General features: G+C 69.5%; 205 protein-coding genes, 2 pseudogenes and 1 riboswitch. Of the genes and pseudogenes, 75 read left to right on the top strand and 132 right to left on the bottom strand.

Annotated features, from left to right (window positions below):
* Nucleotides 1–312: 312 nt before the first annotated feature.
* A complete protein-coding gene (gene dnaB / locus ACWPOB_RS01035; RefSeq protein ID WP_455399614.1) occupies nt 313–3,528 on the top strand; it encodes a replicative DNA helicase in 3,216 nt (1,071 codons plus the stop codon).
* A 346-nt stretch (nt 3,529–3,874) separates the two neighbouring features.
* Here the strand turns inward: dnaB and ACWPOB_RS01030 are convergent, their stop codons facing one another.
* Genes ACWPOB_RS01030 through ACWPOB_RS01020 form a run of 3 tightly spaced genes read right to left on the bottom strand, consistent with a single transcriptional unit; the run spans nt 3,875 to nt 6,668 of the window.
* Nucleotides 3,875–4,651 (bottom strand): enoyl-CoA hydratase/isomerase family protein, encoded by a 777-nt coding sequence (locus ACWPOB_RS01030; protein ID WP_455399613.1) that lies wholly within the window; start codon nt 4,649–4,651, stop codon nt 3,875–3,877.
* Entirely contained in the window at nt 4,648–6,219 is a 1,572-nt protein-coding gene (locus ACWPOB_RS01025; RefSeq protein ID WP_455399612.1) for a long-chain-fatty-acid--CoA ligase, read from the bottom strand. The genes ACWPOB_RS01030 and ACWPOB_RS01025 overlap by 4 nt, the downstream gene beginning before the upstream one ends.
* The gene (locus tag ACWPOB_RS01020; RefSeq protein ID WP_455399611.1) at nt 6,219–6,668 is read right to left on the bottom strand and encodes a PaaI family thioesterase; all 450 of its coding nucleotides are present in this window, start codon (nt 6,666–6,668) and stop codon (nt 6,219–6,221) included. The genes ACWPOB_RS01025 and ACWPOB_RS01020 overlap by 1 nt, the downstream gene beginning before the upstream one ends.
* Before the next feature lie 121 nt (nt 6,669–6,789).
* Between ACWPOB_RS01020 and ACWPOB_RS01015 the strand changes: the two genes are divergently transcribed.
* The gene (locus ACWPOB_RS01015; protein WP_455399610.1) at nt 6,790–7,419 is read left to right on the top strand and encodes a TetR/AcrR family transcriptional regulator; all 630 of its coding nucleotides are present in this window, start codon (nt 6,790–6,792) and stop codon (nt 7,417–7,419) included.
* A gap of 75 nt (nt 7,420–7,494) precedes the next feature.
* On the opposite strand, the gene ACWPOB_RS01010 is transcribed toward ACWPOB_RS01015, so the two are convergent.
* Nucleotides 7,495–8,367 carry an SDR family NAD(P)-dependent oxidoreductase gene (locus ACWPOB_RS01010; protein ID WP_455399609.1) on the bottom strand — a complete coding sequence of 291 codons (873 nt, stop codon included), beginning with the start codon at nt 8,365–8,367 and terminating at the stop codon, nt 7,495–7,497.
* A gap of 29 nt (nt 8,368–8,396) precedes the next feature.
* Entirely contained in the window at nt 8,397–10,757 is a 2,361-nt protein-coding gene (locus ACWPOB_RS01005) for an acyl-CoA dehydrogenase (protein ID WP_455399608.1), read from the bottom strand.
* A gap of 134 nt (nt 10,758–10,891) precedes the next feature.
* On the opposite strand from ACWPOB_RS01005, the gene ACWPOB_RS01000 reads away from it, so the two are divergent.
* Nucleotides 10,892–12,046, top strand: a complete 1,155-nt coding sequence (locus ACWPOB_RS01000; protein ID WP_455399607.1) for an acetyl-CoA C-acetyltransferase — start codon at nt 10,892–10,894, stop codon at nt 12,044–12,046.
* Nucleotides 12,047–12,150: 104 nt separating this feature from the next.
* Here the strand turns inward: ACWPOB_RS01000 and ACWPOB_RS00995 are convergent, their stop codons facing one another.
* From ACWPOB_RS00995 to ACWPOB_RS00935, 13 genes are read right to left on the bottom strand one after another with little or no spacing between them, the layout of a single operon-like run.
* A complete protein-coding gene (locus tag ACWPOB_RS00995; protein ID WP_455399606.1) occupies nt 12,151–13,290 on the bottom strand; it encodes a thiolase family protein in 1,140 nt (379 codons plus the stop codon).
* Entirely contained in the window at nt 13,283–13,579 is a 297-nt protein-coding gene (locus tag ACWPOB_RS00990; RefSeq protein ID WP_455399605.1) for a hypothetical protein, read from the bottom strand. The genes ACWPOB_RS00995 and ACWPOB_RS00990 overlap by 8 nt, the downstream gene beginning before the upstream one ends.
* Nucleotides 13,576–14,388: a MaoC/PaaZ C-terminal domain-containing protein gene (locus tag ACWPOB_RS00985; RefSeq protein WP_455399604.1), complete on the bottom strand. Its 813-nt coding sequence runs from the start codon at nt 14,386–14,388 to the stop codon at nt 13,576–13,578. Before ACWPOB_RS00985 ends, ACWPOB_RS00990 begins: the two co-directional genes overlap by 4 nt.
* Nucleotides 14,385–15,320 (bottom strand): SDR family NAD(P)-dependent oxidoreductase, encoded by a 936-nt coding sequence (locus ACWPOB_RS00980; RefSeq protein WP_455399603.1) that lies wholly within the window; start codon nt 15,318–15,320, stop codon nt 14,385–14,387. The genes ACWPOB_RS00985 and ACWPOB_RS00980 overlap by 4 nt, the downstream gene beginning before the upstream one ends.
* Nucleotides 15,321–15,352: 32 nt before the next feature.
* Complete coding sequence (locus ACWPOB_RS00975) at nt 15,353–16,612, bottom strand: fumarylacetoacetate hydrolase family protein (RefSeq protein WP_455399602.1); 1,260 nt, start codon at nt 16,610–16,612, stop codon at nt 15,353–15,355.
* Entirely contained in the window at nt 16,602–18,881 is a 2,280-nt protein-coding gene (locus ACWPOB_RS00970) for an acyl-CoA dehydrogenase (RefSeq protein WP_455399601.1), read from the bottom strand. The genes ACWPOB_RS00975 and ACWPOB_RS00970 overlap by 11 nt, the downstream gene beginning before the upstream one ends.
* A 16-nt stretch (nt 18,882–18,897) precedes the next feature.
* Nucleotides 18,898–20,031, bottom strand: coding sequence for an oxidoreductase (locus tag ACWPOB_RS00965; RefSeq protein WP_455399600.1), 1,134 nt, complete (start codon nt 20,029–20,031; stop codon nt 18,898–18,900).
* A 16-nt stretch (nt 20,032–20,047) separates the two neighbouring features.
* Complete coding sequence (locus ACWPOB_RS00960; RefSeq protein ID WP_455399599.1) at nt 20,048–21,610, bottom strand: AMP-binding protein; 1,563 nt, start codon at nt 21,608–21,610, stop codon at nt 20,048–20,050.
* Entirely contained in the window at nt 21,600–22,757 is a 1,158-nt protein-coding gene (locus ACWPOB_RS00955; protein ID WP_455399598.1) for a thiolase family protein, read from the bottom strand. Before ACWPOB_RS00955 ends, ACWPOB_RS00960 begins: the two co-directional genes overlap by 11 nt.
* Nucleotides 22,754–23,170 (bottom strand): Zn-ribbon domain-containing OB-fold protein, encoded by a 417-nt coding sequence (locus ACWPOB_RS00950; protein WP_455399597.1) that lies wholly within the window; start codon nt 23,168–23,170, stop codon nt 22,754–22,756. The genes ACWPOB_RS00955 and ACWPOB_RS00950 overlap by 4 nt, the downstream gene beginning before the upstream one ends.
* Complete coding sequence (locus ACWPOB_RS00945) at nt 23,167–23,847, bottom strand: hypothetical protein (protein ID WP_455399596.1); 681 nt, start codon at nt 23,845–23,847, stop codon at nt 23,167–23,169. The genes ACWPOB_RS00950 and ACWPOB_RS00945 overlap by 4 nt, the downstream gene beginning before the upstream one ends.
* 9 nt (nt 23,848–23,856) lie before the next feature.
* Nucleotides 23,857–25,215 carry a phenylacetate--CoA ligase family protein gene (locus tag ACWPOB_RS00940; RefSeq protein WP_455399595.1) on the bottom strand — a complete coding sequence of 453 codons (1,359 nt, stop codon included), beginning with the start codon at nt 25,213–25,215 and terminating at the stop codon, nt 23,857–23,859.
* The gene (locus ACWPOB_RS00935) at nt 25,212–25,625 is read right to left on the bottom strand and encodes a nuclear transport factor 2 family protein (RefSeq protein WP_455399594.1); all 414 of its coding nucleotides are present in this window, start codon (nt 25,623–25,625) and stop codon (nt 25,212–25,214) included. The genes ACWPOB_RS00940 and ACWPOB_RS00935 overlap by 4 nt, the downstream gene beginning before the upstream one ends.
* 140 nt (nt 25,626–25,765) lie before the next feature.
* On the opposite strand from ACWPOB_RS00935, the gene ACWPOB_RS00930 reads away from it, so the two are divergent.
* A complete protein-coding gene (locus tag ACWPOB_RS00930; protein ID WP_455399593.1) occupies nt 25,766–26,674 on the top strand; it encodes a LysR substrate-binding domain-containing protein in 909 nt (302 codons plus the stop codon).
* 43 nt (nt 26,675–26,717) lie between these two features.
* On the opposite strand, the gene ACWPOB_RS00925 is transcribed toward ACWPOB_RS00930, so the two are convergent.
* The 3 genes from ACWPOB_RS00925 to ACWPOB_RS00915 are packed head-to-tail and all read right to left on the bottom strand — an operon-like array spanning nt 26,718 to nt 31,432.
* Nucleotides 26,718–28,106 carry an MmgE/PrpD family protein gene (locus tag ACWPOB_RS00925; RefSeq protein ID WP_455399592.1) on the bottom strand — a complete coding sequence of 463 codons (1,389 nt, stop codon included), beginning with the start codon at nt 28,104–28,106 and terminating at the stop codon, nt 26,718–26,720.
* 24 nt (nt 28,107–28,130) lie between these two features.
* Nucleotides 28,131–29,723 carry an FAD-dependent monooxygenase gene (locus ACWPOB_RS00920; RefSeq protein WP_455399591.1) on the bottom strand — a complete coding sequence of 531 codons (1,593 nt, stop codon included), beginning with the start codon at nt 29,721–29,723 and terminating at the stop codon, nt 28,131–28,133.
* Nucleotides 29,720–31,432 (bottom strand): class I adenylate-forming enzyme family protein, encoded by a 1,713-nt coding sequence (locus ACWPOB_RS00915; RefSeq protein ID WP_455399590.1) that lies wholly within the window; start codon nt 31,430–31,432, stop codon nt 29,720–29,722. The genes ACWPOB_RS00920 and ACWPOB_RS00915 overlap by 4 nt, the downstream gene beginning before the upstream one ends.
* 572 nt (nt 31,433–32,004) lie before the next feature.
* On the opposite strand from ACWPOB_RS00915, the gene ACWPOB_RS00910 reads away from it, so the two are divergent.
* The 5 genes and pseudogenes from ACWPOB_RS00910 (at nt 32,005) to ACWPOB_RS00890 (ending at nt 37,179) form a co-directional block, all read left to right on the top strand.
* Nucleotides 32,005–33,309 carry an MFS transporter gene (locus ACWPOB_RS00910; RefSeq protein ID WP_455399708.1) on the top strand — a complete coding sequence of 435 codons (1,305 nt, stop codon included), beginning with the start codon at nt 32,005–32,007 and terminating at the stop codon, nt 33,307–33,309.
* A gap of 319 nt (nt 33,310–33,628) precedes the next feature.
* The gene (locus ACWPOB_RS00905; RefSeq protein WP_455399589.1) at nt 33,629–34,810 is read left to right on the top strand and encodes an oxidoreductase; all 1,182 of its coding nucleotides are present in this window, start codon (nt 33,629–33,631) and stop codon (nt 34,808–34,810) included.
* 136 nt (nt 34,811–34,946) lie between these two features.
* Nucleotides 34,947–35,976, top strand: a pseudogene (locus ACWPOB_RS00900) (IS110 family transposase).
* A gap of 260 nt (nt 35,977–36,236) precedes the next feature.
* Nucleotides 36,237–36,875, top strand: coding sequence for an AMP-binding enzyme (locus ACWPOB_RS00895; protein ID WP_455399588.1), 639 nt, complete (start codon nt 36,237–36,239; stop codon nt 36,873–36,875).
* 130 nt (nt 36,876–37,005) lie between these two features.
* Nucleotides 37,006–37,179: a hypothetical protein gene (locus tag ACWPOB_RS00890; RefSeq protein WP_455399587.1), complete on the top strand. Its 174-nt coding sequence runs from the start codon at nt 37,006–37,008 to the stop codon at nt 37,177–37,179.
* 318 nt (nt 37,180–37,497) lie between these two features.
* Here ACWPOB_RS00890 and ACWPOB_RS00885 read toward each other — a convergent pair whose 3' ends face one another.
* Genes ACWPOB_RS00885 through ACWPOB_RS00875 form a run of 3 tightly spaced genes read right to left on the bottom strand, consistent with a single transcriptional unit; the run spans nt 37,498 to nt 40,947 of the window.
* Complete coding sequence (locus ACWPOB_RS00885; RefSeq protein WP_455399586.1) at nt 37,498–38,505, bottom strand: VOC family protein; 1,008 nt, start codon at nt 38,503–38,505, stop codon at nt 37,498–37,500.
* Complete coding sequence (locus ACWPOB_RS00880) at nt 38,502–39,362, bottom strand: alpha/beta fold hydrolase (protein ID WP_455399585.1); 861 nt, start codon at nt 39,360–39,362, stop codon at nt 38,502–38,504. Before ACWPOB_RS00880 ends, ACWPOB_RS00885 begins: the two co-directional genes overlap by 4 nt.
* A 1-nt stretch (nt 39,363) precedes the next feature.
* Entirely contained in the window at nt 39,364–40,947 is a 1,584-nt protein-coding gene (locus ACWPOB_RS00875) for a bifunctional 3-(3-hydroxy-phenyl)propionate/3-hydroxycinnamic acid hydroxylase (RefSeq protein ID WP_455399584.1), read from the bottom strand.
* Between the two features lie 128 nt (nt 40,948–41,075).
* On the opposite strand from ACWPOB_RS00875, the gene ACWPOB_RS00870 reads away from it, so the two are divergent.
* A complete protein-coding gene (locus ACWPOB_RS00870; protein WP_455399583.1) occupies nt 41,076–41,696 on the top strand; it encodes a TetR/AcrR family transcriptional regulator in 621 nt (206 codons plus the stop codon).
* Between the two features lie 1,257 nt (nt 41,697–42,953).
* Here ACWPOB_RS00870 and ACWPOB_RS00865 read toward each other — a convergent pair.
* Together ACWPOB_RS00865 and ACWPOB_RS00860 are read right to left on the bottom strand one after the other, a co-directional pair.
* A pseudogene (locus tag ACWPOB_RS00865) lies at nt 42,954–43,924 on the bottom strand (MFS transporter); the annotation flags it as partial.
* A 394-nt stretch (nt 43,925–44,318) separates the two neighbouring features.
* Nucleotides 44,319–44,735, bottom strand: a complete 417-nt coding sequence (locus ACWPOB_RS00860) for a PPOX class F420-dependent oxidoreductase (protein WP_455399582.1) — start codon at nt 44,733–44,735, stop codon at nt 44,319–44,321.
* A 277-nt stretch (nt 44,736–45,012) separates the two neighbouring features.
* Here ACWPOB_RS00860 and ACWPOB_RS00855 point away from each other — a divergent pair, with 277 nt between their 5' ends.
* Nucleotides 45,013–46,770, top strand: a complete 1,758-nt coding sequence (locus tag ACWPOB_RS00855; RefSeq protein ID WP_455399581.1) for a cutinase family protein — start codon at nt 45,013–45,015, stop codon at nt 46,768–46,770.
* Here ACWPOB_RS00855 and ACWPOB_RS00850 read toward each other — a convergent pair.
* The 8 genes from ACWPOB_RS00850 to ACWPOB_RS00815 all read right to left on the bottom strand — a co-directional run bounded on the left by ACWPOB_RS00850 (nt 46,761) and on the right by ACWPOB_RS00815 (nt 54,947).
* A complete protein-coding gene (locus ACWPOB_RS00850; protein ID WP_455399580.1) occupies nt 46,761–47,432 on the bottom strand; it encodes a hypothetical protein in 672 nt (223 codons plus the stop codon). The genes ACWPOB_RS00855 and ACWPOB_RS00850 overlap by 10 nt on opposite strands.
* Nucleotides 47,433–47,513: 81 nt before the next feature.
* Nucleotides 47,514–47,942 carry a CBS domain-containing protein gene (locus tag ACWPOB_RS00845; RefSeq protein ID WP_100056188.1) on the bottom strand — a complete coding sequence of 143 codons (429 nt, stop codon included), beginning with the start codon at nt 47,940–47,942 and terminating at the stop codon, nt 47,514–47,516.
* 138 nt (nt 47,943–48,080) lie between these two features.
* Nucleotides 48,081–50,042, bottom strand: coding sequence for a gamma-glutamyltransferase (gene ggt, locus ACWPOB_RS00840; protein WP_455399579.1), 1,962 nt, complete (start codon nt 50,040–50,042; stop codon nt 48,081–48,083).
* 169 nt (nt 50,043–50,211) lie between these two features.
* The gene (locus tag ACWPOB_RS00835) at nt 50,212–51,255 is read right to left on the bottom strand and encodes a YeiH family protein (protein ID WP_100056187.1); all 1,044 of its coding nucleotides are present in this window, start codon (nt 51,253–51,255) and stop codon (nt 50,212–50,214) included.
* Nucleotides 51,256–51,374: 119 nt separating this feature from the next.
* On the bottom strand, nt 51,375–52,043 hold the full coding sequence (locus ACWPOB_RS00830; protein ID WP_048771654.1) for a methionine ABC transporter permease: 669 nt from the start codon (nt 52,041–52,043) through the stop codon (nt 51,375–51,377).
* Nucleotides 52,040–53,050 carry a methionine ABC transporter ATP-binding protein gene (locus ACWPOB_RS00825; RefSeq protein WP_048771283.1) on the bottom strand — a complete coding sequence of 337 codons (1,011 nt, stop codon included), beginning with the start codon at nt 53,048–53,050 and terminating at the stop codon, nt 52,040–52,042. The genes ACWPOB_RS00830 and ACWPOB_RS00825 overlap by 4 nt, the downstream gene beginning before the upstream one ends.
* Nucleotides 53,047–53,886, bottom strand: coding sequence for a MetQ/NlpA family ABC transporter substrate-binding protein (locus tag ACWPOB_RS00820; protein ID WP_455399578.1), 840 nt, complete (start codon nt 53,884–53,886; stop codon nt 53,047–53,049). The genes ACWPOB_RS00825 and ACWPOB_RS00820 overlap by 4 nt, the downstream gene beginning before the upstream one ends.
* Nucleotides 53,883–54,947, bottom strand: coding sequence for an isopenicillin N synthase family dioxygenase (locus tag ACWPOB_RS00815; RefSeq protein ID WP_100056184.1), 1,065 nt, complete (start codon nt 54,945–54,947; stop codon nt 53,883–53,885). The genes ACWPOB_RS00820 and ACWPOB_RS00815 overlap by 4 nt, the downstream gene beginning before the upstream one ends.
* A gap of 498 nt (nt 54,948–55,445) precedes the next feature.
* On the opposite strand from ACWPOB_RS00815, the gene ACWPOB_RS00810 reads away from it, so the two are divergent.
* From ACWPOB_RS00810 to ACWPOB_RS00785, 6 genes are all read left to right on the top strand, one after another.
* Entirely contained in the window at nt 55,446–56,564 is a 1,119-nt protein-coding gene (locus ACWPOB_RS00810) for an LLM class flavin-dependent oxidoreductase (RefSeq protein WP_100056183.1), read from the top strand.
* Between the two features lie 43 nt (nt 56,565–56,607).
* Entirely contained in the window at nt 56,608–57,522 is a 915-nt protein-coding gene (locus tag ACWPOB_RS00805) for an NADPH-dependent oxidoreductase (RefSeq protein WP_455399577.1), read from the top strand.
* Between the two features lie 95 nt (nt 57,523–57,617).
* Nucleotides 57,618–57,689 (top strand): putative leader peptide, encoded by a 72-nt coding sequence (locus ACWPOB_RS00800; protein WP_353852504.1) that lies wholly within the window; start codon nt 57,618–57,620, stop codon nt 57,687–57,689.
* 63 nt (nt 57,690–57,752) lie between these two features.
* Nucleotides 57,753–58,316 carry a flavin reductase family protein gene (locus tag ACWPOB_RS00795; protein WP_455399576.1) on the top strand — a complete coding sequence of 188 codons (564 nt, stop codon included), beginning with the start codon at nt 57,753–57,755 and terminating at the stop codon, nt 58,314–58,316.
* A gap of 101 nt (nt 58,317–58,417) precedes the next feature.
* Nucleotides 58,418–58,930 (top strand): winged helix-turn-helix domain-containing protein, encoded by a 513-nt coding sequence (locus ACWPOB_RS00790; protein ID WP_040272936.1) that lies wholly within the window; start codon nt 58,418–58,420, stop codon nt 58,928–58,930.
* A gap of 228 nt (nt 58,931–59,158) precedes the next feature.
* Complete coding sequence (locus tag ACWPOB_RS00785; RefSeq protein WP_455399575.1) at nt 59,159–59,650, top strand: NADPH-dependent FMN reductase; 492 nt, start codon at nt 59,159–59,161, stop codon at nt 59,648–59,650.
* A 10-nt stretch (nt 59,651–59,660) separates the two neighbouring features.
* Here ACWPOB_RS00785 and sfnG read toward each other — a convergent pair whose 3' ends face one another.
* The 30 genes from sfnG to ACWPOB_RS00635 all read right to left on the bottom strand — a co-directional run bounded on the left by sfnG (nt 59,661) and on the right by ACWPOB_RS00635 (nt 93,107).
* Entirely contained in the window at nt 59,661–60,782 is a 1,122-nt protein-coding gene (gene sfnG / locus ACWPOB_RS00780) for a dimethylsulfone monooxygenase SfnG (protein ID WP_100056189.1), read from the bottom strand.
* A gap of 100 nt (nt 60,783–60,882) precedes the next feature.
* On the bottom strand, nt 60,883–62,256 hold the full coding sequence (locus ACWPOB_RS00775; protein ID WP_100056180.1) for a styrene monooxygenase/indole monooxygenase family protein: 1,374 nt from the start codon (nt 62,254–62,256) through the stop codon (nt 60,883–60,885).
* A 29-nt stretch (nt 62,257–62,285) separates the two neighbouring features.
* Nucleotides 62,286–63,698 carry an LLM class flavin-dependent oxidoreductase gene (locus ACWPOB_RS00770; protein WP_455399574.1) on the bottom strand — a complete coding sequence of 471 codons (1,413 nt, stop codon included), beginning with the start codon at nt 63,696–63,698 and terminating at the stop codon, nt 62,286–62,288.
* The gene (locus ACWPOB_RS00765) at nt 63,695–64,912 is read right to left on the bottom strand and encodes an acyl-CoA dehydrogenase family protein (RefSeq protein WP_455399573.1); all 1,218 of its coding nucleotides are present in this window, start codon (nt 64,910–64,912) and stop codon (nt 63,695–63,697) included. Before ACWPOB_RS00765 ends, ACWPOB_RS00770 begins: the two co-directional genes overlap by 4 nt.
* A gap of 122 nt (nt 64,913–65,034) precedes the next feature.
* A complete protein-coding gene (locus ACWPOB_RS00760; RefSeq protein ID WP_455399572.1) occupies nt 65,035–66,249 on the bottom strand; it encodes an SfnB family sulfur acquisition oxidoreductase in 1,215 nt (404 codons plus the stop codon).
* Between the two features lies 1 nt (nt 66,250).
* Nucleotides 66,251–67,423 (bottom strand): LLM class flavin-dependent oxidoreductase, encoded by a 1,173-nt coding sequence (locus ACWPOB_RS00755; protein ID WP_455399571.1) that lies wholly within the window; start codon nt 67,421–67,423, stop codon nt 66,251–66,253.
* A 172-nt stretch (nt 67,424–67,595) separates the two neighbouring features.
* Complete coding sequence (locus ACWPOB_RS00750; RefSeq protein WP_100055477.1) at nt 67,596–68,174, bottom strand: hypothetical protein; 579 nt, start codon at nt 68,172–68,174, stop codon at nt 67,596–67,598.
* 241 nt (nt 68,175–68,415) lie between these two features.
* Nucleotides 68,416–69,573, bottom strand: coding sequence for an LLM class flavin-dependent oxidoreductase (locus ACWPOB_RS00745; RefSeq protein ID WP_100055476.1), 1,158 nt, complete (start codon nt 69,571–69,573; stop codon nt 68,416–68,418).
* Nucleotides 69,570–70,346, bottom strand: coding sequence for a DUF1684 domain-containing protein (locus tag ACWPOB_RS00740; protein WP_100055475.1), 777 nt, complete (start codon nt 70,344–70,346; stop codon nt 69,570–69,572). Before ACWPOB_RS00740 ends, ACWPOB_RS00745 begins: the two co-directional genes overlap by 4 nt.
* On the bottom strand, nt 70,343–71,713 hold the full coding sequence (locus tag ACWPOB_RS00735; RefSeq protein ID WP_100055474.1) for an NtaA/DmoA family FMN-dependent monooxygenase: 1,371 nt from the start codon (nt 71,711–71,713) through the stop codon (nt 70,343–70,345). The genes ACWPOB_RS00740 and ACWPOB_RS00735 overlap by 4 nt, the downstream gene beginning before the upstream one ends.
* 14 nt (nt 71,714–71,727) lie before the next feature.
* Nucleotides 71,728–72,831 carry an LLM class flavin-dependent oxidoreductase gene (locus ACWPOB_RS00730; protein ID WP_100055473.1) on the bottom strand — a complete coding sequence of 368 codons (1,104 nt, stop codon included), beginning with the start codon at nt 72,829–72,831 and terminating at the stop codon, nt 71,728–71,730.
* Nucleotides 72,821–74,422 carry a dipeptide ABC transporter ATP-binding protein gene (locus ACWPOB_RS00725; RefSeq protein ID WP_100055472.1) on the bottom strand — a complete coding sequence of 534 codons (1,602 nt, stop codon included), beginning with the start codon at nt 74,420–74,422 and terminating at the stop codon, nt 72,821–72,823. Before ACWPOB_RS00725 ends, ACWPOB_RS00730 begins: the two co-directional genes overlap by 11 nt.
* Complete coding sequence (locus ACWPOB_RS00720) at nt 74,419–75,336, bottom strand: ABC transporter permease (RefSeq protein ID WP_100055471.1); 918 nt, start codon at nt 75,334–75,336, stop codon at nt 74,419–74,421. Before ACWPOB_RS00720 ends, ACWPOB_RS00725 begins: the two co-directional genes overlap by 4 nt.
* Nucleotides 75,329–76,360 (bottom strand): ABC transporter permease, encoded by a 1,032-nt coding sequence (locus tag ACWPOB_RS00715; protein ID WP_100055470.1) that lies wholly within the window; start codon nt 76,358–76,360, stop codon nt 75,329–75,331. Before ACWPOB_RS00715 ends, ACWPOB_RS00720 begins: the two co-directional genes overlap by 8 nt.
* Nucleotides 76,361–76,363: 3 nt before the next feature.
* Nucleotides 76,364–77,995, bottom strand: a complete 1,632-nt coding sequence (locus tag ACWPOB_RS00710) for an ABC transporter substrate-binding protein (RefSeq protein ID WP_455399570.1) — start codon at nt 77,993–77,995, stop codon at nt 76,364–76,366.
* A gap of 204 nt (nt 77,996–78,199) precedes the next feature.
* Nucleotides 78,200–78,294: riboswitch (SAM riboswitch) on the bottom strand.
* A gap of 45 nt (nt 78,295–78,339) precedes the next feature.
* Nucleotides 78,340–79,761 carry an MFS transporter gene (locus ACWPOB_RS00705; RefSeq protein ID WP_455399569.1) on the bottom strand — a complete coding sequence of 474 codons (1,422 nt, stop codon included), beginning with the start codon at nt 79,759–79,761 and terminating at the stop codon, nt 78,340–78,342.
* Nucleotides 79,762–79,774: 13 nt separating this feature from the next.
* Nucleotides 79,775–81,133 (bottom strand): NtaA/DmoA family FMN-dependent monooxygenase, encoded by a 1,359-nt coding sequence (locus ACWPOB_RS00700; RefSeq protein WP_455399568.1) that lies wholly within the window; start codon nt 81,131–81,133, stop codon nt 79,775–79,777.
* Nucleotides 81,130–82,374 (bottom strand): LLM class flavin-dependent oxidoreductase, encoded by a 1,245-nt coding sequence (locus ACWPOB_RS00695; protein WP_455399567.1) that lies wholly within the window; start codon nt 82,372–82,374, stop codon nt 81,130–81,132. Before ACWPOB_RS00695 ends, ACWPOB_RS00700 begins: the two co-directional genes overlap by 4 nt.
* Nucleotides 82,375–82,482: 108 nt before the next feature.
* Nucleotides 82,483–83,043 (bottom strand): GNAT family N-acetyltransferase, encoded by a 561-nt coding sequence (locus ACWPOB_RS00690; protein WP_455399566.1) that lies wholly within the window; start codon nt 83,041–83,043, stop codon nt 82,483–82,485.
* The gene (locus ACWPOB_RS00685) at nt 83,040–84,170 is read right to left on the bottom strand and encodes an FAD-dependent oxidoreductase (RefSeq protein ID WP_455399565.1); all 1,131 of its coding nucleotides are present in this window, start codon (nt 84,168–84,170) and stop codon (nt 83,040–83,042) included. The genes ACWPOB_RS00690 and ACWPOB_RS00685 overlap by 4 nt, the downstream gene beginning before the upstream one ends.
* Nucleotides 84,171–84,198: 28 nt before the next feature.
* Nucleotides 84,199–85,158, bottom strand: coding sequence for an ABC transporter substrate-binding protein (locus ACWPOB_RS00680; protein WP_455399707.1), 960 nt, complete (start codon nt 85,156–85,158; stop codon nt 84,199–84,201).
* A 20-nt stretch (nt 85,159–85,178) separates the two neighbouring features.
* Nucleotides 85,179–85,961 carry an amino acid ABC transporter ATP-binding protein gene (locus ACWPOB_RS00675; protein ID WP_455399564.1) on the bottom strand — a complete coding sequence of 261 codons (783 nt, stop codon included), beginning with the start codon at nt 85,959–85,961 and terminating at the stop codon, nt 85,179–85,181.
* Complete coding sequence (locus ACWPOB_RS00670; protein WP_100055461.1) at nt 85,958–86,929, bottom strand: amino acid ABC transporter permease; 972 nt, start codon at nt 86,927–86,929, stop codon at nt 85,958–85,960. Before ACWPOB_RS00670 ends, ACWPOB_RS00675 begins: the two co-directional genes overlap by 4 nt.
* A gap of 281 nt (nt 86,930–87,210) precedes the next feature.
* Complete coding sequence (locus ACWPOB_RS00665; protein WP_455399563.1) at nt 87,211–88,224, bottom strand: sulfate/molybdate ABC transporter ATP-binding protein; 1,014 nt, start codon at nt 88,222–88,224, stop codon at nt 87,211–87,213.
* Nucleotides 88,221–89,027 (bottom strand): sulfate ABC transporter permease subunit CysW, encoded by an 807-nt coding sequence (gene cysW / locus ACWPOB_RS00660; protein ID WP_100055460.1) that lies wholly within the window; start codon nt 89,025–89,027, stop codon nt 88,221–88,223. The genes ACWPOB_RS00665 and cysW overlap by 4 nt, the downstream gene beginning before the upstream one ends.
* Nucleotides 89,024–89,893, bottom strand: coding sequence for a sulfate ABC transporter permease subunit CysT (gene cysT / locus ACWPOB_RS00655; protein ID WP_455399706.1), 870 nt, complete (start codon nt 89,891–89,893; stop codon nt 89,024–89,026). Before cysT ends, cysW begins: the two co-directional genes overlap by 4 nt.
* A 16-nt stretch (nt 89,894–89,909) precedes the next feature.
* Complete coding sequence (locus ACWPOB_RS00650; RefSeq protein ID WP_100055459.1) at nt 89,910–90,941, bottom strand: sulfate ABC transporter substrate-binding protein; 1,032 nt, start codon at nt 90,939–90,941, stop codon at nt 89,910–89,912.
* Nucleotides 90,942–91,151: 210 nt separating this feature from the next.
* Nucleotides 91,152–91,244 carry an Ms4533A family Cys-rich leader peptide gene (locus ACWPOB_RS00645; RefSeq protein ID WP_312026504.1) on the bottom strand — a complete coding sequence of 31 codons (93 nt, stop codon included), beginning with the start codon at nt 91,242–91,244 and terminating at the stop codon, nt 91,152–91,154.
* Nucleotides 91,245–91,254: 10 nt separating this feature from the next.
* Complete coding sequence (locus ACWPOB_RS00640; RefSeq protein WP_455399562.1) at nt 91,255–91,425, bottom strand: hypothetical protein; 171 nt, start codon at nt 91,423–91,425, stop codon at nt 91,255–91,257.
* A 107-nt stretch (nt 91,426–91,532) separates the two neighbouring features.
* Complete coding sequence (locus tag ACWPOB_RS00635) at nt 91,533–93,107, bottom strand: FMN-binding glutamate synthase family protein (protein ID WP_100055458.1); 1,575 nt, start codon at nt 93,105–93,107, stop codon at nt 91,533–91,535.
* 146 nt (nt 93,108–93,253) lie between these two features.
* Here ACWPOB_RS00635 and ACWPOB_RS00630 point away from each other — a divergent pair, with 146 nt between their 5' ends.
* A complete protein-coding gene (locus ACWPOB_RS00630) occupies nt 93,254–95,626 on the top strand; it encodes an FdhF/YdeP family oxidoreductase (RefSeq protein ID WP_100055457.1) in 2,373 nt (790 codons plus the stop codon).
* A 7-nt stretch (nt 95,627–95,633) separates the two neighbouring features.
* On the opposite strand, the gene ACWPOB_RS00625 is transcribed toward ACWPOB_RS00630, so the two are convergent.
* Nucleotides 95,634–96,620 carry a GlxA family transcriptional regulator gene (locus ACWPOB_RS00625; protein ID WP_455399561.1) on the bottom strand — a complete coding sequence of 329 codons (987 nt, stop codon included), beginning with the start codon at nt 96,618–96,620 and terminating at the stop codon, nt 95,634–95,636.
* 155 nt (nt 96,621–96,775) lie between these two features.
* Here ACWPOB_RS00625 and ACWPOB_RS00620 point away from each other — a divergent pair, with 155 nt between their 5' ends.
* From ACWPOB_RS00620 to ACWPOB_RS00610, 3 genes are all read left to right on the top strand, one after another.
* Complete coding sequence (locus tag ACWPOB_RS00620) at nt 96,776–97,354, top strand: hypothetical protein (RefSeq protein ID WP_100055456.1); 579 nt, start codon at nt 96,776–96,778, stop codon at nt 97,352–97,354.
* Between the two features lie 1,383 nt (nt 97,355–98,737).
* On the top strand, nt 98,738–99,811 hold the full coding sequence (locus tag ACWPOB_RS00615) for an alkene reductase (RefSeq protein WP_455399560.1): 1,074 nt from the start codon (nt 98,738–98,740) through the stop codon (nt 99,809–99,811).
* 796 nt (nt 99,812–100,607) lie between these two features.
* Nucleotides 100,608–100,829 (top strand): helix-turn-helix domain-containing protein, encoded by a 222-nt coding sequence (locus tag ACWPOB_RS00610; protein WP_276207661.1) that lies wholly within the window; start codon nt 100,608–100,610, stop codon nt 100,827–100,829.
* Between the two features lie 228 nt (nt 100,830–101,057).
* Here the strand turns inward: ACWPOB_RS00610 and ACWPOB_RS00605 are convergent, their stop codons facing one another.
* Together ACWPOB_RS00605 and ACWPOB_RS00600 are read right to left on the bottom strand one after the other, a co-directional pair.
* Entirely contained in the window at nt 101,058–101,282 is a 225-nt protein-coding gene (locus ACWPOB_RS00605; RefSeq protein WP_330758073.1) for a hypothetical protein, read from the bottom strand.
* Between the two features lie 258 nt (nt 101,283–101,540).
* Nucleotides 101,541–102,038: a MaoC/PaaZ C-terminal domain-containing protein gene (locus ACWPOB_RS00600; RefSeq protein ID WP_072636648.1), complete on the bottom strand. Its 498-nt coding sequence runs from the start codon at nt 102,036–102,038 to the stop codon at nt 101,541–101,543.
* Between the two features lie 298 nt (nt 102,039–102,336).
* Here ACWPOB_RS00600 and ACWPOB_RS00595 point away from each other — a divergent pair, with 298 nt between their 5' ends.
* From ACWPOB_RS00595 to ACWPOB_RS00545, 11 genes are all read left to right on the top strand, one after another.
* Nucleotides 102,337–103,227, top strand: coding sequence for an HpcH/HpaI aldolase/citrate lyase family protein (locus ACWPOB_RS00595; protein WP_072636647.1), 891 nt, complete (start codon nt 102,337–102,339; stop codon nt 103,225–103,227).
* A 27-nt stretch (nt 103,228–103,254) separates the two neighbouring features.
* Nucleotides 103,255–103,722, top strand: coding sequence for a MaoC family dehydratase (locus ACWPOB_RS00590; RefSeq protein ID WP_072636646.1), 468 nt, complete (start codon nt 103,255–103,257; stop codon nt 103,720–103,722).
* The gene (locus ACWPOB_RS00585) at nt 103,719–104,558 is read left to right on the top strand and encodes a fumarylacetoacetate hydrolase family protein (protein ID WP_455399559.1); all 840 of its coding nucleotides are present in this window, start codon (nt 103,719–103,721) and stop codon (nt 104,556–104,558) included. The genes ACWPOB_RS00590 and ACWPOB_RS00585 overlap by 4 nt, the downstream gene beginning before the upstream one ends.
* A 398-nt stretch (nt 104,559–104,956) precedes the next feature.
* Nucleotides 104,957–106,081, top strand: coding sequence for a substrate-binding domain-containing protein (locus ACWPOB_RS00580; RefSeq protein WP_455399558.1), 1,125 nt, complete (start codon nt 104,957–104,959; stop codon nt 106,079–106,081).
* 63 nt (nt 106,082–106,144) lie between these two features.
* Nucleotides 106,145–108,685 carry an ATP-binding cassette domain-containing protein gene (locus ACWPOB_RS00575; protein ID WP_455399705.1) on the top strand — a complete coding sequence of 847 codons (2,541 nt, stop codon included), beginning with the start codon at nt 106,145–106,147 and terminating at the stop codon, nt 108,683–108,685.
* A 4-nt stretch (nt 108,686–108,689) separates the two neighbouring features.
* Nucleotides 108,690–109,715 carry an ABC transporter permease gene (locus ACWPOB_RS00570; RefSeq protein ID WP_455399557.1) on the top strand — a complete coding sequence of 342 codons (1,026 nt, stop codon included), beginning with the start codon at nt 108,690–108,692 and terminating at the stop codon, nt 109,713–109,715.
* Nucleotides 109,712–110,563 (top strand): mycofactocin-coupled SDR family oxidoreductase, encoded by an 852-nt coding sequence (locus ACWPOB_RS00565; protein WP_455399556.1) that lies wholly within the window; start codon nt 109,712–109,714, stop codon nt 110,561–110,563. The genes ACWPOB_RS00570 and ACWPOB_RS00565 overlap by 4 nt, the downstream gene beginning before the upstream one ends.
* Nucleotides 110,564–110,609: 46 nt before the next feature.
* Nucleotides 110,610–110,963 carry an EthD domain-containing protein gene (locus ACWPOB_RS00560; RefSeq protein ID WP_455399555.1) on the top strand — a complete coding sequence of 118 codons (354 nt, stop codon included), beginning with the start codon at nt 110,610–110,612 and terminating at the stop codon, nt 110,961–110,963.
* 46 nt (nt 110,964–111,009) lie between these two features.
* Entirely contained in the window at nt 111,010–111,870 is an 861-nt protein-coding gene (locus ACWPOB_RS00555) for an LLM class F420-dependent oxidoreductase (protein WP_455399554.1), read from the top strand.
* A gap of 46 nt (nt 111,871–111,916) precedes the next feature.
* Complete coding sequence (locus tag ACWPOB_RS00550) at nt 111,917–112,429, top strand: nuclear transport factor 2 family protein (protein ID WP_455399553.1); 513 nt, start codon at nt 111,917–111,919, stop codon at nt 112,427–112,429.
* Between the two features lie 221 nt (nt 112,430–112,650).
* On the top strand, nt 112,651–112,920 hold the full coding sequence (locus ACWPOB_RS00545) for a hypothetical protein (protein WP_455399552.1): 270 nt from the start codon (nt 112,651–112,653) through the stop codon (nt 112,918–112,920).
* Nucleotides 112,921–113,093: 173 nt separating this feature from the next.
* Here ACWPOB_RS00545 and ACWPOB_RS00540 read toward each other — a convergent pair whose 3' ends face one another.
* The 5 genes from ACWPOB_RS00540 to ACWPOB_RS00520 form a co-directional block, all read right to left on the bottom strand.
* On the bottom strand, nt 113,094–114,377 hold the full coding sequence (locus ACWPOB_RS00540; protein ID WP_455399551.1) for an MFS transporter: 1,284 nt from the start codon (nt 114,375–114,377) through the stop codon (nt 113,094–113,096).
* 335 nt (nt 114,378–114,712) lie between these two features.
* Nucleotides 114,713–116,176 carry an aldehyde dehydrogenase family protein gene (locus tag ACWPOB_RS00535; RefSeq protein WP_455399550.1) on the bottom strand — a complete coding sequence of 488 codons (1,464 nt, stop codon included), beginning with the start codon at nt 116,174–116,176 and terminating at the stop codon, nt 114,713–114,715.
* 195 nt (nt 116,177–116,371) lie between these two features.
* On the bottom strand, nt 116,372–117,475 hold the full coding sequence (locus ACWPOB_RS00530) for an NADH:flavin oxidoreductase/NADH oxidase (RefSeq protein ID WP_455399549.1): 1,104 nt from the start codon (nt 117,473–117,475) through the stop codon (nt 116,372–116,374).
* A gap of 28 nt (nt 117,476–117,503) precedes the next feature.
* Nucleotides 117,504–117,905: a cupin domain-containing protein gene (locus ACWPOB_RS00525; RefSeq protein WP_054372319.1), complete on the bottom strand. Its 402-nt coding sequence runs from the start codon at nt 117,903–117,905 to the stop codon at nt 117,504–117,506.
* Between the two features lie 40 nt (nt 117,906–117,945).
* The gene (locus ACWPOB_RS00520) at nt 117,946–119,118 is read right to left on the bottom strand and encodes an acyl-CoA dehydrogenase family protein (RefSeq protein ID WP_455399548.1); all 1,173 of its coding nucleotides are present in this window, start codon (nt 119,116–119,118) and stop codon (nt 117,946–117,948) included.
* Between the two features lie 297 nt (nt 119,119–119,415).
* Between ACWPOB_RS00520 and ACWPOB_RS00515 the strand changes: the two genes are divergently transcribed.
* From ACWPOB_RS00515 to ACWPOB_RS00505, 3 genes are all read left to right on the top strand, one after another.
* Nucleotides 119,416–119,760: a DUF485 domain-containing protein gene (locus ACWPOB_RS00515; protein ID WP_072636634.1), complete on the top strand. Its 345-nt coding sequence runs from the start codon at nt 119,416–119,418 to the stop codon at nt 119,758–119,760.
* Nucleotides 119,753–121,339 carry a solute symporter family protein gene (locus tag ACWPOB_RS00510; RefSeq protein ID WP_455399547.1) on the top strand — a complete coding sequence of 529 codons (1,587 nt, stop codon included), beginning with the start codon at nt 119,753–119,755 and terminating at the stop codon, nt 121,337–121,339. Before ACWPOB_RS00515 ends, ACWPOB_RS00510 begins: the two co-directional genes overlap by 8 nt.
* A 110-nt stretch (nt 121,340–121,449) precedes the next feature.
* Nucleotides 121,450–121,767: an EthD family reductase gene (locus tag ACWPOB_RS00505; protein WP_003938661.1), complete on the top strand. Its 318-nt coding sequence runs from the start codon at nt 121,450–121,452 to the stop codon at nt 121,765–121,767.
* A 17-nt stretch (nt 121,768–121,784) separates the two neighbouring features.
* On the opposite strand, the gene ACWPOB_RS00500 is transcribed toward ACWPOB_RS00505, so the two are convergent.
* Nucleotides 121,785–122,648 (bottom strand): acyl-CoA thioesterase, encoded by an 864-nt coding sequence (locus ACWPOB_RS00500; protein WP_455399546.1) that lies wholly within the window; start codon nt 122,646–122,648, stop codon nt 121,785–121,787.
* Nucleotides 122,649–122,838: 190 nt separating this feature from the next.
* Here ACWPOB_RS00500 and ACWPOB_RS00495 point away from each other — a divergent pair, with 190 nt between their 5' ends.
* Genes ACWPOB_RS00495 through ACWPOB_RS00480 form a run of 4 tightly spaced genes read left to right on the top strand, consistent with a single transcriptional unit; the run spans nt 122,839 to nt 127,761 of the window.
* Nucleotides 122,839–124,641, top strand: coding sequence for an acetyl/propionyl/methylcrotonyl-CoA carboxylase subunit alpha (locus ACWPOB_RS00495; protein ID WP_455399545.1), 1,803 nt, complete (start codon nt 122,839–122,841; stop codon nt 124,639–124,641).
* A gap of 1 nt (nt 124,642) precedes the next feature.
* Nucleotides 124,643–125,392 carry an SDR family NAD(P)-dependent oxidoreductase gene (locus ACWPOB_RS00490; RefSeq protein ID WP_455399544.1) on the top strand — a complete coding sequence of 250 codons (750 nt, stop codon included), beginning with the start codon at nt 124,643–124,645 and terminating at the stop codon, nt 125,390–125,392.
* 51 nt (nt 125,393–125,443) lie between these two features.
* On the top strand, nt 125,444–127,006 hold the full coding sequence (locus ACWPOB_RS00485; protein WP_455399543.1) for an acyl-CoA carboxylase subunit beta: 1,563 nt from the start codon (nt 125,444–125,446) through the stop codon (nt 127,004–127,006).
* A complete protein-coding gene (locus tag ACWPOB_RS00480) occupies nt 127,003–127,761 on the top strand; it encodes an SDR family NAD(P)-dependent oxidoreductase (RefSeq protein WP_072636627.1) in 759 nt (252 codons plus the stop codon). The genes ACWPOB_RS00485 and ACWPOB_RS00480 overlap by 4 nt, the downstream gene beginning before the upstream one ends.
* 368 nt (nt 127,762–128,129) lie before the next feature.
* Here ACWPOB_RS00480 and ACWPOB_RS00475 read toward each other — a convergent pair whose 3' ends face one another.
* The 4 genes from ACWPOB_RS00475 to ACWPOB_RS00460 all read right to left on the bottom strand — a co-directional run bounded on the left by ACWPOB_RS00475 (nt 128,130) and on the right by ACWPOB_RS00460 (nt 134,347).
* Complete coding sequence (locus ACWPOB_RS00475) at nt 128,130–128,972, bottom strand: mycofactocin-coupled SDR family oxidoreductase (protein ID WP_072636626.1); 843 nt, start codon at nt 128,970–128,972, stop codon at nt 128,130–128,132.
* Nucleotides 128,973–129,330: 358 nt separating this feature from the next.
* A complete protein-coding gene (locus ACWPOB_RS00470) occupies nt 129,331–129,942 on the bottom strand; it encodes a TetR/AcrR family transcriptional regulator (protein ID WP_455399542.1) in 612 nt (203 codons plus the stop codon).
* Between the two features lie 106 nt (nt 129,943–130,048).
* Nucleotides 130,049–131,575, bottom strand: coding sequence for a class I adenylate-forming enzyme family protein (locus tag ACWPOB_RS00465; RefSeq protein ID WP_455399541.1), 1,527 nt, complete (start codon nt 131,573–131,575; stop codon nt 130,049–130,051).
* Nucleotides 131,576–132,028: 453 nt separating this feature from the next.
* On the bottom strand, nt 132,029–134,347 hold the full coding sequence (locus tag ACWPOB_RS00460) for an FHA domain-containing protein (RefSeq protein WP_455399540.1): 2,319 nt from the start codon (nt 134,345–134,347) through the stop codon (nt 132,029–132,031).
* A gap of 289 nt (nt 134,348–134,636) precedes the next feature.
* On the opposite strand from ACWPOB_RS00460, the gene ACWPOB_RS00455 reads away from it, so the two are divergent.
* The 5 genes from ACWPOB_RS00455 (at nt 134,637) to ACWPOB_RS00435 (ending at nt 141,396) form a co-directional block, all read left to right on the top strand.
* Nucleotides 134,637–136,304, top strand: coding sequence for a class I adenylate-forming enzyme family protein (locus ACWPOB_RS00455; protein WP_455399539.1), 1,668 nt, complete (start codon nt 134,637–134,639; stop codon nt 136,302–136,304).
* A gap of 101 nt (nt 136,305–136,405) precedes the next feature.
* Entirely contained in the window at nt 136,406–137,707 is a 1,302-nt protein-coding gene (locus tag ACWPOB_RS00450; protein ID WP_455399538.1) for an MFS transporter, read from the top strand.
* Between the two features lie 180 nt (nt 137,708–137,887).
* On the top strand, nt 137,888–140,473 hold the full coding sequence (locus tag ACWPOB_RS00445; RefSeq protein ID WP_455399537.1) for a cation-translocating P-type ATPase: 2,586 nt from the start codon (nt 137,888–137,890) through the stop codon (nt 140,471–140,473).
* Nucleotides 140,474–140,542: 69 nt separating this feature from the next.
* Nucleotides 140,543–140,683 carry a hypothetical protein gene (locus ACWPOB_RS00440; protein WP_455399536.1) on the top strand — a complete coding sequence of 47 codons (141 nt, stop codon included), beginning with the start codon at nt 140,543–140,545 and terminating at the stop codon, nt 140,681–140,683.
* Nucleotides 140,684–140,904: 221 nt separating this feature from the next.
* A complete protein-coding gene (locus ACWPOB_RS00435) occupies nt 140,905–141,396 on the top strand; it encodes a TspO/MBR family protein (protein WP_455399535.1) in 492 nt (163 codons plus the stop codon).
* Nucleotides 141,397–141,409: 13 nt separating this feature from the next.
* Here the strand turns inward: ACWPOB_RS00435 and ACWPOB_RS00430 are convergent, their stop codons facing one another.
* The 4 genes from ACWPOB_RS00430 to ACWPOB_RS00415 form a co-directional block, all read right to left on the bottom strand.
* Nucleotides 141,410–142,579, bottom strand: coding sequence for a globin domain-containing protein (locus tag ACWPOB_RS00430; protein WP_455399704.1), 1,170 nt, complete (start codon nt 142,577–142,579; stop codon nt 141,410–141,412).
* Nucleotides 142,580–142,978: 399 nt separating this feature from the next.
* Nucleotides 142,979–143,470 (bottom strand): DUF6069 family protein, encoded by a 492-nt coding sequence (locus tag ACWPOB_RS00425; protein WP_100056165.1) that lies wholly within the window; start codon nt 143,468–143,470, stop codon nt 142,979–142,981.
* A 45-nt stretch (nt 143,471–143,515) separates the two neighbouring features.
* The gene (locus tag ACWPOB_RS00420; RefSeq protein WP_455399534.1) at nt 143,516–143,962 is read right to left on the bottom strand and encodes a hypothetical protein; all 447 of its coding nucleotides are present in this window, start codon (nt 143,960–143,962) and stop codon (nt 143,516–143,518) included.
* Nucleotides 143,914–144,249 (bottom strand): sigma factor-like helix-turn-helix DNA-binding protein, encoded by a 336-nt coding sequence (locus ACWPOB_RS00415; RefSeq protein WP_100056163.1) that lies wholly within the window; start codon nt 144,247–144,249, stop codon nt 143,914–143,916. Before ACWPOB_RS00415 ends, ACWPOB_RS00420 begins: the two co-directional genes overlap by 49 nt.
* A gap of 138 nt (nt 144,250–144,387) precedes the next feature.
* Between ACWPOB_RS00415 and ACWPOB_RS00410 the strand changes: the two genes are divergently transcribed.
* The gene (locus tag ACWPOB_RS00410) at nt 144,388–145,371 is read left to right on the top strand and encodes a DUF389 domain-containing protein (protein ID WP_455399533.1); all 984 of its coding nucleotides are present in this window, start codon (nt 144,388–144,390) and stop codon (nt 145,369–145,371) included.
* Between the two features lie 9 nt (nt 145,372–145,380).
* Here ACWPOB_RS00410 and ACWPOB_RS00405 read toward each other — a convergent pair whose 3' ends face one another.
* Nucleotides 145,381–146,220, bottom strand: coding sequence for an esterase/lipase family protein (locus ACWPOB_RS00405; protein WP_455399703.1), 840 nt, complete (start codon nt 146,218–146,220; stop codon nt 145,381–145,383).
* Between the two features lie 47 nt (nt 146,221–146,267).
* Complete coding sequence (locus ACWPOB_RS00400) at nt 146,268–146,948, bottom strand: class I SAM-dependent methyltransferase (protein WP_455399532.1); 681 nt, start codon at nt 146,946–146,948, stop codon at nt 146,268–146,270.
* A gap of 274 nt (nt 146,949–147,222) precedes the next feature.
* Between ACWPOB_RS00400 and ACWPOB_RS00395 the strand changes: the two genes are divergently transcribed.
* The 3 genes from ACWPOB_RS00395 (at nt 147,223) to ACWPOB_RS00385 (ending at nt 149,441) form a co-directional block, all read left to right on the top strand.
* On the top strand, nt 147,223–148,368 hold the full coding sequence (locus ACWPOB_RS00395; RefSeq protein ID WP_006932509.1) for an LLM class flavin-dependent oxidoreductase: 1,146 nt from the start codon (nt 147,223–147,225) through the stop codon (nt 148,366–148,368).
* Between the two features lie 495 nt (nt 148,369–148,863).
* Nucleotides 148,864–149,079: a hypothetical protein gene (locus ACWPOB_RS00390; RefSeq protein ID WP_455399531.1), complete on the top strand. Its 216-nt coding sequence runs from the start codon at nt 148,864–148,866 to the stop codon at nt 149,077–149,079.
* Nucleotides 149,067–149,441 carry a type II toxin-antitoxin system HicB family antitoxin gene (locus ACWPOB_RS00385; protein ID WP_455399530.1) on the top strand — a complete coding sequence of 125 codons (375 nt, stop codon included), beginning with the start codon at nt 149,067–149,069 and terminating at the stop codon, nt 149,439–149,441. Before ACWPOB_RS00390 ends, ACWPOB_RS00385 begins: the two co-directional genes overlap by 13 nt.
* Nucleotides 149,442–149,651: 210 nt before the next feature.
* On the opposite strand, the gene ACWPOB_RS00380 is transcribed toward ACWPOB_RS00385, so the two are convergent.
* On the bottom strand, nt 149,652–150,299 hold the full coding sequence (locus tag ACWPOB_RS00380) for a maleylpyruvate isomerase family mycothiol-dependent enzyme (protein WP_455399529.1): 648 nt from the start codon (nt 150,297–150,299) through the stop codon (nt 149,652–149,654).
* Nucleotides 150,300–150,529: 230 nt separating this feature from the next.
* Between ACWPOB_RS00380 and ACWPOB_RS00375 the strand changes: the two genes are divergently transcribed.
* Nucleotides 150,530–150,976, top strand: a complete 447-nt coding sequence (locus ACWPOB_RS00375) for a MarR family winged helix-turn-helix transcriptional regulator (protein WP_455399702.1) — start codon at nt 150,530–150,532, stop codon at nt 150,974–150,976.
* A 46-nt stretch (nt 150,977–151,022) separates the two neighbouring features.
* On the opposite strand, the gene ACWPOB_RS00370 is transcribed toward ACWPOB_RS00375, so the two are convergent.
* The 5 genes from ACWPOB_RS00370 to ACWPOB_RS00350 form a co-directional block, all read right to left on the bottom strand.
* The gene (locus tag ACWPOB_RS00370) at nt 151,023–152,426 is read right to left on the bottom strand and encodes an FAD-binding oxidoreductase (RefSeq protein WP_455399528.1); all 1,404 of its coding nucleotides are present in this window, start codon (nt 152,424–152,426) and stop codon (nt 151,023–151,025) included.
* Nucleotides 152,423–153,064, bottom strand: coding sequence for a hypothetical protein (locus ACWPOB_RS00365; protein ID WP_455399527.1), 642 nt, complete (start codon nt 153,062–153,064; stop codon nt 152,423–152,425). The genes ACWPOB_RS00370 and ACWPOB_RS00365 overlap by 4 nt, the downstream gene beginning before the upstream one ends.
* 52 nt (nt 153,065–153,116) lie before the next feature.
* Complete coding sequence (locus tag ACWPOB_RS00360; RefSeq protein WP_455399526.1) at nt 153,117–154,955, bottom strand: glycoside hydrolase family 15 protein; 1,839 nt, start codon at nt 154,953–154,955, stop codon at nt 153,117–153,119.
* A 1-nt stretch (nt 154,956) separates the two neighbouring features.
* The gene (locus ACWPOB_RS00355) at nt 154,957–155,433 is read right to left on the bottom strand and encodes a hypothetical protein (RefSeq protein ID WP_100056154.1); all 477 of its coding nucleotides are present in this window, start codon (nt 155,431–155,433) and stop codon (nt 154,957–154,959) included.
* Nucleotides 155,434–155,514: 81 nt separating this feature from the next.
* Nucleotides 155,515–155,964 (bottom strand): hypothetical protein, encoded by a 450-nt coding sequence (locus ACWPOB_RS00350; protein ID WP_455399525.1) that lies wholly within the window; start codon nt 155,962–155,964, stop codon nt 155,515–155,517.
* 93 nt (nt 155,965–156,057) lie between these two features.
* Between ACWPOB_RS00350 and ACWPOB_RS00345 the strand changes: the two genes are divergently transcribed.
* Nucleotides 156,058–156,780, top strand: coding sequence for a helix-turn-helix transcriptional regulator (locus ACWPOB_RS00345; RefSeq protein ID WP_455399524.1), 723 nt, complete (start codon nt 156,058–156,060; stop codon nt 156,778–156,780).
* Nucleotides 156,781–156,799: 19 nt separating this feature from the next.
* Here ACWPOB_RS00345 and ACWPOB_RS00340 read toward each other — a convergent pair whose 3' ends face one another.
* Nucleotides 156,800–157,702, bottom strand: coding sequence for an LLM class F420-dependent oxidoreductase (locus tag ACWPOB_RS00340; protein ID WP_455399523.1), 903 nt, complete (start codon nt 157,700–157,702; stop codon nt 156,800–156,802).
* Between the two features lie 141 nt (nt 157,703–157,843).
* Between ACWPOB_RS00340 and uraD the strand changes: the two genes are divergently transcribed.
* From uraD to pucL, 3 genes are read left to right on the top strand one after another with little or no spacing between them, the layout of a single operon-like run.
* Nucleotides 157,844–158,365, top strand: a complete 522-nt coding sequence (uraD, locus tag ACWPOB_RS00335) for a 2-oxo-4-hydroxy-4-carboxy-5-ureidoimidazoline decarboxylase (protein ID WP_100056151.1) — start codon at nt 157,844–157,846, stop codon at nt 158,363–158,365.
* Nucleotides 158,362–158,688, top strand: a complete 327-nt coding sequence (gene uraH, locus ACWPOB_RS00330; protein WP_455399522.1) for a hydroxyisourate hydrolase — start codon at nt 158,362–158,364, stop codon at nt 158,686–158,688. Before uraD ends, uraH begins: the two co-directional genes overlap by 4 nt.
* A 4-nt stretch (nt 158,689–158,692) precedes the next feature.
* Nucleotides 158,693–159,613, top strand: coding sequence for a factor-independent urate hydroxylase (pucL, locus tag ACWPOB_RS00325; protein ID WP_455399521.1), 921 nt, complete (start codon nt 158,693–158,695; stop codon nt 159,611–159,613).
* A gap of 10 nt (nt 159,614–159,623) precedes the next feature.
* On the opposite strand, the gene ACWPOB_RS00320 is transcribed toward pucL, so the two are convergent.
* A complete protein-coding gene (locus ACWPOB_RS00320; RefSeq protein ID WP_455399520.1) occupies nt 159,624–161,096 on the bottom strand; it encodes a PucR family transcriptional regulator in 1,473 nt (490 codons plus the stop codon).
* Nucleotides 161,097–161,238: 142 nt separating this feature from the next.
* On the opposite strand from ACWPOB_RS00320, the gene ACWPOB_RS00315 reads away from it, so the two are divergent.
* From ACWPOB_RS00315 to ACWPOB_RS00305, 3 genes are read left to right on the top strand one after another with little or no spacing between them, the layout of a single operon-like run.
* On the top strand, nt 161,239–162,609 hold the full coding sequence (locus tag ACWPOB_RS00315; protein ID WP_455399519.1) for an 8-oxoguanine deaminase: 1,371 nt from the start codon (nt 161,239–161,241) through the stop codon (nt 162,607–162,609).
* A 4-nt stretch (nt 162,610–162,613) separates the two neighbouring features.
* Nucleotides 162,614–163,423 carry an FAD binding domain-containing protein gene (locus ACWPOB_RS00310; protein WP_455399518.1) on the top strand — a complete coding sequence of 270 codons (810 nt, stop codon included), beginning with the start codon at nt 162,614–162,616 and terminating at the stop codon, nt 163,421–163,423.
* Complete coding sequence (locus ACWPOB_RS00305) at nt 163,420–166,134, top strand: molybdopterin-dependent oxidoreductase (RefSeq protein WP_455399517.1); 2,715 nt, start codon at nt 163,420–163,422, stop codon at nt 166,132–166,134. Before ACWPOB_RS00310 ends, ACWPOB_RS00305 begins: the two co-directional genes overlap by 4 nt.
* Nucleotides 166,135–166,246: 112 nt before the next feature.
* On the opposite strand, the gene ACWPOB_RS00300 is transcribed toward ACWPOB_RS00305, so the two are convergent.
* Genes ACWPOB_RS00300 through ACWPOB_RS00285 form a run of 4 tightly spaced genes read right to left on the bottom strand, consistent with a single transcriptional unit; the run spans nt 166,247 to nt 170,689 of the window.
* Nucleotides 166,247–166,924 (bottom strand): SRPBCC family protein, encoded by a 678-nt coding sequence (locus ACWPOB_RS00300; RefSeq protein WP_455399516.1) that lies wholly within the window; start codon nt 166,922–166,924, stop codon nt 166,247–166,249.
* Between the two features lie 20 nt (nt 166,925–166,944).
* Entirely contained in the window at nt 166,945–167,802 is an 858-nt protein-coding gene (locus tag ACWPOB_RS00295; protein WP_455399515.1) for an FAD binding domain-containing protein, read from the bottom strand.
* A complete protein-coding gene (locus ACWPOB_RS00290) occupies nt 167,799–170,186 on the bottom strand; it encodes a xanthine dehydrogenase family protein molybdopterin-binding subunit (RefSeq protein WP_100057940.1) in 2,388 nt (795 codons plus the stop codon). Before ACWPOB_RS00290 ends, ACWPOB_RS00295 begins: the two co-directional genes overlap by 4 nt.
* Entirely contained in the window at nt 170,183–170,689 is a 507-nt protein-coding gene (locus ACWPOB_RS00285) for a (2Fe-2S)-binding protein (RefSeq protein WP_006944121.1), read from the bottom strand. The genes ACWPOB_RS00290 and ACWPOB_RS00285 overlap by 4 nt, the downstream gene beginning before the upstream one ends.
* A gap of 203 nt (nt 170,690–170,892) precedes the next feature.
* Between ACWPOB_RS00285 and ACWPOB_RS00280 the strand changes: the two genes are divergently transcribed.
* Nucleotides 170,893–172,359 (top strand): aminotransferase class I/II-fold pyridoxal phosphate-dependent enzyme, encoded by a 1,467-nt coding sequence (locus tag ACWPOB_RS00280; RefSeq protein ID WP_455399514.1) that lies wholly within the window; start codon nt 170,893–170,895, stop codon nt 172,357–172,359.
* A 22-nt stretch (nt 172,360–172,381) separates the two neighbouring features.
* On the opposite strand, the gene ACWPOB_RS00275 is transcribed toward ACWPOB_RS00280, so the two are convergent.
* The 15 genes from ACWPOB_RS00275 to zwf form a co-directional block, all read right to left on the bottom strand.
* Entirely contained in the window at nt 172,382–173,521 is a 1,140-nt protein-coding gene (locus ACWPOB_RS00275; RefSeq protein WP_455399513.1) for an XdhC family protein, read from the bottom strand.
* Nucleotides 173,514–174,629, bottom strand: a complete 1,116-nt coding sequence (locus tag ACWPOB_RS00270; protein WP_455399512.1) for a vWA domain-containing protein — start codon at nt 174,627–174,629, stop codon at nt 173,514–173,516. The genes ACWPOB_RS00275 and ACWPOB_RS00270 overlap by 8 nt, the downstream gene beginning before the upstream one ends.
* An 8-nt stretch (nt 174,630–174,637) precedes the next feature.
* Entirely contained in the window at nt 174,638–175,528 is an 891-nt protein-coding gene (locus tag ACWPOB_RS00265; protein WP_100057199.1) for an AAA family ATPase, read from the bottom strand.
* A 9-nt stretch (nt 175,529–175,537) separates the two neighbouring features.
* Nucleotides 175,538–176,308: an alpha/beta fold hydrolase gene (locus tag ACWPOB_RS00260; protein ID WP_455399511.1), complete on the bottom strand. Its 771-nt coding sequence runs from the start codon at nt 176,306–176,308 to the stop codon at nt 175,538–175,540.
* Entirely contained in the window at nt 176,305–177,360 is a 1,056-nt protein-coding gene (locus ACWPOB_RS00255; protein WP_455399510.1) for an isopenicillin N synthase family dioxygenase, read from the bottom strand. The genes ACWPOB_RS00260 and ACWPOB_RS00255 overlap by 4 nt, the downstream gene beginning before the upstream one ends.
* Complete coding sequence (locus tag ACWPOB_RS00250; RefSeq protein ID WP_455399509.1) at nt 177,341–178,723, bottom strand: uracil-xanthine permease family protein; 1,383 nt, start codon at nt 178,721–178,723, stop codon at nt 177,341–177,343. The genes ACWPOB_RS00255 and ACWPOB_RS00250 overlap by 20 nt, the downstream gene beginning before the upstream one ends.
* 174 nt (nt 178,724–178,897) lie before the next feature.
* Nucleotides 178,898–179,866 carry an allantoicase gene (gene alc, locus ACWPOB_RS00245; RefSeq protein WP_455399508.1) on the bottom strand — a complete coding sequence of 323 codons (969 nt, stop codon included), beginning with the start codon at nt 179,864–179,866 and terminating at the stop codon, nt 178,898–178,900.
* Complete coding sequence (gene allB, locus ACWPOB_RS00240; protein WP_455399507.1) at nt 179,863–181,197, bottom strand: allantoinase AllB; 1,335 nt, start codon at nt 181,195–181,197, stop codon at nt 179,863–179,865. The genes alc and allB overlap by 4 nt, the downstream gene beginning before the upstream one ends.
* A complete protein-coding gene (locus tag ACWPOB_RS00235) occupies nt 181,194–182,462 on the bottom strand; it encodes a DUF6986 family protein (RefSeq protein ID WP_455399506.1) in 1,269 nt (422 codons plus the stop codon). The genes allB and ACWPOB_RS00235 overlap by 4 nt, the downstream gene beginning before the upstream one ends.
* Nucleotides 182,463–182,658: 196 nt before the next feature.
* On the bottom strand, nt 182,659–183,645 hold the full coding sequence (locus ACWPOB_RS00230; RefSeq protein WP_455399505.1) for an ROK family glucokinase: 987 nt from the start codon (nt 183,643–183,645) through the stop codon (nt 182,659–182,661).
* A gap of 44 nt (nt 183,646–183,689) precedes the next feature.
* Nucleotides 183,690–185,132 carry a sugar porter family MFS transporter gene (locus tag ACWPOB_RS00225; RefSeq protein ID WP_006944106.1) on the bottom strand — a complete coding sequence of 481 codons (1,443 nt, stop codon included), beginning with the start codon at nt 185,130–185,132 and terminating at the stop codon, nt 183,690–183,692.
* 213 nt (nt 185,133–185,345) lie between these two features.
* Nucleotides 185,346–186,512: an ROK family transcriptional regulator gene (locus ACWPOB_RS00220; protein WP_455399504.1), complete on the bottom strand. Its 1,167-nt coding sequence runs from the start codon at nt 186,510–186,512 to the stop codon at nt 185,346–185,348.
* Between the two features lie 143 nt (nt 186,513–186,655).
* A complete protein-coding gene (gene eda / locus ACWPOB_RS00215; RefSeq protein WP_100058322.1) occupies nt 186,656–187,279 on the bottom strand; it encodes a bifunctional 4-hydroxy-2-oxoglutarate aldolase/2-dehydro-3-deoxy-phosphogluconate aldolase in 624 nt (207 codons plus the stop codon).
* Nucleotides 187,280–187,290: 11 nt separating this feature from the next.
* Nucleotides 187,291–189,123 carry a phosphogluconate dehydratase gene (gene edd, locus ACWPOB_RS00210; protein ID WP_455399503.1) on the bottom strand — a complete coding sequence of 611 codons (1,833 nt, stop codon included), beginning with the start codon at nt 189,121–189,123 and terminating at the stop codon, nt 187,291–187,293.
* Entirely contained in the window at nt 189,120–190,583 is a 1,464-nt protein-coding gene (gene zwf / locus ACWPOB_RS00205) for a glucose-6-phosphate dehydrogenase (RefSeq protein ID WP_455399502.1), read from the bottom strand. The genes edd and zwf overlap by 4 nt, the downstream gene beginning before the upstream one ends.
* A 168-nt stretch (nt 190,584–190,751) precedes the next feature.
* Between zwf and ACWPOB_RS00200 the strand changes: the two genes are divergently transcribed.
* Nucleotides 190,752–191,936 carry an ROK family protein gene (locus ACWPOB_RS00200; protein ID WP_100055772.1) on the top strand — a complete coding sequence of 395 codons (1,185 nt, stop codon included), beginning with the start codon at nt 190,752–190,754 and terminating at the stop codon, nt 191,934–191,936.
* A gap of 5 nt (nt 191,937–191,941) precedes the next feature.
* Here the strand turns inward: ACWPOB_RS00200 and ACWPOB_RS00195 are convergent, their stop codons facing one another.
* Nucleotides 191,942–193,117, bottom strand: a complete 1,176-nt coding sequence (locus tag ACWPOB_RS00195; protein WP_100055773.1) for an ATP-binding protein — start codon at nt 193,115–193,117, stop codon at nt 191,942–191,944.
* A 171-nt stretch (nt 193,118–193,288) separates the two neighbouring features.
* On the opposite strand from ACWPOB_RS00195, the gene ACWPOB_RS00190 reads away from it, so the two are divergent.
* Nucleotides 193,289–193,903, top strand: a complete 615-nt coding sequence (locus ACWPOB_RS00190) for a TetR family transcriptional regulator (RefSeq protein ID WP_050036107.1) — start codon at nt 193,289–193,291, stop codon at nt 193,901–193,903.
* The gene (locus ACWPOB_RS00185; protein WP_100055775.1) at nt 193,900–195,534 is read left to right on the top strand and encodes an MDR family MFS transporter; all 1,635 of its coding nucleotides are present in this window, start codon (nt 193,900–193,902) and stop codon (nt 195,532–195,534) included. Before ACWPOB_RS00190 ends, ACWPOB_RS00185 begins: the two co-directional genes overlap by 4 nt.
* Here the strand turns inward: ACWPOB_RS00185 and ACWPOB_RS00180 are convergent.
* The 7 genes from ACWPOB_RS00180 to ACWPOB_RS00150 all read right to left on the bottom strand — a co-directional run bounded on the left by ACWPOB_RS00180 (nt 195,452) and on the right by ACWPOB_RS00150 (nt 201,024).
* Entirely contained in the window at nt 195,452–195,841 is a 390-nt protein-coding gene (locus tag ACWPOB_RS00180; RefSeq protein WP_455399501.1) for a sigma factor-like helix-turn-helix DNA-binding protein, read from the bottom strand. The two genes, ACWPOB_RS00185 and ACWPOB_RS00180, sit on opposite strands and share 83 nt — an antisense overlap.
* A 185-nt stretch (nt 195,842–196,026) precedes the next feature.
* Entirely contained in the window at nt 196,027–196,608 is a 582-nt protein-coding gene (locus ACWPOB_RS00175; RefSeq protein WP_455399500.1) for an AAA family ATPase, read from the bottom strand.
* Nucleotides 196,609–196,876: 268 nt separating this feature from the next.
* Nucleotides 196,877–198,418, bottom strand: coding sequence for a CotH kinase family protein (locus ACWPOB_RS00170; RefSeq protein ID WP_455399499.1), 1,542 nt, complete (start codon nt 198,416–198,418; stop codon nt 196,877–196,879).
* On the bottom strand, nt 198,418–199,095 hold the full coding sequence (locus ACWPOB_RS00165; RefSeq protein ID WP_455399498.1) for a DUF4956 domain-containing protein: 678 nt from the start codon (nt 199,093–199,095) through the stop codon (nt 198,418–198,420). The genes ACWPOB_RS00170 and ACWPOB_RS00165 overlap by 1 nt, the downstream gene beginning before the upstream one ends.
* Before the next feature lie 70 nt (nt 199,096–199,165).
* Nucleotides 199,166–200,074, bottom strand: coding sequence for a VTC domain-containing protein (locus ACWPOB_RS00160; protein WP_455399497.1), 909 nt, complete (start codon nt 200,072–200,074; stop codon nt 199,166–199,168).
* A 225-nt stretch (nt 200,075–200,299) separates the two neighbouring features.
* Complete coding sequence (locus tag ACWPOB_RS00155) at nt 200,300–200,821, bottom strand: DnaJ family domain-containing protein (protein WP_455399496.1); 522 nt, start codon at nt 200,819–200,821, stop codon at nt 200,300–200,302.
* 32 nt (nt 200,822–200,853) lie between these two features.
* Nucleotides 200,854–201,024: a hypothetical protein gene (locus ACWPOB_RS00150; RefSeq protein WP_455399495.1), complete on the bottom strand. Its 171-nt coding sequence runs from the start codon at nt 201,022–201,024 to the stop codon at nt 200,854–200,856.
* 26 nt (nt 201,025–201,050) lie between these two features.
* Here ACWPOB_RS00150 and ACWPOB_RS00145 point away from each other — a divergent pair, with 26 nt between their 5' ends.
* Nucleotides 201,051–201,572: a CGNR zinc finger domain-containing protein gene (locus ACWPOB_RS00145; RefSeq protein ID WP_100055781.1), complete on the top strand. Its 522-nt coding sequence runs from the start codon at nt 201,051–201,053 to the stop codon at nt 201,570–201,572.
* Nucleotides 201,573–201,582: 10 nt separating this feature from the next.
* Here ACWPOB_RS00145 and ACWPOB_RS00140 read toward each other — a convergent pair whose 3' ends face one another.
* From ACWPOB_RS00140 to ACWPOB_RS00100, 9 genes are all read right to left on the bottom strand, one after another.
* Nucleotides 201,583–202,365: a putative protein N(5)-glutamine methyltransferase gene (locus ACWPOB_RS00140; RefSeq protein ID WP_100055782.1), complete on the bottom strand. Its 783-nt coding sequence runs from the start codon at nt 202,363–202,365 to the stop codon at nt 201,583–201,585.
* A gap of 17 nt (nt 202,366–202,382) precedes the next feature.
* Nucleotides 202,383–202,673, bottom strand: coding sequence for a GNAT family N-acetyltransferase (locus ACWPOB_RS00135; protein WP_100055783.1), 291 nt, complete (start codon nt 202,671–202,673; stop codon nt 202,383–202,385).
* Between the two features lie 17 nt (nt 202,674–202,690).
* Nucleotides 202,691–203,152, bottom strand: a complete 462-nt coding sequence (locus ACWPOB_RS00130) for a MarR family winged helix-turn-helix transcriptional regulator (RefSeq protein WP_455399494.1) — start codon at nt 203,150–203,152, stop codon at nt 202,691–202,693.
* Between the two features lie 45 nt (nt 203,153–203,197).
* The gene (locus ACWPOB_RS00125) at nt 203,198–203,662 is read right to left on the bottom strand and encodes a carboxymuconolactone decarboxylase family protein (protein ID WP_100055785.1); all 465 of its coding nucleotides are present in this window, start codon (nt 203,660–203,662) and stop codon (nt 203,198–203,200) included.
* Entirely contained in the window at nt 203,659–204,135 is a 477-nt protein-coding gene (bfr, locus tag ACWPOB_RS00120) for a bacterioferritin (protein WP_006944064.1), read from the bottom strand. The genes ACWPOB_RS00125 and bfr overlap by 4 nt, the downstream gene beginning before the upstream one ends.
* Before the next feature lie 45 nt (nt 204,136–204,180).
* Nucleotides 204,181–204,378 carry a (2Fe-2S)-binding protein gene (locus ACWPOB_RS00115; RefSeq protein WP_006944063.1) on the bottom strand — a complete coding sequence of 66 codons (198 nt, stop codon included), beginning with the start codon at nt 204,376–204,378 and terminating at the stop codon, nt 204,181–204,183.
* 196 nt (nt 204,379–204,574) lie between these two features.
* A complete protein-coding gene (locus ACWPOB_RS00110; RefSeq protein WP_455399493.1) occupies nt 204,575–205,378 on the bottom strand; it encodes an AIM24 family protein in 804 nt (267 codons plus the stop codon).
* A complete protein-coding gene (locus ACWPOB_RS00105; RefSeq protein ID WP_206530738.1) occupies nt 205,327–206,043 on the bottom strand; it encodes an AIM24 family protein in 717 nt (238 codons plus the stop codon). The genes ACWPOB_RS00110 and ACWPOB_RS00105 overlap by 52 nt, the downstream gene beginning before the upstream one ends.
* Nucleotides 206,044–206,054: 11 nt before the next feature.
* Complete coding sequence (locus ACWPOB_RS00100) at nt 206,055–206,675, bottom strand: AIM24 family protein (RefSeq protein ID WP_100055787.1); 621 nt, start codon at nt 206,673–206,675, stop codon at nt 206,055–206,057.
* Between the two features lie 57 nt (nt 206,676–206,732).
* Between ACWPOB_RS00100 and ACWPOB_RS00095 the strand changes: the two genes are divergently transcribed.
* Together ACWPOB_RS00095 and ACWPOB_RS00090 are read left to right on the top strand one after the other, a co-directional pair.
* A complete protein-coding gene (locus ACWPOB_RS00095) occupies nt 206,733–207,497 on the top strand; it encodes an IclR family transcriptional regulator (protein ID WP_455399492.1) in 765 nt (254 codons plus the stop codon).
* 98 nt (nt 207,498–207,595) lie between these two features.
* Nucleotides 207,596–208,780 (top strand): 4-hydroxybenzoate 3-monooxygenase, encoded by a 1,185-nt coding sequence (locus ACWPOB_RS00090; protein ID WP_455399491.1) that lies wholly within the window; start codon nt 207,596–207,598, stop codon nt 208,778–208,780.
* Between the two features lie 46 nt (nt 208,781–208,826).
* On the opposite strand, the gene ACWPOB_RS00085 is transcribed toward ACWPOB_RS00090, so the two are convergent.
* On the bottom strand, nt 208,827–209,519 hold the full coding sequence (locus ACWPOB_RS00085) for an SDR family NAD(P)-dependent oxidoreductase (RefSeq protein WP_455399490.1): 693 nt from the start codon (nt 209,517–209,519) through the stop codon (nt 208,827–208,829).
* Between the two features lie 132 nt (nt 209,520–209,651).
* Here ACWPOB_RS00085 and ACWPOB_RS00080 point away from each other — a divergent pair, with 132 nt between their 5' ends.
* The 8 genes from ACWPOB_RS00080 to ACWPOB_RS00045 all read left to right on the top strand — a co-directional run bounded on the left by ACWPOB_RS00080 (nt 209,652) and on the right by ACWPOB_RS00045 (nt 219,491).
* Nucleotides 209,652–210,545, top strand: a complete 894-nt coding sequence (locus tag ACWPOB_RS00080) for a LysR family transcriptional regulator (RefSeq protein WP_100055791.1) — start codon at nt 209,652–209,654, stop codon at nt 210,543–210,545.
* 146 nt (nt 210,546–210,691) lie between these two features.
* Nucleotides 210,692–212,056, top strand: coding sequence for an MFS transporter (locus tag ACWPOB_RS00075; RefSeq protein ID WP_100055792.1), 1,365 nt, complete (start codon nt 210,692–210,694; stop codon nt 212,054–212,056).
* Between the two features lie 66 nt (nt 212,057–212,122).
* The gene (locus ACWPOB_RS00070) at nt 212,123–213,061 is read left to right on the top strand and encodes a shikimate dehydrogenase (RefSeq protein WP_455399489.1); all 939 of its coding nucleotides are present in this window, start codon (nt 212,123–212,125) and stop codon (nt 213,059–213,061) included.
* The gene (locus ACWPOB_RS00065) at nt 213,058–215,010 is read left to right on the top strand and encodes an oxidoreductase (RefSeq protein WP_455399488.1); all 1,953 of its coding nucleotides are present in this window, start codon (nt 213,058–213,060) and stop codon (nt 215,008–215,010) included. Before ACWPOB_RS00070 ends, ACWPOB_RS00065 begins: the two co-directional genes overlap by 4 nt.
* Nucleotides 215,007–215,843 carry an aldo/keto reductase gene (locus ACWPOB_RS00060; RefSeq protein ID WP_455399487.1) on the top strand — a complete coding sequence of 279 codons (837 nt, stop codon included), beginning with the start codon at nt 215,007–215,009 and terminating at the stop codon, nt 215,841–215,843. Before ACWPOB_RS00065 ends, ACWPOB_RS00060 begins: the two co-directional genes overlap by 4 nt.
* On the top strand, nt 215,843–216,937 hold the full coding sequence (locus ACWPOB_RS00055) for a Gfo/Idh/MocA family protein (RefSeq protein ID WP_455399486.1): 1,095 nt from the start codon (nt 215,843–215,845) through the stop codon (nt 216,935–216,937). Before ACWPOB_RS00060 ends, ACWPOB_RS00055 begins: the two co-directional genes overlap by 1 nt.
* The gene (locus ACWPOB_RS00050; RefSeq protein WP_455399485.1) at nt 216,934–218,664 is read left to right on the top strand and encodes an FAD-dependent oxidoreductase; all 1,731 of its coding nucleotides are present in this window, start codon (nt 216,934–216,936) and stop codon (nt 218,662–218,664) included. Before ACWPOB_RS00055 ends, ACWPOB_RS00050 begins: the two co-directional genes overlap by 4 nt.
* Nucleotides 218,661–219,491 carry a sugar phosphate isomerase/epimerase family protein gene (locus ACWPOB_RS00045; protein ID WP_455399484.1) on the top strand — a complete coding sequence of 277 codons (831 nt, stop codon included), beginning with the start codon at nt 218,661–218,663 and terminating at the stop codon, nt 219,489–219,491. Before ACWPOB_RS00050 ends, ACWPOB_RS00045 begins: the two co-directional genes overlap by 4 nt.
* 99 nt (nt 219,492–219,590) lie before the next feature.
* Here ACWPOB_RS00045 and ACWPOB_RS00040 read toward each other — a convergent pair whose 3' ends face one another.
* The 3 genes from ACWPOB_RS00040 to ACWPOB_RS00030 are packed head-to-tail and all read right to left on the bottom strand — an operon-like array spanning nt 219,591 to nt 223,238.
* Nucleotides 219,591–220,748 carry an acyl-CoA dehydrogenase family protein gene (locus ACWPOB_RS00040; RefSeq protein WP_455399483.1) on the bottom strand — a complete coding sequence of 386 codons (1,158 nt, stop codon included), beginning with the start codon at nt 220,746–220,748 and terminating at the stop codon, nt 219,591–219,593.
* Between the two features lie 34 nt (nt 220,749–220,782).
* Nucleotides 220,783–221,976: an acyl-CoA dehydrogenase family protein gene (locus ACWPOB_RS00035; RefSeq protein ID WP_006944025.1), complete on the bottom strand. Its 1,194-nt coding sequence runs from the start codon at nt 221,974–221,976 to the stop codon at nt 220,783–220,785.
* On the bottom strand, nt 221,973–223,238 hold the full coding sequence (locus ACWPOB_RS00030; protein WP_455399482.1) for a CoA transferase: 1,266 nt from the start codon (nt 223,236–223,238) through the stop codon (nt 221,973–221,975). The genes ACWPOB_RS00035 and ACWPOB_RS00030 overlap by 4 nt, the downstream gene beginning before the upstream one ends.
* 315 nt (nt 223,239–223,553) lie before the next feature.
* Between ACWPOB_RS00030 and ACWPOB_RS00025 the strand changes: the two genes are divergently transcribed.
* From ACWPOB_RS00025 to ACWPOB_RS00010, 4 genes are all read left to right on the top strand, one after another.
* On the top strand, nt 223,554–224,894 hold the full coding sequence (locus ACWPOB_RS00025) for an MFS transporter (RefSeq protein WP_161996802.1): 1,341 nt from the start codon (nt 223,554–223,556) through the stop codon (nt 224,892–224,894).
* A gap of 135 nt (nt 224,895–225,029) precedes the next feature.
* The gene (locus tag ACWPOB_RS00020; protein WP_455399481.1) at nt 225,030–226,160 is read left to right on the top strand and encodes a thiolase family protein; all 1,131 of its coding nucleotides are present in this window, start codon (nt 225,030–225,032) and stop codon (nt 226,158–226,160) included.
* A gap of 37 nt (nt 226,161–226,197) precedes the next feature.
* Nucleotides 226,198–226,962 carry an SDR family NAD(P)-dependent oxidoreductase gene (locus tag ACWPOB_RS00015; protein ID WP_006944010.1) on the top strand — a complete coding sequence of 255 codons (765 nt, stop codon included), beginning with the start codon at nt 226,198–226,200 and terminating at the stop codon, nt 226,960–226,962.
* 10 nt (nt 226,963–226,972) lie between these two features.
* Nucleotides 226,973–228,655 (top strand): class I adenylate-forming enzyme family protein, encoded by a 1,683-nt coding sequence (locus tag ACWPOB_RS00010; protein ID WP_455399480.1) that lies wholly within the window; start codon nt 226,973–226,975, stop codon nt 228,653–228,655.
* A 168-nt stretch (nt 228,656–228,823) separates the two neighbouring features.
* On the opposite strand, the gene ACWPOB_RS00005 is transcribed toward ACWPOB_RS00010, so the two are convergent.
* Nucleotides 228,824–228,969, bottom strand: a 146-nt coding sequence (locus ACWPOB_RS00005; protein WP_455399701.1) for an acyl-CoA dehydrogenase family protein, incomplete at its 5' end; no start/stop codon positions are given.

Below are 228,969 nucleotides of genomic sequence, written 5' to 3'. Positions count from 1 at the left end.
GCGACACGCCGAATCGATTGTTCTCCACACCTGTGAAAGTCGATTTTCGCGGTCTGAACAGCATCGATATGAAGTGTGAGATGCGTTGTCCCCAGGTTGTCCCCAAGAGGTGCACAAGGCCGTCCTCCCCTTTCCACAATTCATCCACAGTTGTGTGCACAGGCGGATTTGGACGCCGCCTTCCCAGTGCCTAACGTCGAGCGCGCGCGTCCCGGACGACGTGTCGGTGGGGCCGGGTAGAAGTGGTGTCGAGCGCCGGTGGGCAGAGTCTGTCCGCGGCGGAGGTGCCGAGAAGGGGAAGGACGGCGTCGCGTGGCTGTAGTAGACGATCGGGGCCATTCCGACTACCCGGGACCGCCCGAGGAGCCGGCCGGCGACTTCGGTCGCCAGCCCCCGCAGGACATGGTTGCGGAGCAGTCCGTGCTCGGTGGCATGCTGCTCAGCAAGGACGCCATCGCCGACGTGCTCGAAGTGCTGCGGCCCGGCGACTTCTATCGTCCCGCCCATCAGGCCGTCTACGACGCCGTCCTCGACCTCTACAGCCGCGGTGAGCCCGCCGACCCCGTCACGGTGTCCGCGGAACTCGACCGGCGCGGCGAGCTGCGCCGCATCGGCGGCGCCGCCTACCTGGTGACGCTGACCCAGACCGTGCCCACCGCTGCGAACGCGAGCTACTACGCCGAGATCGTCGCCGAGAAGGCCATCCTGCGCCGCCTCGTCGAGGCCGGAACGCGCATCGTCCAGTACGGCTACGCCGGCTCCGAGGGCCAGGACGTCGCCGAGGTCGTCGACCGGGCCCAGGCCGAGATCTTCGAGGTCTCCGAGCGCCGCACGTCCGAGGACTTCGTCCCGCTCGAAGAGCTGCTGCAGCCCACCATGGACGAGATCGACTCGATTGCCAGCCGCGGCGGCATCTCCCTCGGTGTGCCCACCGGATTCGCCGAGCTCGACGAGGTCACCAACGGCCTCCATCCGGGGCAGATGATCATCGTCGCCGCCCGTCCGGGCGTCGGCAAGGCGCTGGCCCTCGACACTCCCCTGCCCACCCCCGGCGGTTGGACGACCATGGGCGAGGTCGCCGTCGGCGACGAACTCCTCGACGCCCACGGCCGCCCCACCCGGGTGCTGGCCGCCACCGAGGTGCTGCACGACCGGCCGTGCTTCGAGGTGGAGTTCTCCGACGGCACGGTCCTCGTCGCCGACGAACAACACCAGTGGGTCACCTCCGACGGCGGCCCGTCGCGCGTGCGCACCACCGGCGAGATCGCCGCGTCGCTCGCGGACGGTCACGTCGTCGGCAACGTCGCCGCGCTGCAGCTGCCCGTCGCCGATCTGCCCGTCGCCCCGTTCACCCTCGGCGCCTGGCTCGGCGGCCCCTCCGCCGATCCCCACGTGCACATGCGGGTGCAGGGCGAGGGCGGGTTCGCCGAGGAACTCATGACGCTCGGCGCCCGCATCCCCGGCGCCTACCAGCGGGCGTCGGAACGGCAGCGGCGCGAGCTGCTCGCCGGCCTGCTCGACGCCGGCGGCCACGTCGGCGACGACGGCACCGTCCGCTTCGAATCCGACTGCGCACGTCTGCGCGGCGACGTCGCCGAGCTCCTGGCCGGCCTCGGCTACGCCTGCACCACCACCGGATCCGCGGTGCGCTTCGCCACCGACGACGACGTGTTCGTCCTCCCCAGCAAGGCCAAGGCGCACAAGGAGACCCGCAGAGCGGTGCCGCGGGAACGCCGCATCGTCGCCGTCCGCCCCGTCGAGTCCGTGCCGGTGCGGTGCGTCGAGGTCGACGGCGAGCACCTGTACCTCGCCGGCCGGTCCATGATCCCCACCCACAACTCCACGCTCGGCATGGACTTCCTGCGGTCCTGCTCCGTCAAGCACGGCATGGCCTCCGTCATGTTCTCCCTCGAGATGGGCAAGACCGAGATCGTCATGCGGCTGCTCTCGGCCGAAGCGAAGATCAAGCTCGGAGACATGCGCTCGGGCCGCATGACCGACGACGACTGGACGCGCCTCGCCCGGCGGATGAGCGAGATCAGCGAAGCGCCGCTGTACATCGACGACTCCCCCAACCTGACGATGATGGAGATCCGCGCAAAGGCGCGGCGGCTCAAGCAGAAACACGACATCCGGCTGATCGTCGTCGACTACCTGCAGCTGATGACCTCCGGTAAGAAGGTCGAGTCCCGCCAGCAGGAGGTCTCCGAATTCTCCCGTAGCCTCAAGCTTCTCGCGAAGGAGCTCGAGGTCCCGGTGGTGGCGATCTGTCAGCTCAACCGTGGCCCCGAGCAGCGCACCGACAAGAAGCCCATGGTCTCCGACCTTCGCGAATCAGGTTGCCTCACTGCGAGCACCCGCGTCCTGCGCGCAGACAACGGGCGCGAGGTCACCCTCGGCGAGCTGCTGGCCAGTGGGGAACAGCCCGTCGTCTGGTCACTGGACGAGCGCATGCGCATGGTCGCCCGCCCGATGACCAAGGTGTTCCCGAGCGGACGCAAGGAAGTGTTCCGGCTGACGCTCGACTCCGGGCGCCAGGTCGAGGCCACCGCGAACCATCCCTTCCTCACCGTGGACGGGTGGATTCCCCTCGGCGAGCTGACGGCCGGGGAGCGCGTGGCAGTGCCCCGCGCGGTTCCTGCCCCCCTCGAGACGCACGCCGTCTCGGAGGACGACGTCGTCGCGCTGGCCGAGCGCACGGTCGCCGATAGCTCTGTTCCGCCACAGGCGTTCTCGCTGCCGAAGGAACAGATCGCCGCGCTCGTGTGCCACGCCTGGGAGGGCAACGGGATCGTCGCGTGGGACGCGGTCGAAGGACGAGCCGCTGTCCGGTATCCGTCCGCAGACCGGCGCCTCGCCGACGACCTGGCCCGCCTTCTCCTGCGAATCGGTGTCTTCGCTCGGATCGCCGCAGCCGGAACAGGCTCGGGCTGGGATGTTGTCGTCACCGGTCCGGAGAACCAGGCAGTCTTCCTGCACGACGTGGGTGCACACGGCACCGCGGCACAGTGGGTGCTCGCTCAGCTCGGGCCGAAGCTCGTACGCCACGACGCCGACACCGTGACACCCGACGTCGAGGCGACGCTGGGCCGGCTCCTCGCTGTCGAGGAGCTCGCCCCCCGTGAGCTGGTCGCGGCCGCCGCCTCGCGGTCCGCAGGGGGTTCGCGATCGAGTCTGGCGCAGGTGGCGGGCGTCCTCGACACCGCCGACATCGAAATGCTCGCCACCAACAATGTGTACTGGGACGAGATCGTGTCCGTCACCAGCATCGGTGAGCAGGACGTGTTCGATGGGACCGTCCCGGGCACACACAACTTCGTTGCCGACGGCATCTCGGTGCACAACAGCCTCGAGCAGGACGCCGACATGGTGATCCTGCTGCACCGGCCCGACGCCTTCGAACGTGACGACCCGCGCGGCGGCGAGGCGGACCTGATCCTGGGCAAGCACCGCAACGGTCCGACCGCCACCATCACCGTCGCGCACCAGCTGCACCTGTCGCGGTTCGTTGACATGGCGCGGGGTTGAGATCACCACTCGTGTAGGTTCCGGATCCAGTTGGCCATTTCCGGGCCTATCCGTCCCACACTTGTCATAAATCCGGCCTAATCTTGCAACGGCACTTATCGTATGTGTCCGCGGCTTCGGTAATGGCAGGTGCGGGCCTGGTGTTGTCGAAGTCTGCGACAGCGCGACCAGGACAATGCGTGCTCGTCGGGGTGGGCGTGTCGCAGGATCAGATACACGAGTAGGCGGACGGTAGCGAGATCCGTGATTTCTGGGACCATCCTAGGGTGTCGACCGAGCGTCACAGCGGCCCGAGATGTGGCGCCGAGCAGAGGTTGGTCGGGTGCGTCCCGTCGTGGGGGACGGTCTACCCGTCCGCGACCTGACGTTGCATGCCGAAGCTGGCGGCGAAAGCGGCGAGGTCGGGCTTCACGGAGTTCATGTACTCGTACTGCATCAGGATGTGTTCGGCCGCTGATTGGCTGCGGGCTCGCACGAGCATGTGCTTGAGTGCCTGCACCGCGGCCGGGTCGCCGGCAGCGATCCGTATGCACAATGCCTCGGTGGTGGCGCGCAGGTCGGCGTCCGGGACCACCTGGGTCACGAGTCCGAGCTCGAGTGCGTGGGCAGCGTCGACGAGGTCGCCGGTGAACAACAGCTGGGCCGCCCGGTCGTGGCCGACCAGGCGCGGCAGCAGCCACGTCGCGGCGCCGGTGTCGGTGGTGCTGCCGATCTGGGCGTACGGGAAGCCCAGCCGCGCCGAGGTGCCGGCGATGCGGATGTCGGCCTGCAGGGCCAATTCGGCGCCGAAGCCGACCGCCGCGCCGTTGACCATGGCGACCACCGGCTGGCGGGTGGAGGCCAGGCTCCAGCCGGTGAGTGAGTTGGTGAACGCCCGCCCTGCCGGCAGGTATGTCTCCACGGAGAGCATGTCCTCGTCGGTCAGGTCAGCCCCCGAGCAGAACCCGCGCCCGGCCCCGGTCACCACGATCACCCGGACATCGTCGCGACCGCTCAGCGTCGTGGCGGCATCGTTGATCTCCTGAATCCGGGCCGGGGTCACCGGGTTCAACCGGGTCGGGTCGTCCAGGGTCATCCACGCGACCCCGGCCTCCACGCCGACCTGCACGAACGGCTGCCTCACGCGGCCGGCTCCTCCCGCTTTGCCAGGTCCCGCTTGCGGATTTTGCCCGTGGAGGTCATCGGCAGGCTGTCCACCACCTCGATGATGCGGGGGTACTTGTAGGAGGCGAACTGCTCCTTGCACCAGGCGCGCAAGGTGTCGGGGTCGAGGGTGGAGTCGGGCGTGGGGATCACGAACGCCTTGATTTCCTCGCCGTGTTCTTCGTGGGGAACTCCGATCACCGCCGCCAGCGACACCTCCGGGTGTGTCAACAGCACCTCTTCGATCTCGCGGGGGTAGACGTTGTAGCCGCCGCGGATGATGAGGTCCTTGGCGCGGTCGACGATGTAGTACCAGCCGTCCTCGTCACGGCGGGCCAGGTCACCGGTGCGGAACCAGCCGTCGCGCACGACCTCGGCCGTCGCCTCCGGTCGCCGGTAGTAGCCCTTCATGATGTTGTGCCCGCGCACCGCAATCTCGCCGACCACGTCGGCGCCCTCGAGGGTGTTCCACTCCGGGTCGACCAGCCGAACCTCGACCCCCCAGATCGGGAGGCCCACGGAGCCGAGCCGCGGCGGAGCGTCGGTGGGCTCGGACAGCACCATGGGGGAGGCCTCGGAGAGGCCGTAGCCCTCGTGGACGCTCACCCCGAACCGTTCCTCCACCCGGGTCAGGATCTCCACCGGCATCGGGGAGCCGCCGGAGAGTGCCAGCCGCAGTTTGTCGGCGATGGCCCGGACGTCGGTGTCGGGACCGATCGCGTTCAGCAGGCTCCAGTACATGGTGGGTACGCCGGCGAAGAACGAGATCGCCTCGCCCTCCATCAGGGCCAGGGCCTGGCCGGCGTCGAACCGGGGGAGCATCACCAGTGTGGCGGCCGTGGCGAATCCGGCGTTCATGAGCATGGTCTGGCCGAATGCGTGGAACAGCGGCAGCGCCACCAGGGCTCGGTCGTGTAGTTCGGTGCTGGAGCCACACAGCCGCACCGCGGCCAGGGCGTTGAGGACCATGTTGGCGTGGGTCAGCTCCGCACCCTTGGGCTGACCCGTCGTGCCCGAGGAGTACAGGACCACCGCCGTGTCGGTGGGAGAGGTGGCCACCGCAGTGAAGGTCCGCGGCTGCTCCTGCGCTGCCAGGGCCAGGGACTCGGCCCCGGGAACGGTCGAGGGTGTCCGAGGTTCGGTGGTGATGGCCAGGAAGGTCTCGCACCCGGGAGTGGCCAGGAATGCCTCGTGGCCGATCGTGCCGGTGGGCATCTCCGGCGTGCCGTCGAAGCAGAGGAACGCGCGGGCCTCGGCGTCGGCCAGGTGGTAGGCGACCTCACGCGGGCGCAGCAGCACGTTGAGCGGCACGACGGTGGCCCCGGCCTTGAGAATTCCGTAGTAAGCGATCGGGAACCAGGGCAGGTTCGGGCAGGAGAGCGCCACCTTGTCCCCGGGTGAGACGCCCCGGGAGACCAGAAGGTTGGCGACCTGGTTGCTCAGCTGGTCGACTTCGGCGTAGGTGAGTCGGGTCTCGCCCATCACCACCGCGTCGCGGGTGGGGTGGCTGCGAGCACTGTGCTCGAGGAGCATGGAGAGGTTGAGCATCAGCGGAACACACCTTCCGTCGGCGTCGGCTTGCGCAGTTGGGTGAGCGACTCGTGAAGCACCGCGATCGTCCGGCAAGCGGAGTCGAGCACCCTCACCGTGTAGACGCTGGTGCGTCCCTGCTGCGACACCGGGCCCTCGCACACTGCGCGCAACGTGTCCCCGGCCCTCCCCGGGGCCAGGTAGGTCATGGTCGCGGAGGCGGTCACGTGGCTGCCGTCGCGCCGGGAGTTGGCTGCCAGCCCGACGGCCGAGTCGGCCAGGAAGTACGCGACACCGCCGTGGGCGACGCCGACTCCGTTCGTGTCGTGGGCAGCCACGGGCATGGTCACCTCCAGCTCGTCCTCGGTGACCCGGACGAGTTCGATGCCGCGGCTACGCGAGGCGCTGTCGGCCTCCAGTAGCAGTCGGGCAGCTTCCCAGCGGGACGAATCCTCTGTTTCTGACATCCTGAGCGTCCCTCTTTCGTTGTACTTGTTTAATCAAATTTAAATTAGGGATGATTGGTGGTCAAGGCTTCAAGGTGGTTTCGGTCACTGTGTGAGCCGTTGCTTAACGTAGGATCAAGCCATGGCAACTGCTTCCCGCGTCGGTCCAGGCTCGAGCGATGGGTCCGTACAGGGCGCCGGAACTCGGGAGAGAATCCTCGACGCCACCGCTCGCGTGCTCAGTGAGCGCGGGTACGCCGGAACCAAGCTCTCCGCCATCGCGGAGTACGCGGAGATCCAGGCGCCCGCGATCTACCACTACTTCAACAACCGCGAGTCGTTGATCGAAGAGACGATGTGGACGGGCCTGGCCCGTCTCAACGTCGTCATGCGTGAGTCGATCGATGCGATGCCGGCTGAGCTGAACGCCCTGGAGCGCCTGCTTGGCGCCGTCGAGATCCACCTGCGGTACATGTTCTCGACCAGCGACTACGCGGTGGCGTACATCCGTAACACCGCTCAACTGCCGCCCGCGATCCGCGAGCGCCAGGCCCAGGAGGAGTCGCGCCTCGCCCTGGTCTGGCGGGACCTGTTCCAAGCCGCCGACGAGGCGGGATTCCTGCGTCGCGACCTCGACCTCACGATCATGCGGCTCAACGTGGTCAACAGCCTCAACATCACCGCCGAGTGGTGGACACCCCGTCTGGGCACCCTCGGGGAGCTTGTCTCCACCACCCAGGAGATGGTGCGCTCGTCGGTGACGCCGCGCTGACGCGTCCGGCGCCCCTATAACGGCCGAGCCGCCCCGGGTCGTGGTTCCCCGGGGCGGCTCGGTGGCGTGTCGGTGCTACTTCACCGTCAACGTGGTGCCGTAGAGCAGACGCTGCTCCTCCATGGCATTGCTCGGGACCACGAACTCCGAGGAATCCATGACCGTGTCCCAGTTGGCCGCCAGGTCTTCGGGCGTCAGATCGTTGTTGCGGTACCCGGTGGTGGTGGCGATGAACGTGCGCATCACCCGGCCCGCTCCCGCGGTGATGACCTCACCGTTCACCGGGCACTCCTCGCTGGCCAGCAGGGCGACAACAGGGGAGACCAGTTCGGGCCGGGTGAGGTCCGCGACGCTCCCGTCCAGGAGGTGGTCGGTCATCGGTGTGAAGGCCATCGGTGCGAGGGCGTTGGCCTTGATTCCCTTGGGGCCGCCTTCGACTGCCAGTGTGCGGGTGAAGCCCACCAGTGCGGCCTTGGCGGCCGAGTAGTTGGCCTGGCCGAAGTTGCCGAAGAGCCCGGCGCCGGAGCTGGTGTTGACGATCCGACCGTAGCCGCGCTCGCGCATGTGCCGGAAGGCGGGCTGGGTAACGTTGAAGGCGCCCCTCACATGGACGGCCAGGACGAGATCGACCATCTCCTCGGTCATCGAGTGGAAGCTCTTGTCGCGGATGACGCCGGCGTTGTTGACCACGATGTCGATCGAGCCGAACTCATCGATGGCGCGCTCCACCATCGCCCGGCCGCCCTCACTGGTCGAGACGTCGTGGGCGTCGGCGATCGCCGTGCCACCGGCACTGCGGATCTGCTCCACGACGCTGTCGGCCTGGTTCAGGTCGTTGACCACCACTCTGGCGCCGCGCGAGGCGAGCAGTCGGGCGTGGGAGGCGCCGAGGCCGCCGCCTGCTCCGGTGACCAGGGCGACGCGGCCGTGCAGGTCGAGCTGTTCCATGTCTGTTCCTATCTCTTCGAGCGCAGCGCTCAGTGCTGTGCGGTGGTCGTGGGGATGTCGCGGAAGGCCACGGTGCGCGACGGGTCGGACTCGCGGGGGAGTCCGAGGGCACGTTCGGCGATGATGTTGCGCTGGATCTCGTCGGTGCCTCCGTAAATCGCGGGGGCAGGGGTGTAGAGCAGCAGCTCCCGCGCCCAGGTCTCATCCGCACTCTGCGGCGCCCGGGCGGTCGACGGTCCGAGGATTCGCACTGCCAGGTCGCGGGCCAGCCGCAGGGCCGCATTGGAGTGGAGCTTGCCGATGTTGGGTTCGGCGCCGGTCACGTCGAGGCCGACCTTGGCCCGGCGCATGCTCTCCACTCGGATCTGCGACATGTGGGCCAGTCGCACCAGATCGCGGCGCACGCCGACGTCGTCGGCGCCGCGGTCCTCGGCCAACCGGAGCAGGGTTGCGACCGACTCGTCGGTGACCACACCGAGTGAGTGGGGGTCGAAGGCCTCCACGAACTCGGCGGCGGGTCGCTCCAGGTGACCGGCGATCTCGCCGGGCATCGCCGGGGTCATGGTCGGCGACGCGGCGATGCTCGAGCGTTCGACGGAGAGGGTGAGGTTGGCCAGCTTCCAACCGTCTCCCAGCTTCCCGAGCCGGTACTCGTCCGGCACCACGGCGCCGTCCAGGAAGACATCGTTGAACATCGAGTGGCCGTTCATTTCCCGGATCGGCCGGATCTCGACGCCCTCCTGGCGCATCGGGAACAGGAAGTACGTGATGCCCTGGTGCTTGGGGACATCGGCGTCGGTGCGGGCCAGCAGGATCGCGAAGTCTGCCAGGTGGGCGTTGGACGTCCAGGTCTTCTGGCCGGTGATGCGCCAGACGTCGCCGTCGCGGACCGCCTTGGTGCGCAGGCCGGCCAGGTCGGAGCCCGCACCCGGCTCGGAGAAGAGCTGGCACCAGGCTTCGGTGCCGTCGAGGATCCCGGGCAGGAACCGCGCCTTCTGCTCGGCGGTGCCGGCTGCGGCGATGGTGGGTGCGGCGAGGGCGCGACCGATGCCGCCGGGGCCCAGGGTCACACCGGCGCTCGTCATGGTCTCGGCCAGGACGCCCTCGTCCGCCGAGGTCCAGCCGCGGCCGCCCAGCTCCTCGGGCAGCGACGGAAGGTTGAGACGTTCCGCGGCCATCCGCTGCCACCACTCGCGGACGGTCAGGCCCGGCTCCCACTGGCGGTCGATGAAGTCCTGGACCTCGGCCGCGACGTCGGCGCCGGAGCTCGTAGCGGTGTCGTCCTCCTGCTCCGGAGCGGAGGAGGTGAGGCTTTCGGCAAGCGACGCCCAGGCACGGTCACGGGCTCCGTCGCCGGCACCCAGCAGCCCGCGGGCGGCGTGGATGCGCCGGTAGTAGAGGTGGGCGTCGTGCTCCCACGTGTAGCCCATGCCGCCGTGCAGCTGGATCATCTCGTCCACCAGATGGGTGGTCTTCTCCACTGCCCAGGTCAGGGCCAGATCCGCCGAGTGGGAGGCATCAGCGCTCTCGGTGATGATCGCGTCGATGGCGCGGGAGACAGCAGAGGCGGTCGTCTCCACCTCCACCATCATGTCGGCCAGGCGGTGCTTGATCGCCTGGTAGCTGCCGATCAGGCGTCCGAACTGGCTGCGCTCCATGCTCTGGGCGACAGTCTGTTCGAGGGCGGCGCGCGCGGTGCCCAGCAGGATGGCGGCCAGACCGGTGCGGGCCACTGCCAGGGCGTGGGTCAGGTGCTCCTCGGTGGCGCCGGGCAACAGCGTGGCGGGGGACGACGTCAGCGTGACGCGGGCACGGGGGAGTGAGGGGTCGAGGTCGGAGGTATCGATGACCTCCACGCCGGGGGCGTTCGCGGTGAGCAGGGCGAGCGCGGGGCCGTCGGGTAGCGGGACCTCGACCACGAACAAGTCGGCGCCCAACCCGTCGGGCACGCCGTCGACCTCCCCGGCGAGCTCCACACCGTCGGCCGTGGCGGTCGCGGTCAGCGACAGAGGGCCGTCCCAGGACGTCACCACTGTGGCGCGCCGCTGCCCCGATGCGACGGATTCCAGCAGGTCGGTCCCTGCTCCGGCCGCTGCCAGAAGTTCCGCAGCCACCGTGTGCGAGAGGAACGGGAGCGGGGCGAGGCTGCGTCCGAGCTCTTCCAGGACGACGCCCGCCTCGGACAGGGTGGCCCCGGCGCCGCCGGCGGCTTCGGGTAGCACGAGACCGGCCAGGCCGAGTTCCTCGGCGAAGCGCTTCCACACCAGTGCAACGTCGGGGCGCACCCCGTCGAGACCTGCGCGCAATTGGTCCCGGGACCACGTGGCTGCCAGGAAGTCGCGCACCACCGTGCGCAGCTCGGAGCGTTCGGATGCCGAGTCGTGTGTCATAGCCGACCTTTCGTGGATGATTTAATCTAGTTTAAGCACATCGGGACAGATCACGGCTAGAACTCGGTTAAGTCGATGGTGTGTCTAATCAGAATTAATCGCCGACGAGGGTTGGCATCACGAGAGGAATGTTCATGGCAGAGGCATACATAGTGGACGCGGTGCGGACCCCGGTCGGTCGACGCAAAGGTGGATTGAGCCAGGTCCATCCGGCCGACATGGCAGCGCACGTGATCGGCGGTCTCGTGGAGCGCACCGGGATCGACCCCGCGGCGGTGGACGACGTCATATTCGGGTGCCTGGACCAGGTCGGCTCGCAGGCGGGCAATATCGCTCGGACCGCGGCACTGGCCGCGGGACTCCCGGAGTCCGTGCCCGGGGTGACCATCGACCGTCAGTGCGGGTCGAGCCAGCAGGCCGTGCACTTCGCCGCCCAGGCGGTGATGAGTGGAAGCCAGGACCTGGTGGTGGCCGGTGGGGTGCAGAAGATGAGCCAGTACCCGATCCTCTGCAGCTACCCGGCCGGCGCCGCGTACGGCCCCTCGGACCCGTACACCGGCTCCACCGGCTGGGCCGAACGGTACGGAGACGCGGAGATCTCGCAGTTCCTGGCCGCAGACCTGATCGCCGAACAGTGGGGGCTGGAGCGCGAGGAGCTCGATGCGTTCGCGATGCAGAGCCACCAGCGCGCCGCAGCGGCGACCCGCGAGGGTCGGTTCGACGCCGAGATCCTGCCGTACCAGGGAGTCGCTGCCGACGAGGGGATCCGGGCGGAATCGACGCTCGAGGCCCTTGCCGCGCTCGAGCCGATCCGCGAGGGCGGGCGGGTGACACCGGGCGCTTCCAGCCAGATCTCGGACGCGGCCTCGGCCCTCCTCGTGGCCTCCGGTGATGCGGTGCGGACCCACGGACTCACCCCGCGGGCCCGGGTGCACCACATGACCGTGCTGGGAGCCGATGCGTTGATGCTTCTCACGGCCCCCATCCCGGCTACCCGCCGTGCCCTCGACAGGAGCGGGCTGACGGTGGCCGACATCGACCTGTTCGAGTGCAACGAGGCGTTCGCGCCCGTGGTGATGGCCTGGACCAAGGAACTGGGAATCGACCCCGAGCGGGTCAACGTCAACGGTGGCGCGATCGCCCTGGGGCACCCCACCGGAGCCTCGGGAGGACGGATCATGGCCACTCTGCTCAACGAGATGGAGCGCACCGGTGCCCGGTACGGGCTGCAGACCATGTGTGAGGGTGGCGGATTGGCCAACGTGACCATCCTGGAACGCCTGGGCTGAACCCACGACCCGGCCGGCGGCGGCAACTGACGAGGCCCCCGACCGTGTCTCCCCACCCATCGAGGGGGAGCACGGTCGGGGGCCTCGTCGTCACCCGGTAGAGGTCAGTTCTTCTCCACGCGAGTCAGAACCTGCGTGTAGCAGACGCCTCCGACGCCGACCAGCTGGGTGAGACCGACGCGGTCGTCGGCGACACGGAAGCGGCGGAGGGTCTCGTGGACCTGGGCGAGTCCGGTACCGCCGCTCGCGTGTCCGCGGGCGATGAGCCCGCCGTCGGTGGACACCTCGGCCACACCGAGCGATGCCTTGGACCCGGGACCGAAACCGCCCCGCTCGAGCAATTCCTCGGTCTCACCGGGGACGCTGAGACCGATCTGTTCGCAGTACTCGATCTCCTCGATCGCGAAGGCGTCGTGCACCTGGACGACGTCGAGGTCCCGGGCGCCGACTCCCGCGGTGTCCAGCGCCGCACGGGCGCCGACGCCCGTCAGCGTGGCGGAACCGACGATCGCGCCCTCGAGGATCAGGTTGTCCTCGTAGACCTCGGTGTTGCAGATCGACGCGGCGATCTTCGCAACCTGCGGGTTGCCGCCTTCGGCCCGGGCCATAGCCTCGGCCGACATGAGCACCGCGGCTCCGGCGCCGTCCCCCCATGGGGTGCACATCATCGAGGTGATGGGAGCGGCGATCATCCGCGACGACAGCACCTTCTCGACGGTCACCGGCTCGCTCGGCTGGCGCAGGGCCAGCGGGTTGGCGGCCGCGTAGTTCCAGTTCTTGGCGGCTACCAGCGCCAGGTGGCGTTCGGTGGTCCCGACGTCGAGGGCCCGACGGTTGGCCCACATCGAGAACAGGCTCACCGGTGGGGCGAAACCCTGTGCGGCGATGGCAGTTTCGGCCGAGCCCGCCGTCTCCGGCACGTCGTAGCCGAGCACCAGGACCACGTCGTGGAGGCCGGAGGCGACGGCCAGCCAGCCCTCGTGGAGAGCCGAGAGCCCACTGGCCGAGGCGTTGGTGACATGGTGCACGGGGATGCCGGTGATGCCCAGCTCGCGAGCCAGGTAGACCGCTCGCGGGCTGTCCGGCAGGGCCGAGCCACCGTAGACCGCCTGCACGGCGCTGTATTCCACCCCGGCATCTCGCAGGGCTTCGGTCCCGGCCTCGCGGCCGAGCTTGCGGCCGCTGCCGGGTTCGTACTTCCTGAAGGGGGTCAGGCCGGTGCCTGCCACGTAGACGTCACGCACGTTCGAATCTCCATCCGTTCTCGTCACCGGTCAGCCGGTAGGCCGCGCCGATCTCGGGCACGCCGGGTGCCAACTCCGTCTGCAGCCGCACACCGTCGGCCAGGTCGACCAGCCCGTAGGTGACGTCGCCGACCACGGCGAAGGAGTGCAGGTTGCCGGTGCGGGGCAGCGCGACCGGGGTCAGCGGGCGCAGGGAGCCGTCCGCTGCCAGGGCGCGTGCGGGGAAGAACACCTGGCCGGTGACGTCGTCGCGCGAGCCGGTCAGGTGGAAGGGTTCGGTGGTGGTCACGGGCGCTCCACGATTCGATAGGTGAGACGGGCACGCTCCGCGCCCGTGGTGTCGTGCACGACCAGATGTGCGTCGGCCATCGTCATCACGCCGGAGCGACCCTCGACGGTGCGCCGGCCCGAATGACCCTCGGTCACGAGCAGTTCGTCGCCGACCCGCAGTGGCGCGCCGGTGAAGGTCAGGGTGCTGCTGCCGTGCACGACCCGGGTGAAGTCGAAGTCCAGTCGCTGCACGAAGTCCCGAGAGCTGGGAGACCAGCGCATCGCGGTGGCCAGGAACGCCGGGTGGATCGGGGCCCCGGCGGCGGTCGACAGCGGCGAGTCGACCGCTTCGCCGAAGAAGCGGGCGTGACCCTCTTCCACGGGCCAGCGGAAAGGCTCGCCGAGGGGGGTGAAGTCCGCGGGAAGCGGTTCGGCGGCGACTGGCCCGGAGCCGGTCACCAGTCGGCCGTCCACGACCGGGCCCGCCGCTCCGACTACCCGGGCCGCGGTGCTGCGGGTGCCGTCGGCCTCGTCCACGGCCGGGTCGAACTCCGCGCTGAGCAGTTCACCGGCCAGGACGGGGGCGAGGAACCGGACCTCGAGCCGTCGCAGGTCCTGGACGTCGTGGTCGGCGAGGAACTCGCTCACCAGCAGGGCCGTGGTCAGCGAGCCGACCACGACGGGGCGGTCGAACCCGGCAGCGCGCGCAAACTCCGGGTCGTAGTGCAACGCGTTGAAGTCCCCGCTGGACCCGGCGTAGCGGACCAGTCGTTCGACGGTGATGGGGGTCCCGAAACCGGGCCGGACCGTCTCCGCCGCCGTGCTCATGCCTGCTCCGAGGGGAGGAAGGCTCGCAGCTCGGGGGTGAGCTTCACGATCCGATCGGCGCTGTCGTCCAGCTCCTGCCAGGTCCAGCGGTGGCCGGCCCGGAGCTCGGCGACCTGCGGCCACACCTCGAAGAACTGGATCCGGTCGCCCTCCACGCCATAGACGGACCCAGAGGGTGCCGGGCAACCTTCGGCGCCGAGCCAGAGCACGAACGGGGCGACGTTGCCGGCGTCCCAGTAGTCGAACTCGCCCTCTGCCACAGCGCGGCCGACGTTCTCGGCCGCGTCCGGGGTGCTCAGGGTCAGACGGGTGCGGGCACTGGGGGCGACGGCGTAGCTGCGTACTCCCAGACGCTCGTTCATCTCCCTGTGGGCGACCAGGGCGAAGGTGGCCAGACCACCTTTGGCGGCACCGTAGTTGGCCTGGCCCGGGATGCCGAGCAAGCCCGACATACTGGTGGTGGAAACCAGCACCCGATCGCGGACGATGCCCTGCTTGGCCTGCTCGCGCCAGAATCCGGCCACGGCGTGGGTGGTGGACCAGTGGCCGCGCAGGTGGACCTTGATGACCGCGTCCCACTGGTTCTCGTCCATGGTCACCAGCATCTTGTCGCGCAGAATGCCGGCGTTGTTGATGAGCACGTGGACGTCGCCGAAGGCCTCGAGGGCCGTGGCGAGCAGTCCACGCCCGCCCTCGGCCTCGGAGATGTCGTCGGTGTTGGCGACGGCGGTGCCGCCCAGGGCTTCGATCTCGGCGACCACGCCGGCGGCGGCGCTGGTGCTGGTGCCGTCACCGCCGAGGCTGGTGCCCAGGTCGTTGACGACGACCTTGGCTCCGTTGGCGGCGGCGAACAGGGCGTACTCGCGGCCGAGGCCGGAGCCGGCGCCGGTGACGACGACGACCCGGTCGGCAAGACGGTCTGTGGTGGGCACGACGGTTTCCTCTCTGGTGGAGTGCAGGGGGTTCAGCGGCGGGGCGCGGGGCAGGGGGTCACCGTGCCGGTGACCTCGCCGAGACTGATGGGTTCGCCCGGACCGCTGGTGGTGGCGGTGATGGTGACGGTGTCGCCGTCCTCGATGAAGGTGCGCTGCTGGCCGTCGGCCAGGGTGACCAGCTGGGTGCCGTTCCAGGTGAGCTCGATGAACGAACCGGCCTGGTCGTAGACCGGACCCGAGACGGCGCCGGAGGCGAAGAGGTCACCGGTGTGGGGCGGGGCCCCGTTGCTGGTCATGTGGGCGAACATCTGGGCCGGGGACCAGTACATGTCCCGGTACCGGGGCCTGGTGACCGGCACGCCGTTCCACTCGACCACGAAGTCGATATCGAGCCCCCAGTCCTGGCTGCCCTGCAGGTGCGGGAGCGGCGTGGGCACCTGCTCGGGGGTGGGGATGCGCGCGGCACGCAGGGCCTCCAGGGGCACCACCCACGGGGAGATCGAGGTGGCGAAGCTCTTACCGATCTTGGGCTCCGCCGGTACGTGCTCCCAGACTTGGAGGTCGCGCGCAGACCAGTCGTTGATCAGCACCACTCCGAACACGTGGTGTTCCAGCTCATCGGGGCTGACGGGCTGGCCGTGGTCGCTCCCGACACCGACGACGAAGCCCAGTTCGACCTCGATGTCGAGCAGCTGTGAGGGGCCGTGGCTGGGAGCCTCGCTGCCGACGGGCTTGCGCCGCACCAGAGGCCGGGGGATGTCGGTGCCCGACGCCACGACAGTCTCCGCGCGGCAGTGGTAGCTGACCGGCACGTGCTTCCAGTGGGGCAGCAGGGGCTCACCATCGGGTCGGAGGAGTCGGCCGAGGTTCGAGGCGTGGTGCTCGGAGGCGTAGAAGTCGACGTAGTCGCCCACTTGGAACGGCATGAGCAGCGACACCTCGGTCAGCGGGAAGGTGGCTTCGGTGTGGGTGCCACGCTCGACGGCGTCACGCAGGGACGCGCGGACCTCCGCCCACCGCTCCGGGCCCTGGGCCATGAACGGATTGAGCGAGTCGGTCACGAAGGAGGGGTCCGCCAGGGCGGCCGCCACGTCGATCACATCGTCGTGTAGGCGTACCCCCACCCGGGCCTCACCGGTGCCGGGCCGGAAGATGCAGTAGGGGAGGTTATGAGACCCGAAGCCGGGCGGGGCCGACCCGGGTGGGAGGACCTCGGCGTCGGCGACGCGCCGGTCGGTGAATGCCTGCTCGACGGGGGCCAGGGCCACCTGGCCCGGTTCAGCGGGCACCGGACGGCTCCTTACGGTTCGCGGCCTTTTCCTCCGCCCACGAGACCTTGACCCGGTCCCGTGGCTCGGGCGGCAGGCCCAGCACCCGCTCGGCCAGCACGTTCTTCTGGATCTCCTCGGTGCCGCCACCGATCAGCAGGCCCACGGCGCCGAGCACGTACTCGTTCCAGTCACGGTCGCGCAGCACCTCGGGACCGAGGAGACGGCTCACGAAGTCGGCAACTCCGAGTGCTGCGCGGCCGGTCAGGAGTTTGTTGACAGACCCCTCCGGTCCGGGCTCGTTCCCGCTCCGCACGGTCTCGAACATTTGGGCCGACAATGCGTGCAGGGCCCGCTCGATCGAGTACAGCTCCACGAGCTGAACGCCCTGGGCCTCGGTCAGATCAGCAGCGCGCTCCTGTGCCTCGCGGAACATCCTCTGGAACGGGACGCCGTCACCGGTGAGAGCGAGCCGTTCGTTCATCAGGGTGGTGATCGCGACCCGCCATCCGTTGCCGACCTCCCCGAGGACGGCCTCGTCGGGGAGGAACACGTCGTCGAAAAACGTCTCGCAGAAGAGTGCCGACCCCGAGTTCTGGACGATCGGACGGACGGTGACCCCGGGCGTGTCCATGGGGACCACGAAGACGGTGAGGCCTTGGTGCTTCGGGACATTCGGGTCGGTGCGGGCCACCAGCAGACCGAGGTCGGCGTTGTCGGCCCCGGAGTTCCAGACCTTCTGTCCGTCGATGCGCCAGCCACCCTCGGCCCGGGTCGCCCGGGTCGAGGCCATGGCCAGGTCCGAGCCGGCCCCGGGCTCGGAGAACAGCTGGCACCACAGGTGCTCGCCGTTGAGCATCCGCGGCACGTACCGCTGCTTCTGCTCATCGGTGCCCCATTGCACGACGGTCGGCAGGATCATCCCGTAGGTGATCGCGAACAGCCAGTGCGGAAGTTCGTACCGGTGCTCCTCGGCCTGGAATTGGAGGGCCTCGAACCGGGAGCGCCCCTGACCACCGAGCTCGGTGGGCACGGCGATACCGGCGAACCCGTTCTCCGACTTCAACCGCTCCCAGTCGCGGGCACGCCGCAGCTGGTCGGCGGCCTCCTCGGGCGTCAGCACCGCGAAGTGCCCGACGTGGTCGCGTGGGCCGACGAATCGCGGCGCGTGCTGGGCCAACCAGCCGGCCTCGGGGCTGCTCTCGGCGCGGTCGGTGTCGTCGCTGCGTCGGGTGGTGAGGTGGCCGGCCAGCAGGCGGACGAGTTCGTCGTCGTCGCCGAACAGGAACCGGTCGGTAGTCGCGCGTCGCACGAAGCGGTGGGCACCGAGTTCCCAGGTGAAGCCGATGGCACCGTGCAGCAGGATCCCGCGGGTGGCGATCTGGGACAGGGCCTTGCTGGCCTGCACCTTTGCGAGTGTGGCGGGAACCAGGGTGGCCTCGCTCGTGGCACTGCCGTCACCGAGCGCGGCAATGGCATTCCGCAGCAGGGCCCGGGCGTGGGTGACCTCGGTCCAGAGGTCGACGGTGGTGTGCTTGACCCCCTGGAACTGGCCGACGACCCGGCCGAACGCCCGACGTTCCTTGATGTAGGCGATGGTCTGCTCGAGCATCTCCTCGGCCGCACCGATCAGCTCGGCGGTTAGGGCGACGAGCCCCGCGGTGAGTCCGTACTGCACAGCGGCCCGGGCCGTGTCGGGTGCAGCCACGTGCCGCGCCGCAGCGGACCGGAAGTCCAGGTCGGCGAGGGGGCGGGACGGGTCGGCGGTGTCGCCGGGCGTGACCACGACTCCGCTGCCGTCCGTCTCGAGGAGGAAGAGGCCCTGGTCGGTGGGGACGAGTACCCGGGCCGCGTCGGCGCCGTTGAGTACGTCCGTCACGCTGCCGGTGAGCTCCCACCGGTCGCCGTCGCGGGTGGCGGCCACGCCGGCTCGGGAAACGTCCCAGGCAGACGTGGACACGGGCACCGCCAGAACGGTCACCTGACCCGCATCCAGTGCAGCGACGAGCTCGTCGCGGATCTCGGACTCGAGTCGGGTGGCTACGGCTGTGGCGACCACGGAGCCCGCCAGCCAGGGCACGGAGCTGAGGGTGCGGCCGGTCTGCTCCGACACGGCCGCCACGAGTGCCGGCACCGGCAGGTCGAGTGAATCGTCGGCCGCCAGCGAGGCGAAGCCGTTGTCGGCCAGGAGCTTCCATCCGGCTGCCGTGTCGGGGGCTTCCCGGAGGATCTGACCGACGCTGGTCGCGATCGTCGCGAGTTCTTCCGCGTAAGTGGTCAACGCAGTCACTTCCAATCAGTACGGGTCAGTAGAGGCGTTCGGCGGGTCGCGGGGCGACCACCGGCTTCTGGTACGGGGTGATGGGCGCCGGGTCGGTGCCTGCGGTCTTGTTCACCCAGGCGGGGTCACCGAGCAGTGCCCGCCCGAGGGCGACCAGGTCGAACTCGCCGTCGTCGAACTGGCGGGCGAGGGTGCGCAGCCGATCCTCGGGGGAGGCTCCGGCCGGGGCCTCGGCACCGAACGGTGTGTCGATGCCGACGGAGCCGACGGTGATGACCGGTTTGCCGGTGATCTTTCTGGCCCAACCGGCCAGGCCCCGTCCTCCGTGCTCGGGGAACTCGGGTTGCCAATGCCGACGTCCCGAGGCATGCAGGAGATCCACCCCGGCATCGGCGATCGGGGCCAGGATCGCCTCGAGCTCGGTCGGGGACTCGGCGATGCGGCAGGAGTACCTGTCGACCTTCCACTGCGAGAATCGGTAGCCGACGACGAACCCGGGGCGCACGGCCCCGCGCACCGCTCGGACCACCTCGACCGGGAGGGTGGTCCCGTGTCCGCGGGCCAGACCGTAGCGGTCGGTCCGGCGGTTGGTTCGCTCCCAGACGAACTGATCCAGCAGGTAGCCGTGCGCGCCGTGGATCTCGACTCCGTCGAACCCCATCCGCTCCGCGTTCTCGGCCGCACGGGCGTACGAGGCCACGATGGCGTCGATCTGCGCGGTGCTCAATTCCTCACCGAACGGCCGGCCGTCCAGGTCCAGGCCCGACGGGCTCCGGGCGGGGACGCCGGGGTGCGGCACCTGGTCGTTGCCCCGCAGGACACCTCCGTGCCACAGCTGCACGAGGATCGAGCTTCCTGCGTCGTGGACTCGGTCGACGACGTTGCTCCAGCCCGCGGCCACTTCCTCGCCCTCCAGGGTGGGGATCAGGTCGCTGAAGCCGGCGGCCGGGTCGTCGATGAAGGTGCCCTCGGTGATGATCAGCCCGGTACCCCCGGCCGCTCGGGCGGAGTAGTAGTCCGCGCTCTCCGTGGTGGGGATGCCCCCGGGCGTCTTCCGCCGGGACATCGGTGCCATGGCGAAGCGGTTGCGCAGCGTCATGTCACCGACGGTGAACGGGCTGAGCAGGCTGTCGATGAGCGGAGCTGTCGAGGTCGTCATGCGGGTCCTTCCTGCATCAGCGGGCGGCGTGGGTGGAGCTGGGGTAGCCGCCACCCCCGTGGTCGCGGTCGAGCCGGTCGTAGTCGACGGGTCCGCCGGTCCGGGGGAGCGGTGCGTCGACGAAGACGACGCTGCGGGGTTTCTTGTAGGAGGCGATCCGGCTGAGGGTGTGCCGCACCACGTCGTCCTCGGTGAGGGTGGCGCCGTCGGTGCGACGCACCACGGCCCGGATCGACTGACCCCACTTCTCGTCGGGGACACCGATGACGCCCACCTCGAGTACGCCGTCGAGGTCGCGGATGGCCCCCTCGACCTCGGCCGGGTACACGTTCTCGAGACCGGTCTTGATGAGTCGGGCCATCGGACCCAGGAACACGAGTCGGCCGTCCTCGCCGAAGGTTCCGAGGTCGCCGGTGTGCCACCAGCCGTCCCGCAGGCGTTCGGCGTTGATCTCCGGGCGATTCCAGTAACCGTGGTGGACCAGGGGACCCCGAACCAGCACCTCGCCGGTGGATCCGGGGGCCGAGGTGACTGTGCCGTCGTCCCGGCGCACGGCCAGTCGGGTGAGCGGCGCGGCCAGGCCGATGCCCAGCGGCAGCGGTCCCTCTCCGAGCAGGGCGCCGTGTGCCACGTTCCCGGAGAGCTCGGTCTGGCCGTACCCGTTCGAGGAGCGACCCCACGGGGTCTCGTCGGGGCGAACCAGATCACGCCAGACGGGCAGGTCCAGCGGGGAACGGAAGGAGGACAGGTCCGCGTCCACCTCGACGGCGTGCCGGGCGAGGTCCTCGGCCACCTGGGGCAGCACGAATCCGCTGGTGCATCGTTCTTCCTTGATCACCCGGCACATCAGCTCGACGTCCACCCGGGGGACGACGACATTGACGCCGCCGTGTTCGAGGGTGGCGACCGCGACCATCATCGTGGCGATGTGGAACAGGGGACCGCAGTCGAGGTAGGTGAAGCGGCGGTCGAGCTGCATCAGCGAGCCGAGGACGAGGCCTTGGGTGAGCAGGTTGCTGCTGGTCAGCATCGATCCGTTCGGGCGGCCGCTGAACGCTGCGGTGTACAGCACGAGGACCGGGCTCTGTGCGTCTCCGGTCGTCTCCTGCACGTGGGCCGCGGCGACTTCCGCGTCGACGGCCGACACCAGGTCTTCGTACCGGCTGTCCCCGGGAGTGTCGTCGATCCACTCGGCCCGCCCGGTCCGGGCGAGCACGTCGCGGTCGACCCCGTCGATGCCCTGCCACACGACGACCGACGGGTCGAGGTCGGTGAGCGTCGAGGCGAGTTCGTCGGTGGTGAGCCTCCAGTTGAGCGGCGCCAGCATCGCCCCCAGCCGCGAGGCGGCCAGCAGGAGCTCGAAGATGTGGTGACAGTTCTGGCCGAGCCACACGACCCGGTCGCCGGTGCGCACACCGCGCGCCGCGAGAACGGCTGCGATACGGGCCGAGCGGTCGGCGAGCGCGGCGTAGGACAACCGTGTGTCGCCGCACACCACTGCGGGGTCCCGGGGTCGGGTTTCGGCCAGGTCGGTGGCGACGTCCCACAGCGTGGGGAACCGGTGGGCTTCAGTTGTCATGGCCGAGTACCACGCATTCGTAGTGGTGGGTGGCCGAGGCGCTCGCGCCGGCCATGGCCAGTTCGACGTCGGCGACCTGATTGACCGCGGTGCCACGCAACTGGCGGACAGCCTCGATCACCTTGAGGGTCATCTGCTGCGCGCCGAGCCAGGAGTGGCTCAACAGCCCCCCGTCCGGGTTCACCGGGGTGGAGCCACCCAGGCCGATCGTGTCGGGGGTGCAGTAGGCGCCGCCCTCCCCGCGCTCGCACAGGCCGAGCATCTCGACCTGGCGGAGCACCTCGAACGAGGTGGCGTCGTAGAGCATGAAGGCGTCGATATCGGCGGGCGTGCAGTCGGCCATGCGGAAAGCACGGTCGATGGCGGATTGTCCGAGCCAGCCGGTGCGCTCGAGCCGCGGGGGCTGGGTGTAGTGCGGGTCGGTGACGTGCATGCCGCCGCCCAGGATCCGGACCGGGGTCGAGTCGAGGTCCGCCGCGCGCTCGGCGGAGGTGAGCACGACGGCGGCCCCACCCTCGGCCACCAGGCAGCAGTCGAGGAGGTGCAGCGGGGTGGAAATCATCCGGGAGGCGAGGACGTCCTCGGCGGTGTAGGGCCCGCGGCCGAACATCACCGCCTCGGGGTTCACGTGGCCGTGGTTGCGGATGGTCGCCGCGATCGTCGCCAGCTGTTCGGGGGTGGTGCCGAACTCGTGCATGTGTCGCTGTGCCACCAGGGCGAACTGGGACATCACGTACGCGCCGGTGTGGTCGGTGAACTCCAGCACCTCGGAGACACCGATGGGTTCGCTGCCGACGCGCCGGGCCACCTGCCCGCCACCGACCACGGCCACCGAGCACAGGCCTGCCTGGATGGCTGCGGCGGCCTTGAGGATGCCGCGCGGGCCGCTGCTGTCGAACATGCCGTCGGAGGTCCAGGCCATCGGCCGACCCAGGAGACGGGCCCAGGACGCGCCGTCATGTCCGCGCAGGCCGCCGTCACCGAGCCATTCGACGGCGATCCCGTCGACGTCGTCGATGCCGAGGCCGGCGTCGGCGAGGGCGCCGTGGATGGCTTCGAGGGCCAGGTCTGTCGAGGTCCGACCGGGGAGTTGCTTGGCCTGCGGGGTCGCGTGGACGCCCGCGATCACCACGTTCTCGAGACTCATGCCGCCTCCTGTGCGACGAAGACCGGGTAGAGACGCTCCCCGGAACTGCGGAAGGCGACCCGGACGCGGTCGTCGTTGCGCCAGGTTTCGGGGTCGGAACCCTCGAGGTTCGCCAGGATCGACCAGCCGTCGTCGAGTTCCACCACCGCGATCACGTACGGCGCCGTGAACTCGGGGCGTGGCGACCGGTGTACGACGGTGAGGCTGTACACCTTGCCGGTGCCGGGGCTCTCGACCCAGGTCCACGCCGCCGAACGGCAACCCACGCAGAACTCCTCGGGGGTGAACCAGCGCAGACCACACGCGGAGCATTCCTGGACCAGCAATCGCTGCTCCGTGCAGGCAGACCACCAGGGAGCGGTCAGGGCGGTGGGTTCCGGGAGCGGGACGCTCAGCACATCGGGGGCGCTCATGCGCTGGCCTCGAGTGTGAGTCGACCGCCCCGCCCGCAGGGGCAGGAGGACGGGTCGGGGACGCCGAGCACGGAGGTCTCGAAGGTCGCCGGTGCAGTCGCCCGGGTGGGGGCCGGCGTGACGCTGAGGCCGTGGGGGTGCGGCGTCACCTCCCACTGCAACGGGTCCACGTGGAGCGACCCGTGGGCGCATTCCAGGGCGAGGGCGGGACCCAGCGTCAGCCAGGTCACCGCCTTCACCCCGTGCGCTTGCAGGGTGGGTACCAGGGCAGGCTCGGCGGCGACGACGCGGGCCCGGGCGAGCACTGCGTACGGGTCGCCCAGCTCTGCCAGTCCGTCGACCACGGCCTGCGTCACCCCGAGGATCGCATCGATGTCGAGGCGTCGGGTGAACATTTCGGTGCGATTGGCGTCGAAGGTGGTGGCGTCGGCGAAGTAGACCGCCCGCGAGCCCCGCGCCGCGGCCGCGGCGAAGGGCCAGACGGTGGCCACGCCGGGCAGGGTGGAGAGCAGGAGGACATTCGCGTCGGCGGGCACACCGAGCGCGTCCAGCGCCGCGCCGGCAGCGAGGGTGTCCTGTTCGATGTCGTGGTAGGAGACGGGGATCTCGTGGCCGTCCGGGAGGAATCCGACCCCCCACAGACCGGCAGCGCCCGTCGATGTCATCCAGGTGTGCATCTCAGCTCCTCAAGCCTTCACGATTCGGGGGATCTTGTGGGGTGGTCCGAGTCGGAGCAGGGATTCCTCGCCGACCACTTCGATGTCCACCGGCACGCCGACGACGGATTCCAGGGCGCGGGCGAGGTCTGCGGAGATCTCGCTCTCGCTGCGGCGGCTCAGGTTCTCGATGCCCACCCGCAGTCGGAGCCGGCCCATCGGGTGGCCGGTGGTGACGATCTGGAAGATGCCGCTCCGGCTCTCCGGGACGGACTCCACGCAGCGCCACACGTCGGCGGGCATGACCCGCACGTCGCGAACCAGGACCCCGTCGGTGACGCGGCCGACCGGCCAGATCCGGGCATGGGTGCGGCCGCAGCCGCACCGGTCCCAGGCGACCCGGACCAGGTCGTCGGAGCGGTAGCGGACCAGGGGGATGCCGTCCGAGATCGAGGTGACGACGAGTTCGCCGGACTCTCCGGCGGCCACTGCCGTGGCCGAGTCGGGAGCCAGGTGCTCGACGTAGACCTGGTCCTCGGGCGCGTGGCAGCCGTCCTGCTCCAGGCACTCGGTGGCCACGGCGACGTCCCCGACAGCAGTGTGCTGGTACAGCTTCATGCCGAGGTCGCGGGCGATGGCGGCTGCGCGGTTCCCGAGCGGCTCACCGCCGTAGATGAACGGGGTTCCGGCGAGCCACTCGCGGACCTCGGGGTCGTCGATCTCCGGGAGCTCGGCCAGCTCGAAGATCATGGCCTGGCTGAGAAGGAAGAGGCACGACGGCTTGTTGCGTCGCGCGAACTCCACGAGGCGACGCAGTTCGTCGGTGCCGTGATTGAAGAAGACCGGGGTGGCGCCGAGTCGCTGCGGGTTGGCCCATACCGGACCGCGGAAGGTGAACAGCGTCATGGCCACGAAGTCGCCGGGGCGCACGCCCAGCTCCCAGTAGGCACGGCAGAAGCTTTCCGTGTAGGAGCCCGGCGTCTCGGCGCGGGACCGGTCGAAGAAGGGCAGGAGCGTGGGGTCGCTCGTGGTTCCGGAGGTGGACTGGGCGCCCCACACGTGGGTGGTGGGCGCGTGTCCCAGTCCGGAGAACGCGTCCCCGTGTTCGTCGCGGTACTCGCGCAGGGTGTCCTTGTTGATGAAGGGCACCGAGGACTGGAAGTCCGCCAGTGTCTTGATGTCCTCGGGACGGACGCCGGTCTTGCCCCAGCTCCAGCGCACCAGGGGCGAGCGCCGGTAGGTCTCGGGCAGGCTGGTCAGCAGCCGGTCGACCCGCAGGTGGTCCAGCTCTTCGCGGGTCATGGTCTCCAGTACGGGGTCGAGGTAGCGGCCACCCCGCAGGCGGGTGGCTGCGCTCGACGCGGCAGTGACCTGTGCGGTCGCGGTCATCGTTTTCCTCCGGGAGTGCGGTCGGGGGTGGGGGTGGTGACCGGGCACGGATCCATGTAGATCCGGTACGAGGCCACCGAGAGGTCGGGGAGTAGTCGCACGGTGGAGGTCACCGGCAGCGGGCCGACCGTGCTCCGGCCGTGGCGGGTGTACGTCACCTCTGCCTCGACGCTCACGACCTCGCCCTCGGACCAGGAGCCGGTGGTGGTGCCGAGTACGTCGTGGTGGATCCCGTCGAGACCGGAGAAGAAGGAGGTCAGGCTGCGGCATACGGCGTCCGCGCCGCGCACCGTGGGGAAATTCCCGAACCGGAGTTCTCCCTGCGCCGCGAATGCCGAGGCGACAGCCTGGGCGTCCTGTGCGTCGTTGGCTGCCAGCAGCGCCAGTACGCGGTCGACACTCTCGGCCATTTGCTGTCCTCCGATCCGTGATCCGGACACTCCCGGTCGGGGGTGTCGGGGCGGTGTTCATGCCGCCTGCACATGAATTCTGCGATCGGAAAGTTCAACAGAAAAGGACACGTTATCTCTGTATAAAGTAAGTTGAACTTATGTCTCGTCCGTCGTTCACCTTGCGCCAGCTGGAGTACTTCGTCGCGGTCGCCGAGGCAGGCACCCTGAGTGCTGCTGCCGAGCGACTGCACGTCTCGCAGCCGGGACTGTCCCAGGCCCTCACCGATCTCGAGCGCGCCCTAGACGCGCGGCTCACCATTCGGCGCAAGGCGAGGGGGGTGACGCTCACACCCGCCGGCCTGCAGACGCTGCGGCACGCGCGGGAGATCCTGCGGATCGCCGAGGAGATGGAGTACGCGGCCACGAACCGCCAGACCCTCACCGGTGTGCTCTCCGTCGGCTGCTTCGTGACGCTCGCGCCCACGGTGCTCCCAGCCCTCATCGAGGACTTCGGGCGCCTCCACCCGGACGTGACGGTGACCTTCGTCGAGGGGGACCAGAAGGAGCTCGACCACCGGCTCAACCACGGTGAGATCGACCTCGCGATCGTCTACGACCTGGAGGCGCGCCGCGACATCTCGCGGCAGGTGATCGACTCGATGCGTCCCCATATCCTGCTGCCTGCCAACCACCGGCTCGCCACCCGGGAGAGTCTCTCGTTGCTGGAGCTCCGCGACGAGCCGATGGTGCTGCCGGCGGTGCCGCCGGGAGAGAACAACACCCTGCAGATTTTCGAGCAGTTCGGTATCGCCCCGATCATCAGACACCGACCCCGCACGATGGAACTGGCGCGGTCCCTGGTGGGACGCGGCATGGGCTACGCGCTGTTCGTGCAGCACACCGCCAACGACCGGACCTACGAGGGCAACCCGGTGGTCGAGGTGGAGATCGACGAACCCGTCGGTGAGGTGGAGGTACTGCTCACCTGGTTGAAGGACGTGCGGCTCAACCGGCGTGCCCAGGCCTTCGCCCAGTTCTGCGCCGACCGGCGCGCCGGGGCCCGGTGAGCTCGGTGGTGACCAGAGAAAGAAGAACCAGGTACCACGCGGCTCAGGATGCGGACGAGTCCGTCATCAGATCCACGAGTTGGCGGGCGTCGGCCAGCTGCTCGACCTGGTCGACGGCAGCACGCAGTTCCTCGGCATCACTGCGGGGGCGAGCGGTCTTCGAGTAGTCCCAGCAGTCCAGGAATCGGTCGACGTGTGCCTGGGCAGGCAGGTCGTTGCCAGGGAAGCCCGGGGCCACGTCGAGCGCCCCGCTCCACGTCGACCCGTCGGTGCGGTGCACCACCAGTCGGCAGGCGGTGTGACTCGTCTCGTCGAGCCGGGAGTCCTCGAGAGTGGTCACCCGGTCCATGAAACCGGTGTCGACCAGAGCGGCGATAGCTGGGGGCTCGAAGTGGCCCAGCACCGAACCCGAGCGGCTCAGAGCGCTCGCCACGCAGTACTGGGTGCTGAACTGGGCATCCACCCGCGGCGTGGGGCCGAGCACGAACGGCTGGCCGACGAGGCGCCACGAGTACGGCGGGACGACGACCTCCACCCGGTCCACCGTCTCCGGGGTGAGCCCGGCGGCCACGGCGCCCAGGGCCAGCTCGGTGACGCCCTGGGTGAGACCGCAGCTGGGGTACTTCTTGAAGACCATCCGGTCCAGGTGCCAGCGGGCCCCGAGCGCCTCGGTGAAGCTCTCGGCGCGGACCTGCCCGCGACCGAACAGGTGTGCGTAGCCGTAGGTCCCGCCCAGGAAATGGACGGGACCGGTCAGTCCGGCAGTCGCGAACTGGACACACTCCACTGCGTCGCCGGCGATCCAGCCCTGGATCAGGCGCACGGCCAGGGAACCGTCGATGTTGCTCTGGAAGCTGCCGCCGCACCGGTTGAACGCGAGCGCCAGTGCGTGCAGCGTCTGGGTCTCGGTGAGCCGGCACACCCGCGCCACGGCCGCGGTCGCCCCCAGCACCCCCGCCACCCCGGTGGGGTCGAACCCGTCGTAGAGCTCCTCGGGGAGGTTGAGCCGGGCGCCCGTCTCCATGCCGATCACCAGCGCGGTCAGGAACTCCTCCCCACTGCAGCCACCCTCGAGTTCGGCAGCGGCGAGTGCCGCGGGGACCACGGCGGAGCCCAGGTGCAGCCCGGGCACCATGGCGTCGCAGTAGTCCAACGCCCGGGCCATGGCCCCGTTCAGGACTGCCGCGGACTGCGCAGGGAGGGTGTCGCCGTGTGCCAGGGCCCTGGCCTCGGGCCGACCACCGCGCCGGACGAAGTGTTCCCGCAGGGCGGCGATGCCGTCCTGGTCGGCGCCGGCCAAGGCGGTGCCGCAGACGGTGAGCAGTACCTGCCGGGCGATGGTCCGGACCGGGGTCGGGATGTCGTCGAGGCGGGTGTCCTGAATGAAGCGCGCAAGGGCGGCTTCGGGCGTGGGGGTGTCGTGCTCGGCCATTGTTGTAGTCCTCGAAGGTCGGGGTCAGCTGGTGCGGGCGAGGGCGCGGTCGATGACCGCGGCCACGTCGGCTCTGGTGGGAGCGGTCAGCACGGCAGCGACGTGGCCGTCCGGACGCACGACCCAGGCCTCGTTCGGCTTGGCGCCCAGGACCCCGGCCAGGGTCGGGGAGAGGCTGTCGCAGGCGACGACGCGCAGCGGCCCGCGGGCGGTGGCGGTCAGGGTACCGAGCTCCTCGACGTCCAGATCCGGACCGGTGAGCACGGTGAACCCCTGGCGCACCAGCTGGCGCAGCCGGGTCGTGGACGTGTCGTCGGTTTGCACCACGCAGTCCGGGACCAGGACACCGGGTCCCGGGTCGGGGAGCTTGCCCTTGGCCGGGCGCCCCGGGAACGGACGCTGGGGGTCGGGAGTGGTGAGCGGTGAGTCCACGTACCAGAACGGCTCGGCCATGCGCCCGGAGTTGATCTCGATGTGCGCGGCAGGGTCGTGCACGGCGCGCTCCAGGGTCTCGCGGCGCACCTCCCGCTCCTCCTCGGTCCTCGGAACGAGGAAGCGCATCGTCTCACCGACCACGGCCAGGTTCTCCCTGGCCGCAGCGTGCCGTTCGTCGTGGTAGCTCTCGAGCAGCTCCTCCGACGCCCAGCCGTGCAGCACGTAGGCGATCTTCCAGGCGGCGTTCTCGGCGTCGGGCACGCCGGAGTTGAGACCGCGGGCACCGAACGGTGCCACCAGGTGCGCGCCGTCGCCCGCGATCAGGACCCGGCCGACCCGCATCCGGTCGGCGACCCGGGCGTGGAACCGGTAGACCGACTTCCAGGCGATCTCGTAATCACGGCCACCGGTGACGTTGCGGATCAGCCGGTCGAGCTCGCCGCTGCGCTCCTGCTCCTCGAGGTCGTATTCCTCGGGGACCTGCCAGTCGACCCGGTACGTCGAGTCGGGGCAGGCGTGGATTAGCACCTGGCGACCCGGGTTGAACGGCGGGTCGAAGTAGAAGCGTCGTTCCGAGGCCCACTCGGGCATGTCGATGCGCAGGTCGGTGATCAGGAACCGGTCCCCGAACGTCTCACCGTCCAGAGAGACGCCCAACATCTCTCGCACTTCCTCGCCACGTGCCCCAGGGCAGGCCACCACGTAGGAGCCGCGCACCTCGACGGGACCCTCGACCGTGGTGCAGGTGACGGTGACACCGGTGTCATCCTGGCTCAGACCGGTCACCGGGTGGCCCCATCGGACCTCGATCAGGTCGGAGGCGGCGATCCTCTCGTCGAGGACCTCCTCGGTGCGCTGTTGGGAGATGTTCACGAAGGGCGGGAACGCCGAGGTGCCGTGTTCCTCCTGCAGTTCGACGCTGAACAGCTCCTCGTCGCGGTAGTAGGTGCGGCCCACCTGGAACGTCAGTCCCTCGTCGGCCAGCACCCGACCCGCGCCGACGGTCTCCCAGATGTCGAGGACGTCGCGCTGCTGGGCGATGGCTTTCGACCCGACCTCGTCGCGGGCCTCCCGTCCGTCGAGCAGGACCACAGGGATGTTCCAGCGGGCGAGCAACAGTGCGGTGGTCTGTCCGACGGGGCCGTTGCCGACCACGATCACGGGCAGGGGATTGGTGTTCACGGCGTGCTCCTGGGGAAGGTGGGGGAAGCGGGGTGCTCTCGGAGGGAACGTTTGAGGATCTTGCCCGAGGGATTGCGGGGGATGGCCGCGATGAATTCCACCGGGCCGGGGACCTTGTACGGGGCGAGTCGCGCCCGGCAGAATTCCCGCACCTCGTCGGGGTCGAGGGTGGCATCCTCGGCGACCACGAGGAAGGCCTTCACCACCTCGCCACGGTAGTCGTCGGGCACACCGATCACGGCAGCGTCCCGAACGGCCGGGTGCTGCAGGAGCACCTCCTCCACGTCCCGGGGTGAGACCTTGAAGCCGGAGGCGATGACCATGTCCTTGATCCGGTCGACGACATAAAAGAACCCGGCCTCGTCCCGCTTGGCCAGGTCGCCGGTGTGGAACCAGCCGTCGCGGAACGCCAGCGCCGTCTCGTCGGGTCGTTGCCAGTAGCCACGGGCGAGCGTGGGCGAGCGGATCGCGAGCTCGCCGAGCTCGCCCGGGGCCGCTTCGACGTTCTTCCCGTCCTCGTCGGTCCCGAGCACCTTCGCCTGCACTCCCGGGAGTGGTACGCCGATCGACACCGCCCCGGTCTCGGGGTCCACCGGAGCACGGCTGCCGCGCGGGACACCGTGGCACGGGGTGGCGGTCTCGGTGAGGCCGTACACGTTGTGCAGGTACCGGCCGCTCGTCTTCTCGAAGGCCTCGAGCACTGCGGTGGGCAGGGGAGCGCCGCCGCTGTGCAGGGTGCGCAGCGAGCTCAGGTCCCGAGTGGTGAAGTCCGGGTGTCGCATCAGGGCGATGTACGCGGTACTCGGCCCGAGCATCCAACTGCCTCGCCACTTCTCCACCAGGCGCAGTAACTCCCCGGCCTCGAATCGGTGCATCAGCAGCAGCGGGGAGCAGGCGGCCCTGCTGGTGGCCAGGTGCCCCGTCAGGCCGGTGATGTGGAACATCGGGGCCACCGCAACGGTGGTCTGGCCGGGTTGCAGATCTGCCCACACGCGCAACGATTCCGCGGCACGGACCAGGGCGCTGTGATGCACCACCGCGGCTTTCGCGACCCCGGTAGTTCCGGAGGTGTAGGCGAGCAGGGCCGGATCGTCGGGCTCGGCGCGGTGCGGAACGACTTCCCGGCCCGCGTGGGCGGCGATGACCTCTTCCAGCGCGAGCGCGCCGGGACAGTGCAGTCGCCGGCTGCCGGCCAGGCTGCTGGGGACGGTCGGGAGGTCATCCAATTCGCTGGTGACCAGCACGTGCTCGACCGCGGTGCCGGCGAGTGCGGCGGCGACTGTCGGGTGCAGCGACTCCAGGGTTACCACCAGCCGCGTGCCTGTGGAAGCGAGGTGGTGGGCGAGCTCGTCCGGTTGGAGCATGGCGCTCACCGGTGCCACCACGGCGCCGGCCAGGAATGCGCCGTGCAGCACGACCGGGACCGCCGGGACGTTCTGCAGCATCACGGCCACGCGGTCCCCGGGGCGTATTCCGAACTCATCCGTCAGCGCTGCGGCGAAGGCGTGGGCCCGCCGGCCCAGTTCGCCGAAGGTCAGCGTGGTGTCGAAGTAGTGGACACCCGGCTGGTCGGGGGCGGTGCGATAGGCGTGCTCGAACAGGTCGGAGGCGTTCGTCCACCTCGGCTCGATGTAGGTGGGGACGCCCGGTGGATACAGGGCGGTCCAGGGCGGGGCCGAGTCCACGGCGACGGAGTTGCCTCGATTCACATGCTGATTGTGACCGGCACCGCATTCAGCACAAAAGGACCGCCTTCCTTGGTGGAACCATGGTTTTGCTTATGTGTGAAGAAGGACTCAGGCGGCGAGTTGCGGAGCTCGAGCGGCCGCGAGTGCTTCTAGCCCCTCGGAGTGCCTTCTTAGGTAAAAGGGATATATATAGAAAATTTCCTGTCTTTTCCCTTGGAATATGCGATGGGTCACAATCTCTATGCCGGCCGACGAGCTTCCTTTTGGAGTCTGCGACTCCGGCATCTGTGGCCTCCGTGAGTGCCGATCTCACGATCGGCAACGAGTGAGCCACCGGAGTTGTTTCAAAACGCTTGAGGGGCAACGGATTACGCATACAATATGAAAACGCATTCCTGACGCGCATTTGTCATTCGTTGGATCGAACCGAATTCAAGTTGGTGGTCCGTAAGAACTCGACCGCCGCCTTCATCTTCCCTTCGTCACACGAACCTGGGAAACATCCTGGGAGAGAAGAGATCTGTATGTCCAACTCATCCTCTGGATCGCAATTGCGGACCCGATCCGGAGCCGCTTCGGTCGTCGCCGCGTGCATGGCAGTGACCACTATCGAAGGCATCGATCTCATCATGTACGGTGCGGTGCTTCCGACTCTACTCGAGACGAAGCAGTGGGGTCTGACAGCGTCGTCCGCTGGTCTGATCGGGGCCCTGTCGTTGTTCGGTATGTGCTTCGGGGCGCCGTTTGCCGGGTACTTCGCCGATCTCATCGGGCGCCGTCCGGTTGTGCTCACCGCCATTGCGAGCTTCACCGTGGCAACGCTGCTCTGTGGTTTTGCTCCCAGCCTTGGGCTGTTCGGACTCTTTCGATTTCTCGCGGGAGTCGGCTTCGGAGCTGCACTACCCACAGTCATCGCTCTGACAATGGAATACGTGCGCGTCGAACGCCGTCAGCAATACAGCGGCATCATTCACACCGGCGTGCCCCTCGGTGGCATCATCGCGTCATCGCTCGCGTTGTTCGTCGTTCCTGCCTGGGGATGGCAACACATGTTCATCATCGGTGGCGCACTCGGCATCGTTGGGTTTGTGATTGCATTCCTGGTGATTCCGGAATCGATGGCGTTTCTCGCCGGCAAGGGGCGCCACGAGGAAGCACGAGCTATTGCGGCGCGCTACAACATCGATGTTCGCGCCGAATCGGCGATCTCTCTCACGAAGGACGATGAGGTCAGCTCGAACCGAAGCCATGCGATCAAGCTGCTGATGTCCTCTCGGTACAGGGTTGGCGCGATTCTCTTCCCGCTGATCTGCTTCTGTGGTCTGCTGGCGTCCTACGGGATGAACACCTGGTTCCCGCAGATGCTCCGTGAGAGCGGCTACAACTTGGGTTCCGCCCTGGTGTTCTTCATTGCCTTCAATGTCGGAACGATCGCGGGAATGATCATCATGGGTGGCCTCGCCGATCGAATCGGATCGCGCCTGGTCATCTCCACCGGTTTCCTGGTCGGGGCGGTTACTGCTGTGGCGGTTACGTTTCAGCCTCCGCAGGCCGTGGTGCTCGCCCTTGTCATCGTGGTGGGATTCTGCGCGGCTGCACAGTCCTCGGTGTCCGGGTTCATCGGTGTCTATTTTCCGGCCGAGGCGCGGGGGACTGCCCTGGGGTTGTCGCTCGGGCTGGGCCGCCTCGGTGGTGTCGCGGGACCGATCATCGTCGGATATGTTCTCGGTTCGTCACTCGGCGTCAGTTGGGCCTTCTACGCTCTTGCCGCCTTCGGAGTCCTGGCGGCACTCATGGTTACGGTGGTTCCGCGGTCGAAGGGTGTGACGGCATCCTCTGCGTCGCCTCATGTCGAGAGTGGCACGACATCGAGACTGGAAGCTCCTGCCATGGATTGAGAACCCGTTGAGCCGCTGGCGAATTCGTCCTACAAACGTGTCGCGGGCCCTGTAACCGCCCCGCCACATCATCCTCAAGCGTGCGCTGGTGGATGATGTGGCGGGGTCATAGCCTGACGCCTCGATGAGTGAGAGATTGCGCGGATCCGGTATCCGCAAACGGCTGACCTCTTTGCGCCATCCGTGGGCGGGCGGCGAACAGCCCCGGTCGACACTTCCTGACAACGTACCGACGGTGTGCTTGTAGGGTTTTCGCTCTGGCTGCCCAATGACGCCCTGCCCGGGTACCCCGTCGGATCTCAAAGGAGAAACGATTCATATGAACAATGCTATTGAGACTGATCCTCTCTTCGCGCCTCTCCAGCTGAAGGGGAGGACGCTGGAGAATCGATTCGTTCTTCCCGCTATGCAGCGCGGTCTGCACGATTACAGGCCGTCAGCAAGACTGGCTCAACGGCTGGAGGAGCATGCGGCCGGAGGCGCGGCGATTGTCATCTCGGAAGGCGCCACCCCGGATCACCCGGCCGCCTATTGGCAACCGACGTTCGCGGCCATCGGAGATCGCACGGTTGATGATTGGCGACACGTTGCCCATTCGGTGACGAACGGCAGGGAGACAGTCTTCCTCATCCAGCTGTGGCACCCGGGCGCAGTGCGCGTCGTGCCCGATAACGTTCCCAACCCACATCGGGACTTCCCGGCATTGAGCCCGTCCGGGCTCGTCCAAGCGGGGCGCGTCAACGGCATTGCGATGACGTTGAACGAGATCGAGGAGACGAAGACCGCTTACGTCCGGAGTGCACGCATCGCCCAGGAGGTGGGTGCACACGGTGTCGAAATCCACGCAGCCCATGGGTACCTGCTGGACCAGTTCCTCTGGCATGAGACGAACACGCGCAAGGATGAGTACGGCGGTCCGACTCTGGTGGATCGGGCCCGGTTCCCTGCTGAGATCATCTCCGCCATCCGTGCCGCGACTGGACCGGACTTCATCATCTGCTTCCGTTTCTCGCAGTTCAAGGAAGTCGATTACTCTGCGAAGATCGCACAGACCCCAGATGAACTCGCCCCCTTCATCGAGCTGATCCAAGCGGCGGGCGCCGACATGTTCCATGTCTCGACGCGCCGGTTCGACGCCCCGGCCTGGCCGGAGATCGACGAGACTCGCAGCACAGCCGCCTGGGTGAAACAGATGACAGATCGTCCCGTGATCGCGATCGGCAGCGTCGGCCTCTCCAAAGACTGGACCAGCGATCTCCTCAACAACAAGCAGCCGGAGCTGCAGATCGAAGCCGACCTCGAGCGAGTTCGCGACGGACTTCGCGCCGGTGATTTCGATTTCATCGGCGTCGGCCGGACCCAGATCGCGAACACCGATCTGGTCCGTCGGGTTCGCGAGCAGGACCTCGCGGGAATGCGGAAGTTCGAGAAGAAACTCGATCTGGTCGACCTCAACATGGTGCACGAAGGGCAGTTGGTCGAAACCGAGCCGAGGACCTGACCCTCTTGTCTGCTCCCCCCGCTTGAAAGGGCACGCCCATGATGAATCGCTCGCGTTCCCCGTTTCCTTCTTCGTAGTCCTGCAACGCAGGACTACGGTCGCCAAGTTCGGATGACTTCTTGCCCTTGTCTTTCGAATGATTCGAGGGGGTGGGGTCGCCGAACGAAAGACACGCTTCACAGACCACTCCTACGCCGTGTTCTGCGGCATCGACGTGGGAAAAGGCGAACACCACGCCGTCGGACTCGACCCCGCCCGCACTCGGCTGTCCGACAAAGCCCTGCCCAACGACGAACCCAAACTCCGGTCCGTGTTCGACCGCCTGGCCGAGCACGGACCGGTGCTGGTGATCGTCGACGAACACGATCGGCGCGCTGCCGGTCACCGTCGCCCGAGCCTGTAGACAAGCTGTGGCGTACCTGCCGGGCCCGACGATGCGCCGTGTCGCCGACCTGTATCCCGGTCAGGCCAAGACCGACGCCCGCGACGCGTTCATCATCGCCGACACCGCCCGCACGATGCCGCACACCCTGCGTCGGTCGATGTCGATGGCGGTGATGAGGCCCTGGCCGAACTCGGGGTACTCGTCGGGTTCGACGACGACCTCGCCGGCGAGGCCACCCCCATCAGCAACCGCATCCGCGGATTGCTCACCGGCATCCATCCGGCCCTCGAACGCCTTCTCGGCCCCAAGATCGCGCATCCGGCCGTACTCGACATCCTGTCGAAGTGCGGTGGGCCGGTCGGCATCCGCAAAGCGGGGCAAACGCCAACTCATCACCCTCGCGACCAAGCACGCACCGCGGATGGGAGCGCGTCTGGCCGAGGAGATCCTCGCCGCCCTCGATGCCCAAACCGTGACGGTGCCGGACAGCAACTCCGCTGAGATCGTTCTGCCGAAACTGGCCGACTCGATGCTTCTTGCCTGGCGCGTCTGTTCTGGCTTCTCCCATGGACTCAGCTGGGCTACGACCGGGTGGATGCCTCAGTCGAACAAGGAACAAATCGGACCTGCCCTGCATCGTTTCGAATCTTCGCCGAACTACCAGTTGCTTTCGAGCCTCGCAGGAACAGTTGTGAGAACGATCGAACGCGGTGATTGCCTCATCAAGGTCCGACGAACCCGTCGACCGCATGAAATTGGAATCGGGTTCACCCACGAATAGTCCGCCACTCACCGAAAGCGCCCCGGCGCAACCAGGAGGAAGTATTCGCTGCAGGGCGCTACGCAACGGACGCGGCTGCATCAACCACGACGCCCATACAGAGGACGACGTTCGCAGTGCTTTCCCGCCAATCTTCCGCGTCGTCGCCGACCGTCGCACGCCGAACATATTGCTGTACAACCTATTTCGTGGATAGAAGCAACTGTCCATGAACACCGTCGAAGCGACGCGTCGGGGTTCTCGCCATCAGCGGAGCCTCGGTGTTTCCCGGCTACGTCACCGGCCACACCGACGATGGTCTTGTGATCGACGACCTCGGCACCGTCGTCGACGGCTGGCTCGACACCGGTGATCTCGCTCGCCTCGACGAGGACGGATTCGTGTATCTGACCGGACGCGCCAAGGACATCATCATCCGGGGAGGCCACAACATCGACCCCTCCACGGTCGAAGAGGCACTGCTCGGTCACCCCGACGTGACCGCTGCTGCTGTCGTCGGCCGGCCAGACACCCACGCCGGAGAGGTGCCTGCCGCATTTGTCACTGTGGTGCCCGGGGCCACGGTCGGGGTCGAAGAACTTGCCTCCTGGGCCGCTGCGCATGTCACCGAACGTGCTGCCGCACCGCGATTTGTCACGATTGTCGATGCCATTCCGGTCACCGCTGTCGGCAAGCCCTACAAGCTGGCTCTGCGGGCCGAAGCGGCCCGCGCCGCTCTCGCAACCGCGCTTGACGAAATCCCGGGAGTCGAGGATGTCACCGCACAGGTCCGCAATGGAGACATCCACGTTGAGATTAGCCTCACTACCGGTACGGACAGAGAACTCGTCGGCAAGGCATTGAGTTCGTACACCGTCGCATGGAGTCTTGCCGAAGAATCCTCGGATCGCTCCGAGTAGGTGGCCCCGAGATCGCGGACATCAGCGAAGCTTCCCGGGCTGGTACTGGTCGCCGACAATGAATGCACACGTTCAGTACGACTCCCGACTTGAACTGTCTCGGCTCCTGTTGGCGGACTTCGATCCTTCGGTGAAAGTCATCGTGGCGCAGCTGTTTCAGATCGCCGAGAGTGTGGACGGAGCGGTTGTCCGTGGGCAGATTCCAGATTTTCTCCTCGTGCACTCGGATCGGACGGTGACGATCGTCAACGTCAAGACACTAGAAGCCCTCGAAGACGACACGGGGCGTTCGACATTCGAGTAGGTGAGCACTGTCCTCGCGGCACGTGACTGGCGTCATGAGATCTGGTCGGGCGGTGACACAGCCCTGTTGGCGAACGTTCGGGTTCGTTGCCAGGTTCCGCCGACCTCATCATCGGGATGATCTTGTGAGGCTGATTGCGCAGCGTGCCCCCGGCCACACCGTTGGTGGGGTCAATGCCTTGGTTGGAACCTAGTGCTACAGCGGGGAAGTACGACCCGTACACGAGCTTCGTCGACGAGGGCACGGCGCGGGCCCGTCCCCTCGTCCAGGGGAGGGAGGAGGACGGGCCCGCGCCGTTCTTGTTCTCGTTTCACGTGTTCAGCTTGGGATGCCGGCCAGAGGGCTCAGCGCTGGGACGGTCACCTCCTGCTGCCTCTTCGAGCGGACCATGGTGCGGAACATGTTCATCTTGTGCAGCACGGTCTCGCCGACTGGAGTATGGCCCCATATCGAGATGCCTTGGTAGGTAGACGGTTCCCAGGTGGCTTCGACCTCCGGGGTGATGAGCACCGGATTCCAGCCCACCTCCAGTTCGAATCCGGACGGGGTGACGCAGTAGAAGGAGAGTTCGCGGTCGTTGGTGTGCTGACCCACCGACCACATCATCTTGAAGCCCTCGGCGGTGACTCGTTCGAAGGCGCCGACCATATCGTCGAGTTCGGCGACCTGAATGTTGACGTGCTGGACGTCGGAAGGAATTGGGTTGACGGCCAGGCCCTTGACGTTGGCGAGGGCGATCGAGTGGTGGCGCTCGTTCACTCGCAGGAACCGGATCCGCAGGGAGATCGGCCCCACTCGCTCCTCGATGAAGTCGGTGAGACGGGCGTCGAACACCTCGGAGTAGTAACCGTGCATCTGCATGGCGTCTTTGGAGGCGATGGCCACGTGTCCCATGCCGCTGGCGCCGGTGACGAACGCCGAGTTGAGCATCGTCAGGGGCTTGCTGGTGGTCAGGGGCGTCGTGAAGATCTCGGTGGCAATCCCTTTGGGGCCGGCGAAGCGCCACAAGCGCTCCACGCCGCGCAGTGCACACTCCTCGGGGGTGCCCTCGGTGATCGGGATGCCGGCCTTGATGACTCGGCCCAGGATCACGTCGAAGGTTTCATGGTCGTCGACCTGCCAGCCGAGGGTGGCCACATCTTCCCGCTCGCCTTTCTGGATCAGGAACCGGCACTCGTGGTCGTCCAGTCGGAAGCGGGTTACGTCGGGGCTCAGCACGTCGATGTGCATGCCGATGGCGTCGCGGCCGAATCGCTGCCACTCGCTCATTTTGCGTGACTCGACCACCAGATAGCCCAGATGGACGGAACCGAAGACGTCGGTCATGCCTGCTCCCCGGTTGCAGAGGCGCCCTCGGACAGGAAGAGCTCGGCCAGCGCCCGGAACCGAGAGACCTGCTCGACCTGGACCCAGTGGCCGGCGTGCGGCAGCACGTGCAGCTGGGCGTTGGGCAGGTGCTTGGCGTAGTGATATGAGGCGTCGACGCTGATGATCGAGTCCTCGCGACCGTGCACGACCAGGACTTCGTGGTCGACCTCGGCGAGCTGCTCGGCGGTGAAGACCAGCGGGGTGGGCTCGGGGGTGAAGGTTCGCTCGTGCGAGCGGCGGATGTCGGGCCGGGCAGCGAACTCGGCCCGCTCCTTGGCCACTTCGCGGAGGGTTCCTCCGAAGGACGAGGTGTCGTGCATGAAGTGCTGGAGCAGGTTCTCCATGGCATCGGGTGACTCGTCGGTGTAGTAGAGCACCATCTTGATGAGATTCTCGCTCGGCGGCAGGGGTGCCCCGGCGCTGCCCATCAGGATGACTCGGTCGAACAGCTCCGGCCGGCGCTGGAGCATCAGCATCGCGAGCATGCCGCCCAGCGAGTTGCCGACTACGTGGGTCTTGCGGACGTCCAGGGCGTCCAGCAGGGCGAAGAGGGAGTCGACCCGGGTCACCGAGGAGGCGCCGACACCGGCGGGAAGGTCCTCGGGATGCTCGGAGTCGGCGAAACCGAGGACGTCCGGGGCGATGTGACGGTAGCCGGGCATGGTCTCGATGAGCTCGGCCCAGTTCGACCGGGCGCTGACACCCGGTCCGGAGCCGTGCAGCCACAGGATCGCCGGCGCCTCGGGGTCGCCGGCCTCCAGGACGTTGAGTCGCCAGGCCCCGGCCTGGACGTCGCGGGCGGTGATCGTGTTCATGTCACTTCTCCTTGAGATTGCCGCGGGGTGCGGGGACGTCGAGGCCGGTGGCGTCGGTGGCCGCGACGAGGCGGTCGGGTCGGACCACGAGCACCCGCGCGTCGAACTTCGCCGCCCAGTCGCCGAGCAGCCCGGTGTGGTCCACCAGGGAGTCGGGGTCGGTGGCGTTGCCGGTGGCGGGGCGAACGGTCAGGAACCGGGCCCCCAGAGCCCTCCATGCCTGAGCCTGAGCCGGGGACATCGCGTGCCGGGGGTTCGTTCCCAGGCCGAATACCAGGAACCCGCGCCCGGCCAGATCGTCCAGGAGGCCGGTGGTGCCGGAGGCGTCGGTGACCTGGGGTTGAGGGATCATCCGCCCGACGGCGCTGCGTCGACCGGTAGCGCCGGTGGCCCAGCCGTCGACGAAACGGTTGGTCTCGTTCTTGGGGCGCAGTGCCTCGATGACCGGCTTCGCATTCTGCAGCTTCGGGGCCAGCCAGTTGCGCAGGCCGACCGCCCACGTCTTCTCCATCTCGATGAAGCGACCGAGCCGCAGGGAGATGTCGGTCATCTCCTTGACGTGCATCCACCGCTCGGACTGGACGGTGTCGAGGATGTCCTCCCCGACCCGGCCGTGCACGAGCGCCTCGATCTTCCAGGCGATGTTCTGCGCGTCGCGGATCCCGGACTGCATCCCCTGGCCGGCCCACGGCGGCATCAGGTGGGCGGCGTCACCGATCATCACGACGCGCCCGGCACGCCACTTCTCGAGATGGCGCACGTGGTGGCTGTAGAACGCCCATCCCTTGATGGTCACGTTCTCCTCGGTGATGCCCAGCGGCGCCAGGCGCTCCCAGACTCGTTCCTCGGACTCGTAGTCGTCGTCCCACTCGCCTTCGTTGAGCGGGATCTCCCAGCGGTGGTTGCCCTTGGCCAGCGGGATGTCCACGACCGGCCGGGTCTGGTCGGACCAGAAGACCAGCTCGTCGTGCCCGGGCCAGGGCCTGCGCACCGCGCCGTCGATGACCAGCCAACGGCGTGGCTTGGTGTCGCCGACCAGGGAGTAGCCCACGGCCTCGCGGACCCGGCTGCTGCCGCCGTCGGCACCGATGACGTACTTGACCCGCAGGTCGTAGGGGTTGCCGGCGGCGTCGGTCGCGGTGACCGTCACGCCCTCGGAGTCCTGGGACAGTCCGGTGAAGGCGTGGCCGAACCGGAGGTCGAGCGACTCGTGCTGCGCGCAATTGTTGCGCAGCTCCTGCTCCATGTCGGGCTGGTAGATCATCATGGCCGGCGGCTGCCCGAGCTCACCCGGGTAGACGTCGAGGTGGAAGACCGTCTGGCCGGTGTAGGTCTTCCAGGTCATGCCCCGGGCCGGGTCCATGTCCTGCTTGACGCGTTCGGCGACTCCGAACTCCTGAAAGATCCGAAGCGTCCAGTCGTTGACGGTGACGGCGCGGGCGCGGTTGTAGAGGTCCTTGTCCTTCTCCAGGACGACGGTGGAGATTCCCGCCATGCCCAGGTAGGTAGCGGCGATCACGCCGCTGGGTCCGTAGCCGACGATCGCGACGTCTGCGTCGTGGCCGGTGTGCACGGGTCTGTTCATTCGAATTATCTGCCTCTGTGATCGGAACCACTTCTGGATGGATCATTCCAGTCAGGGCCGGATCATGCAATGCCCCGAGGGGGATGGCTGAAACGGAGAGGGGTGCACAGCGGCCTAGACTTCGGGCCATGGCCGGACGAACCCGTACTGAGATCCGCGGCGAGCAATCCCGTGACGACGTCCTGCGCGCCGCGGAGGAACTCATGTCCCGGCGCGGCTACCGGGCGACGAGCATGGCTGACCTGATCCGCGAGTCGGGGGTGCCGTCGAGCAGCATCTACTGGCACTTCAACTCCAAGGCAGGGGTGCTCGCAGCGGTCATGGAGCGCGGTGCTGACGCGTTCTTCGCCAGCATCTCCGCCGACGTGCCGGACAACGGTGCAGTAGACCCCCAGCAGGCGCTCGAGCGGGTGTTGCGCCGCAGTATCGGTGCCGCCCTGGACAACCCCAGTTTCCTGAGCCTCTACCTGGACTTCCTGCTGCACGCGGAGGACGAACCGGCCGTCGCCGACCAGGTGGCCGGGGTCCGCCGGATGGCCCTGGAGACCGTGCGCACCAACCTTCGATTGGGGTATGCCAGCTACGGTGAGGAACGGGCGGCCCGCGTCGCGGACCGGATCGCGCCCCTAGCGGTGGCCTTCTTCGACGGCATGTTCGTCGCCGCCAAGTCGGTGGACCCGCCGGACGTCGAGCAGGCCCTGGCCGACGTCGCGCGGTCCTTGCACTTCGTGGCTGAAGCCACGCCCTGACCGGATGGCCTGTGGCCACGACACCGGCGCAGTCGCACGGACTGGACACCGTGCTCGGCTACGCAGTGGCGATCCTGCGGGCGTTTCGCCCCGAGGACTCAGTGTTTCCCACGGCCGAGCTGGTCCGTCGCACCGGGATCCAGAAGGGATCCCGGTGCGGCAGGGCGTCGAGGTCGTGTACGTGGGCAGGATTGGTGGCCGCCACCTGATGCGTCCTCCCGCGCGGGTGGGGCGGATGCCGTTGTGCTGCAAGGCAATCGGTAAGATCCTGCTGGCCCACGCCATCGCGGAAATGCAGCAGCAGGTGCTCGCCGGCGACCTGGAGCGCGAGCTGCGTGAGCGCCCACTCGGATGGCCGTCGATGCGCGAAAGGACCCAGAGACGAGAATCGAGGCAGCGAAATTGTCCGGCACCGAGGGCTCGAGACAGGGGTCAGTGCGATGGAAGTTGAGTTGCGAAGGAGTTGCAGCAATCGCGCGGATTGCTCAGCTGTGATCGTGTGGACCCAACTCGACCAGAGCCCGCAGAAATGGACAACTTCGCGCGGAATTCTTGGGACAAGTGCCGTGGACGATCTTGGAAGTGCCAGGAGATACGGACAAGTTGGTCCGGAACCTACATGTCGGCCGGCGTCGTACATATAACTGGCGAACTCGTTTACGCGCCGGGACCGGCGGACCGCCCGGTCAAAGGCGAGCTCCATTGTCGTGCAGACGCCGAACCCGATCACGGTCCCTTCAGTCCTCCGGTGCCGCCGCCATCTTCTTGTCACATCGAGCAAATTGAATGCGTAAGTGGCACTGGGAATCCGGGCGGTGTGAGACCTTACGCACCAAATCGAACATATGTTCTTTTTTTTGGGGGGGGGGTGTGGGCGGGCAGATGATCCGAGGCGACGGGTCCACTGGAATGTTTGCGGCAGAACGGGATAGCTGTCTCGCGAGCGATGAAACCGGGATGGTGCGCTGCTTGGCTCCGAATCGCGAATCACTTCGTCTCACAAGGGTGTGCATTCTTCGGTCGCCGCACTCTCGGACGAATCGGGCATTGTGCACGTGTGGTCCTTGGACGAGTTGATGCGATTCGTACCACAACCGATCGAGTCGCTCACGCAACGCACGAAGCGCCGCATGTTTGGAGTAACACTTGCATCGGGGCGGCGAATAAGGGCTGTGGTCGGTCAAACCTTCCTCACGATAGATGGCTGGGTGACAATCGAAAAGTTGGACGTAGGAAGTCGGATCGAGATCCCTCGTCGCCGATCCGGTCGGCGACGCGACCGGCGACGAGCAGGCCCGCGACGGCACCGGCGTTGAGCGCGAGCAGCAGCGACAGCGACGCGCCGAGGTCGTATCCCGCTTCCCGCATGATCATCGGCAGTCAGGTGCTGAGGCCGTAGACCAGGAGCGGCCCCATGAATGAGGTGATCCAGATGGACACGCTGGTGCGCAGAAGCTGCTGCGAGAACAGGGTCCGCACCGGCGATCCCGGTTTCGAGGTCCTGGCCGCATCCGTGGTGCGGTCGGTGTCCGACGGCACCGTGGTCACATCGGTGGGCGGAAGTCTGTAGTCGGCGGCGATGCGCTCGGCTTCGTCGTGCCGGCCTCGCACCGACAGGTAGGCCGGCGACTCGGGCGGGTAGCGGATCATAAGCGGGACGAGGACGAACGCCGGCAGGGTGCCCGCGATGAACATCGAACACCACCGGGAACTTTCGAGCAGGAAGAGGGCCGTCAGCGCGGTCGCCACGGCGCCGACGTGATAGCCGGTCATGACGGGCGTCGACGCAGATCCCTTTTTGCCGGGCATGAATTCGGCGACGATCGCCAATGCGGTGGGCAGTGCGCCGCCGAGGCCGAGACTCGCGAGGAAGCGCAGGACGCCGAGCATCTCCGGCGAGGTCGCGAATGCACACGGAGTGTCAGCGCCGAGAAGGCGGTGACGGAGAAGATGAGGGCGCGTCGCCGGCCGAGGACGTCGGCGAGGGTGCCGATAGCCAGGGCTCCGAATGTCATGCCGACCAGGCCAGCGGTCGAGATGACCGTGAGGCGGCCTGCGTCGAGGTTCCAGTCCGGGTAGTCCAGCAGCGCCGGATTCACCGCGCCGAGAACGACGAGGTCGAAGCCGTCGAGAAGTACCGCGACCCAGCAGAGCGCGACGACGAGAGTCGCGGAGCGGGTTGTGTGTCGGGGCGCCTGTGCGGCGGTCCGATCCGAGCCTGTTCGCATAGTGCACACCTGTTCGTAACTGAGTGATCGTTCGGATTGTGACTGCGCGCTGCGATACGTCAACTCGCCGGCGGGGCGGGGGCGACCGCGAAAATCGATCAGGCAGAATCTATTTCACTCAGCGAAAACGACCATTGTGCTTACGGTCCCGGGATGGTGCGGGTCAGGATCCGTTCCTTGACGTGACAGTAGTCGGTGATGCCTGAGCGGAACGGCGTGACGGAGGGGCTCGGTCGCGCAACTCCGCGTGTCCGCATCTGGCCGAAAATTCCCGCGCCGAAACGGAATTCGCTGCGGCAGTTCAGCGCGCGAATTCCGGTTCGGCGTGCGGATTACCGCGACGGTCGCCGTCGCGCCCTGGGCGACCCGGGAAACAACGGTACGAACGTGCGGCTCAGGTACCGGTGTCCGAAGGGTGCCGGAACGGGAGGTCCTGCAGGTGAACTCGCTCGGGTTCGATGAGCGACACGATCGCTGAGCGCATGGGGAAGTCGCTGCCGACGTAGCGATTGCTCATTCGGTCCATGATCGCGACCGCTTCGTCGCCTCCGAGTTCCTCGACGACCCGGCCACGGATGACGACCGACCGATACGGGTTGTGCTCATCGCAGACCGACACGGCGACCCGCCCGTCCCGCCGTAGATTGGCGACCTTCCGGTTCTCCTGAGCGGAGAATATCGCCAAGTGACCACCTTCGACCGCGATCCACACAGGAGAAACGTGCGGCGAGCCGTCGGGCATGAGCGTCGCGACGTGCGCCATGTTCCGCGCCTCCAGCAGAGCCCGCACGTCGCCGGACAGATCGGCCATGACCGGTAGCCTACTCGCGTCCATGACGGTGCCGAGGTGGTTTGCCACCGCAGGCGAGCAAGCCCGTCGTGTACCGGGAGGAGGTGGTGCCGGAACGGAATGCCCTCGCCGCGAGCAGGCACAGGCGCGGCAACTCGAATCCGTCCGGGAACTCATCGCGGCCACGCCTACGACGCGGACGTGTAACACGATTGCCGTCTCGAACGACTTTCCGACCGACGCGTCGACACCACAATCAGGGTCGTCGGCACGGACCGACTTCGGATGGGGATTGACCATGGCACTTGACTGGGCGGTGCGAAACAAGCGGATTGTCGCGGCTGCGGTGGCACCCGTGGCGCTGGGCGCGGCGGCGGTGGTCGCCGTCGCCGTCTCGGAACCGTCGGCTCCGTCGACGGCCCCGACGACGCTGACCGCCTCGGTCACCGAGTGCCACGACATGGTCAGCATCGCGGTCGGCGGGCGCAACGACAGTCCCCGCCCCGGCACCCACGCGATGCTCCTCGACGCCGACGGGAACCCCCTGCCGGCCGCATCGTCCACCGACTTCAGCAGCCCCTGGGTCGACGAGGTCGTGAACGCGCCGCGGGACGACGTGCCCGAGGGCTCCTACTCCGCCGTGTACGTCGAGTACCCGGCGAACATGTCGTCGTACGACGACGCCGTCGAGGCCGGCGTGGACAACGCCGAGACCGTGATGCAGGCGATCCGCCAGGCATGCCCCGACACGAAGTTCGCCGTCGTCGGGTACAGCGAGGGCGCCGACGTGGCGCGCCGCGTGGCGATGGAGATCGGCAACCAGGAAAGCGCCGAGGACGGCTCGTACGAGATCGTCGATCCGGATTCGGTCGTGGGTGTGGTCATCCTGGCCGACGCCGGGCGCGAGGCGGGTGAGGGACCGTTCCCCGGCGCGGAGGACGAGTTCCGCAACCCGGACGGATTCGACCTCGCCTACCAGTCGGGCCGGAACAGCGCGTCGGGCAGCGGTTCGCTGCCGGGCACCGCGGGGAGCTTCGGGGCGCTGGACGGCAAGGTGGCGTCGTTCTGCTCGGAGGGCGACCTGACCTGCTCCGCTCCGGAGAACATCGCCCTGCTGCAGCTCGCGGTGAACGTGGGCCGGCAGTTGAACGTCGACGCGCTCGAGCGCGACGGCCTCACCCCGGAGACCGCGCTGGACGTCGCCACGGTCCTCGGGCGGATCGCCATGGCCGCGTTCGCCGACATCCAGTCGCAGGAGAACTGGATGCAGAGCGACGAGACCTTCCTCGACGTCCTCATCAAGGTGTCGGATCCGTCCTACGAGCCGACCGTCCGCGACGTCGCCTCGGACGGGACGGACGGCGAGATCACCTCCGGTGAGCTGATCGACCTGACCTATCTGCCCGCGAAGCTGCGCAACGAGGTCATCGGATTCATCGCCGACAACGAGAACACCCTCGAGGTGGCGCTGAGCGATCCGTACCAGCAGACCCTCGGTCCGGACACCGGGCACCACTTCGATTACTGGCGCGATTCCGACCCCGAGAACGGAAAGCCCCTGACGTCCGCGCAGTACGCGGCGGCATGGCTGACCCACCTGGCGAAGCAGGCCGAGAGCGGCGAGCTCGACAAGGCCGAGGCCGAGGCGACCGCTCCGCAGCTCGTCGTCTCGTCGAAGCCGATCGATCCGGCGCCGCTCCCGCCGACGACGGACGGCGACGTGGAGAAGGCCGCCGCCGAGGCCACCACGACCGCGCCGACGACCACCTCGTCGACCCCGGCGTCGCCGACTCGGGCCGCGACCTCCTCGTCGGCTTCGCCGACACCGGTGTCGCCCGTCCCGGCAGCGGCCCCGGCGCCCTCGCCCACGGCCCCGGCCCCCTCGCCCGCGGCGCCGTCCCCGACGCCGACCGTGGAGCCGCTGCCGGCCGTGGAGCCGCTGCCGACCGTCGCCCCGACGACCGTCGCCCCGACGACCGTGGAGTCGAGTGCTCCCGGGACCACGACGCCGGCCGCAACCACCACCCCGACGACCACGCCGGTGCCTCAGCCGTAGGCCGGCTGAGGGCTCGCCTCGCGGATCGCCCTGGCCCTGGCCGTCGACGCGACGAACAGGGCCAGGGCGGCGGAGGGGGGAAGCGAATGGACGAGCAGAGTCGCGACGGCGAGATCGGCGGCCACCGCGCCGGTCGCCATGGCGAAGACCCACGGCGGCGCGGCGGGCAGTTTCGCCTTCCCGGCCGACCACGGGGTGCGGGCCCACGGTTTCGCGACCGACAACCACGCCTGGAAGGCGAGCGCGCTGATCATCAGAGCGGTGCCCGCGATCATCGGTCCCGCCGGTCCGGACGCGCCGTCGCGGGCGGCGGCCACCGAGCCGTTCAGGCCCGCAGACAGCAGGAAGATTCCGAGGTTCACCTGGACCACGGTGAGGACGAACTTGATCGCCACCCACCAGTAGCGCAGGAATCCCCACGGCGTCGCCGCCGCGAGGAGAAAGCCGGTGAACGCCGACGCGTTGGCCAGCGGAGCGAGCAGGGCGCCGTCGAGGTGCTGCGCCATTGTCGTGCCGGCCACCCGCACGGCGGGATCCACCGCGGTGCGGCTCAGCGTCAGCAGGACGAGCAGCGCGAGGGCCTGCCCCATCCATCCCACGGACGTGACCACGTGCAGCCACACCGTCGCCTGCCGCCACCGCTGCCCCGGACGCCTCGCCATGTGGTCCACTGTCGTCCGGCAGGCGCCGCAGGGTAATCCGGGATCACCCGGAGAATCCCCCTGAAATCTGGTGCCCCGGGTTCAGCCGTGCTCGATGTACGACTCGAGTTGGTCGCGTTCGCTCTGCAGTTCGTCGATCCGGCTCTTCACGATGTCACCGATGCTGACGATGCCCACCAGGTGGCCGTCCACCACGACGGGCAGGTGCCGGATCCGGCGTTCGGTCATGGTCTCGGCCAGGCTGTTCACCGTGTCGGTGGGCAGGCACGTGGACACCGTCGTGCTCATGATGTCCCGGACACGGGCGTCGAGCAGGGCCGGACCGTGCTGGTGGAGCCGGCGCACGACGTCGCGTTCGGAGACGATGCCGATCACGGCGTCGCCCTCCACCACGACGAGGGCGCCCACGTTGTGACGGGCGAGTTCACCGATCATCTCGTCGACCGAGAGGTCCGGATCCACCGTGGCCACGACCGGCCCCTTGTTCCGCAGCACGTCCGCGATCCGCATCCGGGCACCCCCGATCCATCCGCTCCCAGTCACCCGCCGTGACGGTGATCGATGGTTGTCGATCTTATTCCCGCAGGTCGACCAGACCCCGTGTGGTTATCCAGTCGTGACTCGATGCTCGAACCGCGCGTCGGATCGTTATCCGGTGGCGTCGCCCATCACGGCGCCCTCTCGACGGGGGTCCGCGCCGCCGACCCACCCCGACTCGTCCCGGCGGAGCGCACTCAGTCCGCTGGACTGCGGGAGCACCGCCACCTGATGGCCTCGCGCGCGCAGCTCGGCGACCAGCGGATCGCGTGCGCCGTCGTCGCTGCCGTCGATCGCCGGATGCTCGCCGCCGACCCCGGTGACCGGGGTGTTCGCCGCGCCGAAGGCCACCGCCGACACCGCCTGTTGCGGGTCCAGGCCCCAGTCGAGCATCCCGACGAGCGTCTTGACCACGTACTGGATGATGACGGAACCGCCCGGCGAGCCGACGACGATGCGCAGGTCGCCGCGGGTGCCGTCGGGATTGCGATCGAAGACGAGCGTCGGCGCCATCGAACTGCGCGGTCGCTTGCCCGGTTCGACGCGGTTGGCTACCGGCACCCCGGCCTTGTCCACGGGTTCGGCGGCGAAGTCCGTCAGTTGGTTGTTCAGAAGGAAGCCGGCGACCATGTGGAACGAGCCGAACGCCGATTCGATCGTCGTGGTCATCGAGGCCACGTTGCCGTATTCGTCGGCGATGGAGATGTGGCTGGTGCCGTGTTCGCGGTCCTGTGGTGGGGTGCCCAGGGGCACCGGCCCGAAGTCGCCGGGCTGTGCCGTGCCCATGCTCCGGCCCGGGTCGATGAGGCCCGCACGCCCGCGCAGGTAGTCGTCGTCGAGCAACGTCTGCGGCGAATTGCCCGGCAGGGGAACGAAGTCCGAGTCCGCCACGTACTTGTCGCGGTCCGCGTACGCGAGGCGCTCGGCCTCGGAGATCAGGTGCACGGCGTCGGCGGTCGGCTCGCCACCGTTCTCGTCGATGTCGGCCGGTCCCAGCGTGGACAGGTCGAAGTTCTCGAGGATGCCCATCGTCGCGGCCACCGCGATGCCCCCCGAGGACGGGTTCGGCATGCCACAGACCTCGTGCGCCCGATAGGGCGTGCAGAGGGGGGTGCGCTTCTTCACCTCGTAGCCGGCGAGGTCGTCGACGGTCATCGTCCCGGGGGTGCGGCCGCCCGCCTCGGTGGCGGTGGCGTCGACGATGTCCCGGGCGAGGGCTCCGGTGTAGAAGGCGTCGGCTCCGCCGGACGCGATGGCGCCGAGCGTCTTCGCCATGGCCGGATTGACCAGGACGGTGCCCGCGGTCTTGGGCGTGCCGTCGGGGTTCAGGAAGTACGCCCGCGCCTCGTCGTCGACGGCGAGGTCGGGCGCCGAGTCGGCGATCGACTCGGCCATCCGGTCGCTGATCACCACCCCGTCGTCGGCGAGGGAGATGGCCGGGTCGAACAACCGGGCCCACTCCGTGCCCCCGTGTTCGCGGTGCACCTCCTCGAGCAGGCGCACCACTCCGGGCACCCCGATCGAGCGGCCGCTGGCCCGGGCGTCGGGCCGGGGCGCGGTGCGGTCGGTGTCGCTGATCCAGCGCAGGTAGTTCTCGGTGGCCGACATCGGTGCCGTCTCCCGGCCGTCGTACGCCTGCACCTGCCCGGTCTCCGCGTCGTAGTAGAGCAGGAAGGCGCCGCCGCCGATCCCCGACGACTGGGGCTCCACGAGCCCGAGCACCGTCTGCGCGACGACCAGCGCGTCGGCGACGGTGCCGCCGTCGCGCAGCACCTTGCACGCCGCCTCCGTCGAGACCGGGTTGGCGGTGGACACCGCGTACGACGCGGTCGTCACCGCCGTCATGTCGTCGCGGTAGCCGGTGGCGACCTCGGGGTTGGTGGCCAGGTCCCTTTCGGACGTCGACGGGGCGGGCGGGGCGGCGGACAGCGGGGTGCCGTTGGGGACGTGGATGCATTCGGCGGTCCCCGACGAGTCGTCACCGGCCGACGTGCAGGCGCCGAGCAGCGCGACGGACAGTGCCGCGGCGATCGCGACGCGGATCGTGGAGCCCACCTTCGCCACCGGTGTCATCTCGCCGACGGTAACAGCGGCCACCGGTGCCCGAAGTGCTTCCCGCGAGATCCGTTTCGGCCGGGCCGTCGTGCCGGGCCACCGCGTCCAGCCGCGAACCTTCCGGTCACCCGCGTGCGGCACGACTGTTGTGGGTGCCCGATCGGCGCGCGGCTGCGGAGCGTATCTGCTATCCCAGCAGCACAATTCCGGCGAGGGCGATCGCCGAGACCCACACCGTGGATGCGGCGGCGAGCGCGAAAGGCCGCCATCCCACGCCCCGCAGGACGTCGATGCGTACGCCGGTGCCGAGCGCGAACATGGCGGCGGTGAGCAGCGCCGTCTGCGCAAGCCGGGCGACGTCCAGAGCCGGGTCGGGGAGCAGACCGGTGGCGCGCAGGGCCACGCAACCCAGGAAACCGAGCAGGAACAGCGGCACCAGCGGTGGTCGCCGGATTTCGGTCTGCTCGCGGCTGCGGCGGCGGGACACCGCGCCGATCCAGGCGACCACGGGCGCGAGCATCGCGACCCGGGCGAGTTTCACGGTCACGGCCACCGCAAGAGCACTCGCGCCCAGCGCCCCGGCGTTGCCGGCGTCCACGGCTTCCCCCGCAGCGACGACCTGCGCCACCTCGTGGATCGCGGCGCCGGCCCACATGCCGGCCTGGGTGGTGTCGAGTCCCAGCGCGGAGGCCGCGAGCGGCAGGCCGGGGATCATGGCGGTGCCGAAGACGACCACCAGTGCGACGGTGGTGACCACGTGCTGCTTGCGGGCGTCGACGACCCCGTCCACCGCGGCGACGGCGGCGGCGCCGCAGATCGAGAAGCCGCAGGCGACGAGCAGGCGCTGGGTCCAGTCGAGCCCGAGGATCCTGCCCAGTGCCATCGTTCCGGCGATGCCGCCGACCACCACGGCCACGACGAGGCCGAGCACGCCCCAGCCGAGGGCGAGCACGTCGGTGACGAGGAGTTGCAGACCGAGGAGGGCGACCCCGATCCGGAGCAACCGGCGCGAGGCCACGGCCAGGCCGGGTTCGGTGGACGCCGGGAGCGAGGTCGTGTTGGCCAGGAGTGCGCCGAGGACGATGGCGACCAGCAGGGGGCTGATGCCCCCGGCGAGCCGGGCGGCGACGAGCGACGCCGCTGCCGCCGCGGCGCAGACGGTGAGTCCCGGAAGCGGAGCGCGCAGGCGTACCGCGGCCGGGGCCGAGAGCGCCTGGAGGGAAGTGGCCATGGTCTCCACCCTGGCGGGTGGCGCGCGTCGCGGATAGACGGTGTTTCGGCATCACCTCATATGAATTTGATATGAGACGGGGTCGCGGTGGGGGCGGCCACGCCGCCGCGAAGCGAACTTCATCGCCGGTGTGCGAGCGCCCGCACCGCGACGTCTCCCGCGGTCTGCAGCGCCTGCACGAGCACGATCAACACCACCACCGCGACCATCAGGACCGGGGTGTTGAAGCGCTGGTACCCGTAGACGACGGCGAAGTCGCCGAGCCCGCCGCCGCCGACGACCCCGGCCATCGCGGAGTACCCGACCAGCAGAACCGCGGTGAGGGTGGCACCGGAGATCAGAGACGAAAGCGATTCGGGAAGAAGTACTTTGGTGACGATCTGCCGGTTCGAGGCCCCCATGGCCCGGGCCGCGTCCACCCGCCCACGCGGAACCTCTCGCAGCGCGCTCTCGACGATGCGGGCAAAGAACGGGATCGCCCCGATCGTCAAGGGGACGAGCGCGGCGGTCGGCCCGATCGCAGTCCCGACCACCAGACGGGTCACACCGATCAGCGCGATCAGCAGGACCAGGAACGGCAGCGAACGGAACACGTTGACCACGGCCCCGACCACGAGATACAGCGTGCGGATCGGGCGCAGCCCATCCGGCGCGGTCACATGCAGCAGAACACCCACGAGCACCCCGCCCACGACGGTGAGGAGGAAGGCGACGCCCACCATGTAGAGGGTGTCGAGCGTGGCGGCCCACACCTCGGGCAGGGCGTCGTACCAGCTGAGCTTGTTCATGCCCCGACCCTCGCCACGACGCCGGTCGTCCACGCGACGGTGACGTCGGGCAGGGCGGCGAAGAATCGGTCCACCGCGTCGCGATCCACGTCGCCGTCGAAACGCACGTGCAGCTTGCCGATGTCGGTACCGGCGACACGGTCGACCCGGCCGCCGACGACCGCGACGTCGATCCCGACGTCGCGGGAGAGCCGGGACAGCCACGGCGTGGCGACGGCGGAGCCGCGGGCGGTGACGAGCGCGGTCACGTCCCCGTTCTGCTCGCCGACGCCCGCCGGCAGCAGCGCATCACCGAGGCGGGACACGGGGTCGGCCACGAGATCGGCCACGGGACCGGATTCGACGATTCGGCCGCCGTCCAGCAGCGCCGCGGACGTGCAGATCCGGCGCACCACGGACAGCTCGTGGGTGACGACGACGATGGTGACGCCGAGCGTCCGGTTGACGGTCGCGATCAGATCGAGCACCTGCTCCGTGGTGGCCGGGTCGAGGGCACTGGTCGCCTCGTCGCACAGCAGGACGTCGGGCTCGGCGGCGAGTGCGCGCGCGACGCCGACGCGCTGCTGCTGCCCACCGGACAACTGCGAGGGGAAGGCGTCCCGCTTGTCGGTGAGTCCGACGAGCTCGAGCAACGTCTCGGCCCGGTCCCGTCGCTCCGTCCTCCGTACGCCGGCGACCTCGAGCGGAAACTCGACGTTCGCGCGGACGGTGCGGGAGTGCAGGAGGTTGAACTGCTGGAACACGGTGCCGATGCGGCGACGGGACGCGCGCAGCCGGCCTTCGGACAGGTGCGAGAGGTCCTCGCCGCGCAGGAGGATGCGTCCGCTCGTGGGGCGTTCCAGCAGGTTCAGGCACCGCAGCAGCGTGGACTTGCCGGAACCGCTGGGGCCGACGATGCCGAAGACCTCTCCCTCGTCGATCTTCAGGTCGATTCCGCGGAGCGCGTCGATCGTGCCGGTGCCACCCGTTGCCGGGTACGACTTGGTGAGTCCGTCGACGACGATCACGCGCCGACCTCGTGGACGGGTACGACCGCGCCGTCGTAGTTCTCGGCGATCCAGGCGGCGACCTCGGGCGACTCGAGGGCGTCCGCGAGGGCGGTGAGGGCGGGATCGGACGCATCCTCCGATCGCACCACGAGGATGTTCTCGAACGGGTTGTTGTCGACGGATTCCCGCACGATGCTGTCGTCCGCGGGGTTGAGCCCCGCTTCGAGCGCGTAGTTCGAGTTGACGAGCGAGGCCGTGATCGCCGGATCGTCGACGGTGCGCGCGAGCTGCGCGCGTTCGAGCTCGACGAACCTCAGGTTCTTCGGATTCGAGACGATGTTCGCGGCAGTGACCGTCGCGATGTCCGCTTCGGACAGCGGCTTGTCGAGTTCGAGCAGGCCCGCCGACTCCAGGAGGTAGAGCGCACGCGCGAAATTGGTCGTGTCCTTCGGCAGCGCGATCGTGTCGCCGTCCTTCAGGTCCGCGACCGCGGCGATCTTGTTCGAGTACAGGCCGAGCGGTTCGAGGTGTACGGCGGCGACCGACTCGAGGTTGTCCACGCCCTTCTGCTGCTGCCAGTCGGCGAGGTACGGGTGGTGCTGGAAGAAGTTGGCGTCGACGTCACCGGCTTCGAGCAACTCGTTCGGGTCCACCTCGCCGGTCACGGGCTTGATGTCGAGGACGACGTCGCCGAGCGCACCGGATTGCCGCACGTGTTCCAGGATTTCGACATGCGGTGTCGCGGAGGCGGAGATCACGAGGGTGTCCTCGCCGGTCCCGGAGGCGGAGCAGGCGGCCAGCCCGGTGGCCAGGGCGACGGCGGAGACCACGGACAGGGCGCGGCGCAGAGTCATTCGGAGTGTTCGCTTTCGTCGAGATCGCCGGGCCGGCCGGCGAGGAGGGGGGAGTTCGAGAGGTCGGCGTGATGGCGCTCGGTGACGTTGGGGTGGGCCCGCAGTCGCGACTTGAGCGCGTTGAGCCCGTACACGGCGTGCAAGGCGTCACCGTGCTCGTCCGCACCGACACCGCGGGCCTCGGCGGCGAGTGCGCCGGGCAGGGGCACATGCGGCAACGCCTGATCCAGTGCGGGATTGAGGAAGAACGGCAGGGATACCCGGTCGGTGCCGGGAGCCGGCGGAAGGACCCGGTGCGTCGTCGCCTTCAGGTAGCCGCCGGTGGCCAGTTCGAGGAGCTCGCCGATGTTGACGATGAAGTGTCCGGGCAGGGGTTCGACGTCGACCCAGGTGCCGTCGATCTCCACCTGGAAGCCGGTGCTTCCGGGTTCCGGATAGAGCAGCGTGAGAACTCCCACGTCCTTGTGACTGCCCACGCCCTGTCCGGTGATCGATCGGTCGTGGCCCGGGTAACGCACGATCTTCAGCAGCGGATCGGGGTCCGCGAACGCGCCGTCGAAGAAATCGGCTGGTGCGGAAAGGGATTCGGACCATGCCCGGAGGAGCCGACGGCCGACCCCGCCGGCCTGCTCGATCCACTGCAGCGCGAGCGCCCGCAGCTGCGGCACCCGGCTCGGCCACAGGTTCGGACCGTGCAGCACCTCCCACGGCCGCTGGGGGTCGAACTGTGCCACCGGAGCCCGTTCGGGGCCGATGTCGAGTTGCTCGCGCCAGTCCACATATCCCTGGGTTCGTTCACCCCCGACTCGGGTGTAGCCGCGGAAATGAGGCGAGTGTGAGTTCTCGATCTCGAGCTTCACGGGGTCGGGCAGGGCGAAGAACGCGCGTGCCGCTGCGATCAGCCGGTCGGCGAGGGCCGGGTCGATGCCGTGGCCGGCCAGGTGGAAGAAGCCGACCTCGTGCGTGACCCGGCGCAGCCGGTCGAGCAGGGCGGCCCGGGTGGCGGCATCGCCGTCGAGGCCTGTGAGGTCGACGACGGGCAGGGTGGTCGAGGGAGGCATCGCAGGGAGTCCTTTCGGGCCACGTCGAGCGCCGGGTGCCCGGGAAACGGGCAACGCGGCACCGGCGGCCGGAGGAGATGTCGGTATCGGGAGACGCGGGTGCGTCCGGTGGGACGGCTGTCAGCGACAACAACACGCCGGGGCGTGCGTGCCCACGACGCGTGCGATCACGACCTGCGCGTGACTGGTGCCGAACATCTTTCCTCCGATAGGCCGCGGGCGCGGCCCGTTCGTGGCGGGAATCCGCCCTCGGTGCTGCCGGACGGTCACGCTATCCAGTGGACGGGTCTCGGACAACCCACGCCCTTTCGGGCGGGTCCGACCTGCACCGATTTCGGATCACGACGATCGCAATCCTGGTTCGCACCCCGGTGCACGGCTACCGTGACGCCGATGCCGAGACGACGACGGCGACGTGTCCGGCCGGGCGCAACGGTTCCGATCACCTCGAGGACAACCCTTCGCGGACGCCCACCGGGACGGCAGACTCTGTAGTTCGTGCGCTTCCAGATCCTCGACATCATCTTCAACCCGCCGCATCCGGTCACCGGCGACGTCGTCGCTCCCGCGGCGCGCCTGAACCGCGTCGTCGAGATGGCGGTGCTCGCCGAGCAGCTCGGCATCGACAGTTACTCGGTCGGCGAACGTCATGCCGGCGACGTGCTCTCGTCCAGCCCGACCGTCGTCCTCGGTGCCATCGCACAGGCCACCGAGCGGATCCTGTTGTCCACGGGTGTGACCGTGCTGTCGGTGCTCGATCCCGTGCGCGTCGCCGAGGATCTGTGCACCGTCGATCAGCTGAGCCGGGGCCGCCTCGAGATCGTCATCGGCAAGGGCAACGAGGTGCTCCAGTACCCCCTGTTCGGCCTCGACATCGGCAAGCAGTACGACTACCTCACCGAGAACTACGAACTGCTGCGCCGGCTGCTGCGGGAGGAACACGTCGACTGGTCGGGTGAGTACCGAGCGGCACTCGCCGATGTCACGACGCTGCCCCGCCCGTTCGACGGGCCGTTCCGCATCTGGCACGGATCCGCCACGTCGGCGCGCGCAGTGGACCTGGCGGCGAAGTGGGGAGACCCGATCGTGACGGCCAACGCCCTGCAGCCCCGGGAGAACTACAAGGTCCTGATCGATCGATACCGCGAGCACTACGCCGCACACGGTCACGACCCGGCGAAGGCCTACGTCGGATCGGGTTCGGGCGGATTGTTCCTCGCGGACACCACGGAGAAGGCGATCGAGGAGTACCGGCCCATCTACGAAGGTGCGGTACGCCAGGCCGACAAGAGGAAACACGATCCGGGCGCCGTCGGCAAGACCACCAGCTTCCGCACGATCGAGGAGGCGGTCGAGCGGGGTCCGGCCCTGGTCGGTTCGCCGGACCGCGTGGCCGAGAAGATCCTCGACTACCACGAGTGCTTCGGCCACGCCCTCCAATCCGTATCCGTCAACCACGTGCTCGACTTCGAACGCCAGAAGGACACCCTGCGTCGATTCGCCGAGGAGGTCGTACCGCTGGTGCGCGCGGAGGTACCGCCGACGACGCTGTGGAGCGAATCCGACACCGAGCGCGCCAGAGGGTTCACCGCCGATTCGCCGGTGGGCAGCCGATAGCGATCCGTCGACCGGCCGGGAACCGGCCAGAAGGGCTCCACCCGTGACTATGTCTCACCCACTCGCAGCGAACCCCGGCGCCGGCGCGGATCGGGTGGTCGCTCGCTCCGATGCTCTCGAACGACGCGATGCCCTCGAACGACGCGATGCCCTCGAACGACGCGATGCCCTCGAACGACGCTTCGGTGCTGCCGACACGACCGGTCCCTGGAACGCGGTGCTGGCGACCCAGCTGGCGCACCGGTCGGTGCGCCGGTTCCTCGACCGTCCCGTCCCCGAGGACCATCTGCGCGCCGTCGTCGCCGCCGCGTCGTCCGCGGCCAGCTCGAGCAATCTGCAGCTGTGGTCCGTCGTCGCCGTCACCGACCGCGAGCGGATCGATGCGCTCGCCACCCTTGCAGGCGATCAGGATGCGGTCCGCCACGCGCCGCTCTTCCTGGTCTGGCTCGCAGACTTCGCCCGCTCGGAGCGCATCGCTACGGTTCACGGCCGAGAGCTCGTCAACGCGGACTTCGCCGAGGGCACCCTGCTCGGCGTGGTCGACGCGGCTCTGGCCGCGCAGAATGCCGTGGTCGCGGCGGAATCGGTCGGCCTGGGCACCGTGTACATCGGCGGTATCCGCAACGAGCCCGAGCGCGTCGCCGACGTCCTGGAGCTGCCGCAGCGGGTCTTCCCGGTCGTCGGCCTCTCGGTCGGCTTCCCTGATCCCGCGGAGCAGGCCGAGGTCAAGCCGCGCCTCGGATTCGACGTGGTGTGCCACCGGGACCGTTACCGACTCGAGGCGCAGGACGCGGGTATCGCCCGGTACGACACCCGCGCCGAGGACTTCTACCGTGGACAGGGCCTGCCGGGCAGCTGGACCGGACGAATCGTGGCACGACTGACGGATCCGGGTACTCTGGGATCGCGCCGCCGACTTCGAGACGCGTTGCGCGAAAGGGGTTTCCCGACGAACTAGCAGCGCCGGCAACCCCGGCGCCGCCTCGGCTGTGCCCTGACGAAGACCGTCGGGGACGGCCACGATCGACTGCAGACAGGTGAGGATCGAGCACTATGACCGAAACAGCGTGGAGCCGCAGGCACGTGGACCTGTGCCGCACCCGCTCGTGTCTCTGTGCCTCCTGACCTGAGTACGTGTCTTCCCGATACCTCCCTCCGTCTCGGTGTGTACCTCCTCAAGGAACGGCTATGTCCCTGTCGATGTCGAATGCCCTCGAATACTCCGCCACCGCCGCATCGGACCACGCTCCGGGCGTCCGTGGCGACGAATACCGCTCGGCCCTTCGGCGGCACCCCGCCGGGGTCACGATCGTCACTCTCGAATCCGGCTCCGGCCCGGTCGGGTTCACTGCGACGTCCTTCGCCTCGCTCTCCCTCGATCCGCCGCTGGTCTCGTTCAACATCACCGACACGTCGTCGAGCATCGGCGCCGTCCGCTCGGCCGAGTCGTTGGTGATTCACCTGTTGGGCGACCATCAGCAGCATCTCGCGCAGCGCTTCGCGCGCAGCGCGGCGGAGCGGTTCTCCGACGAGTCGCTCTGGACCCGACTCGAATCCGGTGAACCCGTCCTGCACGGCACGCCGGTCTGGCTCCGGGTTGTCGTCGACCGGTTGATTCCGCTCGGTGACAGCACTCTGGTCGTCGGTGTCGTGGTTCGTGCGCACGAGGACCCGAATCCGGGGGAGGGCAAGCGTATTCCGTTGCTCTACCACGAGGGCGCCTACCACCGCCCCGTCGCATTGGAGGAGTGAATCATGAGTCGTCTGCCGAGTCTCCGGAACGAGTGTCCGAGCTGTCGCCGCACCGCATCGCCCGTCAGCTCGTCGGATCCCCTCCTCGACCGGAGCCTCACATGGAAATCCTCGCCACTCGCAATGACGTAGTCACCGACGCCGGTGCCGAACTCGTTCTCGTCCTGCGACTGCCCGACATCGGAACACACTCCTCGCGTGACCTGGCGGCGCTCGCCGACGCCCTTCGCGAGGCCGCCCAGGATCTGGTTCCGGGCGTGAGCACCCATACGGTGCTCAGCCCGACCCCCATCCCGTTGATCATCGACCTTCCCGCCCGCGACGTCCTGCTCGACGGCCGGCGAGTGCTGCTCAGCCACAGCGAGTTCGAGATCCTCGCCTATCTCGTCCGCAACCCGAGGACCGTGGTGTCCCGGGCCGTCCTGCGCGACCTCGGGACCGGGGTGCGGGAGGTGGACAGTCGCGGCCGGAACGTCGATGTCCACGTCTCCCGGATCAGGACCAAATTGCAGCAGTTCGGCAGCATCATCTCCACGGTCCGCGGCAGCGGATACCGCTTCGACCCGCACCCGGCCGTTCACATCACGGAACTGCTGACGAGGCGGTGCGCATGACGCCCGGGCACGACGACCTCCCCACAGGTCGCACTTCGGCGGCCGCCCCCGAATCGGAGTGCGAGACGCAAGGTCTACTGCGGCGGCTGTTCGCCGACGTCCGGTGGCCGGACGTCGCCACCACTCGCGCGGTGATAGAGCTGTGCACATGGTGAGCGCGGTCCGACCAGAACCTCCCGGCAGCGCACCGCGCCGGGATAATCCGAATGTATGTGGAAGGGCTCCTGCGTGAAGACCACCGTCGTCGCCGGCAACCCCAAGCCCGGCTCCCGCACCCTCGACGCCGCCACCCTGCTTGCCACCGAACTCACCGGCTCCGCACCGGACCACGTCGTCGACGTGATCACCCTCGGATCAGGCCTGCTCGGCTGGGGTGACGGCGCCGTCAAGGCGGCGGTGGAGACCGTCGCCGCCTCGGACCTCGTGGTCGTCGCCAGCCCCACCTTCAAGGCCGCCTACACCGGGATCCTCAAGCTGTTCCTCGACCAGTTCGCCACCGGTGACGGCCTGCGCGACGTCACCGCCGTGCCGCTCATGCTCGGCGCCGGCCCGGCCCACGCCATGGCCCCGGACCTGCTGCTCAAGCCGGTGCTCGTCGAACTCGGCGCCACCACCCCGGCGCCGGGTCTGTACCTGCTCGACTCCACCTACACCACCGACACGCGGATCGCGGACTACGCCGAGCGCTGGGCGCCTGTCCTGCGATCCGCGTGGCGGTGATCGGGCCGGGTCAGACGACCACGGGCTCGCGGTCGTCCTGATCGGCGGCCTCGAGTTCGCGCACGAGCGGCAGCACCTTCTCGCCGAAGTACTCGATCTCCTCCTGGAAATGGAGGAAGCCGGACAGGATGAGATCGACCCCGCGCCGGCGGTATTCGACGATGCGATGGGCGATCTGCTCAGGCGTGCCGATGAGCTGGGTGCGGAAGCCGTCGTTGTACTGGACCAGGTCCTCGAATGTCGAGTCGGCCCACATACCCTTCTTGTCCCCGGTGGACGCGCCGGCCTGCTGCACGGCGCTGTGGAAGCCCTCGACCGCCGGGCGGTTCGCCTTCTCGATGATCTCGCGGAGCGTGTCGCGCGCTTCCTTCTCGGTGTCGCGGGCGATGATGAACCCGTTGAGGCCGACCTTGACCTCGCGCTGGTGCTCGCGGGCGACGGCGCGCAGGTCGGCGATCTGGTCGCTGATGCCGTCGTAGTCCTTGCCGTTGCTGAAGTACCAGTCCGCGTAGCGGCCACCGTTGGCGATCGCGGCAGTGGAGTTACCGCCCTGGAACAGTTCGGGATTGGGCCGCTCGGGCGTGTTGGCGGGCTTGGGCTTGAGGGTGAAGTCGTGGATGCGGTAGAAGTCGCCGCGGAAGTCGACATCGTCCTCGGTCCAGATCTTGCGCAGCACCTGCAGGAACTCGGCACTGCGGCGGTAGCGTTCGTCGTGCTCGAGCCACGGCTCGCCGAGGTGGGTGAACTCGTCCTTGAACCAGCCGCTGACGACGTTGACGGCGAACCGGCCGCTGGAGAGCTGGTCGGCGGTGGCACCCAGTTTGGCGAGCACCGCCGGCTGCCACAGTCCGGGATGGACGGCGGCGATCACCTTCAGGCGCTCGGTGGCCAGCAGGAGAGCGAGGGAGAAGCTGGTGGACTCGTGCTGGAACTCCGCGCCGTAGCTGGCCTCGTACCGCACCTGGCTGAGTGCGTACTCGAAGCCGTTGTTCTCGGCGGTGCGGGCGAGCCGGACGTTGTAGTCGTAGTCCCAGCTGGTGCGCTGTTCGATGTTCGAGGTGACCAGGCCGCCGCTGACGTTGGGCACCCAGTAGGCGAATTTGATCTCGGGGGTGATGTGTTCGGTCGACATGGGCACCAATTCAAGCGTCCGCACCCGCCGCACCCAATCGTTGGAATCAACCCGATCCCAACCGTCGCGAGCGGTCGCGACGGTCGGGACCGGGTCGTCGTCAGGCGGGCTGGACCGCTGCGCCGGCGAGCGGCGACGCGCTGAAGCCGCCGCTCGGCTGGAACCGCGCCAGCACGTCCTCGGCCGGCTCGCCGGCATGCGCGGTGATGAACGCCAGCACGTCGTCGCGGGTGCCGATGCCGAGCAGCGTGCCGGGTTCGGACAGGAACCCGAACAGCGCGGCGGCCACCGGCTCACTCACGGTCGCCGCGGGGAAGAGCAACTCCGCGTGCACGGCGTACTTCGGATCGCCGAGGAACAACCGGGTCACCTCCGCGGCGGCGTGACCGCGGGCGTCCCAGTGCTTTTCGAACTGCTCCGTGAGCCAGCCGGCGGTGAACTCGCCCTCGTGGCCGCGTGCCGCCTCGACCAGCGCCGCCACCTGCACCACGGTGTTCTGTGCGCCCTGGCCGGCGATGGGGTCGAACGCGATGGCGGTGTCGCCGATCGCGGCGACGACGTGGCCCCCGGCCGTGCGGCCCACCGCCCGCCGCACCGTCGGGGTGACGGCCCCGCGCAGCCACGAGTGCGGATCGGCCTCGATGACCTCGAGCTTCTCCACCTCGGGGGCGTCCTGCGGGAAGTAGTCGCGGTACAGCTCGACGACGGTGCGACGCGCGCTGTGGACGTCGGTGACCGCCTCGAACCGCTCGACCCACGGGCTGCCCGGCTTGGCGAAGCCGAGGAAGCTCCACGTCGGACCCGCGTCCTTGTGCAGGTACGGGCCGAGCCAGGCCTCGCCGTACTCGGTGTGCAGGTTGAACAGGTTGTGGGCACCCCCCGCTTCGGAGCGGTAACCCCACGTGTCCGGGCCGTGCCCGAGTCCCCGGAGCGTCACCAGCAGCAGGGTGCGCTGGGGCTCGCGGTAGACGGTGCGCTCGGCGTCGACCGGGAACAGCGACGACAGGCCGCCCTTGCCGGTCGCGACGAGCGTCAGGTCGTGCTCGGCGGCGATCGCATCGAGACTCTCGGGCGTCACCGCACGCACCTCGAACCGGCCACCCCGGTCGAGGAAACGGCCCAGCCGGTCGTCCGCCCGCAGCCGGACGTCGACGCCCTGCGCGACGTACCGGAAATCCGGGTCGAACTCGAGGACCTCGGCGCGGGTGTCGCCGTCGCCCGAGTACAGGCGCGTGCTCATGCCGGTCGAATGGGGTCCGTCGGCGTACAGATCCTCGATGATCCGGGCGTCGGACTCGCGGGACTTGCCGAAGTAGACGGCCGTTCCGGTCGCCGGCACGTCGTTGCGCAGCGACTCGCGATCCCGATCGCTGAAGACGGTGACGTCGAATCCGGCATCGAGGAAGCCGAGCGCGGCCGTGGTCCCGGCCAGTCCGGCGCCGACGACGGCGACGGAACGTCGAGTGGTGGTCATGGAAACTCCTCGTGGTGGGCGGTGATGGATCAGCCGACGTAGGCGCGGTAGCGGTCGGTCACGGTCGAGAGGGGCGCGCCGAGCCGGTAGCGGGCGCCCCGATGCTCGTCGGGGAGGCGGTCGCCCTTGCCGAAGAGCTTGTGGCGCAGCGTTCCCTCGGTGTAGGTCGTCGGGTAGGCACCGCGCTCCTGGAGGACGGGGACGACGTGGGTGATCACGTCCTCGAACGAGCCGGGCGTGACGGCATAGGCAAGGTTGAACCCGTCGACGTCGGTTTCGGCCACCCACTCCTGCAACCGGGTGGCGACGGACTCGCCGGAGCCGACGAAGCGGGGGCCCAGTCCGCCGATGCTCGCCCACTCGGCGATGTCGCGGACGCGCCATTCGCGGCCGTCGTCGTCGGCCTCCTGGAAGGCCGCGACCGCGGAGCGGATGGCGTTGCTCTCGACGTTGCCGATCGGCTCGTCGAGGTCGTAGCGGGACAGGTCGATGCCCATCCAGCCGGAGGTGAACACCAGTGCGCCCTCGAGGCTGGCGTACCGCTTGTACTCCTCGTGTTTGGCCGCGGCCGCCTCGTCGGTGGCGTCCGTGATGATCGTGGCGAGGGCGTAGATCCGCGCGGAGTACGGATCGCGGCCGGCGTCGACGAGCGCGGCCCGGATGCGGGCCACGGTGTCGCGCAGGACCCGCTTGGACGGCGGCCCGACGAAGATCGCCTCCGCGTTCTCCGCCGCGAAGCGCACGCCGCGCGGCGACGCCCCGGCCTGATAGATCACCGGGGACCGCTGCGGTGACGGTTCGGACAGGTGAATGCCGGGCACCGTGAAATGCGGACCGCGATGCCCGATGTGGTGCACCTTCTCCGGGTCGATGTAGAGGCCGCGCTCGGCGTCCCGGACGACGGCGTCGTCCTCCCAGGAGCCCTCCCACAGCTTGTAGAGCACCTCGAGGTACTCGTCGGCGTGGTCGTAGCGGGTGTCGTGATCGAGCTGGTCGGCTTCGCCGAAGTTGCGGGCCGCGGACGGCAGGTATCCGGTGACGACGTTCCATCCGATGCGGCCGCGGGTGAGGTGGTCGAGGGTCGAGAGCCGCCGCGCGAACGGGTAGGGATGCTCGAATCCTGTTCCGGTGGTGATGCCGAAGCCGAGATGCTCGGTGGCCGCGGCCATCGCGGAGACGAGCAGGAGCGGATCGGCCACCGGGATCTGCGCCCCCTGCCGCAGCGCCGCCTCGTCGGTGCCGCCGTAGACGTCGTACGTGCCGAGCACGTCGGCGATGAAGAGGCCGTCGAACAGGCCGCGTTCGAGGAGCCGGGCAAGCTCGGTCCAGTACCCGAGGTCGGTGTAGCGGTGCGACCGGTCCGCGGGGTGGCGCCACAGTCCGGGGGACTGGTGGGCCACGCAGTTCATGTCGAACGCGTTGAAGCGGATGTGCCGGGTCACGCGATCACTCCGGGGCGACGGCCCGCGCTCCACGCGTAGGGGAGCGGATCCCCGTTGAGCACATGGGCGCCGACGGCCTGCTGCTTGTAGATCAGCGGGTTGTGCGCCGCGACGGTCCGTGCGTTGCGCCAGTGCCGGTCCAGCGCCGCCTCCGACGAGGTGATGGACGCGCCGCCGACCTCGAACAGCTGGGCCGTCGCGTCGAGGACGAGCCCGATCACCACCGACTGGGCGCGGGCGGCGGAAGCCTCGGCGCGGTCGAGCAGTTCGGGGTCGTCGGCGCCCGCGTCGAGAAGGACGTCGAGGTCGTCGGCGACGGCGAGCACGGCGGCACGGGCACCGAAGGCCGCGGCCGACAGCTTCCCGATCACCTGCTGGACCAGCGGGTCGTGCCGTGGCAGGTCGGCCACGGCGTGGGTGAACGTGCGGGTGCGTGCCCGAACCCGGTCGACGGCGTCGGCCTCGGCCCGCCGGGCGATGCCGGCGAGCACCGCGAGCTGCACCAGCTGCAGGTAGGCGGTCGCGTAGGTGCGGCCCGGGGCGCCGTAGCCGGGCCCGAGGATGCGGTCCTCCGGCACCACGACCCCCGTGAAGGTGGTGGTACCGCTCGCGGTGAGCCGCTGGCCGAAACCGTCCCAGTCGTCGGTCTGCTCGACGCCCGCCTGCCGCGCGTCCACCAGTACCGAAACCCGCTCGCCGTCGCGGTCCGCGGCGACGAGGATGTGGTCGGCGTACAGGCTTCCGGTGCTGTAGTACTTGACTCCGTCGAGGACCCAGCCGTCGCCCTTGCGGGTGAGGGTCGTGCGGTAGCGGTCGGCGGCACCCACGCCCGGTTCGGTGATGGCGTTGCCGACGAGCGTGCCGTCCGCGGCGGCCGCGAGCCAGTGCCGGGCTCGTTCGTCACCCGCGAGCCGTTGGTCCTCGACGAAGCTCCAGTGCACGCGCAGCGCCTGTGGCAGGTTCGACTCGGCGGCAGCGAGGTCGATCAGCAGGTCGAACAGCTGACGGACCGTGGCACCGAAGCCGCCGAACTCGACCGGCACCCGCAGGGCGCCGAAACCGGCCTCCCGCAGCCACTGCACCTCGTGGAACGGCAGCCGGCGCTCGTGCTCGCGCTGGACGGCTCCCTCGGCGATCCGGTCGAAGATCGGCCGGAAGCGCTCCCGGAGTTCGTCGTCGGTCACGGCCGGCGTCTGGATCGTTGAACTGCTCACCTGTCATGCTCCTCGGTGTGGCGTCGATGTCGACACAACGATGGACAATCGGGCCCGCGATGGCACCGGTTGCGATCGGCCAGAGTTCAATACTGGCGCCGGGGAACGGGCGTGCGGTCGTCTCAGATCACTCCGTGCCGCGGTGGAGATGTCCCGTCCAGCGTCCAACGGCCGATGTGCTGCAGCTTCCAGCGCGTCGCGTCGTGCAGGGTGTGGGTGCGTGCGTCGCGCCAGTAGCGGGACAGGTTGGCCGCGCCGGATGCGCTTCGGGTGCCGCCCAGTTCGAACACCGCGTTCGCGGCGTCGAGCGCGGCGCGGGTCGCCGCGACCTTCGCGGTGGCGACGTCGATCGATGCCGCCGCGGCGGTGTCGGCGTCGAGGTCGGCGCGCGCGGAGTCCACCGAGCGGGCCGCGACGGCCAGCAGGGCCTGGGCCGCCCGCACCGTGACGGTCACCTCACCGGCGAGCTGAGTCAGTAGCGGATCGTCCACCGCGCGGTCGACTCCCGCCTCGAAGTGGGGACGGGCGCGGCCGGCCTGCACGACCGCCTCACGCAGGGCGCCGGTCGCGATCCCCACGTCGATCGCGGCGTGCAGGATCTGTGCCTGTGCCCCGTAGGTGGTGGGCCCGTCGAACAGCCCCGAGTACGGGACGATCGACGAGGCGGGCACCGTCACGCCGTCGAGGGTGACGGTGCCACTGGCGGTGGTGCGCTGCCCCATGCCGTCCCAGTCGTCGACGACGGTGAGCCCGGCGGCGTCGCGGGGCACGAACGCCACGGCCTTCGGAGTGCCGCGGCCCGGGGTGCCGCCGTCGCCGACCACACTGGCGCGCACGGCGATCCAGTCCGCGAACAGGGCGCCCGTGCTGTAGAACTTGCGGCCCGAGAGGGTGAAATCCGCACCGGATGGGACGAGCACCGTGGTGTCCACGTCGACGGGATGGGGGCCGCGTTCGCTCTGCGCGTTCGCGAACAGGGCTCCGGACCGCACCTCACCGTAGAAGAACTCCTGCTGATCCGGGGTTCCCTGCGACCGGAGCAGTTCGAGGAAGGTGAAGTGGGACTGGGGGATCTGCGCGATACTCGGATCCGCCTCGGCGAGGAGCCGGAAGATCTCCACGAGGGTCTCGGTGGGCACGTCGATCCCGCCGTACGCGCGGGGCACCGTCACCGCGCCGAGGCCCGATCCGGCGAATTCGCGGATCTGGGTGTGCGGCAGTTCGCGGTTCGCGTCGCGGAGCGTGGCGTTCTCGGCGAATCGCCGGCCCAATACCGTGACCGTCTCGAGCGCATGGTCCGTGTCGACGATCCCGGATGTGACCTCGGCAGTTCCCATCTCAGCGGACCCCGGCAGGAAGGAAGGGAACGCTTCCGGACACGGCGCCGCCGGCACCGCCGGTGAACAGGCCGCGTTCCCGCAGGACCGGTAGCACCCCCTCGCCGAACCAGTACAACTCCTCGAGGTGCGGGTATCCCGAGAGGACGAACTCGTCGATGCCCAGCGCGGCGTATTCGGCGATCCGGTCGGCGACTTCGGTATGGCTGCCGACGAGGGCCGTCCCGGCCCCGCCGCGCACGAGACCCACCCCGGTCCACAGGTTCGGCGCCACCTCCAGGTTACGGGCGTCGCGCCAGTCTCCGCTGCGCCGGTTGTTCTCGTGCAGGGCGAGCATGCGGCGCTGTCCTTCGGACTCGCTGCGTGCGAGACCCGCCTGTGCCGCGGTCACCGTGTCGGGGCCGAGTGCCGCGATCAGCCGGTCGGCCTGCGCCCACGCATCGGCGGCGGTGTCCCGGGTGATGACGTGCAGGCGGATGCCGAACCGGATGGTGCGTCCGCGCCGGGAGGCGAGTTCGCGGATCCATGCGATCTTTTCGGCGACGGCCGCCGGCGGCTCACCCCAGGTGAGGTAGACGTCGGCGTGCTCGGCGGCCACCGGGCCCGCGGCGGCGGACGATCCACCGAAGTACAGCGGGGGGACAGGGCTCGGGAGCGTGGCCAGCGCGGCTTCCGAGACGTGCAGGTGCGTGCCGGAGTGGGTGACGGTCTCGCCGGCCCACAGCCGTCGGACGATCGAGAGGAACTCGTCCGCTCGGGCGTACCGCTCGTCCTTGCCGAGGTGGTCGCCGTACGCGCGCTGCTCGTGGGCCTCGCCGCCCACCACCACGTTGAGCAGGATCCGCCCCGGGGCGTGCAGTGAGAACGTCGCCGCCATCTGTGCGGCGAGGGTGGGGCTGATCAGTCCCGGGCGGAACGCCACGAGGAAGGCGAGTCGCTCGGATTCGCGCGCCACCATTGCCGTGGTGAGGAAGGCGTCCTCGCACCATGCGCCGGTAGGGGTGAGTGCGCCGACGAATCCGAACTCCTCGGCGGCGCGGGCGATCGACGCCAGGTACCCGACGGTGGCGCGCCGATCACCGCGGGCCGCCCCGGCGGGCGTTCCGTGGCCGCCGCCGACGATCAGGCGGCTGTCGCCGTAGGTGGGAAGAAACCAATGGAATGCGAGGGACATTGTTGCGAGGTTAAGGGCGGGGCGGAGCGCGGGCCACGGTTGAAATCGGTCCGATTCCAATTCTGGTCCTCGCCGGACGCCGCCCGGCGCCGCCTGCCGAGCGTGACGCGCGGACCGGACGACGAAAGGCGGGGCGAGAGAAGAAACTCTCGCCCCGCGTCTCGAACGACGGTCAGGAGGCCAGGATGAGCCCGCGGTCCCCGGTGCCGAAGCGGCGCAGGACCTCCACCACGGCGGGGGACGGCGTTGCCAGCCCCCGTGATTCGAGCCACGGCAGGGTGCCGTCGACGATGTGCTCGATCGTGAACTCGGCACCGAGCGGGAGGAGGGTCACGCCGTCGGCCACGCGGGTGGTGTGGATGTCGGCGATCAGCCCGGCGAGGCCGTGCGGGGTGCCGATGTAGGACAGGGTGTCTGCGCGACGACGGCCGTCGAGCAGCGCATACTGCTTGCGGGCGCTGCGGGCCTCCTCGGCGACGAGCACCTCGAGATCGACCAGGACGCTGATGCTGTCGGGATCGCGACCGTCGGCGCGGGCTTCGGAGCGGGCCCGTTCGCGGAGCTTCGCGCTCTCCCTCAGGTCGGCGGCGCGGATCCGGACCACGTTCGACGGCGAGGCGCTCAGGTCGAGCGCCGGTTCGTCGGCGCGTCCGGTGGTCAGGTCGGCCCAGTAGTGCGGGCCCTCGGGCCCGGCGAGCTCGACGGCGATACGCAGGGGACGATCGATGGGCCGGGTAGCGTTGTGCGACAAGGGTTTTCTCCTGGATCAGCGCCGCTCCGGTGGTGCTCCGGCGCGACGTGGCGGAAGGGACTGTGAGCGGTCAGCCCGTACAGATGCCCGAGGAGGTCCGGCCCAGATCGACGTGACGACGGCACCAGCGGGCGACGACGGCCGCTGCGGTTTCGGGTGCCATGGGCGATATCCTACACAATCGGTCGGGAATGCTCGATTCGGTGGTGAACCCGCCGTTCGGGCGGGTTCACCACCGGGGTCATGCCGCGCGGAGCGCGGCGAGCCCCCATGCGCGCGCCAGCAATTCGTACGAACGCAGCCGGTCCTCGTGCCGGTGCGTCACCGACGTGACCACGAGCTCGTCCGCCCCGGTGACGCGCTGCAGCGACTCGAGCCGCTCCGCCACGGTGGCGGGGGCGCCGACGAACTGGGTGATCAGCCGGTCGTCGACGAGGCTGCGCTCCTCGTCGGTCAGGGGCGCAGACGTGGCCGGGTCCGGGTACGGGACGGCCCCGTGGCCGGACCGGATGCTGTGCGTCCAGTGCCCGTACGTGGCCGCCAGGTCACGCGCGGTGGCGTCGTCGTCGGCGACGACCGCGTCGGCGGACACCACCACGTACGGCCGGTCGAGGAAGCGGGACGGGCGGAACGCCGCGCGGTACGCCTCGACCGCCTCGACGGTGGTGCCGGGACTGACGTGGTAGTTCGCACCGAACGGCAGGCCCAGCCGTCCGGCCAGCGACGCCGACGGCCCGGCACTGGTCCCGAAGACCCACAGCTCGACGTCCGCGCCCTCGCCGGGGCTGGCGTGCAGCTCGATCCCGTCCTCGGTGCGATAGGTCCCGTCCAGCAGAGCGAGGATGTCGTCCACCTGCCCGTCGAAGTCCGGGGCCTGCGCTCCCGGTTGCTGCAACACGGCGAACCCGGCGGCCAGGCGCGGGGAGGACAGCAACGGCCCAGGCTGGTACGGCGGCGGAATGACCAGGCCGTCGCGCACCTCGGTGGCGCGGCGCGATTCCTGTTCGGCGGCCCCGGACCGGGCGGCCGCGAGCGCCTCCGCCCGGCGCTGTCCCGACCGGCCGAGTCCCAGGTCGATCCTGCCCGGATACAGCGCGTCCAGCGTGCCGAACGCCTCGACCACACCGGCCGCGGTGTTGTGACCGAGCTGAACCGCGGCGGCACCGACGCGGATCGTGCTGGTGGCGGCGGCGATCGCGCCGATCAGCACGGTCGGCGACGACGACGCGACGGCGACGAAGTGGTGCTCGGCCACCCAATACCGGCGGTATCCCCACCCTTCCGTCCTCCGGGCCAGGTCGACGGTGTTGTGCACCGCCTGCGCCGTGGTGGATCCCTCGCTGACGGGGGAGAGGTCGAGAACCGAGAGCGGTACCGGATTCGATGCGGTCGTCGTCACCGGGCCTCCTCGTCGCGCGGAGTGCGTTCGCCGGCCTCGACGGCGAACCGCAGCCGGTTCTCCGCCGGGGCGATGGGGCACGTCGCCGCGTCGGTGAACGCGCATGGCAGGTTGGCGGCCCGGGTGAAGTCGAGCGTGACCGAGCCGTCGGCGGTCGGCGCGGCGACCTCGAGGATCCGCGCGGCCGGGTAGGTCGTCACGCCGCTGGTCCCGTCGGTGAACAGCACGCGCAGCGGACCCGAGCCGTCGCCGAACGCGACGAGGCGGTGCTCGGCGCCGTCGTGGGTGAAGCGGATCAGCCCGGCCGCGCTGTGGTGGTGCTCGAGGCCGTCGACCACGGCGCCGGTGGTGACGGTCCGCGCCTGATCGAAGGCCTCGAAACGGCCCTGCAGCACCCACTCCGGCGCGGGCTCGTACGCGGGGATTCCGGTGAAGGCCGCCAGAGCCGGCGATTTCGGGTCGTGGATGCGGACGGCGAACCGGCCGGTGCGGCGGATGATCTCGGCGTAGCCGTCGCCGGCCGCGACCCGGACACCGGGTGCGCCCTCGATCGGCTCGTGCGCCTCGGTTCCGCCGTCGGATTCGAGGAGCACGCGCTCGCCGTCCACCCGCCACGATCCGGGCACCTCGTCGAGGATCGTGGGCTCGGTGTCCAGCCAGTACAGCCCGGTCAGGCTGAGCCAGCCGTCCGGGCGGCGCAGCGCCTCCTCGCGGGCTGCGTGCCAGCTCCGCCAGTCCTCGGTGAACGTCTCTCGGTCGAGTGTGGTGGTCACGATGCCTGGACTCCTTCGTCGATCTCGTGCGGGTGGCGCAGGTCGAGGTGACTGCGCAGGGTGGTGCCCTCGTATTCGGTGCGGAAACTGCCGCGTTCCTGCAGCAGCGGCACGACCTTGTCGACGAATTCGTCGAGGCCGCCGGGGGTGAGGTGCGGAACCAGAATGAAGCCGTCGCTCGCATCGGTCTGCACATAGCGGTCGATCTCGGCGGCGACGTGTTCGGGGGTGCCGACGAACTGCTGCCGCGCGGTGACCTCGATGATCAGTTCGCGGATGCTGAGCTTCTCGGCCTCGGCCTTCTCCCGCCAGGCCAGCGCGACGGCGCGCGGATCCTTGGCGTGGCGGACGCGGCCGCGCGTGATGTTCAGGTTGTCCTCCGGTTCGACGTCCGGCAGCGGCCCCTCGGGGTCGTACCCGGACAGGTCGCGGCCCCACACCTGCTCGAGGAACGCGATCGCGGTCTGCGGGCTCACCTGCTGCAGCCGGATGTGGCGGGCCTGCTCGGCCGCATCCTCCGCGGAGTCGCCGAGGACGAACGTCGCGGCCGGCAGGATCTTCAGGTCGGCGTGGCTGCGCCCGTACTTCGCGAGGCGGCCCTTGACGTCGGCGTAGAAGGCATGGCCCTCCTCGAGGGTGCCGTGGCCGGTGAAGATGGCGTCGGCCTTGGCGGCGCCGAATTCGCGGCCCTCGTCGGAGTCACCGGCCTGCAGGAGCACCGGGTGTCCCTGCGGGCTGCGTGGCACCTCGAACCGCCCGGAGATGTCGAACTGGGTGGTGTGGATGTCGAACGGAGCGATGTCGGAATCCGCCGCGAAGATGCCGTTTTCGCGGTCGACGACCGGTGCTCCGGGTCGCCAGCCGTCCCACAGCTGCCGGGTGACGTCGACGATCTCGTGGGCGCGGACGTAGCGCTGCGAGTGGTCGAGATAGCCGCCACGCCTGAAGTTCTCGCCGGTGAAGGCGTCGGAGGAGGTGACGAGGTTCCACGCGGCGCGGCCGTCGGACAGATGGTCGAGGGTGGCGAACTGCTTGGCCAGTTCGTACGGCTCGTTGAAGGTGGTGTTGATCGTGCCCGCGAGTCCGAGGTGGGTCGTCGCACCGGCGAGGGCCTCGAGAACCGTGAGCGTGTCGGGCCGGCCGACGACGTCGAGATCGTGGATGCGGCCGCGGTGTTCGCGCAGCCGCAGTCCCTCGGCCAGGAAGAAGAAGTCGAACAGTCCGCGTTCTGCGGTCCGGGCCAGGTGCAGGAACGACTCGAAGTCGATCTGGCTCTTCGATTCGGGATCCGCCCACACGGTCGTGTTGTTGACACCCGGGAAGTGCGCGGCCAGGTGAATCTGCTTTCGAACGGTATTCTGCGGCATGGTGATCGACCTCCTCAGGCGGTGGCGTAGCGGTTGGCGGGGCGCGGGAGGCCGAGACGGTCCCGCAGGGTCCCGGTGGACGTCGGGACCTGCGGCCGCAACACCGGCAGGACCCGTTCGGTGAGCGCCGCGACCGTGCCGGCGAGGGCCAGCGGACGTAACACCACGCCGTCCACGCCGTCCACGTCCCCGAGGAGGGCGAGCAGCCCCGCCGGGCCGCCGCGGTAGAACAGCGACTCCGGCGTGTAGGCCGCGCCGGCCCAGTTCTCGAGCTGGGCCAGGTCCGCGGCGGCGGTGGCGTCGTCCGCGGCGAGCAGCACGTCGATGTCGAGCAGCACCGCCGGTCGCCGATCACCGGCCTGCGCGCGCAGGCGCCCGGCCAGGTTCGCGGCGGACTCGAGGTCGGCGGCCTCGATACGCACGAGATCGGCGCGCTCCGCGGCGAAGTCGAACGACTGCTCGTCCGCTACCGCAACCGCGACGAGGGGCCGGCCCTGGGGTGACCGGGGCGTGATCGACGGACCTTTGACGGAGAAGTGCTCGCCGACGAAGTCGATGTAGTGCAGCTTGTCCCGGTCGACGAACCGGCCGGTGGCGACGTCGCGGATCTCGGCGTCGTCCTCCCAGCTGTCCCACAGGCGGGCCGCGACCTCGGCGGCCTCGGCGGCCTCGATCCACAGTGAGCCGGTGTCCTGGGTGCCCTTGCGGCCGAACAGGGCGGCCCGGTCCTCGCCCTCGGAGACGGCGACCTGCCACCCCGCACGGCCGACCGTGGTGTGGTCGAGGGTTTGCACGGCCTTGGCCACGTGGAACGGTTCCGTGTGGGTCACCGTCGCGGTGGGGATCAGCCCGATCCGCGAGGTGACGGCGGACAGCCGCGCGGCGACGCCGACCGCTTCGAGCCGGCCGCGCACGGTGTCCGCACCGGAGTCGATTCCGAACGAGTCCGGGAGGAAGGCCAGGTCGACGCCGGCACGGTCCGCGCGGCCCACGAGATCCGCCCAGTAGCGGGCCGTGAACACGTCCTCCGCGCGTGAATCCGTGCGACGCCACGAATGCGGATGCGAGCCGGTTCCGCGGAATTCGAGGGCGAGCAACAACTGTGAACTATCGGGCATGGCGAACCTTCCCTGGAATGGCATCGAGCAGCAGTTTCGTGTACTCGTGCTGTGGGCTGTCGAAAATCTCTGCGGTGGTCCCGGATTCGACGATTTCGCCGGACCGCATCACCGCGACGGTGTCGCTGATCTGCCGGACCACGGCAAGATCGTGGGAGATGAACAGGTAGCTCAGCCCCAGCTCGTCTTGCAGGCGGGTGAGCAGGTCGAGGATCTGCGCCTGGACCGACACGTCGAGCGCGGAGACGGGCTCGTCGAGCACGAGCAGTTCCGGGTGCAGCGCGAGCGCGCGGGCGATCGCCACGCGCTGGCGTTGTCCGCCGGACAGTTCCGCGGGTCTGCGCTCGAGGTGTGCCGTGCTCAGCGCCACCTGCCCGAGCAGCTCCGCAACACGTTCGGCGCGCTCGTTCTTCGTGCCGATGCCGAAGGCTTCGAGCGGTTCGGCGACGATGTCGCGGATTCGGAGCTTGGGATTCAGGGCCGCATAGGGGTTCTGGTGGACGATCTGCACCCGGCGGCGGAGCTCGCGCAGGTCCCGGCCGCGCAGCGCGGTGATGTCCCGCCCGTCGAACCGGACCTGGCCGGACGTGGCGGATTCCAGTCGGATCGCGATGCGGGACACCGTGGACTTGCCGGAACCGGACTCGCCGACCAGGGACAGAGTGCGACCGCGCGGAACCGAGAAGGAGACGTTGCGCACCGCCTCGAGCGCCGTGCGCCGGTCGATGCGGAAGGTCCTCGAGACCCCGGACACGGTGAGCAGGGGTTCCGCGGGTCCGCGGCCGGGCCGGGCCGCGGCGCCGGCGAGGCTCGGTGCGGCGGCGACGAGCGCCCGGGTGTACTCGTGCCGGGGGTTCTCGAGGATCTGCCGGGCCGGCCCGGTCTCGACGATCCGGCCCTGGCTCATCACGACGATGCGGTCGGCGCGGTCGGCGGCGACGCCGAGGTCGTGGGTGATGAGCAGGACCGCGGTACCGGTCTCGGCGATGCGGCTGTCGAGGTGGTCGAGGATGCGCCGCTGCACGGTGACATCGAGGGCGCTGGTCGGCTCGTCGGCGATGACGAGGTCCGGCCGGCACGCGAGCGCGATGCCTATGAGCACGCGCTGCCGCTGCCCGCCGGACAGGTCCTGCGGGTACTGCCTGGCACGGAGTTCGGGATCGTCGAGCCCCGCTTCCGCGAGGATGCGCAGCGCGTCGATCTTCGCGGTGCGCCGGTCGGCGAGACCGTGGATACGCAGGACCTCGGCGACCTGGTCACCGATGCGGACGACCGGGTTCAGGGACGTGGTGGGGTCCTGGGGCACGAGTCCGATGCGGGCACCGCGCACCTTCTCGAAGGCGCGGTCGGGCAGGGTGTCCAGTCGCTGCCCGTCGAACGTGACGGTGCCGCCGGTGATCCGGCCGCTACCCGACAGCAGGCCGAGGATCGCGTGTGCGGTCGTCGACTTGCCGGAACCGGACTCGCCGACCACCGCGACGACCTCACCCCGGGAAAGCGTGAAGCGGACCCCGTCCACCGCGGTGACCGGGTCGCGACGGCTGCCGTACTCGACCCGCAGGTCGCGTACATCCAGCAGGGGCGCGGTCATCGAGTGCTCCGTTCTTCGATGGCGTGACCGAGGCGATGCGCCGACAGGACGACCGCCACGATGACCAGGCCGGGCAGTGTCGTCATCCACCAGGCGGTGGCCAGGTAGTTCCTGCCCTCGGAGATCAACGATCCCCATTCCGGGGTGGGCGGCACCGCGCCGAAGCCGAGGAAGCTCAGCGACGACACAGCGAGCACGGCCATGCCGAACTCGACCGCCGCGAGCGCGACGACGGGGGCGTACGAGTTGCGCAGCACGTGCCGGCGCAGGACGGTGTGCCAGCGGGCACCGCATGCGAACGCCGCCTCGACGTACAGGGCGCGGCGCACGCGCAGGACCTCCGACCGCATGACGCGGGCGAAGTTCGCGACGAGCCCGACGCCGACCGCGATCGCCACGTTCATGGTGCCGAATCCGAGCGCGGTGACGAGCGCCAGGGACAGCAACAGGGCGGGGATGGACAGCAGAACGTCGACGACCCGCATGAGTACTGCGTCGAAGACGCGCAGGCGCGGAGCGTCGACCGCACCGCCGGCCGCACCGGAGAGCAACCCGACGAGCGAGCCGACGACGAGAGCGAGTCCGACGGCGACGAGCGTCGCGGTCAGGGACAGGCCCGCACCGTGCACGACCCGGGTGTACACGTCGCGCCCGATGTTGTCGGTGCCGAACCAGTGCGCCGCGGACGGCCCCTGCAACTTGTCGCCCGGGACGCCCTGCAGCGGATCACCGGACGCGAAGACCGAGGGGAACAGGGCGAAGCCGACGGCGAGGAGCAGCACGGTGGTCGAGACCACGAGAGCCCCGTAGCGGCGCAGGGCGCTCGTGGCGCCCCGGCGCCGGGACGGTGCGTGTGGCCCGGCCGCGGCCTGTGCGGACGCGGCGACCGGTTCCCGGATCAGGACGTCAGACATGTGCCTTCCTCTCCTCCTCCACCGCGAAGCCGGTGAGTTCGGTGGTCCCCTCGGCGGGCGTCGGATGCGAGGGCGAACCGCCGCCGCGACGGCCGTCGGCGATGCGTGGATCGATGAGCGGATAGACCAGGTCCACCGCGAGGTTGACGAGCACGAAGATCACCGCACTGAAGACCACGATGCCCTGGACGACGGGAATATCCTGCGCCAGAACCGAAGTCTGGGTCAGCCGACCGACACCGGCGCGGGAGAACACCGTCTCGACGACCACGGACCCCGCCAGCAGGTTGCCGACCGTCACCCCGGCGATGGTGAATGCGGGGATGCTGGACAGGCGCAGTGTGTGCCGGGTCTGAAGGCGCCACCGGGACGCGCCCTTGGCGCGAGCTGCTTCGACGAACGGTTGCCGCCATGTGGTCTGCAGGCTCGCGGCGAGGACCTGCGCGATCACCGCACCGGTGGGGAGCGCGAGGGTGATCGCCGGCAGCACCAGATGCTCGATGCCCTGGTCGCCGAATGCTGGAAGCAGCTTCATCCGGAACGAGAAGAGCTGGAGCAGAAGCAGTCCCACCCAGAAGGTCGGAACCGCGACACCGAGCGGCGGCAGCGAGAACAGCGCGCTGCGCAGCCACCGGGCACGCGTGTACGTGGCGACGAACGCGATCGAGGTGCCGAGGAGCACGGCGAGCGCCAGGGCGGCCGCGGCCAGGGCCAGGGTGCTGGGTACGGCGGCGGCGATCGCTTCGGTCACGGGTTGTCCTGTGACGATCGAGATGCCGAAGTCACCCCGGACGGCGTTGCTCAGCGCACTGAGGTACTGCTCCCACAGCGGCCGGTCGAGCCCGTACCGTTCCTGCAGTTGCGCGACAGCGGCCGCATCCACCGGTGTGCCGCTGCCGGCGCCGTCGACCGCGATGCTCACCGGGTCGGACGGCAGCAGGTACAGCACGCCGAACGAGACGGTGAACGCCGCCCACAGCACCAGCAACGCCTGCACGAGCCGGGAACCGAGATACCGGGCCATGGTCTACTCGCTCAGCCAGGTGTCGAAGAACTGCAACCGGGCGGAGGCCTCGAACGTCAGGTCCTGCACCGTCCCCGCCGCACCGATGGCCTGGGACAGCTCCACGGTCGGTAGCCACAGGCCGTTGTCGAGGACGAGCTGCTGTGCCTGCTCGACCAGCTCGCCGCGTTCGGCCGGGTCGGTGGTGCGCAGCTGCGCAGACAGGACCTCGTCCAGTGCCGGGATCGGGCCGCGGTTGTTGAGGTTGCGCCCGTCGAGTCCGAACGTGGTGCGCAGGATGTCGCCGTCGGCGCGCGTGCTGTTGTAGTAGGTGGCGTCGAAGTCCTTCGCACCCTGCCGGGCAGTGGCTTCCGGGGTGGAGACCAGGTCGAGCTGCAGGTCGATACCGACCTCGCGCAGCTGCTGCTGCACGAGCTCGAGGATCGCCTGGTTGCCGGCGAACACCGAACTGAACAGCACCGAGAAGGACAGGCGGTTGCCGTCCTTGACGCGGATGCCGTCCGGGCCGGGAACCCAGCCGGCGGTGTCGAGGATCGACTTCGCCTTCGCCGGGTCGTAGGTGACGTCGTCGAGCGCGACGTAGCCGGGGGTGCGGGAGGCGAGGGTGCTGGTCGCGGGCCGGAAATCGGGGCCGAGGACGGTGTCGACGAGTTCCTGGCGGTCGAGGGCCGGCACGATCGCGGCGCGCACCGCCGGATCGGTCAGGACGCCACGGGTGACGTTCGGCTGGAAACCGAACGGGACACCCGGGTTCGGCGTGGTGAGGATCCGTCCGCCGCTGCCTTCGATCTGGGAAGCGTCCTGCGGCAGCGCATCGCTGATCGCGTCGAGCTGGCCGGATGCGAGGCTTCCGGTGCGTACACCGGACTCCGGGACGATCGTGAACTCGATGCGATCGAGGTAGGCCTCGCCGTCGTGCGCGAACACGTCGGATCCCCATGAGTATCCGGTGCGCTTGACCAGCGTGGCGGACTTGTCCTGCTGGTAGTCCTCGTAGACGAAGGGACCGGTGCCGGACAGGTCGCCGGCGCAGCGTTCCTCCGCGGACTTCGCGACGTCCCTGTCGGACAGGAAGCCGAGTTGCAGCGTCGACGACGCCTGCAGGAACTGCGCGTTCGGTCCGGCGAAGGACACCTGGGCGGTGAGCGGATCGAGCACCGTGGTGCCGGTGTACCCCGACAGGTAGCTCGCCGCCAGCGCTGCCTTGGCGCCGGTGAGGGTCTGGACGATCGCGTCGAAGTTCTTCTTCACCGAGTCCGCAGTGAACGGGGTGCCGTCACTGAATGTCACGCCGTCCTTCAGCCGGAACGTGAACGCCGAGGCTGCCCCGTTCACCTCCCAGCTTTCGGCGAGCCACGGCTTCAGTTCACCGGTCCCGGGGTCCTGATCGGTGAGCGAGTCGACGATCTGACGGGCGACGTAGATGGTCTGGTTGCTGCCGGCCTGGGCGGGATCGGCGCACGTGGGGGCCTGGGACAAGCCGTAGCGCAGGGTTCCGCCGGGCTGCGGGGTGCCGCCACCGGAGGAGGTGCCCGCCGTGTCGGTGCCGCACGCGGCGAGTCCACCGGCGAGGATTGCGGCGGTGGCGGCCGCGACGGCGCGACGTCGGGCGGCAGAGGTGAACGGAACAGGCACCGGGGAACTCCATGATCTCGTGAGGCGCCGATGGCACCGCGTTTCGCGATGCCACCGGCCGGGCAGACGGTCGTAGTTCTTCGACTGGGTAGCGCCGCTCAGGCGCGACAGGATCGTGGGCGACAGATGCCCGAGCACTGACGGCACAGGTCGACGTGCAGGCGCGCCCACGCGCCCACGAACCCCTCGCCTGCCATGCCTTCTCCTCCATCGTTCCCGGCGGTAGCACCCTCACCTGCGGCGGCAGGGGGTTGCTGCGACGTCGTCGAGCCGGGTCTCTCGGTCGCTCTGGATGGTTCTCGGTGACCGTACGCGTTGCGAACGAGTTCGGAGAACCCTTTCGCTCACCGTGATCGAAACCCGGTGCCGGCACGACGGCGCCGGTCGGCGAGCGCACAGAGCAGCGACACCGCGAGCATCGCGGCGCACACCGCGAGGCCGGCCGACGTGGCACCGGCGAAGTCGTCCCCGTCCGTCGCCAGCGCCGACAGATACAGGCCGGACACCGCGGCGAGGGCGACCGTCGCGGACAACCGCTGTGACAGCTGCAGGAACCCGGCCGCGACACCATGACCGCCCGCCGGGGACGACTCGAGCGTCAGCGCCCGGTTGGGTGCATCCACGAATCCACCCGAGAGGCCCGACAGCGCGGCCAGCGCCACGAACACCGGCATCGTGGCGTCGTGCTGCACAGCGGCGGCGTAGCCACCGACGACGGCGATCTCGGCTGCCACCACCACGACGACCGTCACCCGGCCGTATCGCGCGACGACCCGCCACCCCACGGCCGAGGCGACGGCCATCGCCGCGGCGGCGGCGGACAGCACGGCGGCGGCCTGGACAGCGGCATAGCCGCGCCCCTCGATGAGGTACAGGCTCACGACGGTGTTCAGGGACAGCACCGCACCGAACCAGAACAGTGCGACCAAGGTGCCGAGGACGTATCCGCCGGAGCCGGTCAGTTCGGGAAGCAGCACGGGCTTGCCGCCGCGCGCGGCGACACGGCGTTCCCACGACAGGAAGGTGGCGAGTGAGACCGCCGCTCCCCCGACGGCGAACACCGCACCCACCGGACCCGGTTCGGAGACCACGGGCAGCATCACCAGCGTCGTGGCCGCCGCGAGCAGCACGAGGCCCCCGGCATCGACCCCGCTGCGGGCCGACGGTCGTCCCCGATCCGGGGGCAGGCGGCGTGCCGCGAGCGCGAGTGTGACGAGTGCGCACGGCACGTTGAGAATCAGCAGAACGCGCCACCCGTACTCCCCGGGCGCAGCGCCGAGCACCAGCCCACCGACGAGCGGACCGCACAGCCCGGCGAGGCCCCCGGCCGTGCTGTAGGCGGCCAGGGCCCGGGCGCGCGCCGGGCCGGTGTAGTTCTCGGCCAGGATCCCGAGCACCTGCGCGCTGATCAGGCCGGCCCCGACGCCCTGACCGGCCCGTGCGGCGACGACCGTCCAGGGGTCGGACGCGACAGCTCCGCACACTCCCATGACCGCGAAGAGGGCCATGCCCGCGAGGAACAGCCGCCGCCGGCCGGCCACATCGCCGAGCCGGCCTGCCGGGACCAGCGCAAGACCGAAGCTCAGCGAGTATGCGGCCCGGATCCACTGCACCTGCGAAACGCCCGCGTCGAGGCCGGTCCGCAAGGCGGGAAGGCCGATGTTCAGCACCGACGAATCGAGCAGGGTGGTGAAGCCGGCGGCCGCACAGACCGGCACCACCGACGTCGTCTGCCGGGGCGTCGGCGCCCGATCGGTGAGTGTCACGCGGGGAGGTGGGCTAACCGCCGACCGCCACCGGATCGGCCGGTACCCGCAGCCCGAGGTTGTGCCGCAGCGTGGTTCCGGTGTACTCGGCGCGGAGGACACCGCGGTCCTGCAGCAGGGGCACCACCTCGTCGACGAAATCGTCGAGTCCCCAAGGAACGAGGTGCGATCCGAGGATGAACCCGTCCGAGCCGTCGTTCTGCACGAAGGCGTCGATCTGCTCGGCGATCCGTGCCGCGGTACCGACGAGGGGTCCGCGCTCGAACTGGTCGATCACGACCTCTCGCAGCGTCAGCTTCTTCTCCTCCGCGATCGCGCGGAGCCGTGCGACGGTCTCGAGCCGGTCCTGGTGGACGAACGCCCGTCCCTGGATGATCGGCTCGGCGTCGGGGTCGGGATCGATGTCCGGCAGTGGGCCCTCCGGATCGTATTCGGACAGATCCCGATTCCAGATCTGCTCGAGCAGGATCAGGGCGGCCTGCCCGGTGACCTGCTGATTACGGATCTCGTGGTACTTCTCGACGGCCTCGGCCTCGGTGTCACCGATCACGAAGCTCGCCGACGGCAGGATCTTGATGTCGTCGGCGGAGCGGCCGGCAGCGATCGCCCGGGCCTTGACATCTCGGTAGAACTCCGTGGCCTCGGGGAGCTTCCCGTACGGGGAGAAGATGGCGTCGGCGTTCGCGGCAGCGAAGTCCCGGCCCTGCGGGGACACCCCGGCCTGGAGGATCACCGGGCGTCCCTGGGGGCTGCGCGGAACCGTGAACCTGCCGTGCACGTCGAGGTGGTTGCCGTGGTGTTCGAAGGCGCCGGCGTCGGGTCGACGCAGGAACCGGCCGCCGGCCTTGTCGGCGACGATGTCGTCGCTGCGCCACGAATCCCAGAGTTGACGGATGAGCGTCAGGTTCTCCTCCGCGCGCTCGTACCGTTGGGAGCGATCCAGGAAGCCGCCGCGGCGGAAGTTGCGCCCGGTGAAGGCATCGAAGGAGGTGACCACGTTCCACGCGGCCCGGCCGCCGGAGAGGTGATCGAGAGAGGCGATCTGCCGAGCCAACTCGTACGGTTCGTTGAAGGTCGCGTTGATGGTGGCGGCCAGGCCGAGGTGGTCCGTGACGGCGGCCAGCGACGCGAGGACCGTGAAGGTGTCGGGCCGGCCGATGATGTCCTGATCGAAGATCCGGCCCGCACGCTCGCGCAGCACGAGGCCCTCGGCGAGGAAGAAGAAGTCGAACTTGCCGCGCTCGGCGGTACGGGCGGTGTGCTCGAAGGTCGAGAACTCGATCTGGCTGCCCGCCCGGGGATCCCACCATGCGGTGTGGTGATTGACACCGCCGAGGTAGGCCCCGAGGATGACCTGCTTGCGTGTGCTCATCGGTCGTGTCCTTCGGTTCCGGCCGTGGTGACGGCGTAGCGGTTGGGAATGTCGGTCGGCAGATCCAGAAGTCCGCGCAGGGACGTGCCGGGGTACTCGGAGCGGAACACCTCGCGCTGTTGCAGGATCGGGACGAGCACGTCGACGATGACGTCGAGGTCGTCGACTGCCACCCCGGGTCGGAGCCGGAAGCCGTCGATACCCTGTCGACGCCACTCACCGATCCGGTCGGCGAGTTCGGCCGCCGACCCGGTGAACACGAGTGCATCCGAGTCGAAGGCGCTGCCCGCGAGTGCGTCGAGACGCCGGAGCCGCTCGGCTCCGCTCTCGTGCGGAGTGTCGAGGAAGACCACGAGGTCCGCGTACACCCGCAGCGGTTCACCGACACGCCCGACCCGCACGCCCGCCGCCGTGACCTCGTCGACGAGGCCACGCACGCGGCGGGTGTCCGACGGGGTGACGAACACCAGATCCGCCTGCCGCGACGCCAGTTCGTACGGAAGGTCGCGGTGGGCCAGCAGTGCGACCACCGGCTGTCCCTGCGGCGGTCGGGGTGTGATCGACGGCCCTCGAACGTGGAAGAACCGGCCTTCGAAGTCGATGTAGTGCAGCTTGTCGCGGTCGATGAACCGTCGCGTCTCCACGTCGCGGAGCTCCGCGTCGTCCTCCCAGCTGTCCCACAGCCGCCGAACGACCTCGACGGCGTCGGTGGCCTCGTCGAACAGGTCGTGGACGAACTCGGGCAGGCGATTCTCGGCGAGCGCCTGCCGGTCGCGCTTGTCGAGTCCCGGGATGTCGCGCCGGCCGAAGTGTGCGGCCTCTTGCGCGGAGGAGGACACCTTGACCTGCCAGCCGGCGCGGCCGTGCGATGTGTAGTCGAGGGTGGCCAGCGCCTTGGACACGTGGAACGGTTCGGTGTGCGTGGTGGTGATCGTCGGGATCAGCCCGATGTGCCGGGTCGACGGTGCAACCCGCGCGGCGATCAGGTGCGCATCGAGCCGGACCCGTACCCGGTCCACCGCGTCAGGGTCCTCGCTCGTGTACGGGTTCGCCGGTAAGGCAAGGGAATCCTCGATCGTGACGAAGTCCAGCAGCCCGCGTTCCGCGGTGGTGACGAGGTCGGCCCAGTACGTGGGTGAGGTCAATTCGTCGGGGCGTGAATTCTCTTCACGCCACGCGGCGGGATGCCAACCGGCGCCGTCGAGCGCGACGGCGAGGTGGACGGGAGATGTCGAGGTCATCGGCGAGACTCCTGGTCGGGATACGGCGGGGATCGGTGTTGGAACAGGGGTGTCCGGCAATGAGGGCGCGCCGGCACCATTCACGCGAGAATCGGACGTCCGCACCCGTCACGACGGCTGTGGACGTCCGATTCCTGCACTTCCGTCGGGCGAGAGCCGGCGAGGCCGGTCCGTCCGCAACCGGATCAGCGTCTTCTCGAAGGGGTGCGGCCCGATCTCCTCGGCCGGTCGGCCGGGATCGAACAGGGCGGTGTATCCCGCGGCCAGGTACAGTGCGACCGCCTCGGGCTGACGCCACCCGGTGGTCAGGTAGATGCGGGCGTACCCCCTCCGGGCCGCCTCGGCCTCGAGTTCCTCCAGCACGAGTCTGCCGAGTCCGCGGCGGCGGTGCGCCTTCGACGTCCAGATGCGCTTGAGCTCTGCGGTGGTCGCGTCGTAACGGCGGAACGCGCCACCGGCGACAGGTTCTCCGTCCTCGACGAGCATCAGCAACGTCCCGTCGGGTTCGGCGAACTCGTCGGCCGGGTGGGTGGTGAGGGTATGGATCTGCTCGCCGAGCGGACGTTCGTAGCGGGTGCTGTATTCGACGGCGAGTTCGGCGAGCAGCGGGGCGGCCAGCGGGTCGTCCTGCCGCACGGTGCAGACCTGGATGCGGCGGGCGGTGGTCATCGCGCGGTCACCGCCTCGCGGGTGCCGAACCGGAACGGCTCCGGTGCGACGGTCGTGCCCTCGACGAGACCCACGATCAGCTCGCCGATCGCGGGGGCGAACTTGAAGCCGTGCCCGGAGAAGCCCGCGGCCACGACGACGGCGCCGATGCGGTCCACGACGAAGTTGCTGTCGGGGGTGCTGGTGTACAGGCAGGTGTCGGCCACGGCGCTGCCCGGGTCGACGCCGGGCAGCCATCGGGCAGCGTAGGCGGCGAGCCGCGCGACGCCGGCGGGGTCGGCCCGGAAGGTTCTCGTCTCGGGCGTCACTTCGGGTCCGGTGCCGTGCTCGCCGATCTTGATGCCGTCCTCGGACCCGAGCCCGTAGATGCCGGCCGTGGTGAGCAACGCGCCGGGGTGATGGACGAAGCTCGGCCAGTCGGGCCCCGTGACGGGAACGAAGTGCGCGGGCTGCTCCTGCGTCGTGCGCATCGCAGGGAGGAGGGGCGCCGGATCCGAAGCCCGGGTGAGCAACCGGTGCGACCACGCGCCGGCCGCGACGACGACGTGCCGGGCGCGCACCACCGCGTCCGGGGTGACCACGTCGGCGCCGTGTCCGTGGCTGTGCAGGCTTTCGACGACGGTCCCGTGCCGCACGTCGGCCCCGGCCTGCGCCGCGGCCTCCTGGAACGCGGCGACCGCGCGGTCGGCGTGCAGCCGTCCCGCCTCGGGATGATGCACGACGGCTGTGTCGAACCGTATTCCGGGCCAACGACGTTCCGCGGCGCGCGGCTCGAGGACCTCGTGCCGGATGCCGAGGGCGGCCAGCGCCCGGGCACGCGACTCGACGACGGCGGGCAGTCCGTGGTCGACCGCCCCGGTGAGGGTCAGTACCTCCGTGCCCATGGTGTCCTGCAGGTGCCGCCAGAGCGGCAGGGCACGGCCGGCGAGCGCCGTGTAGAACTCGCCGTCATAGGCCTGCCGGTAGATGCGGGAACTGCCGTGCGAGGCGCCGCGGCGGTGACCCGGCTCGAACTGCTCGAGGAGGGTCACCGCCTTCCCGCGGGCGGCCAGGCGCCATGCCGCCGCCGACCCGATGACGCCACCCCCGACGATCACGACGTCGGCCCGGGGCTCCACCTCACTCATTGCTGTCCCTCCCCTGGCTGTCGTCCGGTTACTGCTTCTTCGGCAGGCCCGGAGGATTGATCACCGAGGTCTCGACGGCCTCGTTCGCGATACCCCATCGGTCGAGCACCTGTTGGTAGGTGCCGTTCTCGATGACGTGGTTGAGCGCCTCGTTGATTGCCTCGATCAGGCCGTTGTCCTTCTTGGTCAGGACCGCGATCTCGCCCTGCAGGTCCGCACCCGCGCCGGAGAACGTGCCGGCGATCTCGGTCTCCCCGGCCTGGATGACGTGGAACGACGCGGATGGATTGGGCCCGAAGTAGGCGTCGATGCGGCCGGAGCCGAGCGCGAGGTAGTAGTCGGTGGCGTTCTGGAAGTAGAGGATTTCGGTGGGCTCGAGGCCCGCGGCGACATTCTGCTCGTTCCACTCGACGAGCAGCGCCTCCTGGTTGGTGCCGGAGCCCACCCCGACCTTCAGGCCCGCGACATCCTTCGGATCCTTCACCTCGATCCCGCTGTCCTTCTTCACCTCGAAGGCGAGGTTGTCGAGACGGTAGGTGGAGAAGTCGTACTTCTCCTTGCGTTCCTCCGTGACGGTGACATTGGAGATGAACACGTCCGCCTCACCGGAGTCGACGCGCACGAAGTTCTGTGCCCAGTCCGCGGCGGTGAGCTCGACGTCGAGGTCGAGAACGTCGCCGAGGAGATGTGCGAAGTCGGTCTCGGACCCGATGATGGTCTTGTCGTCGTCGGCATAGAACCGCAGCGGGGGTGCGGTGCCGGCGGACCCCGTGACGATGAGGGTGCCGCGGTCGCGGATGGACTGCGGGACCTTGGCCGCGATCTCGGGTACGGGGTCGGTGGTGATGCGGTTCTGGTCGGCGGTGAGGTTGTAGCCGACGGCGCTGGCCGCGTCGGGCTCGTCGGTGCCGCAGGCGGCGACCGACAGCAGGGCGACGGCGGTCAGGGCCGAGGCGACCAGCCTCGTGCGTCGGGTCAACGCGGACATCATTGCCTTTCGGGAGGACTTCAGAGGACTTTGGACAGGAAGGCGCGGGTGCGTTCCTGGGTGGGCCGGTCGAGAACCTGCGCGGGCGGACCTTGTTCGACGACGACGCCGCCGTCCATGAACACGACGGTGTCGGCAACCTCACGCGCGAAGCCGATCTCGTGGGTGACGATCACGAGGGTCGCGCCGTCGCGGGCCAGGTCACGGATCACCTCGAGCACCTCGCCGACCAGTTCGGGGTCGAGCGCGGAGGTCGGCTCGTCGAACAGGATCACGGCCGGGCGCAGCGCGAGGGCGCGGGCGATGGCGACCCGCTGCTGCTGCCCACCGGACAGCTGTTTGGGGTAGTCGTGGATCTTGTCGCCGACGCCGACCCGGTCGAGCAGTTCGCGGGCGAGCGTCTCGACCTCGGCGCGGTCGCGGCGCTGCGCGGAGAGCGGCGCCTCGATCACGTTCTCGAGCACGGTCAGGTGCGGGAAGAGGTTGAAGTTCTGGAACACGAACCCGATGCGCGACCGTTGACGGAGGATGTCCTTCTCGCGCAACTCGTGCAGCTTGTTGCCCCGGCGGCGGTAGCCGACGAGTTCGCCGTCGATGCGGACCGTGCCGCGGTCGACCTTCTCGAGATGGTTGAGGGTGCGCAGCAGGGTGGACTTGCCGGAGCCGGAGGGGCCGAGGATCACCGTGACCTCGCCCTTGCGGACTTTCAGGTCGACACCCCTCAGGACCTCGAGGGATCCGAACGACTTGTGCACGCCTCGGACGTCGACGGCATACGTGGTGGGGTCGACCGGCGTGGTCATCGGGTGGCTCCCCGGGGTGCGGCGATACCCGAGTCGCGGATCTCGCGGAACTTGGCGGCGGTCTTCTGCCAGGGGGTGAGCGTGAGGGCGCGGGACGAGCCGCGCGCGTAGTGCCGCTCCACGTAGTACTGGACGATCGACAACGCGGTGGTGAGCACGATGTACCAGACGGTGGCCACCATGAGCAGGGGCACGACCCGGCCGTTGCGGCCGAAGACGACCTGCACCTGGTAGAACAGCTCGGCGATCGCCATCGTGGAGACGATCGAGGTGCCCTTGAACAGGCTGATGACCTCGTTGGCGGCGTTGGGCAGGATAGATCGCATGGCCTGCGGCAGAACGATCTTGAAGAACTGCCGGCGACGAGGGATGCCCAGGGCCTGCGCCGCCTCGATCTGGCCGTGGTCCACGGAGATGATGCCGGCGCGGATGATCTCCGCCGAGTAGGCGGCCTGATGCAGGGCCAGGCCGATCACCGCGGCGGTGAAGCCGGAGATCACGCCGGTGACCTCGAACTCGAAGAACGACGGTCCGAACGGGACACCCAGCGACAGCGTCCGGTACAGGTACGCGATGTTGAACCAGAACAGCAGCTGCACGATGAGCGGGATGGACCGGAATGCCCAGATGTAGACCCAGGAGATCACCTGCAGGACGGGATTCCTCGACAGCCTGCCGACGGCGAGCAGCACGCCGAGCCCGAATCCGAGAACCGTTCCCCACACGGTGAGTTCGATGGTCACCACCAGGGCCGAGAGCACGGACTGTGCGGTGAAGTACCGAGCGAACGTCGCCCAGTCCCAGCCCGGGTTGGTAGCCAGGCCGTGCACGAACTGCGCCACCAGGACGAGGGTGAGGGCGGCGACCAGCCAGCGCAGCGGGTGGCGGGTGGGGGCGACGACCAGCCCGGCGTCGTCGGGCTCGGCGGTGCTCGTCGGCGCGGGACGGATCCCGGTCGGCGCGCTCACGCCGACCCACCGGGGAAAGCGTTCATCGGGTAGTACCTTTCACGGATCTCGGGTGAGTGATCGGCGTGCACACCGAGAGGGCGGGGCGCGTGGACATCACTGTCGCCCGGCGGGGTCCTGCTCGTCACGGATTCCGATCCGGGTGATTCGAACCCGCCGCAGGACCCGAGCAGTCCGCGGGGGGATACCGCACGCCTGAATGGCCGAATGTCACACGGGTTCGATCCAACTGAACCTGTGTGACATTCGGCCGAGTGCGGCGCCGGTCGGCGGGCGTGGCTCTAGCCGATCGGCACCCGCGTCGTCTCCGGCAGTGCCGGTTCCTCGGTCGCGCGCGCATAGACGGTCTCGCCGGGTGCGAGACCGAGAGCACGTGCGTCACCGCGGGTGACCTGCGCGGTGAAGTCCTCACCGGTCGCGGCGTTGCGCAGCTCGACGCGGACCTCGAACCCGAGGTGCACGACCCGCTCCACCGTCGCGCGGGTGACACCCACGGACCCGGCGGTGCCCGCGTCCTGGGCGCGGGCGAGATCGGGTTCGCGGCCGAGACGGATGTCGTGCGGCCGCACCAGCTTTCCGTTCAGCTTGGAGACATTGCCCAGGAACGACATCACGAAGTCGTTCGCGGGCCGGTCGTACAGGTCCCGCGGGGTTCCGACCTGCTCGATGCGGCCCCGGTTCATCACGGCGATCCGGTCGGCGACGTCGAGCGCCTCCTCCTGGTCATGGGTGACCAGCACGGTGGTCACGTGCACCTCGTCGTGCAAGCGGCGCAGCCACGTGCGCAGGTCGGCGCGCACCTTGGCGTCGAGCGCGCCGAACGGTTCGTCGAGCAGCAGCACCTTGGGGTCGACGGCGAGGGCGCGGGCCAGGGCCATGCGCTGGCGCTGGCCGCCGGACAGCTGTGCCGGATAGCGTTGCTGGAACCCGTCGAGCCCGACGATGCCGAGTAGTTCGTCGACGCGGCGGCTGATTTCGGTCTTGGGCCGCTTGCGGATCTTCAATCCGAACGCGACGTTCTCGCGGACGGTCATGTGCTTGAACGCCGCGTAGTGCTGGAAGACGAAACCGATGTCACGCTTCTGCGGGGTCACGCCGGTCACGTCGTCGCCGCCGATGCGCACGATGCCGTCATCGAGGGTCTCCAGTCCGGCGATCGACCGCAGCAGCGTCGACTTACCGGAGCCCGAGGGTCCGAGCAGCGCGGTGAGCGATCCGGACGGGATCTCGATGTCGACGTCGTCGAGGGCCGCGAAGTCGCCGTAGTTCTTTCGTGCGCCCGTGACGGTGATCATCTGGTACTCCTCTTGCGGTCGAGCAGGGTCATCAACAGCAGCACGATCACGGCGATGGCCATGAGCAGGGTCGCGGCGCAGTAGGCGCCGAAGGTGTTGTGGTCGTCGATGTAGCGGGAGTGCACCAGCAACGTCAGGGTCTGGGACACGCCGGGGAAGCCGGACGAGACCATGATGACAGCCCCGAACTCGCCGAGCGCGCGGGCGACGGTGAGGACCACGCCGTACGTCAGGCCCCACCGGATCGAGGGCAGGGTGATGCGCCGGAACGTCTGCCAGCCGTTCGCGCCGAGTGTCGCGGCGGCCTGCTCCTGTTCCTGGCCGATCTCGTGGAGCACCGGTTCGACCTCGCGCACGACGAACGGCAGGGTGACGAAGATCGTGGCGATCACCATGCCCGGTAGCCCGAATATCACCTTGAATCCGAGGGATTCGACCCCTCCGAACCACCCGCCGGCACCCCACAGCATGATCAGGGCGACACCGACGACGATCGGTGAGACGGCGAACGGCAGGTCCACCACGGCTTGCAGCAGCCCGCGACCGCGGAACCGGCCGCGCACGAGCGCAAGTGCGACGACGACCCCGAACACGACGTTGACGGGCACCACGATGGCGACGATCAGCAGCGACAGGTTCAACGCCGAGATCGCCGCGGGCGTGCTGATCGACTGGAGGAACGCACCCACGCCGTTCTCGAATGTGCGGTAGAGGATCAGCCCGATCGGAACGAGCAACAGGACCAACAGGTAGCCGAGTGCGATCGTCCGCAGCGAGATTCGCGTCCACGGGGAGACCTTCATCGGTCGTCCTCCTCCCGGCGCAGGCTGCGTCCGGCTGCCAGGCGCAGCACGAACAGCACGACGAAGGCGATGAGCAGCAGTGCCACGGACACCGCGGCAGCGTTCATCGGGCGGTCGATCTCGATCTGCTGCTGGATGTACTGCGACGCCACCTGGGTCTCGTACGGGATGTTGCCGCCGATGAGCACGATCGAGCCGTATTCGCCGAGGGCACGGGCGAATGCGAGCCCGGCACCGCTGACGACAGCCGGGGTCAGCACGGGCAGTACCACGGACCGGAAGATGGTCAGGTTGTTTGCGCCGAGGGACGCCGCGGCCTCTTCCACCTCTCGGTCCGCTTCGAGGAGCACCGGCTGCACCGAACGCACCACGAACGGCAGCGTCACGAATGCCAGCGCGACGACGAGCCCCGGCTGGGAGGCGTTGAGACGGATACCGATCGGGCTCTCGGGCCCGTACAGCGCCAGTAACACGATGCTCGCCACGATGGTGGGCAGCGCGAAGGGCAGGTCGATCAGGGCATTGACGAACCTCTTGCCCGGGAACTCGTCGCGCACCAGTACCCACGCGATGAGGGTGCCCATGACCATGTTGACGACCGCGACGATTGCGGAGACGACCACGGTGATCCGCAGCGTCGCCAGCGCGGCCGGGGCGGTGACGGCGTTCCAGAAGCCGCTCGGACCGTCGGCGAACGCCTCGGCGGTCAGCGCCGCGAGCGGCAACAGAACGATGACGGACAGCCACAGCACGGACACTCCGATGCCGAGCGGTCCGACCGTGCCGGTCGCTGCACGCAGTGGAGTGCGGCGAGCCGCCGGGGCGGGAGCCGGCCTCGGTCCCACCCCGGTGGCGCTGTCGGTGATACTCACTGTTCGGGCTCTACTTCGTGGCGTTGTCGTAGATCACGGCGATCGAGCCGGTCTCGGCCTTGAACAACTGCTCGTCGACAGCCTTCCAGCCGCCCAGGTCCGCGATCGTCCACAGCTTCGCCGGCTGCGGGAAGTCGGCCGCGAACTCCTCCGCCACCGCAGGGTCAACGGGACGGAAGCCCGCCTCCGCCCACAGACGCTGCGCCTGCGGGGTGTAGAGGAAGTCCGCGAACGCCCGTGCCTTCTCGGCGTTCTTCGAATTCGTGAGCACTGCAGCCGGATTCTCGATCTTGAAGGTCGTGGGCGGGGTGACGTGCTCGACAGGGTCGCCGTTGCGCTCGATGAACAGCGCCTCGTTCTCGTAGCTGAGCAGCACGTCGCCGGAGCCCTGCAGGAACGCCTCGGTGGCCTCGCGACCGGACTTGGGCTGGATCTTGACGTGCTCGTTCACGAGTGTGGTGACGTAGTCCAGACCCGCCTGCGGGTTCGCGCCGCCGTCGCTCTTCGCCGCGTAGGGGGCGAGCAGGTTCCACTTGGCCGAGCCGGAACTGAACGGGTTGGGCGTGACGACCTCGAGGCCGGGCTGCAGCAGGTCGTCCCAGTCGGTGATGTTCTGGGGGTTGCCCTCGCGCACCACGATCGTCACCACCGATCCGAAGGGAATTCCTTTGTACGGACCGGAGTTCCAATCGGCCTCGACGAGCCCGGCGTCGACGAGACGGGTGACGTCCGGCTCGACGGAGAAGTTGACGAAGTCCGCCTCGGCGCCGTCCTTGACCTTCCTGGACTGGTCGCCGGAGGCGCCGTAGGACTGCTGGAACTCGACGTCCGCACCCTCCTCGGTGGCCTGGAAGGCGGGGATCAGCTTGTCGAATCCGGGCTTCGGCACGGCGTACGCGTACAGGTTGATCGTGCCGCCGGAGCCGTCGCCGCTGCTCTCACCTCCGCCCACGGTGTCGCTGGATCCGCCGGAGCACGCGGTCAGCACGGTCGCGCCGAGGGCGGCGAGGGCGGTGACGAACAGACCCGAACGTCTCTTCATGAGGTGATGCCTTTCCTGCAGGAGTGTCTCTGTGCGAGACCGGGGGAGGACCCGGACACACCGGTTCGAGGAGACGCTCCGCAGGACGGACGAATGTGGTGGAGACGTGGACCCGAACGAGTCGGGCCGACGAATGTCACGCCGGACGAGGCGACGCGACTCCTCGGCAACCGGGGGCGGCAACGATGCCGCAAGGGTTGGTGACGGGAGTCAGCGACGACAGTCGACGTCGGCGACCGCGCGCACGCCGACAGCGATCAGCGCCAGTTCATGGCGGACGCGAGGCACGGCGGTAGCGGACACGCGGCAGACTCTAGCAGATGCATTCGGCCTGTTCGGCGGTGTCGCCCGGAAGCGCGCGCAGTCCGGTGACGCGACCGCCGCCCCCGCCGCCCATCGCGTCCATCGCCTCGCCGAGCAGCAGGCAGCCGGCGAACACGACACCGCCGACGGTGAGCGCCGTGGCGTACATCTTGTCGATCACGATCTGCCTCCCGGCGGGTTCCGCGGTGTCGCGAGTGGTCGTGCTCCAGCGTGACGCGGGATCGGCGCTCCGAACTGTCCGGATTCTGGACAGTGACCCGATCCGCGTCACGGCACCGTGCGCGCGCCGGGTGAGCCCTCGCCCCCCTCGGCCGCGGCGACTCCGAGCATCAGCCGCGTGATCTCCTCCCGGTCCGACGCGCCGGGCAGGCCCCAGCCGGGCTGGTAGCCGTACATTTCCGCGAGCGTGATCGCGCGACGGTTGCCGTCCGCCACCTCGACGTCGGTCGGGGTGATCAGACCGGGATGCGCGACGCCGCAGGCCTCGGCCAGCTTGAAGATGTCCCGGCGCAGCGCCCGGATGTAGTTGGCGGCGCGCACCGACTTCAGCTCGACGTCGAGACCCCGCTCGAGCCACGGGTTCTGGGTGGCGACGCCCGTCGGACACCGGTCGGTATGGCACTTCTGGGCCTGGATGCAGCCGATCGCGAGCATCGGCTCCCGCGCGATGTTGACCATGTCGCAGCCCAGGGCCATCGCCACCACCGCGTTGTCGGGCAGTCCGAGCTTGCCGGCGCCGATGAACGTCACGTCGTCGCTGAGGCCCGCCTCCGCGAACAGCTTGTAGACCCGGGCGAAGCCGCTGCGGAAGGGCAGAGAGACCGCGTCCGTGAACACGAGCGGCGCGGCACCTGTGCCACCCTCGCCGCCGTCGATCGTCACGAAGTCGACGCCGCGGTCGGAGTTGCACATCGCGTCGACGAGGTTCTGCCAGAACGCCATGTCGCCGACCGCCGACTTGATGCCGACCGGCAACCCGGTCTCGTGGGCGAGCAGCTCGATCCAGTCGAGCATGCTGTCGACGTCGTGGAACGTGGTGTGCCGCGACGGGCTGACACAGTCGCGGCCCTCCGGGATGCCGCGGATCTCGGCGATCTCGGGTGTCACCTTGGCTCCGGGCAGCAGGCCGCCGAGGCCGGGCTTGGCGCCCTGGCTCAGTTTGATCTCGATCGCCCGCACCGGCGCCGACTCGACGACGGCCTTCAGCCGGGCCAGGTCGAACCGGCCCTCCTCGTCGCGGCAGCCGAAGTACGCGGTGCCGATCTGGAAGATCAGGTCTGCCCCGTTGCGGTGGTAGCGCGACAGCCCGCCCTCGCCGGTGTTATGCAGGCACCCGCTGTCGGCGGCGCCGCGGTTGAGCGCAGAGACGGCGGCCCCGCTCAGCGAGCCGAAGCTCATCGCCGAGATGTTGACGATCGACTGCGGGCGGAACGCCTTCGCCCGCCCGCGCGCCCCGCCGAGGATCTTCGCCGACGGGATCTGCAGTTCCTCCCCGGCGTGCGGCGCCGCCGACGGCGGGGTCTCGGAGAACGTGCGGTGCTTGATGATCGTGTAACCATCGGTGTATTCGATGTCGTTGTCGGTGCCGAAGCCGAAGGTGTTGTTCACGAGCTTCGACGACGTGTACACCCAGCGACGCTGATCGCGGGTGAAGGGGCGCTCCTCGTCGTTGCCGGTGGTGATGTACTGCCGCAACTCGGGACCGACCGCTTCGAGCAGGTAGCGGCCGTGCCCGACGACGGGGAAGTTGCGCAGCAGCGCGTGGCGTCGCTGCAGCAGGTCGTACGAGGCGACCGCGGCCAGGGCGGCCGCCGGGATACCGAGGGCGTTCGACCACTTCATGAGGCCACCGTACGACGCCGGTGCGGGCCGCGCTGCCCTTGGAGATTGCAGTTTCGGAGGGGTTCGGGGCGGGTATTCCGGGCGATGACGTGCGTGCGCGCGGTACACCCGGGTGCGCGTGGAGCGGCGTGGAAGAGGGGCCGACGATGCTGGGCAGGCACGAGCGGGACTACGACGAGAGCGACCTCGAGATCGAGGGACCCGAGGATCATGCCGCGGGCCCGACCGCGGTGGCGGTGTCGATGAAACGGTCCCTCGAACGGATGGGACCGATCCGGACGGCGCAGACGCTGTTGCGGCTGAACCAGGCCGAGGGCTTCGACTGCATGAGCTGTGCGTGGCCGGATCCGGACCCGGGACATCGATCGGTCGCCGAGTTCTGCGAGAACGGTGCGAAGGCGGTGGCGGAGGAGGCGACCCGGCGCCGTGCCACTCCCGAGTTCTTCGCCGCACACAGCATCGCCGACCTGGATTCGCACAGCGAGCACTGGCTCGGCCAGCAGGGCCGCATCACGCATCCGATGATCAAGCGGCCCGGCGCCACCCACTACGAGCCGATCGACTGGGACGAGGCGTTCGCCCTGATCGGTGCGGAGCTGAAGGCGCTCGACAGCCCCGACGAGGCGATCTTCTACACCTCCGGGCGTGCCTCGAACGAGGTGGCATTCGCCTACCAGCTGTTCGCCCGGGCCTTCGGCACGAACAACCTGCCCGACTGCTCCAACATGTGCCACGAGTCCACCAGCATCGCGCTGCAGGAGTCGATCGGCATCGGCAAGGCGAGCGTCACGCTCGACGACGTGTACCACGCGGACCTCATCGTCCTGCAGGGCCAGAATCCGGGGACGAACCATCCGCGCATGCTGACCGCCCTCGAGAAGGCGAAACACAACGGCGCCACGATCCTGTCGATCAATCCGCTGCGCGAGGCGGGCCTGGTCAACTTCCGCAATCCGCAGACCCCACGCGGGGTCGTCGGCCGCGGCACCGACCTGTCGGACCTGCACCTGCCGATCGCGCTGAACGGAGACCTCGCGCTGCTGCAGGCGTTCGGTTCCCTGCTCGTGGAATGGGACGCGCTCGACCACGAGTTCATCGAACGGCACACCCACGGTTTCGAGCAGTGGCGCCGCCACGTCGCCGGCGTCGACTGGGACGTCGTCACCACCGCCACGGGGCTGTCGCGGGAGCAGATCACCGAGGCGGCGACGCTGCTGCGCGACTCGCGCGCGACGGTGTTCTGCTGGGCGATGGGCCTGACCCAGCACCGCAACGCGGTGGCCACCATCAAGGAGGTCACCAATCTGGCCCTCGCGCAGGGCAACATCGGCAAGCGGGGCGCGGGTCTGTTCCCCGTGCGCGGGCATTCGAACGTGCAGGGCGACCGCACCATGGGCATCTGGGAGCGGCCGCCGGCCCACTTCCTCGATGCGCTGCAACGGGAGTTCGGCTTCGATCCGCCGCGCGAGAACGGCTTCGACACCGTCGACTCCATCCGGGCCCTGCGCGACGGCCGGGCCCGCTTCTTCATGGGGCTCGGGGGCAACTTCGTGCAGGCCGCGCCGGACACCCACGTCACCGCGGCGGCGATGCGCAGGGCCCGGATGACGGTGCAGGTCTCCACCAAGATCAACCGGTCGCATCTCGTGTGCGGCGAGACGGCGCTGATCCTGCCGGCCAAGGGCCGCACCGAGCAGGACGTGCAGACGTCGGGCCCGCAGTTCGTGACGGTCGAGGACTCCACGTGCTCGGTCCATGCGTCCCGCGGGCCGTTGCCGCCGGCGAGCGCGCACCTGAAGTCCGAGGTCGAGATCGTCTCCCGGATCGCCGAGGCCACGCTGGGGGACCGGTACGGCCTCGACTGGAAGGCGATGCGCGACGACTACGGCATCGTCCGCGGCCTGATCTCGCGGGTGGTGCCCGGGTGCGAGAGCTACGACGTGAACGTGCGGCGGCCGGGCGGCTTCGTCCTGCCGCATCCGCCGCGCGATTCGCGCACCTTCCACACCGCCTCCGGGCGGGCCGAGTTCGCGGTCTCCCCGATCGACGTGCTGCAGGTGCCCGCGGGGCACGTGATCCTGCAGACCCTGCGGAGCCACGACCAGTTCAACACCACCGTCTACGGGCTGAGCGATCGGTACCGCGGCATCGAGGGCGGGCGGCGGGTGATCTTCCTGCACCGCGACGACATCGCCGCCCTCGGCTTCGACGACGGCGACCTGGTCGACCTGTTCACCCGGTGGGACGGCGACGAGCGGGTCCGGTGCGCGCGGTCGTTCCGGATCGTCGAGTACGACACGCCGCGCGGCTCGGCGGCCGCCTACTATCCCGAGACCAACGAGTTGGTGCCGCTGGATTCGACTGCACGCCAGAGCAATTGCCCTACATCGAAATCCGTCGTGGTGTCCCTGGCGCGCGCGGGCGAGCGGAGCGGCGAGTGCCCGGAGGACTCGCACCAGGGCAGCCTCGGGTCGGACTGGTCGCACAAGACCTGCCCGGACCCCGAGTACCTGTCCTGAGACCCGCTCAGCCGGCCCCGGTGTGCCGGGCCGCGGTACGTGAGTGACCGGCGCGGAACGCCGCCGGTGACGCCCCGTAGCGACGGGTGAACGCCTGCCGCAGCGTCTCGGCCGTGCCGAAGCCGCAGCGCGCCGCGACCGCTGTGACCGGCAGCGACGTGGTGGTGAGCAGGACGGCGGCGGCCTCGAGCCGAACCCGGCGGACGTAGCGGGCGGGTGTGTCGTGCAGGTGGTGCAGGAACATCCGGGTGAGGTGCCGTTCGCTCATCCCGGCTCGCGCGGCGAGCGCGGCGGCCGACAGATCGCCGTCGAGTTGGGTGGTGATGTGGTCGACGAGGCGCCGCATCCCGCGGTCCTTCGGTTCGGGGGCCGTGGTGAACATGCTCATCTGCGCCTGGTTGCCCGGTCGCTGCAGGTAGGTGACGAGGGCCCGGGAGACCTGGCGGGCCATGTCGGGGCCGTGGTCCTCCTCGACGAACGCGAGGGCGAGGTCCAGGGCGCTGGTCACGCCGGCGGCGGTGGCGACGTGCCCGTCGCGCACGAAGATGGGCAGCGGATCCACCTGCACCTGCGGATACCGCGCGGCGAGCCGATCGGCGAACGCCCAGTGGGTGGTGGCGCGGCGGCCGTCGAGCAGACCGGCGGCCGCGAGGACGGAGGCGCCCGTGCACACGGACGCCACCCGGCGGCTGTCCCGCGCGAGGCGGCGCACGTGGCCGACGAACCGGGCGTCGTCGGCCACGTCGATGTGCCCGAAGCCCCCGGAGACCACGAGGGTGTCGAGCGTTCCGACGAGCCGCTCGAGCCGTCGCTGTCCGGCCAGCACGAGCCCGGTGTCGCAGGTGATCGCGGCCCCGCCGGGGGTGGCCAGCTCGACCCGGTACGGCGGGACCGCCCCGAACCGGTTCGCCGCCGCGAACGTGGTCGTCACGCAGGCGATGTCGAGCAGCTCCGCCCGGTCGTAGCCGACGACCACCACGAGTCGTTCGTCCACACCGTCGACCGTAACCGGGGACGGGGCCGGACGCGACGTGTCCGGCGGACAGGGATCCCAAATTTCCGGACCTGTCCGGCGTCCGGGTCTCGCCCGGCCGGCCCCGGCCGTCGATCGTGGAGGCATCCGCCCCCCGCTGCCCCCCGGGAGACCTCATGGACACCACGACGGCCGTGAGCACGGCCCGCCCCGCATCGCGCCGCTCGGCCGGGCCGGCCTTCCTGGCGCAGCGCTGGCCGACGGTGGTGGCTCTGGCGTTCGCTCTGATCGGCACACCCGCCGAGGCGAGCGTCGAGATCCTCACCGAGATGATGATGCTGCTGCCGTTCCTGTATCTCGTCACGGCCGTGCTCGACCGGCCGCGTGCGGTGTGGGTGGTGTTCCCGGCCTCCTACACGGCGTGGTTCGTGGTGCGGGCGCTGGACGTCGTGCCGTCGACGGTGCTGATCGGCGCCGCGGCGACGGTCGTGGTCGTCGTCGGCGCGGTGCGCGGCCGGCTGCGTGATCGCCGTTTCCTCGTCCAGGTGGCCGGCATGGTCGCCTTCGGGGCGCTCGGCCTGGTCGCGCTCGCCGTCGATCCGGACGTCGCCCGGTACATCGTCGCGGCCGGATGGTTCCTGCACGGCGTGTGGGATCTCGTCCACCATCGGCTCCGCGTCACCGTGGACCGTTCCTTCGCCGAGTTCTGCGCCGTCCTCGACATCGCGGTCGCCGTCGCGCTCGTCCTCGTGTGAGACACCGGTACTGAGGCCACTGTGCTGTTGGCCGACCCCGCCGCCATAGATGCGTACCTGCGGCGGGTGCAGGCCGAGATCGACAAGGTTCGCACCGATGCCGGCGCCGAGCTCGCCCCAGCTGCGGGAGCGGCTCGAACACCTTCGGTTGGACCGTGGACGGGCGTCCGTCCTGGGACGGAACGCTCAGCTGCGCCTGCGAACGAAGCTCCTTCCGCTGGGTCCGGAGAAACCTGCGTGCCCGTGTCGTCTCCACCGGACGGATGATGCGACCACTCTTCGTTGATGGCTGAGTGGCTCCTGATGTCCGGTCGTGCCTGCACACGATCAGGCCGATCGTATGGGCGTCGGCTTGTGAGAATCGTGGGGACGATCCCGCTCTGGTGCAGAACCAGCGCGTTCCGGTCTTGACGAACGAGAAACTCCACTTTGCAATTCGCGCCTGCACTGCTCAGCTCACGGCCATGATCATTGCTCAGTGTCCGGAGGCCTACAGTCCGATCGCGGCGCCGGCGGCCCAGGGCGGGCGTTCTGAGCCCGGGATGCACTGCCGATGGTCGGTGTCGATCTTCCACCGATTTCGGGACGATCGACGCTACCGGCGCCGGATGTCCCAACGGACGGTGCACCCCGCCAGAAATGGCCCTCGTTCTCGACGCGCTCAGGTGCCTCGCACGCCGGCCCTGAGAGGCACGCCACTCCCTCTCCGATGACCGAGACTATGTCAACTTGCGGTCATGACACCAACTCCTTCAGTGGATTCAATGATCCGGACCCAGCGCGGCCTACAAACGCTCGTTTGTCAAACGCAATGTAGATCATGCCCCGCCTCGGTGCAAGACGATCTCTAGTCGACGTCCGAGTTCTGCCGGCAGGAAGGGGGCACATGACTTTGGTTCTTGCACAATGTCATCGCATCTCCGTCTGTCCGCGTGCGGCGGGTAGAGAGCGCTCCGCCGACCGTGGGACCGCTATGACTACACACCCGCCGGTCTTGTGATCACAGATGCACCGCCCCGCTCGGTGTGAGGGTTGACACAACCGCTTCAAGCTCTAATACTTACGAGCGTCCGTACGTTTAACCCCGAAGGGAACTGCGAACAGGGCGATCAGCTGGCACTTTTGGTACGAGAGCCGTCGCGCCAGCCGCACCAGCTGGCGCGGTGCCCGGCGGTGAAGGGAACCCCCAAGGTTCTCCGAATACGTCCGTCTCGTCCCGCCAATGGCACACGAAGTCATGTAGCTCGTTGATACGCACCAAGCACGGAGTCAACTGGTCCCGCTGCCGGCAAACCGCCGACTGTGCTGGACAGAGCTTGCGTGCGGCTCGTCAACTGACGCCTGCAGGAAAGATCCTCATCCCCCATAAAGGAGTTCTCAAGCATGCTGTTCGACACAATCAAGCTGGGCTCGATCGAGCTGCCGAACCGGGTTGTCATGGCACCGATGACGCGCGTCCGCGCATCCGAGACCGGAATGCCGTCCGATAGTGCCGCGCTCTACTACGCTCAGCGCGCATCCGCTGGGTTGATAGTCAGCGAAGGCATCTCCCCGTCCAAGCAGGGGCAGTCCGAGCCGAACATCCCCGGCCTCTACAACGACGAGCAGGAAGCCGCCTGGCGCCCGATCACCCAGGCGGTCCACGACGCGGGCGGACGGATCTTCGCTCAGCTCATGCACGGTGGCCGGGTCGGCCATCCGGAGATCAACGGAATGCAGCCGCTGGGGGCTTCACCGATCGCGGCACAGGGCACGATCTTCAACTCAGGCGGCCGGCTCGCATTCGTGACGCCGGTCGAGATGACCGTCGAGCAGATTCAGGAGCAGATCGCGGTCTTCGTCGATGCGGCCGAGCGTGCTGTTGCCGCGGGCTTTGACGGCGTGGAGATCCACGGCGCCAACGGCTACTTGATCCAGCAGTTCCTCTCGGACAACAGCAATCAGCGCACCGACCAGTACGGTGGATCGAACGAGAACCGAGCCCGGTTCGCGGTCGAGGTCGCGACAGCGGTCAGCAAGGCGATCGGCGCCGACCGGGTCGGTATCCGGTTCTCGCCCGGTGGAAAGTTCCACGACATGAACGAGAGCGATCCCGCCGGCCTGTACACGACCCTGCTCGAGGCCCTCAATCCTCTCGGACTGGCGTACCTGCACATTCTCGAGACGGCGTCGGAGGAGATCAACGACAAACTGCGGGAGCTGTGGACCGGACCGCTGATCGTCAATCCCGCTCAGGTCGGTAGCTCGACGTTCGTCGACAAGACGGATGCCGATCGGTGGCTCGCACGGGGCGCCGATCTGATCGCTTTCGGCCGGTACTTCATCTCCAACCCCGACCTCGTGCGTCGCCTCCGAGACAATCTCGAGCTCGCCGAGCCTGATCTCGACACCTTCTACTCGGGCGGCGACAAGGGCTACATCGACTACCCGGAGTGGTCGCCGACGGCCGTCGGGTAATGAAAGGAATCAGGGTGGTGGGAGGTCCCAACCCACGCTGGGTTGGACCCCCCCACCACGTCGTTGCCGGACCGGCTTGCCTGGTCGGTGGCCGGGTACTCACAGGGGTCCGGTATCGGCAAGAGACGTTGCGTCGCGACGGCTTTCGTCAGTTCCTCGAGCGTTTCCGACCACGGTAACGCCGTCGTGCCGGCAGCAGCGGCCAATCCCCCGGGTACAGCGCATCCAGGTCATGCTCACCATCGCGTTCGACGAGTGGCACGCCGTCTGTGAAGGAGTGCACCACTGCGGACGCCGGACGCAGCGCCATTCGCGTCTTGCCCACACCCTGAAACCGGTGAACGTGACCAGTGGGTAGGTGCCGAGGAGTCGCGTGGCCTCGGCTAGTTCGGCACGCCGACCGACGAAGCCGGTCAACCCGAGCGCGAGGCCGGATGCTCGTTCCGGAGGGGTAAGCGAGATGGGAGCGCTTCCTTCACCGAGGAGGTGAGTCGACAACTGTCAGCCACCAGCTTAAACTTACAAGTGTTTGTTTGCGGGTGCGGAGGTCTGTCGCTGAGGGCAAGGATGACGCGCATTGAGATCGTTCGTACATCGGTGTCGTCCGGCAAACACCGTCGAGAACCGGCCCCTGGGAATGAGTGGATGATGATGCAGACCGAATTGGGTCGGGCACTTGCCGTGCTCCGTTCCCGGCACATCACCGACCGCGAAGCCCGCCTGCGAGCAACATCGATGCTGGAGCATCCTCGGGGCCCCCGGTGGCGCCGGCGTGAGGACGCACCGCGCCGAGGGGGTGACCGAAAGCGACTGGGTCCGTGGCGAACCGTTGACCGGCCGCGAGCACGAGGTACTCGGCATGATGGCGGCCGGTGCCTCGAACGCCGCAATCGGCCGCGACCTGTTCATCTCGGCGAATACGGTGCGGTTTCACGTGAGCAATATCCTTCGCAAGCTGGCGGTGACCAACCGAACCGCTGCGGTCGCGAAGATGAAGGAAGGCGCCGTCAGATGGTAGGTCGTGTCGAAGGTTCCGGGTTCTCGGGAACCACCTTCCGAGGCGGCCGCCCTTCACCTCAGGCATGGGCGCCGTGCCTACGCGCCGGTTCGCTCGCCTCGCGGTGAGCGCCGCGGGGGCGCGGGGCCGCCCATCGGCAGCATTCGATTCATCTCAGGGGCTCGGGAGAGAGTCGAACCGGCTGCGCACGCGGCGCAAATCGACCGAAGAGTCCTGCTGAGAAAGTGGTCAGCGCGCCTCGGTCGGAGCGTCGACGCGGACGTAACCCTCGAGCGTGCAGTCGTCGACATCAGGAAGGTACTCACTAAAGTTCTCGCCGAAGTAGATACCCGCCTTGCCGGTCAGGACGTATCCGCCGGTCTCGGCCTCTCCGTGGTGGTGCGGCAGGGACCGGTAGCCCGGACCGTTGAAAACCTTCCCGAACCGGATCTTGGTCGCCGGCGCGTGCTGCACGCTGACCCCGGAGACGCGCACGGCGCCGCCGGACTGACCTGCGCTTCTTCGCCCCCTCGCCCCTACGGGTGACTACCGGCTTGTCGTGCGCGGCCGTACTCGCCCCCTTTCGCGTCACTGATTGTGTGCTTTCCTTGCCTTCGTAAGCATCACGTCGCCCCGCGCAAGGGGTCGCGTATCACCGGCAGACGAGCGCCTGCGGCGCGACCACGACACCCGTCCACGAAGGACGTCGACGTGCCCGCGCTGATGGCGACGTCAGCGCAGCGGTTCGGGACGGCGCCGGATCATGAAGCTGCTGCGGAAGGTCATGACGGACTCGCCGCGCTGATTGAGAGCACTGTAGGCGAGGGTCCAGATTCCCTGGTCCGGCTTCTTCGTCGGCCGCGCAGCGACCAGTTCGGCTTCCGGATGCAGGGTGTCACCGATGATCACCGGACGTGCCGCTCGAACCTCGTCGAGCCCGAGCCAGGCAACGACGTTGTTGAAGTACCCGGTCTGGGTGGTCAGTCCGAGTGCGAGCGAGAGGGTGAACGGTCCATGCGCGATCCGTTGCCCGAACTGGGTGCCGGCGGCGTACTCCTCGTCGAGGTGCAGCGAAACAATGTCGCAGGTCAGGCCCGCCCACTGCACCAAATGCGCATCGGTGACGGTCATGCCGGGGCCCCGGAGAACATCGCCCAGTGCGAGATCTTCCCACCAGCGATCGGGCTGGCCGATCACGCGGGCCGTGGTGCTGATGTCGTTGGCTGTCATCGAAGCTCCTCATAGCGCCGGCACTGCCGGCCGTGTTAACGTACGAGCGATTGTTCGTTTTACAGTACGGGTCAGCCCGCCCGCCGGTCAATCATTTGGCCAACCTTGCACCCCGATCTCTTGGATGGGACGAGATGACGCACACCACGTCCTCGCTGCGGTCCGCGCACCGGCCTCTCCGGTGGCCGGTGGTGTCACCGCATCCCTGGTCACGACCGGTCTGCAACGCCTCGGCGCACCGTGCCACCACCCCCTGTGTCATCCCTGCACCAGTGGTGCCCTATCGAGTGAGGAAGTAATGCGACCCCTACGTTCTCTGTTGTTCGTGCCGGCCCATCGCGAGGGTTGGGCGCAGAAGGCGGTGCGCGCGGGTGCCGACGCCGTGATCCTCGATCTCGAGGATTCGGTTCCCGAGCCGAGCAAGGCCGACGCCCGCGCGATCGCGGCCGACACCATCGACACCCTGCGACGCGAGCATCCCGAGGTGACGGTGCTGGTGCGCCCGAACCCCCTCGATACGGACCACTTCGGCAAAGACCTGCAGGCCGTCGTCCGGGCTGGGCTCGGCGGCCTCCTGCTGCCGAAGATCTACGGCCCGCGAGAGGTCCTCGATTTCGCGGCCCTGCTCGACCACTTCGAGATCGAGGCCGCGCTCGACCGCGGCAGCGTGGAGGTGATCCCCACCCTCGAGACCGCGAAGTCGCTGGTGAACTGCGAGGTGATCGCCGCCGCGCATCCGCGGGTCGCGTCGTTGATGGTGGCCGCCGCCCGCGATGCCGACGTTTCGCGCGAGGTCGGTTTCGAGTGGACAGCCGAGGGTCTCGAGACCCTGCATTACCGCAGTAAGGCGGTGCTCGCCTGCCGCGCCGCCGGTTTGGCCCATCCCATAGTGGGTCTGTGGCAGGAGATTTCCGATCTGGACGGTTTGCGCCGATTCGCCGAGGGCAACCGTCGGCTGGGCTTTACCGGTCAGGTTCTCATTCACCCCTCACACATCCACACGGTCAACGACGTCTACGCACCGGACCCGAAGGTCGTCGACCGCTTCCGGCGCATGATCGAGGCCTTCGAACTGGCTCAGGCAAAGGGCCAGGCCGCCGCTCTGTTCGAGGGTGAACACGTCGATATCGCGCACGTCAAGACCGCCCGCGGCGTGGTCGCCCTCGCCGAATCCATCAATACGCAGTAACCGCAACAACCTCGTAAGGAACCGACAATGAGTGGACTGTACTTCGAAGAGCTCGAGCCGGGGCTCGTCCTCAAGCACGCGGTAACCCGCACCGTCACCGAGACCGACAATCTGCTGTTCACGACCCTCACCTTGAACGTCCAGCCCCTGCATCTCGACGCGGAATTCGCCAAGAACAGCATGTACGGCGAACGCATCGTCAACAGCGTCTTCACCCTCGGCGTCGTGGTCGGCATCCCGGTGCAGGAGACCACCCTCGGAACCACCCTGGGCAATCTCGGGTTCGAGGAGATCGCCTTTCCGGCGCCGGTGCTGATCGGTGACACCCTGCGGATCGAGACCGAGATCCTGTCTCGACGTGAGTCGAAGTCGCGCCCGGACACCGGCATCGTGCGGTTCGAACACCGTGGCTTCAATCAGAACGACAAGTTGGTTTGCCGCGTGCAGCGGTCCGGCCTGATGCTCAAGAAGCCCGCCGAGGTCGCTGTCTCATGAGGCTGGCCACGCTGCGCCTGAACGGATCATCGACCGCCGCCGCACGGATCGAGGGCGAGCGCGCGGTGCTGATCGAGCCCCATCCCAGCCTCTCGGATCTGTTACGGGATCCTCACTGGCAGCGCATCGCCACCGAGGCCGCCGGACAGGTGGTTGAGCTCGGTGCCGTGGAGTACGCCCCTGTGGTGACGCACCCGACGAAGATTGTGTGCGTGGGGCTGAACTACGCGAACCACATCGCGGAGATGGGGCGCGAACTCCCCCGCTATCCGACGTTGTTTGCCAAGTTCCCCGAAGCACTCATCGGCGCCTACGACGACATCCACGTCCCGGCCGATGCCGATCAGCAGGTCGACTGGGAAGGAGAGCTCGCCGTCGTCATCGGCAAGAAGGCGAGAGCGGTGCAGGCCGCCGACGCCGGCGAGTACATCGCCGGCTTCGCCGTCGCCAACGATGTCACCATGCGCGATTATCAATATCGGACACAACAGTGGTTGCAGGGCAAGACCTTCGAAGGTACGTGTCCGCTCGGTCCGACGCTGGTGACCCCGGACGAGTTTTCGCTCGGTGCCCCATTGAACACTCTCGTCGACGGGGCCACTGTCCAGTCGGACTCGACCGGCGACCTGGTGTTCACCCCCACCCGGTTGATCGAGTACATCTCCCACATCGTCACCTTGCAGGCCGGGGACGTGATCTTGACCGGAACTCCCGGCGGGGTCGGCCACCCGACGGGAACACATCTGTCCGACGGCCAGATACTCACCACGGAGATCACCGGCCTGGGCATGCTGCGTAACACCGTGTGCGTAGCTGCTCCGATCGCGGTCGGCTGACACCCACACCGAGCTCCCACAATCGAATACGACACAGCCAGCCCTCCCAGTCCTTCCCGGACCGGGAGGGCTGGTGGGCGTCGGTCCGCGAGCTTCCGACGAGCTCCGCGGTCTGAATCACCTCGACGGTTCCCGCCCGGTCGTTCTCTCGCAGTACCGACCACCACAGCAGCAGGCGCAACAGCGGTTTCGCCACCGAAACAACAGGTCTCGCGCATCGACGATGAGAGGGACGTCAGCGGCGCCGTCCTGCAGGCATGTGATGGCCGCGAGAATCCCATATCGCCCCAGGTCGCGGCATGCCGCAGATCACCCGTTGACGGATGCTGTGCTCTACGCCACAATACAAACAAACGAGCAAACGTTCGTCAGTGTCTGGCATCGAGAAGGAACATCCAATGAAAGCTCTGTCTTGTCGTCGCGCAGCCTTTGCCGGAGTTGTCTTCAGCGCAGCCCTGAGTGTCGCGGCGTGTACGGCCAGCGCCCCGGCCGAATCGAGCGGCAACTCCGGCGGTTCGACGAGCGACGGCGGCCAGGCCCTGCCGGTCGAGCAGCTGTGCGGCGATCGTCCGCTGAAGATCGCACATGTCGCCGGTTTCGGCGCCAACTCCTGGCGCAAGATCACGCAGGCCGAACTCACCGACGAGCTTTCCGCCTGCCCGAACGTCACCCTCGAGTACACCCAGGCCGACAACGACCTGCAGAAGTACATCACCGCGATCAACTCGTACACCGCAAAGGGATTCGATGCGATCGTCACCTACGACGACTTCGGCAGCCAGGCACTCAGCGCCCTGAAGAACGCCCACGACTCCGGTGTGGTCGTCGTGCCCTACATCGCCGATCCCGGCGGGGAGGTCGGTGTCGACTACGACGGATACGTCCAGTACGACTTCGACGTCGAGGGCGACACGATGGCCAAGTGGCTGGCCGGCCAGGTCCAGCCGGGCGCCAAGCTGCTCTTCAGCGGTGGCCTGCCGGGTGGCAGCCCGTCGACCGTGGCGCTGTGGGACGGAATCCTGGAGACCTCGAAGGAACTCGGTGATCCGTTCACTTCGCTGACCAACGAGCCGCAACCGTCGAGCTGGGACGCCGCGTACGAGCAGCGCGCGATGGCGGGGGCGCTGACCAAGTACCCGGAAATCGACGCTCTGGCATCGGATTACGGCGTTGCGTCGAAGGGCGGTCTGCGGGCGTTCATCAACGCCGGTCGCCCCATTCCGCCGCTGGCGACGTCGGCGACCGACAACGAACTCGGGTGCATTTGGTTGCAGCACCACCAGGCCAACCCGGACTTCCACTTGCTCACCCTCGACGGCACCACCACCGTCGTGCGCATCGCCGCCCGCAAGGCGCTGGCCGCACTGAGCGGCCAGCCCGACAACGAGCGGGAGAACTTCGAACTGCCGACGTTCATCGATACCCGCAACGGCAAGCTCCCGACCTGCCGCGAGGACCTGCCACCGGACGCCGACCTGTCCTCGGCGCTCTCGCCCGAGCAGCTTTCGGCCGTCTTCGAGTAGCGGCTGGGCGCGAGGGATGAGGAGTGGTCAACAGTGACTCAGCAAGACATCGTCGAGGATGTGATGTACGTGAGTGACCTACAGGTGCAGAATGATCCGGTCCAGGAGAGCACCGATCAGGACATCGTCCTGCGACTGGACGCAGTCGACAAGAAGTACCCGGGCGTCCACGCCATCAAGGGTGTCTCGCTCACCGTCCGGCGCGGCGAGATCCATGCGCTGGTTGGCCAGAACGGGGCGGGCAAGTCCACGCTCGTCGGCATTGCGGCCGGTTCGATCACCGCCGACTCGGGGACAGTGGAGATCGGTGGTGTCACCGCCACCGACCCGTCCCCGGACTGGTGTCGGGAGCAGGGACTGGCCATCGTCTACCAGGAACCGGCGCTTTTGCCGGATCTGACGGTGGCGGAGAACATGCGCCTGAGCATGCCCGAGGACCGCCGCCCTTCGGTCGGCGAGCAGGTCGGCTGGGCGGAAGGCATCCTCTCGCGGTGGAGCAGCGTGGCCGCGATCGATCCGCGCACCCCGGTCCGCGAACTACCGCCCGATGCGCGGTTCGTCGTCGAAATTGCGAAGGCACTGGCGGAAGAGCCCAAGGTCATCGTCCTCGACGAACCCACCGAGCATCTGCTGCCGCCCGCGGTCGCCGAACTGTTCCGCCTGATTTCGGAGTTGATCGACGCCGGCGGCGCGGTCGTGTACATCTCGCACCGACTCAACGAGGTCAAGCAGATCGCCCACACCGTGTCGGTACTGCGCGACGGCGCACTGGTCGGGACATTCGACGGCGCCGAAGTCACCGAGCAGGACGTGGTCAACCTCGTCGTCGGCCGCGAACTCACCCGCGCGCACACCCGGGCCGAGACCCGCACGACCGCGCTCGGCGACACCTTGCTGAAGGTCACCGGATTTACCGGTCACGGGTTCGACGACGTGGACCTGACGGTCCGTGCCGGCGAGATCGTCGGGTTCGCCGGTGTCGAGGGACAGGGGCAACGTGAGGTCCTGCGTGCGCTCGGCGGCCTGGTCACCGGGCACGGCACCATCGAGCTCGGCGGTCGCACGATCAAGACGTCGAGTCCGACCGCGGCGCTGGCCGGGGGGATCGCCTATCTGCCCCACGACCGGCACAACGAGGGCATTCTGCCGGGCCTGAGCCTACGGGAGAACGCCTCGCTGTCCTCGCTGCGGCGGTTGTCGCACCTCGGCGTGCTCTCTCGCGTGCGCGAGCGCAAGGCCACATCGGAAACGTTCGCGTCGATGCGGGTCAAGGCGCCCTCCCCCGAGGTCGACATCACCACCCTCTCGGGCGGAAACCAGCAGAAGGTCGTGCTCAGCCGCGTGCTGATGACCGAGTCGAAGCTGATTCTGGCCGACGAGCCCACCCAGGGCGTCGATATCGGCGCCCGTGAGGAGATCTACACCATCCTGCGTGAGGCGGCAGCCCGCGGCGCGGCGATCATCGTGCTCTCCTCCTCTGCTGCCGAACTCGAGCAGCTCTGCGATCGGGTCATCGTCTTCTCCCGCGGCAAGGCCGCGAAGGAACTCGTCGACGACGAGTTGTCCGAGCACGGCATCGCCCAGGCCGCACTGAGCGCCACCGGCAGCCGCAGTCGCGTCGGCGCGGCGCTGCAAAAAGTCACTCTCGGCCGGAAGCTGGCCCGCAACGACCTCACTCCCGCGGCGATTCTCGCGCTCGCGACCATCCTGCTCGCCGGGGTGGCGATCAGCCAGAGCGAGTTCTACCTCACCTCCCGCAACTTCGGGCTGATCTTGCCGCTGCTGGCCACCTTGGCGTTCTTCGCGATGGCTCAGCAGGTGGTGATGATGATCGGAGGCATCGACCTGTCGGTCGGGCCGCTGGCAGGTCTGCTGGTCGTGGTCGGCTCGTTCGTGCTGTCGGCGTACAAGACGCCGATCGGGATGATCGTCGGACTGATCGTGCTCACACTCGTGGCCGCGGTCGTCGGCCTGGTCAACTGGACCTTGGCGGCGGTCGTCAAAATCAATCCCTTGATCGCCACCCTGGTGACCTACACCGCGATCCAGGGCATCGCGTACCTGCTGCGACCTTTGCCCGCGGGCAAGATCGACCCCATCTTCCTGTCGTACGCGTCAACCAAGCTCGGATTCATCCCGATCATGATCCTCCTGGCGATCATCGTCGCGGTGCTTCTCGAGTTCGCGATGTACCGGAGTCTGTTCGGCATTCGCCTGCGCGCCACCGGATCCGCCCATGCCACCGCAGATCGGATCGGGGTGCACACCAAGCGGATCACTCTCATCGCGTACGTGGGCTGCTCGGTGCTGGTCGTCCCGGCAGCCGTGCTGCTGATGGCGCAGGCCGGGACCGGCAATGCCAGCATCGGTGACAGCTACACCCTCGCCAGCATCGGTGCCGCGGTACTCGGTGGTGCCTCGATCTTCGGAGGGCGCGGCTCGTTCATCGGTGCCTGCCTCGGCGCGGTGCTGGTCATCCAGATCAACACGGTGGTGCAGTTTATCGGCTTGCCGCTGTACTGGCAGCAGTGGCTGCTCGGCGGTCTGACCATCGCCGCGGCCGCCTTCTATTCGAAGTCCCGAACCCTCGCAGAGCGGAGCTGACGCCGTGAGCGCACTGCACGCACAACAAGCACTCCCGGATACCGAACCGACGGGCTCCGGGCGGCGCCGCTGGACGCCGACCTGGAACGGCACCACCTCGGTCATCGCGATCACCGTGGCCCTGTTCGGCTTCAGCTGGCTCATCGCACCCGGCAGCGTCTCCGGCAGCGCGATCGACTCGCTGCTGCCCTTCGCCGGGATCCTGGCGATCGCCGCGATCGGGCAGACCATCGTGGTCATGCTCAAGGGCATCGACCTGTCGCTGCCCGGCATGATGACCATGGCCGCCCTGGTCAGCAGCCAATACGCCCAGGACCACGGCAGCATCCTCACCGCGCTGCTCCTCGTCGCCGCCATCGCCGTTGTCGTCGGACTGGTCAACGGCATCGTCGTCTCGGCGTTCTCGGTGACCCCCCTGGTGGCCACCCTGGCAGTCAATGCCATCTTGATGGGCGCCGCCCTGGCCTACTCCGGAGGCACACCGACCCGCGCCCCGCAGAGCGTGTCCGACTTCGCACTGGAAAAGAACCTCGGTGTCTCCAACACGGTGTGGCTGGCGTTCGCACTGATGCTCGTGACCGTCTTCGCCACCAGCCGCACCGCCTGGGGACGCCGCGTGGTTGCCGTCGGCTCGAACGAACGCACCGCCCACGCGGCCGGGGTGCGTACCGCACGCATCAAGATCAGCGGTTATGTCGCCGCAGCGCTGTGTTACAGCGGTGCGGGGGTCCTACTGGCCGGGTATGTGAGCACACCGAACACCAATGCCGGCACCAGCTACCTCCTGCCGGCCATCGCAGCGGTCGTCGTCGGCGGTACCGCCCTGACCGGTGGCCGCGGCAACATCATCGGCACGGCCGTCGGGGCCCTGTTCCTGAGCCAGCTCACCCAGCTGGTGCTCTCCCTCGGCGCCCCGTCCTCCACCCAGTTCCTCGTCCAGGCCGTGGTCATCGCCGTCGCGGTGGGAGCACAGCAACTGGACCTGCGCCACATCCTCCACCGTCTGATTCCCGGAAAGGATCTTTCATGACGAACATCGGTCAGCGACTGAACGGCAAGGTGGCGTTCGTGACCGGCGCCGCCCGCGGGCAAGGCCGGTCGCACGCTCTGACTCTCGCCGGTGAGGGCGCCGACCTCATTCTGCTCGACTCGGTGCGCCCGATCGACCAGGTGAGCTACGCGATGCCGGACCACGCGGATCTGAAAGAGACCGCCCGCCTGGTCGAAGAGCGGGGCCGCAAGGCGGTCGTGATCGAAGCCGACGTCCGCGACGAGTCGATGATCGACTCGGTCGCCGCTGCCGCCACCGAGCTGGGACGAGTCGACATCGTCGTCGCCAACGCCGGCGTTCTCGGTGCCGCCAAACCCTCCTGGGAACTCACCCGCGCCGAATGGGACACCCTCATCGACATCAACCTCACCGGTGTCTGGCAGACGATGAAGGCGGCGTTGCCGCACATCATCGCAGGTGGCCGGGGCGGGTCGATCATCGCGATCAGTTCCATCGCCGGCATTCGCGGCGTTCCGCACGTAGCGCACTACAGCGCCGCCAAACATGCCCTCGTCGGACTGGTCGGCTCGGTAGCGAACGAGGTCGCTCCGCACAACATCCGCGTCAACACGGTGCATCCGACCAACGTCCGGACCGACATGATCGACAACCCGACGGCGGCGAAGATCTTCCGACCGGACCTTGAGAATCCGACTCTCGACGACGGTATCGAGGTCCTCGGTCGCATCAATCTGCTCCCCGTGCCGTGGGTGGACTCCGCCGACATCTCCGAGGCCGTCCTGTGGCTGGCCTGCGACGAGTCCCGGTACGTGACCGGCACGGCCCTGCCCGTCGATGCCGGAATGCTCGCAAAGTACCCCGGCTGACGATCCGCATTCCCCTCGACAAGACCCCAACAGAGAAGGAAGATCAATGACAGTCAACGGTGGGCCGGTCCGCACGATCGCACTGATCGGACGCAAGCCGGGTATGTCGTTCGCCCAGTTCGACGAGTACTGGCGGGAAAAGCACGCTCCCCTCGCCGCCCAGGTGCCCGGCGTGATCCGCTACGTGCAGCAGCACGTCGTTCCCCAGGAAGGTGCCACCGAACCCGACAACGGATTCGGGATCGACGGCCTGGCCGTTCTCGATTACGAGAACGCGGAGGCGATGGAGGCAGGATGGGCGTCCGAGGCCGGTCAGGCGGCCCTGGCAGACGTCGAGAACTTCATCGGCAAGCACTACGTGGTGGTCCTCGAAGATCACGTCGTCGTCGGCGACGCCTGAATTCGTCGGCGTCCTTACACGCAGACACGTCAGTTAGGAGCCCGTCATGGATGTGGGCGTAGTTTACTTCTTCACCGATCAAGGTCCGGACCCCATCGAGTTCGGGCAGGCCGCGGAGGGTTACGGATTCGAGTCCCTGTTCGTGCCCGAACACACGCACTTCCCGGCGTCCCGGAAAACCGACTACCCGATTTCCTATGGCGGGCCCGAACTACCCGGGTTCTACCTGCGCACCTACGACCAGATCGTCACGCTGTCGATGATCGCCGCGCACACGCGGACGATCATGCTCGGTACCGGCGTCTGCCTGCTCGCCCAGCACGACCCGATCGCCAAGGCCAAGCAGATCGCCACCCTCGACCACCTCTCCGGCGGCCGCGTCATCTGCGGTGTCGGTATGGGGTGGAACGTCGAGGAGGCCGAGGCACACGGCGTCGTCTGGAAGCAGCGCTACTCGACCGTACGCGACAAGCTCAAGGTCATGCAGGCACTGTGGACCCAGGAGGAGGCGAGTTACGACGGACAGCGCGCGTCCCTCGCCCCCTCGTGGGCGTGGCCCAAGCCGGCACAACCGAACGGCCCACGCATCTATCTCGGTGGTGCCGGACCCACCACCATGCAGCATGCGGCCGAGTGGGCCGATGCCTGGTATGTCGTACCCCCCGCCGACGATCCCACGCTGACCAAGAGCGTGTCCGAGTTCCGCAGACTCGTCGAAGAAACTGGACGCGATCCCGATTCGGTGGGTATCGCGGTGGCGTCGGCACCCCCGGATCCGGCCGTACTCGACAGCTATCGGGAGCTCGGCATCGAGCGGGCGGTGTTGTGGGTCGATCCCGCCGACAATCCGGGCGAAGGCATGCGCAACCTCGAAACCGTCTCCAAGGTTCTAGCGCAGATCTCCTAACTACCCACATGACCAGAAACCAACCCTCACAGGAGGACTCGTAGTCATGAACACTACAACCACGGATGTGAGCGTCAGCGAGCTCGCCGAGCGATTGACACGCCTCGAGGATGTCCGCGCAATCGAACAGCTCAAGTACCGCTACGCCGGATTCTGCGACAACAGCTACGACCCGGAAGGCATCGCCAGCCTGTTCGTCGAGGACGGCCGGTGGGTCGTGGACGGCGAAGGCGGTTCCATGACCGGCCACGAGGAGATCAAGGCCCACTTCAGGGCCTTGTCCGGCAAGATCACCTGGGCTCAGCACTACATGATCGCCCCCCGCATCGACCTGAGCAAGGACGGTCGAAGCGCAACGGGGTACTTCTACCTGCTGTGCCTGTGCACCATCGAGAACAGCCAGGACCCGACCCAGAAAGATGCGGTCATCCTGACGATCAACTACACCGACCAGTTCGTCAAGCGCGAGAGCGCCTGGTACTTCCAGGAGCTGCGCGGTCGTACCCACCAAGTGTCGAACTGGGACCAGGGCTGGGTCAAGCAGCCCTTCCGCGACTGACGGCCATCCCTGTTCGATGACCCCGGCCTCGCCCGAGCGAGGCCGGGGTCGTCCGTGCGGGCTACGGGCACCTCCGTCGCCCCGCACCTGTGGCGCATCCGGTCCGCGGCGGATATGGCGCGGCGCCTATCCATCAGTGCGCTCGTGTCGCCCCTTCGACGGCGGCTCCACGTTGTCGGCCACGATCATGACCGATCGCGCCCGTTGCGGTGGAAACCGTGATGTCCCAGGAGATCTTGCACAACGAGGATCTGCCGGTCGTCGAGGCGCTGCATAGTGCCCCGGTCGGCCGGCACGCGCAGCCCGAGGAACTGGCAAATGTCGCGCTGTTCCCGGTCAGCGACGAGACGAGCTTCGTGCAGGGGCGCGGTCTACGTTGCGGACGGCAGCTGGACCATCCGCTGACTTCCTCACATCGATGGAAAAAGGGCTCGGACCGGATCGCGGTCCGAGCCCTTTCCTCCGCGCTCGTTGCGTCATGCGGAAGGTGACTCGGGTGTGGTCGAGCACGACTCGCCGACTGCGCGGGAGAGCTCGCCGGTTCCGGGATCGCGCTGCCGTAGTGTGAGCCGTCCGGAATCGGAGAGCGTTCGGGATCCGCCTGCAAGGATGGTGCATCGGAGGGTACGCGGTCTCGCGGATGGACGGCCAGGGGGAGGGCGGTCTACAGCCGCGAGCGGCGGGCGCACTCCACGCTCAGCAGGCCGAGGACACCTATCGTCACCATGGCGTAGGTGGCGCTGCCGGTGGCGTCGATGATCAGTCCCAGCATCGGGGCGGCCAGAACGGCGCCGACATTGCTGACGGTGACGATGAGTCCGCTTGTCTGGTAGTTCGCCCGGGGCTGCGACAGTTCCGCCGCCCACGCCCAGTAGGTGCCACCGTAGAGCGAGGCCGCCAGGAACATGATGCACAGGTAGATTCCCAGAGTGCTCGCGGGGATCCCGGGCAGGGTCACGACCATGATTCCGGCCAGGCCCGCGCCGATCATGTTCGTCTGGAAGCGTTCACCGCGGAAGAGCCGGTCCGACATCAACCCCCCGATGGGGGCGGCGACCAGTTTGAACATGAAGGTGACGCCGATGATCGCGGAGGCTTCGAGCAGCGTCATTCCCCGGTCCTGTTCGAGGAACAGCGGCAGGGCGTAGGCGAGCCCGTAGAGGGTGATCGCGGTGCCTGCACCGTAGAGAGAGGACCACCAGATGCGGGAGCTGCGGAGCGCCTCGGCGAGCGACCCCGGCTTGGGCAATGCGTCGAAGCGGGTCGAGTGTGGGCGCCGGAGTCCGACGGGTTCGGCAACGAGAGCGTCCATCGACGGCACACCGGGGTGGGACTGGTGGAAGTCTTTGACGGTGAGCACGAACAACGCACCGCAGGCGATGCTCGGGACCACGGTCAGCCACATCGACGCAGTCTCCCACGACATGCCGCTGTCAGTCAGCAGTGGTCCGGCGAACGAGGTGATGGAGAAGCCGACGCCGAGGAAACCCATCAGCAGACCGGTGGCAAATCCGCGCCTGTTCTTGGGGAACCACAAGGAGGCGTGGGTGGCCAGCGACGCATTCATCACGCCGCCGCAGCAGCCCAGGAGCAGACGGAGCACAAGCATGCCCGTGTAGGACTCACCGACGAATGGGATCAACAGCCCCGAAACGACGTTGCAGAGCAGGCCGATGACGACGATCTTCTTCACCCCGATACGAGCGGCCCACTTGCCGGCGAAGACCGGCACCACGCAGAAGGTGAGCATCGATGCGGTGGTGAGCAAGGACAATTGGGTGGCATTGATTCCCCAGTCGTCCTGGATGACCGTGCCGAACACCGCCACGGTGTTCAGGCCGATGAAGCAGGTCATGAAGCACAGCAGGCTGACCAGCAGGACCCACCAGCTGTAGAGGGGTGCGCGCGTGTAGGTCGCACGCGTGCCGGTGAGCGTCAACGTTGTCATGACGTGGCTCCTGTATCTGGGACGCCGCCGACAAGGCAAAAGGCGCCGTCGGGACGGGTTCGACGGACCGAAGTGCACACGGTATGTGGTGCATCGACCGTGCTGGGCACCCGGAACGGATGGCATGCGGTGGCGCGGGATGGATCCGACAACGCCTTAAGCGAACGTACGTATGTTAGTTTGATCTCGCTTGCCGTGTCAACGGTCACAGCCGGGATTGCCTACCGGGCCAGCTCATAACGTTCCGGTGGGGGGATGAACCGGGGTACGGCCACAGCACACGCAGACGCCCGGCTGGTGTGCCAGCCGGGCGTCTGCGGGCGCTTCGAACGGTGTCAGGCGAGCGAGACGGTGACCGCCTTGCTCTGCAGGTAGCCGTCGAGGGCTTCGCCGCCCATTTCCTTACCCCAACCGGACTGCTTGAATCCGCCGAACGGCAACGCGGCATCGAAGACGTTGTAGCAGTTGACCCAGACCGCACCGGCGTTGACCGCCTCGGCGAAGCGGTGGGCCCGGCCGACGTTGGTCGTCCACACTCCGGCCGCCAGGCCGTAGGTGGTGTCGTTCGCGCGGCGCAGCACCTCGGCTTCGTCGTCGAACGGCATCAGCGACACCACGGGACCGAAGATTTCCTCCCGGGCGATGGTCATGTCGTCGTCGACTCCCCCCAGCACGGTCGGCTCGAGGTAGTAACCGGGCTCGCGAGTCTGGGCGCCACCGGCGATGATCTCGGCTCCGTCACCGAGTGCGCCCTCGACGTAGGTCTTGACCTTGGAGCGGTGCTGGTCGGAGATCATCGGGCCGACCAGCACCCCGCGCTCTGCGCTGGGGCCGATCTTGATTTCCGGCACCTTGGCGGCGATGCGGTTCTGCACCTCGTCGTAGATGTTGCGGTGCACATACAGCCGCGACCCGGCCGTGCAGGCCTCCCCCTGGGCGTAGAGGACAGCGCCCAGTACACCGTCGACGGCGATGTCGAGGTCGGCGTCGTCATAGATGACATTGGGGGACTTACCGCCCAGTTCGAGGGTCAGCTTGCTCAGGTTCGATGCCGCCGCGACGACGATCCTCTTGCCGGTCTCGACCGAGCCGGTGAACGCGACCTTGTCGACCTGGGGATGACCGGCCAACGGGGCCCCGGCGTCCGCGCCCGTTCCGGTGATCACGTTGACCACTCCGTCGGGAACACCGGCTTCGACGGCCAACTCCGCCAGACGCAGCGGGGCCAGAGACGCGAGTTCGGCGGGCTTGAGCACCACTGTGCATCCGGCGGCCAGCGCCGGGGCGAGCTTCCAGACCGCGGCGAGTGCTGCACCGTTCCAGGGGATGATCTGGGCGACGACGCCGACGGGCTGCCGGCGGGTGTAGGAGAAGAAGTCTCCGGGGTTCTGGCGCGAGAGCGGGATGGTGCGGCCCTCGAGCTTGGTGGTCCACCCGGCCATGTAGCGCAGCAGATCGGCCATGTTCGGCAGATCGATGTCACGGATGAATGCGTACGGCTTTCCGCAGTCCTGGGTGTCGATGAGGGCGATCTCGTCGGCGTTGGCCTCGATGAGATCCGCGAAGCGGTGCAGGATGCGAGCACGAGCCTCGGCCGGCATCCGCCGCCACGGGCCGTCGTCGAACGCCCGGCGTGCGGCCTGCACCGCCAGCTCGACATCGCGCGGACCGCCGGCGGCGATTTCGGCGAGCTTGTCTCCGGTCGACGGGTTGAAGACGTCGACGGTGCCGCCTTCGACCGGATCCACCCATTTGCCGTCGATCAGCAGCTGATGACGACTCGGGTTGGTCTCGGACATCTTTATCTCCTTCTCGGTAGAGCTGCTCGGCGAACACCCGACCACTGGCAGCGACGAGACGATGATGCGGCCGTGGTCGCCGCCTGGGGCGCTCGGAGGCCCTGCGGACCCGACACGCTTACCACATACGAACGATTGTTCTTCTACGGTACCGGGTGGGCCCCCGCCGCTGTCAACGATCGTGCCCACCAGGGGTCAGGGGATGTTGCCGCGGTAGCGCGCGGACCGGTAAGGGGCCGGCCAGTCGAGCGTGTCCTCGACCCCGAGTTCCTTTGCCGCCTTGAGTGGCCACATCGGCTCGCGCAGCAGGTTCCGGCCGACGAAGACCGCGTCGGCGGCTCCGTCGACGAGGACCTGCTCGGCCTGGGAGGAGTCGGTGATCAGCCCCACGGCCGCGACCGGCAGGGCGGTCTCGCTGCGGATCCGGCGGGCGAAGGGCACCTGGTATCCCGGTCCGACGGTGATCCGCTGCTCGGGGGTCAGACCACCGCTGGAGACGTCGACGAGGTCGATCCCGGAACCTTCGAGCGAGCGGATCAGTGCAACGCTGTCGTCGACGTCCCAGCCGTCCTCGACCCAGTCGGTGGCGGAAATCCGCAGGAACAACGGCAACTCCTCCGGCCAGACCGCGCGGACCGCGGCGACGACCTCCCGCAGCATCCGGGCGCGGCGGTCGGGGTCTCCGCCGTAGCCGTCGGTTCGCCGGTTGGTGATCGGGGACAGGAACTGGTGAAGCAGGTACCCATGTGCGGCGTGGATCTCGACGACCCGGAATCCTGCGGCGAAGGCACGGGCGGCGGCGTCGGCGAAGTCGGTGACCACCCTCGCGATGTCGGCCACAGTCATCTCGCGCGGCACGGCCTGGTCCCCCCAGGCCGTTGCGGACGGACCGACCGTCTCCCAGCCGCCCTCGCCGACCGGAACGGTGCCGTTGCCCTCCCAGGGCACGTGCGCCGAGGCCTTGCGGCCGGCGTGCGCGAGTTGGATGCCGGGGATCGATCCGTGCTCGGTGACGAAGCGATTGATGCGGGCGAACGCCTTCAGCTGCGTGTCGTTCCACAGTCCGGTGCACTTGTGGCTGATCCGTCCTTCCGGGCTGACTGCGGTCGCCTCGGTGAGCACCAGGCCGGCCTTGCCCTTGGCGAAGGAACCGAGGTGCACCAGGTGCCAGTCGTCGGGTATGCCGTCGTCAGCGGAGAACTGGCACATCGGCGCCACCCACAGGCGGTTGCGGAAGGTCACACCGCGCAGGGTCAGCGGTGAGAACAGCCGCGTGCGATGAACGGTGGGCTGGGACAACACGAACTCCTCGGGTCGGATGTGGCGGTCATTCCAGCGTGGAGCCGGCGTTCGGGCCCTCGAGGAACTTGTTGGGAGTCAGGAAGAAGCACAGCACCAGGGCGCCGTTCGGCGAGGAGGCGCGGTGCTGGTTGCCCTGCGGCCGCCAAGAGAAGTTCCCGACCGTGGCCTCGCCTTCCTCGTCGACGATGCTGCCCTCGAGCACCCAGGTCTGCTCGATCCGGACGTGCTCGTGCATGGGCAGGACCGATCCGGGCTGCCAGCGGAACAGAGCGGTGAGCAGGCCGCTCTCTTCGTCCTTGAGCAGCACCTTGATGTCGATGCCGTCATATCCGGAGGGCCGCCACGGCAGGGCATCGACGTCGACGTAGCGCGAGGCCAGGGGCGGCAGGGCGTTGAGGGCGTCGGCGAACGGGGTGATAGCGGTCATGAGTGATCCTTCTTTCTGCGTGGGGGCGTGATCGGTGCGGTCAGAACGACCGCGGCAGTCCCAGGTACTTCTCACCGATGTGGTTGCGGAGCATCTCGTTGGTCAGTGGCGCGAAGGTGTAGAGGCGGGCGTCGCGGAACAGCCGCTCCATGGGGTACTCCTTACTGAACCCGGATCCGCCCATCAGGCGCATGCCGGCGTCGGTGACCGCGACGGCTGCGTCGGAGGCGGCGACTTTGGCCATGGCGCTGAGGATGTCGGCGCGTTTGCCGGTGGCGGTGGCTTCAGCGGCCTGCAGCATCAGCGCCCGAGCCGCTTCGATGGCGATGGCGCCGTCGACGAGTCGGTGCTGCCCGACCTGGAAGCTGCCGACGGGGCGCCCGAATACCTGCCGTTGCCGGCCGTAGTCGACGGCGGCGTCCAGGGCGCCGCGGGCGATTCCGAGCGCGGCGGCGGCGGCATTGAGTCTCTCCCCGTTGAGGGTGCCGAGCACCTGCCGGAACCCCTGGTCGACGTGCCCGAGCACGGCGGAGGCGTCGACTTCGACGTTGTCGAAGCTCACCTCGCAGGTGTCGAGGCTGTGGATGGCAAAGGTGTCGAGTTCTTTCACGGTGATCCCCGCGGTGTCGGTGGGGACCACGAACATGGTGATGCCGTCGATCGGCGAGGATTCCGGTGTCGAAGTCCGGGCCAGAACGATGAGGTTCCTCGCGTGCTGTGGGCCGGAGATCCAGGTCTTGGCGCCGTTGAGAACCCACCGGCCGCCGTCGGACTGCTTCGCCCGGGTGCGCATGACGCGGGCGACGTCGGTGCCGCCGTCGGGTTCGGTCAGCGCGAAGGCGACCCGCTCGCGGCCGTCCAGGAGCGGGGCCAGGACGGTGCGGCGTTGCTCGTTGGTGCCGTACTCGGTGAGCAGGCCGACGCCCATGTACTGCACGACCAGGCACACCGCCGTCGAGGTCGGGCCGGCGGCGAGTTCCTCGAGGACGATGATCTGGTGTCGGGGGTCGGCGCCGGTCACGCCGTCGGCCTGGGCGTCGAGTCCGATCAGTCCGGCTTCCCCGAGGGCGCGGTACAGCTCGAGGTCGAAGGCGTTGGCGTCGTCGAGTTCCCGGACGCGCTGCGGAGGTGCGTACCTCTCGATGATCTCGCGCACCATCTCGCGTAGATCCGCTTGCTCCGTGGTGTCCGGCAGGGTGCCGCTTCCGATCATGGGACTCCTCCAACTCGAGGTGACGGCGCCCTTCGGGGTCTCGAGGTGTTGCCGTCGTCGCGTGTGACCTGGTCACTCACCCCACCATACAAACGAACGAACGTTTTTCCAAGGGTCAACCGGCTTCGGGCTCGATCTAGACAAACAAACACCCGTTCGTATAAGATGTGTGATGCCCATTACAGAGGGCGTAGCGGACCTTTCGGTCCCACACCGCGACCGGTCCCGCCCTCGCTCGTCGCGAATTCGCGGTACACGCGCGAAAGAAGGCGCCGACCATCACGAGAAAGGGTGACCATGACTCCCACCGAGACCGCCGTCGACTGGAGTCGGCTCTGGTCGGATCCGGCGATGCTCCGCCTGCGGGGTGACCGCCGCAGTTTCTTCACCGTCGCCTGGAGCGTTTTCGCGGTGGCGTTCTGCACACTCGTCGGATTCGCGGCATTCGCGCCGGAAATCGTCGCGAAGCGTCCCGTGCCGGGCCTGAGCATCGGGCTGATCCTGTCCCTGACCTACGTCGCAACCGTGATGGGGCTCGGAGCCTGGTATGTGCGCCGCGCACGTCACTGGGACACCCTGGCCGCGGCCGTGCTGGACGCCCCCACCACTTCTCGGGAGCGAGAGGTCACGAGCAATGTCTGACGGATTCAACACCACCGCCGTCGTCGTCACCGTCCTGCTGCTGGCGACGACCTTCGTGGCCACCTACTTCGCCTCGCGCCGTACGAAGACGTCGGCGGAGTTCTGGACGGCCGGCGGTGGTATGACCGGACGCAAGAACGGCACCGCCATCGCCGGTGACTTCCTGTCCTCGGCGTCCCTGCTGGGCTATGCCGGGCTGGCCTACCTCTACGGCATGGACGGCATCGTCTACGCGATCTTCGCCTGCGGGATCTTCCTGATGGTGATGTTCCTGATCGCCGAGAAACTCCGCAACCTCGGTCGTTTCACGTTCGCCGACGCGCTCGCCACCCGGTTGCGGTCCGGTCCGGTGCGCATCGTCTCGGCGATCTCGACGCTGTTCATCTGCATCTTCTACCTCCTCGCCCAGATGGTGGCGGGCGGGGTGCTGATGGAAGCACTCGCCGGAATCGACTTCTCCTGGGGCGTGGTGATCGCCGCGGTCCTGATGCTGACCTACGTGCTCTTCGGCGGCATGCTCGCCACCACGTGGCTGCAGATCATCAAGGCCGTGGCCCTGATGACCGTCGTTGCGCTGCTGGTGATCCTGGTCCTTGTCCGGATCGATCCCAACCCGCTCAACATCATCGAGCAGGCGATCTCACAGAGTAAATTCGGCGACCACTACCTGGCCACCGGCAACTCCTTCAAGGGACCCTGGAACATCATTTCCATGGCGGTGGCCGTGACCTTGTCCGCGGTGGGCCTGCCCCACGTACTGATGCGGTTCTTCACCGTCCCCGATGCCATCGAGGCCCGCAAGTCTGCGATCTGGGCGATCAGCCTGATCGGCGGATTCAACGTCCTGATCGCCTTCCTCGGCATCTCCGCGCGTGCCGCCCTCGGCACCGGCGGTGAGGAAATCGCCGGCAAGGGTGGCAACCTCGCCCTGCCCGCCTTGACCGTCTGGCTCGGTGGCGGGGACGGATTCGCGTCAGACCTGCTGCTGGCGCTGGTGGTCGCGGTCTCGATCGCCACGCTGCTCGCGGTGTCGGCCGGTCTGGTGCTCAGTGCCTCGAGCGCGATCGCCCACGACCTGTGGGCCAAGACGTTCCACCGGCCCGAACGGGAGGAGATGGCGGTCGGCCGGATCGCCGCGGTGGCATTGGTGATCGTCACCGTCGGGGCCACCCTCGCCATCGGCGGAACCCAGAACGTCACCTTCCTGGCCACGCTGGCGACCTCCACCGCGGCCAGTGCGAACTTCCCCGTCCTGATCATGACGCTGCTCTGGCGGCGGATGCGCACCCTCGGGGCCGTGGTCGGCGCGCTGTCGGGTTTGCTCACCGCACTCGCGTTGATCCTGACCGGCCCCCTCGTCTGGCCGAGCCTGGCGCCGCTGCTGTCGGATTCGCTGTCGACCACCGCTCCGTTCCCGCTGGCATTCCCGATCCTGCTGTCGGTGCCCGCCGGCTTCCTCGGGTGCATCGTGGGCAGCTACCTCAGCCGTGAGCCGGCCGACGACGCCGCCTTCGACGAACTTCAGGTCCGCGCCCTGACCGGGGCGGGTCTGGACAAGACGAAGACCCTCACGCACTGATCATCCACGGCGGCGTTCGACGAGGAATCTGCGGATCTTCCGGTCGAACGCCGCCGCGCATTCCCGATCGGTCGTCGAATTTCGGCCGACCCGACACAAGGAGAAAGTGCATGTCCGTCAAGATCGTTGCGCTGATCACCTCGAAGCCCGAACTCTCTCGCGCCGAATTCCTCCGCTACTGGAATGTCGAGCATCCCCAATACGTCTGGAAACTCCCGGAACTCGAGCGCTACGTGCAGAACCCCACGATCGAGCATCGCAAGGGATGGGCGTACGACGGGATGGCGGAGCTGTGGTTCCCCTCGGTCGCCGCGGTGGCCCAGGCGTTCTCCTCGCCGGAGGCCGACGCGGTTCGCGAGCACGAGGAAGAGTTCATCGGCGCCATCACCTGGTTCCTCGCGTCCGAGTCGGAGATCGTGCCGGTCTGACGGGCACTTCGTCGCGGTCAGGGTTCACGCAGGACCCCTTCCTGAGAGGCCGACGCGATGCGCGCACCCGCCTCGGTGGTGAAGTCGCAGGTGCACAGGCATCGACCACCGGTGGCGATCGGACTGGTCTGTCGACACAGCATCCAGTCGTTCATCGAAAACCGGCGGTGAAACCACATCGCGTGGTCGATGCTGGCACCGGCGATGACCCGGTTGCCGTACCAGGAGCGCCCGTGCGGCAGCAGCGCCGGATCGAGCAGGGTCAGGTCACTGACGTACGCCAGCAGGGCGGTGTGCAGCAACGGTTCGTCCGGGACACCGGCGGCGGCACGCACCCAGAACCGCTGCTCGGGACTCCGGGTTCCGGCCGCGGCAAGCGCCTCGGGATGCTCGAGAAAGCGGACATCGAAGGGATGAGGCTGCGACCACCACGGGGGCAACACCGCACTCTCCGACTCGAGCCGCTCGTGCAGTGGCAGCAGGCCCTCCGGCGCCGCCTCCGGCAGCGGCGCGGACCATTGGTGCTCCGGCCCCTCCTGCTCGGTCGCGAACGACAGCTGCAAGGTCGCCAGCACGTCCTCGCTCTGGGTGGCGACGACAGTCCGGGCACTGTACGAGCGGCCGTCGCGCAGGATCATCACCTGGTAGGTGACGGGTGTATGCGGGTCGCCCCCGCGCAGGAACAGCGTGTGCAGCGAATGCGGATACCGGCCGTCGGGCACGGTCGCCCCGGCCGCCATCACGGCCTGCGCGAGCACCTGCCCACCGAAGAGCCGCGGAAGTTTGCGCGCCGCGGTCGGTCCACGGAACCGGTTGCCTCCGGCGGAAGTCACCCGCAGAGCGTCGACCAGCAATTCCAGTTGTTCGGCAGAGGCAATCACCGTCCGCGTCCTCCTTGGCGTCGACCCCCGACCCGCGCAGGCGGGACGGGACCCATCGTTGACCGTTACCACATCGGACGGTACCGTAAGCGAACGTACGATTGTTTGTCTAACGGCATGGTCCTACGAAGGCGACCCCACACCGGGGCGTCCATCGGCACAGATATCCACACCCCCAAGGAGTCCGGGCATGTTGTCCAAGGTCCTCGTCGCCAACCGCGGCGAAATCGCGGTCCGCATCATTCGCACGTGCGCAGAGGCCGGCATCGCCAGCGTCGCCGTGTACTCGGAGGCCGACGAGAAGGCGCTCCACGTGCGGCTGGCCGACGAAGCGGTGCTGCTCGGCGCTGCGTCGGCATCCGAGTCGTACCTGGCGATCGACAAGATCATCGAGGCCGCCCGAAGCACCGGCGCACAGGCCGTGCACCCCGGCTACGGCTTCCTGGCCGAGAACGCCGCCTTCGCCAAGGCCGTCGAGGACGCCGGGTTGTTCTTCATCGGGCCACCCTCGTCGGCGATCGAGGTGATGGGATCGAAGATCGCCGCCCGCGAGATCGCCGCGAAGGCCGACGTCCCGCAGGTCCCCGGTTCGCAGGGCACCATCGCCTCCGCGGCGGATGTGATCGCGTTCGGTGACGAGCACGGCTATCCGGTCGCGATCAAGGCCACCTACGGTGGTGGTGGCCGCGGCATGCGGATGGTCGCCTCGGCCGCGGACGCCGAATCGGCGTTCGCCTCGGCCAAGCAGGAATCGGCCGCCGCGTTCGGCCGCGACGACGTCTACCTCGAGCGGTACCTGTCCAGTGCCCGCCACGTCGAAGTCCAGGTCTTCGCCGACACCCACGGCAATGCGGTATGGATCGGCGACCGCGATTGCTCGGTCCAGCGCCGGCACCAGAAGCTGATCGAGGAGGCTCCCGCTCCGGGCCTGTCCGACGAGCTGCGCCGCGCCATGGGCGAAGCCTCGGTCCGTCTGGCCAAACAGGTCGGCTACGTCGGTGCCGGCACCGTCGAGTTCCTCGTCGAGGCCGACCGGGAGGCCTTCTACTTCCTGGAGATGAACACCCGCATCCAGGTCGAGCACCCGGTCACCGAGATGACCCTCGGTCTGGATCTGGTCGCCGAACAGCTCGCCGTCGCCGCCGGGGAACCGCTGTCGATCACCGAGTCCGGTGCCGCCCCGCGCGGGCATGCGATCGAGGTCCGCGTCAACGCCGAGGACACCCGGGGCGCGCTTTTCATGCCCAGTCCCGGCCCGATCGCCACCGTCAAGGCGCCGACCCGGGCCGGTGTCCGCTGGGACGGCGGCTACGAATCCGGGGACGAGGTCCAGCCCTACTACGACAGCCTCGTCGGCAAGCTCGTCGTGTGGGCACCCAGCCGGGACCGAGCCCTGGACCGGCTGACCCTCGCCTTGGACGAACTGGTCATCGACGGCGTTCCCACCACGGTCCCGGCCGCACGACAGATTATTGCGCACAAGGACTTCCGCAATGTCGCCATGCACACCAACTGGCTCGAACGCGACATCGACCTCGCCTCGATGCTGCCGCCGGTCGAAGACCCCGACACCGACGACGCCGAGGACCAGGACGAGGAGATCCAGCCCCGCAACGAGGTGTGGGTCGGTGACCGCCGCTATGTGATCCCGTTCTTCTCACCGGCCACGGCAGCCGTTCCCGGCGCCCCGGCGGCCGAGGCCCCGGCCCGGCGTGCGACCGGCGCGAGCGGCGGGCCGCGCAAGAAGCGAAGCGGTGGCGCCGCGGCGAGCGGTGAGGTCAAGAGCCCGATGCAGGGCACGGTCGCCCAGATCGACGTCGAGGTCGGCGCCCGGGTCGAAGCGGGCCAGGTGCTCATGGTCCTGGAGGCGATGAAGATGCAGAACCCGATCCGCGCCGCCATCACCGGTGTCGTGGAGTCCCTGCAGGTGAAGGTCGGCCAGGTCGTGGCCTCGGGTGCCGCCCTGGCCACCGTCATGGCGGCAGGTGAATGAAATGGCCACACCAGCAGGGTCGTCGGTCGCGGTCGTCACCGGCGCCGGCGGCGGGCTCGGGGCGGTCACCGCGGCGGCGCTCGGTGACTTGGGCCTGGCGGTCGCCTGTGTCGACATCGACCAAGTCGCCGCCGAGCGCGCCGCCACCGAGCTGAGCGACCACGGGGTGGCCAGCGCTGCCTACGGGGTCGACATCACCTCCGAGTCGGCGGCCGAATCCCTGGTCGAGGCGGTGCACGCCGACCTCGGTCAGGTCTCACATCTGGTCAACATCGCCGGCATCCTGCACCGCACCCATCTCGCCGACACCGACGCCGCGTCCTGGCGGCAGGTCATGGACGTCAACGTCACCGCCCCGTTCCTGCTCACCCAGTCCTTCGCCGACGATCTGCGGGCCGCCGAATACGGGCGGGTGATCAACTGCGCCTCGTTCGCCGGCACCCGCGGCTACGAGTACCCCGCCTACGCCGCCTCCAAGGCCGCGCTGATCAACCTGACCAGTTCGTTGCTGTTCGACTTCTGGGGGACCACGGTCACCGTGAACGCAGTCGCTCCCGGCGCGATGGTCACCCCGATGCTCGATCGACCTGCGGCGGAGCGGATGGCGGCCAAGACCCCGACCGGGCGCATCCTCGACCCTGAGGACGTCGCCGCGGTCATCGGTTTCCTCGCCGGCCGCTCCTCCCGCGGGGTCAACGGCACCACCACCGTGATCGACGGTGGCGCCTCCCTGCTGTTCAGCTACCGATGAACAGCACCGTCGATTGGCAATCCAGTACCTCCCAAACAGTTTGGAAAGATCATGACTGACATTCTCGACCAGAAGACCACCGCCCCGGTGGGGCCGCACGAAGAACTCGACGCCCGCCTGGCCGCGGCCCAGCTCGGCGGCTCGGAGAAGCAGCGTCAGAAGCAGATCGAGGCCGGCAAGATGCTGGTCCGCGACCGGCTCGAGTTGCTCTTCGACAACGGGTGGTCCTTCGAGGACGGCCTACTGGCCCGCTTCGACGAGGGTCTGCCCGGCGACGCCGTGGTCACCGCGGTCGGCAAGGTCGACGGCCGTGACGTGGTGGTGATCGCCAACGACTACACCGTCAAGGCCGGCACCTGGGGCAAGCGGACCTTCGAGAAGATCACCCGCGCGCAGGAACTCGCCGACTCCACCGGCACCCCGATCGTGTACCTGTTCGACTCCGCCGGCGCCCGCATCGACGAACAGTTCGAGAGCTTCGTCGGCCGCCGCGCGTGGGGCAACATCTTCTACAACCAGGTCCAGATCTCCGGCCGCGTTCCCCAGGTCTGTGCCCTGTTCGGCCCCTCCCCCGCCGGCTCGGCCTACGTGCCCGCGCTGTGCGACCTGACGATCATGGTCCGTGGGCACGCCACCGCCTACCTCGGCTCCCCCCGCCTGGCCCAGATGGTCACCGGTGAGGACGTCACCCTCGAGGAAATGGGCGGGGCGGAGATGCACTCGACCGTCTCCGGTCTGTCCGACGTCCTCGTCGAAGACGACGCCGAAGCGATCGCCGCCGTGCGGGTGTGGCTGTCGTTCCTGCCGTCGAACTGGCAACAGGAACCGCCGGTCACCGCACCGGCCGACCCGTCCGGCGCCCGGACCATCAAGGAGATCGTCCCCGAGGTCGAGTCCGAGATCTTCGACATCCACGAACTGATCGACTCGCTCGTCGACGACGCCAGCTTCTTCCCGTACAAGGACCTGTTCGCCCCGGAACTGGTCACCGGATTCGCCCGCTTGAACGGGCAGAGCGTCGGCATCGTCGCCAACCAGCCCACCGTCAAGGGTGGGGTGATCTTCCCCGATTCCTCCGACAAGGCCGCGCGGTTCATCTGGATCTGCAATGCCTACAACATCCCGATCCTGTTCCTGGTCGACATCGCCGGCTACATGATCGGCTCCGAGGTCGAACGTCAGGGCATCATCCGGCACGGCGCGAAGATGATCTTCGCGGTCTCCGAAGCCCGCGTCCCGCGCATCACCGTGCTGCTGCGCAAGGCGTACGGCGGCGGCTACCTCGCGATGTCCGGCGCCCCGATGCAGCCGGACGCCCTGATCGCGCTGCCGACGGCCAAGCCCGCGCTGATGGGCCCGGATGCCGCGGTCAACGGCATCCACTACAACCGCATCCAGGCCATCGAGGACCCCGAGGAGCGCGCGGCGTTCATCGCCGAGAAGCAGGCCGAGTACGCCGCCGGGATCGACGTGTTCAAGATCGCCAACGAGAACGCCGTCGAAGCCGTCGTGCCCGCAAACGAGCTGCGCAACGAACTCACCCAGCGCCTCGCCCTCTACCGCAAGCGGGACCGCACCGCCCCCGCCCGCCGCAACGGCGTCACCCCGGTATGAGCGGCCCGGTGCTCGCCCCGCGGCGGGAAGGGCTCACCGGAGTCGTCACCGGTGCGGGCACCGGGATCGGCCGCGCATGCCTCGAGATGCTCGTCGACCACGGCGCCCGCGTGGATGCGTGGGACCGCAGCGCTGACGCGTTGTCCGACCTGGCCGACTGCGACCATGTCGCAGCTCGTACCGTCGATGTCACCGATGCCGATGCAGTCGCTTCGGCCGCCGTGTCCGCGCAGAACCATTGGCAGAGAATTGATTTCGTGATCAATTGTGCAGGTGTGTTTCTGGCCGGGCCGCTCGCCGAGGTCAGTGCGGCATCGGTGCGCTCGTTGTTCGAAGTGAACGTGCTCGGAACCACGCACGTCACGCAGGCGTTGCTCCCGGCGCTCGAGAGTAGCCGGGGCTCGATCGTGAACGTGGCCAGCTCGGTCGCCCTCAAGCCGACCGTCAGCAATGCGCACTACGCCGCCTCCAAGGCGGCGGTGGCGCATCTGACCCGGTGCTGGGCGCTCGAGCTGGCACCGGCGGGGGTGCGGGTCAACGCCGTGGCTCCCGGGCCGACACCCACGGCGATCTACCGGTCGGCCGGGATGAGCGCGGAGCAGGAGTCGACCCTCCTACGCGAGCGCGCAGCCGCGATTCCGTTGCGGCGGGTCGGCGACCCGCTCGACACCGCGCGGTGGATCGCGCGTTTCGCACTCGAAGACGACTGGACCACCGGTGTGGTTCTGCCCGTCGACGGCGGCATGGCGCTCTGACACCGCGACCGCCGTGCTCGGCCACGAAATCCCGGGCCCTCGAGCGACGAGGGTCCGGGATTTCGTTGTGCGTGAGCCACAAGCCCACCACTTCACTCGGTCGGCGTTTCCGGAGGACCGCTGGCCTGTCCCTTCCCTGCGCGGCGGCTGCGGCCCGGTCCGGACCACGTCGGCGAGTCTGACGGCCGACGAAGGCACGTGAAAGAAGTACTGCCCGCACCCCGGCGTGTCGGCCGAAGTGCGGGCAGTACGTGGGTGTCACGCGCGTTGAACCGGGTGACGCAGGGTACGGCGAGAGCGTGCTGGTGCCGGGCAACCGGGTTCCCGCGGTCGGGCTGTATGCCGCCCGACCGCGGGATCCGGGAGTGTCAGCCGCCGACCTTCTGGCTGGCGCCGGCGTCGATGGGCAGGTTGATTCCGGTGATGTAGCGCGATTCATCGGAGGCCAGGAAGATGATCGCGTTGGTGATGTCGATGGGTTCGACCCACGGGATGTTCGGCAGCGAGTGCATGGTGGCGAAGGCATCGCGGGAGTCCTCGAGGGTGGGGTGCTCGAGGTCGGGTCGGAACAGCCCGTAGAAGGTCTCGTTCTGCAGCAGTTTGGTGTTGACGTTCGTCGGGTGCACCGCGTTGACCCGGATTCCCTTGGGGCCGAGCTCGTTCGCGAGGGTGTGCATCAGGCCGACGATGCCGTGCTTGGCGGTGACGTAGTGGCCGACGTTCGGGTATCCACTCAGGCTCGAGGTCGATCCGGTGAAGATCACCGAGCCGCCCTCTCCGCGCTCGACCATGTTCGGGACCGCGGCCTTGACGGTGTGGAAGACACCGGTCAGGTTCGTGTCGATCATGTCGTTCCACTGTTCTTCGGTCAGGTCCAGGACCTTGTTGGCCGAGATGATGCCCGCGTTGGCGCAGACGATGTCGATCTTGCCGAATTCGGCGAGGCCGTCGGCGACGGCGGCCTGCATCTGCTGCAGATTGCGTACGTCGGCCTGGGCGGTGACTACGCGGCGGCCCAGTTCCTCGACCAGCCGTGCCGTTTCCTTCAGGTCCTCGAGCGAGGCCATCGGGTACGGCACACTGCCGATCTGGTCGGCGATGTCGATGGCGATGATGTCAGCGCCCTCTTTCGCCAGTCCCAGTGCGTGTGAACGTCCCTGGCCGCGTGCGGCCCCGGTGATCAGGGCGACCTTGCCCTCCAAGCGGCTCATTGAGTTTCCCAATCTCTCGATGTACTTCACTGCCGGTATCGGGTGAGTGGCAACAAACGTACGTGCGTTTGTTTCCTTAGAGTGTGATCTGAACGACAGCAAATGTCAACCACCTCGCTCGAGGAGAGCGTGAGCCCGTCACGAGCTCGATGCCGCAATCGCAAAGGCGGCTCAGATCTGGTGAAATTCACTCTCGAACAGAGACTTTCGCAACAGCAGGAACGAAGGCCTCCGCTGCGATGCACGGTCGAGGTCTAGGCGGCATGGCATACCGGCACGCCCCGCGGAGCGGCCCAGCACAGGCGGCCCCGCCGGGTCGACGTGCGCGAATACTCGTCGACCCGAGTCGGTATGTCGGTCAGCCGGCGGTCTCGACGCCGAGCTGACGCAGGGCCATCGTGATGTAGGTGTTGACCACCTTGTCGAGCGACTTGGGGCCGCCGGGCTTGTACCAGGACGACACGTGTGCGCCCTGCGCCAGAATCGAGTAGGTCTGCAGTTTGGCGTCGAGGATGTCGGCGCCGGTCTCCTTGGCGACGTCCTTGACCAGCTTCTGCAGCAACCGCTCGTATTCGGCGCGTTTGGCGAGGACTTCTTCGAGGTCCCCGTCGCTGAGCGAGCGCAGCTCGGAATTGCCGATGAAGACTTCCCGCGCGTGTTCGGCGTGGTAGCGGATGTGGCAATCGACCGCAGCCTTGAAGCGGTCCACTGCCGTGCCGTCGGCACTTGCGAGCGCGGCGTGGACCGCTTGGAGGAGTTCGTCCATGACCGACACCATGATGTCGGTCAGGAGTTCCTCTTTACCGCTGATGTGGTTGTAGAGGCTGCCGACCTGGATGCCGACCTCACTGGCCACCGTGCGCAGCGACGTCGCCTCGTAGCCGTGCGCGTAGAACAGCTTGGCCGCGGCCTCGCGAATAGCGACATTGGTGCGCGCGCCGCCGCGTGTCACCCGAGTTGCTCGAGTCACTGTGCCCCTCCGATGTAAAGTAGACGGTCCCCGAAGGGGCCGGCGAGCGATCTCAGAAACAATCGTACGTTAGTCGATCGACATTCGGCTGATCGTCTACGTGCCGTTACCAGCCCATCGCCGCCCGGATGTTGGTCTTGACGATCTTGCCGCTGGGATTCATCGGCAGGGCGTTCGGTCCGACCAAGGCGATCATCTTCGGCACCTTGTAGCCCGCCAGGCGCTCGCGCAGGAACGACGAGATCTCCACCTCCGTGACGCTCTGGCCCGGCCGAACCGCGATGACCGCGCGTACCTCCTCGTCCCATTCCTCACTCGGAACACCGAGGACAGCCGCTTCCATGACCGCCGGGTGCGTGTGGAGCAGTTGCTCGATCTCCGAGCTGTAGACATTCTCGCCGCCGGTCTTGATCATGTCCTTGGCCCGGTCACGGAAGTACAGGTAGCCCTGCTCGTCGCGGACCGCCAGGTCGCCGGTGCGCAGCCACCCGTTCTCGAGCACCTCCTTGGTGGCCTCCGGACGCCCGAAGTAACCGGTCATCAGATTGGGACCGCGGACACAGATCTCCCCGATCTCCCCGACGGCGGCCGGGGTGCCGTCGTACAGATCGCGCAGTTCGACCTCGGTGAGCAGGTACTCGGTCCCGATCGAGCCGTCGATCTCCGGCCGGAGCATGTCGTGGGGCTGCAGCCGGGTGACCATCGGTCCGGCTTCGGTGAGTCCGTAGCGGAAGAACAGCTCGACGTCCGGGATCAGCGCCGACACCGCCAGCTTGTCCGGCATGCGCAACAGGCCGGCACCGGTGTGCAGGGCCTTGAAGTGGCTGCGGAACCCGTCGGTGTCGAACGTGCCCGCCTTGAGCATGCGCCGGATCATGTTGGGCACGAGGAACATGTTGGTGATCGACTCGCGGGCGACGAGGTCCGCAATCTCGTCCTCCACGAACTTGTGCACGAGGACCGAGCTGTTGCCGGTGACGTAATGCGGGAGGAACCAGCACAGCAGGGCTGCGGAGTGGAACAGCGGGGTGACGACGAGGCCGCGGTCGTTCGCCCGGCCACCGATCCGACAGTCCGCGATCTCGTTGACGGCGTTGGTCAGAATCGCCGAGTGCGAGAGTACGACGCCCTTGGAGAACCCGGTGGTTCCGCCGGTGAACAGAATGCAGGCGGCATCCGACGGGCCGACCGGGACATCCCGGAGCGACTGCGAGCGCAGAAGGTGGTCGAACTCCTCGCCCTCGTGCACGACCGTGATCGGCCCGTTCAGGCCGCCTCCGGCCAGCACCTCGGCGATCGCGGCGTCGAATCCGTCACCGACGAGGACGACGCGGGCGCCCGTCTCATTGATGCCGTGCGTCAGCTCCTCGGTGGCCCACCGCCAGTTGTACGGGACGAAGGCAGCCCCGGCGGCCACGATGCCGAGGAACGTTTCGATGCTGAAGGCAGTGTTGCCGGCCAGCACACCGACGGTGTCGCCGGGCTTCACACCATGCAACCGGAGGCCGGCAGCGATCCGCCACGCCCGATCGGCGAGTTCTCCATGGGTGAGCCGCCGCGTCCCGTCGAAGATCGCTTCGCGTTGAGGCACCAGCCGCTCGTTACGACGAATAGCGTCGACGAGAGTAAACATCGTTCTCCTTAGCCGTACAGGTGTCGGTGTGGTCTCCAACACTACGCTAAACGTACGTACGTTTGCTAGTCCCGAGTTGTCTCACGGCAGCAGGGAGTGCTCGGACAGGCCGCAACTGACGGAGGGGATGGGAATCCGGCGCAATTCTCATGGAGGCGCTGGGCGGGTCCTCACGGTGTGTCGGCCTGCGGCGGGCACTCTCGCTACCGACGGAAGCTCTAGGGCACCGCGATCACAGGAGCCCGGACCGACGCCATCATGGCCCTGACGCGCACCGGTGCTCAGCGCGAAGATCGCGGCGATCAAGTCGGCCCGTGGCCGGCCGGGCGGCTCGCCTCGAGGTCGGCGCCATCCGCGACACCCTCCTGTGGGAGGTACGCGCCAGGACCGATCCGACGATCGGCTACGTCAGCGTCCTCCCAGGTCGATGGTCCTCGTGGCGGTGTTGAGGGCTCACCGGGCGCGCAGCCGCAACCGGGTGTAGGTGAACGTGGCGTAGACGATCCCGAGGAGGAGCAGCATCCCGGCCGAGAGCAGCCACCACGACGGGGCGTGTTGCCACAGCACGTCGGCCTCGGCGGTCGGGTCCTTGGCACGCAGGTCGGCGGTCGAGGCGGTCGCGGCGTAGCCCCAGCGCGACGGCGACAGCCACGACAGCTGGGCGAGCACGGCGCGCCCGGTGATGGGAATCAGGCCGCCGCTGAGCACGAGTTGCACCATGACCGTCACGACGAGCAGCGGCATCACCTGTTCGCCGGACCGGGCGACGGCCGACAGGGCCAGGCCGACCACCACGCAGGCACACGTGGTCAGCGCGATGTCGACGACGAGTTCGACGCTGCCGGAGGGGATCACGCTGCCGGGCCCGGGGGTGCCCTTGCCGACGAGGACGACGAGGACCAGCACGAGCGACTGCACGATCGCGGCGGCGCAGAACACCACGATCTTCGCGATCAGGTACGCCGAGGGCGCGAGCCCGGCGGCGCGTTCGCGGTGGTAGATCATCCGTTCGCCGACGAGGTCCCGAACGGTGAGCGACGAGCCCATGAAGCAGGCGCCGAGGATCAGCAGGATGAGGATGAATGCCAGCTCGCCGGGCTCCGCCCCCGGGCTCGGTGGGCCGAATCCGTCGCTGCCGGGCACCAGGATCGACAGCCCGCCGAGGATGAACGGCAGCAGCGACAGGAAGACGAGGTAGCCGCGGTCGGCACGGATCAGCCGCATCTGCCGCCGGGCGACGGTGCTCAGCTGTCGGCGGCGGGAAGTGTGGGCGGGGCGGCCCAGCGGCCCGGGGGCGGCGGCGGGGGGATGGTCGACGGCCGCGCTGCGGGCGAGATGCTCGGCGTGCACCGCGTCGGGTTCGGCCGCGACGCGGGCGAAGATCTCCGCCCAGTCGGTGCTGCCGAGGGCGGCGCCGACCTCGCCGGGCGGCCCGACGTAGGCGGTCTTGCCGCCGGGGGCGAGCAGCAGCACCTGGTCGCACAGTTCGAGGTAGGACAGCGAGTGCGTGATGACGAGGACGACCCGGCCGGAGTCGGCGAGGCGGCGCAGCGTGGTCATGATCTGCCGGTCGAGCGCCGGGTCGAGGCCGGAGGTGGGTTCGTCGAGGATCAGCAGCGACGGGCCGGTGAGCAGTTCGAGGGCGACCGACGCGCGCTTGCGCTGGCCCCCGGAGAGGCGGTCGACGCGGGTGCCGGCGTGCTCGGTGAGCTGTAGCTCGGCGAGCACCCGGGCGATCACCTCGTCGCGGTCGGCGCGGGTGGTGTCCGGCGGCAGCCGCAGTTCGGCGGCGTAGCCGAGGGCCTCGCGGACGGTGAGTTGCCGGTGGAGCACGTCGTCCTGGGGGACGAGACCGATCCGGGAGCGCAGGGCCTGGTATTCGGCGTGCACGCTGTGGCCGTCGAACTCCACGACCCCGTCGGTGGGGTTGCCGGTGCCGGACACGATCTTGGCCACGGTGGATTTGCCGGCGCCGGAGGGGCCGATGACGGCGGTGAGCGTGCCGGGCGGCGCGGCCAGGGCGACGTCGTGGAGCAGTCGACGATTCCCGTCGATGGTCAGCCCGACGGCGCGGACGCGCAGGCCGCCGGTCGCGGGAGCCGCCACCTTCTCCCGGGGGACGAGGGTGCCGTCCCGGACGACGAGGTCGGTGTTGCCGATCGTCACGACGTCGCCCTCGGTGAGGGCGGCGCGGGTGATCCGGGTGCCGGCGACGAAGGTGCCGTTGACGCTGCCGAGGTCCTCGATCTCGAGACCGTCCGGTCCGGTGCGCAGGGCCGCGTGCTGCCGGGAGGCCAGGACGTCGGGGACGACGACGGCGTTGTCGGCGGCCCGGCCGATCGACACGTCGCCGGGCCGGGGCGCGGGGCGGGGTCGGCGCAGCGCTCCGCGGGTCTCGCCGGCGCGGACCGCGGTCAGCTGGTCGAGCAGGCCCCATCTGCGTTCGCGGGTCGCCTCGGGTTCGGCGACGGAGATCCGGAGGTCGGGTCCCTCGGCCCGGTCGCCGAGCCGGGCGACGACGGTCCCGGTGACCCGGACCCGCTCCACCCGGCGGCCGTCGACGAAAAGCCCGTTCTTGCTGCCGGAGTCGACGAGATACCACCCGTCGTCCCAGTGCAGGAACGCGTGTTCGCGGGAGACCACCGGGTGGTCGAGGGTGACGTCCATCGATCGGTCGCGGCCGATGTGCACCGTCGCGCCGGGGCCGTAGCCGGCGCGCCCGTCGTCCCATTCGAGCAGGACCTGCGCGTGCCGGGTGTCCAGGTCGTCCATCGTCTCGGCCTTCCGTCAGACGTGTCCGCTCGCACCGACGTGCGGTCCTCGACCGCCCACCGACGATTCCCGACCGCTCGTCGCGTCGTGCGCCGGGAGCCGGTCGATCTCCGATTCTCCCACTCCGGGAATGCCCAGGCCAGGCCGTCGACGCGGACGGCGCGAGTGTGGTGTGTCCGATTTGACAGGCACTTGTGTGGCCCAGGACACTACTAACGGACCGCTTACCGACCGAGCGATCGGTCGTGGCGGTGGGAAGGTTCCGCAGTCGAGTGGAAGGAACTGCGTCGTGACGTCCGAAAAGCGCCCCTGGACCGCGCTCTACCCGAACGGGCTCGATCCCGAGCCGACGGTGCCGTTCGTCTCCCTGGTGGATGCGTGGCGCGCCCGCGTGGATGCCGACCCGGACGGCAAGGCCATCGCCTATTTCGACGGTGTGCTGACCGCCCGCGAGACCGACGAGCTCTCCGACGCCCTCGCCGTCGCCCTCACCGCTCGTGGGGTGCAGCGCGGCGACCGCGTGGGCATCTACCTGCAGAACATCCCCCAGTACGCGCTGACCCTGCTCGCGTTGTGGAAGCTCGGGGCCGCGGCGCTCGTGCTCAACCCCATGTACCGGCGGGCCGAACTGCGCCGCCTCGTCGACGACGCCGAGATCGTCGGCATCGTGTGCGCCGACACCGCCGTCGCGGAGACCGCGGACACCGTCCGCGACAGCTCCGTGCGGTGGATCCTCAGCACCAGCGACCTGGACTTCCAGACCCGCGACGACGCCCGGGTCTTCCCGTCGACGGACCGCGCCGTGGCCGCGCCCGACGGTGACCTCGTCGAGCTGATCGAACAACACCGGGGCCGGCGGCCGCCCCACGTCGAGATCACCGGCGACGACGTCGCGTTGCTCGCCTACACCTCGGGCACCACCGGTCCGCCGAAGGGCGCGATGAACACCCACGCCAACGTGCTGGCCGTGGCCACCACCTTCGGCTCCTTCGTCGGCCTGGCCGCCGGCGACGCGGTGTTCGCCGTCGCCCCGCTGTTCCACATCACCGGCGCCGTCATCAACGCCACGCTGGCGCTGGTGCACGACACCACCCTGGTCTTCGCGAACCGCTTCAACGCCGAGGTCGCGCTCGAGGCCCTCGTCGAGCACGGGGTCACGTTCACGATCGGCTCGATCACGGTGTTCAACGCCCTGTACGAAACCCCCGGCGCCGATGCCCGGCACTTCGCCTCGATCAAGACCCTCTACTCCGGCGGCGCGCCCATCCCGCCCGCGACCGTGGAGAAGTTCGAAGCGAAGTTCGGCAAGTACATCCACAACGCCTACGGCATGACCGAGACCTCCTCCGGCGTGATCGCGGTACCGCCCGGGCGGCGGGCACCCGTCGACCCGGCCAGCGGCACCCTCGCGATCGGCGTCCCGCTGCCCCTGCTCGACGCGCGTGTCGCCGACGCGGACGGCGCCGACGTCGAACCCGGCAAGCAGGGTGAACTGGAACTGTCCGGCCCGCAGGTGATCTCCGGGTACTGGCGCAACCCCGAGGCGTCCGCCGCCACCCTGCCGGGCGGGCGGCTGCGCACCGGCGACGGCGCGATCATCGACCGGCACGGCTGGGTCTACCTGGTGGACCGCCTGAAGGACCAGATCAACGTCTCCGGATACAAGGTGTGGCCCCGCGAGGTCGAGGACGCCCTGTACGAGCATCCCGCCGTCCACGAGGCCGCCGTCGTCGGCCAGCCCGACGACTACCAGGGCGAATCCGTGGTGGCGTACGTGTCGCTCGAACGCGACGCCCACACCACCGAGAGCGAGCTCGTGGACTTCGTCCGCGACCGCCTCGCCGCCTACAAGCGGCCCCGCCGGGTCCACATCGTCGAGAACCTCCCCAAGACCCAGACCGGCAAGATCCGGCGCAGCGACCTGCGCGACCGCACGATCCCCACCCCGACCGCCTGACGGTCCGTCCCCTCCGGCGTGACCGAATGTCACACGGGTTCGGTCACATCGAACCCATGTGACATTCGGCCACCGCTCCCGCGAACGAAAAGAGATACGACGTGAACACCGACGTCCGGAACACCCGGGGTGCGGTCGACACCGCGCCCACCCTGGCATCGAAGAAGAAATCGCTGTTCGCCAGCGCGGTCGGCAACGTGCTCGAGTGGTACGAGTGGAGCGCCTACGCGGTCTTCGCACCGTTCATCGCCGCGGTGATGTTCAACAACTCCGATCCGATCTCCGCGCTGCTGTCGACGCTCGCGGTCTTCGCCGTCGGCTTCCTCATGCGCCCCCTCGGCGGCATCGTGTTCGGCCGCATCGCCGACCGGCGGGGCCGCAAGTTCGTCCTCGTCACCACGATGCTCATGATGGCGACGGGCAGCCTCGTCATCGGCATCATGCCCACCTACGAGTCCATCGGGGCGTGGGCGTCGCTGATCCTGCTCGCCGCGCGGATCATGCAGGGCTTCGCCCACGGCGGCGAATCGGCCACCGCCTACTCGTACGTCGGTGAGATCGCCCCGCCGCACCGTCGCGGGATGTGGGGCAGCGTCGCCTTCATCGCGATCTTCGGTGGCTCGGTCCTCGCCTACAGCATCGGTGGCGCCGTCACCTCGTCGCTCTCCGAAACCGCCGTCGCCGAATGGGGTTGGCGCATCCCGTTCCTCATCGGCGCGTGCCTGGCCCTGGTCGCCCTGTACCTGCGTCGCAGCATGGACGAGAGTGACGTGTTCGACGCCCACCAGGAGGAGACGGATCAGCCGCGCATCCCGCGGAAGACCGTCGTCCGCGCGATCCTGCTGATGATCGGCATGACCTCCGGCATCACCGCCGCCCACTACACCTGGACGTCGTACGTCGCCACCTACGCCATCACCCAGCAGGGGATGGACCCCGACGTCGCCTACTGGATGTCGGTGATCGCCCAGTCGATCGCGCTCGTCTCCCTGCCCTTCTGGGGCATGCTGTCCGACCGGATCGGCCGCCGCCCGATGCTGTTCGCGTTCGCCGGCCTGATGCTCGTGCTGCAGCTGCCGCTGACGATGATGATCTCCTCGGCCGGATGGACCCTGCTCGTCGCGACGACCGTCGCGCTGCTCGTCGTGTCGGTTCCCGCGTCGGTGCTGTCGGCGACGCTGTCGGAGAGCTTCCCCACCCGGCTGCGGACCCAGGCGATCGGCTTCGCGTACTCGTTCTCCGTCGCGGTGTTCGGCGGAACCGCCCCGTACCTGAATCAGCTCCTGATCGGCCGTGGCCTCGGGTGGGCGTTCAGCGTGTACATCATGGTGCTGTGCGTGCTGACCGGCATCGCCTGCGTCTTCATGAAGGAGACCAAGGGCATCCGCCTCGAACACGCCTGACGGACGATTCGCTGCGCCCCGCCGGCACGGAACCGGCGGGGCGCAGCCGTGTCCGCGACGTCCCGCGGCCCGGCCCGGATGCCGATACGCTGGGGCTGCCGCAGCGGCGGGACCGGTCCCGGCGTGCTGTACCCGCTCCTCGTCGCGGTGACACGTCGATCCCGTGGGCGAGGAGGCGGTGTGCAGGCAGATTCCGGTGCGCGGCTGCTCGACAGCGACGGGCTCACCGGCAGGGAGGCCGCCGCGCGGCTCCGCCGGGACGGGCCGAACCAGCTTCCGGCCGCGCGACGGGTGCCGTGGTGGCGCAGGCTGCTCGCGCAGCTCACACACTTCTTCGCGCTGCTGTTGTGGTTCGCTTCGGCCCTCGCGTTCGTCGCGGGTATGCCGGAGCTGGGCATCGCCGTGATCGTGGTGATCGTCGTCAACGGCATCTTCGCCTTCGTGCAGCAGGAGCGCGCCGAGAAGGCCGCCGAACGCCTGGGGGAGCTGCTGCCCACCACCATCGTCGTGCGGCGCGACGGGGCGCTGCGCACCGTCGACGCCCGCGACCTGGTGGTCGGCGACGTCGTCGTGCTCACCGGCGGCGACCGGGTCCCGGCCGATCTGACCCTTGCGGTCGCGGGCCGCTGCACCTTCGACGAATCCACCCTCACCGGGGAGAGCGAACCGGTGCTCCGCACGGCCGGCGCGGCCGTGTTCGCCGGAACGTTCGTCGCCGAGGGCGAATCCGAAGGGATCGTCACGGCCACGGGTGCGAACACCCGCCTCGCCGGTATCGCGGCCCTGACCACTTCGGTGCGACGTCCACCCGGCCCGCTCGATCTGGAGATCCAGCGCATCGTCCGGACGCTCGCCTTCGGTTCCGTCGGCGTCGGCGCGGTGTTCTTCGCCGTGTCGCTCCTCGTGGGGATCTCCTGGCAGGACGCCTTCCTCTTCGCGGTGGGCATCACCGTCGCCCTCGTGCCCGAGGGACTGCTGCCCACCGTGACGCTGTCGCTGGCGATGGGGGCGCAGCGCATGGCCCGGGACAACGCGCTGGTGCGCAACCTCGAGGCCGTCGAGACCCTCGGTTCGACGACGTTCATCTGCACCGACAAGACGGGCACGCTCACCCAGAACCAGATGAACGTCGTCGAGGCGTGGACCCCGGCCGGGACCGTCGCGGTACGCGGGGAGGGGTATGCGCCCACCGGTGCGGTGACCGGCCCGGAGCCGGCGGTGGCGGCGGCCGCGACCGCCGGTCTCGCCGGTGCGGCCGCCTCGAAGGGTGGGATCACCCTCGACGACGACGAGTGGCGGGCGGTCGGTGACCCGATGGAGGCGGCGATCGCCGCGTTCGCGGCCCGTCTCGCCGGCCCCGGCGCACAGCCGGGGCCGGTCACCCGCCGGTTCGTGTTCGACCCCCGGCGCCGCCGCGAATCGGTGATCGTGGGCGGGCGGCTGCTCCTCAAGGGCGCCCCGGACGCGGTGCTTCCGCGCTGCGCCGACCCGGTCGAGCTCGTCGACCGGGCGGAGGAGGCGCTCGCGGACATGGCGTCGCGGGGCCTGCGGGTGCTCGCCGTCGCCCGCCGGACCCTGACCGATCCCGGCGCGGAGACCGACCCGGACCTCGCCGAACGCGACCTCGAACTCCTCGGCCTGCTCGGCATGGAGGATCCGCCGCGGACCGCCGTCCCGGCCGCGCTGCGGGCCGCCCGCGGCGCCGGCATCAAGGTCGCGATGCTCACCGGCGACCATCCCGAGACCGCGCGCGCCATCGCCCGCGAGATCGGGCTGCTCGGGCCCGCGGGCCGGGTGGTGCAGGGCAAGGACCTGCCCGAGGACGATCAGCTGCTCGGTGCCCTGCTCGACCGGGACGGCATCGTGATCAGCCGCGTCTCGCCCGAACAGAAGCTGCGCGTGGCCAGGGCCCTGCAGGACCGCGGCCACGTGGTGGCGATGACCGGTGACGGCGTCAACGACGGACCGGCCCTGCGGCAGGCCGACATCGGGGTGGCGATGGGTGAGGGCGGCACGGACGTCGCGCGCGAGGCCGCCGATCTGGTGCTGCTCGACGACGACTTCGCGACCATCCTCACCGCGGTGGAGCAGGGCCGTGCCACCTACGCCAACATCCGCCGCTTCCTCAGCTATCACCTGACCTCCAACGTGGCCGAACTGACGCCCTTCGCGCTGTGGGGCCTGTCGGGCGGGCAGTTCCCGCTGGCCCTGGGGGTGCTGCAGATCCTGTGCATCGACATCGGCACCGATCTGCTGCCGGCGCTCGCCCTCGGCGGCGAGCCCCCGAGCCGGGACACGCTGAAACGCCCGCCGGAACGCCGCCACCTCGTCGACGGGACCCTGTTGGTCCGGGTGTTCGGCGTGCTCGGGCCGACCGAGGCGATCGTCGAGATGAGCGCGTTCCTCGTGGCGCTGCTCGTCGCGGGCTGGCGCCCCGGGGGCGAATTTCCCACCGGGACGGCGCTTCTCGCGGCCTCCGGTGCCGCGTTCGCCGCCGTCGTCCTCGGTCAGGTGGGCGCCGCGTTCGCCTGCCGCAGCGCGACCCGGCCGCCGTGGCAGCTCGGGTGGGGCTCGAACCGGCTGCTGCTGTGGGCCGTGCTCGCCGAACTCGTCGCCCTCGTCGTCTTCCTCGGCGTCGGCCCGGTCGCCGACGTTCTCGGGCACGCGGTTCCGCCGCTCGAGGCGCTGGGGGTCGCGCTGCTGGGCATCCCCGCGGTCCTCGTGGTCGACTCCGTGTATAAGCGGGTGCGCCGTCGCCGACAGTGAGCCTGCGGGGCGTTCGGGGTGCGGGCATCCCGCCGCACGCGCACGATGGGACCGAAGGGGAGGAGTCGCATGGATGTCGTCACGGTCACGGATCTGCACAAGCACTACGGAGACGTGCGGGCCGTCGACGTCGTTGACGTGCCGGACGGGGGTTGCGCCGCCGCGGCACCGGGTATCCCCGGAACACCGCTCGCCGATGATCGGAAGTGACCCGCCATGATCGTCCCCGGCCTGACCGCACCGGACCCGGACACGGAGCCGGGCTCGCCCGAGCCTGCCCCGCCGATCCCGCCGACGCCCACGCCGCAGCCGCCGTTCCCGCCGGAGCCGGATCCCGAGCCCTCGCCACCGCATCCGCAGCGGCCCTTCCCCCAGATCCACGACCTCGCGATGTGACGACCTCGCCGACGGCGGGAGTAAGGAGAGCAGGCATGTCGAGCATGTTCGGCCGCACGTTGCTCGGAACGACCGCGGCGACCGCCGCGACGGCGGTGATGGGATCGATCGCCTCACGGGACGTGGACACACGCTGGTACCGGCGACTGCGCAAGCCGTCGTTCCAGCCGCCGGGTGCGGTCTTCCCCGTCGTGTGGACGGTGCTGTACGGCGACATCGCGGTGAGTTCCGCGGTGGCCATCGACGAGTTCGAATCGGAGGCGCGGGTCGACGAGGCCACCTACTACCGGGCCGCCCTCGCGGTGAACCTGGCACTCAACGCGTCCTGGTCGTGGGTGTTCTTCAAGGCGCATCGGCTCGTGCCGGCGACGGTGGTCGCAGGAGCGCTCGCGGTGAGCAGCGCCGACCTGGCGCGCCGCGCCGCCCTCGCGAAGCCGGCGGCGGGGGCCGCGCTCGGCCCGTACGCGGTGTGGTGCGCGTTCGCCACGGTCCTCAGCGGCCGGATCGCGCGGCTCAACCGGTCCTGACCGAGCGCGGTCGTCAGTAGAGCGGGTCGTGGCGGATGCGGTCCGCGGGCACGCCGGTGGCCTGCAGCCGGAACTTGGTCGCCTGGATCATGGCGGGGGACCCGGCGATCTGCACGTCGTGCCCCGACCAGTCCCCGGCCTCGGCGACGCACCGGCTCACCGGGCCCTCTAGGAGGGACAGGCCGGCCGGCGGATCGGTGGGGCCGGTGAACCACCACGGGTCGGTCGACGATTCGGTCACGGGCACGACCGTCAGCCACGGGTTGGTGCGGGCGAGGTGCCACAGGGTCGGCAGGTCGTAGAGGTCGCACGGGTAGCGCCCGGCGTAGAACACGGTGACCGCCCGCGTGGCGGGACGCCGGGCGAGGGCCATGAGCTGGGCCCGCATGGGGGCGATCGCGGTACCCGACGCGATCATCAGCAGCGGGCGCGGCCCACCGGGGCCGGGCCGCATCGTCTCCGCCCCCAGGGCGCCGATCGGTGAGCCGAGCACCCACGTCTCGCCGACGCGGGCGTGGCTCACGATGTACGGGCTCACCCAGCCGCCGGAGACGCGACGGACATGGAACTCGACGGCGCCGTCCGCGTCCGGCGGCGTCGCCGGTGACAGGTAACGCCACATGCGCGGCCGCCCCGGAACCTGCACGCTCACGTACTGTCCCGGCTCGTACGCCATCGGCTGGTCGAGCCGCAGGCGCACGACGGCGACGTCGTCGAGCGGCCTGCGGCGCTCCACGACGGTGCCCACCCAGGCGGCGGGGCCGGTTTCGGCGGCCGCGGCCTCGGTCATCGTGGTGGCGACGAGGTGCAGCGCGTGGTGCCACGCGTCGTCGAGCTCGGTGGTCCAGTCGTCGCCGGCGGCCTGCGCCACTGCATCGATCAGGGCCTCGGTGAGCGCCTTGTACTGCCACAGCTCGATGCCGTACTTGCGGTGGTCGCGGCCGAGCTGCTCGAGGAACGGGACGACGGTCTCGGGTCGGCTCAGTCGGTCCACCACATGGACGACGGCGTGCAGGATGCGTTCGCGTTGCTCGCCCATGGCGGCGGGAAAGTACTGCCGGGTCTCGGGATGACGCGCGAACAGGTTGGCGTAGAAGGCTTTCGACAGGGTCTGCAGGCCGTCCGGGCGGGCGGACACGGCCTCGACGTTACTGCGGATCAGCGCACACAGTCTCGGGTCCACAATGTCCGCCACCTCCGCGATCCTGTCCGTGTGCGGCGCGGCGCATGCCGGACGCGTCGCACCGGGGAGCTACTCTAGGGCGGAATACTGCTTGTCGCGAATCGTCGTATGTGCGGAACGGTCGGCAGGGGAACAGATCTCGGGACGTACGTCCCGGGCGGTCGGGTACTTCGGTCCTGTGGACAAATGCTGTGGACGAACGCCGGCGTCGCGTGTGCGACCGGCCGCACCTGCAGTCGGTTGCCGCACCGTCGCGAAGGTGCCTGGGGAGGAACGGAAGACGCGTCGGTCTCCGTGCCGTAGGTCACCGCCGCCGGAGGGTGCGGCGGCGGCCCGAAGGTCCCTCGACAATCGGGACCTTCGGGCCGGTTCCCCGGGACGGTTGCGTCGCCCCGGTGGTTACCGCTGGGCTGCAATGCGGTTGCGCATCGCCTCGAGCCCCCCGACGACGACAAGTGCGATCACCACGTGCATCAGTGACAGCGTGATCGTGCTCGGGGTGTCGAAGTCGGCGACGATCGTCGACGCGATGGTGCCGAGCGCGGCCACCGCGCCGACGACCTCGGCGACGCGGATGATGCCGAACCAGCGCAGGCTGAGCAGCGCCGCGAGACCCATGCCCACGGTGAGCGGGACGACCGTCATGACGAGAACGCCGCCCGGGGCGGCGCTTTCGACGCTGTCGCCGTTGGTCACCTCGAACGAACCGCCGGCGGCGACGCCGACGAGCCACAGTGCGACGTTGGCGACGAGAGCCACGACGACCGGGACGAGCACCGCCATCGGACGGCTGAGCGAGAAGGCGGGCAGGGTCGACGTGGTGGTGCGGTCGAGAGGCTTGACAACACTCATGGTGTCCTCCGGAAGGGCCGATGAACTGACGTCGCTCATCGTTCAACCTCGAGTCGACTCGAGGTCAAGTCCTTTCCGCGCGAGCTATGCCGCGGCCACCGCGCACCAGTCCACGGTGACCGAACGGGCACCGGAATGCGCGAGCATGGAACGCACGGGGCCGCCCAGGCACAGCTGCCGGTCGAGCTCCCGCTGCTCGGCATCCGGGTCGCGGGCGTCGGGGGCACCCACGAGGATCTCCGCCGGCTCGGTGCTGCGCGCGCCCTCCACCAGCAGTCGCTCCTCGTCGACCACCCGCACGGGCACGTCGTCCGATCCGGCCACGTCGCCGACCAGCAGGGCCACGTAGTCGGCGTCGTCGTCGGCGTCGTGATAGGCCAGCAGCCGGCCGCGGACGGTGCCCGAGGCGACCCGGTGATCGAGAGTCAGCCCGGACCGCGTGGGTGTTCCCGCCGCGACGGCACGCAGGCAGTGCGGCAACGTCACCCGCCGTGAGGTCCAGCTGAAGAAGGCCCCACACCCCGTTTCCATGGCACTCGCTCCTCCTCGGTACGTCCGGGCGAGGTGGTCCCCGGTTCTGTGATCAGTGTGCGCCGGGGGTCCGACATGTTCCGGGAGTGGCCGAGCTGCTGCCGGAGCAGGTTCAGGGCGTGGTGCTGGGCGAGCCGGACGGAGGCGGCATCGGTGTTCAGGGCACGGGCCGTGTCGGTGATCGACAGGCCACACGCGATGCGCAGGTGCAGCACGGCGCGGTAGCGGTGCGGGAGGGCAGCGATCAGCGTCGAGGGTCGTGTCGCCGCCGCCTCGTCCGTCGTCACCGCGTGCGTCCTCCTCCGTCCGGTGCGGGACATCGTGTCGCGACCGGTGTCCCGGACGGAAGGGACCGGTGTCCCGATCCTGTGGGCGCGCGGCGTCTGCTGTGATGCACTCGCGGAACGACGCACCAGGAGGCTTTCGTGAGACCCACCACCGAGGACATCGAGCGGATGACCTCCACCCTGTTCCTGTCCGAGGACGCCCGGCCCCGTTCCCGGCGCGCGACGTTCTGGACCCTGCTCGTGCTGGCCGCGGTCATCGCCTCGGCGGGCGTCGTCGCGGACTCGACCGCCACCGTCATCGGCGCCATGATCGTGGCGCCGCTGATGACGCCGATCGTCGGGACGGCGCTGGCCGTCGTCCTCAACGATCACCGCAACCTGATCGCCTCCGCGCTGCTCGTCGTGGCCGGATCGGCCGCGGTGGTCGCGACCGGATTCGCGGTGGGCCTGCTCGATCCGCTGGACGTGCTAGCGCAGAACAACAGCCAGGTGGCGGGACGGGTCGCGCCGCGGATGATCGACCTCGTCGCCGCCTTGGCCACCGGTGCGGTCGGGGCCTTCGCGCTGGTGCGGCGCGATGTGTCCGACACCCTGCCCGGTGTGGCGATCGCGATCTCGCTCGTGCCGCCGCTCGCGGTGGTGGGCCTGACCCTCGAGTCCGGCGCTACGCGGCAGGCCGGTGGGGCGCTGTTGCTGTTCGCCACCAACGTCGCCGCGATCGTCGCCACCGGCACCCTGGTCTTTCTGCTGGCGGGGGTGCGCGGGGCGGCGCACCGCGCCGGCCGTACGGTCGGGGACCTGCGCGGCTTCAGCGTGCTCACGGTTGTCGCCGCGGTCGTGCTCGTCGCGGTCCCCCTGGGTGTGTCCAGCACGCGAGTGATCCGGCAGGAGACGGTGAAGGCCGACGTCGCCCCCGTCGCGGAGCAGTGGGCGCAGGAACAGGGCTGGGTGATCACCGACATCGGATTCCGCGAGTCCGTGCTGTGGATCGAGGCGCTCGGGCCGCCGCCCGAGGCGGATCCGGCGACCCTGCGCGACGCCCTGAACGAGGCGGGGCTGCGCGACGTCGACGTGGAGGTCACCCTCGTCATCGGCGGAACGCGGCGTCTGCCCGGCGGGTAGGGGCGGCGCTCAGCACACGACCGGCCGCGCCCCGGCCGGGTCCAGCGCGGCCAGCACCAGCTGCTCGGCGACCGGATCGTAGGGGATCGAGACGTGGTCGGCGGTGTTCGCGGGGCACACGTCCTGCAGCAGGATGTTCTGCGCGCCGGGCCCGGTGAGGAACGACGCCGTGTAGGGGATGATCACCTGGTCGTATCTGGTGGCGACGACCGTGTAGGAGACGCCCTCGACGGTGTCGCTGCCGGCGTTGAGCTCGGCGAGCACGGCATCCTGCGCGGCCGACGGCGGCCCGAGCGACGGGTAGTTCGCCGGCGCGAGCCCGACGATCCGGCTGGTCTTGTCCGCCCCGCCGAGGAACCGCACGTACCACCGGGGGACGGCGCCGCCCTTGGAGTGACCGACGATGCTCACTCGCTCGGCGCCGGTTTCGGCCAGGACGGTGTCGACGAACGCCGCCAGCTCGCCGGCGGCGTCCGGGATCGGCTCGCGCGCCTTGAACGGCTCGGCGGCGGGTGCGCCGTAGTCGAGTGCGAACACGCAATAGCCCTCGGCCTTCAGCGCCGGTGCCAACCCGGCCCAGTTGGCGTAGGAGTTCTCGAGGAAGCCGTGGACGAGCACCACCGGCTCGGGGTGCGCCGGTGTGGGCACGCAGTCGACATCGTTCGTCCCGGCCGGGACGACGCCGGGATGCGCCAGCGAGTAGGCGAGCGCGGCGCCGAAGGTGCTCTGCGGCGGACCGGTCGTAGCCTCCGGGGCACGCTGTTCGGCGCCGGCCGTGGGTGCGGCGGTCGCGATGCTGCACGCCGCGATCAGCCCTACGAGGGCGAGCCTGCCGACCATGCCGCCCATCTTCGCGTCCGGCGGGTGTCCGGGGGCGCGAAATGCGCGAAAGGGCGTCATCCCGCGGGGGTGGGCCGGACCTTCTGCTGCGTGACGCGCCACAGTCGCCGCGGCAGGTCGCCTTCCTCGAAGGCTTCCACCTGCGGTTCGGTGAATCCCTGCGCCAGACGCTCGACGAGTGCCCGATCGAAGAAGTGGACGACGAACCCGCCGTGCTCGGTCAGGTTGTCGCCACGGTCCGTCCCGGTGGCGAAGTGGGCGTCGCCGGTGTGCCGCACGGTGTAGACGTGCCAGCCGCCCGGGCGCAGCACCCGATGCACTTCGGTGCCGAGCGCGTCGATCTCCTCGGTGGTGAGGGCCATGTTGAAGAGCATGTGGCTGTAGACGGCGTCGACGGACGCGTCGGCGACGGGCAGGGGTTCACGCACGTCGTGCACGCGGGTCGTGAGCCGATCGGCCACACCGGCCTCGGCCGCGACGCGCCGGAGTTCCCCCAGGCCCTCGGGCGCGTAGTCGAGCGCGGTCACCGACAACCCGGCCCGGAGGAAGGCCAGCGTGTCCCGGCCCTGGCCGGCGCCGAGTTCGAGGACGTCACGCACCTGCTCGCGGTCGAACAGCTCGAGGGCGCGCCGGGCAGGCTCGCTCGGTGCGGGCCCGTACATCGTCGGGTTGTCGCGGTAGGTGCGCTGCCAGTGTCCGCGCTGGGCGTCCAGGGCGCCGCGGTCGACATGCTCCATGCCGTGCCTCCCTCGTGACTTCCGGCCGTGGACGGCCGACCCTGTGCGGTCGGGCGTGCCGGCGTCGATGTCGATCGACCCATCGTGCCTCGGCCGGCTTTGCGGGCGGGTCCGAATCATGGGCCCGGCAAGACGGTCACGCTCCCGTGCCCCTTCGTGACGATCACCTCGCGACTCTCGGTCGGGCGCCACGCCGGTGTACGGGTGGCCGGAATATCGCCCGCACCGCACCGGTTCGTATAGTTGAGTAATCAACTATTGACGGAGGCTCATCGTGCAGTTCGGCATCTTCACCATCGGCGACGTGACCCGCGACCCCACCACGGGCCGCGTACCCACCGAGCACGAACGCATCGTCGCGATGACGGAGATCGCGCTGAAGGCCGAGGAGGTCGGGCTCGACGTCTTCGCGAGCGGAGAGCACCACAATCCGCCCTTCGTCCCGTCGTCGCCGACCACCATGCTCGGCTGGATCGCCGCCAGGACCGAGAAACTGATCCTCTCCACGGCCACGACGCTGATCACGACGAACGATCCGCTGAAGATCGCCGAGGACTTCGCGATGCTGCAGCACCTCTCGGGCGGCCGCGTCGACCTCATGATGGGCCGTGGAAACACCGGCCCGGTCTACCCGTGGTTCGGCAAGGACATCCGCCAGGGCATCCCGCTCGCGATCGAGAACTACCACCTGCTGCGCCGCCTGTGGCGGGAGAAGGCCCTCGATTGGGAAGGCAAGTTCCGCACCCCGCTGCGCGGCTACACCTCGACCCCGTGGCCGCTCGACGACACCCCGCCGTTCGTGTGGCACGGCTCGATCCGCTCGCCGGAGATCGCCGAGCAGGCCGCGTTCTACGGCGACGGCTTCTTCCACAACAACATCTTCTGGAACCGGGAACACATCCAGCAGATGATCAGCCTCTACCGCACCCGGTTCGAGCAGTACGGCCACGGCGCCGCCGACCAGGCGATCGTCGGCCTCGGCGGCCAGGTCTTCATGGCGGAGACCGAGGAGAAGGCCAAGCGCGTCTTCCGGCCGTACTTCGACAACGCCCCCGTCTACGGCCACGGACCGTCGCTCGAGGACTTCTCCGCGACGACCCCGCTCACCGTCGGCACTCCCGAGCAGGTGATCGAGCGCACTCTGGGCTTCGCCGACTACGCGGGCGACTACCAGCGGCAGCTGTTCCTCATGGACCACGCCGGTCTGCCCCTCGACGTGGTGCTCGAGCAGATCGAGATCCTCGGCCGCGAGGTCGTGCCCGTGCTGCGCACCGAGTTCGAACGACGCCGCCCGGCGCACGTGCCGTCGGAGCCCCCGACGCACGCCTCGCTCGTCGCCGCGGGTCCGGATTCCCCGCACCGCCTCGTGGTTCCCGCAAAGGTGGATCTGTCCGCCGCCGAGGAGGCCGACGCCCGATGAGCCGCCGCATCATCGTCGTCACCGCCGGGCTCTCGCAGCCGTCGTCGACGCGACCGCGGGCTCGGCCCGGCACTCGATGGTGCTCGACTTCGCGATGCGTCCGCTGCTGACGTTCCTGCGCGCGGTGGTCGTCCCCACGGGCGTGTTCGCCGCGACCGAGGACTTCGGCGACGGGGAGGCCGGCGCCGCCCTCGGCAGCCGGATCCGGCGGGCGGCCGAGGAACTCGCAGCGCTCGTCGTCGGTGAACGGACCGGTGTGGACGGATTCACGCCTGCGTCCTCCCCGGTGCGGCCGCGCTCGTCGGGGAATTCGCTGCGCACCCACCCATGCATCCATCTTCAACCCTTGGGTCCGGCAGGAGAATTTCCTGACCGAGTCTTCGCATTGGCGCGGTGCGCTGATTCAGTCCCTACCCAGCACGACTTTCACCTCCACGGCGACAATCTGTCTACACTCACTGGACTTGAACTTTCTAGCAACATTAGACTAACGTGGTGGCGAAGCGGCGGGACATCCTGAGGAACCTCCGTAACGCCGCAAAAGCCGCAGGCCTCGCTGTCGAAGTGACCGAGGGTGGCCGCCACACCATCGTCGATATCGACGGCTTGGTGATACCGGTCCCGCGCCACAACGAAGTCAAGGAACTGACCACGACGGCGATCTACAAGGAGGCCGCCGCCAAGCTCGGGAAGGATTGGTGGAAGAAGTGAAATACACCGCGCAACTGACCCGCGACGAGGGGTGGTGGTCGGTCCGCGTGCCGGAGGTGGATCGCACCACCCAGGCTCGCAGTCTGCGTGAGGTCAAGGAGATGGCGACCGATCTTGTGCACATCATGACGGGAGCACCCGTCGATGAAATCGAGATCGACGTCGCGTTGCCCGAAGACCTCGCGGCCGCGGTCCGCGAAGTTCACGCGGCCCAGCATGCCGCAGAGGAGGCACGCGCCCACGCAGCCGCGGCGCAAGTCGCCGCAGCCCGAGCGCTCAAAGCGCGCGGCGCAACTCTCCGCGACATCGGCGAGGTGCTGGGGGTGTCGTTCCAGCGTGTCCACCAACTCGTGAACTCCTGACCGACCGACCGGGCTACGGCGACAGCGATCCGGATCCGTGTGATCACCGGGTGTCGCTCGGTGTGATTACCGGCCGGTCAACTCCGCCAATCTATGTGTGGGCCGGGGCAATACGGCATAGGTGAACACTCCCCATAAGGATTGAGAACTCGTCGTACCGCGGTGTGGCGCGGAGCGGGCCGGGTAGGCCATGCCGCATCCGAACCCTGATCACCCGGCCGGCAACCGCGCGCGCAACTCCTCCGCACCCGCCCCGGACACCAGGGGCAGCGCCACGCGGCGGCCGGTGAGCAGCAACAGGATCGCGGAGATCGGTCCCCGGATCTCCGGCCCTTCCCCGGCCGACCATTCGACGTCGGTGGCGGTGAGCCGGTAGCCGCGCAGCGGAAGGGAGCGGAAGACCCGGGCCTTGCCCCTGCCGCCGAAGGACCACGCGCGGGTGGCCGCCGCGGCGGCCGCGACCACCGGCATCTCGAGGTTGCGGTGCAGCGGGATCGCGATGTCCTGGCCGTGCACGAGGATGTCGCTCAGGGGCTCGAGGCTGGTCAGCCCGACGTTGTGGCGGCGGGAGCCGATCGTCGCGCGCAGGTCCGCGATCAACCGGTCGGTCGGCAGGGCCGCCCGTCGGCGGGCGGTGGCACGGATCATCGAGTTCAGCGGGCCGGGATGCCGCAGGGCGATCCGGACGACGTCCCCGACGGTCAGCTGCTGCAGGGTGAGGTGGGCGGCGACGTCGCGTACCGTCCAGCCGTCGCACAGCGACGGCTGCGCCCATTCGTCGTCGGACAGCTGCTCGAGCAGGTCGGCCGTGCGTCGTCGCTCGTTGTCGATCGCGGCCCACACCTCGTCGTCGTTCATGACCGGAGCCCTCCGTTTCAGTGGAACACCGGTGGCCGGGTCCGGGTGCGTTCGAGTTCGAAGAAGTCCGCGAAACCGGACAACACTCGCGCGCCCGGCGTCGTCGCCGCGGGGAATCGAGTTCCCGACGATCGGTTCGCCGGTCATATCGCACCTCCCGAACGGGCACAATCAGTACGATGTTGGTACCAATATAGTTCGATGATCGGACTATCGGCAAGGGGGGAATGATGGCTGAGGACCTCAGTGCCGCCGTGCTGATGTTCATCGCCCAGCGCTCGGCGGAGCACCGCATTCTCGCGGCGCTGCGGCGCGCCGGCTACGACGACATCACGCTCGCCCAGGCGCGGGTGGCCGCCCGGATCGGACCCGGTGGGACCCGGCTGACAGATCTCGCCGAACAGGCCCAGGTGGCCAAGCAGACAGCCGGCTTCCTCGTCGACCAGCTCGAGCGGGCCGGCTACGTCGAACGCACGGTCGACCCCACCGACGCCCGCGCGCGACTCGTGCGGATCGCTCCGCGCGGCGCCGAGGCCGGCCACGTCGCCCGGGCCGAGGAGGCGCGGATCGAGGCCGAATGGACCGAGCATCTCGGCGCGCGCCGGATGAAGCAGCTGCGCGAGGCGCTCACCCTGCTCCGTGAGATCACCGATCCGTATCGGCCGTCGGGGGAGTAGTCGCCCGGCCGCGTCCCACCGGACGTGGGGCGGTCATCCGCCGGTGTCACGCGCGCCGTACATCGGGAGCGATGTTGGCGTTCCGATGAAAGACGTTGTGCGGATCGTACTTCGCCTTGATCTCGGCCAGTCGGGCATATTTGGTGGGGCCGTAGGTGGCGCGCACCCGGTCCTGTTCGAACTCGGCCATGGAGTTGACGTACGCGCCGATGCCGACCGAATACGGGCGCAGGGCCTCCCAGACGGACCGCACCCAGGCCCGCTCCGGTGGCAGCAGACCGGGATCGGGACAGACGCCGACGATGAAGACGGCGAAGCGGGGCGTCCGTCCGCCGCCGAAAGCGGTGTCGTCCTCCCTCGTTTCGCAGTACGCCTCGTCCAGCCGGTAGAACAACAGGAGCGACAGGGGCGAGTTCTTCTGCGGCACGACATCGACGACTGTCGCGATCAGATCGTCGGAGAGATCTTCGACGTAGCAACCCTTGTCGTAGCAGTAAAAGCCCCACGCGTTGCCCTCGTCGAGCAGCTGCTGCACGTCGACGTAGGGCATCGGCGTGACGAACTCGAACAGCGGTGGCAGAGCGCGCCGAATCCGCGCCAGCGCGTCCTCGTGCGTCTGCGGTGCTCCGAAGCCGGTGACCAGCAAGGCATAGCCGGGCTGGAGGTGGTATTGCTCGGGCACGAACGGGACGGGTGGGGCGTTCACGCCGGCGATCACGATGTTCAGCTCGCGGGGCAGCGTACCGATGACCTCCCGGGCGAGCCGCAGCACCTCGGTGCCTTGATCCAGGCCCCAGAACAGGAGTCCGAACTGCACGACGGGGCCGGCCTCGTGCAGGCGGAACTCGAACTCCGTCACCACCCCGAAGTTGCCGCCGCCGCCCCGGATCGCCCAGAACAGGTCCGGATTCTCGTCCTCGGCGGCACGCAGGATCCGGCCGTCGGCAGTGACGACCTCGGCCGACTCGAGGTTGTCGATGCTCAATCCGGCCTGCCGGGTGAGCCAGCCCATTCCTCCGCCCAGCGTCAGTCCCGCGACGCCCGTGTGACTGATCAGACCGGCCGGGACGGCGAGCCCGTGGGCCTGCGTGGCGGCATCGAGGTCACGCAACAGGGCGCCCCCGCCGACCCGTACTCGCCTGCTCTCCGGGTCGACGACGACGTGATCCATCGATCCGAGGTCGATCACCAGGCCGTCGTCGACGACCGAGGCGCCCGCGGTGCTGTGCGCACCCGCGCGCACGGCCATCTCCATTCCGTGCTCGGTTGCGTAGGCGATCGCCGCCTTCACGTCGGCGGTGCTCCGGCATTGTGCGATCGCGGCCGGTCGGCGGTCGATGTCGGCGTTCCACACCGTGCGGGCTTCGTCGTAGTCCGCATCGTCGGGCCCGAGAACCGGGCCCTCCATCGCGGCCCGCAGCATGCCGAGGTCGCCGGTCGTACGAGTCATGTGTTCTCCAGACGTTGCCGGGAGCAGGCGGGATCGTCTCCGGCGAGGCGTTCGGCGCGTTCCCGGATGCCGAGCAGCATCCTGCGCATCATCGGAAAATCGGCCAGTTCCATCAGCGCGACGGTGAGCGGAAGCGACGGCGTGGGCCGGTAGGAGGCCTTCAACCGGCTCACGAGCCGGGTCCGTCGCCCGTTGTCGACGGGATCGAGGCGCCACGACCACGTCGAATGCGGCTTCGCCCAGACGAGGCAGCGCCCCGGATCGAAGGAGTGCACCCGGAAGGACGTCGCCGCCGTGGCCGGACTCGCCATCGGCGCCGCCACGTCGCCGACCTCGATGCACTGCAGGCGCGGATCGATCGTCGTCGCGCTGGGCCGCCCCAGATTGTCGAGACGGTCGTAGGAGTAGAAGCCGGCCCGGTTGTAGCCGACCTGGACGATCCACGGCCACACACACTCGGCCGGCGCCTCGATCGTGAGGGCACGGGTCGCAGTGAACGTCGCCGAGGAGAGGATGTCGTCTCCGGGCATCGGGCCGGCGCGCTCGGCGGTCGTCGCTCCCCACCGCAGGTGCCACCGGCGGTAGAAGGCGAATGCGCTCACCGCTGTCGCGACGCCTGCGATCGTGCGGATCGCCATGAGGAAACTGTTCCACACCGGAGCCGGGGAGAGAAGGTCCCGGAGCCACCGCTCATCCGCCTCCCCCGTGAGCCCGGAGGGCGAGGGCGGCCTGTACCACCGCGGCATGGGTGAGCGCCTGCGGGTAATTGCCGAGGTAGGCGCCGGTGTCCGGGTCCACTTCTTCCGGGAGCAGGCAGAGGGGGCCGGCGCGCCGCAGCAGCGTTTCGAACAGCTCCTCGGCTTCGGTCCGCCGACCGGTGAAGGCCAGCGCCTGGACCAGCCAGAAGGAGCACGGTAGGAACGCGCCCTCGACGCCGGGCAGCCCGTCCTGTCCTGGGGGATATCGGTAGAGCAGAGGGCCTCCGGCCGACAGCTCGCGACGGATCGCGTCGATCGTGCCGCGCACCCGGTGCGAGTCCGGATCCTCCATGCCCAGCACGGGGAGCACCAGCAGGGCGGCATCGATGTCACGCGACCCGTAGGTGCGGGTGTACCGATTCCCGAGCCGGTCGAAGCCGCGGGCGAGCACCTCGTCGGCGAGGTCGTCTCGCGCCGCGAGCCAGCGCCGGCGACGACGGCCGGACAGGTGGTGGGTCTCGGCGATGCGCAGGGCACGGTCGAGGGCGAGCCAGGCCATCATCTTGGAGTGCACGTGGTGGTCGGCGTCGCCCCGGATCTCCCAGATGCCGGCGTCCGGGTCGTGCCACCGTGCGCAGACGTGATCGGCGAATCCCCGGACCATGCGCCAGGTTTCCGAATTCAGCGGCCGACCGGACCGGACGAACGTCCACGCGGCGTCGACGACCCAGCCGTAGCCGTCGAGCTGATGCTGATCGGCCGCGTCGTTGCCGAGCCGCACGGGTACGCTGCCCGCGAAGCCCGGCCATCCCGACAGGGTGCGTTCGGCGGGGGCGTGCCGGCCGTCGAGGGTGAACAGGACCGGCAGGCGGGGCCGCTGCAGACGGCTGGCGTGCAGGAGCCATCCGAGGAACCCGCGTGCCTCGTCGACCTTGCCCGCGCCCAGGAAGGCTGCGACGCCGATGCTGGCGTCGCGCGGCCAGGCGTAGCGGTAGTCCCAGTTCCGGACCCCGCCGGGCCACTCGGGTAACGACGTCGTCGGGGCGGCGATCGGCGCCCCCGAAGGGGAATACGTGAGCAGCCGCAGCGTCAGCAGGCTTCGCACGACGGCCTCACGACAGGGCAGATCGTGAGCGATCTCCGCCGTCCACGCCCGCCAGCGTGCCTCGTCCTCGGTCACGAGTTCCCAGGCCGCGGCGGGAGAGAGGTGGATCAGCGGCTCGCGGTGGGCCACAGTCAGGACGACGGTGACCGGATGCCGCGGGGTCACGATGATCGAGGTCGGCCGGCCCGGCGTGATCGGGGTGCCGGAATCGCAGGCCAGGGACAGGGCGAGCGAGCCCCACTCGCACACGAGGTCGGGACCGCGCCGCACCTTCGGGGGGCGGTGCCGTTCACCGAGCCTCGGATCGAATTCGACGACGGCGCGCGCGGTTTCGCCCTCGGCGGAGAGGCGCCGCACGAGGACGGTCGCCGGGAGCAGCCGTCCGGCCACCTCCGCGATCATCGCCTCGCTCAGGGTGAGCCGGGTGTTACCGAGGTCCCAGGTGGTTTCCAGCGTTGCAGTGTGCGTGCGGTAGCGGCGCCGGACGACGGTGGCATGCCCCTCGGGGCCGAGCCGGAACCGCCCCGCCGGCGCTCCGCCGACGAGTCGACCGAAGACGGGATCCCCGTCGAAGCGGGGCGCGCAGAGCCAGTCGAGCGATCCGTCGCCGGAGACCAGGGCCGCGGTGCGGGTGTCGCCCAGCAGGCCGTAGTCCCCGATCCGGGCCTGCGCGCCCGCCCTGTCCTCGATCCCACTCTCGTCGAAATCAATGATCCTGAAAGTCATTTCAGCGCACCTGGAGAAGAAGGCCGAGTGCGGTGCCGTAGACGAGATGGGCGGCGACGGCGACGGCGGGGGTCTGCGCGCCGTAGTTCAGGCCGAGCAGTCCGGGCGGTTCGAGGACCGCGGTGCTCCGCGGCCCGGCTCGATGGGAGGCCATGCGCGGATGCACGCCCGGCAGCAGTGGCAGCAGGACCGTCAAGGCGACCGCGACGTGCAGCAGGCCGAGCAGCATGCCGAGCCACCACGTCGCCCGGTGGAGCAGCGCGAAGGTGGCGGCGTAGCCGAGTGCGAAGGCCTGGCCGATCGCGAGGTGGAGGAAGAATCCGACCACCCGGGCACGATCCGGGTCGGCGGTGACGACGGTGCCGAGCACGAGCGGCAGATCCAACCGGCTGTAACCGGCCAGTTGTGCGGCGATCATGACTGCGGTCAGGGCGGTGGTGGCCACCGATCCGAAGAGCGCCCATCCGGCCCAGTCCATGGCGGAGTCACCTTTCGGTGTGGAGGTCGCTGCCGCCGGTCCACGGTCGCCGTCGGACGTCCGCGAACCGGCGGCTCGGCTTCACGATGTGCCCGGGGTGGGTCCGCGGCGCGTCACCGGGGCGGTGGCCAGCCGGGCCAGGGCGAGGGCGGCGACCGCCAATCCGAAGTCGCGCAGCGCGATGTCGAGGTAGCCACCGAGGGTGACCAGGTCGACGATGATGCCGAGCAGCCATGCGGCCACGACGTAGCCGCCGATGGCGGGTCTGATCGCGACGACGATGCCGGCGAGGATCTCGACCACGCCGACCGCGAGCATGGCTTGGTGGGCGGTGCCCGGGACGAGGTCGTCGATCCAGGGTGCGAGGTAGCGCTCCCAGTCGGTGAGCAGGTTCGCGAACTTGTCGAGACCGAAGGCGATCGGGGCCACCGTGAACACGGTCCGGAGAAGGACGAAGGCCTGGCGGGCGCCGGCGTTCGTGCCGGCCGGGGTGGGGTGGGACGTGGCGGGGGAGGTGGGCGTGTGGCTCATCGAAGTCTCCTGACTTCTAAGAGGGAGTAGATTTGATTTTAGAAGTGTGACGTAGATTACGTCAAGAAGTTTCTCTTTTAGAAAGGGAGAATCGTGCAGGACGAGTTCGCCGAACAGGCTTCGGGGATCGGTGCGCTGGCAGACCCGGCTCGGAGGTCCCTCTACCGCTACGTCGCCGCCCAAGCGGACGCGGTCGGGCGCGAGCAGGCTGCGGCCGCGGTAGGCCTGCCGCTGCACGCAGCGAGGTTCCACCTCGACCGGCTCGTGGAGGAGGGCCTGCTCGAGACGGAGTACCGCAGGCTCTCGGGGCGGACGGGCCCGGGCGCAGGTCGGCCGTCGAAGCTCTATCGGCGCTCGTCGCGCGAGCTGTCGATCTCCCTGCCCGAGCGGCGCTACGACCTCGCCGGGGAGGTTCTGGCGGCTGCGATCGAGCGGTCGATGCGCGACTCGGTGCCCATCGCGGAGGCGGTGCGGACCGCTGCCGCCGAGCACGGCCGGCGTATTGCCGCGAACGCGGCCACCCCGGCCGTGCCCGCCGGAGCGGAGGACGGCCCCGCGGACGGCACCGATATCGAACGCATGGCGCGGGTGCTCGCCCGGCACGGCTACGAGCCGCGCCTGTCCGGCGACGGGCAGATCCGGTTGGCGAACTGCCCGTTCGACCGGCTGGCGAACGAGCACCGCGAACTGGTCTGCGGGATGAACCTCGCCCTGCTCGACGGGGTCGTCGCCGGACTCGGGACCGACCGGCTCTGCGCGGAACTCGCCCCGGAACCGGGGTTCTGCTGCGTCCGGATCCGGGGCGTAGGACGGTGAATCGTCGCGGTTCCGGGCCTCAGAGCCCGAGCGCCGCGGCGACCTCCCGCAGGGCCGGAACCGGGTCGTCCCGCATCGGCAGGGTTTGGACCGCGACGTGGTCCGCCCCGGCGTCGAGGTGCTCCCGCAGGCGCGTCGCGATGTACTCCGCGTCGCCGTGCGCGACGAGCGCGTCGACGACCCGGTCGGTGCCGTCGTTGTCGAGTTCCTCGGCGGTGAAGCCGGTGCGTTCCAGATTCGCACGGTAGTTGCGCAGCTTCAGATACGGGTTGGCCACGGCCTTGCGGCCGATGGTGCGGGCCGTGGCGACGTCGGTGGACAGCACGATCTTCTGCTCGGGGGCGAGCACGGCGCCCGGGCCGAGAACGGCGCGCGCCTCGCGGGTGTGCTCGGGGGTGGTGAGATAGGGGTGGGCTCCGGCGGCCCGGTCCGCGGACAGCTTCAGCACCTTCGGTCCCAGCGCGGCGAGCACCCGCCGCGCCGCGGGCACGCCCTCGCGGTCGAGCACGTCCAGGTACTCGACCAGTGCCGCGTAGGGCTTGCGGTACGTCTCACCGTGCGCCTCGGGGTGGCCGACGCCGACACCGAGCAGGAAGCGGCCGGGATGGCGTTCCTCGAGCCGGTGGTAGGAGGCCGCGACCTCGTCGGCGGGGGCGGTCCAGATGTTGACGATGCCGGTGGCCACGACGATGTTCTCGGTGGCGTCGAGGAGGCGTTCGGCCACCTCGAGGTCGGCGGGCGGCGAACCGCCGATCCAGATCGTGCCGTAGCCGAGCTTCTCGATCTCGGCCCCGGTCTCCGGTGGGAGGCCGGTCGCGTGCCGCCAGACGCCGAAGCGGCCGAGCGGGGGAGTCTGCGTCGTGTTCTCTGCCTTCGTCGAATCCGTCACGCCGGGTCCAACCTCCGTCGCCGCCGGTTTCATTCCGGGCGGTCGGCCCGGACCGCGGCCCTGGATGATCGTCCAAACCCCTCCGCCGGACCGCGGCCGACTTTGTAGCTGCGGGCATCCCGGGAGCTGCCCCGCCTGCGCGAGGGTGGAGGCACCGGAACGAAGGAGGCTCCCGTGCCGTACACCGTCGCCGAGTTCGACGCCCTGCCGGAACCCGAGGTCGTCGCGCTGCTGACGACCTGCTGCGCCGGCGCGACCTGGGCCGCCCGGGTGGCCGCCGGACGCCCGTACGGCGACCGTCCGGCCCTGCTCGACGCCGCGTCCGTCGCGATCGCGGGTCTCGACGACCACGGCCGGGCCGAGGCCCTGGCCGGGCATCCACGTATCGGGGAACGTTCGGAGAGCGCGTCGTCGCAGCGGGAACAGTCGGCCGTCGCCACCGCCGACGCCCGGATCCTTACCGCCCTCGCCGCCGGCAACCGTGCCTACGAGGACAGGTTCGGGCACGTGTACCTCGTGCGTGCGGCGGGCCGGTCCGCCGCCGAGCTGCTCGACATCCTCCACCGCCGCCTCGGCAACGATCCCGCGACCGAGGCCGCGGAGGTGTGCTCCGCCCTGGCCGACATCACCCGGCTCCGGCTCGAACGTCTCGTGCTCGACGAGGCCGACGTCGCGTCCCGCGGGAGCGGGCGATGAGCACCCTCAGCACGCACGTGCTCGACGCCACCACCGGGGCTCCGGCAGCCGGAGTGCGCGTCGCCCTGGCCGGCGCGGACGGCGCCGTCCTCGGGACGGGACGCACCGACGACGACGGCCGGATCCGCGCACTGACCGGCGAGCCCCTGCCGCCCGGCACCTACACCCTCACCTTCGGCACGGGCGACTGGTTCGCCGAGCACGACATCGACTCCTTCTATCCGGAGGTCGTCGTCACCTTCCGGATACCTTTGGCCGGCAAGCACTTCCACGTTCCTCTGTTGCTGTCCCCGTTCGCCTACTCCACCTACCGCGGGAGCTGACCCCATGACCGAACTGACGGGCAAGATCGTCCTCGGACCGCACCAGTACGGAAAGGCCGAGAACCGCGTGGTGCGGATCCACCGCGACACCCCGCGGCACGAGATCCGCGACATGAACGTCTCGTCCTGCCTGCGCGGCGACTTCGGCGCCGCGCACCTCGAGGGCGACCAGGGCACCGTCCTGCCCACCGACACCCAGAAGCAGACGATCTACGCCTACGCCAAGGAGAAGGGCGTCGAGTTCGTCGAGACCTACGCCCTCGCCCTCGCGCGGCACTTCGTCGACGACGTCGAACCCGTCCACTCGGCCCGCATCGAGATCGAGGAATACGCCTGGGAGCGGGTCGCCGTCGACGGCGTGGGTCACGACCACACCTGGACCCGGAAGGGCTCCGAGGTACGCACCGCCGCGGTGACCGTCCATGGCTCCGGCCCGGCGCGCCGGGAATGGGTGATCGGCGGGCTGAAGGACCTCGTCGTGCTCAAGTCCACCGGTTCCGAGTTCGCCGGGTTCCTCACCGATCCGTACACGGTCCTCGAGCCGACTCGGGACCGGGTGATGGCGACGAGCCTCGTCGCGAAGTGGCGGTTCACCACGACCGACGTCGACTGGGACGTCACCTACGCCGGCATCAAGGCGACCATGCTCGAGCGGTTCGCGAACCTTCAGTCGAAAGCATTGCAGCAGACTCTTTTCGAGATGGGAAGCGCCGTGCTCGAGAAGTACCCGTTCGTCGCCGAGATCCGGCTGTCGGCCCCCAACAAGCATCACTTCGTCTACGACCTCGAGCGGTTCGGCGTGGCCAACGACAACGAGGTCTTCCACGCCGACGACCGGCCCTACGGCCTCATCCAGGCGACGGTGCAGCGCGAGGACGCCCCCGACGCCGGGATCGCCTGGGACGCCTACACCGGCGCCGTCTGACGCGCCGCCCTCACGCCAGGGCGCGCACGGCGAGGTACACGTCGAGCCGGTCGCCGATGCGTCCGAGGTCGCGGCCGGTGAGTGCCTCGACGCGGCCGATCCGGTAGCGGACCGTGTTCAGGTGCACGTGCAATCGGTCCGCCGTGCGGCGCCAGGAGCCGTCGCAGTCGAGGAACGCCTCGAGGGTGGTGAGCAGCCCGGCGTCGGTGCGCCGGTCGTGCTCGAGCACGGGCCCGAGGATGCGCCCGGCGAACGCGCGGCGCAGCTGGTCGGGAACGGCGGTGAACAACCCGAGCGCGGAATCGAGCTCGGCCGCCCGCACGCACACCGCCCCCGCGTCGTCGCGCGCCGCGGCGACGGCGGCGGCCGCGGAGCGCACCGCGCCGTCAACGGATTCTCCTGTGCCGCAGGCACTGACACCGACGAGTAGGCGAGCCCGGGCCAGCGCGGGCGCCAGACGACCCAGGCGCCGTCGCAGCACGGCAACCACCTCGGACTCGTCGCCGTCGACCAGTGCGACGACGCGCCCGGCGACGTCCACGGTGGTGACGGCGCCGGACAACGCGTCCTGCACGGCGGCCCGGATCGCGGCGCGCTGCTCCGGGGTGCCGGCGGGGGCACGGTCGACCACCACGGCGACCGGTGATCTGCCGCAGTCGATGTCGCCCCCGGGGGGCGTCCGGTCCGCGGCCTCCCACCCGAGCCGGCGGCGTTCCTCCCGCCGCACCCGGTCGAGGGCCGCCACCGCGGCGAGTTCGCCGAAGGCGTCGAGGCACTCCGCGTCGGGGGTGCCGGCGTGCCGGACCACGAGGTACCACGAGCCGATCCGGTCGGCGAGCCCCGAACCGACGGGCAGCACCGTGTATCCCCCCGGGGCCTCGGCGGGCAGGCGATCGACGGTCAGCGCGGTCCTCGTGAGGGCGTCGACGTCCTCGTCGGGCAGGGGATCGGCGCCGGCGACGGGCATCCCGGTGGCGGTGAGCAGCCACGCCGACACCCCGAACTCCCGGGCGGTCCGGTCCGTGAGTTCGTCGAGGCTGCACCCGTCGGCGACCGCGGTGAGCAGCCGTCGCTGCCGGGCCAGGCCGGTCTGCAACCGGTCCATCCGCGCCCCGGCCATCCGGCCGGTCATGTACTCGATGACCCGGCTGAACGGCACCTCCTCGGGCACCGAGAGCAGCGGTAACCCGTGCCGGACGCAGGCCTCGACCACGTCGGACGGCACCCGCCCGTGCAGCGCCTCCCCGGCGGCGAGGGCCGAGACCCCGGCGCGGGCGAGCAGCGTGACGAACAGGTCCGCATCCGCCACGGTGCGCCGCCAGACGAGGCCGGTGAACACCAGCGATCCCGCGCTCACGTAGCGGGTGGGATCGGGCATGTCGGTGGTGCACGCCCGCAGCACCGGGCGGGTGAGCGCATCGGAGTCGCCGTGCAGCAGGCGGATTCCGAGCTCCGGTGCGTCGAGGACATCCTGTAGCAGCACGGCGTTCACCTCCGGGTGACGGGTTTGGACGATCGCACAATACGAAGCCGATATTTCGGTTCCGTTTCGTGTGTGCCGACCGGGATGTTGCGGTTTCCGGGGCGTTGACTGGGTGCGTCGACGAGCGTGAGGAGCAACGCCGATGCAGCCGAACACCACCCGGCCGATCGTGATCCGGGGCGCGCACGTGGTGACGATGGACGCCGGACGGGCCGAGTACCGGCGCGGGCACGTCGTCGTCGCGGGCAACCGGATCGTCGCCGTGGGCGCCGGCGAGCCGCGCGGCTACGACGACGCCACCCTCGTGGACGGCACCGGCTGCGTGCTGACGCCCGGCCTGGTGAACACCCACCACCACCTGTACCAGTGGATCACCCGGGGCCTCGCCGTCGACCACACCCTCTTCGAGTGGCTGACGACGCTGTACCCCGTCTGGGGCGGTATCGACGCCGACGCCGTGCACGTCGCGGCGAAGGGCGCCCTCGCCCACCTCGTGCGCACCGGCTGCACCACCAGCACCGACCACCACTACGTGGTCCCGCGCGACGGCGGCGACGTCTTCGGCGCCGAGATCGCCGCGGCCGCGGACGTCGGCATCCGGTTCCACCCGTGCCGCGGATCCATGGACCTCGGCGCGAGCGCGGGCGGCCTGCCACCGGACCACGTCGTCGAGGACCTCGACACCATCCTCGTCGAGAGCCAACGGGCCGTGGAGAGGTGGCACGATCCGTCGTTCGGGTCCATGCTGCGGATCGCGCTCGCACCGTGCTCGCCGTTCTCGGTGAGCACGGAGTTGCTGAAGCAGTCCGCGGTGCTCGCCCGCGATCTGGGGGTGCGGCTGCACACCCACCTCGCGGAGACCCTCGACGAGCAGGACTTCTGCATGGAGCGGTTCGGCTGCAATCCGGTGCAGTACATGGAGTCGCTCGACTGGACGGGCCCCGACGTCTGGTATGCGCACGCCGTGCACCTGGACGACCGCGACATCGGGGTGCTCGCCGCCTCGGGCACGGGCGCGGCGCACTGCCCGACGTCCAATGCCCGCCTCGGTGCCGGCATCGCCCGCGCCGCCGACCTGTACGCGGCGGGGGTGCCGCTCGGTCTCGGGGTCGACGGGGCGGCGAGCAACGAGTCGTGCTGCATGCTCGAGGAGGCGCACCACGCCGCGCTGTTCGCCCGGGCCCGCAGCGGGCCGCGTGCGATGACGGTCCGGCAGAGCCTGGAACTGGCGACCGTCGGCGGGGCGCGGGTCCTCGGCCGGGAGAACGAGATCGGCTCCCTGGAGGTCGGCAAGCTCGCCGACCTCGCGCTGTGGCGGATCGACACGCTCGCCCATGCGGGCATCACCGATCCCGTCGCGGCGCTCGTGCTCGGCTCCCCGCCACCGCTCGAGCTGCTGCTGATCGACGGCCGCGAGGTGGTGCGCCGCGACGAGGTGCGCACCGTCGACGAGACGTCGGTGGCCGCGGAGGTTGCCGCCGCGCACGACGCGCTGGTGGTGAAGGCGGGGTGAGCGCATGGACCTGCACACCGTGACCTCCTACGACATAGCCTGTGCCCGTGAGGATCTCGTCGTCGACGCTGCCACGGCGTTCGTCGGCGGCGGGACGTGGCTGTTCTCCGAGCCGCAGCCGCACCTGCGCCGGCTGCTGGACCTGTCCGGCCTGCGCTGGCCCGCTCTCACCGTCACCGACGCCGGTCTCGAGATCGCGGCCACCTGCACCGTGGAACGTCTCGCCGCACTGTCGGGCGCCGAAACATGGCCGAGCGCAGCGCTGTTCCATCAGTGCGCGGCGGCACTGCTCGCCTCGTGGAAGATCTGGAAGCGCGCCACCGTCGGCGGCAATGTCTGCCTCTCGTTCCCGGCGGGGGCGATGATCTCGCTGTCCACGGCGCTCGACGCCACCGCCCTGATCTGGGCACCGGACGGCACGGAGCGCCGGATTCCCGTGCAGCAATTCGTTACCGGAAACGGCACGAATCTGCTCGGACCGGGTGAGGTGCTGCGCAGCATGCACGTCCCCGCGGCGGCGCTGGCGTCGCGCACCGCGTTCCGCAAGATCGCGCTCGCCCCACTCGGCCGCTCCGGCGCGGTGGTGATCGGCCGCGTCGGCCCCGACGGCGCCTTCACGCTGTCGGTGACCGCCGCGACCGTCCGGCCCTACGTGTTCCGTTTCCCCGAGCCGCCCACGCCCGGCAAACTCGCCGACGCGCTGCGTACCGGTGTGCCGGCGGACGCGTACTTCACCGACGCACACGGCGCCGCCGACTGGCGCCGTGCCGTCACCGCCGTCCTGGCCGACGAGATCCGGGAGGAACTGTCGTGAGGTTCACCGTCAACGGCCGCGAACTCGACGCCGACCCCCGGCCGGGGCAGTGCCTGCGCACGCTGCTGCGCGAGCACGCCCATTTCGAGGTCAAGAAGGGCTGCGACGCCGGCGACTGCGGCGCCTGCTCGGTCCTCGTGGACGGAGAGGCGGTGCACTCGTGTGTCTTTCCCGCCGTGCGTGCCGAGGACCACGCCGTGACCACCGTCGCCGGCCTCGGTACCGGTGACGATCTGCATCCGCTGCAGCAGCGGTTCGTCGACGCCGCCGGGTTCCAGTGCGGATTCTGCACGGCCGGAATGATCGTCACCGCCGCCACCCTGACCGACGACGATCTGACGGACCTGCCGAACCGGCTCAAGGGGAACCTGTGCCGGTGCACCGGCTACCGATCCGTCGACGACGCGCTGCGCGGCGTCACCAACGTGGAGGCGCCCGGGCCCGGGCCCGCCTGCGGGCGGTCCCTGCGTGCCCCGGCCGCCGCGCGGGTGGTGACCGGCACCGAGCCCTACACCTTCGACACCACCGTCGCCGGTGTGCTGCACGTCGCCGTGCTCGGCAGCCCGCACGCCCACGCACGGATCGTCTCGATCGACACCACCGCCGCCGAGGCCCTGCCCGGCGTGCACGCGGTGCTCTGTCACCGCGACGCCCCGGCCGTCGCGTACTCCACGGCCCGCCACGAACACCGGGACGACGACCCCGACGACACCGTGCTGTTCGACCGGATCCTGCGCCACCACGGGCAGCGGGTCGCGGCCGTCGTCGCCGAGACCCCGGCGCTCGCGCAGGAGGGATGTCGCCTGCTCGCCGTCGAATACGAGGTGCTGCCGTACGTCCTGGACCCGGACGAGGCGCGCCGGCCCGGCGCTCCGCTGCTGCACGCGGACAAGGGACCCGAGACGCGCATCGCCGATCCGTCGCGCAACCTCGTCGCCGAACTGCACGGCGAGGTCGGTGACGTCGACGCCGGTGTCGCCGCGGCCGCCGCCGTCGTGCGCGGTCGGTGGCAGACGCAGCGCGTGCAGCACACCCACCTCGAGACCCACGGCGCCATCGGGTGGATCGACGGCAGCGGTGATCTCGCGACCGGGGGCCGCCTGGTGATCCGCAGTTCCACGCAGGTGCCGTTCCTCGTCCGCGACGAGCTGTGCCACATCTTCGGTCTCGACCGCGATCGGGTACGGGTGTTCGCCGCGCGCGTCGGCGGCGGCTTCGGCGCCAAACAGGAGATGCTCGCCGAGGACGTCGTCGCGGCGGCCGTCCTGCGCACCGGACGTCCGGTGCAGTGGGAGTTCACCCGCACCGATCAGCTCACCGTCGCGCCGTGCCGGCATCCGATGCGCGTGGACGTCACGGTCGCGGCCGGCGCCGACGGCGTCCTCACCGCCCTGGCCATCGATGTGCTCTCCGACGCGGGCGCCTACGGAAACCATTCGGCGGGAGTGATGTTCCACGGATGCGGCGAATCCGTCGAGGTGTACCGGTGCCCGAACAAGCGGGTCGACGCCCAAGCCGTGTACACCAACAACCGTCCCTCCGGCGCGTTCCGCGGCTACGGGCTGGGGCAGATCATCTTCGCAATCGAGTCGGCGATGGACGAGCTCGCCGTCGAACTCGGCATGGACCCGTACGAGCTGCGGCGGCGCAACGTCGTCGTGCCCGGCGACGACCTGGTGGGCGCGCACCCGGAGGGCGGCGATCTGATCTTCGGCAGCTACGGGCTGGACCAGTGCCTGGACCTGGTGCAGGACGCGATGCGCCGAGGCGGTGCCGGGGAACCGGCCGGGCCCCAGTGGCGCGTCGGTGAGGGCATGGCGCTGGCGATGATCGCGTCGAACCCGCCGGGCGGGCACGTCGCCGACACGTCCGTCGAACTGCTGCGCGACGGCACCTATCTCGCGCGGGTCGGCACCGCCGAGTTCGGCAACGGCACCACCACCGTGCACACCCAGATCGCCGCCACCGAGCTGGCCACCCACCCCGACCGCATCCGGATCCGCCAGTCCGACACCGACGTCACCACCCACGACACCGGTGCGTACGGATCGTCGGGGACGGTCGTCGCCGCCAAGGCGCTGCTCGCCGCCGCGCGGGAACTGCGCCGGCGGATGGTCAAACTCGCCGGACAGATCACCGGCACCGACCCCGACGACGCGGTGCCCGAGGCGGACGGGGTGCGTGCGGGCGGCCGCCTCGTCAGCCCCGGCGAACTGCTCGACGCGGCCGGCGGCACGCTGCGGGCCGAGGGCAGCCACGGCGGCCTGCCCCGCTCGTTGTCGTTCAACGTGCAGGCCTTCCGCGTCGCCGTCGACCTGCGCACCGGCGAGCTGCGGATCCTGCAGTCGGTGCAGGCCGCCGACGCCGGCGTCGTGGTCAACCCCGAGCAGTGCCGCGGCCAGGTGGAGGGCGGTACCGCTCAGGCGATCGGGGTCGCGCTGTACGAGGAACTCGTCACCGACGACACCGGCCGCGTCGTCACCGATGCGCTGCGGAACTACCACATTCCGCAGTACGCCGACCTGCCCCGCACCGAGGTGCATTTCGCCGACACCTACGACGCGCTCGGCCCGATGGGCGCGAAGTCGATGAGCGAGGCGCCCTTCAACCCGGTGGCACCCGCGCTGGCGAACGCGGTGCGCCGCGCGATCGGGGTCCGGCCGCACGAGCTGCCGCTCTCCCGCGACCGGATCTGGCGGCTGCTGCAGTGACCGGGGCCGGTTCCGTCGGCCCGCCCGCGCTGAGCGAATGTATCGCTCACTCGATCAGGCCGACGGAACGATACATTCGCTCGAGGAGGGGGGAGGGGGCGAACAGGCGGGCTCAGGGATGGCGGCGCCGCAGCAGCAGGTAGACGATCAGGGCCACCAGCGCCGACACGGCCACTGCCGGGCCGACGCGCTTTAGCACGGACCCGCGGGCGTACTGCATCAGATCCAGCGGCGCGGCCTCGGTGGGCTGTGGTGCCGCCGTCACCGGCACGGCCGGGGTCACCTCCGGGGCCCCGCCCGCCGGGGGTGGGGGCGCGGCGGCCTCCGGCGTCGGCACCGGGGCGGGCGGGCCACCGAGCTTGTCCGCCAGGCACGCCGTGAACTGCTCGATGATCTTGCCGCCGACGTCGGAGATCATGCCCCGCCCGAACTGAGCGGGCTTGCCGGTGATGGACAGGTCGGTCACGACGGTGCCCTCGGTGCGGTCGCCGTCGCCGGTGAGGGTGATCGTGAACGTCGCGTTCACGGTGCCGTTGCCGCGCGAGTCCTTCGCGGCGGCCTCCATGACCGCGCGGCCGGCCTGCTCGTCGGTCTCGACGAACTTCCCGGTGCCCTTGTACAGCAGCTGTACCGGTCCCATCTTGATCTTCACCGTGCCGGTGAAGGTGTTGCCGTCGACGCCGGTGAGGGTGGCGCCGGGCATGCAGGGTGCCACCTTCTCGGGGTCGAGCAGTGCCGTCCACACCTCGTCGATGGGTGCCGGCACGGACATGTGGTGTTCGAGTTGCATCGTTCGTCTCCAGTGCTTGCTCAGGCGACGTCCGCTGCCGTCGCCACAGCACGGCGCGTGAGCACCCGGGCGAGCTGGCGGCGGTAGTCGGCGTCGGCGTTGCCGTCGCTGATGGGGGAGGTGCCCTCGGTGGCCTGCTCGGCGGCGGCACGGACGGTGTCCGCCGTCGCGGGCTGCCCGACGAGGGCCTGCTCGACGGCGTGCGCCCGCACGGGCACGGCCGCCATGTTCGTCAGCGCCACCCGGGCCTGACGGATCGTGCCGCCGTCCGTCTGCACGGTGGCGGCGACCGCGACGATCGACCAGGCGTGGGCCACCCGGTTGAACTTCTCGTACCGCGCCGCCCATCCCGTGAGCTTGGGGATCCGCACCTCGACGAGGATCTCCTCGGGCTGCAGGGTGGTGGTGAAGTAGTCGTCGAAGAACTCCGCGACGGGGATGCTGCGCCGCCCCGACGGTCCGGCCGCGACGAGGGTCGCCTCGAGGGCGAGCACCGGCGCGCCGAGATCCCCGGCCGGATCGGCGTGGGCCAGGGCCCCACCGAGGGTGCCGCGGTGCCGGATCTGTGGGTCGGCCACCGTGCTCGTGGCTTCGGCGAGCAGCCGTGCGTGTTCGCGCACGAGCGGATCGTGGATCACGTCGTGGTGGGTGGTCATCGCGCCGATCACGAGGTCGCCGCCGTCCTCGCGCACACCCCGCAAGTCGGGGACGCGGCCGAGGTCGACGATGGTGGTGGGGGCGGCCAGCCGCAGCCGCAGCACCGGCATCAGGCTCTGCCCGCCGGCGATGATCTTGGCATCCTCCCCGGCCGCGGCGAGCGCGGCGACGGCCTCGTCGATGGTGGTGGGCGCGACGTAGTCGAACGTCGACGGAATCATCGGGCGCCTCCCTGAGCCGATTGCCGAGCTGATTCGACGGCGTGCCACACCCGCATCGGGGTGCACGGCATCTCGATGTCCCGCACGCCGAGGTGGCGCACGGCGTCGAGGACGGCGTTGACCACCGCCGGCGTGGAGGCGATCGTGCCGGACTCGCCGACCCCCTTGACGCCCAGCGGGTTTCCGGTCGCGGGGGTCTCGGTGCGGTCGGTGGTGAACGTCGGCAGGTCCGCGGCCGACGGCAGCAGGTACTCGGCGAACGAACCGCTGAGCAGGGTGCCGGACTCGTCGTGGACGGCCTCCTCGTACAGGGCCTGCGCGATGCCCTGCGCGAGGCCGCCGTGCACCTGCCCCTCCACGATGAGCGGGTTGACGACGTGCCCGACGTCGTCGACGCACACGTACGAGCGGATGCGCACCTGCCCGGTCTCGGTGTCCACCTCGGCGGCGCACAGGTGCGTGCCGTGCGGGAACGAAAAGTTGTCCGGGTCGTAGGTGGCCTCGGAATCCAGGTTCGGCTCGATGCCCTCGGGCAGGTCGGCCGCGGTGAACACCGCGAGCGCGATGTCGCTCATGCCCACGGCCTTCTCGGTACCCCGGACCCGGAACCGGCCCTCGGTGAACTCGAGGTCGTCCTCCGAGCACTCCATCATGTGCGCCGCGATCGGGCGGGCCTTCGCGATCACCTTCTCCGCGGCCTTGACCACGGCCATACCGCCGACGGCGAGGGACCGGGATCCGTAGGTGTCCAACCCCTTCGGGGAGGTCTGCGTGTCGCCGTGCAGCACCTCGATGTCCTCGAACGGCACTCCGAGCCGGTCGGCGACGATCTGGCTCCACGCCGTCTCGTGGCCCTGACCGTGCGACGACGAACCGGTGACCACCTCCACCCGGCCGGTGGGCAGCATGCGGATCGCGGCGTGCTCCCAGCCGCCCGCCCCGTAGTTGAGCGAGCCGAGTACCCGCGACGGCGCCAGGCCGCACATCTCGGTGAAGGTCGACACCCCGATGCCGAGCTGGACCGGGTCCTGCCGGCGGCGGCGTTCCTCCTGCTCGCGGCGTAACTCGTCGTACCGGAACAGATCGCGGGCCTTCGCGGTGGCCGCCTCGTAGTTGCCCGAGTCGTACGTCAGGCCCGCGACGGTGTCGAACGGGAACTCCTCGTGCCGGATCCAGTTCTTGGCGCGCAGCTCGAGCGGATCCATCGACAGCTCGGTGGCGAGCTCGTCCATGATCCGTTCGATCCCGAACGTCGCCTCCGGCCGGCCCGCCCCGCGGTAGGCGTCGGTGGGCACCTTGTTGGTGAACACGTTGGTGCACGAGAAGTGGTAGGCGCCGAACTTGTAGATGCCGTTGAACATGAACGCGCCCAGGATCGGCACGCCCGGGGTGACGAGCCTCAGGTAGGCGCCCATGTCGGCGAGCAGCTCGACCTTCAGGCCGACGACGGTGCCGTCGCGGCGCGCGGCGAGAGTGAGCTTCTGGATCTGGTCGCGGCCGTGATGCGCCGCGACCATCGATTCACTGCGGGTCTCGGTGTACTTGACCGGTTTCCCGAGCCGGCGCGCGACGAGCAGTGCGAGCAGTTCCTCCGGGGTCACCTGCAGCTTGCCGCCGAAACCACCGCCGACGTCCGGTGCGATCACCCGCAGCTTGTGCTCGGGGATGCCCAGCGTCATCGCCAGCATGATCTTGAGGATGTGCGGGATCTGCGTGGCCGACCACACGGTGATCTGCGGCCCGGTCGGGTCGACGACGACGGAGCGCGGTTCCATGAACGCCGGGATGAGCCGCTGCTGCCGGAACGTGCGCTCGACGACGACCTCGGCGTCGCGGATGGCCTGCTCGACGTCGCCGCCGGTGCCGGCCTCGGCGGAGTCGAACGTCCAGGTGGCGCTGACGTTGGTGCCGAGGTCCGGGTGCACGAGGTCGGCGCCGTCGCGGGCGGCGGTCGCCAGGTCGAGGACCACGGGCAGCTCGTCGTAGTCCACGTCGATCGCCTCGAGGGCGTCGTGGGCCTCGTAGGCGCTGCGCGCGACGACGAGGGCGACGGCCTCCCCGGCGAAGTTGACCGTGTCGACGGCGAGGGACGGCGCGGGCGGGATCTTCATGTCGGGGGTGATCACCCACGCGCACGGCAGGCTGCCCTGTTCCGGCGAGGCGTCCGCGCCGGTGAGCACCGCCACCACGCCGGGCCTCTGCCGTGCTTCCGACGTGTCGATCGAGGTGATGCGGGCGTGGGCGAACGGGCTGCGCAGGATCGCCATGTGCAGCATCCCGGGGAGGACGAGGTTGTCGGTCCAGCGGGTGCGCCCGGTGACGAGGTGCTCGTCCTCCTTGCGTCGCCGCGCCTGGCCGATCTCGGGTTCGACGGTGTTGGTCATCGCCCGCCTCCTGCCGTCGTGTTGTCCGTCTGCAGTTCGGCGGCCCGGGCCTTCTGCGCCGCGTCCAGCGCCGCCCGCACGATGTTCTGGTAGCCGGTGCAGCGGCACAGGTTGCCCTCGAGACCCAGCCGCACCTCGTGCTCGTCGGGATCGGGGTTCTCCTCGAGCAGGTCGATCGTCGACATGATCATGCCGGGCGTGCAGTAGCCGCACTGCAGTGCGTGGTTGTCGTGGAATGCCTGCTGGACGGGGTGCAGCACGCCGTCGCGGGACAGGCCTTCGACGGTCGTGACCTCCGCACCGTCGGCCTGCACGGCGAGCACCGAGCAGGATTTGACGCTGCGGCCGTCGAGGTGCACGGTGCAGGCACCGCAGTTGCTGGTGTCGCAGCCCACCACGGTGCCGACCTTGCCGAGCCGGTCGCGCAGGTAGTGCACGAGCAGCAGCCTCGGTTCCACCTCGTCCGTGTAGGTCGTCCCGTCGACGGTGACAGTGATGCGCATCGGGCCTCCAATGCCGGGAACATCCGGGATCCAAGATCGTCGAGAAGTGTTCACTGACACTGTGCTCCAACGATGACCACCGAATACGCCGATTCGCCGAATCGGTGGCGGAACAACCTGGTTCCCGCATTTGTGGCGGTGGGGGCGGGGGAATTCGACCCGCGGCGGGCGTTGCCGGTCCGCATGCGGGGTACCCCTCGGGCATGGATCAGTCCGAAACCCCCCTGCTGGATGCATTGGATCAGTACCACCGGCTCGACCGTTACGGCTTCTCCCCGCCCGGCCACCGCCAAGGCCGCGGTGCCGACCCGCGGGTGAAGAAGGTCCTCGGGCTCGACACGTTCCGCTCGGACGTGCTCGCCTCGGGCGGCCTCGACGACCGCAGATCGAGCAACGGCTACCTGTCGCGGGCCGAGCAGCTCATGGCCGAGGCGGTCGGAGCGGAGCAGGCGTTCTTCTCCACGTGCGGCAGCTCCCTGTCGGTGAAGGCCGCGATGATGGCGGTGGCGGGCAACGATCCGGGGGGACTGCTCGTCGGCCGGGACTCGCACAAGTCGATCGTCGCCGGGCTGGTCTTCAGCGGCGTCACGCCCCGTTGGATCACCCCCCGATGGGACGAGGAGATGCACTTCTCTCATCCGCCGTCGCCGGACCAGGTGCGCGCGACGTGGGAGAAGTACCCGGATGCTGCCGGCGCGCTGATCGTCAGCCCGAGCCCCTACGGCACGTGCGCGGACCTCGAGGGCATCGCGAAGGTCTGCCACGAGCGGGGCAAGCCCCTCATCGTCGACGAGGCGTGGGGCGCGCACCTGCCGTTCCACGACGACCTGCCCACCTGGGCCATGGACGCCGGCGCCGACATCTGCGTGGTCAGCGTTCACAAGATGGGTGCCGGATTCGAGCAAGGGTCGGTGTACCACCTACAAGGCGACCTGGTGGACGGGGCGCACCTGTCTGCCTGTGCCGACCTGCTGATGACCACGAGCCCGAACGTGATGATCTACTCGGCCATCGACGGGTGGCGCCGGCAGATGGTCGAGCACGGCGCCGAGTTGCTCGGTGACGCACTGCAGCTGGCTCGGCGTACCCGCGACCGGATCGCCGCGATCGACGGTCCGACCGTCCTCGAGGACCGGTTGCTCGGCGAGGAGGCCTCGCACGATCTCGATCGGCTGCAGATCCTCCTGGACGTGAGCGAACTCGGCGTCTCCGGCTATCAGTGCAGCGACTGGCTGCGCGAGCACTGCCGGCTCGACCTCGGCATGACCGATCACCGGCGTATCCTGGCCACCCTCTCCATGGCGGACGACGACGCCACCACGGACCGGCTCGTCGCGGCGCTCGAGTCGCTGTCGCGGGCCGCGGAGTCGTTCGATCCGCCGCCGAGGATGTATCTGCCGAGCCCCGGCGAGCTGCAGCTCGACTCGGTGATGTCGCCGCGCGACGCGTTCTTCGGCAGGGCGGAGATGGTCGACGCGGGCCGGGCCGCCGGGCGCATCGCGGCCGAGCAGATCACCCCCTATCCGCCGGGCATTCCCGCCGTCGTGCCGGGTGAGCGGCTCGACGACGCCGTCGTCGACTACCTGCGCAGCGGCGTGAACGCCGGGATGGTGATTCCTGACGCGACCGACGCCTCGCTCGAGAAGTTCCGGGTCGTCGTCGAGGGCTGAGCGCGGCCGCCCCGGGCAGCTCCTACTGCCCGGGGACCGCGCTGTCCTCATGGGTGTGGATCGGGCCCTCGGTGCGGGCGAGGTGTTCGCCCCGGCCACCCCATTTCAGCGCGATGATCTCCGCCGCGATCGACACCGCGGTCTCCTCCGGTGTGCGCGCCCCCAGATCCAGGCCGATCGGGGAGCACAGCCGCGCCAGCTCGTCCTCCGTCATCCCCGCTTCGCGCAGGCGCGCCAACCGGTCCTCGTGCGTCCGTCGCGACCCCATGGCACCGACGTAGGCCAGGTCGAGCCGCAACGCCACCTCGAGCAGCGGCACGTCGAACTTCGGGTCGTGGGTGAGCACCGTGACGACCGTGCGCGAGTCGACGCGCCCCGCGGCCGCCTCGGCCGCGAGGTAGCGGTGCGGCCAGTCCACGACCACCTCGTCGGCGGCCGGGAACCGCGCGGCGGTGGTGAACACGCCCCGCGCGTCGCACACCGTCACGCGGTAGCCGAGGAACGAGCCGAGTTGCGCCATGGCGGCCGCGAAGTCGATGGCGCCGAACACCAGCAACCGCGGCGGCGGCTGGAACGAGTGGACGAACACCGACATGCCCTCGCCGCGGCGCTGCCCGTCCGGTCCGTAGTGCAGCGTCGCGGTCCGGCCCGCGGCGAGCAGGCCCCGCGTGTCGTCGGCGACAGCGTCGTCCGTCCGCGCCGACCCCAGCGCCCCGTGCGCGCGATCCGGCCACACCGCCATGCGACGACCCACCCACGCCGGATCGGGATGCTCGGTGATGGTGGCGACCGCGACGGGCTCCCCGGCCCGCACCGACGTCACGACCTCGCCCAGCTCGGGGAATCCGGCGACGTCCACCCGTTCGACGAACACGTCGATGATGCCGCCGCACGTGAGGCCGACGGCGAAGGCGTCGTCGTCGGACACGCCGTACCGCTGCAACACGGGCACACCGTCCTCGATCACCTGCTGGGCGAGCTCGTACACGGCGCCCTCCACGCAACCGCCGGAGACGCTGCCGGTCACGGTGCCGTCGCCGGCGACGAGCATCGACGCGCCCGGTGCGCGCGGCGCGGAACGGAACGTCGAGACCACGGTTCCCAAGGCGACGGTGTCGCCGGCCCGGTAGCGACGGTCGAGTTCGTCGAGAACCTCACGCACGGTGGACCTCCTCCAGCAGTTCCTGCAGCGTCGCGAGGCTGTGCCCGGCGAGCAGACGGTCGAGATGCGGCAGGGCGGCCGCGATGCCGGACTGCACCGGCTCGTACCCGGCCGCTCCGGCGTGCGGGTTGACCCACAGCACGGCGCGGGCGAGGCGGCGCAGCTGGGCGAGCTGCTCGGCGAGCAGGCCGGGATCGCCGCGTTCCCAGCCGTCCGAGAAGATCACCACGACGGCACCGCGCGCGAGCCCACGACGGCCCCACCGGTCCAGGAACGCCCGCAGGGTCTCGCCGAGCCGGGTGCCGCCCGCCCAGTCGGGGACCGCCCGGCCCGCCGCGGCTAGGGCGAGTTCCGGGTCGCGGGCCCGCAGCGCGCGCGACAGCCGCGTCAGGCGTGTGCCGAGGGAGAACACCTCGGTGTGGGCGGGATCGGCGCGGGTCACCACGTGCGCGAACCGTAGCAGCGCGTCCGCGTAGGGGCTCATCGATCCGGAGATGTCGAGCAGCAGCACCACCCGGCGCGCACGGGTCGCCTTGCCGTGCCGGCTCGGCCGGACGGGCTCGCCCCCGGCCGCGAGCATCCGGCGCACCGTGCGGCGCGGGTCGATGCGGCCCCGGCGCGACGGTCGCAGCCGCATCGCCGGGCGGGTGGGCGGTCGTGGATGCAGCGTGGCGATCAGCTCGGCGAGGTGTGCCCGCTCGGCGTCGGACAGTTCCGCGATGTCGCGCCGGCGGAGCACGTCGGCGTCGTCCGCGGCGACCCGCAGTTCCGGACCCTCCCCGGCGGTCTCGTCACCACCCGCGGGTGTGAGTCCGGCGATGCGGGCCCGGCGCGGGGTGCGGGTCCGCGGCGACGTCACGCCGGGTGCCGTTCCACCGAACCAGCTTTCGAACGCGAGGTCGTAGCGGGGGATGTCGTCGGGGTCGTGGCACAGGGTGGCGCGCCCGGTCCAGTACACCTGCCGGCGGTCGCCGAGGTCGATCTCGCGCAGGGCGCGCACATACGCCTCGGCGGCGTCCGAGGCGACGGGCAGGCCGGCCGCGGCGAGGGCGCGGGTGAACCCGGCGATCCCGACGAGGGGACCACCGACGTCCGCGGCCGTCGTCATCGCGGGCCTCACCCCGTCAGGAGCCGGTCGAGCCCGGTGCGGACCACCCGGTCGAGGTCCTCCCGGTACTTCAGGACGGCGCCCAACGTCGCAGCCGCGGTCGTCGCGTCGAGCACGTCGCGGTCGAGTTCGCGCAGCGCTCGTGCCCAGTCCAGCGACTCGGCGACGCCGGGCGGCTTGAGCAGATCCATCCCGCGCATGGTCTGCACCGCGTGGGCGACCTGCTCCGCGAGGTGTTCGGCGATGCCCGGGATGCGGCGGCGCAGGATCTCCACCTCCCGCGCGAGGTCGGGATGTTCGAGCCAGTGGTACAGGCAGCGGCGTTTGAGGGCGTCGTGCACCTCGCGGGTGCGGTTGGAGGTGAGCACCACCAGCGGCGGCGTCTGTGCCCGCACCTGCCCGAGCTCGGGGATGGTGACGGCGTTCTCGTCCAGCACCTGCAGCAGGAACGCCTCGAACTCGTCGTCGGCCCGGTCGATCTCGTCGACGAGCAGCACGCACGGCGCGTCGGTGAGTGCCTGCAGCAGGGGCCGCGCCAGCAGGAAACGCTCGGTGTACAGCGAGCGTTCCGCCTCCTCGGCCTCCAGGTGGCCGCCGCTCGCGGCCTCGAGGGTGCGCAGGTGCAGCAACTGCCGGGGGAAGTCCCAGTCGTAGAGGGCCTGGGACGCATCGATGCCCTCGTGGCACTGCAACCGGATCAGCGGCAGGCCCAGCGCGTCGGCGAGGGCAATGGCCAGCGATGTCTTGCCGGTTCCGGGTTCCCCCTCGCAGAACAGCGGGCGGCCCATGCGCAGCGCCAGGAAGGCGACCGTCGCGAGGCCGTCGTCGGCGAGGTAGCCCGTCGTGTCCAGCGCCCGCGCCAGCTCCTCCGGTGAGCCGATCGTCGCCGATGCCGTCATGCTGCGAGCCTATGGCAGCGCCGCTGCCGTGGCGTCCTTTCGGAGCTCCGGAAGTCCGGAAAGGCACCATTGCCGAATGCCGTCCACCAGCTCGTCGCGGGCCGACAGCTGCGGCGCGTGATCGGTGTCCAGCGTCACCACCCGGGCTCCGGGTACGAGCCGCTGCATCTCGCGCTGGGCGACCAGCGGGACGGTGCGGTCGAGGGTGGCCTCGACGTACAGCCGGGGCACGGTCCCGAACCGCTCCGGTGTCCAGGCCGGCGCCATGAGGCGGGCCGTCTCGAGCTGCGGGACGAGCCGGCGCGCGGCGGCGACGGCGTCGGCCGGGGCGGCTTCGTGGAAGAACACCGTCGCCCCCGCTTCCGGGGGCACCACGGTGCCCCGTCCGTCGGCCGTGGGCCGCAGCCACCGCGAGATCCCGACCGGTGGTGCGAGACCGAGGGCGTCGCACAGCTGCCCGAACCCGGTGCCCGACGGCAGCATCATGCCCGCGACGTACACCACCCCGGCGATACGGTCGGGGAGCTGCTCCGCCACCTGGGTGACGACGATGCCGCCGCCCGAGTGCCCGACGAGGAACACCGGGCCGTCGAGCGTGGTGACGTGCGCGGCGACGTGGCCGGCGACGTCGTCGAGGGTGACGTCCGTCGCGCCCCACGTGCCGGCGCCCGGCAGATCCAGCGCGTGCGGGGTGAACCCCGCGGCGCGCAGCGGACCCAGCACGGTGTCCCACACCCAGGCCCCCGCCCAGGCCCCGTGCACCAGCACGACGTGTGTCACGGCAGGTCCCGCACGGCCGCGGCGAGCACGCGGGCCGCCTCACGGACGGCGGCGGTGTTGGCCCGGCCCTGCCGCGACCCGGCCAGCTTGGCCCTGATGTGCTCGCGCACGGTGATGGGCTCGTAGCACTCGTCGCCGGCGAACTCGGGGAGCGTGGCGATCACCGCGTCGACGTTGCCGTCGTGGAAGAACGCGGCCGAGCGGCGGCGCACGATGGTGCCGTCGACGATCGGCGGCTTGACGCGGTGCAGCGTCGACATCCAGCGGTCGCCCGTCAGCCGCGCCGTCAGGTCGCCGAGGTTGACGAGCAGGCCGCCCTCGATCGGGGCGACGTCGTGCCAGACGCCGTCACCGCCGAGTACCTGTAGTCCGGCGACGCGGTCGGCCCACAGCACGGTCACCAGACCGAAGTCGGTGTGCTCTCCCATGCCGGTGAGTTCGCCGTCGAGCCGGACGGTGCCATCGGGCAGGGCGTAGTTGTTCATCCGCAGCACGTCGATGGAGTGGTCGGTGAGCGCGTCGAAGAAGTCCGGGTCCCGGCCGAGGGCGGCGGCGAAGATGCGGGTGAGGGTGCGGGCCACCCGCGCGGCGTGTGCCCGGTAATTCTGCACCGCCGCCCGGAATCCGGGCACGTCCGGCCACACGTTGAGACCGTAGTCCTCCTCCGGCAGCGACAGTTCGGGGAACGAGCGTGCCTCGGTGCCGATGTTGAACGCCTCGAAGAAGTCGTTCATCCGCCCGGCGGATTCCACCCCGAGGCTCAGGCTCAGCGACTCGCTCTTCGGCGGACTGTAGCCGCGGTTGGCGCCGGCGACGCGGTAGCTGTTCTTCGTCTCGAGCGGGAGGGCGAAGAAGTCGTCGAGGGCGGTGGTGAAGTCGTCGAGGATCGTCCCGGGGATGCCGTGACCGAGGATCTGCACGAATCCGACGCGGCTGCAGGCCTCGTCCATCTGTTCGGCGATCCGGAGCCGGTCGGAGTCCCCGCCGCCGGTCACATACGGACCGATGTCGATCGTCGGGACCTCGAAGGGTTCACGCGTGGGCAGGGACAACGGATTCTCCTGTGATCTGGTCGCTTTCGGTGCCGGGAGTGCCGTCGGCGGGTCGCCGGGCCGCGGCGCCGAGCTTGGTGTGGTTGAACAGCAGGTTGAGCGAGAACGCGGTGATCGCCGCGAGGGTGATGCCACTGCCGAGCAGGATCTGCGCGGCGGACGGGAACTTGTCGAACATGCCCTCCGCGAGTTCGGGGACGAGGCCGATGCCCACGGCGACCGCGGCGATGGTGGTGTTGATCCGGTCGGAGAGGTCCACCTTGCGCAGGGTGTTGATGCCGACGACGGCGACGGTGGCGAACAGGATCAGGCCCACCCCGCCGACGACGGGCTTGGGCAGTGCGGCGACGACCGAGCCGACCTTGGGCAGCGCACCCAGCACGACGAGGATGACGCCGCTGGTGGCGGTGACGTAGCGGCTGTAGACGCGGGTGGTGGCGACGGCACCGACATTCTGCGTGAACACCGTGTCGACGAACGCGTTGAAGATGCCGCCGAAGATGCCGGACAGGCCGTCGCCGGCGAGGCCGCGGGCGATGTCGGATTTGGTGACGGGCTTGCCGGTGATCTCGCTGACGGCGAGCATGCTCGCCGTCGACTCGGCGAACACGACGGCCATCACGATGCTCATGGCGACGACGGCGGTGATCGGGAATTCGGGCCCACCGAAGTGGAAGGGAGTGGGCACACCGAGCCACGCGGAGCCGGAGACACCGCCGAGGTCGATCAGGCCCATCGGCAGCGCGGCGACGGTGCCCACGAGCAGGGCGATCAGCACGCCGAGCTGCGTCCAGATCCCGCGGCCGAGGCAGATGAAACCGATGGCGACGGCCATGACCGCCACGGCGAGAGCGATGTTCGCGGGATCGGCGAATGTGGGCGCGGTGGGGTCGGTGCCGACGATGAGCCCACCGGCGACACCGATGAGGGAGATGCCGACGACGGTGAGCACGGCGCCGGTCACGAGCGGCGGGAAGAACTTGATCACCTTCGCGAACGGCCACGCCAAGGCCAGGCCGACGATGCCACCGACGAGCATCGATCCGTACACCGCCTGCAGGCCGTACTCCTCGGCGATGAGGATCATCGGGGTCAGTCCGGCGAAGGTGGCGCCGCAGACGATGGGCAGCCGGACGCCGGCGAGTTTGCCGACGCCGAGGCTCTGGATGATCGTGATCAGGCCGGCGATCAGCAGGTCGGCATTGATCAGCATCGCGACGGTCTCGCGGTCGAGACCCACGGCGGCGCCGAATACCAGTGGGACGGTGATGCATCCGGTGTACATGATCAGGACGTGCTGGATGCCGAACGCCAACTGCCGCCCGAAGGGCAGTCGGGTGTCGACGGGATGGGCTGTTGCCATGGAGGGCTCCGTCCGGGACACAAGGCTGTATACGGTGGTGAATACAGTTCTAGCCCAGCGCCTTTACGGACGACGGCCACCATGTTTCGCGCAGGTAATCAATTTCTCACCGCGGGCGACTGACGTCGCCGGTGTGCCCTTTGGGCTGTTGCCGCCGCCCAAAGGACACACCGCCTACGTCAGCCGCCCGTGCACGCGCAGCCGGGCGATGCCCCCGTCGGGGTAGACGTCGAGCCGCACGTGCCGCAGCGGCACGGCCGCGTCGACGCGGAACCGGTGCCGGCAGTCGGGCAGCAGTGCCGTCCGAGGCACGAGCTCGACCCACGCGGATTTTTCGGAGAGCGCTGCGCCGTCCGGGATTCCGATCAGTCGTGCCCACCCGGGGGCGTTGCCGACGAAGTACGAGGTGTCGATTTCGACGTGGTCGACGTGGCCCTCGCCGGCCAGGCGCACCACCACATGGTCGTTGCCACCGTCGCGGCGGCGGGCGTTCTCCCAGCCCTCGCCCATGTGCCGCGCCCGGCCGGGGGCGATGATGTTGCGCGGGGACGAGTAGAAGCGGTTCGAGCAGTCCACCACGTCGGCACCGTGCTCGAGCGCGGCGAGGTCGATCGTCCCGGTGAGGAACGCCGGGTCGGGCCGGAGCTCGCCGTGCACCCGCAGCCGGGCCACGCCGCCGTCGGGGAAGATGTTGAGCCGCAGGTGTGTCCATCGGGATTCGCTGTCGACCGCGAAGGTGTTGGCGGTGTCCCCGGCGAGGGCCACCCTGTCGAGGATCGGCTGCCACGGCGCCGCGAGCAGCTGTTTCGGTGTCGGATACCCCTCCGTCTCGACGGCGTCCACCGATGCGAACGGCGGATAGTTGCCGGTGAACCATGCGGTGTCGATCACCACGCCGCGCACGACTCCGGGCACCCCGAGCCGGACGATCGCGAAGTCGTGGCCGGGTCCGCGGCGCCGCCGGGTCTCCCAACCGTCGTACACCTTGCCCTTGTGCCCGAAGTCCCCGGTATCGAAGGCCGGGGGTTCCGGGGTGACGAGATTCTCCCGCTGGGCGAACAGCTCGTCGTTGGCGTACACCACGGATCCGGCGAGGGTCCGGGACGCGAGGTCGGGCAGCTGCAGGAAATTGGGGTCGGTCACGGGTTCGTCCTCTCACGGTCGAGCAGGCGCCCGCGCGGCGTCCGGTCCACGGGGCGGCCGCCGAGCCACGTCCCGCGGACCACCCCGGCCAGCGCGGTCTCGGCATAGGGGGTGACGGCGTTGCGGTGGTGCAGGCGTTCGGGTAAGACGACGAACGCGTCGTCGGGGGCGAGGACGCAGAAGTCCGCCACGTTGCCGATCGCGATCTCGCCCCGGTCGGTCATGCCCACCAGGTCGCGGGGGCCCCGGGCCATCCATCGGGTCACCTCCGCCAGGGTGTGGCCGCGTCGCCTGGCCTGGGACCACACGATCGGCAGGCCGAGCTGCAGCGACGAGATGCCGCCCCACGCCTCGCCGAAGTCTCCGGTCGCGAACTTCTTCAGTTCCGGCACGCACGGCGAGTGATCCGAGACCACTGCGTCGATCGTGCCGTCGGCGAGGCCGCGCCACAGTCCTTCCCGGTTGCTCGCCTCGCGGATCGGCGGGCAGCACTTGAAATGAGTTGCACCGTCCAGGATCTCCTCGCTGAACAGCGACAGGTAGTGGGGGCACGTCTCGACGGTGACGGGCACCCTGTCGGCCTTGGCCTGCGCGATCAGTGGCAGGCTCCCGGCGTCGGACAGGTGCAGAATGTGGGTGCGGCAACCCGTTTCCCGGGCGCCCTCGATCACCTGTGCGACGGCCCGCGACTCCGCGGCCGGCGGACGCGACCGCAGGAAGCCGGCATACCGGCGGCCCGCGGCCGGCGGCTGGGCGTCGAGGGTGGGCCCGTCCTCGGCGTGGACGATGAGCAGGCCCCCGAAGCCCGCGATCGTGCGCATCGCGGCGAGCATCTGTTCCCGGTCGAGCGGCGGATACTCGTCGAGCCCGGAATGGGCGAGGAAGCACTTGAAGCCGTACACGCCCGCGTCCCAGAGCGGTTCGAGGCCGGCGAGGTTGCCCGGCACGGCGCCGCCCCAGAATCCGACGTCGACCGAGATCTGTTCGGCGGCAACCTTCTTCTTGACATCCAGCGCCGCGACGTCGACTGTGGCCGGCACGGAGTTGAGCGGCATGTCCACGACGGTGGTGACGCCGCCCGCGGCGGCTGCGCGGGTCGCGGTTGCGAAGCCTTCCCACTCGGTGCGGCCGGGGTCGTTGATGTGCACGTGCGTGTCGACCAGACCGGGCAGGAGGGCCTCGTCGTCGGCGAGGACGACCTCCTCGGCGCGCGCGGGGGCAGGGGCGTCGTAGGCCCCGATCGCGGCGATGCGCCCGTCCCGGAGGACGACCGAGCAGGCGTGTTCGCGGTCGCCGACGACGGCGCGTCGCGTGCGGATCACGGTGGTCATCCGGTGGGTCCTTTCTGGCCCGCGAGCTGCGCCAGCCGGTCCGGCGTGGTCTCCGCGCGGTCGCGGACCTCGGTCTCGGTGAGGGCTCCGCAGGCGAGGCCGCGGAGCAGGAACGTGGCCAGCGCGCGGGCCGTCGCGGGTTCGTCGAGATAGCCGGAGTCGCGACCCGGCGCCAGGTAGGCGGCGACGCGGGCCGCCGCGGTGGGGAACGAACGGCGGTAGAACGCGAACGTCGCGGCATAGCGGGTGGGCAGTTGCGCGGGGTGCAGGTCCCAGCCCTGGTAGAACCCGCGGCGCAGCGACCGCTCCACCAGCCGGGCGTGCAGGCCCCACGCGGTCCGGATCTGTTCGCGGGTGCCGACGGGGAGGCGGTTGGTCGACCCGTCGGACAGGGGTACGCCGGTGCCGGCGGCGGCCACCTGCATGGTGGCCTTGGCGTGGTCGGCGACGGGGTGGTCCATTGCCTGGTATTCGGCCGCGATGCCGCACGCGGCGGAGTAGTCGTAGGTACCGTAGTGCAGTCCCGCGCAACGGCCCGCGGCGGCGTGCAGCATCCGCGCCACCTGCGCGGTGCCGTCGGGACCGCAGATCGCCTGCGGGGTCTCGATCTGGATCTCGAACCTCAGGGGAACGTCGAGCCCGTGCGCACGCTCGAGGTGCTCGCACACGGTGACCATCGCGGAGACCTGCTCGGGTGCAGTCACCTTGGGCAGGGTGACGACGAAACCGTCCGGAGCGGAGTTCTTCTCGGCGAGGGCACCGACGAACGCGTCGAGAGTGCGGATCCCGCGACGGCGGGTGGCGGGCTCGAGGCACTTGATGCGCAGCCCCACGAATGGGGTGGCGGAAGGATTGCCGGCGAGAACGGTGGCGGCCCGAGCGACGTGGGCGTCCTCGTCGACGTCGCGGTGCGGGCCGGGCACGTCCGTCTGGGGGAAGCCGTCCTCGAAGTCGATGCGCAGATCCTCGATCGGCTCGGCGCCGAGCTTGGCCCGCACGAGCGGTAGGACCTGTTCGGCGAGCTCCGGTTCGATCCCCGTCACGGTGGCCAGGTCGCCGGGGCCGGAGCAGTTCTCGTCGAGCGCCCGGCGGGCCTGTGCACCCCACTCGGCGACGGTCGTCGCGTCGTACCGGTGGGCCGGCACGTACACGGTGTGCACGGGTTGCCGCGCCGGCGTCGTCCCGGGATAGGCGGCGGCGTACGCGGCGTCGACGGGCCCGAGCGTCGCGTCGAGCGAGGCGTGGAGCCGTTCGAGTCCGTCCACCGCTGCACACTCCCGTCGTCTGTATCCACGGCTGTATACGCGTGGCTCCGCCGACGGTAGTGGCGTCGTGTCATGCGAACGGTTAACCGCGGTAACGACGGTGTTACGCGGTGGCCCGCGTGCGGCGAGCGAATGTATCGCTCACCTCCTCAGTCCGAGTCGGTGATACATTCGCTCGCCCCACCCGGGCGGGTGCTCAGCCGATGGCCGAGAGATCGAGGCGCGTGGCCGACAGATCCGTGCGGCGCCGGGCCAGGTCCGCGGCGCCGACGATCCCGGCGTCGGGGCCGAGCTCGGCCAGGCGCACCGGGGCGGCCGGCCGGTGCCCGCGTCCGGTCAGCCGCTGGGCGAACGTGGCGACGGCGGGCCCGCGCAGCAGCTCCCCGGCCTCGCACACACCGCCGCCGAGGACGAACACGTCCGGGTCGAGGAACGCGGCGAGGTCGGCCATGCCGTGCCCGAGCCACGTGCCGATCGTGCGGAAGCACTCGAGGGCGGCGGCGTCGCCCTCGCGGGCGGCGGTGGTGACGTGGTGCCCGGTGATCTGCTCGGCGCGCCCGCCGGCCAGCTCGAGCAGCCGGCCGACGAGCGCGGGCGAGACGCTCGCGATCTCCTGCGCCTCCCGCACCAGGGCCCGCCCGCTGGCGTAACGCTCCCAGCAGCCGTGGTTCCCGCACCCGCAGCGACGGCCGTGCGGCTCTACGTTGAGATGGCCGAGTTCCGCGGCCAGCCCTGAGGATCCGCGGTGCAGGGCGCCGTCGATGATCAGCCCGCCGCCGATGCCGGTGCCGACGGTGAGCACGATCGCGGTGCGGGCACCCCGGCCGGCGCCGAAGCGTGCCTCGCCCCAGGCGGCGGCGTTGGCGTCGTTCTCGACGACGGTCGGCAGCCCGCACGCGGCCTCGACGGCCTCCCCGAGCGGTTCGTCGCGCCACGCCAGGTTGGGGGCGAACAGCACGGTACGGCGATCGGACGCGACGAATCCGGCGGCGCCGATGCCCACTGCGCACACGTCGTGCGCGGCGCGGAGTTCGCGGACCACGTCGGCGACGACATCCTCGGTGCGGGCGGGGTCGTCCGACGGGGTGGCGCGGCGGAGCCGGGCGTGCAGGGTGCCGTGTTCGTCGACCACGCCGGCGGCGACCTTGGTGCCGCCCACGTCGATTCCGATGGTCAGTGCCATGTCTGTTCTCTCCCTGACTGTTCTGTTACCGGGGTGCCCGGGGTTCAGGCGGCGTCCATGTCCTCGAGCTCGCGGCCCTTGGTCTCCTTGACCCAGCGCAGGACGAACAGCAGCGACAGCACCGCGCACACGGCGTAGAAGCCGTACGACAGCCCCAGCGACAGTTCCTTCATGGCGGGGAAGCTCACGGTGATGACCCAGTTGGCCGCCCACTGCGCGCCGGCGGCGAGCGACAGTGCCGCCGCGCGGATCCGGTTGGGGAAGGCCTCGCCGAGCAGGACCCACACGACCGGTCCCCACGACATGCCGAACGCGACGACGAACAGGTTCGCGGCGATCAGCGCGATCGGTCCCTGCAGTCCGGTCAGGTGCGGGGTGGTCACGCCGTCGACGACGGTGGTGGAGGCGGTGGCGAAGACGACGGCCATCGTGGTGAGGGTGACGGCCATGCCGGCCGAGCCGATGATCAGCAGGGGCCGGCGTCCGATGCGGTCGACGAACGCGATGGCCACGAGGGTGGTGGCGATGTTGACCACGGAGGTGACGACGGTGATGACGAGGGAGCTGTTCTCGTCGAATCCCACTGCCTGCCAGAGGATGCTGGAGTAGTAGAAGATCACGTTGATGCCGACGAACTGCTGGAACACCGACAGTCCGATGCCGATCCACACGATGGGCAGCAGGCCCAGCGCGGGTCCCCTCAGGTCGCGCAGCGACGGGGTGCGTTCGTGGCCGAGGGTGGCGCGGATCGATTCGATGCGCAGGTCGATGCCCTGCTCGCCGAGCAGCGTGCCGAGGATGCCGCGAGCCTCCCCGATGCGACCCTTCGCGACGAGATAGCGCGGGGACTCCGGGATGGTGAGCGTCAGGAATCCGTACACGAGGGCGGGAACGGTCATGGACAAAAACATCCAGCGCCACGCCTCGAGCCCGAACCACAGTTCCTCGCGGGAGCCACCCGCGAGGGCGGCGAGGGCGTAGTCGACGAGCAGGGCGGCGAAGATGCCGACGACGATCGCGAGCTGCTGCAGCGATCCCAGGCGACCGCGCACCCGGGCGGGGGAGATCTCGGCGATGTAGGCGGGGGCGATGACGGAGGCGAGTCCGACGCCGACACCGCCGACGATGCGGAACAGGACGAGAGTTTCGACGTTGAAGGCGAATCCGGTGCCCAGCGCGCTGACCAGGAACATCGCGGCGGCGACCTGCATGGTGGTGAGCCGGCCGTAGCGGTCCGCGATGCGGCCGGCGAGGACGGCGCCGCCGGCCGCGCCGAGCAGGGCCGAGGCGACCGCGAAGCCGAGGACGGCGGACGAGACGGCGAACCGGGATTCGATGGCCGAGACGGCACCGTTGATGACGGCGCTGTCGAAGCCGAACAACAAGCCGCCGAGCGCGGCGATGGCGGCGATGCGGACCGGCACCGGGGCGCCGGCAGTGTCCGGTCCGGTGTCGGGGACGGTCGGGAGCGCGACGTGGTTGCTCATGGGACTCCTCGTGGGCGGCGGGACCCGGCCGCGGCGGTCCCGTTCCGGGAGGCGAGTGGCGGCGGTCACGCGAACTGTGTGCTGGACCACAGTAGGACGAGGCGGTATCTGTCGTCAAGAAATGAATAAAAAGAAGGTGTCGAGACGCTATTTATGTTCGAATATGAACCTAAGTCCGGACGTGAATCGACGCCGGAGCCTCGAAGATGATCTTCAGCGGGGGCTGGCCGCCCGCAGCCCCAGGGCGACCGCCCCGAGTACCTGGGCCCGGGCCCCGAGCGCCGCCGTCCGCACCTGCACGGTGCGCGCGGCGCTGGGCACCGCGTACCGATCGATCGCGCGACGCAGGGGCTCGAGCAGCAGCTCTCCCGCCAGGGCGAGTTCGCCGCCGATCAGGAGGAGCTGCGGATTGAGCAGGTTGCACAGGCTCGCCGCCGCGACCCCGACGTGGCGACCGGTGTCCGCGAGCACCCGGGCACACCCGGCGTCGCCGGCCTCGGCGAGCGCCACCACGTCCGCGATCGTCAGGCCGGGCCCCCGGCTCGGCTCGAGCAGCCCGATCACCACGTGCGAGGCCACCATCGTCTCGAGGCAGCCGCGGTTGCCGCACCGGCACACCTGGCCGAACTCGTCGAGGGAGGTGTGGCCGATCTCGCCGGCCGTGCCGGCGCGGCCCCGGTACAGCCGCCCGTCCAGCACCAGTCCGGCGCCGACGCCGTCGGACAGCTTGATGTAGGCCAGGTCGTCCACGCCGCGCCCGGCACCCCAGATGTGCTCGGCCAGCGCACCGAGATTGGCATCGTTGTCGACGTGGACGGGAAGCGCGAGCCGCTCGGCGGCCAGTGCGGCCGGGTCGACGCCCACCCAGCCCGGCAGGATCGACGGCCCGCCGATCCGGTGCGTGGCGGACTCGACCGGTGCGGGCAGGCCCATGCCGACGGCCGCGACGGCGTCACGTCCGCACCCGAGTTCGACGAGGGAATCGTCGAGAAGTGCTCCGGCCCTTGTTATCCCGTCCTCGGCGCGATGTCCGGTCGCCAGCTCGACCCGCTTCTCGGCGAGGATCTCGTGCGACAGGTCGGCGACGGCGACGGTGAGATGCCGGTGCCCGAAGTCGATTCCGACGGCCAGGCCCGCCGACCGGGTGAGCTTCACGGCCCGCCCCCGCTGGCCCGGGCGCTCGGCCGCGGCCACCTCCACCAGGCCGCTGGTGGTCAGTTCCCGCACCAGATTCGACACCGTGGCCGGGGCCAGACCGGTGCGCCGGGCGATCTCCGCCTGGGTGAGTTCGCCGCCGGACTGCAGAACCCTTACCACCCGTTGCTGATTGGCTGTACGCAGCGACGACTGCGAGCCGGGGTGGTCGGTGTCCTCACGCATCCGCCCAGGGTACCGTCCCGCGACCGGCCTGGTCGGATGCGCGCGGCACGACGGTCGCGGCTGACGGCGAAACGCGCGGATCCAGGGACGTCGAGGGCTCGCCCCCGTCGCGTCCGAGCAGGACGGGGGCGAGCCCGGTCCGCCTACGCCTCGGCCGGGCGTAGTTTCGTGGTCACCTGCGCGAGGCGGGTGATCCGGGCCCAGTCCCGGGTCTGCACCGCATCGGCGGGGGTGAGCCACGAGCCCCCCACGCAGCCGACGTTCGGCAGCGCGAGGTAGTCGGGGGCGGTCGCGACCGAGATCCCGCCGGTGGGGCAGAACCGGGCCGCGGGCACGGGGGAGTGGACGGACGCGAGGAACCGGGTGCCCCCCGCGGCCTCCGCGGGAAAGAACTTCATCTCGCGGTAGCCGCGTTCGAGGAGCAGCAGCACCTCCGAGACGGTCGCGGCGCCCGGCAGGTGCGGCAGTCCCGTGTCGGTCATGGCCTTCAGCAGCGACTCCGTCGCGCCCGGCGACACCAGGAAGCGCGCGCCGGCCGCCGCGGCCTGCGCGGCCTGGCCGGGTTCGACGATCGTGCCGGCACCGACGGTGATCTCGGGAACCTCGGCGGCGATCCGCTCGATCGCCTCGAGGGCGCACGGGGTGCGCAGGGTCAGCTCGATCATCGGCACACCGCCGTCGACGAGGGCCCGGGCGATCGGGACCGCGTCCGCGGCATCGTCGATCACGACGACGGGAACGACGGGGGTCACGTCCAGCAGGCTCATCGGGGACTCCTTCACGCGGGGTTGGGTTGGAAGACGCTGGCGCCGAGGGTGGCCGGGCCCACGGCGGCCCGCAGGCCCGCGAACAGTTCCCGGCCCGTGCCCGTCCAGGCGTCGTCGGTGGGAGCGTGGCCGGTCGCCACGCGGTCGGCGAGCGTGGCGTCGGACAGGTGCACGCACAGCGAGCCGGCGACGGCGTCGACGGTGATCAGGTCGCCGTCGCGGACGCGGGCGAGCGGGCCGCCGGCCGCGGCCTCGGGCGTGACGTGGATGGCGGCGGGAACCTTGCCGGACGCGCCCGACATCCGGCCGTCGGTCACCAGCGCGACCCGGCGCCCGCGGTCCTGCAGCACCCCCAGCGCGGGGGTGAGCTTGTGCAGCTCCGGCATTCCGTTCGCGCGCGGGCCCTGGTAGCGCAGCACCGCCACGACGTCGCGGTCGAGTTCGCCCGCCTCGAACGCCGTGAGGAAGTCGGCCTGGTCGTCGAACACCCGGGCCGGCGCGGTGACGATGTGGTGCTCCGCGGCGACCGCGGACACCTTGAGCACCGCCTCGCCGAGATTGCCGTCGAGCACCTTGAGCCCGCCGTCGACGGCGAACGGGTCCACGACGCCGCGCAGCACGGTGCGGTCCAGGCTCTCGGACGGGCCGGCCTCCCACTGCAGCGTCCCGTCGCGCAGCCGCGGCTCCTGCGTGTACCGGTGCAGACCGGGGCCGGCGACGGTGGTGACGTCGTCGTGCAGCAAGCCCGCCGAGAGCAGCTCCGAGACGACGACACCGAGCCCGCCGGCGGCGTGGAAGTGGTTCACGTCGGCCGCGCCGTTGGGGTAGATCCGGGCGAGCAGCGGCACGACGGCCGACAGGTCCGCCAGGTCGCGCCACGTGAGCGTGATGCCCGCGGCCCGCGCGATCGCCACCAGGTGCATCGTGTGATTGGTGGAGCCGCCGGTGGCGAGCAGTGCGACGCAGCCGTTGACCACGGCCCGCTCGTCGACGACCTCACCGACCGGGGTGAAGGCGGAGCCGAGCGCCGTCAGGCCGGTGACGCGGCGCGCGGCCTCGTCGGTGAGCGCGTCCCGCAGCTCGGTGCCCGGGTTGACGAAGCTCGCGCCGGGCAGGTGCAGGCCCATCACCTCCATCAGCAGCTGATTGGAGTTCGCGGTGCCGAAGAACGTGCACGTGCCGGCGCCGTGATAGGACGCCGCCTCGGCCTCGAGCAGGTCTTCGCGTCGGGCGCGGCCCTCCGCGTAGAGCTGCCGCACCCGGGCCTTCTCGCCGTTGGGCAGCCCCGACGTCATCGGCCCGGCCGGGACGAACACCGTCGGCAGGTGCCCGAAGCCCAGTGCGCCGATCAGCATGCCGGGGACGATCTTGTCGCAGACCCCGAGCATGAGCGCGCCGTCGAACATGTCGTGCGACAACGCGATAGCGGTGGACATCGCGATGACGTCGCGGCTGAACAGCGACAGCTGCATGCCGTCGCGGCCCTGGGTGATGCCGTCGCACATGGCCGGGACGCCACCGGCGAACTGCGCGATGCCGCCCGCCTCGAGGACCGCGGCCTTCAGCCGTGCCGGGTACTCCTCGAAGGGCCGGTGCGCCGAGAGCATGTCGTTGTAGGACGAGACGATCGCGATGTTCGGCTTCACCAGCCCGCGCAGCGCGGACTTGTCGGCGGGCTCGGCCGCGGCGAATCCGTGGGCCAGGTTGGCGCACGCGAGGCGCCCGCGGGCGGGCCCCTTGTCGGCGGCGGCGCGCAGCCGCTCCAGGTAGGCGACACGCTCGGCCCGGCTGCGCCGGACGATGCGGTCGGTGACCCGGGCGAGAACGGGATGGACGTGGCTCATGAGGAAGGTCCTTCGTACCAGGCGCGGCCGTCGCGCTCGATGAGGGTGATCGCGTCGGTGGGGCCGGACGTACCCGCCGGGTAGCGGCGCGGCACCCGGCCGGTGCGGTCCCAGGTCTGCAGGATCGGCTCGACCCACGCCCACGCGGTCTCGACCTCGTCGCGGCGCATGAACAGGGTCGGGTCACCCCGCACCACGTCCATCAGCAGCCGCTCGTACGCGTCGGGGGACGGACGGTCGAACGCGTCCACGTAGTTCAGATCCAGCGACACCGGGCGCAGGCGGATCCCGCCGGGCCCGGGCTCCTTGGCGGTCATGTGCAGGCAGATGCCCTCGTCGGGCTGCAACCGGATCACCAGGCGATTGGGTTCGGTGGCGCCCTCGGCACGGGGGAACATCGGGTGCGGAACGTCCTTGAACTGCACCACGATCTCGGAACTGCGCTTCTCGAGGCGCTTGCCGGTGCGCAGGTAGAACGGCACGCCGGCCCAGCGCCAGTTGCGCACCTCCGCGCGCACCGCGACGAAGGTCTCGGTGTGGCTGTCCGGGTTCTCCACCTCGTCGCGATACCCAGGCACGGCACCGCCGTCGACCAATCCGGGTCCGTATTGCCCGGTGACGGTGAATCTTTCGACGTCGTCGGGCGTCATCGGCCGCAGTGCCTGCAGCACCTTGAGTTTCTCGTCGCGCACGGTCTCGCGGTCGACGACCGTCGGCGGTTCCATCGCCACCAGGCACAGCACCTGCAGCAGGTGGTTCTGCAGCATGTCGCGCAGCGCCCCGGAGGTGTCGTAGTAGCCGCCGCGGGTGCCCACGCCGAGGGATTCGGAGACGGTGATCTGCACGTGGTCGATCCACGTCGAGTTCCACAGCGGCTCGAGCAGGGTGTTGGCGAACCGGGTGACCAGCAGGTTCTGGACGCTCTCCTTGCCGAGGTAGTGGTCGATGCGGAAGATCTGCGACTCGTCGAACACCTCGCCGACCGCGTCGTTGATCGCGCGGGCGGACGCGAGGTCGCGGCCGATGGGCTTCTCGAGCACCACCCGCGACGTCGGCTCGACGAGCCCGTGCCGGGCGAGGTGATGCGAGATCGGCCCGAACAGCGCAGGGGCGCAGGCGAGGTAGAACACGCGCACGGAGTCCGGGGCCAGAACGTCGCCCAGGGCGGACCAGTCGTCCCCGCCTGCGAAGTCGACGCTCACGTAGTCGAGGCGGTCCAGGAACCGGGTGAGGGTGCCGGCGTCCAGCAGGTGTGCGGGTACGAAGCGCGCGAGCTCGCCGCGGACCTTGTCGCGGTAGCCGTCGGTGTCGAGGCCGGCGCGCGCGGCGCCGACGATCCGGCTGCCGGGCGGCAACTGGCCGTCGTGATCGCGCAGGTAGAGGGCGGGCAGGAGCTTACGGACGGCGAGGTCGCCGGTGCCGCCGAAGACGACGACGGTACAGGGGGCGGCGGGTGACATGGCTTGTCCTCCCGAATGAGGGGGTGAGGGCTGTCACTGGCAACGGTAGAGCATCTTCCGCACTGAAACAACAAACTTACGCATTTCTAAGAACAAAGTCCGGTTCGACGCAGCATGCCGCGGCTGCACGAGGCGCTCTCGGGTGCGGTTCCTTGGTTCAATGGCGGTATGAGCCGATCCTCCAGCGCGCCTGCCACAGCGGGCGAGGTCTTCGCCCTCGTCCGCGCCGGCGCCGCGACCACCCGAAGCGAAATCGGGCACCACACCGGGCTCTCCCGCACCGCCGTCGCCGCCCGGGTCGCGGCACTCCAGGACCTCGGCCTCGTCGTCGAAACGGAGGAGGGACCCTCCACCGGTGGGCGTCCACCGCTCACCCTCACCTTCGGGGCCGGCGCGGGCATCGTGCTCGTCGTCGCGATCGGCCGCAGCCGCACCCAGCTCGCCGTCTGTGATCTCGCCGGGGAACTGCTCCGGACCGAGGACCTCGAGCAGGAGATCGGGGCGAGCCCGGGCGAGCTGATGCCGAAGATCGCCGCGCACCTCGCCGACCTGCGCGACGCGCTCGGTCCCGGCGCGCCCCGCACCGTCGGCATCGGGGTGAGTCTGCCGGGCACGGTGGACACGGTCCGCGGCTGCAGCCTCGACTCGCCGATGATGGCCGGCTGGGACGGTGTCGAGTTGCAGCCCTTCCTCGCCGGCCTCGGTGCGGCGCCGGTGTTCGTCGACAACGACGCGAACGTCATGGTGCTCGCCGAAAGACTCGGCGAACGAAGGAAATTCGATGACATGCTCCTCATCAAGGCGTCCACGGGCCTCGGCGCGGGCATCGTATCGGGCGGGGTGCTGCAGCGCGGCGCGGTGGGTGCGGCCGGCGAGATCGGGCACACCAAGACCGCCGCGGCGCAGGGCGTCCTGTGCCGCTGCGGTGACGTCGGCTGCGTCGAGGCGATCGCCGGGGGCTGGGCCCTGGTCCGCGACCTGCAGGAACAGGGCCGGGACGTGACCCACATCCGCGACGTCGTGGCCCTCGCCGTCGGCGGGGATGCGGAGGCGCGCCGCATGATCCGGGACAGCGGCCGGCGGATCGGGGAAGTGATCGCCGGTGCCGTCAACCTCCTCGACCCGGCGGTGCTCGTCGTGGGCGGCGACATGGCCGAGGCCTATGACGTGTTCGTCGCCGGACTGCGCGAAACCCTCTATCGCGATGCGGTGTCCGTGGCCACCCGCGCCCTGCAGATCCTGCCCTGGTCGCACGGCGATCGCTCCGGGATGATCGGCTGCGCCTCCATGGCTCTCGACCAGGTGCTCAGCGTGCGCGCCGTGGACCGGATGGTGGCCGAGCGGGGCCGCTGATCCGGCTACTCCGCCGGTTGACGGCGGATGAAGTCGGCCATACCCGGGACGGTGAAGGCGATGCGACCGTGCTCCGGTGCCCAGATCAGGCCCTTGCGGATGGCCGAGTTGCGGACGTCGCTGACACCGGTGGCGGTCGAGCCCATCAGCTGGGCGACCTTCCCGGACCGCGGTGTCTCCTCGCCGGTGGCGGCGAGCGCGGTGAGGTAACGGCGCTCGCGGTCGGTCGCCCGGTTCCAGCGCGACGGGAAGAATCCCTCGTCGAGGTGACGCCGGCCCACCTCGACGGCGAGTTCGGCATCCTCGAGCTGAAAGGGGCTGTGCGGAGCGATGTTCCATATCGCCTTCCCGTACTCCTGGAGGAAGTACGGATAACCGCCGCTGGCCTGGACGAGCACGGCGAGCGCGTCGTCGGTGAAGTCCCCGCCCTGGCGGCGCACCGGGATGCGCAGGGCGTCGGCTGCGGCCGTCGGCGCGAGGGGGCCGATGGTGCTGTAGAGGAACTGTCGCTCCGCGTACGAGCGGTTGCCGGCCAGCACCGCGGGAAGATTGGGCAGTCCGGCGCCGATGAGGAAGAACGGCCATTCGCGCTGGCTCGCCCGGTGCTGGACGGCGAGCAGCGCCGACAGCAGATCGGAGTCGAGGTCCTGCATCTCGTCGATGAACAACCCGAACGCGCTAGATCTCGGCCGCAGTTCGGCGGTGATCGCTTCGACGAGTTCCTCGAGGTCGAGATCGATGTCGCCGCTGGCTGCCGGACGCTGGTCGAGGGAGAAGCTTGCGGTCGCCGGGCCGAGGCCGAGGCCGAGGGAGAAGCCGCGGGCGAGGTCGATGAGCGGGTCGATCGCGTGCTGGATCCGGTGCTTGCGGCTGTAGCGGCGCAGTCCGACCGTCAGCTCCTGGGAGAGCTTGGCGCGGACCGCGGTGGTGCCGGCCTCGCTGGGGCGGGCCTCGATGGCGATGGTGAGCCATCCCTGCCGGTCGGCGTGCTCGACGAGGGTGTTGAGCAGGGTCGTCTTCCCGACTCCGCGCAATCCCGACAGGATCGGGCCACGGTCGTAGTTCTGCCGTTTGCTGCGGGCGACCAGGAGTTCGAACGCCCCGATCTGCTCGTCGCGTCCCTCGAGCGCCGGTGGCCGGAGTCCGGAGCCGGGCTTGAACGGATTGAGCTCGAGGTCCATGTGGTGAGTATAGGGACTTATGGACTTCTATCTGAAGTTCTCCATAACTGACCATAACCTCCCATAGTCGTCCGCGGGTACCACGCCTCTTTGCACTATCGGGATGATGGTGCAATCATGCACTCCATGGATGAAAGTGCAACAACTCCGTCCGGGCGGCGGAACCGCCGGATGGAGCGCACCAGAGCCGCACTCGTCGGCGAGGCGCGCGCGCTCACCGCCCGTCATGGTCTTGCCGGGTTCACCGTGGAGGAACTCTGCGAGCGGGTGGAGATCTCCCGGCGCACCTTCTTCAACTACTTCCCGTCCAAGGAGGACGCGGTCCTCGGCGAGCCCCCGCTCAGCCTGACCCCCGAGGAGGAGGACGCCTTCGTGGCCGCCGGGCGGCACGACGGGGACGGCATCTCCCCCACGCTGCTCCAGGACCTCGTCGCGGTGATCCTCGCCCAGATCGGGCGCACCGATTTCACCCGCGAGCACGCGAAGCAATACCACGACATCATCCACCGCGAGCCGCAGCTGCTGCCCCGCATCCTGCACAACGGCGAGGCCCAGCTCCGGCGGTTCGCCGAGGTCGTCGCCCGGAGAGAGAACCTGCCTCCCGACGATCCGCTGCCGCGGACCGTCGTCTACGCGCTCGCCGACATCACCCGGCACACCGCCGACGAGTTCTTCGGCGACGACACCGATCGACCCTTCGCGGAGCTGCTGCTCCGCAACCTCGACATCGTCCGGCGACTGTTCGGACAGCGACTCGACCCCATCGAAACGGCAGGAAACCCGTGACCGCAACGTCGTCCCGGCCCGCGGCATCACCGTTGGTGCTCACGCAGCGCCGGATCTGGCTCATCTTCTCCGCGCTGATCGCCGGCATGCTGCTGTCGAGTCTCGACCAGACCATCGTCTCCACCGCGATGCCGACCATAGTCGGGCAGCTCGGCGGCGTCGAACACCAGGCCTGGATCACCACCGCCTATCTGCTGGCGACCACCATCGTGATGCCGATCTACGGAAAGTTCGGCGACGTGTTCGGCCGCCGCACCCTCTTTCTCGTCGCCATCGCGGTGTTCACCCTCGCCTCCGCCGGCTGTGCCTTCGCCACGGACTTCTGGTGGTTCGTGATCTTCCGTGCGATGCAGGGCCTCGGCGGCGGCGGCCTGATGATCCTCTCCCAGGCCATCATCGCCGACATCGTCCCGGCCGACCAGCGTGGCAAGTACCTGGGTCCGCTCGGTGCGGTCTTCGGTGTGGCCGCCGTCGCCGGCCCCCTGCTCGGCGGCTTCTTCGTCGACCACCTGACCTGGCACTGGGCCTTCTACATCAACCTGCCCGTCGGCGTGCTCGCCTTCGCGATCGCCTGGTTCACCCTCACACTGCCCACGAAGCGGCCCGAGAAGAAGGTCGACTTCCTCGGCGTGCTCACCCTCTCGGCCGCCACCACGTGCCTGATCCTGTTCACGGACTTCGGTGGCGACCGGGGCTGGACGGATCCGCTGACCCTCGCGCTCGCCGTCGGAGTGCTCGTCGCGGCAAGCCTTTTCGTCCTCGTCGAGTCCCGCGCCGAGGATCCGATCATCCCGCTGTCGCTGTTCCGCAACCCGATCTTCGTCAACGCCACCGCGATCGGCTTCACCGTGGGCCTCGGCATGTTCGCGGCGCTGGCCTTCATGCCGACGTTCCTGCAGATGTCGTCCGGCACCTCGGCCGCGGTCTCCGGTCTGCTGATGATCCCGATGATGGCCGGCCTGATGGCCACCTCGATCGCCTCCGGCATCGCGATCACGAAAACCGGTCACTACAAGGCGTATCCCATCGCCGGTGCCCTCGTCACGGCCGCCGCGATGTTGTGGCTGACCACCCTCGAAGGCAGCACGCCGCTGTGGCTGATCTGCACGATGCTGTTCACCCTCGGCTTCGGCCTGGGTCTGATCATGCAGGTGGTCGTTCTCGTGGTGCAGAACGCCGTGCCGCCCACCGAGATCGGGACCGCGACCAGCACCAACAACTACTTCCGGGAGGTGGGCGCGTCCCTCGGTGTGGCGGTCTTCGGCACGATCTTCACCAACCGGCTGGCCGAGAAGCTCACCGCCGTGTTCACCGGAGCCGGGGCCTCCCCGGAGCAGGCCGGCCAGGCGACGGCGACGCTCGATCCCGCGGCCCTGAGCCAGCTGCCGGACTCCGTGCGCACCGGCGTGGTCGACGCCTATGCCGACTCCCTCGCCCCGGTGTTCTGGTACCTGATCCCGTTCCTGTTGGCGGCCTTCGTCATCGCGTGCTTCCTGCGGCAGATCCCGCTGTCGCACGAGGCGGGCATGGTCGCCCGCGGTGAGGCGGTCACGGAGGAACAGTTGACGCACGCGGCAGGCGCGCAACCGCACCCCGTCGAGGCAGAGGCCGGGAGTCGCCCGGCCCCGTGACGGCGTCCATGCGCGCGGGGTCGGTCAGCGCCGCCCGAAGGCGGGACAACGCGCGATGCTGACCCACACGGACGGCCCCGGGCGTCGTCCGCAGGACGGCGGCGGACTCCTCCACAGACCACCCCTCGACCACCCGCAGGCGCAGGATTTCGCGTTGCCTGCGGGTGAGCGTCGAGAGCAGCGCGTCGACGTGCTGCCGCTCGCAGCGCAGCACGCGCAACTCCGGACCGTCCCTCTCGCACACGGCGTCCGGTTGATTCCCGCGTGCGGCGGCGGCGGTGTCGAGGCCCTGGGTGGGAGCTGTCATCGAGTCGTGCCTTCCTTGCTGTGGCATGACGCATCGCGTCCGTTCACGCACCCACACAACCGGACGACCCTCGGGCGTCCATGGGAGTGAGCCGTGGATCTGCTGGGAATTGCACCTTCGGTGAACCGACGCGCGTCGGGGACACGGTCACCGAGGTGTCGATGTCACTGCGCGCACGGAGATCGTCACTGCGCGCACGGAGATCCGCCGCCGAGTGCGCAGCGGTCCGTCCCGTCCTGCGTCAGCAATCCGAACACCCGGCTCTTCGCATCGTCGCGAGTGGTGACGACGACGTGGTCCCACGGACTCCCGGCCGTGGCGTCGTCCTCGCGGGTGAGGTGCGGTCGCAGAGCCGTCCATCGATGCCAGTGCCGCGCGAACGACGACTCGTTCACCACGCGCCCGCGGGCGTGCTGTCCGGCCCGCGCGACATCGCGGGGCACGTCGAGGAAGACGAGCACCGGCGTCCAGCCTCGTCGCCGCGCCAGGCGGGCCGTCCAGTCGCGTCGGCGTCTGCGCGTTGCGGTGTCGTGAACGGCCACAGGCCCTTCGCTCCGGTGCGGTCCGGCCAGGAGGGTGTGCACTACGTCGAGGGTGTGCATCAGATGGACCAGTGGCCGATACCAGCGATACGGCAGGCCCGGCGGAAGCGCGGCGGCGAGGCGTTCGGCCCGGCGCTCCGGATCGAGAACGGTCAGACCCGGGATGTCGTGTTCGATCCGGCGAAGCAGGGTGCTCTTACCCGCTCCGGGAACACCACCGGCCATCAGGAAGACGGCACCGGTGTCGCGCCCGGACGGATGTCCCGGGTGGGGGACCGTCGGAGCTGAGGTGGTTATGACGATTCCTTTCCTGCGGGCAGGTTCGCGATCGGTTCTACCGTGTCTCCAGAATGCCGGCAGGGACTGGGCCGACGCTGAGTCCTTCCTGAGGTCCGGCTGTGAAACCGGGCCGCACCTCGCGGCTCGGCGCTCGCGCCTCGGCCGGTCAACTGTCACGCAGCTCAACGGTCACGCAGCTCAACGGTCACGCAGCTCAACTGTCACGCAGCTCCGCGAGCGCAGCGGTGCGCTGTTCGATCCAGGACCGCATCGAGTCCGCGCTCGACTGGAGGGAAGCGGCCGGGAGTGCGTCGCTGACAGGGACGGTCGAGACCAGGGTGTCGAGCATCTCGAGGGCGCGTCCGCTGCCGTACATCTGTTCGTAGAGGTCCCGGTAGGCGTCCTCGTAGACCTGGGTGAAGGCGTCGGATTCGAGGAATCGTGTCTTCAGGCTGTTGCCGGACTGCACCCGGCCTTCTCCCTGTCCGCCCTGGGGTGCAGCTGCGCCCGGAGGCAGCATCCCACGCGGTTGGGGCATGGTGCCGAGGTCGCCCTGCCCGGGGCCGCCCATCGCGCCGGGTGCCATCGAGACGGTGTCGTGCGGGCCGGTGGTGGCATCGCCTTGCATGGCCAGGTTCAGGTCCCAGGACACGACGGAGAGCTTGCCCGTCTCCAGGTCGTACCAGAGGTAGTAGTTCTGGCCCGGCCCGCTCATGTCGTCACCGTTGACGAGCAGGTTCTGCGTGGCGACGTACCGCGCGAACGAGTCCACGTCCACCCACTCCGACAGGTATGCGTCGAACTCCTCGTCGCTCGCCGAGTCCAGCCACTTCAGGAAGCTGACGACCGGCTGCAGGTTCCCAGTCCCGACCGCATTGATCTGCTCGAACTGGTCGGCGTAGTCCGACTGGTCGTCGCCGACGTACTCGAACCGCGACGACGCATCCGCCTTGTACAGATAGCCGTCGGAGTCGAACAGGGAGTTCGCATACGTGTCGTCGGGGTGTTCGAGCAGCAGGCGCGTGGTGGTGGCGCTGTCGTTGACCGAATAGACCGTGTACGCGTAGCGCTGCGTCGGCTGCCCGGTCTCCGCGGTCAGCGACAGGGCCGTCGCCTCGTTGAGCACGGGCGAGCCGGGGCGCACCGAGATCTCGGTCATGCCCTGGTAGGCGCGGCCGCCGGCGTTCTCGTCGAAGCTGATGAGCAGCGGCAGCGACGTCGGATCGTCCTCGGACGCCTGCGACATGCCGCCCGGGCCGCCCATGGCCGCCGGATCGAATCCGTCGGGCAGTTCCATCCCCTCCGGGGGCTCGAAGCCCTCGCCGCCGGGCTCGGCGTCCTCGCCGCGCACGCCCATGAGGGTGGAGTTGCCCTTCAACCGCACCGAGACGTCGGTGATCAGCGTGCCGTCGATGATGACGTCGGCGGTGACCCACTTCTTCTCGCCGGTGCTCTGGAAGGCGGTGATCATCTCGTCGTATTCCGCGTCGGTGATCTCGACCGACAGTTCGTGCGGGACCGAGGTGTCGAACAGGTTCACCGTGCCGGTGATGTTGTCGGTGATCTCCGAGGCGATGATCGTCGGGTCGCCGGTGATGTACGGGCGGATGCGGGTCGCCCCGAACACGGTCGCCAGGATCGTCACGAACGCGACGAACACAGCCAGCAGTTTCCAGTGCCGGCGCAGCGACGTCGGGATCCGGTGCCGGAGCCGGCGCCGCGGCGGCGACTGCCCGGCGGTGGGTGTCTCGTCCATCAGATGTCCGTCTGGTCGTATCCGGTCAGGACGGTCACCCGCTGGCCGGTGTTGACCGCGCTCAGGGCCGAGATCAGCTCGTTCGGCTTCTTGCCCTTCTTCAGCTGCGCGGTGTAGTACAGCTCGGTCAGCGCACCGGAGCGAACGGATTCGGTGGAGACCAGTTCGAACTCGGAGCAGTACTGGATGAGCACGTCCTCGACCACCGCGCTGTACTCCTGCTCCGGCGGTACCTGCACCTTCACGACCTGACGCTGGACGTCGAGCTTGAACCAGTTGAACTTGTTCATGATCAGCAGCACCAGGCAGATCGCGATTGTCGCGGCGATCGCCAACAGGTAGAAGCGGGTGCCGGTCGTCATGCCGACGGCCATCACCAGGAAGATGAAGCCGACATCGCGAGTTTCCTTGATGGCGTTGCGGAATCGAACCACCGACAGGGCGCCGACGAGTGCGAACGCGCGGGCGATGTTGGAGCCGACGACCAGCATGATCAGCGAGATCACCATGCCGACCAGCACGAGGGTCTGCACGTAGGACTGGCTGTAGGAGACATTCTTGTGGGTGTGGCGGTAGACCCAGCCGATGATCGAGGCGAGCACGAACGACAGCGACAGCGACACGATGATGTCGAACGTCGTGAACGTCCCGCTGAGGTCTTGCAGGTCGAAATTCATGATGGTCCTGGTTCGGTGTAGGGACGGGAACGGCGCCCCGTGCGGGGGCGCGGGCAGGCGGTGCGGCGGATCAGCGCGCCATCGTCGAGGTCTCGAAGAGACCGGTCGGCACGCGGTCGTCGAAACCTTGCGGCAGAACGAGTTCGGGGGCGCCCATCCGGGAGCGCGGAGCGAGGCCGAACGCCTCGACGGACTGGCAGTACTTCGAGACGCGGACGACCGACATGTCCAGCCGGGCGGTCAGGTCGGTCGCCCAGTACGGAATTCGTTCGTTGGCCTTGAGTTCGACGATCGCCAGCCTCGGCGGGACGACGAACCGGTTCTGTGCTCCCGAGGCGAAGTGGAAGTCGCGGTCGCGGCCGTGCACCTTGTGGTCGATCGTCACTCGCAGACCGAGGTCGGCCTCGCGGCCGACGAACGCCTCCCGCAGGTAGCCGGTGGTCACGATCGGCCGCAGGTCGAGGTTGCCGATCAGCGTCGTCACCTCGTGGACGAACGGGCGTTGCGAGGGACCGCAGCCGATCTCCTGCCGTCCGTCGAGCCAGCGTCGCGCGTTCCCGTACGGCACTGCGATGCGCCGCTTCTGGGTGACGCGGTTGACGCGCTGCTTGATCTCGATGTGCACCGGCGTGTCGTCGGTACATTCGGAAGGGTTGCCGTACAGGCGCATCCGAAGCTTGCGCCGGAACCGCAGGCCCTCGATCTTCTCCCAGTAGAACCGCAGGTCCGGCGTGTCGTAGTAGAGCGAGGTGACCGGGTACCCACCATGGGGCGAATACGGATCGGTGTCCATCCGCGCCGCGAGTTCGCGCCGCAGTTCGGGGACCTTCATCTCGTCGACGAAGTATTTGATCTCGTAGCGATTGAAGGCGTGCAGCCTCCCGGCGGTCTGCTGGTAGCCGGTCGGCGCGGTGGGGACGTCCTCCGCCCGGTGCGTGCCCTTCGCGGAGGGCGTGCGGAATCGGTCGAACACTCCCATGGAACCGGCCTCTCGTCGGCGAACCGCTGTGCGGTGAACGCGATGCGAACGAAACCAGTACAGCCGGTGACACTCGAGGAATCTTGGGACGTTCCTGGCAGTTTGCTGGCAACGGGTACGCCGAGCGGGACGGCAATCAGCGAATGGTGGTCGCGGACGGCTGTGGACCGCGCGGCTGTGCGGTCGTGCGGATTCGGGGGAGCGAACTCGTCGCCGCTCCGCGCCTCAGGTTCCGGCGGACCGGATTCCCAGGACTCGGTGCCACCAGCGTCGACGCGGCGGCTCGGGGGCGTACTCGCGCAGCACGGCCGCCGCTGCCGCGGCCCGCTCGGCGCGTTTCGACCGCAGCTCCGCCCGGTCCGCCGCCCACTGCCGGACCACCTCCTCCGGGTCGACCCTGTGGATGGGGACCAGGGGGCCGCTCGGTGCGCGCAGGCAGTCCACGATCCGCCGGTTCAGCTCCCGGACGATCTGCCGCACCGCCGGCTCGGAGGGCACGTCGAGCACGGTGCCGCGCAACCGCTCGATCTCCTTGCGCAGTTGCAGCGGGGGCGGCAGCAACGCCTCGGTCGACAGTCCTTCCCGGCGCAGATAGTCCTTCACCCACCACAGCTCGTCGTCGCTGCGATGCGGGATGGGTTTGCCGGCCCCGCTGAGGTTGTCGAAGTCGCCCCGCTCCTGCGCGACGCGGATCTGACGTTCGATCCACGACTCGAAGGTGATGTCCGGCCGCTTGCGCTCGGTCATGAAGGCGATTGTCCTCCGCGGGGCGCCGGGTTTCACGGTCGCGGGGTGACCGGGACCGTCGCCGACACGCCGATCGGATCGGCGACGAGGGGCGTCGCGACCATGCGCCAGCGGCCGCACGCGCAGCGCTGGTAGTGCACCACGCCTTCGCTCGTCGGGTGGCGGGAGACCTCGGTCCAGTGGTGGCGGTGGGATGTCTGCATGCCACCCAGCGTGATGTAATGGCATTGTGCATCTCAACCCTTACGGCGAGTATGCCGTGCGGCTCGCCGCGGATCTGGTGAACGACCCGCCCGTGACCGTCGACGCGCTGGTGCACCGCTGCGTCGAGGCGGGCCTGGTGATCGACTTCCCAGTCGGTGCCGACGACCTGCTCGGCGTCGGCGCGATGCTCGAACGCTGGTGCGCCGTCGTCGACGCGCCCGGGGACGCCGAGCGCGCCGCGCTGGTCAACGAGATGCTCGCCGCCGCATCGGCGTACCCGCGCATGACGAACCACGCCGGCGACGGGTGGCACCTGCACTACCGGGACGACCAGCATTCCCTCGCCGGTGTCGTCGAGGCCCTCGTCTCCGTGGGAACGGCCCTGCACCTGGTGGGCCGGGGCATGCACCGCCTCGGCCGCTGCGCCCTCGACGAGTGCGACCACGTCTACGCGGACACCTCCCGCAACGGGCGGCAGCGGTACTGCTCGCCGCGGTGCGCGAACCGCGACGCCGTGCGCCGGCACCGGGCCGCGCACGTCGGGTGAGCCGGGACGATCAGCGCGGAGCGGTGCCGACGACGACGGTCGCGAACGCGTCGTCGCTGTGTACCACCTGCGGGATCAGCCCGCTGCGGGCGAAGCACTCGGCGATCCCGGCGGCCTGCCGCTCGCTCGATTCGACCAGCAGGTGCCCGCCCGGTGCCAGCCATCGCCCGGCCGTCGCGGCCACCCGCCGCAGCACGTCGAGGCCGTCGGCGCCCCCGTCGAGGGCGATGCGGTCCTCGTGGTCCCGGGCCTCGGCGGGCAGCAGCGCCAGGTCCGCGGTCGGTACGTACGGCACGTTCGCGAGCAGGAGATGGACGCGCCCGCGCAGCACCTCGGGGAGCGGGTCGTAGAGGTCGCCCTCGTACACCCGGCCGCCGAGCGCGGCGACGTTGCGGCCCGCGCACCGCACCGCGGCGGGATCGAGGTCCGTCGCATGCAGTTCCACCCCGGCAACGGCCGTCGCCACCGCGGCACCCAAGGCCCCCGAGCCGCAGCACAGGTCGACGACGACGGCGCCGGGCACGGCGAGAGCGACGGCGCGATCGACGAGGAACTCGCTGCGCCGGCGGGGGACGAACACCCGGGGGTCCAGGAGGATGCGCAGGCCGTGGAACTCCGTCCAGCCGAGGATGTGCTCGAGCGGCTCGCCGGCGGCGCGCCGGTCCACCATGCCGGCGAGCTCGCCGGGCGTGCCGGCGGCCTCGACGAGCAGCCGCGCCTCCTCCTCCGCGAACACGCAACCCGCGCGCCGCAGGGTGGTCGCGACGGCGGAGGGATCCGGCGGAGTCGGCATGCGGCCGTGTCCCGGTCTCAGTCGGCGAGATCCTTGTATTCGGGGTGCTTGTCGATGAAGCCGTCGACGAACGGGCAGATCGCCACCACCCGCTTGCCGCGGGCACGCACGTCGTCGAGCGCGAACCGCACCAGCGTGCTCGACAGGCCCTGACCCGAGTAGGCGCGGTCGACCTCGGTGTGGTCGAACACGAGTTGAACGTCGCCGTCGGGGTGGTACTGGGTGTAGCCGACGACGGTGCCGCCGTCGCGCAGTTCGTAGCGCTGTTGCTGCGGATTGTGGACGGCGACGACGGACGGGTCGCTCATGGCATTCCTCCGGCTGTTCAGGTGTTTTCGAGCAGGTGCGCGCGCATCGCGGTGTACGTGTTACCGAAGCGGGTCACGTCCTGAGGGCTGAGCAGGTCGAACACGTAGGAGCGTACGGCCTCGACGTGTCCGGGGCTGGCCTGGGCCAGCTTCGCGGCGCCGGCCTCGGTGAGTTCGGCCAGCATGCCGCGCTTGTCTTCGTCGCATTCGACGCGTTGCACCCAGCCGGCGTCGACGAGGCGGCTGATCGCGCGGGTGACGCCGCTGCGGGTCGTGACGACGGCGTCGGCGAGGGCGCGCATGCGCAGCCGCCGGCCGGGGGCCTCCGAGAGGGCGACCAGCAGTTCGTAGTCGGTGAGGGACATCCCGGAGTCGTGGGTGAGCTGCTTGTCCAGGGCGCTCATCAGCAGCCGGGTGCTGTCGAGGTAGGCGCGCCAGGTGCGCTGCTCGTCGTCGCTGAGCCACCGGGTCTTCGTCATCCGTCGAGAATAACCGGGTGGTTGCTCAGGAAATCAATTCGGCCGTCACTGTTGCGGGGGACGTACCGGGTGCCGGCTGACGATGGAGATCCGGTTGAACGCGTTCATCGCCACGGCAACCCACGCGATCGCGGAGAGCTCGTCCTCGGTGAGCCGGGCGCGCGCGAAGTCGTAGTCCCGGTCCTGCAGGTGACTGTCGGGCAGCGTGGTGATCGACTCGGCGAGGGCGAGTGCGGCCTGCTCCTGCTCGGTGAACAGGTCCGTCTCCCGCCAGGCCCGCAGCACCGCGAGCCGCTGGGTGGTCTCGCCCTCGCGCAGGGCGTCCCGGACGTGCACGTCCAGGCAGTAGGCGCAGCCGTTCATCTGGGAGACGCGTACGTTCACCAGCTCCACGAGCCGACGCTCGAGTCCGGCGTCGGCCGTGGCCTGGCGGATCGCTTTGGCTACCTCGATCTGCGCCCGGTACACCGGGCGGGTCTGCTTGTCGATCGGGACGCGCTGCTCGCTCACTCCGGCGGCGATACGTGCACGGAGATGTAGAGGGCTTCGCCGAGCTGCTCGAGCAGGCCCAGCTGGGTCTCCAGGTAGTCGATGTGCTCTTCCTCGTTCGCGAGGATCTCCTCGAAGATGCGCGCCGAAGTGATGTCGCTGACCGAGCGCATGTACTCGGAGCCCTTGCGGAGCCGGTCGCGGGCCTCGATCTCGACCTGCAGGTCGGCCTCGAACATCTCCTTGACCGTCTCGCCGAGCCGCAGCGTGCCGAGCCGCTGGTAGTTGGGCAGGCCCTCGAGGAACAGGATCCGGTCGGTGAGGGTTTCGGCGTGCCGCATCTCCTCGAAGGATTCGGCGCGGGTGTGCGCGGCGAGCTTGGTCCAGCCGTTGTTGTCCTGCATCTTCGAGTGCAGGAAATACTGGTTGATCGCCGTGAGCTCGGCGGTGAGCTGCTCGTTGAGGTACTCGATGACCTTCTTGTCGCCCTTCATGGCGCCTCCCGGGGACCGAACGCGGATCGACCGCCGGGTAGGGGTCTAGACGGCGGTCTCGAGTTCGATCCTCTCATCCCGCTCGCGGGATGCGCGAACGATCGCCGAGATATTTCGGACGCACCGTCCGCAGTCGGTGCCGGCGCGGCAGGCCGCACCGATCTCGCGGGTGCAGCGCGCCCCGGCGGCGATGTGGGCCTCGATGTGCCGGTGCGAGAGTGCGTGGCAGCTGCAGACGATCATCGAGACCCTCCTGGACGTACTACTTAGGTTCACCAAACCTTACCTCAATGAGGTGTGGCTTACCTGTGATCGTAGTCACAATCCGGCCTCGGGCGCCCCGGGCAAGTGCCCAGTCCCGGCCCGGGGTGCCCTGCGGTCGGTGCTGCCGGGCTCAGGGCTGCCGAGTTCAGGGCTGCCGGGCTCAGGGCTGTCGAGTTCAGTGCTGCTGGGACTGCAACTGCGACGCCACCACCTGGTTGATCCGCTGCAGACCGCCGGGGGTCAGGCCGGGCAGCTGTCCCTCGATGGTCCGGACGATCGCGCTGTCGTCGATCACCTTCTCGCTGGACTGGATGAGCACGGTCCCGGCGCCCGTGAAGTCGAACTGCCGCTCCTCCCCGGACTGCACACCGAACATGCGCGCCCCCGCCGCCACGAAACCGTTGACCCACGCCTCGTCGTAGTGATGGCTCGGCGACGGGCAGTCCGCCCACCCGACGAGCGCCTCGGGATCGACCCGCAGCGGCGGCTCGGCGAACATCACGGGCCCGTTCGACGACGCGAGGAACTTGCCCGTGCCGATCAGCGTGAGGAAGCCCGGCACGATCGACTGGTTCAGCGACAGCCCGGGCTCGAACGCGAGCAGGTTCGCGGCCCGGATGGTGAGGTTGCCGTCGTCGAGGTCGTAGGAGTTGATGTCGTACCCACGGTCACCGAGGATCAGCTTCCCGTACCCCTCGGCGACGACGTAGTCGCCCATGTACAGCGGGGCCGAGAACTGGTGCGCCACCATCTGCAGCAGCTGCCCCTGCAGTCCGTGGGTGAGCGAGGTGAACTGCACCTGCCCGTAGTAGGCGATCATCGCGCCCTTGGACAGGAACCACGGGCTCTGCAGGTCGATACAGAAGGCGTAGTGGTTGTCGGGCAGGTTGTCGCTGCCGACGAGATGGGACGGGTTCAGGACGACGCTCACAGTTTCTCCTCCGACGCTTGCACGTAGACGATGCCCTGACCGGTGCATTCGAGCTGGAGGCCCTCGCCGCCGCTGCGACCCGCGGTGCGCCAGCTCATCGCGGACTTCAGTTCCGTCCGCACCGGTCCGTGGGCGGCGATGAAGGACTGCGGGTCGACGACGACCGGGGCCGGCCCGCCGACCTGCAGCTCGAGGAATCCACCGTGCCCCAGCAGCACCGCGGCCCCGCGCCCGGACAGCTGGGTGGTGAACATGCCGGTGCCGGTCACCATGCCGGTGGCGGCGCTGCGCAGCGCACCCAGGAAGCCACCACCGCCACCGCCGCCCCCGGCCGGGGGCGCCGACATCGACACCACCGAGCTCTGCAGGCTCGCGGTGTATCCCAGCAGCCGCGACGCCTCCACCCGCAGCTCGCCACCCGCGGACAGGTCCACCACGTGCACCTCGAGACCGCGGAAGCCGTAGTGCACCACGCCGTTGCCCTGCGCGAGCATCGTGCGTTCGTGCTCGCCCTGCATCATCCGTCCCGCCATCCCGGCGATCCCGCCCATGCCGGGCATCCCACCGGCCCCGGGAACCTGGTGCGGAGCGAACTGCACCATGCCGGTGTAGAACAGCATCGCGCCGCGGCGGGCGACGACCGGCCCGGACTGGTTCAGATCGACCTTGACGACCTTGCCGTTGATCTTCGAGAACACCGCTGTCTCCGTCATCACTGCCTCCCTCACCGCTCCGCCGGCTGGATGGACACGACGCCCATGCCGTCCCACCGCAGCGAGAACGCCTCGCCGCTGCCCTGACCGACGACCGTGCGCCACGAGACGTCGGTGACGAACGACTGGCTCAACTGTCCCTTCGCGCACACGAACGCGTCCGGGTCGACGACGAGTGGGTACTGCGGGGAGACCTCGAGGTGGATCAGTGGGCCGCCGGCCGACAGCAACGCGACCTGCCCGCTGCCGGTGACCGTCGTGGTGAACAGGCCCTGGCCGCTCATGTTGCCGCGCACCCCGGCGAACGTGACGTTCGTGGTGAGGTTGCCGTTCAGGGCGAGCAGTTGCTCCGACTCGACCTGCAGCGTCTCGTTGTTCAACTCGAGCACCGTGACGTCCTGCCCCTGGTGGGCGAGATAGACCACGCCGTTGCCGCCGCACTCCATCAGCGACAGGCCCTCACCCGTGGCGCGCTGGCGCAGGCCGGCCAGCACGCCCTCGCCGCCGCCGAATCCGGCCGACTTGAACTGCACCTGGCCCTCGTACGCCACCATCGACCCCGACAGTGCCCGGATGCTGGTGTTGTTCAGGTGCGCCGCTATGACCCGTTTCGATCTCTCGACCAGTCGCATGCGCGAACACGATAGACGCTCGACCGCCGGTGCGCCCTTCCGGCTCGGTCCCGCACGATGCGGACACCCCACAATGGGTGCGTGCCCGATGTTCCCGACCGGACCCTGCTCGGCCGCGCTTTCGCCGTGCTGGGCGCGTTCACCGCCGAGCGGCCGCGCCTGACCCAGTCGGAACTGAGCCGTCGGACCGGGCTTCCCCTGCCGACGGTGTTCCGGCTGTGCGGCCAGCTCGTCGACGCCGGGGCACTCGAACGCCGTGCGGACGGCAGCTATCAGGTCGGGGTGCGGGTGTGGGAGCTCGGTGCCCTCGCACCCCGCGCGCACGGCCTGCGCCAGGTGGCGATGCCCTATCTCGAGGACCTGTTCGACGCGACCCGGGAGAACGTGCAGCTGGTCGTCCGGGAGGGTCTCGAGGCGCTCTACGTCGAGCGGTTGTCGGCGCGCGGTGCCGTGGCCGTGGTCGGCCGGGCCGGCGGCCGGCTGCCGCTGCACGCGTCGAGCGGTGGGCTGGTGCTGCTCGCCCACGGCGGGCCCGAGCTGCTGCAGGAGGTGCTCGATGCCGGGCTCGAACGGTTCACCCCCGCCACGATTACCGACGAGTCCCGGCTGCGGCGCGTGCTCGACGACGTTCGCCGCACCGGCATCGTGATCTGCCGCGAATACCTGAACGTGGGCACGATGGCGATGGCGGCGCCCATCCGGGAGCGCTCCGGCCGGGTCGTCGCGGCGATATCGGTGGTGGTGTCGATCGATGCGGATCCGGCGCCGTTGATCCCGGCCATGCGAGCGGCGGCGAGCGGCATCTCCCGGCGGCTGACCTGAAAGCTGTCTTTCGCTGAGTGAAAGTGGGGGGTGACGACGTGGACCTTCCTTCGGGACAGTGAGGGCCGTCACCGCTTCCGACTTCCGAGGAGTCCACCATGAGCGAATCCCGCACCCAGGTCGCCGTCGTCGGCGCCGGCCCCGCCGGGCTGATGCTGTCGCACCTGCTGCACCTGCGCGGCATCGAGTCCGTCGTGCTCGAGGCGCGCTCGCGGGAGGACATCGAGGCCACCATCCGCGCCGGCGTGCTCGAGCAGAACACCGTCGACCTCATGGTCGAGACCGGCGTCGGCGACCGGCTGAAGGCCGAGGGCTACGAGCACCACGGCGTGGAGTTCCGTTTCGGCGGCAGGGGCCACCGCATCGCGTTCGACGAACTCGTCGGGCGCGCGGTCACCGTCTACCCGCAGCACGAGGTCAACAAGGACCTCATCGCCCGCCGTCTCGCCGACGGTGGCGACCTCCGCTTCGGTGTCTCCGACGTGCAGGTCCACGACCACCTCACCGATCGGCCGTACCTGACCTACACCGACGCGCAGGGCAACCCGCAGCGCCTCGACGCGCTGCTCGTCGCCGGCTGCGACGGCTCGCGCACGGGCACCCGCGGTCTGATACCGGCGCCGCAGGTGCGCACCGACCACTTCCGGCAGTACCCGTTCGCCTGGCTCGGCATCCTCGCCGAGGCGCCCCGCTCGTCGGAGGAACTGATCTACGCCCGGCACGAGCGGGGCTTCGCGCTGATCTCCACCCGCACCGCCGAAGTGCAGCGGCACTACCTGCAGGTGGACCCGGACGACGACGTCGCCAACTGGTCCGACGACCGCATCTGGAGCGAACTGCACGCCCGGGTCGACGGGGAGGGCGCCGAGATCAAGGACGGCCGGATCTTCGAGAAGTCGATCCTGCAGTTCCGCAGCTTCGTGTGCGAGCCCATGCAGCACGGCAACCTGTTCCTCGCCGGCGACGCCGCGCACACCGTCCCGCCGACCGGCGCCAAGGGGCTCAACCTCGCGGTCGCGGACGTGTTCGTGCTGGCCCGTTCCATGGACGAGTACCTCATCCGCGGCGAACGCGGCCGGCTCGACGGTTACACCGCGGAAGTGCTGCCGCGCGTGTGGCGGGCACAGCACTTCTCGTGGTGGATGTCGTCGATGCTGCACGCCCACCCGGGCAGCAGCCCGTTCGACAACAAGCGCCAGGACGCCGAACTCGACGCGATCACCCGTTCCGTCGCCGGGCGCACCCTGATCGCCGAGCAGTACACCGGCACCCCGCTGGTCTGACACGTCGACGCCGTCCGCGCGCGCAGCCTGCTCCGGGTGCGGACCGTCAGTACGACGCGCGGCCGCCGCTCGCGTCGTACACGGCGCCGGTCGAGAAGCTCAGCGCGTCCGAGGAGAGCCAGGCGACGAGTTCGGCGATCTCGTCCGGCCGGCCCATCCGGGCCATCGGCGTCAGGCTCTGCGACCGCGCCAGGATCGCCGGATCTGTTCCGGCGTTCATCGGGCTCTCCACCGCCGCGGGCGCAACCACGTTGGCGAGCACCCCGGTCGTCGCGATCTCCTTGCCGAGCGACTTCGTCAGCGCGATCACCGCGGCCTTGGACGCCGAGTAGGCGCTCTGCTTCGGATTGCCGTCCTTGGCCGCGATGCTCGCCAGGTTCACCACCCGGCCCCAGCCGGCCTCGATCATCGCGGGAACGAAGGCGCGGCACGTGAGGAACGTGCCGTCGACGTTGATGCGGAACGTGCGGTGCCAGTCGGACAGCTCGATGTCGACCAGCGGCGCCGACGGTCCCACGACGCCGGCGCTGTTGACGAGGATGTCGACCCGGCCCAGGCGTTCTCGCAGCCGTTCGACGGCGGCGGGGTCGGTGACGTCGACGCGTTCGTCGGCGCCGTCCGCGATGTCGGCGGTGACGACCCGGACGCCCGCGGCGGACAGCCGCCTCGCGCAGGCCGCGCCGATTCCGCTCGCCCCGCCGGTGACGAGCGCGGTCGCGCCCGAGGGATAGGTCACCATACGGCTGCTCCTCGCCGGTGTGTGGATAGTAGTCTGAATCCATGTGCGAAATCGAAACAATCGGAGACGCACCATGTATGAATCTGGATATACGGCTGTAGGTGCAGTCGTCAAGTCCCCGAAGGGATCGACATGGAGATCCGCTGGCTTCAGGCCTTCGTCGCCGTCGCGGAGGAACTGCACTTCGGCCGGGCCGCCGCCCGCTTGCAGATGGCGCAGTCACCCCTGAGTCAGACGGTGCGCAAGCTCGAGAAGGACCTCGGTGTGCCGTTGTTCGAGCGCAATACGCGCAGCGTCGCCCTCACGGCGGGCGGTCACGCCTTCCTGTCCCACGCCTACCACATCCTCGAAAGCGTCGAGACGGCACGGCAGGCCACGCGCGCGTCCGCCGGCGGCGTGTACGGCCGCATCAAGATCGGGTTCACCGGTGTGCTGAACCATCTTTCGCTCCCGCCGCTGACCCGGGCGCTGCGACAGCGTTACCCGGATATCGAGCTCGACCTCGTCGGCCGCATCATGACCCGGGAGGCGGTCGCCCAATTGGAGAGTGGCGCATTGGATCTCGCGTTCGTCGGGCTGCCGGTCCAGTCCACGGCGGTGGCCACCCGGCTGATCCGCCGCGAGTCGTTCGGCGCCGTGCTGCCCTCCGACCACCCGCTCGCCGGAGAGCCGGAGATCGACCTGCACGACCTCGCGGACGACGGCTTCATCACCACCCCGTTGTCGGCGGGGTCGGCTCTGCAGGAGAGCGCCATGCGTGCGTGCCTCGACGCGGGGTTCCGCCCGCGCGTGGTCCAGGAGATCACCGACCCGTACATGATCCTGGTGCTCGTCTCGGCCGGCGTGGGAGTGGCGCTGATGACGTCGAGCATCGCGACGATCACGCCGCCGGGCACGGTCTTCGTCCCCCTCGCCGGAGAATCCGTCTACATGCACCACGGGATCGGCTGGTCGCCCCGGCGCGTGTCGCCGGCGCTCGAGGTGGCCTTGAAGGTCGCCGAGGAGATTCTGCCGACGCCCGATTGAGACGATAAGGGTCTTTATCTGAGACTTTTTCAGTGTTGGACGCTGCATAGTGCGGCGTGTCACGCTCGTCTTGTTCCGGCGACTGTGAGGGCCATCACCGAATGGCCGACTCGGCGTCCGTCGGATCCTGGGACGAAAGGAACGCCATGGCGAACACGCACGCTGCCGGCCCCGACGGACGACCGAACGAGAACGCCCGCCGGGCGGCCATCTCCGGTTTCCTGGGCAGCACCCTGGAGTACTACGACTTCTTCATCTACGGCTCCGCCGCAGCCCTCGTCTTCGGGAAGATCTTCTTTCCCGGCGACGGAGCCACCTCGACGCTGCTGTCGATCAGCACCCTCGGCGTCGCATACATCGCCCGCCCGCTCGGCGCCGTGCTGTGGGGGCACTGGGGTGACAAGTTCGGCCGGCGCAACGCCCTCCTGGCCTGCCTGATGCTGATGGGCATCGCCACGTTCGTCATCGGCTGCCTGCCCACCTACGAGCAGATCGGCATCGCCGCGCCGGTGATCCTGGTGCTGCTGCGCCTGCTGCAGGGCCTGTCGGCCGGTGGTGAATCCCCGGGCTCGTCGTCCCTGACACTCGAGCACGCCCCGGCGCACCGGCGCTCGTTCTTCACGTCGTTCACCATGAGCGGCATCATGTTCGGCATCGTCATCTCGAGTCTCGTGTTCATTCCGGTGGCATCGCTGCCCGACGAGGCGCTGTACTCGTGGGGCTGGCGGGTGCCGTTCTGGCTCAGCATCGTCGTCACGGTGGTCGCAGTGTGGCTGCGCCGCAAGCTCGACGAGCCCGAGGTGTTCGAGGAACTCCAGGAGAACGGTGAGACCGCCGCCCTGCCGGTCGTCGAGATGTTCCGCTCGCACTGGCGCACCGTCCTGCGGATCAGCCTCAGCGCCACGTTCGCCATGATCAACACGATCGTCAACGTCTTCGCACTCGCCTACGCCGTGCAGGTCGAAGGCTTCGAGCGTTCCACGATGCTGTGGGCGATCGCCGCAGCCAACTTCGTCGCGGTGCTCAGCCAGCCCGTGGCCGGGCTCCTCGCGGACCGGATCGGCCGCAAGCCGGTGTTCGTGTTCGGTGCCCTCGGCTCGGGCGCGATGGTGTTCGCCTTCTTCCACGCCATCGGAACCGGCAGCGCCCCCTTGGTGTTCGCGTCCGGCATCGTCCTGATCGGCTTCTTCTACGCCATGCCGAACGGTGTCTACCCGGCCTACTTCCCGGAGCAGTTCCCGGCGCGGGTCCGGTACACGGGCATGGCCGTGAGCCTCATGCTCGGCCTGCTCGTCGCCGGATTCACGCCCGCCGTCGCGCAGATGCTCTCGGCGGGGGACACCAGCAACTGGGCCCCGGTCGCCTGGATGTGCCTGGGCTTCGCGGTGCTGTCGTCGATCGCCGCCCTCACCGGGCCGGAGACCTACCGCATCCCCACCGAGGACCTGGGCGAGCGTCGCTCGGCGCCGGTGGCGCGACCGGCGCAGGAACTCGTCCGCAGCGACGTCTGACCGGCCACCGAGCCCCGGCGCCCGACGCGCCGGGGCCACGGCCCGTCCCACCCCGTAGGAGTAACCGTGACCCCGTCCACCGCCCGCCACCGCATCCGGCTCGTGGGGGCAGGCATCGCCTCGTCCCTGTCGCCGGCCCTCCACGAGCGCGAGGCCGCCGCACTCGGTCTGACCGACTACCGCTACGAACTGCTCGACCTCGAGGCGGAGAACGTTCCCGTCGAACGCACCGGCGACCTGGTGCGCTCCGTCGTCGCCGGCGGCTGCACCGGCCTGAACATCACCCACCCCTGCAAGCAGGTCGTCATCCCGGCCCTCGACGGGCTGTCCGACAACGCCCGCCTGCTCGGCGCGGTCAACACCGTCGTCGTCCGGGACGGGCGCCTGATCGGCCACAACACGGACCACAGCGGATTCCTCACGGCGCTGCGCCGCGGGTTGCCCGAGGCCGCCCTGGATGCGGTCGTGCTGGTCGGTGCGGGGGGTGCGGGCTCGGCGGTGGCCTACGCGCTCGCCGCCGCGGGTGTCGCGGACCTGCGGATCGCCGACGTGGACGCCGTCCGCGCCGCGGACGTCTGCGCACGACTGTCCACCGCCTTCCCCGCGACACGGGCCACGGCGCTGCCGGCGGAGGCGATCCCCGCCGCCCTGCGCACGTGCACCGGGGTGGTCAACGCGTCGCCGATCGGCATGGTCGGCCACCCCGGAACACCGTTCGACACCGGCGCCCTGCACCCCGGGCTGTGGGCCGCGGACATCGTCTATCGGCCGATCCGAACCGAACTGATCGCGGCCGCAGCGGCTCTCGGCTGCGACGTGCTCGACGGCGGGCAGATGCTCGTCGCCCAGGCCGCCGACACGTTCGCGCTGCTGACCGGGATCCGTCCCGACGTCGACCGCATGCGGAAGCACCTCGACGAGCTGATCTCGGACCGGGTTCTCGTGGCCGCGCCGGTGGACCGTGCGCCGGCCGGACGTCCCGATGCCCACCAGGAGATGGAATGAACACCACCGCGTCCTTCGCGCAACCGCTGGACATGGGTTCGGTCCGCTTGCGCAACCGCTTCGTGTCCGCGCCCATGGAACGCAACTACTGCGAACTCGACGGCACGATGACCGACCGCTACATCGCCTACCTCGAGCGACGTGCCGCCGGAGGCGCCGCACTCGTCTTCACCGAGGCGAGCTACGTGCGGGCCGACGGCAAGGGCCGCATCCGGCAGATGGGTGTGGACGTCGACGAACGCATCCCGGGCATCGCCCGGATGGCGGAGGCGGTGCACGCCCACGGCGCGCTCGTCGGTGTCGAACTCAACCACGGCGGTCGCACCGCGCAGGGCGCGGTGAGCGGATTCGTCCCCGTCGCCCCCACCCCGATCCCGTGCGCGGTCGTCGGCGGCGAGATGCCCGAGCAGCTCGACAGCGACGACATCGAGCACCTCGTCGAGTGCTTCGGTGAGGCCGCGGCACGTTGCGCGGAGGCCGGCGTCGACGTGATCTCCCTGCACGGCGGGCACGGCTATCTCATCCACCAGTTCCTCTCGCCCGCATACAACCACCGCGACGACGAGTGGGCCGAGCCGACGCTGTTCCTCAACCGGGTCATCGACGCCGTCCGCACCATGGCGCCGGGCATCACTCTGGGACTGCGTTTCTCGGCCTTCGAGGCGGTCGACGGCGGGCTCGACGCGGAGACGACCCGCGAGCGCATCGACGCGATCGACACGCACCGGCTGGACTTCCTCGACGTCTCGGCGGGCAACTACGAGTCGGGGCAGTGGATCATCCAGCCGGGGGAGTGGCAGCGCGGCCTGCTCGCCCCGTACGCCGAACCGTATGCCCGCGACTTCGACATCCCGGTGGGCGTCGCCGGCCGGATCAGCTCACCCGAGACGGCGGAGCAGATCATCGCCTCCGGCCGGGCCGACTTCGTGAGCATGGCCCGGACCCTGCACGCCGACCCGGATTTCCCGAACCGCGCCCTCGACGGGGGCCGGTACCGGCCCTGCATCGCCTGCAACTACTGCATCGACAGCCTGGCGGCCGGGCCGATCCCGTGTTCGGTCAACCCCTGGGTCGGTCGCGAACTCGAGCAGCCCTCGAAGCCGGCCGGGACCGCGGTGCGCGTCGCCGTCGTGGGCGGCGGACCGGCCGGCACGGCGGCCGCGCGCGACCTCGCCCTGGCGGGCCACAGCGTCGACCTGTACGACGAACGCGGCACCCTGGGCGGCGATTTCGCGTTGGCCTCCCGGCTGCACGAGTACCCGGAGTATCACCGGATCGTCGACTGGTACCGCGACGAACTCGCGGACCTGAATGTCACCTGCCACACCGGTACGAGAGTCGATGCCGCCACGCTGGCCCCGCTCGACTTCGACGCGATCGTCCTCGCGACCGGCGGGCGCGGACCGGCGATCGACCTTCCCGGTGCCGGCACGCGACGGATCCGCGACGTGCGGGAGTTCCTCGCCTCCGGGGACCCCGCGCCCGAGTCGATCACGATCTTCGGTGCCGACCGGGAGGCCGCGGCGGTGGCCGACGACCTGCTCCGGCACGGCACGAAGGTGGTGATGATCGGTCCGCAGGAGACGATCGCGCACGATGTCGGCCGTCGCGGCAAGATCGTCCTGCTGCCCCGGCTGGCGGCGAGCGAGAACCTCACCACGTACCTGTCGTCCGTCGTCACGCACATCGAGGCCGACCGGGTGGTCATCTCGACGAACGGGCAACGGCGCACAGTGCCCGCACCCGGGGAACTGCTCGTCTCGCACGGCGTCGAGCCACGCGCCGACCTGCTGACCGATCTGCGGCGGCTCGCGCCGCGGCTCGGCGTCCACTCCGTCGGGGACGCGAGCGGCGACGGCGGCTCCCTTCATGCCGCGCTCGTCACCGCCGCCGACGTCGCCGTCCGGATCACCGCGGCCGCCGATTCGCGCGTGGGGGCCGACGCATGAACCCGGAGACCACCGCGCCGGCACCGGATTCCGTGCGCACCGCGCTGCCGCGCCTCGGCCTGGGCACCTGGCCCCTCGTCGGGCCCGACGCCACGCGCGCCGTGCTCGCCGGCATCGAGGCGGGATACCGGTTGATCGACACGGCGGCGATCTACGGGAACGAGGACGCCGTCGGCGCCGCCCTCGCCGCCTGCGGCGTGCCCCGCGACGACCTGTTCGTCACCACCAAACTCCGCGGCAGCGACCATGTTTCCGGCGACGTTCGCGGTGCCGTGGAGCGGAGCCTCGAGCGCCTCGGCCTCGAACGGCTCGACTTGTTCCTCATCCACTGGCCGCTGCCGCGGTTCGACCGGTACGCCGCGGCATTCGAGGCCATGCTCGAGTGCCGCGACGCCGGGCTCGTCCGCTACGCGGGGGTTTCCAACTTCCTCGGCCACCATCTGCGCAAGGTGGTGGCCGAGACCGGGGAGGCTCCCGCCGTCAATCAGATCCAGATGGACCCGTCGCTGGCCCGCCTGCCCGTCCGCCGCGCGAACGACGAGCTCGGGGTGTTCACCCAGTCGTGGAGCCCGCTCGGCCGCGGCGAGGTGCTCGGCGCCCCCGTCGTCGCCTCGATCGCGGACCGCGTCGGCTGCACGCGCGCGCAGGTCGTGCTGGCCTGGCACCTCGCGCAGGGCGTCGTGCCGGTCGCGCGGTCGGCGAACCCGGCGCGCCAGGCCGAGAATCTGGCCGCCGTCGACGTGGAACTCACGGCAGCGGACGTCGCCGCGCTGAACCGTCTCGACCGCGGCGAAGCCGCGGCCCGGGACGTCGAACGAGAGGAACACTTCTGATGCCCCTTCGCGCAGGCATCGTCGGATGCGGAAAGATCGCGGGCAACCATGCGCACGCACTGCAGCAGGTGCCCGGCGTCGACGTCGTCGCGTGCTGCGACCCCGACCTGGAGCGCGCTCGCGCATTCGCCGCCCGGCACGGCATCGCCCACGCCGTCGGATCGGTGGCGGAGTTGTTCGCTCTCGGCCTCGACGCCTGCACCGTCTGCACACCGCACCCCGTGCACGAACAGATCGTCCTCGCCGCCGCCGAGGCCGGGATCCACGTGCTGTGCGAGAAGCCGGTCGCGGTGGACGTGGCCGCGGCCGACCGGATGATCGCGGCCGCCGACCGCGCGGGCATCACCTTCGGGGTGTTGTTCCAGCGCCGATTCTGGCCCGCGGCGCGGCGCATCAAGGCGGCGATCGAGGACGGCCGCCTCGGCGTTCCCGTCCTCGGGGAGGTGTCGGTGATCCTGCACCGCCCGTCGACCTACTACTCGGCCGACGCGTGGCGCGGGCGGTGGGACACCGACGGCGGGGGCGTCCTCATGACGCAGGCCGTACACCAGATCGACATGCTGCAGTGGTTCATGGGCGCGCCGGTCCGCGTCAGTGGCTTCGTCGGCACCCGCTTCCACGGCGAGCACATCGAAACCGAGGACAGCGCCTCGGCCGTCGTCTCGTTCGCCTCCGGTGGCACCGCGACGATCACCGCCACCACCGGCGCCAACCACAACCTCGGCAACCGCGTCACGGTGATCGGCGCAACCGGGGTGATCGCGAGCGTCCTCGAGTTCCCCGAGGGGCGTGAGGGCGTCAACGAGCTGTGGACCGCGCCGGGCGAGGTGGAACTGCGAACCCCGTATTCCCCCGATGTCGACGCCAACCTCGATGTCCGCGACGTCAACGCCGGCCTCGCCGACTTCCACACCCTGCAGGTCCAGGACTTCGCCGAGTCCGTGCTGACCGGCCGCCGGCCCGCGGTGACCGGACGGGACGCCCGCACCTCCCTGGCCGTCGTCGCCGCGATCTACGAATCCTCCCGCACCGGCCGGGTCGTCGAACTCGCGTCCGCACCCACCCTCGTCTCGTCCGGCAAGGAGCTCCGATGACCCCCGACACAGTGTCCGAGTCCCTCACCTACGACGTGGTTGTCGTCGGGTCCGGCGCGGGCGGGCTGTCCACGGCCGTGGCTGCCGCCCACGGGGGCGCCTCCGTGCTCGTCGTCGAGAAGGCGGACGTGTGCGGCGGCGCCACCGCCTGGTCGGGCGGGTGGATGTGGACGCCGCGGAACCTGTTCGCCCACGCCGACGGGGTGCACGAGGACCGCTCGGAACCGCGCCGCTACCTCGAGCACCGGCTCGGGGACAACTTCGATGCCGCCAAGGTGGACGCGCTCCTCGACGGGGCCCCCGAGATGGTCGAGTTCTTCGAACACCACACGGCGCTGCAGTTCGTCCCCGGCGCCGCCATCGCCGACATCCACGGTGACACCCCCGGCGCGGGCACGGGACACCGCTCCGTCGCGCCGAAGCCCGTGAGCCTGCGCCGCCTCGGACCCGACGTCGCCGCGCTGCTGCGGCGGCAGCTGTACGAGACCTCGTTCCTCGGCATGGGCATCATGGCCGGCCCGGACCTGCAGGCATTCCTGCACTCGACCCGCTCGGGCCGGGCGTTCCTGCACTGCGCGCGCCGGGTCTCGACACACGTGTTCGACCTCGCCACCAAGCGTCGGGGCCAGCACCTGGTCAACGGGACGGCGCTCGTGGGCCGGCTGCTACGCTCCGCGCTCGATGCCGGCGCCGACATCCGCGTCGCCACCGCCGCCACCGCACTCGTCACCGACCCGTCCGGCCGTGTCATCGGGGTCCGGCTCGAGGGCCCCGACGGCGCCTACACGGTGTCCGCCCGCCGGGGTGTCGTCCTCGCGACCGGCGGGTTCACCCGCGACCTCGACCGGCGGCGAGAGCTGTTCCCCCGCACCCCGACCGGACGCGAACACTGGACGCTCACGCCGTCCACGACGACCGGTGACGGCATCTCGCTGGGCGAATCCGTCGGGGGCCGCCTCGACCGCTCGCTCTCCTCGCCGGTGGCATACTGTCCCGTCTCCCTCGTCCGGTACCGCAACGGCAGGCAAGGCGTGTTCCCGCACATCCTGGACCGCGGAAAGCCCGGTGTCATCGGGGTGCTGGCCGACGGGCGCCGTTTCGTCAACGAGGCGCTCGGATATCACGACTACACACTGGCAATGGTCGAGCAGGTGCCGGACGGCGAGGAGGTCTGCTCCTGGCTGATCGCCGACCAGCAGTACCTGCGGTACTTCCCGCTCGGCATGGCCAAGCCCTTCCCGATCCCGACGTGGCCCTACCTGCGATCCGGATACCTCTCGAAGGGCCGGACGATCCGCGAACTCGCGGAGCGGATCGGCGTCGACCCGGACGGGCTCGAGAAGACCGTCACCGCGTTCAACGAGAGCGCACGCCTCGGGGAGGATCCCGAATTCGGCCGCGGCACCACACCGTTCAACGTCAAGTCCGGGGACGCGGACAACCCGTGGCCCAACCCGTCCCTCGCGCCGCTCGAGCGCGGACCGTTCTACGCCGTCAAGGTCGTCCCCGGCAGTTTCGGCACGTTCGCCGGCCTGGTCACCGACTCGTCGTCCCGGGTGCTGAACGGCGACGACCGGCCGATCGACGGGCTGTTCGCGGTCGGCGTCGACCAGTCCAGCGTGATGGGCGGCCACTACCCCTCCGGCGGAATCAATCTGGGCCCGGCAATGACCTTCGGGTACCTGACCGGACGCCGCCTCGCATCGACCACAGGAGCCATCCGATGAGTACCCCGCTCGGCCTCGCCGCCCTCACCGTCCTCGACACACCGCCGCTGCAGCACGTCGATCTCGCCGAACGGCACGGATTCGACACGATCGGACTGCGTCTGCTGCCCGCGGCGCCCGGCACCACGGCGTACCCGCTGCATGAGGACGACGCCGCGCTCTCCGCGCTCGTCCGCCGTCTCGCCGATTCCCCGGTCGAGGTGTTCGACCTCGAGATCATCCGTCTCGGTCCGGATTTCGATCCGTCCGACTATGCCCCGCTGCTCGAGGCGGGGGCGCGGCTCGGGGCGCGGGCCGTCCTGGTCGGCGGCGACGACCCCGACCGAGCCCGTCTCACCGACTCCTACGCGCGGCTGGCGGAGCTGTGCGCCTCCTACGGCATCGTTGCGAGCCTCGAATTCATGCCGTGGACAGCGGTTCCCGACGCGAAGACGGCCGTCGAGATCGTCGCCGGGGCCGACGGTCCGGCTCGCAGTGTGCTCGTCGACGCGCTGCACGTCGCGCGCTCTGCCACGACCGTCGCCGACCTGGCCGCCATCCCGCGCGAGTGGTTGCACTACGCCCAGATGTGCGACGGTGCCACCCCGGCCCCGCGCGATCACGCCGAACTGATCCGGCACGCCCGGGAGGAACGGCTCGTGCCCGGAACGGGCGGCATCGACCTGCCGGCGATCTGGTCCGCCCTGCCGGAGGAGCTGCCGGTGAGCATCGAGCTGCCGAACGAGCCGCTGCGCCAGGCGATCGGCACCGACGCCTGGCTCGAGCAGCTGGTCACTGCCACCAGGGCCGTGCTCGGACATGTCCCGGTCACCGCGATCGTCGAGTGAATCAGGAACACAACCGAATTCGCTCGCAACATCGGAATCCGCCCACGCTGTGGCGTGGGCGGATTCCGGTATTCCGCACGGATCCTCAGCGGGCGGAGGTCAGAGCCCGAGATCCTTGGCGATGATCGTCTTCATGACCTCGCTGGTGCCGCCGTAGATGCGGCTGACGCGGGTGTCGGCGTAGAGCCGCGCGATCGGGTACTCGGTGATGTAGCCGTAGCCGCCGTGCAGCTGCAGGCACTTGTCGATGACCCGGCCGGCGGCCTCGGTGCAGAACAGCTTGGCCTTCGCCGCGTCCGCAACGGTCAGTTCGCCGGCGTCGTGCAGGTCGAGGGCACGGTCGACCATGAGCCGGATCGCCTCGACCTCGGTGGCGCACTCGGCGAGGACGAACTTGGTGTTCTGGAACGACGCGACCGGCTTGCCGAACACCTTGCGGTCCTTGACGTACGCGATCGCGTGCGACAGCGCCGCGGCCGAGGACGCCGATGCGCCGAATGCGATGGTCAGCCGCTCCTGCGCGAGATTGTGCGTCAGGTAGGAGAATCCGGCACCCTCCTCGCCGAGCCGGTCCGTCACGGGCACCTTCACGTCGGTGAAGGACAGTTCGGCGGTGTCGGACGCCTTGAGACCGATCTTCTCGATCTTGCGGCCCACGGCAAAGCCCTCGGAGGTGGTGTCGACGACGAGAATGCTCAGCCCCGCGCGGCGGTCCTCCGGCGTGGCGGGCGCCGTGCGGCACACCACGAGGATGCGGTCGGCGAGCGCACCACCGGTGATGAAGGTCTTCGCGCCGTTGACGACGTAGTGGCTGCCGTCGGCCGACAGCTTCGCCGTCGTCGAGATGTTCGCCAGGTCCGACCCGGTGCCGGGCTCGGTCATCGCGATCGCGAACATCAGGTCACCCGAGGCGAATCCGGGCAACCAGCGCTGCTTCTGCTCCTCGGAGGCGTACTCGAGCAGGTACGGCAGGATCAGGTTGGAATGCACCGAGTAGCTGCCGAAGGACACGCCCGCGGCGGCCGTCTCCTCGGCGACGACGGCGTTGAACTTGATGGACTTCTCGCCGCCCCCGCCGAACTCCTCGGGCGCCTGGATGCCGAGCACGCCGAGCTCACCGAGGCGGCGGTAGAAGTCGCGCGGGGGATGCCCCTCGACCTCCCAGTCGTGGTGGACCGGCGCGACCTCCTTGGCGATGAAGTCGCGGACGAGCTTGCGGAAGGCCTCGTGGTCCTCGTTGAACACGGTTCGCTGCACGGAAAGGTTCTCCTTCGAATGGGATCGATGCGGATCAGAGTGCGTAGCTGCGCAGTACGCCCTTGCTGATGATCGTCTTCTGGATCTCGCTGGTGCCCTCGCCGATGAGCAGGAACGGTGCCTCGCGCATGAGCCGCTCGATCTCGTACTCCTTGGAATAGCCGTACCCGCCGTGGATGCGGAAGCTGGCCTGGGTGACCTCCGAGCAGTACTCGCTGGTGAGGTATTTCGCCATGCCGGCGGCGACGTCGTTGCGCTCGCCGGAGTCCTTCAGCCGCGCGGCGTTGACCATCATCAGATGAGCGGCCTCGACCTTCGTCGCCATCTCCGCGAGGGAGAAGGAGATCGCCTGGTGCTGCGCGATGGGCTTGCCGAAGGTGGTGCGCTGCTGCGCGTACCGGGCGGCGAGCTCGAACGCGCGGATGGCGACACCGCAGGCGCGGGCCGAGACGTTGACGCGGCCGACCTCGACGCCGTCCATCATCTGATAGAAGCCGCGGCCGGGAGTGCCACCGAGGACATCGGTCGCCTTGGCGCGGTAGTTGTCGAAGATCAGCTCGGTGGTGTCGATCCCCTTGTAGCCCATCTTGTCGATCTTGCCGGGGATGGTGACGCCGGGGACGACCTCGCCGAAGCCGGCGGGCTTCTCCACGAGGAACGTGGTGAGATTCTCGTGGGGCTTGGCAGCGCCCTCCTCGGTGCGCACCAGCGCGGCCACGAGGGTCGAGCTGCCGCCGTTGGTCAGCCACATCTTCTGGCCGTTGATCACGTAGTCGCCGTCGGCGTCACGCTTGGCCTTCGTGCGGATCGCGGCGACGTCCGAGCCCAGTTCCGGCTCGGACATCGAGAAGGCACCGCGGGTCTCGCCGGTCGCCATCTTCGGCAGGTAGTAGTTCTTCTGCTCGTCGGTGCCGTGCTGGCGCAGCATGTAGGCGACGATGAAGTGGGTGTTGATCACGCCGGACACGCTCATCCAGCCGCGGGCGAGTTCCTCGACGCACAGGGCATAGGTGAGCAGCGACTCGCCGAGCCCGCCGTACTCCTCGGGGATCATCAGCCCGAACAGGCCCATCTCCCGCATCTGATCGACGATGGCCTGCGGGTAGGTGTCCGAGTGCTCGAGTTCCTGCGCGTTCGGGATGATCTCCCGGTCGACGAACTGCCGGACGGTGGCGAGGATCTCGGTCTGGAACTCGGTGAGGCCGAGGGTCTGGGCGAGACGGGTCATGCGAAGTCCTTCTCGAGGGCGGGGAGGGTGCCGGCGGGGACACCGACGGTCCCGTCGGTGGCGAGACGATCGATCTCTTCGGGCGTCAGGCCGAGGTGTTCGCTGAGGACGGCGGCGGTGTCGTCGCCGTTGGCCGGCGCCGGCCGGGGTGCGGGGTGGAGGCCGTCGAACGACATCGGCAGGCTGGGGGCCAGGTGCCCGCCGACGCGGGGCTGCTCGACGTACTGGAACATCGGATTGGCGGTGACGCGAGGGTCTTTCGCGATCTCGGCGAAGGTGCGGTACCGCTCGTGCAGGATCGAGGTGCCCGACAGGGCGGTCTCCACCTCGGCGGCGGTGTGCTCGCGGAACCACACGGCGAACAATGCGTCGAGTACCTCGCGGTGGCGGTAACGGGCGCCCTCGTCGCGGAAGTCGGCGCCGAGGGCGGATTGGAGCGCGTCGACCGCGGCCGTCGTGCCGGTCAGTTCGGTCAGGTCGCGGAAGTGGCGCGGGGTCAGCGCGACGACCATGAAGGACGTGCCGTCGGACGTGGTGAAATCGCGACCGTAGGTGCCGTAGACGGCGTTGCCGATGCGGTCGCGGTCGGGCCCGCCGAGCTGGGCCTCGGCGAGGTAGCCGAGGTTGCCGACGGTGGCGAGGGCGACGTCTTCGAGGGGGAGCACGATCTTCGCGCCCGCACCGGTGACCTCGCGGCGGTGCACCGCGGACGCGACCGAGAGCGCGGCGTAGAGACCGCACGCGACGTCCCACGCCGGCAACAGGTGATTGACCGGGCCGCCGTGGCCGACGGGGCCGGTGGCGAGCGGGAAGCCCGCGGCGGCGTTGACGGTGTAGTCGACGGCGGAACCGCCGTCCGCGCGGCCCAGGACCTGCACGTGGATCAGGTCGGGGCGGATCGTGGCGAGCTCGTCGTAGTCGAGCCAGTCGCGTCCCGCGGCGTTGGTGACGAGCACCCCGGCGTCGGTGATGAGGTCACGGATCAGCTTGTGCGCGTTCGGGTCCCGGAAATCCGCCGCGAGGGAGCGCTTGCCCTTGTTCAGGCCCGCCCAGTAGATGGACTCGCCGTCCTCGGTGACGGGCCACCGGTGGTAGTCGGCAGCGCCGCCGATCGGGTCGACGCGGACGACCTCGGCGCCGAGCTGCGCGAGCGTCATGCCGCACAAGGGGGCTGCGATGAAACTCGAGACCTCGATGACCCGCACACCGGCCAGGGGCGCGGTGGACGAGGGAAGCTCGTCGATGGAAGCAGTGGAGTTCATATCGCCTGTCCTCATCCGGGCGGACGCCGGAGCCCAGGGCGCGCCGGCGAAGCTGTCCGAGCAAATATGCAGCACCGCCGGGCCGCAGGGCCAACACCGTTCGGCTATAGGTCGGTTAGCGCCGATCAATGGCCCTCGCATTGGAGGGCCGGAAGTCCATAGGTTTCGACGATCGATCGATTCGTCGACGGGACATTGCCTCAGTGACCTACACCACGTTGAATGGATCCCGAGCGCCTGATCGGTGCATCTCCTTCGATCGCCGACGCACCGTCCGATCGATATATCCCTTCGAGCCATTAAGGGGACACTCCGGTGACCACTGGCGAAATCTCGCACGACGCAGCGCACGGCGCCCCGCCGAAGGGGGCGACACCACTCGTCAGCGGCAAGCAGGCGTGGGGCATGACCGGCCTCGTGATCTTCCTGTACGTCGTCAACTACGCCGACAAGGCTGTGCTGGGCATCATCGCGCAGCCGCTGGCTCGCGAGCTGGGACTGTCCTCTTCCCAGATCGGCCTCGTCGGATCCCTGTTCTTCGTGACCTTCACACTCGGCGGCTTCCTGGCCGGCCCGCTCAACAAATACCTCACCCTGCGGTGGGCGCTGCTGGCGCTGGCCGCGATGTGGTCGGTGGTCATGCTGCCGCTGGTCGTCTCGGCGAGCCTGGTGATGCTGATCGTCACCCGCATGCTGCTCGGCCTGGCCGAAGGCCCAAGCTCGGCGCTCATGCACACCGCTGCGTACTCCTGGCATCCCCCGGCCAAGCGCGGCCTGCCCGGCGCCTTCCTCGCCGGCTCAGCGTCGGTTGCCAAGATCGCTCTCGCCCCGATCCTCGCCTACATCACGGTCGAGTGGGGCTGGCGGGCCGCCCTGGTCTCCCTGTCGATCCTCGGCGCCGTGTGGATGGCCTCGTGGCTGACCGGCTGGAAGGAAGGCCCGTTCACCGCGACGGCCGTGAAGAAGGGGACCGGCACCGCATCCACCGAACCGTCGGTGCCGTGGAAGAAGATCTTCCTCACCCGCACGTTCATCAGCTGCGCTGTCCTGATCATGGTCGTCTACGCGCTCACCACCGTCGTGCTGACCTGGCTGCCCTCCTACTTCGAGGTGGGCCTCGGCTACAGCGCCCTGCAGGCCGGTTCGATGTTCGCCCTGCCGTCGATCGTCGGTCTCGTCCTCATGGTCACGTCCGGTTCGGTCACCGACCGGCTCGCCCAGCGGGGCTACCGTTCCCGGGTCGTGCGGATCATTGTTCCCGGCATCGGCGTCCTCGTCTGCGGTTCGGTCCTGGTCTTCCTGCCCAGCATCGGCACCCCCGGCCTCGCCGTCGCGGCCGTGTCCATCGGCTACGGCTTCGGCGCGATCGTCTTCCCCCTGATCAACGCCGCCATCTCGGAGCTGTGCCCGCCGCAGCAGACCGCCGGCACGATGGGCGTGTTCCTCGCGCTGATGGCCGTCGGCGGCCTGGTCGCCCCCTATGGCACCGGCGTGCTCGTCGACAACGCGGCCACCCCGGCCGAGGGCTACGCGACCGCCTTCCAGGTCATCGGTGCGCTGGGCATCGTCGCGGCGATCCTCGTCCTGATCTTCGCGAACCCGGAGCGCGACCGCGCCGTCATCCGGGGCGAGTCGGACGCCACCGCGAAGGCATAGCTTCCGCCTAACGGAGTCATCCACCGAATGTCCTTTCCCCACCGGCCGGGTGCGTGATCGACTCGATATCGAGGACCACCACCCGGCCGGTCGTCGTCTTCGCTCCTCGCTCTTCTACTGCAGTAAGGAATCCCCATGCGCGATGCCGTGATCGTCGATGCCGTCCGTACTCCGATCGGGCGCCGTGGCGGTGCCCTGTCCGAGGTCCATCCCGCCAACCTGTCGGCACACGTGCTCGGGGCCCTCGCCGACCGCACCGGCCTCGATCCCGCGTCGGTCGAGGATGTCGTGTGGGGTTGCGTGAGCCAGGTCGGCGAGCAGGCCGGAATCGTCTCACGCAGTGCCGTGTTCGCCGCCGGCTGGCCCGAGACGGTTCCGGCCACCACCGTGAACCGGGCCTGCGGGTCGAGCCAGCAGGCCGTCTCGTTCGCCGCGGCTACCGTGATCTCCGGTCAGAGCGACGTGGTCGTCGCCGGTGGCGTGGAGTCGATGAGCCGCGTCCCGATGGGCAGCGCGAGCAAGAACGGTGAGCACTTCCCGGCCGAGGTTCTCGAGCGGTTCGGTGTCGAGGGCTTCAGCCAGGGCACCGGCGCGGAGATGATGGCCGAGAAGTGGGGCCTGTCCCGCACCGCGCTCGACGAGTACTCGCTGCGCTCGCACGAGCTGTCCGCGGCCGCGACCGACGCCGGCGCCTTCGCCGGGCAGCTCGCCCCGATCGCCGGCCTGAGCGCCGACGAGGGCATCCGCCGCGGGGGCAGCCTCGAGTCCCTGGCCAAGCTGAAGACCGTGTTCAAGGAGGACGGCGTGATCCACGCCGGCAACTCCTCGCAGATCTCCGACGGCGCCGGCGCCCTCCTGATCACCACGAGCGAGTACGCCGCGGCGCAGGGCTGGACCCCGATGGCCCGCATCCACACCGCCGTCGTCGCCGCCGACGATCCGGTCATCATGCTCACCGGTCCCATCGCGGCCACCGAGAAGGCGCTGAAGCGGTCTGGCCTGTCCATCGACGAGATCGGCGCCTTCGAGATCAACGAGGCGTTCGCCCCGGTGCCGCTCGCGTGGCAGATCGAGACCGGCGCCGCGATGGACCGGCTCAACCCGCTCGGTGGCGCCATCGGCGTCGGCCACCCGCTCGGCGGCTCCGGCGCGATCCTCATGACCCGCCTCGTGCACCACATGCGCGACAACGGCATCCGTTACGGCCTGCAGTCGATGTGCGAGGCCGGCGGCATGGCGAACGCCACCATCCTCGAACTGCTCTGACATCCCGCTTCGCATTTCAGGAAAAGGAACGAAAGATATGGAACTGAAGGGTCTTTCCGTCGCGATCACCGGCGGCGCCTCCGGTCTCGGCCTGGCCACCGCCCGCCGCGTCCTCGACGCCGGCGGCACCGTCACCCTCATCGACCTGCCCGGCTCGCCGGGTGCCGACGTCGCGAGCTCCCTCGGTGACGGCGCGGCCTTCGCCGCCGCCGACGTCACCGACGCCGAGCAGTTCGCCGCCGCCCTGGACGTCGCGCACGAGCGCGGCGGCCTGCGCGGACTCGTGCACTGCGCCGGCGCCGGCCGGAAGATGCGCGTCCTCGACAAGGAGGGCAAGGCCGGTTCGCTCGAGGACTTCGAGTTCGTGATCCGGCTGAACCTGATCGGCTCGTTCAACGCGCTGCGTCTCGGTGCCGAGCGCATGGCCGCGCTCGAGCCGGTCGACGGCGAGCGTGGCGCCATCGTCATGACCGCGTCGGTCGCCGCCTTCGAGGGACAGATCGGCCAGATCAACTACTCGGCGTCCAAGGCCGGCATCGTCGGCATGACCGTCGTCGCCGCCCGCGACCTGGCCAGCAAGAACATCCGCGTCAACACCATCGCGCCGGGCATCATGGACACCCCGCTGCTCGCGCGCCTGCGCGACGACGTGCGCGCCTCGCTCGAGAAGACCGTGCCGAACCCGGCGCGCCTGGGCCGCCCCGACGAGTTCGGCCGGCTGGCCACCAACATCCTCGAGAACGGCTACCTCAACGGTGAGACCATCCGCCTCGACGGTGCCATCCGCATGGCCCCGCGCTGAGATGGGACGGATGACCATGAACCTGCCGGATCCGACGACGATGTCGCTGTCCTACCCGGACGTGACGATGGGTGTGTGGGCGCCGAGCATGGCCGCCCTCTACGGCGACCGCGCGGCGATCGTCGACGGGGAACGGGTGTGCACGTACCGCGAGCTCGACGAGCGGTCCGCGCAGTTCGCCTCCGCCCTGCAGGGCGCCGGTGTCGCGCCGCGCGACGTGGTGCTGATGCACGTGGGCAACTGCATCGAGTTCATCGTGGCCTACTACGGTGCGCTGCGGGCCGGCGCCACCGTGACGCTGGTCAACCCGCTGCAACCGGAACCGGGCCTGCGCAAGCAGATCGAGGAGACGGGTGCCGTGGCGGCGGTGACCCAGCCGCAGCAGCTGGGTGTCCTGCTCGGCGCCGCGGCGGGCACCACGGCCGCGACGATCGTGGTGGTGTCCGACGAGCCGGTGGAGGTGGCCCCCACCTCCGCGGCGGTCGTGCGGTTCGACGAGTTCCTCGCCGGACAGCCCACCGCGTTCACGCCGGCGGAGGTCGCCGGAACGGACGTCGCGCACCTGGCCTACACCGGCGGTACCACCGGCATCTCCAAGGGCGTGCGCGTGCTGCACCGCAACGTGGTCGCCAACGTGACCCAGATGTGCGGGTGGCGGGCCGCCCACCAGGTCGTCACCATCGGCGACGGGCTGGTCGCGCTGCGCCCGATCGAGGGTCTCGACGTGCACGGGGTGATCCCCGGCGAGGGCGCCACCGTCGTCGTGTCGCCGCTGTTCCACGCCCACGCGCTGATCAACACGTCGTTCCTGCTGCTGTGCGGCCTCACCCAGGTGCTCGCGGGCCGCTTCGACCCCGCCCGCATGCTCGAGCTCGTCGAGCGGCACCGCGCCAGCTACATCACCGGCAGCCCGGCCATGTGGCATGCGCTGGCCACCCACCCCGACGTCGCTCGCCGTGACACCACGTCGGTGCGGGTCGTGTCGTCGGGGGCGGCACCGATCGACCACGTCACGCTCGAAGCGCTCGGTGCGGCGTTCCCGAACGCCCGCGTGGCCGAGGGCTACGGCCTGACCGAGGGCACGTGTGTGGTCACCGCCATGCCGCTGATCATCGGGTCCACCTATCGTCTCGGCAGTGTGGGCCTGCCCATCTTCGACACCGAGGTCGAGATCCGGGCCCAGGACGATCCGAGCGTCGTCCTCGGCGAGGGCGAGCGCGGCGAACTGTGGGTCCGGGGGCCTCAGGTGACCGACGGCTACCTCGGCCATCCCGAGATCACGGCCCAGCAGTACGTGGACGGCTGGCTCGACACCGGCGACATCGCCTACCGCGACGCCGACGGCTATCTCTACATCTGCGACCGCGCCAAGGACATGCTGATCTACAAGGGCTACAACGTGTATCCGCGTGAGCTCGAGGAGATCCTGGTGTCTCATCCTGCGGTGTCGACGGCGGCGGTGGTCGGCCGCGAGGCCGGCAACGTCGGGCAGGAGCCGGTCGCCTTCGTGGTGCCGGTGCCGGGCGCGCAGCCCGACCCTGCCGAGCTGATGGCATTCGTTGCCGAGCAGGTCCTGCCCTACAAGAAGATTCGCGAGGTCGTCCTCGTGGACGCACTGCCCACCTCCGCGGCGGGCAAGGTGCTCAAGACGGATCTGCGGGCCCGGATCGAGCAGGCCGCGGCCTCACGCTGAACCGGCAGCCGGGTACCGCGACGGTGCCCGGCTGCCGCCGCGTCGCCGAGCGAATGGACCATGCCGTCGGTCTGACGAGGTGAGCGATACATTCGCTCGGACGAACGGACGAACGGACGAACAGGGGCGGTGCCTTCGACAGGCACCGCCCCTCGTCGCGTTCCGGGGTCAGCCGCGCTGGGCCTGTTTGACCAGTCCGCCGCCGATGATCAGGCGCTGGATCTCGCTGGTGCCCTCGTACAGGCGCAGCAGCCGCACGTCCCGGTAGATCCGCTCGACCGGCACCTCCCGCATGTACCCGGTGCCGCCGTGGA

This window comes from Rhodococcus sp. 2H158 (assembly GCF_053764755.1).
This window is presented reverse-complemented; position numbering and strand designations above follow the sequence as displayed.

Excerpts from the sequence above, each read along its gene's own strand:
- ACWPOB_RS00960 (WP_455399599.1), bottom strand. The coding sequence starts at position 21,610 with ATGACAACTGAAGCCCACCGGTTCCCCACGCTGTGGGACGTCGCCACC.
- ACWPOB_RS01005 (WP_455399608.1), bottom strand. The coding sequence starts at position 10,757 with ATGACACACGACTCGGCATCCGAACGCTCCGAGCTGCGCACGGTGGTG.
- ACWPOB_RS00175 (WP_455399500.1), bottom strand. The coding sequence starts at position 196,608 with ATGGCCGGTGGTGTTCCCGGAGCGGGTAAGAGCACCCTGCTTCGCCGG.
- eda (WP_100058322.1), bottom strand. The coding sequence starts at position 187,279 with ATGAGCCTGCTGGACGTGACCCCCGTCGTTCCCGTCGTCGTGATCGAC.
- ACWPOB_RS00675 (WP_455399564.1), bottom strand. The coding sequence starts at position 85,961 with ATGACCACGCCGGTCGACCCCACCACGTATGCCGTCGACGTCCGAGGC.
- ACWPOB_RS00985 (WP_455399604.1), bottom strand. The coding sequence starts at position 14,388 with ATGAGCACGGCGGCGGAGACGGTCCGGCCCGGTTTCGGGACCCCCATC.
- ACWPOB_RS00055 (WP_455399486.1), top strand. The coding sequence starts at position 215,843 with ATGCCCCTTCGCGCAGGCATCGTCGGATGCGGAAAGATCGCGGGCAAC.
- ACWPOB_RS00870 (WP_455399583.1), top strand. The coding sequence starts at position 41,076 with ATGGCCGGACGAACCCGTACTGAGATCCGCGGCGAGCAATCCCGTGAC.
- ACWPOB_RS00730 (WP_100055473.1), bottom strand. The coding sequence starts at position 72,831 with ATGCCCGATAGTTCACAGTTGTTGCTCGCCCTCGAATTCCGCGGAACC.
- ACWPOB_RS00855 (WP_455399581.1), top strand. The coding sequence starts at position 45,013 with ATGGCACTTGACTGGGCGGTGCGAAACAAGCGGATTGTCGCGGCTGCG.
- ACWPOB_RS00885 (WP_455399586.1), bottom strand. The coding sequence starts at position 38,505 with ATGACCGACGTCTTCGGTTCCGTCCATCTGGGCTATCTGGTGGTCGAG.
- ACWPOB_RS00650 (WP_100055459.1), bottom strand. The coding sequence starts at position 90,941 with ATGAAGAGACGTTCGGGTCTGTTCGTCACCGCCCTCGCCGCCCTCGGC.
- ACWPOB_RS00230 (WP_455399505.1), bottom strand. The coding sequence starts at position 183,645 with ATGGCACTGACCATCGGAATCGACGTGGGCGGCACCAAGGTCGCCGCC.
- ACWPOB_RS00380 (WP_455399529.1), bottom strand. The coding sequence starts at position 150,299 with ATGAACGACGACGAGGTGTGGGCCGCGATCGACAACGAGCGACGACGC.
- ACWPOB_RS00835 (WP_100056187.1), bottom strand. The coding sequence starts at position 51,255 with ATGGCCACTTCCCTCCAGGCGCTCTCGGCCCCGGCCGCGGTACGCCTG.
- zwf (WP_455399502.1), bottom strand. The coding sequence starts at position 190,583 with ATGTCACCCGCCGCCCCCTGTACCGTCGTCGTCTTCGGCGGCACCGGC.
- ACWPOB_RS00560 (WP_455399555.1), top strand. The coding sequence starts at position 110,610 with ATGACAGTCAACGGTGGGCCGGTCCGCACGATCGCACTGATCGGACGC.
- ACWPOB_RS00225 (WP_006944106.1), bottom strand. The coding sequence starts at position 185,132 with ATGAGCAACCACGTCGCGCTCCCGACCGTCCCCGACACCGGACCGGAC.
- ACWPOB_RS00875 (WP_455399584.1), bottom strand. The coding sequence starts at position 40,947 with ATGAACAGACCCGTGCACACCGGCCACGACGCAGACGTCGCGATCGTC.
- ACWPOB_RS00520 (WP_455399548.1), bottom strand. The coding sequence starts at position 119,118 with ATGATCGGAAGCGGCACCCTGCCGGACACCACGGAGCAAGCGGATCTA.
- ACWPOB_RS00220 (WP_455399504.1), bottom strand. The coding sequence starts at position 186,512 with ATGCGTGAGGACACCGACCACCCCGGCTCGCAGTCGTCGCTGCGTACA.
- ACWPOB_RS00435 (WP_455399535.1), top strand. The coding sequence starts at position 140,905 with ATGTCGAGCATGTTCGGCCGCACGTTGCTCGGAACGACCGCGGCGACC.
- ACWPOB_RS00830 (WP_048771654.1), bottom strand. The coding sequence starts at position 52,043 with ATGAACAAGCTCAGCTGGTACGACGCCCTGCCCGAGGTGTGGGCCGCC.
- ACWPOB_RS00665 (WP_455399563.1), bottom strand. The coding sequence starts at position 88,224 with ATGATCACCGTCACGGGCGCACGAAAGAACTACGGCGACTTCGCGGCC.
- ACWPOB_RS00035 (WP_006944025.1), bottom strand. The coding sequence starts at position 221,976 with ATGACCCGTCTCGCCCAGACCCTCGGCCTCACCGAGTTCCAGACCGAG.
- ACWPOB_RS00480 (WP_072636627.1), top strand. The coding sequence starts at position 127,003 with ATGAGCGGCCCGGTGCTCGCCCCGCGGCGGGAAGGGCTCACCGGAGTC.
- ACWPOB_RS00075 (WP_100055792.1), top strand. The coding sequence starts at position 210,692 with ATGGCGAACACGCACGCTGCCGGCCCCGACGGACGACCGAACGAGAAC.
- ACWPOB_RS00795 (WP_455399576.1), top strand. The coding sequence starts at position 57,753 with ATGTCCCTGTCGATGTCGAATGCCCTCGAATACTCCGCCACCGCCGCA.
- ACWPOB_RS00130 (WP_455399494.1), bottom strand. The coding sequence starts at position 203,152 with ATGACGAAGACCCGGTGGCTCAGCGACGACGAGCAGCGCACCTGGCGC.
- ACWPOB_RS00425 (WP_100056165.1), bottom strand. The coding sequence starts at position 143,470 with ATGAGCGACGTCAGTTCATCGGCCCTTCCGGAGGACACCATGAGTGTT.
- ACWPOB_RS00485 (WP_455399543.1), top strand. The coding sequence starts at position 125,444 with ATGACTGACATTCTCGACCAGAAGACCACCGCCCCGGTGGGGCCGCAC.
- ACWPOB_RS00180 (WP_455399501.1), bottom strand. The coding sequence starts at position 195,841 with ATGACAGCTCCCACCCAGGGCCTCGACACCGCCGCCGCCGCACGCGGG.
- ACWPOB_RS00595 (WP_072636647.1), top strand. The coding sequence starts at position 102,337 with ATGCGACCCCTACGTTCTCTGTTGTTCGTGCCGGCCCATCGCGAGGGT.
- ACWPOB_RS00620 (WP_100055456.1), top strand. The coding sequence starts at position 96,776 with ATGGACACCACGACGGCCGTGAGCACGGCCCGCCCCGCATCGCGCCGC.
- ACWPOB_RS00760 (WP_455399572.1), bottom strand. The coding sequence starts at position 66,249 with ATGGGAACTGCCGAGGTCACATCCGGGATCGTCGACACGGACCATGCG.
- ACWPOB_RS00535 (WP_455399550.1), bottom strand. The coding sequence starts at position 116,176 with ATGTCCGAGACCAACCCGAGTCGTCATCAGCTGCTGATCGACGGCAAA.
- ACWPOB_RS00115 (WP_006944063.1), bottom strand. The coding sequence starts at position 204,378 with ATGATCGTCTGCAGCTGCCACGCACTCTCGCACCGGCACATCGAGGCC.
- ACWPOB_RS00510 (WP_455399547.1), top strand. The coding sequence starts at position 119,753 with ATGTCTGACGGATTCAACACCACCGCCGTCGTCGTCACCGTCCTGCTG.
- ACWPOB_RS00525 (WP_054372319.1), bottom strand. The coding sequence starts at position 117,905 with ATGACCGCTATCACCCCGTTCGCCGACGCCCTCAACGCCCTGCCGCCC.
- ACWPOB_RS00465 (WP_455399541.1), bottom strand. The coding sequence starts at position 131,575 with ATGTTTACTCTCGTCGACGCTATTCGTCGTAACGAGCGGCTGGTGCCT.
- ACWPOB_RS00160 (WP_455399497.1), bottom strand. The coding sequence starts at position 200,074 with ATGGGAGTGTTCGACCGATTCCGCACGCCCTCCGCGAAGGGCACGCAC.
- uraH (WP_455399522.1), top strand. The coding sequence starts at position 158,362 with ATGAGCACCCTCAGCACGCACGTGCTCGACGCCACCACCGGGGCTCCG.
- ACWPOB_RS00285 (WP_006944121.1), bottom strand. The coding sequence starts at position 170,689 with ATGCGCATCACTGTCACCGTCGACGGGACGACCTACACGGACGAGGTG.
- ACWPOB_RS00270 (WP_455399512.1), bottom strand. The coding sequence starts at position 174,629 with ATGACGACGGCCGCGGACGTCGGTGGTCCCCTCGTCGGGATCGCCGGG.
- ACWPOB_RS00350 (WP_455399525.1), bottom strand. The coding sequence starts at position 155,964 with ATGAGCCACACGCCCACCTCCCCCGCCACGTCCCACCCCACCCCGGCC.
- ACWPOB_RS00505 (WP_003938661.1), top strand. The coding sequence starts at position 121,450 with ATGTCCGTCAAGATCGTTGCGCTGATCACCTCGAAGCCCGAACTCTCT.
- ACWPOB_RS00095 (WP_455399492.1), top strand. The coding sequence starts at position 206,733 with ATGCGGACACCCCACAATGGGTGCGTGCCCGATGTTCCCGACCGGACC.
- allB (WP_455399507.1), bottom strand. The coding sequence starts at position 181,197 with ATGACCACCGTGATCCGCACGCGACGCGCCGTCGTCGGCGACCGCGAA.
- ACWPOB_RS00355 (WP_100056154.1), bottom strand. The coding sequence starts at position 155,433 with ATGGACTGGGCCGGATGGGCGCTCTTCGGATCGGTGGCCACCACCGCC.
- ACWPOB_RS00280 (WP_455399514.1), top strand. The coding sequence starts at position 170,893 with ATGGATCAGTCCGAAACCCCCCTGCTGGATGCATTGGATCAGTACCAC.
- ACWPOB_RS00550 (WP_455399553.1), top strand. The coding sequence starts at position 111,917 with ATGAACACTACAACCACGGATGTGAGCGTCAGCGAGCTCGCCGAGCGA.
- ACWPOB_RS00495 (WP_455399545.1), top strand. The coding sequence starts at position 122,839 with ATGTTGTCCAAGGTCCTCGTCGCCAACCGCGGCGAAATCGCGGTCCGC.
- ACWPOB_RS00585 (WP_455399559.1), top strand. The coding sequence starts at position 103,719 with ATGAGGCTGGCCACGCTGCGCCTGAACGGATCATCGACCGCCGCCGCA.
- ACWPOB_RS00775 (WP_100056180.1), bottom strand. The coding sequence starts at position 62,256 with ATGACCACCACTCGACGTTCCGTCGCCGTCGTCGGCGCCGGACTGGCC.
- ACWPOB_RS00490 (WP_455399544.1), top strand. The coding sequence starts at position 124,643 with ATGGCCACACCAGCAGGGTCGTCGGTCGCGGTCGTCACCGGCGCCGGC.
- ACWPOB_RS00615 (WP_455399560.1), top strand. The coding sequence starts at position 98,738 with ATGCTGTTCGACACAATCAAGCTGGGCTCGATCGAGCTGCCGAACCGG.
- ACWPOB_RS00755 (WP_455399571.1), bottom strand. The coding sequence starts at position 67,423 with ATGTCCCTCGCATTCCATTGGTTTCTTCCCACCTACGGCGACAGCCGC.
- ACWPOB_RS00400 (WP_455399532.1), bottom strand. The coding sequence starts at position 146,948 with ATGGAGCATGTCGACCGCGGCGCCCTGGACGCCCAGCGCGGACACTGG.
- ACWPOB_RS00290 (WP_100057940.1), bottom strand. The coding sequence starts at position 170,186 with ATGACCAACACCGTCGAACCCGAGATCGGCCAGGCGCGGCGACGCAAG.
- ACWPOB_RS00815 (WP_100056184.1), bottom strand. The coding sequence starts at position 54,947 with ATGCCTCCCTCGACCACCCTGCCCGTCGTCGACCTCACAGGCCTCGAC.
- ACWPOB_RS00735 (WP_100055474.1), bottom strand. The coding sequence starts at position 71,713 with ATGCCGCAGAATACCGTTCGAAAGCAGATTCACCTGGCCGCGCACTTC.
- sfnG (WP_100056189.1), bottom strand. The coding sequence starts at position 60,782 with ATGTCGACCGAACACATCACCCCCGAGATCAAATTCGCCTACTGGGTG.
- ACWPOB_RS00630 (WP_100055457.1), top strand. The coding sequence starts at position 93,254 with ATGCTGGGCAGGCACGAGCGGGACTACGACGAGAGCGACCTCGAGATC.
- ACWPOB_RS00065 (WP_455399488.1), top strand. The coding sequence starts at position 213,058 with ATGAACACCACCGCGTCCTTCGCGCAACCGCTGGACATGGGTTCGGTC.
- ACWPOB_RS01010 (WP_455399609.1), bottom strand. The coding sequence starts at position 8,367 with ATGGAACAGCTCGACCTGCACGGCCGCGTCGCCCTGGTCACCGGAGCA.
- ACWPOB_RS00170 (WP_455399499.1), bottom strand. The coding sequence starts at position 198,418 with ATGGACGAGACACCCACCGCCGGGCAGTCGCCGCCGCGGCGCCGGCTC.
- ACWPOB_RS00935 (WP_455399594.1), bottom strand. The coding sequence starts at position 25,625 with ATGGCCGAGAGTGTCGACCGCGTACTGGCGCTGCTGGCAGCCAACGAC.
- ACWPOB_RS00405 (WP_455399703.1), bottom strand. The coding sequence starts at position 146,220 with ATGGGCGGCATGGTCGGCAGGCTCGCCCTCGTAGGGCTGATCGCGGCG.
- ACWPOB_RS00955 (WP_455399598.1), bottom strand. The coding sequence starts at position 22,757 with ATGAGTCTCGAGAACGTGGTGATCGCGGGCGTCCACGCGACCCCGCAG.
- ACWPOB_RS00950 (WP_455399597.1), bottom strand. The coding sequence starts at position 23,170 with ATGAGCGCCCCCGATGTGCTGAGCGTCCCGCTCCCGGAACCCACCGCC.
- ggt (WP_455399579.1), bottom strand. The coding sequence starts at position 50,042 with ATGACACCGGTGGCGAAGGTGGGCTCCACGATCCGCGTCGCGATCGCC.
- ACWPOB_RS00590 (WP_072636646.1), top strand. The coding sequence starts at position 103,255 with ATGAGTGGACTGTACTTCGAAGAGCTCGAGCCGGGGCTCGTCCTCAAG.
- ACWPOB_RS00150 (WP_455399495.1), bottom strand. The coding sequence starts at position 201,024 with ATGCAGACATCCCACCGCCACCACTGGACCGAGGTCTCCCGCCACCCG.
- ACWPOB_RS00190 (WP_050036107.1), top strand. The coding sequence starts at position 193,289 with ATGGAGCGCACCAGAGCCGCACTCGTCGGCGAGGCGCGCGCGCTCACC.
- ACWPOB_RS00200 (WP_100055772.1), top strand. The coding sequence starts at position 190,752 with ATGAGCCGATCCTCCAGCGCGCCTGCCACAGCGGGCGAGGTCTTCGCC.
- ACWPOB_RS00555 (WP_455399554.1), top strand. The coding sequence starts at position 111,010 with ATGGATGTGGGCGTAGTTTACTTCTTCACCGATCAAGGTCCGGACCCC.
- cysW (WP_100055460.1), bottom strand. The coding sequence starts at position 89,027 with ATGAAGGTCTCCCCGTGGACGCGAATCTCGCTGCGGACGATCGCACTC.
- ACWPOB_RS00020 (WP_455399481.1), top strand. The coding sequence starts at position 225,030 with ATGCGCGATGCCGTGATCGTCGATGCCGTCCGTACTCCGATCGGGCGC.
- ACWPOB_RS00720 (WP_100055471.1), bottom strand. The coding sequence starts at position 75,336 with ATGTCTGACGTCCTGATCCGGGAACCGGTCGCCGCGTCCGCACAGGCC.
- bfr (WP_006944064.1), bottom strand. The coding sequence starts at position 204,135 with ATGAAGGGCGACAAGAAGGTCATCGAGTACCTCAACGAGCAGCTCACC.
- ACWPOB_RS00860 (WP_455399582.1), bottom strand. The coding sequence starts at position 44,735 with ATGGCCGATCTGTCCGGCGACGTGCGGGCTCTGCTGGAGGCGCGGAAC.
- ACWPOB_RS00110 (WP_455399493.1), bottom strand. The coding sequence starts at position 205,378 with ATGCACCGGTCAGGGCATCGTCTACGTGCAAGCGTCGGAGGAGAAACT.
- ACWPOB_RS00090 (WP_455399491.1), top strand. The coding sequence starts at position 207,596 with ATGAGCGAATCCCGCACCCAGGTCGCCGTCGTCGGCGCCGGCCCCGCC.
- edd (WP_455399503.1), bottom strand. The coding sequence starts at position 189,123 with ATGAGCCACGTCCATCCCGTTCTCGCCCGGGTCACCGACCGCATCGTC.
- ACWPOB_RS00545 (WP_455399552.1), top strand. The coding sequence starts at position 112,651 with ATGTCCCAGGAGATCTTGCACAACGAGGATCTGCCGGTCGTCGAGGCG.
- ACWPOB_RS00725 (WP_100055472.1), bottom strand. The coding sequence starts at position 74,422 with ATGACCGCGCCCCTGCTGGATGTACGCGACCTGCGGGTCGAGTACGGC.
- ACWPOB_RS00015 (WP_006944010.1), top strand. The coding sequence starts at position 226,198 with ATGGAACTGAAGGGTCTTTCCGTCGCGATCACCGGCGGCGCCTCCGGT.
- ACWPOB_RS00845 (WP_100056188.1), bottom strand. The coding sequence starts at position 47,942 with ATGCGGATCGCGGACGTGCTGCGGAACAAGGGGCCGGTCGTGGCCACG.
- ACWPOB_RS00370 (WP_455399528.1), bottom strand. The coding sequence starts at position 152,426 with ATGACTCGTACGACCGGCGACCTCGGCATGCTGCGGGCCGCGATGGAG.
- ACWPOB_RS00045 (WP_455399484.1), top strand. The coding sequence starts at position 218,661 with ATGAGTACCCCGCTCGGCCTCGCCGCCCTCACCGTCCTCGACACACCG.
- ACWPOB_RS00580 (WP_455399558.1), top strand. The coding sequence starts at position 104,957 with ATGAAAGCTCTGTCTTGTCGTCGCGCAGCCTTTGCCGGAGTTGTCTTC.
- ACWPOB_RS00440 (WP_455399536.1), top strand. The coding sequence starts at position 140,543 with ATGGATGTCGTCACGGTCACGGATCTGCACAAGCACTACGGAGACGTG.
- ACWPOB_RS00105 (WP_206530738.1), bottom strand. The coding sequence starts at position 206,043 with ATGACGGAGACAGCGGTGTTCTCGAAGATCAACGGCAAGGTCGTCAAG.
- ACWPOB_RS00690 (WP_455399566.1), bottom strand. The coding sequence starts at position 83,043 with ATGACCACCGCCCGCCGCATCCAGGTCTGCACCGTGCGGCAGGACGAC.
- ACWPOB_RS00365 (WP_455399527.1), bottom strand. The coding sequence starts at position 153,064 with ATGGCGATCCGCACGATCGCAGGCGTCGCGACAGCGGTGAGCGCATTC.
- ACWPOB_RS00565 (WP_455399556.1), top strand. The coding sequence starts at position 109,712 with ATGACGAACATCGGTCAGCGACTGAACGGCAAGGTGGCGTTCGTGACC.
- ACWPOB_RS00965 (WP_455399600.1), bottom strand. The coding sequence starts at position 20,031 with ATGACGACCTCGACAGCTCCGCTCATCGACAGCCTGCTCAGCCCGTTC.
- ACWPOB_RS00700 (WP_455399568.1), bottom strand. The coding sequence starts at position 81,133 with ATGAGCACACGCAAGCAGGTCATCCTCGGGGCCTACCTCGGCGGTGTC.
- ACWPOB_RS00315 (WP_455399519.1), top strand. The coding sequence starts at position 161,239 with ATGCAGCCGAACACCACCCGGCCGATCGTGATCCGGGGCGCGCACGTG.
- ACWPOB_RS00140 (WP_100055782.1), bottom strand. The coding sequence starts at position 202,365 with ATGCCGACTCCGCCGGATCCCTCCGCCGTCGCGACCACCCTGCGGCGC.
- ACWPOB_RS00540 (WP_455399551.1), bottom strand. The coding sequence starts at position 114,377 with ATGACAACGTTGACGCTCACCGGCACGCGTGCGACCTACACGCGCGCA.
- ACWPOB_RS00420 (WP_455399534.1), bottom strand. The coding sequence starts at position 143,962 with ATGGAAACGGGGTGTGGGGCCTTCTTCAGCTGGACCTCACGGCGGGTG.
- ACWPOB_RS00050 (WP_455399485.1), top strand. The coding sequence starts at position 216,934 with ATGACCCCCGACACAGTGTCCGAGTCCCTCACCTACGACGTGGTTGTC.
- ACWPOB_RS00375 (WP_455399702.1), top strand. The coding sequence starts at position 150,530 with ATGGCTGAGGACCTCAGTGCCGCCGTGCTGATGTTCATCGCCCAGCGC.
- ACWPOB_RS00515 (WP_072636634.1), top strand. The coding sequence starts at position 119,416 with ATGACTCCCACCGAGACCGCCGTCGACTGGAGTCGGCTCTGGTCGGAT.
- ACWPOB_RS00925 (WP_455399592.1), bottom strand. The coding sequence starts at position 28,106 with ATGGCCGAGCACGACACCCCCACGCCCGAAGCCGCCCTTGCGCGCTTC.
- ACWPOB_RS00100 (WP_100055787.1), bottom strand. The coding sequence starts at position 206,675 with ATGCGACTGGTCGAGAGATCGAAACGGGTCATAGCGGCGCACCTGAAC.
- ACWPOB_RS00910 (WP_455399708.1), top strand. The coding sequence starts at position 32,005 with ATGGCAGTGACCACTATCGAAGGCATCGATCTCATCATGTACGGTGCG.
- ACWPOB_RS00135 (WP_100055783.1), bottom strand. The coding sequence starts at position 202,673 with ATGAGCGACCCGTCCGTCGTCGCCGTCCACAATCCGCAGCAACAGCGC.
- ACWPOB_RS00575 (WP_455399705.1), top strand. The coding sequence starts at position 106,145 with ATGTACGTGAGTGACCTACAGGTGCAGAATGATCCGGTCCAGGAGAGC.
- ACWPOB_RS00850 (WP_455399580.1), bottom strand. The coding sequence starts at position 47,432 with ATGGCGAGGCGTCCGGGGCAGCGGTGGCGGCAGGCGACGGTGTGGCTG.
- ACWPOB_RS00060 (WP_455399487.1), top strand. The coding sequence starts at position 215,007 with ATGAACCCGGAGACCACCGCGCCGGCACCGGATTCCGTGCGCACCGCG.
- ACWPOB_RS00930 (WP_455399593.1), top strand. The coding sequence starts at position 25,766 with ATGTCTCGTCCGTCGTTCACCTTGCGCCAGCTGGAGTACTTCGTCGCG.
- ACWPOB_RS00475 (WP_072636626.1), bottom strand. The coding sequence starts at position 128,972 with ATGAGCCGCTTGGAGGGCAAGGTCGCCCTGATCACCGGGGCCGCACGC.
- ACWPOB_RS00085 (WP_455399490.1), bottom strand. The coding sequence starts at position 209,519 with ATGGTGACCTATCCCTCGGGCGCGACCGCGCTCGTCACCGGCGGGGCG.
- ACWPOB_RS00905 (WP_455399589.1), top strand. The coding sequence starts at position 33,629 with ATGAACAATGCTATTGAGACTGATCCTCTCTTCGCGCCTCTCCAGCTG.
- ACWPOB_RS00295 (WP_455399515.1), bottom strand. The coding sequence starts at position 167,802 with ATGATTCCGTCGACGTTCGACTACGTCGCGCCCACCACCATCGACGAG.
- ACWPOB_RS00165 (WP_455399498.1), bottom strand. The coding sequence starts at position 199,095 with ATGAATTTCGACCTGCAAGACCTCAGCGGGACGTTCACGACGTTCGAC.
- ACWPOB_RS00715 (WP_100055470.1), bottom strand. The coding sequence starts at position 76,360 with ATGGCCCGGTATCTCGGTTCCCGGCTCGTGCAGGCGTTGCTGGTGCTG.
- ACWPOB_RS01000 (WP_455399607.1), top strand. The coding sequence starts at position 10,892 with ATGGCAGAGGCATACATAGTGGACGCGGTGCGGACCCCGGTCGGTCGA.
- ACWPOB_RS00195 (WP_100055773.1), bottom strand. The coding sequence starts at position 193,117 with ATGGACCTCGAGCTCAATCCGTTCAAGCCCGGCTCCGGACTCCGGCCA.
- ACWPOB_RS00250 (WP_455399509.1), bottom strand. The coding sequence starts at position 178,723 with ATGGCAACAGCCCATCCCGTCGACACCCGACTGCCCTTCGGGCGGCAG.
- ACWPOB_RS00940 (WP_455399595.1), bottom strand. The coding sequence starts at position 25,215 with ATGACCGCGACCGCACAGGTCACTGCCGCGTCGAGCGCAGCCACCCGC.
- ACWPOB_RS00265 (WP_100057199.1), bottom strand. The coding sequence starts at position 175,528 with ATGACGGCATCGGCGACGATCGGCTCACCGGAGGAGCTGGCGCGGGCG.
- ACWPOB_RS00030 (WP_455399482.1), bottom strand. The coding sequence starts at position 223,238 with ATGAACTCCACTGCTTCCATCGACGAGCTTCCCTCGTCCACCGCGCCC.
- ACWPOB_RS00340 (WP_455399523.1), bottom strand. The coding sequence starts at position 157,702 with ATGAAACCGGCGGCGACGGAGGTTGGACCCGGCGTGACGGATTCGACG.
- ACWPOB_RS00360 (WP_455399526.1), bottom strand. The coding sequence starts at position 154,955 with ATGACTTTCAGGATCATTGATTTCGACGAGAGTGGGATCGAGGACAGG.
- ACWPOB_RS00685 (WP_455399565.1), bottom strand. The coding sequence starts at position 84,170 with ATGAGTGAGGTGGAGCCCCGGGCCGACGTCGTGATCGTCGGGGGTGGC.
- ACWPOB_RS00945 (WP_455399596.1), bottom strand. The coding sequence starts at position 23,847 with ATGCACACCTGGATGACATCGACGGGCGCTGCCGGTCTGTGGGGGGTC.
- ACWPOB_RS00010 (WP_455399480.1), top strand. The coding sequence starts at position 226,973 with ATGACCATGAACCTGCCGGATCCGACGACGATGTCGCTGTCCTACCCG.
- pucL (WP_455399521.1), top strand. The coding sequence starts at position 158,693 with ATGACCGAACTGACGGGCAAGATCGTCCTCGGACCGCACCAGTACGGA.
- ACWPOB_RS00460 (WP_455399540.1), bottom strand. The coding sequence starts at position 134,347 with ATGGACGACCTGGACACCCGGCACGCGCAGGTCCTGCTCGAATGGGAC.
- ACWPOB_RS00155 (WP_455399496.1), bottom strand. The coding sequence starts at position 200,821 with ATGACCGAGCGCAAGCGGCCGGACATCACCTTCGAGTCGTGGATCGAA.
- ACWPOB_RS00790 (WP_040272936.1), top strand. The coding sequence starts at position 58,418 with ATGGAAATCCTCGCCACTCGCAATGACGTAGTCACCGACGCCGGTGCC.
- ACWPOB_RS00080 (WP_100055791.1), top strand. The coding sequence starts at position 209,652 with ATGGAGATCCGCTGGCTTCAGGCCTTCGTCGCCGTCGCGGAGGAACTG.
- ACWPOB_RS00695 (WP_455399567.1), bottom strand. The coding sequence starts at position 82,374 with ATGACCTCGACATCTCCCGTCCACCTCGCCGTCGCGCTCGACGGCGCC.
- ACWPOB_RS00820 (WP_455399578.1), bottom strand. The coding sequence starts at position 53,886 with ATGACTCTGCGCCGCGCCCTGTCCGTGGTCTCCGCCGTCGCCCTGGCC.
- ACWPOB_RS01025 (WP_455399612.1), bottom strand. The coding sequence starts at position 6,219 with ATGCTCAACCTCTCCATGCTCCTCGAGCACAGTGCTCGCAGCCACCCC.
- ACWPOB_RS00600 (WP_072636648.1), bottom strand. The coding sequence starts at position 102,038 with ATGACAGCCAACGACATCAGCACCACGGCCCGCGTGATCGGCCAGCCC.
- ACWPOB_RS01015 (WP_455399610.1), top strand. The coding sequence starts at position 6,790 with ATGGCAACTGCTTCCCGCGTCGGTCCAGGCTCGAGCGATGGGTCCGTA.
- ACWPOB_RS00310 (WP_455399518.1), top strand. The coding sequence starts at position 162,614 with ATGGACCTGCACACCGTGACCTCCTACGACATAGCCTGTGCCCGTGAG.
- ACWPOB_RS00635 (WP_100055458.1), bottom strand. The coding sequence starts at position 93,107 with ATGAAGTGGTCGAACGCCCTCGGTATCCCGGCGGCCGCCCTGGCCGCG.
- ACWPOB_RS01020 (WP_455399611.1), bottom strand. The coding sequence starts at position 6,668 with ATGTCAGAAACAGAGGATTCGTCCCGCTGGGAAGCTGCCCGACTGCTA.
- ACWPOB_RS00880 (WP_455399585.1), bottom strand. The coding sequence starts at position 39,362 with ATGAACACGATCACCGCCCGCGACGTCCAGGCCGGGGCCTGGCGACTC.
- ACWPOB_RS00300 (WP_455399516.1), bottom strand. The coding sequence starts at position 166,924 with ATGCAACTCGAACACCACATGTCCGTGCCGGCACCCATCGACGAGGTG.
- ACWPOB_RS00680 (WP_455399707.1), bottom strand. The coding sequence starts at position 85,158 with ATGTCCGCGTTGACCCGACGCACGAGGCTGGTCGCCTCGGCCCTGACC.